At 70.0% G+C, this 224160-nt stretch carries 211 protein-coding genes, 7 tRNA genes and 1 riboswitch (2 of these 219 running past the window's edge); of the genes, 90 read left to right on the top strand and 128 right to left on the bottom strand.

All coding sequences use genetic code 11. The features are described 5' to 3' along the window. Positions 1 to 1787, top strand: the 3' portion of a protein-coding gene (gene lysX / locus ACLQ2O_RS06065) for a bifunctional lysylphosphatidylglycerol synthetase/lysine--tRNA ligase LysX (protein WP_425828042.1). It extends 1549 nt beyond the left edge of the window; 1787 of the gene's 3336 nt are visible here — the last part of the coding sequence; the start codon falls outside the window, past its left edge; the stop codon is at positions 1785 to 1787. Positions 1788 to 1862: 75 nt separating this feature from the next. Beyond that, the gene (locus ACLQ2O_RS06060) at positions 1863 to 2810 is read left to right on the top strand and encodes a hypothetical protein (protein ID WP_425828040.1); all 948 of its coding nucleotides are present in this window, start codon (positions 1863 to 1865) and stop codon (positions 2808 to 2810) included. Between the two features lie 30 nt (positions 2811 to 2840). Here the strand turns inward: ACLQ2O_RS06060 and ACLQ2O_RS06055 are convergent, their stop codons facing one another. Genes ACLQ2O_RS06055 through ACLQ2O_RS06045 form a run of 3 tightly spaced genes read right to left on the bottom strand, consistent with a single transcriptional unit; the run spans position 2841 to position 4391 of the window. Beyond that, complete coding sequence (locus tag ACLQ2O_RS06055; RefSeq protein WP_425828038.1) at positions 2841 to 3275, bottom strand: type II toxin-antitoxin system VapC family toxin; 435 nt, start codon at positions 3273 to 3275, stop codon at positions 2841 to 2843. Beyond that, on the bottom strand, positions 3272 to 3511 hold the full coding sequence (locus tag ACLQ2O_RS06050; RefSeq protein ID WP_425828036.1) for a CopG family transcriptional regulator: 240 nt from the start codon (positions 3509 to 3511) through the stop codon (positions 3272 to 3274). Before ACLQ2O_RS06050 ends, ACLQ2O_RS06055 begins: the two co-directional genes overlap by 4 nt. Positions 3512 to 3542: 31 nt before the next feature. Then, positions 3543 to 4391 (bottom strand): helix-turn-helix transcriptional regulator, encoded by an 849-nt coding sequence (locus ACLQ2O_RS06045; protein WP_425828034.1) that lies wholly within the window; start codon positions 4389 to 4391, stop codon positions 3543 to 3545. A gap of 103 nt (positions 4392 to 4494) precedes the next feature. Between ACLQ2O_RS06045 and ACLQ2O_RS06040 the strand changes: the two genes are divergently transcribed. Continuing rightward, entirely contained in the window at positions 4495 to 5223 is a 729-nt protein-coding gene (locus ACLQ2O_RS06040; RefSeq protein WP_425828032.1) for an SDR family NAD(P)-dependent oxidoreductase, read from the top strand. Positions 5224 to 5236: 13 nt separating this feature from the next. Here the strand turns inward: ACLQ2O_RS06040 and ACLQ2O_RS06035 are convergent, their stop codons facing one another. Both ACLQ2O_RS06035 and ACLQ2O_RS06030 read right to left on the bottom strand, forming a co-directional pair. After that, complete coding sequence (locus tag ACLQ2O_RS06035) at positions 5237 to 5827, bottom strand: hypothetical protein (protein ID WP_425828030.1); 591 nt, start codon at positions 5825 to 5827, stop codon at positions 5237 to 5239. Between the two features lie 106 nt (positions 5828 to 5933). Next, the gene (locus tag ACLQ2O_RS06030; RefSeq protein WP_425828028.1) at positions 5934 to 7307 is read right to left on the bottom strand and encodes an L-serine ammonia-lyase; all 1374 of its coding nucleotides are present in this window, start codon (positions 7305 to 7307) and stop codon (positions 5934 to 5936) included. 78 nt (positions 7308 to 7385) lie between these two features. After that, positions 7386 to 7478: riboswitch (glycine riboswitch) on the bottom strand. A 147-nt stretch (positions 7479 to 7625) separates the two neighbouring features. Here ACLQ2O_RS06030 and ACLQ2O_RS06025 point away from each other — a divergent pair. After that, positions 7626 to 8501, top strand: coding sequence for a hypothetical protein (locus tag ACLQ2O_RS06025; protein WP_425828026.1), 876 nt, complete (start codon positions 7626 to 7628; stop codon positions 8499 to 8501). Position 8502: 1 nt separating this feature from the next. Here the strand turns inward: ACLQ2O_RS06025 and ACLQ2O_RS06020 are convergent, their stop codons facing one another. Then, on the bottom strand, positions 8503 to 8835 hold the full coding sequence (locus ACLQ2O_RS06020; protein WP_425828024.1) for a DUF3817 domain-containing protein: 333 nt from the start codon (positions 8833 to 8835) through the stop codon (positions 8503 to 8505). A 125-nt stretch (positions 8836 to 8960) separates the two neighbouring features. On the opposite strand from ACLQ2O_RS06020, the gene ACLQ2O_RS06015 reads away from it, so the two are divergent. The 3 genes from ACLQ2O_RS06015 to ACLQ2O_RS06005 all read left to right on the top strand — a co-directional run bounded on the left by ACLQ2O_RS06015 (position 8961) and on the right by ACLQ2O_RS06005 (position 13254). Next, positions 8961 to 10481 (top strand): alpha/beta hydrolase, encoded by a 1521-nt coding sequence (locus tag ACLQ2O_RS06015; protein WP_425828022.1) that lies wholly within the window; start codon positions 8961 to 8963, stop codon positions 10479 to 10481. Between the two features lie 199 nt (positions 10482 to 10680). Continuing rightward, positions 10681 to 11952 carry a S1 family peptidase gene (locus tag ACLQ2O_RS06010; protein WP_425828020.1) on the top strand — a complete coding sequence of 424 codons (1272 nt, stop codon included), beginning with the start codon at positions 10681 to 10683 and terminating at the stop codon, positions 11950 to 11952. A gap of 78 nt (positions 11953 to 12030) precedes the next feature. Further along, complete coding sequence (locus ACLQ2O_RS06005; protein ID WP_425828018.1) at positions 12031 to 13254, top strand: IS30 family transposase; 1224 nt, start codon at positions 12031 to 12033, stop codon at positions 13252 to 13254. Between the two features lie 57 nt (positions 13255 to 13311). On the opposite strand, the gene ACLQ2O_RS06000 is transcribed toward ACLQ2O_RS06005, so the two are convergent. The 4 genes from ACLQ2O_RS06000 to ACLQ2O_RS05985 all read right to left on the bottom strand — a co-directional run bounded on the left by ACLQ2O_RS06000 (position 13312) and on the right by ACLQ2O_RS05985 (position 16692). Beyond that, positions 13312 to 13518, bottom strand: a complete 207-nt coding sequence (locus ACLQ2O_RS06000; protein WP_425828016.1) for a hypothetical protein — start codon at positions 13516 to 13518, stop codon at positions 13312 to 13314. 207 nt (positions 13519 to 13725) lie between these two features. After that, positions 13726 to 15147: an aminopeptidase P family protein gene (locus ACLQ2O_RS05995; protein ID WP_425828014.1), complete on the bottom strand. Its 1422-nt coding sequence runs from the start codon at positions 15145 to 15147 to the stop codon at positions 13726 to 13728. A 12-nt stretch (positions 15148 to 15159) separates the two neighbouring features. Continuing rightward, positions 15160 to 15933 carry a putative hydro-lyase gene (locus tag ACLQ2O_RS05990; protein WP_425828012.1) on the bottom strand — a complete coding sequence of 258 codons (774 nt, stop codon included), beginning with the start codon at positions 15931 to 15933 and terminating at the stop codon, positions 15160 to 15162. A 27-nt stretch (positions 15934 to 15960) separates the two neighbouring features. Further along, complete coding sequence (locus tag ACLQ2O_RS05985) at positions 15961 to 16692, bottom strand: GntR family transcriptional regulator (RefSeq protein WP_425828010.1); 732 nt, start codon at positions 16690 to 16692, stop codon at positions 15961 to 15963. 126 nt (positions 16693 to 16818) lie between these two features. Here ACLQ2O_RS05985 and ACLQ2O_RS05980 point away from each other — a divergent pair, with 126 nt between their 5' ends. From ACLQ2O_RS05980 to ACLQ2O_RS05960, 5 genes are read left to right on the top strand one after another with little or no spacing between them, the layout of a single operon-like run. Then, on the top strand, positions 16819 to 18018 hold the full coding sequence (locus ACLQ2O_RS05980; RefSeq protein ID WP_425828008.1) for a hypothetical protein: 1200 nt from the start codon (positions 16819 to 16821) through the stop codon (positions 18016 to 18018). A gap of 53 nt (positions 18019 to 18071) precedes the next feature. Continuing rightward, positions 18072 to 19355: an NRAMP family divalent metal transporter gene (locus ACLQ2O_RS05975; protein WP_425828006.1), complete on the top strand. Its 1284-nt coding sequence runs from the start codon at positions 18072 to 18074 to the stop codon at positions 19353 to 19355. 10 nt (positions 19356 to 19365) lie between these two features. Beyond that, positions 19366 to 20127, top strand: coding sequence for a LamB/YcsF family protein (locus ACLQ2O_RS05970; protein ID WP_425828004.1), 762 nt, complete (start codon positions 19366 to 19368; stop codon positions 20125 to 20127). Next, positions 20127 to 20750, top strand: coding sequence for a 5-oxoprolinase subunit B family protein (locus ACLQ2O_RS05965; RefSeq protein WP_425829079.1), 624 nt, complete (start codon positions 20127 to 20129; stop codon positions 20748 to 20750). The genes ACLQ2O_RS05970 and ACLQ2O_RS05965 overlap by 1 nt, the downstream gene beginning before the upstream one ends. After that, on the top strand, positions 20747 to 21586 hold the full coding sequence (locus ACLQ2O_RS05960) for a biotin-dependent carboxyltransferase family protein (RefSeq protein ID WP_425828002.1): 840 nt from the start codon (positions 20747 to 20749) through the stop codon (positions 21584 to 21586). The genes ACLQ2O_RS05965 and ACLQ2O_RS05960 overlap by 4 nt, the downstream gene beginning before the upstream one ends. A gap of 531 nt (positions 21587 to 22117) precedes the next feature. Here ACLQ2O_RS05960 and ACLQ2O_RS05955 read toward each other — a convergent pair. The 6 genes from ACLQ2O_RS05955 to ACLQ2O_RS05930 all read right to left on the bottom strand — a co-directional run bounded on the left by ACLQ2O_RS05955 (position 22118) and on the right by ACLQ2O_RS05930 (position 28713). Beyond that, entirely contained in the window at positions 22118 to 23119 is a 1002-nt protein-coding gene (locus ACLQ2O_RS05955) for a proline racemase family protein (RefSeq protein ID WP_425828000.1), read from the bottom strand. 97 nt (positions 23120 to 23216) lie between these two features. Then, positions 23217 to 24119: a dihydrodipicolinate synthase family protein gene (locus tag ACLQ2O_RS05950; protein WP_425827998.1), complete on the bottom strand. Its 903-nt coding sequence runs from the start codon at positions 24117 to 24119 to the stop codon at positions 23217 to 23219. Then, positions 24116 to 25822: an FAD-dependent oxidoreductase gene (locus ACLQ2O_RS05945; RefSeq protein ID WP_425827996.1), complete on the bottom strand. Its 1707-nt coding sequence runs from the start codon at positions 25820 to 25822 to the stop codon at positions 24116 to 24118. The genes ACLQ2O_RS05950 and ACLQ2O_RS05945 overlap by 4 nt, the downstream gene beginning before the upstream one ends. Continuing rightward, a complete protein-coding gene (locus tag ACLQ2O_RS05940; RefSeq protein ID WP_425827994.1) occupies positions 25819 to 26967 on the bottom strand; it encodes an NAD(P)/FAD-dependent oxidoreductase in 1149 nt (382 codons plus the stop codon). The genes ACLQ2O_RS05945 and ACLQ2O_RS05940 overlap by 4 nt, the downstream gene beginning before the upstream one ends. Before the next feature lie 82 nt (positions 26968 to 27049). Next, complete coding sequence (locus ACLQ2O_RS05935) at positions 27050 to 27640, bottom strand: helix-turn-helix domain-containing protein (protein WP_425827992.1); 591 nt, start codon at positions 27638 to 27640, stop codon at positions 27050 to 27052. Positions 27641 to 27663: 23 nt separating this feature from the next. Beyond that, a complete protein-coding gene (locus tag ACLQ2O_RS05930) occupies positions 27664 to 28713 on the bottom strand; it encodes an SDR family oxidoreductase (protein WP_425827990.1) in 1050 nt (349 codons plus the stop codon). Between the two features lie 71 nt (positions 28714 to 28784). On the opposite strand from ACLQ2O_RS05930, the gene ACLQ2O_RS05925 reads away from it, so the two are divergent. The 3 genes from ACLQ2O_RS05925 to ACLQ2O_RS05915 all read left to right on the top strand — a co-directional run bounded on the left by ACLQ2O_RS05925 (position 28785) and on the right by ACLQ2O_RS05915 (position 31071). Next, positions 28785 to 29846, top strand: coding sequence for a LysR family transcriptional regulator (locus tag ACLQ2O_RS05925; protein ID WP_425827988.1), 1062 nt, complete (start codon positions 28785 to 28787; stop codon positions 29844 to 29846). Positions 29847 to 29915: 69 nt separating this feature from the next. Next, on the top strand, positions 29916 to 30875 hold the full coding sequence (locus ACLQ2O_RS05920; protein ID WP_425827986.1) for a cation diffusion facilitator family transporter: 960 nt from the start codon (positions 29916 to 29918) through the stop codon (positions 30873 to 30875). 4 nt (positions 30876 to 30879) lie between these two features. Further along, positions 30880 to 31071, top strand: a complete 192-nt coding sequence (locus tag ACLQ2O_RS05915) for a DUF3099 domain-containing protein (protein WP_425827984.1) — start codon at positions 30880 to 30882, stop codon at positions 31069 to 31071. Positions 31072 to 31140: 69 nt separating this feature from the next. On the opposite strand, the gene ACLQ2O_RS05910 is transcribed toward ACLQ2O_RS05915, so the two are convergent. The 6 genes from ACLQ2O_RS05910 to ACLQ2O_RS05885 all read right to left on the bottom strand — a co-directional run bounded on the left by ACLQ2O_RS05910 (position 31141) and on the right by ACLQ2O_RS05885 (position 37745). Further along, positions 31141 to 32580: a histidine kinase dimerization/phospho-acceptor domain-containing protein gene (locus ACLQ2O_RS05910; RefSeq protein WP_425827982.1), complete on the bottom strand. Its 1440-nt coding sequence runs from the start codon at positions 32578 to 32580 to the stop codon at positions 31141 to 31143. Positions 32581 to 32735: 155 nt separating this feature from the next. Further along, positions 32736 to 33404, bottom strand: coding sequence for a response regulator transcription factor (locus ACLQ2O_RS05905; protein WP_425827980.1), 669 nt, complete (start codon positions 33402 to 33404; stop codon positions 32736 to 32738). A gap of 25 nt (positions 33405 to 33429) precedes the next feature. Continuing rightward, positions 33430 to 34680: a DUF1501 domain-containing protein gene (locus ACLQ2O_RS05900; RefSeq protein WP_425827978.1), complete on the bottom strand. Its 1251-nt coding sequence runs from the start codon at positions 34678 to 34680 to the stop codon at positions 33430 to 33432. Between the two features lie 10 nt (positions 34681 to 34690). Continuing rightward, complete coding sequence (locus ACLQ2O_RS05895) at positions 34691 to 35968, bottom strand: DUF1800 domain-containing protein (RefSeq protein WP_425827976.1); 1278 nt, start codon at positions 35966 to 35968, stop codon at positions 34691 to 34693. Positions 35969 to 36053: 85 nt separating this feature from the next. Then, a complete protein-coding gene (locus ACLQ2O_RS05890) occupies positions 36054 to 36503 on the bottom strand; it encodes a MarR family winged helix-turn-helix transcriptional regulator (RefSeq protein WP_425827974.1) in 450 nt (149 codons plus the stop codon). 105 nt (positions 36504 to 36608) lie between these two features. Next, entirely contained in the window at positions 36609 to 37745 is a 1137-nt protein-coding gene (locus ACLQ2O_RS05885; RefSeq protein WP_425827972.1) for a hypothetical protein, read from the bottom strand. Positions 37746 to 37945: 200 nt separating this feature from the next. Here ACLQ2O_RS05885 and ACLQ2O_RS05880 point away from each other — a divergent pair, with 200 nt between their 5' ends. After that, the gene (locus ACLQ2O_RS05880) at positions 37946 to 38740 is read left to right on the top strand and encodes a S1 family peptidase (protein WP_425827970.1); all 795 of its coding nucleotides are present in this window, start codon (positions 37946 to 37948) and stop codon (positions 38738 to 38740) included. Positions 38741 to 38797: 57 nt separating this feature from the next. Beyond that, positions 38798 to 39505 (top strand): TetR/AcrR family transcriptional regulator, encoded by a 708-nt coding sequence (locus ACLQ2O_RS05875; protein WP_425827968.1) that lies wholly within the window; start codon positions 38798 to 38800, stop codon positions 39503 to 39505. On the opposite strand, the gene ACLQ2O_RS05870 is transcribed toward ACLQ2O_RS05875, so the two are convergent. The 3 genes from ACLQ2O_RS05870 to ACLQ2O_RS05860 are packed head-to-tail and all read right to left on the bottom strand — an operon-like array spanning position 39502 to position 42939. Beyond that, positions 39502 to 40866 (bottom strand): dihydrolipoamide acetyltransferase family protein, encoded by a 1365-nt coding sequence (locus ACLQ2O_RS05870; RefSeq protein ID WP_425827966.1) that lies wholly within the window; start codon positions 40864 to 40866, stop codon positions 39502 to 39504. The two genes, ACLQ2O_RS05875 and ACLQ2O_RS05870, sit on opposite strands and share 4 nt — an antisense overlap. Further along, positions 40863 to 41849 (bottom strand): alpha-ketoacid dehydrogenase subunit beta, encoded by a 987-nt coding sequence (locus ACLQ2O_RS05865; protein ID WP_425827964.1) that lies wholly within the window; start codon positions 41847 to 41849, stop codon positions 40863 to 40865. Before ACLQ2O_RS05865 ends, ACLQ2O_RS05870 begins: the two co-directional genes overlap by 4 nt. A 1-nt stretch (position 41850) precedes the next feature. After that, entirely contained in the window at positions 41851 to 42939 is a 1089-nt protein-coding gene (locus tag ACLQ2O_RS05860) for a thiamine pyrophosphate-dependent enzyme (RefSeq protein ID WP_425827962.1), read from the bottom strand. Positions 42940 to 43058: 119 nt separating this feature from the next. Between ACLQ2O_RS05860 and ACLQ2O_RS05855 the strand changes: the two genes are divergently transcribed. After that, positions 43059 to 43547, top strand: a complete 489-nt coding sequence (locus ACLQ2O_RS05855; RefSeq protein WP_425827960.1) for an Lrp/AsnC family transcriptional regulator — start codon at positions 43059 to 43061, stop codon at positions 43545 to 43547. 110 nt (positions 43548 to 43657) lie between these two features. On the opposite strand, the gene uppS is transcribed toward ACLQ2O_RS05855, so the two are convergent. Then, a complete protein-coding gene (gene uppS, locus ACLQ2O_RS05850) occupies positions 43658 to 44434 on the bottom strand; it encodes a polyprenyl diphosphate synthase (protein WP_425827958.1) in 777 nt (258 codons plus the stop codon). 49 nt (positions 44435 to 44483) lie between these two features. Between uppS and ACLQ2O_RS05845 the strand changes: the two genes are divergently transcribed. Together ACLQ2O_RS05845 and ACLQ2O_RS05840 are read left to right on the top strand one after the other, a co-directional pair. Next, entirely contained in the window at positions 44484 to 45608 is a 1125-nt protein-coding gene (locus ACLQ2O_RS05845) for a glycosyltransferase (protein ID WP_425827956.1), read from the top strand. After that, positions 45605 to 45940, top strand: coding sequence for a GNAT family N-acetyltransferase (locus ACLQ2O_RS05840; protein WP_425827954.1), 336 nt, complete (start codon positions 45605 to 45607; stop codon positions 45938 to 45940). Before ACLQ2O_RS05845 ends, ACLQ2O_RS05840 begins: the two co-directional genes overlap by 4 nt. Before the next feature lie 406 nt (positions 45941 to 46346). Here the strand turns inward: ACLQ2O_RS05840 and ACLQ2O_RS05835 are convergent, their stop codons facing one another. From ACLQ2O_RS05835 to ACLQ2O_RS05825, 3 genes are read right to left on the bottom strand one after another with little or no spacing between them, the layout of a single operon-like run. After that, positions 46347 to 46850 carry an AAA family ATPase gene (locus ACLQ2O_RS05835; protein WP_425827952.1) on the bottom strand — a complete coding sequence of 168 codons (504 nt, stop codon included), beginning with the start codon at positions 46848 to 46850 and terminating at the stop codon, positions 46347 to 46349. Between the two features lie 45 nt (positions 46851 to 46895). Further along, entirely contained in the window at positions 46896 to 47330 is a 435-nt protein-coding gene (locus ACLQ2O_RS05830; RefSeq protein WP_425827950.1) for a VOC family protein, read from the bottom strand. Positions 47331 to 47384: 54 nt separating this feature from the next. Next, entirely contained in the window at positions 47385 to 48329 is a 945-nt protein-coding gene (locus ACLQ2O_RS05825; protein ID WP_425827948.1) for a hypothetical protein, read from the bottom strand. A gap of 315 nt (positions 48330 to 48644) precedes the next feature. Here ACLQ2O_RS05825 and ACLQ2O_RS05820 point away from each other — a divergent pair, with 315 nt between their 5' ends. From ACLQ2O_RS05820 to ACLQ2O_RS05810, 3 genes are read left to right on the top strand one after another with little or no spacing between them, the layout of a single operon-like run. Then, entirely contained in the window at positions 48645 to 49616 is a 972-nt protein-coding gene (locus tag ACLQ2O_RS05820) for a 2-hydroxyacid dehydrogenase (protein ID WP_425827946.1), read from the top strand. Continuing rightward, the gene (locus ACLQ2O_RS05815) at positions 49609 to 49947 is read left to right on the top strand and encodes an MmcQ/YjbR family DNA-binding protein (protein ID WP_425827944.1); all 339 of its coding nucleotides are present in this window, start codon (positions 49609 to 49611) and stop codon (positions 49945 to 49947) included. Before ACLQ2O_RS05820 ends, ACLQ2O_RS05815 begins: the two co-directional genes overlap by 8 nt. Positions 49948 to 49965: 18 nt before the next feature. Then, positions 49966 to 50172 (top strand): hypothetical protein, encoded by a 207-nt coding sequence (locus ACLQ2O_RS05810; RefSeq protein ID WP_425827942.1) that lies wholly within the window; start codon positions 49966 to 49968, stop codon positions 50170 to 50172. Positions 50173 to 50209: 37 nt separating this feature from the next. Here the strand turns inward: ACLQ2O_RS05810 and ACLQ2O_RS05805 are convergent, their stop codons facing one another. The 3 genes from ACLQ2O_RS05805 to ACLQ2O_RS05795 form a co-directional block, all read right to left on the bottom strand. Continuing rightward, positions 50210 to 50707, bottom strand: coding sequence for a DinB family protein (locus ACLQ2O_RS05805; RefSeq protein ID WP_425827940.1), 498 nt, complete (start codon positions 50705 to 50707; stop codon positions 50210 to 50212). Between the two features lie 68 nt (positions 50708 to 50775). After that, entirely contained in the window at positions 50776 to 51648 is an 873-nt protein-coding gene (locus tag ACLQ2O_RS05800; RefSeq protein WP_425827938.1) for an alpha/beta fold hydrolase, read from the bottom strand. Beyond that, a complete protein-coding gene (locus ACLQ2O_RS05795; RefSeq protein WP_425827936.1) occupies positions 51649 to 52062 on the bottom strand; it encodes a VOC family protein in 414 nt (137 codons plus the stop codon). Positions 52063 to 52208: 146 nt separating this feature from the next. On the opposite strand from ACLQ2O_RS05795, the gene ACLQ2O_RS05790 reads away from it, so the two are divergent. Together ACLQ2O_RS05790 and ACLQ2O_RS05785 are read left to right on the top strand one after the other, a co-directional pair. After that, positions 52209 to 52733, top strand: coding sequence for an AAA family ATPase (locus ACLQ2O_RS05790; protein WP_425827934.1), 525 nt, complete (start codon positions 52209 to 52211; stop codon positions 52731 to 52733). A 4-nt stretch (positions 52734 to 52737) separates the two neighbouring features. Beyond that, positions 52738 to 53112: a VOC family protein gene (locus ACLQ2O_RS05785; protein ID WP_425827932.1), complete on the top strand. Its 375-nt coding sequence runs from the start codon at positions 52738 to 52740 to the stop codon at positions 53110 to 53112. Between the two features lie 73 nt (positions 53113 to 53185). On the opposite strand, the gene ACLQ2O_RS05780 is transcribed toward ACLQ2O_RS05785, so the two are convergent. Continuing rightward, complete coding sequence (locus ACLQ2O_RS05780; protein WP_425827930.1) at positions 53186 to 53866, bottom strand: HAD family hydrolase; 681 nt, start codon at positions 53864 to 53866, stop codon at positions 53186 to 53188. A gap of 90 nt (positions 53867 to 53956) precedes the next feature. Here ACLQ2O_RS05780 and ACLQ2O_RS05775 point away from each other — a divergent pair, with 90 nt between their 5' ends. Together ACLQ2O_RS05775 and ACLQ2O_RS05770 are read left to right on the top strand one after the other, a co-directional pair. Beyond that, positions 53957 to 54355 carry a DUF4232 domain-containing protein gene (locus tag ACLQ2O_RS05775; protein WP_425827928.1) on the top strand — a complete coding sequence of 133 codons (399 nt, stop codon included), beginning with the start codon at positions 53957 to 53959 and terminating at the stop codon, positions 54353 to 54355. 44 nt (positions 54356 to 54399) lie between these two features. After that, on the top strand, positions 54400 to 55230 hold the full coding sequence (locus ACLQ2O_RS05770) for an alpha/beta fold hydrolase (RefSeq protein ID WP_425827926.1): 831 nt from the start codon (positions 54400 to 54402) through the stop codon (positions 55228 to 55230). A gap of 26 nt (positions 55231 to 55256) precedes the next feature. Here the strand turns inward: ACLQ2O_RS05770 and ACLQ2O_RS05765 are convergent, their stop codons facing one another. After that, entirely contained in the window at positions 55257 to 56057 is an 801-nt protein-coding gene (locus ACLQ2O_RS05765) for an LLM class flavin-dependent oxidoreductase (RefSeq protein ID WP_425827924.1), read from the bottom strand. A 103-nt stretch (positions 56058 to 56160) separates the two neighbouring features. Here ACLQ2O_RS05765 and ACLQ2O_RS05760 point away from each other — a divergent pair, with 103 nt between their 5' ends. Further along, positions 56161 to 56448 (top strand): DUF1905 domain-containing protein, encoded by a 288-nt coding sequence (locus tag ACLQ2O_RS05760; RefSeq protein ID WP_425827922.1) that lies wholly within the window; start codon positions 56161 to 56163, stop codon positions 56446 to 56448. A gap of 13 nt (positions 56449 to 56461) precedes the next feature. On the opposite strand, the gene ACLQ2O_RS05755 is transcribed toward ACLQ2O_RS05760, so the two are convergent. The 6 genes from ACLQ2O_RS05755 to ACLQ2O_RS05730 all read right to left on the bottom strand — a co-directional run bounded on the left by ACLQ2O_RS05755 (position 56462) and on the right by ACLQ2O_RS05730 (position 61698). After that, positions 56462 to 56731: a hypothetical protein gene (locus ACLQ2O_RS05755; protein ID WP_425827920.1), complete on the bottom strand. Its 270-nt coding sequence runs from the start codon at positions 56729 to 56731 to the stop codon at positions 56462 to 56464. Positions 56732 to 57065: 334 nt separating this feature from the next. Then, complete coding sequence (locus ACLQ2O_RS05750) at positions 57066 to 58010, bottom strand: serine hydrolase domain-containing protein (protein ID WP_425829077.1); 945 nt, start codon at positions 58008 to 58010, stop codon at positions 57066 to 57068. Positions 58011 to 58497: 487 nt separating this feature from the next. Then, positions 58498 to 58935 (bottom strand): hypothetical protein, encoded by a 438-nt coding sequence (locus tag ACLQ2O_RS05745; RefSeq protein ID WP_425827918.1) that lies wholly within the window; start codon positions 58933 to 58935, stop codon positions 58498 to 58500. 89 nt (positions 58936 to 59024) lie between these two features. Further along, on the bottom strand, positions 59025 to 60545 hold the full coding sequence (locus ACLQ2O_RS05740) for an alpha/beta hydrolase (RefSeq protein ID WP_425827916.1): 1521 nt from the start codon (positions 60543 to 60545) through the stop codon (positions 59025 to 59027). Positions 60546 to 60802: 257 nt separating this feature from the next. After that, complete coding sequence (locus tag ACLQ2O_RS05735; RefSeq protein ID WP_425827914.1) at positions 60803 to 60994, bottom strand: hypothetical protein; 192 nt, start codon at positions 60992 to 60994, stop codon at positions 60803 to 60805. 317 nt (positions 60995 to 61311) lie between these two features. Next, entirely contained in the window at positions 61312 to 61698 is a 387-nt protein-coding gene (locus tag ACLQ2O_RS05730) for a hypothetical protein (protein WP_425827912.1), read from the bottom strand. Positions 61699 to 61973: 275 nt separating this feature from the next. On the opposite strand from ACLQ2O_RS05730, the gene ACLQ2O_RS05725 reads away from it, so the two are divergent. Next, complete coding sequence (locus ACLQ2O_RS05725; protein ID WP_425827910.1) at positions 61974 to 62330, top strand: hypothetical protein; 357 nt, start codon at positions 61974 to 61976, stop codon at positions 62328 to 62330. 117 nt (positions 62331 to 62447) lie between these two features. On the opposite strand, the gene ACLQ2O_RS05720 is transcribed toward ACLQ2O_RS05725, so the two are convergent. Together ACLQ2O_RS05720 and ACLQ2O_RS05715 are read right to left on the bottom strand one after the other, a co-directional pair. After that, positions 62448 to 62523: transfer RNA gene (locus ACLQ2O_RS05720), tRNA-Thr, on the bottom strand. 72 nt (positions 62524 to 62595) lie between these two features. Beyond that, positions 62596 to 63375 (bottom strand): SDR family oxidoreductase, encoded by a 780-nt coding sequence (locus ACLQ2O_RS05715; protein ID WP_425827908.1) that lies wholly within the window; start codon positions 63373 to 63375, stop codon positions 62596 to 62598. Positions 63376 to 63810: 435 nt separating this feature from the next. On the opposite strand from ACLQ2O_RS05715, the gene ACLQ2O_RS05710 reads away from it, so the two are divergent. From ACLQ2O_RS05710 to ACLQ2O_RS05670, 9 genes are all read left to right on the top strand, one after another. Beyond that, positions 63811 to 63886, top strand: a tRNA-Pro gene (locus ACLQ2O_RS05710). A 44-nt stretch (positions 63887 to 63930) separates the two neighbouring features. Further along, positions 63931 to 64004, top strand: a tRNA-Arg gene (locus ACLQ2O_RS05705). Positions 64005 to 64006: 2 nt separating this feature from the next. Continuing rightward, positions 64007 to 64080 (top strand) — tRNA-His (locus tag ACLQ2O_RS05700). A gap of 39 nt (positions 64081 to 64119) precedes the next feature. Then, positions 64120 to 64193 (top strand) — tRNA-Leu (locus tag ACLQ2O_RS05695). Between the two features lie 58 nt (positions 64194 to 64251). After that, on the top strand, positions 64252 to 64698 hold the full coding sequence (locus ACLQ2O_RS05690) for an HNH endonuclease (protein ID WP_425827906.1): 447 nt from the start codon (positions 64252 to 64254) through the stop codon (positions 64696 to 64698). A gap of 141 nt (positions 64699 to 64839) precedes the next feature. Then, a complete protein-coding gene (locus ACLQ2O_RS05685; RefSeq protein ID WP_425827904.1) occupies positions 64840 to 66033 on the top strand; it encodes an RtcB family protein in 1194 nt (397 codons plus the stop codon). A 115-nt stretch (positions 66034 to 66148) separates the two neighbouring features. Then, positions 66149 to 66237 (top strand) — tRNA-Ser (locus tag ACLQ2O_RS05680). Positions 66238 to 66249: 12 nt separating this feature from the next. Further along, positions 66250 to 66334: transfer RNA gene (locus ACLQ2O_RS05675), tRNA-Tyr, on the top strand. 36 nt (positions 66335 to 66370) lie between these two features. Beyond that, positions 66371 to 66568 carry a hypothetical protein gene (locus tag ACLQ2O_RS05670; RefSeq protein WP_425827902.1) on the top strand — a complete coding sequence of 66 codons (198 nt, stop codon included), beginning with the start codon at positions 66371 to 66373 and terminating at the stop codon, positions 66566 to 66568. Positions 66569 to 66677: 109 nt separating this feature from the next. On the opposite strand, the gene ACLQ2O_RS05665 is transcribed toward ACLQ2O_RS05670, so the two are convergent. The 7 genes from ACLQ2O_RS05665 to ACLQ2O_RS05635 form a co-directional block, all read right to left on the bottom strand. Continuing rightward, positions 66678 to 68042 (bottom strand): FAD-binding oxidoreductase, encoded by a 1365-nt coding sequence (locus ACLQ2O_RS05665; RefSeq protein ID WP_425827900.1) that lies wholly within the window; start codon positions 68040 to 68042, stop codon positions 66678 to 66680. Next, positions 68042 to 68902: a hypothetical protein gene (locus ACLQ2O_RS05660; protein ID WP_425827898.1), complete on the bottom strand. Its 861-nt coding sequence runs from the start codon at positions 68900 to 68902 to the stop codon at positions 68042 to 68044. Before ACLQ2O_RS05660 ends, ACLQ2O_RS05665 begins: the two co-directional genes overlap by 1 nt. Then, entirely contained in the window at positions 68899 to 70125 is a 1227-nt protein-coding gene (locus ACLQ2O_RS05655; RefSeq protein ID WP_425827896.1) for a DUF2088 domain-containing protein, read from the bottom strand. The genes ACLQ2O_RS05660 and ACLQ2O_RS05655 overlap by 4 nt, the downstream gene beginning before the upstream one ends. Positions 70126 to 70358: 233 nt before the next feature. Continuing rightward, the gene (locus tag ACLQ2O_RS05650; protein WP_425827894.1) at positions 70359 to 72551 is read right to left on the bottom strand and encodes an IlvD/Edd family dehydratase; all 2193 of its coding nucleotides are present in this window, start codon (positions 72549 to 72551) and stop codon (positions 70359 to 70361) included. After that, on the bottom strand, positions 72548 to 74002 hold the full coding sequence (locus ACLQ2O_RS05645; RefSeq protein WP_425827892.1) for an aldehyde dehydrogenase (NADP(+)): 1455 nt from the start codon (positions 74000 to 74002) through the stop codon (positions 72548 to 72550). Before ACLQ2O_RS05645 ends, ACLQ2O_RS05650 begins: the two co-directional genes overlap by 4 nt. Next, a complete protein-coding gene (locus ACLQ2O_RS05640) occupies positions 73999 to 74889 on the bottom strand; it encodes a fumarylacetoacetate hydrolase family protein (RefSeq protein WP_425827890.1) in 891 nt (296 codons plus the stop codon). The genes ACLQ2O_RS05645 and ACLQ2O_RS05640 overlap by 4 nt, the downstream gene beginning before the upstream one ends. Before the next feature lie 11 nt (positions 74890 to 74900). Then, positions 74901 to 77687, bottom strand: a complete 2787-nt coding sequence (locus tag ACLQ2O_RS05635; RefSeq protein WP_425827888.1) for a UxaA family hydrolase — start codon at positions 77685 to 77687, stop codon at positions 74901 to 74903. A 125-nt stretch (positions 77688 to 77812) separates the two neighbouring features. Between ACLQ2O_RS05635 and ACLQ2O_RS05630 the strand changes: the two genes are divergently transcribed. The 3 genes from ACLQ2O_RS05630 (at position 77813) to ACLQ2O_RS05620 (ending at position 81034) form a co-directional block, all read left to right on the top strand. After that, positions 77813 to 78499: a GntR family transcriptional regulator gene (locus ACLQ2O_RS05630; protein ID WP_425827886.1), complete on the top strand. Its 687-nt coding sequence runs from the start codon at positions 77813 to 77815 to the stop codon at positions 78497 to 78499. Positions 78500 to 78591: 92 nt separating this feature from the next. Then, entirely contained in the window at positions 78592 to 79488 is an 897-nt protein-coding gene (locus ACLQ2O_RS05625; protein WP_425827884.1) for a hypothetical protein, read from the top strand. Positions 79489 to 79588: 100 nt separating this feature from the next. Next, positions 79589 to 81034 (top strand): hypothetical protein, encoded by a 1446-nt coding sequence (locus tag ACLQ2O_RS05620; RefSeq protein WP_425827882.1) that lies wholly within the window; start codon positions 79589 to 79591, stop codon positions 81032 to 81034. 53 nt (positions 81035 to 81087) lie between these two features. On the opposite strand, the gene ACLQ2O_RS05615 is transcribed toward ACLQ2O_RS05620, so the two are convergent. From ACLQ2O_RS05615 to ACLQ2O_RS05550, 14 genes are all read right to left on the bottom strand, one after another. Next, a complete protein-coding gene (locus ACLQ2O_RS05615) occupies positions 81088 to 82698 on the bottom strand; it encodes a phosphodiester glycosidase family protein (RefSeq protein WP_425827880.1) in 1611 nt (536 codons plus the stop codon). A gap of 1702 nt (positions 82699 to 84400) precedes the next feature. Then, positions 84401 to 85591 (bottom strand): Gfo/Idh/MocA family protein, encoded by a 1191-nt coding sequence (locus ACLQ2O_RS05610; RefSeq protein WP_425827878.1) that lies wholly within the window; start codon positions 85589 to 85591, stop codon positions 84401 to 84403. A 72-nt stretch (positions 85592 to 85663) separates the two neighbouring features. After that, entirely contained in the window at positions 85664 to 86341 is a 678-nt protein-coding gene (locus tag ACLQ2O_RS05605) for a glycerophosphodiester phosphodiesterase (protein ID WP_425827876.1), read from the bottom strand. An 88-nt stretch (positions 86342 to 86429) separates the two neighbouring features. Continuing rightward, positions 86430 to 87752: an ABC transporter substrate-binding protein gene (locus ACLQ2O_RS05600; protein ID WP_425827874.1), complete on the bottom strand. Its 1323-nt coding sequence runs from the start codon at positions 87750 to 87752 to the stop codon at positions 86430 to 86432. Next, positions 87749 to 88564, bottom strand: coding sequence for a carbohydrate ABC transporter permease (locus ACLQ2O_RS05595; RefSeq protein WP_425827872.1), 816 nt, complete (start codon positions 88562 to 88564; stop codon positions 87749 to 87751). Before ACLQ2O_RS05595 ends, ACLQ2O_RS05600 begins: the two co-directional genes overlap by 4 nt. After that, positions 88561 to 89511, bottom strand: a complete 951-nt coding sequence (locus ACLQ2O_RS05590; RefSeq protein WP_425827870.1) for a carbohydrate ABC transporter permease — start codon at positions 89509 to 89511, stop codon at positions 88561 to 88563. The genes ACLQ2O_RS05595 and ACLQ2O_RS05590 overlap by 4 nt, the downstream gene beginning before the upstream one ends. After that, complete coding sequence (locus tag ACLQ2O_RS05585; RefSeq protein ID WP_425827868.1) at positions 89508 to 90308, bottom strand: inositol monophosphatase family protein; 801 nt, start codon at positions 90306 to 90308, stop codon at positions 89508 to 89510. Before ACLQ2O_RS05585 ends, ACLQ2O_RS05590 begins: the two co-directional genes overlap by 4 nt. A 69-nt stretch (positions 90309 to 90377) precedes the next feature. Beyond that, the gene (locus ACLQ2O_RS05580; protein WP_425827866.1) at positions 90378 to 91070 is read right to left on the bottom strand and encodes an MgtC/SapB family protein; all 693 of its coding nucleotides are present in this window, start codon (positions 91068 to 91070) and stop codon (positions 90378 to 90380) included. Beyond that, positions 91067 to 92053, bottom strand: a complete 987-nt coding sequence (locus ACLQ2O_RS05575) for a 2-hydroxyacid dehydrogenase (RefSeq protein WP_425827864.1) — start codon at positions 92051 to 92053, stop codon at positions 91067 to 91069. The genes ACLQ2O_RS05580 and ACLQ2O_RS05575 overlap by 4 nt, the downstream gene beginning before the upstream one ends. Positions 92054 to 92095: 42 nt before the next feature. Beyond that, entirely contained in the window at positions 92096 to 93547 is a 1452-nt protein-coding gene (locus ACLQ2O_RS05570) for an FGGY family carbohydrate kinase (RefSeq protein ID WP_425827862.1), read from the bottom strand. Between the two features lie 9 nt (positions 93548 to 93556). Then, positions 93557 to 94351 (bottom strand): DeoR/GlpR family DNA-binding transcription regulator, encoded by a 795-nt coding sequence (locus ACLQ2O_RS05565; RefSeq protein WP_425827860.1) that lies wholly within the window; start codon positions 94349 to 94351, stop codon positions 93557 to 93559. Beyond that, positions 94348 to 94965, bottom strand: a complete 618-nt coding sequence (locus ACLQ2O_RS05560; protein WP_425827858.1) for a histidine phosphatase family protein — start codon at positions 94963 to 94965, stop codon at positions 94348 to 94350. The genes ACLQ2O_RS05565 and ACLQ2O_RS05560 overlap by 4 nt, the downstream gene beginning before the upstream one ends. Then, positions 94962 to 96404, bottom strand: coding sequence for an FGGY-family carbohydrate kinase (locus tag ACLQ2O_RS05555; RefSeq protein ID WP_425827856.1), 1443 nt, complete (start codon positions 96402 to 96404; stop codon positions 94962 to 94964). The genes ACLQ2O_RS05560 and ACLQ2O_RS05555 overlap by 4 nt, the downstream gene beginning before the upstream one ends. 62 nt (positions 96405 to 96466) lie before the next feature. Then, positions 96467 to 96700: a hypothetical protein gene (locus ACLQ2O_RS05550; protein WP_425827854.1), complete on the bottom strand. Its 234-nt coding sequence runs from the start codon at positions 96698 to 96700 to the stop codon at positions 96467 to 96469. A 273-nt stretch (positions 96701 to 96973) separates the two neighbouring features. Here ACLQ2O_RS05550 and ACLQ2O_RS05545 point away from each other — a divergent pair, with 273 nt between their 5' ends. Together ACLQ2O_RS05545 and ACLQ2O_RS05540 are read left to right on the top strand one after the other, a co-directional pair. After that, entirely contained in the window at positions 96974 to 97822 is an 849-nt protein-coding gene (locus ACLQ2O_RS05545) for a hypothetical protein (protein ID WP_425827852.1), read from the top strand. A gap of 61 nt (positions 97823 to 97883) precedes the next feature. Next, positions 97884 to 99323, top strand: a complete 1440-nt coding sequence (locus ACLQ2O_RS05540) for a family 43 glycosylhydrolase (RefSeq protein ID WP_425827850.1) — start codon at positions 97884 to 97886, stop codon at positions 99321 to 99323. Here ACLQ2O_RS05540 and ACLQ2O_RS05535 read toward each other — a convergent pair. The 6 genes from ACLQ2O_RS05535 to ACLQ2O_RS05510 are packed head-to-tail and all read right to left on the bottom strand — an operon-like array spanning position 99320 to position 108765. Beyond that, on the bottom strand, positions 99320 to 100180 hold the full coding sequence (locus ACLQ2O_RS05535) for a discoidin domain-containing protein (RefSeq protein ID WP_425827848.1): 861 nt from the start codon (positions 100178 to 100180) through the stop codon (positions 99320 to 99322). The genes ACLQ2O_RS05540 and ACLQ2O_RS05535 overlap by 4 nt on opposite strands. Further along, positions 100177 to 101793 carry an alkaline phosphatase D family protein gene (locus tag ACLQ2O_RS05530; RefSeq protein WP_425827846.1) on the bottom strand — a complete coding sequence of 539 codons (1617 nt, stop codon included), beginning with the start codon at positions 101791 to 101793 and terminating at the stop codon, positions 100177 to 100179. The genes ACLQ2O_RS05535 and ACLQ2O_RS05530 overlap by 4 nt, the downstream gene beginning before the upstream one ends. Before the next feature lie 4 nt (positions 101794 to 101797). Then, the gene (locus tag ACLQ2O_RS05525) at positions 101798 to 105712 is read right to left on the bottom strand and encodes a hypothetical protein (RefSeq protein ID WP_425827844.1); all 3915 of its coding nucleotides are present in this window, start codon (positions 105710 to 105712) and stop codon (positions 101798 to 101800) included. Between the two features lie 4 nt (positions 105713 to 105716). Further along, complete coding sequence (locus ACLQ2O_RS05520) at positions 105717 to 106544, bottom strand: carbohydrate ABC transporter permease (protein WP_425827842.1); 828 nt, start codon at positions 106542 to 106544, stop codon at positions 105717 to 105719. Then, entirely contained in the window at positions 106541 to 107470 is a 930-nt protein-coding gene (locus tag ACLQ2O_RS05515) for a carbohydrate ABC transporter permease (protein WP_425827840.1), read from the bottom strand. Before ACLQ2O_RS05515 ends, ACLQ2O_RS05520 begins: the two co-directional genes overlap by 4 nt. Then, a complete protein-coding gene (locus ACLQ2O_RS05510) occupies positions 107467 to 108765 on the bottom strand; it encodes an ABC transporter substrate-binding protein (RefSeq protein WP_425827838.1) in 1299 nt (432 codons plus the stop codon). The genes ACLQ2O_RS05515 and ACLQ2O_RS05510 overlap by 4 nt, the downstream gene beginning before the upstream one ends. Before the next feature lie 196 nt (positions 108766 to 108961). Here ACLQ2O_RS05510 and ACLQ2O_RS05505 point away from each other — a divergent pair, with 196 nt between their 5' ends. From ACLQ2O_RS05505 to ACLQ2O_RS05495, 3 genes are all read left to right on the top strand, one after another. After that, positions 108962 to 109573 (top strand): transcriptional regulator, encoded by a 612-nt coding sequence (locus tag ACLQ2O_RS05505; protein WP_425827836.1) that lies wholly within the window; start codon positions 108962 to 108964, stop codon positions 109571 to 109573. Next, positions 109570 to 110268 carry a hypothetical protein gene (locus tag ACLQ2O_RS05500; protein WP_425827834.1) on the top strand — a complete coding sequence of 233 codons (699 nt, stop codon included), beginning with the start codon at positions 109570 to 109572 and terminating at the stop codon, positions 110266 to 110268. Before ACLQ2O_RS05505 ends, ACLQ2O_RS05500 begins: the two co-directional genes overlap by 4 nt. A gap of 75 nt (positions 110269 to 110343) precedes the next feature. After that, positions 110344 to 111060 (top strand): hypothetical protein, encoded by a 717-nt coding sequence (locus ACLQ2O_RS05495; RefSeq protein ID WP_425827832.1) that lies wholly within the window; start codon positions 110344 to 110346, stop codon positions 111058 to 111060. 206 nt (positions 111061 to 111266) lie between these two features. Here the strand turns inward: ACLQ2O_RS05495 and ACLQ2O_RS05490 are convergent, their stop codons facing one another. Next, positions 111267 to 112418, bottom strand: coding sequence for a serine/threonine-protein kinase (locus ACLQ2O_RS05490; RefSeq protein WP_425827830.1), 1152 nt, complete (start codon positions 112416 to 112418; stop codon positions 111267 to 111269). A gap of 138 nt (positions 112419 to 112556) precedes the next feature. Here ACLQ2O_RS05490 and ACLQ2O_RS05485 point away from each other — a divergent pair, with 138 nt between their 5' ends. The 4 genes from ACLQ2O_RS05485 to dhaM all read left to right on the top strand — a co-directional run bounded on the left by ACLQ2O_RS05485 (position 112557) and on the right by dhaM (position 117972). Continuing rightward, positions 112557 to 113117, top strand: coding sequence for an RNA polymerase sigma factor (locus ACLQ2O_RS05485; RefSeq protein ID WP_425827828.1), 561 nt, complete (start codon positions 112557 to 112559; stop codon positions 113115 to 113117). 113 nt (positions 113118 to 113230) lie between these two features. After that, on the top strand, positions 113231 to 114235 hold the full coding sequence (gene dhaK / locus ACLQ2O_RS05480) for a dihydroxyacetone kinase subunit DhaK (RefSeq protein WP_425827826.1): 1005 nt from the start codon (positions 113231 to 113233) through the stop codon (positions 114233 to 114235). Between the two features lie 2 nt (positions 114236 to 114237). Then, positions 114238 to 114858 (top strand): dihydroxyacetone kinase subunit DhaL, encoded by a 621-nt coding sequence (dhaL, locus tag ACLQ2O_RS05475; protein ID WP_425829075.1) that lies wholly within the window; start codon positions 114238 to 114240, stop codon positions 114856 to 114858. 243 nt (positions 114859 to 115101) lie between these two features. Then, positions 115102 to 117972 carry a dihydroxyacetone kinase phosphoryl donor subunit DhaM gene (dhaM, locus tag ACLQ2O_RS05470; protein ID WP_425827824.1) on the top strand — a complete coding sequence of 957 codons (2871 nt, stop codon included), beginning with the start codon at positions 115102 to 115104 and terminating at the stop codon, positions 117970 to 117972. Here dhaM and ACLQ2O_RS05465 read toward each other — a convergent pair. The 3 genes from ACLQ2O_RS05465 to ACLQ2O_RS05455 all read right to left on the bottom strand — a co-directional run bounded on the left by ACLQ2O_RS05465 (position 117957) and on the right by ACLQ2O_RS05455 (position 121565). Then, positions 117957 to 118613: a hypothetical protein gene (locus ACLQ2O_RS05465; RefSeq protein ID WP_425827822.1), complete on the bottom strand. Its 657-nt coding sequence runs from the start codon at positions 118611 to 118613 to the stop codon at positions 117957 to 117959. The two genes, dhaM and ACLQ2O_RS05465, sit on opposite strands and share 16 nt — an antisense overlap. Before the next feature lie 16 nt (positions 118614 to 118629). Continuing rightward, positions 118630 to 119163 (bottom strand): GNAT family N-acetyltransferase, encoded by a 534-nt coding sequence (locus tag ACLQ2O_RS05460; protein WP_425827820.1) that lies wholly within the window; start codon positions 119161 to 119163, stop codon positions 118630 to 118632. A 149-nt stretch (positions 119164 to 119312) separates the two neighbouring features. After that, positions 119313 to 121565, bottom strand: coding sequence for a beta-L-arabinofuranosidase domain-containing protein (locus ACLQ2O_RS05455; protein ID WP_425827818.1), 2253 nt, complete (start codon positions 121563 to 121565; stop codon positions 119313 to 119315). Positions 121566 to 121777: 212 nt separating this feature from the next. Between ACLQ2O_RS05455 and ACLQ2O_RS05450 the strand changes: the two genes are divergently transcribed. Together ACLQ2O_RS05450 and ACLQ2O_RS05445 are read left to right on the top strand one after the other, a co-directional pair. Further along, positions 121778 to 122347, top strand: a complete 570-nt coding sequence (locus tag ACLQ2O_RS05450; protein ID WP_425827816.1) for an RNA polymerase sigma factor — start codon at positions 121778 to 121780, stop codon at positions 122345 to 122347. Then, entirely contained in the window at positions 122334 to 123188 is an 855-nt protein-coding gene (locus ACLQ2O_RS05445) for a hypothetical protein (RefSeq protein WP_425827814.1), read from the top strand. The genes ACLQ2O_RS05450 and ACLQ2O_RS05445 overlap by 14 nt, the downstream gene beginning before the upstream one ends. Positions 123189 to 123220: 32 nt before the next feature. Here the strand turns inward: ACLQ2O_RS05445 and ACLQ2O_RS05440 are convergent, their stop codons facing one another. The 8 genes from ACLQ2O_RS05440 to purS form a co-directional block, all read right to left on the bottom strand. Next, positions 123221 to 123730, bottom strand: a complete 510-nt coding sequence (locus ACLQ2O_RS05440) for a DUF1707 SHOCT-like domain-containing protein (RefSeq protein WP_425827812.1) — start codon at positions 123728 to 123730, stop codon at positions 123221 to 123223. After that, on the bottom strand, positions 123723 to 125576 hold the full coding sequence (locus tag ACLQ2O_RS05435) for a hypothetical protein (RefSeq protein ID WP_425827810.1): 1854 nt from the start codon (positions 125574 to 125576) through the stop codon (positions 123723 to 123725). The genes ACLQ2O_RS05440 and ACLQ2O_RS05435 overlap by 8 nt, the downstream gene beginning before the upstream one ends. Further along, a complete protein-coding gene (locus tag ACLQ2O_RS05430; RefSeq protein ID WP_425827808.1) occupies positions 125473 to 127803 on the bottom strand; it encodes a hypothetical protein in 2331 nt (776 codons plus the stop codon). Before ACLQ2O_RS05430 ends, ACLQ2O_RS05435 begins: the two co-directional genes overlap by 104 nt. 174 nt (positions 127804 to 127977) lie before the next feature. Continuing rightward, on the bottom strand, positions 127978 to 128655 hold the full coding sequence (locus ACLQ2O_RS05425) for a tyrosine-protein phosphatase (RefSeq protein WP_425827806.1): 678 nt from the start codon (positions 128653 to 128655) through the stop codon (positions 127978 to 127980). 53 nt (positions 128656 to 128708) lie between these two features. Beyond that, positions 128709 to 130970: a phosphoribosylformylglycinamidine synthase subunit PurL gene (gene purL / locus ACLQ2O_RS05420; protein WP_425827804.1), complete on the bottom strand. Its 2262-nt coding sequence runs from the start codon at positions 130968 to 130970 to the stop codon at positions 128709 to 128711. A 2-nt stretch (positions 130971 to 130972) separates the two neighbouring features. After that, complete coding sequence (locus tag ACLQ2O_RS05415; RefSeq protein ID WP_425827802.1) at positions 130973 to 133054, bottom strand: hypothetical protein; 2082 nt, start codon at positions 133052 to 133054, stop codon at positions 130973 to 130975. A 269-nt stretch (positions 133055 to 133323) separates the two neighbouring features. Further along, positions 133324 to 133992, bottom strand: a complete 669-nt coding sequence (purQ, locus tag ACLQ2O_RS05410) for a phosphoribosylformylglycinamidine synthase subunit PurQ (RefSeq protein ID WP_425827800.1) — start codon at positions 133990 to 133992, stop codon at positions 133324 to 133326. Further along, positions 133989 to 134240, bottom strand: coding sequence for a phosphoribosylformylglycinamidine synthase subunit PurS (purS, locus tag ACLQ2O_RS05405; protein ID WP_425827798.1), 252 nt, complete (start codon positions 134238 to 134240; stop codon positions 133989 to 133991). Before purS ends, purQ begins: the two co-directional genes overlap by 4 nt. Before the next feature lie 113 nt (positions 134241 to 134353). On the opposite strand from purS, the gene ACLQ2O_RS05400 reads away from it, so the two are divergent. The 4 genes from ACLQ2O_RS05400 (at position 134354) to ACLQ2O_RS05385 (ending at position 137558) form a co-directional block, all read left to right on the top strand. Continuing rightward, complete coding sequence (locus ACLQ2O_RS05400; RefSeq protein ID WP_425827796.1) at positions 134354 to 134875, top strand: PadR family transcriptional regulator; 522 nt, start codon at positions 134354 to 134356, stop codon at positions 134873 to 134875. Beyond that, complete coding sequence (locus ACLQ2O_RS05395) at positions 134872 to 135552, top strand: ABC transporter ATP-binding protein (protein WP_425827794.1); 681 nt, start codon at positions 134872 to 134874, stop codon at positions 135550 to 135552. The genes ACLQ2O_RS05400 and ACLQ2O_RS05395 overlap by 4 nt, the downstream gene beginning before the upstream one ends. Next, positions 135549 to 136937, top strand: coding sequence for an FtsX-like permease family protein (locus ACLQ2O_RS05390; protein WP_425827792.1), 1389 nt, complete (start codon positions 135549 to 135551; stop codon positions 136935 to 136937). The genes ACLQ2O_RS05395 and ACLQ2O_RS05390 overlap by 4 nt, the downstream gene beginning before the upstream one ends. Before the next feature lie 132 nt (positions 136938 to 137069). Continuing rightward, positions 137070 to 137558 (top strand): hypothetical protein, encoded by a 489-nt coding sequence (locus tag ACLQ2O_RS05385; RefSeq protein WP_425827790.1) that lies wholly within the window; start codon positions 137070 to 137072, stop codon positions 137556 to 137558. 3 nt (positions 137559 to 137561) lie between these two features. Here ACLQ2O_RS05385 and ACLQ2O_RS05380 read toward each other — a convergent pair whose 3' ends face one another. Further along, positions 137562 to 138437 (bottom strand): phosphoribosylaminoimidazolesuccinocarboxamide synthase, encoded by an 876-nt coding sequence (locus ACLQ2O_RS05380; RefSeq protein WP_425827788.1) that lies wholly within the window; start codon positions 138435 to 138437, stop codon positions 137562 to 137564. Continuing rightward, positions 138434 to 139501 (bottom strand): FAD-dependent monooxygenase, encoded by a 1068-nt coding sequence (locus ACLQ2O_RS05375; RefSeq protein WP_425827786.1) that lies wholly within the window; start codon positions 139499 to 139501, stop codon positions 138434 to 138436. Before ACLQ2O_RS05375 ends, ACLQ2O_RS05380 begins: the two co-directional genes overlap by 4 nt. 48 nt (positions 139502 to 139549) lie before the next feature. Here ACLQ2O_RS05375 and ACLQ2O_RS05370 point away from each other — a divergent pair, with 48 nt between their 5' ends. Both ACLQ2O_RS05370 and ACLQ2O_RS05365 read left to right on the top strand, forming a co-directional pair. After that, complete coding sequence (locus tag ACLQ2O_RS05370; protein WP_425827784.1) at positions 139550 to 140239, top strand: TetR/AcrR family transcriptional regulator; 690 nt, start codon at positions 139550 to 139552, stop codon at positions 140237 to 140239. Positions 140240 to 140276: 37 nt separating this feature from the next. Then, positions 140277 to 141707, top strand: a complete 1431-nt coding sequence (locus ACLQ2O_RS05365; RefSeq protein WP_425827782.1) for an NAD(P)/FAD-dependent oxidoreductase — start codon at positions 140277 to 140279, stop codon at positions 141705 to 141707. Positions 141708 to 142033: 326 nt separating this feature from the next. On the opposite strand, the gene ACLQ2O_RS05360 is transcribed toward ACLQ2O_RS05365, so the two are convergent. The 5 genes from ACLQ2O_RS05360 to ACLQ2O_RS05340 form a co-directional block, all read right to left on the bottom strand. Continuing rightward, positions 142034 to 144010 (bottom strand): ArnT family glycosyltransferase, encoded by a 1977-nt coding sequence (locus tag ACLQ2O_RS05360; RefSeq protein WP_425827780.1) that lies wholly within the window; start codon positions 144008 to 144010, stop codon positions 142034 to 142036. After that, positions 144010 to 145236, bottom strand: a complete 1227-nt coding sequence (locus ACLQ2O_RS05355) for a glycosyltransferase (protein ID WP_425827778.1) — start codon at positions 145234 to 145236, stop codon at positions 144010 to 144012. Before ACLQ2O_RS05355 ends, ACLQ2O_RS05360 begins: the two co-directional genes overlap by 1 nt. Positions 145237 to 145305: 69 nt before the next feature. Beyond that, a complete protein-coding gene (locus ACLQ2O_RS05350) occupies positions 145306 to 145698 on the bottom strand; it encodes a hypothetical protein (RefSeq protein ID WP_425827776.1) in 393 nt (130 codons plus the stop codon). Next, entirely contained in the window at positions 145698 to 146054 is a 357-nt protein-coding gene (locus ACLQ2O_RS05345; protein WP_425827774.1) for a hypothetical protein, read from the bottom strand. Before ACLQ2O_RS05345 ends, ACLQ2O_RS05350 begins: the two co-directional genes overlap by 1 nt. Before the next feature lie 13 nt (positions 146055 to 146067). Further along, on the bottom strand, positions 146068 to 146883 hold the full coding sequence (locus ACLQ2O_RS05340; RefSeq protein ID WP_425827772.1) for an AraC family transcriptional regulator: 816 nt from the start codon (positions 146881 to 146883) through the stop codon (positions 146068 to 146070). 80 nt (positions 146884 to 146963) lie between these two features. Between ACLQ2O_RS05340 and ACLQ2O_RS05335 the strand changes: the two genes are divergently transcribed. Together ACLQ2O_RS05335 and ACLQ2O_RS05330 are read left to right on the top strand one after the other, a co-directional pair. Continuing rightward, on the top strand, positions 146964 to 147806 hold the full coding sequence (locus ACLQ2O_RS05335; protein ID WP_425827770.1) for an NAD(P)-binding domain-containing protein: 843 nt from the start codon (positions 146964 to 146966) through the stop codon (positions 147804 to 147806). Continuing rightward, the gene (locus ACLQ2O_RS05330) at positions 147803 to 148321 is read left to right on the top strand and encodes a pyridoxamine 5'-phosphate oxidase family protein (RefSeq protein WP_425827768.1); all 519 of its coding nucleotides are present in this window, start codon (positions 147803 to 147805) and stop codon (positions 148319 to 148321) included. The genes ACLQ2O_RS05335 and ACLQ2O_RS05330 overlap by 4 nt, the downstream gene beginning before the upstream one ends. Here ACLQ2O_RS05330 and purB read toward each other — a convergent pair. Both purB and purD read right to left on the bottom strand, forming a co-directional pair. Next, entirely contained in the window at positions 148297 to 149733 is a 1437-nt protein-coding gene (purB, locus tag ACLQ2O_RS05325) for an adenylosuccinate lyase (RefSeq protein WP_425827766.1), read from the bottom strand. The genes ACLQ2O_RS05330 and purB overlap by 25 nt on opposite strands. 84 nt (positions 149734 to 149817) lie before the next feature. Beyond that, entirely contained in the window at positions 149818 to 151095 is a 1278-nt protein-coding gene (purD, locus tag ACLQ2O_RS05320) for a phosphoribosylamine--glycine ligase (protein ID WP_425827764.1), read from the bottom strand. A gap of 114 nt (positions 151096 to 151209) precedes the next feature. Here purD and ACLQ2O_RS05315 point away from each other — a divergent pair, with 114 nt between their 5' ends. The 3 genes from ACLQ2O_RS05315 to ACLQ2O_RS05305 are packed head-to-tail and all read left to right on the top strand — an operon-like array spanning position 151210 to position 154376. After that, positions 151210 to 152100 (top strand): carbohydrate ABC transporter permease, encoded by an 891-nt coding sequence (locus tag ACLQ2O_RS05315; protein WP_425827762.1) that lies wholly within the window; start codon positions 151210 to 151212, stop codon positions 152098 to 152100. After that, entirely contained in the window at positions 152097 to 152948 is an 852-nt protein-coding gene (locus ACLQ2O_RS05310) for a carbohydrate ABC transporter permease (protein WP_425827760.1), read from the top strand. Before ACLQ2O_RS05315 ends, ACLQ2O_RS05310 begins: the two co-directional genes overlap by 4 nt. Positions 152949 to 152966: 18 nt before the next feature. Beyond that, positions 152967 to 154376, top strand: a complete 1410-nt coding sequence (locus ACLQ2O_RS05305; protein WP_425827758.1) for an ABC transporter substrate-binding protein — start codon at positions 152967 to 152969, stop codon at positions 154374 to 154376. Positions 154377 to 154431: 55 nt separating this feature from the next. On the opposite strand, the gene ACLQ2O_RS05300 is transcribed toward ACLQ2O_RS05305, so the two are convergent. Then, positions 154432 to 156633, bottom strand: a complete 2202-nt coding sequence (locus ACLQ2O_RS05300) for a DEAD/DEAH box helicase (RefSeq protein ID WP_425827756.1) — start codon at positions 156631 to 156633, stop codon at positions 154432 to 154434. Between the two features lie 23 nt (positions 156634 to 156656). Continuing rightward, positions 156657 to 157364: a hypothetical protein gene (locus tag ACLQ2O_RS05295; RefSeq protein WP_425827754.1), complete on the bottom strand. Its 708-nt coding sequence runs from the start codon at positions 157362 to 157364 to the stop codon at positions 156657 to 156659. Between the two features lie 76 nt (positions 157365 to 157440). Between ACLQ2O_RS05295 and ACLQ2O_RS05290 the strand changes: the two genes are divergently transcribed. The 3 genes from ACLQ2O_RS05290 (at position 157441) to ACLQ2O_RS05280 (ending at position 159537) form a co-directional block, all read left to right on the top strand. Next, positions 157441 to 158322: an alpha/beta fold hydrolase gene (locus ACLQ2O_RS05290; protein ID WP_425827752.1), complete on the top strand. Its 882-nt coding sequence runs from the start codon at positions 157441 to 157443 to the stop codon at positions 158320 to 158322. Between the two features lie 125 nt (positions 158323 to 158447). Beyond that, positions 158448 to 158819: an FKBP-type peptidyl-prolyl cis-trans isomerase gene (locus tag ACLQ2O_RS05285; protein ID WP_425827750.1), complete on the top strand. Its 372-nt coding sequence runs from the start codon at positions 158448 to 158450 to the stop codon at positions 158817 to 158819. 106 nt (positions 158820 to 158925) lie between these two features. After that, positions 158926 to 159537 carry a hypothetical protein gene (locus ACLQ2O_RS05280; protein WP_425827748.1) on the top strand — a complete coding sequence of 204 codons (612 nt, stop codon included), beginning with the start codon at positions 158926 to 158928 and terminating at the stop codon, positions 159535 to 159537. Here ACLQ2O_RS05280 and ACLQ2O_RS05275 read toward each other — a convergent pair whose 3' ends face one another. Genes ACLQ2O_RS05275 through ACLQ2O_RS05265 form a run of 3 tightly spaced genes read right to left on the bottom strand, consistent with a single transcriptional unit; the run spans position 159538 to position 162581 of the window. After that, positions 159538 to 160443 carry an ABC transporter ATP-binding protein gene (locus tag ACLQ2O_RS05275; RefSeq protein WP_425827746.1) on the bottom strand — a complete coding sequence of 302 codons (906 nt, stop codon included), beginning with the start codon at positions 160441 to 160443 and terminating at the stop codon, positions 159538 to 159540. Positions 160444 to 160446: 3 nt separating this feature from the next. Next, complete coding sequence (locus ACLQ2O_RS05270) at positions 160447 to 161508, bottom strand: FecCD family ABC transporter permease (RefSeq protein ID WP_425827744.1); 1062 nt, start codon at positions 161506 to 161508, stop codon at positions 160447 to 160449. Beyond that, positions 161508 to 162581, bottom strand: a complete 1074-nt coding sequence (locus ACLQ2O_RS05265) for a FecCD family ABC transporter permease (protein WP_425827742.1) — start codon at positions 162579 to 162581, stop codon at positions 161508 to 161510. The genes ACLQ2O_RS05270 and ACLQ2O_RS05265 overlap by 1 nt, the downstream gene beginning before the upstream one ends. Before the next feature lie 121 nt (positions 162582 to 162702). On the opposite strand from ACLQ2O_RS05265, the gene ACLQ2O_RS05260 reads away from it, so the two are divergent. Further along, entirely contained in the window at positions 162703 to 163530 is an 828-nt protein-coding gene (locus ACLQ2O_RS05260; RefSeq protein WP_425827740.1) for a siderophore-interacting protein, read from the top strand. 117 nt (positions 163531 to 163647) lie between these two features. Here the strand turns inward: ACLQ2O_RS05260 and ACLQ2O_RS05255 are convergent, their stop codons facing one another. Then, positions 163648 to 164865, bottom strand: coding sequence for an alginate lyase family protein (locus ACLQ2O_RS05255; protein WP_425827738.1), 1218 nt, complete (start codon positions 164863 to 164865; stop codon positions 163648 to 163650). 180 nt (positions 164866 to 165045) lie between these two features. Between ACLQ2O_RS05255 and ACLQ2O_RS05250 the strand changes: the two genes are divergently transcribed. Beyond that, on the top strand, positions 165046 to 166164 hold the full coding sequence (locus tag ACLQ2O_RS05250) for a glycoside hydrolase family 88 protein (RefSeq protein ID WP_425827736.1): 1119 nt from the start codon (positions 165046 to 165048) through the stop codon (positions 166162 to 166164). A gap of 113 nt (positions 166165 to 166277) precedes the next feature. Here ACLQ2O_RS05250 and ACLQ2O_RS05245 read toward each other — a convergent pair whose 3' ends face one another. Continuing rightward, entirely contained in the window at positions 166278 to 166868 is a 591-nt protein-coding gene (locus ACLQ2O_RS05245) for a TetR/AcrR family transcriptional regulator (protein ID WP_425827734.1), read from the bottom strand. Between the two features lie 100 nt (positions 166869 to 166968). Here ACLQ2O_RS05245 and ACLQ2O_RS05240 point away from each other — a divergent pair, with 100 nt between their 5' ends. Next, a complete protein-coding gene (locus ACLQ2O_RS05240; RefSeq protein WP_425827732.1) occupies positions 166969 to 167673 on the top strand; it encodes an SDR family oxidoreductase in 705 nt (234 codons plus the stop codon). A gap of 11 nt (positions 167674 to 167684) precedes the next feature. Here ACLQ2O_RS05240 and ACLQ2O_RS05235 read toward each other — a convergent pair whose 3' ends face one another. Together ACLQ2O_RS05235 and ACLQ2O_RS05230 are read right to left on the bottom strand one after the other, a co-directional pair. Further along, positions 167685 to 168248, bottom strand: a complete 564-nt coding sequence (locus ACLQ2O_RS05235; RefSeq protein ID WP_425827730.1) for a DUF4232 domain-containing protein — start codon at positions 168246 to 168248, stop codon at positions 167685 to 167687. A 14-nt stretch (positions 168249 to 168262) separates the two neighbouring features. Next, positions 168263 to 169114 (bottom strand): SDR family NAD(P)-dependent oxidoreductase, encoded by an 852-nt coding sequence (locus ACLQ2O_RS05230; protein ID WP_425827728.1) that lies wholly within the window; start codon positions 169112 to 169114, stop codon positions 168263 to 168265. Between the two features lie 97 nt (positions 169115 to 169211). Between ACLQ2O_RS05230 and ACLQ2O_RS05225 the strand changes: the two genes are divergently transcribed. Both ACLQ2O_RS05225 and ACLQ2O_RS05220 read left to right on the top strand, forming a co-directional pair. After that, complete coding sequence (locus ACLQ2O_RS05225) at positions 169212 to 169778, top strand: TetR family transcriptional regulator (RefSeq protein ID WP_425827726.1); 567 nt, start codon at positions 169212 to 169214, stop codon at positions 169776 to 169778. 51 nt (positions 169779 to 169829) lie between these two features. Continuing rightward, entirely contained in the window at positions 169830 to 170960 is a 1131-nt protein-coding gene (locus ACLQ2O_RS05220) for a hypothetical protein (protein WP_425827724.1), read from the top strand. On the opposite strand, the gene ACLQ2O_RS05215 is transcribed toward ACLQ2O_RS05220, so the two are convergent. After that, positions 170947 to 171549: a DJ-1/PfpI family protein gene (locus ACLQ2O_RS05215; protein WP_425827722.1), complete on the bottom strand. Its 603-nt coding sequence runs from the start codon at positions 171547 to 171549 to the stop codon at positions 170947 to 170949. The two genes, ACLQ2O_RS05220 and ACLQ2O_RS05215, sit on opposite strands and share 14 nt — an antisense overlap. A 188-nt stretch (positions 171550 to 171737) precedes the next feature. On the opposite strand from ACLQ2O_RS05215, the gene ACLQ2O_RS05210 reads away from it, so the two are divergent. After that, positions 171738 to 173825 (top strand): sialate O-acetylesterase, encoded by a 2088-nt coding sequence (locus ACLQ2O_RS05210; protein WP_425827720.1) that lies wholly within the window; start codon positions 171738 to 171740, stop codon positions 173823 to 173825. A gap of 207 nt (positions 173826 to 174032) precedes the next feature. Further along, complete coding sequence (locus ACLQ2O_RS05205) at positions 174033 to 176060, top strand: protein kinase domain-containing protein (RefSeq protein ID WP_425827718.1); 2028 nt, start codon at positions 174033 to 174035, stop codon at positions 176058 to 176060. A 44-nt stretch (positions 176061 to 176104) separates the two neighbouring features. Here the strand turns inward: ACLQ2O_RS05205 and ACLQ2O_RS05200 are convergent, their stop codons facing one another. Together ACLQ2O_RS05200 and ACLQ2O_RS05195 are read right to left on the bottom strand one after the other, a co-directional pair. Further along, positions 176105 to 177397 carry an adenylosuccinate synthase gene (locus tag ACLQ2O_RS05200; protein ID WP_425827716.1) on the bottom strand — a complete coding sequence of 431 codons (1293 nt, stop codon included), beginning with the start codon at positions 177395 to 177397 and terminating at the stop codon, positions 176105 to 176107. Between the two features lie 300 nt (positions 177398 to 177697). Continuing rightward, positions 177698 to 178189, bottom strand: a complete 492-nt coding sequence (locus ACLQ2O_RS05195) for a VOC family protein (RefSeq protein ID WP_425827714.1) — start codon at positions 178187 to 178189, stop codon at positions 177698 to 177700. 57 nt (positions 178190 to 178246) lie between these two features. Between ACLQ2O_RS05195 and ACLQ2O_RS05190 the strand changes: the two genes are divergently transcribed. Further along, positions 178247 to 179065 (top strand): DUF6597 domain-containing transcriptional factor, encoded by an 819-nt coding sequence (locus ACLQ2O_RS05190; protein ID WP_425827712.1) that lies wholly within the window; start codon positions 178247 to 178249, stop codon positions 179063 to 179065. Between the two features lie 25 nt (positions 179066 to 179090). Here the strand turns inward: ACLQ2O_RS05190 and ACLQ2O_RS05185 are convergent, their stop codons facing one another. The 4 genes from ACLQ2O_RS05185 to ACLQ2O_RS05170 form a co-directional block, all read right to left on the bottom strand. Then, positions 179091 to 180308 (bottom strand): MFS transporter, encoded by a 1218-nt coding sequence (locus tag ACLQ2O_RS05185; RefSeq protein ID WP_425827710.1) that lies wholly within the window; start codon positions 180306 to 180308, stop codon positions 179091 to 179093. Positions 180309 to 180517: 209 nt separating this feature from the next. Beyond that, entirely contained in the window at positions 180518 to 182383 is a 1866-nt protein-coding gene (locus ACLQ2O_RS05180; protein WP_425827708.1) for an ABC transporter ATP-binding protein, read from the bottom strand. Then, positions 182380 to 182928 (bottom strand): TlpA family protein disulfide reductase, encoded by a 549-nt coding sequence (locus tag ACLQ2O_RS05175; protein WP_425827706.1) that lies wholly within the window; start codon positions 182926 to 182928, stop codon positions 182380 to 182382. The genes ACLQ2O_RS05180 and ACLQ2O_RS05175 overlap by 4 nt, the downstream gene beginning before the upstream one ends. A gap of 29 nt (positions 182929 to 182957) precedes the next feature. After that, the gene (locus ACLQ2O_RS05170) at positions 182958 to 183527 is read right to left on the bottom strand and encodes a MauE/DoxX family redox-associated membrane protein (RefSeq protein WP_425827704.1); all 570 of its coding nucleotides are present in this window, start codon (positions 183525 to 183527) and stop codon (positions 182958 to 182960) included. 451 nt (positions 183528 to 183978) lie between these two features. Here ACLQ2O_RS05170 and ACLQ2O_RS05165 point away from each other — a divergent pair, with 451 nt between their 5' ends. Then, complete coding sequence (locus ACLQ2O_RS05165; protein WP_425827702.1) at positions 183979 to 184503, top strand: S26 family signal peptidase; 525 nt, start codon at positions 183979 to 183981, stop codon at positions 184501 to 184503. A 109-nt stretch (positions 184504 to 184612) separates the two neighbouring features. On the opposite strand, the gene ACLQ2O_RS05160 is transcribed toward ACLQ2O_RS05165, so the two are convergent. Beyond that, positions 184613 to 185440: a 2-phosphosulfolactate phosphatase gene (locus ACLQ2O_RS05160; protein ID WP_425827700.1), complete on the bottom strand. Its 828-nt coding sequence runs from the start codon at positions 185438 to 185440 to the stop codon at positions 184613 to 184615. Between the two features lie 150 nt (positions 185441 to 185590). Then, the gene (locus ACLQ2O_RS05155) at positions 185591 to 185998 is read right to left on the bottom strand and encodes a DUF3151 domain-containing protein (protein WP_425827698.1); all 408 of its coding nucleotides are present in this window, start codon (positions 185996 to 185998) and stop codon (positions 185591 to 185593) included. 145 nt (positions 185999 to 186143) lie between these two features. Here ACLQ2O_RS05155 and ACLQ2O_RS05150 point away from each other — a divergent pair, with 145 nt between their 5' ends. The 3 genes from ACLQ2O_RS05150 to ACLQ2O_RS05140 all read left to right on the top strand — a co-directional run bounded on the left by ACLQ2O_RS05150 (position 186144) and on the right by ACLQ2O_RS05140 (position 188959). Next, entirely contained in the window at positions 186144 to 186593 is a 450-nt protein-coding gene (locus ACLQ2O_RS05150) for an HNH endonuclease (protein WP_425827696.1), read from the top strand. A gap of 88 nt (positions 186594 to 186681) precedes the next feature. After that, positions 186682 to 187836: a type IV toxin-antitoxin system AbiEi family antitoxin domain-containing protein gene (locus ACLQ2O_RS05145; RefSeq protein WP_425827694.1), complete on the top strand. Its 1155-nt coding sequence runs from the start codon at positions 186682 to 186684 to the stop codon at positions 187834 to 187836. A gap of 82 nt (positions 187837 to 187918) precedes the next feature. Continuing rightward, on the top strand, positions 187919 to 188959 hold the full coding sequence (locus ACLQ2O_RS05140; RefSeq protein ID WP_425827692.1) for a hypothetical protein: 1041 nt from the start codon (positions 187919 to 187921) through the stop codon (positions 188957 to 188959). A gap of 75 nt (positions 188960 to 189034) precedes the next feature. Here ACLQ2O_RS05140 and fbaA read toward each other — a convergent pair whose 3' ends face one another. Further along, entirely contained in the window at positions 189035 to 190060 is a 1026-nt protein-coding gene (gene fbaA / locus ACLQ2O_RS05135; protein WP_425827690.1) for a class II fructose-bisphosphate aldolase, read from the bottom strand. A 163-nt stretch (positions 190061 to 190223) separates the two neighbouring features. Beyond that, positions 190224 to 190946 carry a GntR family transcriptional regulator gene (locus ACLQ2O_RS05130; protein ID WP_145803939.1) on the bottom strand — a complete coding sequence of 241 codons (723 nt, stop codon included), beginning with the start codon at positions 190944 to 190946 and terminating at the stop codon, positions 190224 to 190226. Positions 190947 to 191060: 114 nt separating this feature from the next. Between ACLQ2O_RS05130 and ACLQ2O_RS05125 the strand changes: the two genes are divergently transcribed. Further along, positions 191061 to 192107 (top strand): SIS domain-containing protein, encoded by a 1047-nt coding sequence (locus ACLQ2O_RS05125; protein ID WP_425827687.1) that lies wholly within the window; start codon positions 191061 to 191063, stop codon positions 192105 to 192107. Between the two features lie 208 nt (positions 192108 to 192315). On the opposite strand, the gene ACLQ2O_RS05120 is transcribed toward ACLQ2O_RS05125, so the two are convergent. After that, the gene (locus ACLQ2O_RS05120; protein ID WP_425827685.1) at positions 192316 to 195819 is read right to left on the bottom strand and encodes a fibronectin type III domain-containing protein; all 3504 of its coding nucleotides are present in this window, start codon (positions 195817 to 195819) and stop codon (positions 192316 to 192318) included. 402 nt (positions 195820 to 196221) lie between these two features. Between ACLQ2O_RS05120 and ACLQ2O_RS05115 the strand changes: the two genes are divergently transcribed. After that, on the top strand, positions 196222 to 196788 hold the full coding sequence (locus tag ACLQ2O_RS05115) for a sensor histidine kinase (protein WP_425827683.1): 567 nt from the start codon (positions 196222 to 196224) through the stop codon (positions 196786 to 196788). After that, positions 196785 to 197456 (top strand): response regulator transcription factor, encoded by a 672-nt coding sequence (locus tag ACLQ2O_RS05110; protein WP_425827681.1) that lies wholly within the window; start codon positions 196785 to 196787, stop codon positions 197454 to 197456. The genes ACLQ2O_RS05115 and ACLQ2O_RS05110 overlap by 4 nt, the downstream gene beginning before the upstream one ends. A gap of 26 nt (positions 197457 to 197482) precedes the next feature. Here the strand turns inward: ACLQ2O_RS05110 and ACLQ2O_RS05105 are convergent, their stop codons facing one another. From ACLQ2O_RS05105 to pelF (ACLQ2O_RS05090), 4 genes are read right to left on the bottom strand one after another with little or no spacing between them, the layout of a single operon-like run. Then, entirely contained in the window at positions 197483 to 198448 is a 966-nt protein-coding gene (locus tag ACLQ2O_RS05105; protein WP_425827679.1) for an endo alpha-1,4 polygalactosaminidase, read from the bottom strand. Further along, on the bottom strand, positions 198445 to 199209 hold the full coding sequence (locus ACLQ2O_RS05100) for a spherulation-specific family 4 protein (RefSeq protein ID WP_425827677.1): 765 nt from the start codon (positions 199207 to 199209) through the stop codon (positions 198445 to 198447). Before ACLQ2O_RS05100 ends, ACLQ2O_RS05105 begins: the two co-directional genes overlap by 4 nt. Before the next feature lie 20 nt (positions 199210 to 199229). After that, the gene (locus ACLQ2O_RS05095) at positions 199230 to 200624 is read right to left on the bottom strand and encodes a hypothetical protein (RefSeq protein ID WP_425827675.1); all 1395 of its coding nucleotides are present in this window, start codon (positions 200622 to 200624) and stop codon (positions 199230 to 199232) included. Continuing rightward, positions 200621 to 202048: a GT4 family glycosyltransferase PelF gene (gene pelF, locus ACLQ2O_RS05090; protein ID WP_425827673.1), complete on the bottom strand. Its 1428-nt coding sequence runs from the start codon at positions 202046 to 202048 to the stop codon at positions 200621 to 200623. The genes ACLQ2O_RS05095 and pelF (ACLQ2O_RS05090) overlap by 4 nt, the downstream gene beginning before the upstream one ends. Positions 202049 to 202252: 204 nt before the next feature. On the opposite strand from pelF (ACLQ2O_RS05090), the gene galE (ACLQ2O_RS05085) reads away from it, so the two are divergent. Then, a complete protein-coding gene (galE, locus tag ACLQ2O_RS05085) occupies positions 202253 to 203257 on the top strand; it encodes a UDP-glucose 4-epimerase GalE (protein ID WP_425827672.1) in 1005 nt (334 codons plus the stop codon). 69 nt (positions 203258 to 203326) lie between these two features. Here galE (ACLQ2O_RS05085) and ACLQ2O_RS05080 read toward each other — a convergent pair whose 3' ends face one another. Then, on the bottom strand, positions 203327 to 204109 hold the full coding sequence (locus tag ACLQ2O_RS05080) for an IclR family transcriptional regulator domain-containing protein (RefSeq protein ID WP_425827671.1): 783 nt from the start codon (positions 204107 to 204109) through the stop codon (positions 203327 to 203329). A 60-nt stretch (positions 204110 to 204169) separates the two neighbouring features. On the opposite strand from ACLQ2O_RS05080, the gene ACLQ2O_RS05075 reads away from it, so the two are divergent. From ACLQ2O_RS05075 to ACLQ2O_RS05050, 6 genes are read left to right on the top strand one after another with little or no spacing between them, the layout of a single operon-like run. Next, entirely contained in the window at positions 204170 to 204988 is an 819-nt protein-coding gene (locus ACLQ2O_RS05075; RefSeq protein WP_425827669.1) for a CoA transferase subunit A, read from the top strand. Beyond that, the gene (locus ACLQ2O_RS05070; protein ID WP_425827667.1) at positions 204981 to 205733 is read left to right on the top strand and encodes a CoA-transferase subunit beta; all 753 of its coding nucleotides are present in this window, start codon (positions 204981 to 204983) and stop codon (positions 205731 to 205733) included. Before ACLQ2O_RS05075 ends, ACLQ2O_RS05070 begins: the two co-directional genes overlap by 8 nt. Beyond that, positions 205726 to 206853 carry a maleylacetate reductase gene (locus ACLQ2O_RS05065; protein WP_425827665.1) on the top strand — a complete coding sequence of 376 codons (1128 nt, stop codon included), beginning with the start codon at positions 205726 to 205728 and terminating at the stop codon, positions 206851 to 206853. The genes ACLQ2O_RS05070 and ACLQ2O_RS05065 overlap by 8 nt, the downstream gene beginning before the upstream one ends. Next, complete coding sequence (locus ACLQ2O_RS05060; protein WP_425827663.1) at positions 206850 to 208055, top strand: thiolase family protein; 1206 nt, start codon at positions 206850 to 206852, stop codon at positions 208053 to 208055. Before ACLQ2O_RS05065 ends, ACLQ2O_RS05060 begins: the two co-directional genes overlap by 4 nt. A gap of 50 nt (positions 208056 to 208105) precedes the next feature. Continuing rightward, a complete protein-coding gene (locus tag ACLQ2O_RS05055; RefSeq protein ID WP_425827661.1) occupies positions 208106 to 208963 on the top strand; it encodes an intradiol ring-cleavage dioxygenase in 858 nt (285 codons plus the stop codon). Next, entirely contained in the window at positions 208960 to 210699 is a 1740-nt protein-coding gene (locus ACLQ2O_RS05050) for an FAD-dependent oxidoreductase (RefSeq protein ID WP_425827659.1), read from the top strand. Before ACLQ2O_RS05055 ends, ACLQ2O_RS05050 begins: the two co-directional genes overlap by 4 nt. Here the strand turns inward: ACLQ2O_RS05050 and ACLQ2O_RS05045 are convergent. The 9 genes from ACLQ2O_RS05045 to ACLQ2O_RS05005 form a co-directional block, all read right to left on the bottom strand. Then, positions 210688 to 211872 (bottom strand): alpha-amylase family protein, encoded by a 1185-nt coding sequence (locus tag ACLQ2O_RS05045; RefSeq protein ID WP_425827657.1) that lies wholly within the window; start codon positions 211870 to 211872, stop codon positions 210688 to 210690. The two genes, ACLQ2O_RS05050 and ACLQ2O_RS05045, sit on opposite strands and share 12 nt — an antisense overlap. Positions 211873 to 211890: 18 nt before the next feature. Beyond that, positions 211891 to 212643, bottom strand: a complete 753-nt coding sequence (locus ACLQ2O_RS05040; RefSeq protein WP_425827655.1) for a response regulator — start codon at positions 212641 to 212643, stop codon at positions 211891 to 211893. Next, positions 212627 to 213292: a sensor histidine kinase gene (locus ACLQ2O_RS05035; RefSeq protein WP_425827653.1), complete on the bottom strand. Its 666-nt coding sequence runs from the start codon at positions 213290 to 213292 to the stop codon at positions 212627 to 212629. The genes ACLQ2O_RS05040 and ACLQ2O_RS05035 overlap by 17 nt, the downstream gene beginning before the upstream one ends. A 241-nt stretch (positions 213293 to 213533) precedes the next feature. Then, the gene (locus ACLQ2O_RS05030; RefSeq protein WP_425827651.1) at positions 213534 to 214184 is read right to left on the bottom strand and encodes a LuxR C-terminal-related transcriptional regulator; all 651 of its coding nucleotides are present in this window, start codon (positions 214182 to 214184) and stop codon (positions 213534 to 213536) included. After that, entirely contained in the window at positions 214178 to 214996 is an 819-nt protein-coding gene (locus ACLQ2O_RS05025) for an endo alpha-1,4 polygalactosaminidase (protein WP_425827649.1), read from the bottom strand. Before ACLQ2O_RS05025 ends, ACLQ2O_RS05030 begins: the two co-directional genes overlap by 7 nt. Further along, positions 214990 to 215634 carry a spherulation-specific family 4 protein gene (locus ACLQ2O_RS05020; protein WP_425827647.1) on the bottom strand — a complete coding sequence of 215 codons (645 nt, stop codon included), beginning with the start codon at positions 215632 to 215634 and terminating at the stop codon, positions 214990 to 214992. Before ACLQ2O_RS05020 ends, ACLQ2O_RS05025 begins: the two co-directional genes overlap by 7 nt. Beyond that, entirely contained in the window at positions 215631 to 216980 is a 1350-nt protein-coding gene (locus tag ACLQ2O_RS05015) for a hypothetical protein (protein ID WP_425827645.1), read from the bottom strand. The genes ACLQ2O_RS05020 and ACLQ2O_RS05015 overlap by 4 nt, the downstream gene beginning before the upstream one ends. Further along, positions 216977 to 218377, bottom strand: a complete 1401-nt coding sequence (pelF, locus tag ACLQ2O_RS05010; RefSeq protein ID WP_425827643.1) for a GT4 family glycosyltransferase PelF — start codon at positions 218375 to 218377, stop codon at positions 216977 to 216979. Before pelF (ACLQ2O_RS05010) ends, ACLQ2O_RS05015 begins: the two co-directional genes overlap by 4 nt. Next, complete coding sequence (locus ACLQ2O_RS05005) at positions 218362 to 220563, bottom strand: hypothetical protein (protein WP_425827641.1); 2202 nt, start codon at positions 220561 to 220563, stop codon at positions 218362 to 218364. Before ACLQ2O_RS05005 ends, pelF (ACLQ2O_RS05010) begins: the two co-directional genes overlap by 16 nt. A gap of 203 nt (positions 220564 to 220766) precedes the next feature. On the opposite strand from ACLQ2O_RS05005, the gene galE (ACLQ2O_RS05000) reads away from it, so the two are divergent. After that, positions 220767 to 221747: a UDP-glucose 4-epimerase GalE gene (galE, locus tag ACLQ2O_RS05000; protein WP_425827639.1), complete on the top strand. Its 981-nt coding sequence runs from the start codon at positions 220767 to 220769 to the stop codon at positions 221745 to 221747. On the opposite strand, the gene ACLQ2O_RS04995 is transcribed toward galE (ACLQ2O_RS05000), so the two are convergent. After that, positions 221744 to 222379, bottom strand: a complete 636-nt coding sequence (locus ACLQ2O_RS04995) for a TrmH family RNA methyltransferase (RefSeq protein WP_425829073.1) — start codon at positions 222377 to 222379, stop codon at positions 221744 to 221746. The two genes, galE (ACLQ2O_RS05000) and ACLQ2O_RS04995, sit on opposite strands and share 4 nt — an antisense overlap. Before the next feature lie 72 nt (positions 222380 to 222451). On the opposite strand from ACLQ2O_RS04995, the gene ACLQ2O_RS04990 reads away from it, so the two are divergent. Then, on the top strand, positions 222452 to 223168 hold the full coding sequence (locus ACLQ2O_RS04990; RefSeq protein WP_425829071.1) for a DedA family protein: 717 nt from the start codon (positions 222452 to 222454) through the stop codon (positions 223166 to 223168). Positions 223169 to 223196: 28 nt separating this feature from the next. On the opposite strand, the gene ACLQ2O_RS04985 is transcribed toward ACLQ2O_RS04990, so the two are convergent. Both ACLQ2O_RS04985 and ACLQ2O_RS04980 read right to left on the bottom strand, forming a co-directional pair. Beyond that, positions 223197 to 223574, bottom strand: coding sequence for a hypothetical protein (locus ACLQ2O_RS04985; RefSeq protein ID WP_425827637.1), 378 nt, complete (start codon positions 223572 to 223574; stop codon positions 223197 to 223199). 128 nt (positions 223575 to 223702) lie between these two features. After that, positions 223703 to 224160 carry the final stretch of an AfsR/SARP family transcriptional regulator gene (locus ACLQ2O_RS04980; protein WP_425827635.1) on the bottom strand. Its footprint extends 2521 nt past the window's final position, so only the last 458 of its 2979 coding nucleotides appear in the window; the start codon falls outside the window, past its right edge; its stop codon occupies positions 223703 to 223705.

Raw genomic sequence — 224160 nt, 5'->3', positions numbered from 1 at the left:
GTGCGGGACCGGTCCTGCGGCTGACCAACGCGTTACTGACCGCTGCATCGCGCTTCTGGCAGCTGGAGAGCCTGTACCAGTCCAACGAGAAGTACCTGCCCCGCTGGTCGCCCCGGCTGATCTGCTACTCGCGCGGCGCCTCGCTCGCGCAGGTCCTGCTCGCGGCCGGGACTGCCGAAGGGTTCCTGCCCGCACCCAGGCCGTGGACCCGCGTCGACGCGTCGACCAGCACGGACCGGCACGCGATCACCGTCGGCGACAGCGGCGAGTTCGCGGACACCGTGCGGGAGCTGGAGAACGAGCTGCTCCGGCCCGCGCTGCCGGACCGCAAGCTCACCGAGCAGGAGCACGTACGGCGTACCAAGCTCGCCGAAATGGTTGCCGCAGGCATCGACCCCTACCCGGTCACCGTGCCGCGAACCGAAACCCTGGAACGGATCCGTGCGCTGCACCAGAACCTTCCCGCTGATCACCGCACCGGCCACGAGGTCTCGGTCACCGGCCGCGTCGTCCGGCTGCGCAACCACGGCGGCCTGGCGTTCGCCGAGCTGCAGGACGGCCTGGCGCAGCTGCAGGTGATGATCACCGACGACCTGAAGTCCTGGAACCGATGGGTCGACATCGGCGACCACGTCAGCGTCACCGGCGAGGTCGTGACGAGCCGCCGCGGCGAGCTGTCCGTCGCCGCGACCGGGTGGACGATGGCGGCCAAGTGCCTGCACCCGTTGCCCGACAAGCGCAAGGGGTTCACCGATCCTGAAGCGCGCGTCAGGCAGCGGCACCTCGACCTGGTGATGAACCCGGAGTCGCTGCGGATGCTGCGGCACCGCAGTACCGCCGTACGGGCTTTGCGGCAGGGATTAGAGACGCGGGGCTTCACCGAGGTCGAGACGCCGATGCTGCAGGCCGTGCACGGTGGCGCGAACGCGCGGCCGTTCGTCACGCACATCAACGCCTACGACACCGAGCTGTTCCTGCGGATCGCGCCGGAGCTGTTCCTGAAGCGGCTCGGGGTCGGTGGGCTGGGCAAGATCTTCGAGCTGAACCGCAACTTCCGCAACGAAGGCGCGGACGCGACGCACAACCCGGAGTTCACGTCGGTCGAGGCCTACCAGCCGTACGCCGACTACCACGTGATGCGCGAGCTGACCCGCGAGCTGCTGCTGGAGACCGCGACGGCGGTGTTCGGCAAGCCCGTCGTCCAGCGCGACGGCGAGGAGCTCGACATCTCCGGCGACTGGCCGGTCGTCACTGTGCACGAAGCGGTCAGCCGGGCGACGGGGGTCGACCTGGATGCCGGTACGCCGGTCGCGCGGCTGCGTTCGCTGTGCGCCGAGCACGGCGTACGGGCAGGCTTCGAGCTGTCCGCCGGCGAGCTCGTCCTCGAGCTGTACGACGAACTGGTCGAACCGCACACCACGCTGCCGACCTTCTACACCGACTTCCCACTCGAGACGTCGCCGCTGACCCGCGCGCACCGGACCGACCCGCGGCTGGCCGAGCGCTGGGACCTGGTCGCCTTCGGCGCCGAGATCGGTACGGCGTACTCGGAGCTCGTGGACCCGGTCGAGCAGCGCCGCCGGCTCACCGAGCAGTCGCTGAAGGCCGCCGCCGGCGACCCCGAGGCGATGTCGCTGGACGAGGACTTCCTGGCCGCGCTGGAGTACGCGCTGCCGCCGACCGGCGGGCTCGGGCTGGGCGTCGACCGGATCGTGATGATGCTGACCGGGCAGAACATCCGGGCCACGCTGGCGTTCCCGTTCGTGCGCCCGGCACCGCGAAGCTGAGTCCGGGTCGCGGCAGACTCGGATCGCCCCTACGCTTTTGGCTACAAGGGGTTCTAGGGGCCTGGGGGCGGGACGATGAACAAGCTGGTCTCTGTGGTGCTCGGGGTGGCACTGCTCGGTACGGCGGCAGCGTGCGGGGACAGTTCGGCGCCGGACGCCGATCCGAGTCCGTCGGCGGTGACGACGACACCGACGCCCAGCGCGCCGGCGCCTCCGCCGCCGCCACCGTCGAAACCGGCGGGGCCGCTCACCGGTGCGCAGTACCAGGCGAACCTGGCGAAGCTCGACCAGCAGATCGCGACCGATCTGCGCGGGCTGACCGGCGCGAAGTCGGCGGACAACCTCGCCGACGCGATGGACGCGCTGGCCGAGTCGCTGAACTCGACCGCCGCCGAGCTGGCCCTGCTCAAGGTCCAGCCGAACATCGCGGCCGCGCACAAGACGCTGCAGACCCGGCTCCGCGCGGCGGCCTCGTCGCTGACCGGTCCGCAGTCCGACGACGTCGACACGAACGCGAAGTGCGGCGGCGTCGTCTACACCTCGCAGAACGTGCAACGAAAGCTCAGGACCGACCTGACCGGGGCGATCGCCCCGCTCGGGCGCTTCGGTCTGAAGTTCGGTACGACGCTGCCGAACCTCGGGCCTGAGCCGGCCGAACAGCGCCCGTCGAACGGCGACGTCCTGCTCCGCTCCGGCGCGCGCGGCTCGGGCCGCCTGCAGGTGACGAACGGGACGACCGAGGACGTCGCGATCGCGATCGTCACCGACGGCAAGCCGCCGAGCAAGCCGCACCTGCTGGTCTACGTGCAGGCCAAGAAGACCGCGACGATCAGCCGGATCGGCGGCAAGTACCACGTCTACTTCAAGAGCGGCACCGACTGGAACCCCAAGCGCCGCCAGTTCAGCGCCGGTTGCAGCTTCTCCAAGTTCGACGAGGGCTTCGGCCGCAACGAGGGCTGGAAGATCGACCTCCAGCCCACCGTCCTCGGCAACGCCTCAACCAGCGACGTGGACGCGTTCTAGGCGAGTGACCGTAGGTCAGCTCACGCTGACCTACAGGTCGTCGGGCAACAAGCGGAAGGCGACGTGCGGAGTGAGCGGACGGATCGCCCGGAAGTCGCGCCGAGCGAGCGTCAGCACACTGTCGGTCCGGTACTCCACCGCCAGCGCGACCGTCACCGCGTCCGCGAGGTCCAGGTCGAGGTCCTCGTACCGGCGCATGACCGCTGCCGCGGTGTCGAGAATCTCGGCTCCGACCTCCGGTACCTGGAAACGCAGACGCCGAACCTGGTCCATCAGCAGACCGAGGATCGCTGTCCGGGCCGTCGACCCGAGCCGAGCACGAGCCAAGTGGTCCACCTCGGCGAGCACCAGCGGCGACAGAATCACCGTGCCGGCTTCCTGCAGCACGTTCCGGCAGTCGTCGGCCTCGGCCGCGTTGCGGTCGAACGCTGCGATGATCCCCGAGGTGTCGGCGACAACGATCACCGGTCGTCGGTACGACGGACGACCGCGGCCCGCACCTCTTCCTTGTCGGCCACCCAGCCCGGACCGTCGAAGGTCGGCCAGTCGAGCGGCTCGTCCCAGACCCGGTTCGCCATCGCGGCGAGGTGGATCCCCTCCCGGATGATCTCGGCCTCAGGTACGCCGCGTCGCTCGGCGGCCTGCGTGATCAGGGCAAGATCCTCCGGATCGGCGTACACGTTGGTCCGCTTCATCGACATGTACCAACGTGTACACACGTACCGGTACACCTCACGCGAGTGACTGCAGGCCGATCACCGCGAGGAGCTTGAGTTTTTCGGCGGCTTCGGAGTTGGGTGGGGCGGTGTAGACGACGATGCGCAGGTCGCTGCCGGGGACGGTGAGGACGTCGCAGTCGAGCACGATCGGGCCGAGGTCGGGGTGCTCGATGGTTTTGTGGTCGGAGCCGTGGAAGGCGATCTGGTGGTCGTCCCAGGCGGTGGCGAACTCCTCGCTGACGGCGCGCAGGTCGGTGACCAGCGAATGCAGGTCGGGGTCCTTGGGGTAGCGGGTGACGGCGGCGCGCAGGTCGGTGATCATCGCGATCTTGAACCGCTCGGCCTGCTCGGGGGTCTGCCGGACCCGGCCGTAGCCCTCCGGGAAGTCCTGGTCGCCGGCGAAGCGGCGCCAGACGATGTTGCGCTGCCGGCCGCGCAGGCCGGACGGGTCGCCGAGCATCGCCGCCCACAGATGGTTCCAGCTGATCATCGTCCAGGAGGCGTCGGCCACGCTCAGCGGAGCGCCGTCGAGCTGGTCCACCAGGCGCTGGACACCGGGCGGGATGTACGTCGAGATCCGCCCCGGCGCGGGTGGCGCCTGGCCGGCCAGCACGAACAGGTGGTCACGCTCCGCGTCGTCCAGCCGGAGCGCGCGGGCGAGCGCGATCAGGACCTGCGGCGACGGCGAGGAGGACCGCCCCTGCTCCAGCCGTACGACGTAGTCGACCGACAGCCCGGCGAGCAGCGCGAGCTCCTCGCGCCGCAGCCCGGGCGCCCGTCGTACGCCGTTCGCGGGCAGGCCGGCCTCGGCCGGGCTCACCCGGTCGCGCCAGGCGTGCAGGGTCTTGCCGAGTTCGGACACGTCTTCAGTATCGCGGGCCCGGGCCTGAACAGCCTGGTACTGCCGTTCCCCAGGCTGTTCGGGGTACTGCCTGTCCTGCCTGGGACACGGCAGAGTCGACGGCATGACCATCACACTCATCACCGGGGCCAACAAGAGCCTCGGGTTCCAGACCGCCCGTGAACTCGTTGCCCTCGGCCACACCGTGTACGTCGGGGCGCGCGACCTCGAGAAGGGCCGCAAGGCCGCCGGCGAGCTCGGCGCGCGGACCGTGCGGATCGACGTCACCGACCCCTCGTCGATCCGTGCGGCGGCTGAGCAGATCGAGGCCGAGGAGGGCCGGCTCGACGTGCTCGTCAACAACGCGGGCATCCCCGGGCACGTGAACGCCGCCGGGATCCCGGGCCATCCGTCGACCGCGACGGAGGTGACAGCGGAGACGCTCCGGACGGTGTTCGAGACCAACGTCTTCGGCGCCGCGCAGGTGCTGCACGCGTTCCTGCCACTGCTGACGAAGAGTGAGCACGCGGTGGTGGTGAACGTCAGCAGCGGGCTCGGCTCGATCGCCGGGGTGCCGTTCGACGGCGAGTCGCCGGTGCAGTCCTGGATCCCGGTCCCGGGCTACGCCGCGTCGAAGGCCGCGCTCAACATGCTCACCGCACAGTTCGCCTACCTGCTGCCGGACTTCCGGATCAACACCGTCGACCCGGGCTTCACCGCCACCGACTTCAACGGCCACCGCGGTACCCAGACGGTCGAGGAAGGCGCCGCGATCATCGTCCAGGCGGCGACGGTCGCCAAGGACGGCCCGACGGGTCAGTACCTGAGCATCCACGGCCCGGTGGCCTGGTAGCCCGTACGACGTACTACGGCACCAGTGCGTCGAGCCAGCCGAACAGCTGGTCGACCAGGCCCGGGTCCGGGTGGTCGTCGGTGACCGGCGGCGTCGGCGGCGTACCGGTCGGGCTCGGTGTCGGGCTCTCCGGCGGAGGCGGAGGAGTCGGGGAGGCCGTCCGCTCGGTGGGGGTCGGCGTCGCGTGCGGCGTGGCCGTCACTGTCGCCCCCGGCCGGCGTACCCGCTCCTCGGCCGGCCCCGGCGTCGCGGGCGCACCCGGCGTCGGGCGTCCCGCCTCACCCCCGCGACCGTCCAGCTGGACGTCGCCCCAACCGTCCCCGTGCGACTCCGACGAGAGCGGCGGGGTCGGGGTCACCACCGGCCGCGGGGCTCCCTCGACGTACGGGTAGTTCTTGTCGACCGGGCCGACGATCGGCAGGCCGGCCACCGGCGTGACCGTGTCGGGGTCACCTGTGCCGGGCAGCGGCAGCAGGCCCACGACAGCCAGGGCGGCGTACAGGCCGATGGGCAGGGCGATGCAGGCGGCGGTACGGCGGACCCTCTTGCTCCTCAGCGGGGTCCGGCGCGGTGCTGCCTGTTCTTCCTCAGAGAACAGACTCACAGTTCCGGCACAGTAGCGGGTATTCACATGTTTCAAACAGGTCTTGGAACGATATTCACCGCAAACTGCAACCCGTCGCGACACTGAGCAACCGCGTGGTGACCAGTCAGCACTCGATCACGTTGACGGCGAGGCCGCCTCGTGAGGTCTCCTTGTACTTGACCTTCATGTCCGCGCCCGTCTCGCGCATCGTCTTGATCACCTTGTCCAGCGTGACCACGTGCACGCCGTCGCCGTGCATCGCCATCCGGGCGGCGTTGATCGCCTTCACCGCCGCCATCGCGTTCCGCTCGATGCACGGGATCTGGACCAGCCCGCCGACCGGGTCGCAGGTCAGGCCGAGGTTGTGCTCCATCGCGATCTCCGCCGCGTTCTCGACCTGCTCCGGGGTCCCGCCGAGCACCTCGCACAGCCCGGCCGCGGCCATCGAGCAGGCCGACCCGACCTCGCCCTGGCAGCCGACCTCGGCGCCGGAGATCGACGCGTTCTCCTTGTAGAGCACGCCGATCGCGGCGGCCGCCAGCAGGAACCGTACGACTCCGTCCTCGGTCGCGCCCGGCACGAACCGGCGGTAGTAGTGCAGCACGGCGGGAATGATGCCCGCGGCACCGTTCGTCGGCGCGGTGACGATCCGGCCGCCGGAGGCGTTCTGCTCGTTCACGGCGAGCGCGAACAGGTTCACCCAGTCCATCACCTTGAGCGGGTCGACCGACCACTTGTCGCCGCTCAGCTTCTGGTGCAGACCGTGCGCCCGCCGCGGCACCTTCAGGCCACCCGGCAGCACCCCCTCGGTCTCGCAGCCTTCGTCGACGCAGTCCTGCATCACCTGCCAGATGTGCAGCAGGCCTTCGCGGATCTCGGGCTCGGTCCGCCAGGCGAGCTCGTTGGCGAGCATCACCTCGCTGATCGGCAGCCCCGACTCGCGGCAGCGGTCGAGCAGCTCGGCGCCGGACAGGAACGGGTACTTCAGCGGCGTCCGGTCCGGCACGATCCGGTCGCCGGCCGCCGCGTCCTCGTCGACGACGAAGCCGCCACCGACCGAGTAGTACGTACGCTCCCGCAGTACGGCGCCGTCGGCGTCGCGGGCCACGAAGGTCATCCCGTTCGGGTGGTACGGCAGCGCCTTACGGCGGTGCATCACCAGCTGCGAGCCCTCGTCGAACGCGATCTCGTGCTCGCCACCGAGCCGCAGGGTCTTCGCCGCGCGGATCGCCGAGACCCGGTCCTCGACCGAGCGGGTGTCGATGGTCTCGGGAGCCTCGCCCTCGAGACCGAGCATCACCGCCTTGTTGCTGCCGTGCCCGTGCCCGGTCGCGCCGAGCGAGCCGAACAGCTGCGACTCGACGGCCGTCGTCCGGGTGAGCAGGCCGTCGGCGGCGAGGCCGGCGGCGAAGGTCCGGGCCGCGCGCATCGGTCCCACGGTGTGGGAGCTCGACGGGCCGATCCCGATACTGAACAGGTCGAAAACGCTGATCGCCATCTGGAGGTTCCTTCCGGTCGACGTTGACCGATCGGTGTGCCTCCCCGCTCTGTTGGGCGTGCTGCCTTCCAGAGGTGCCTCGCCCGTGCGGTGAGGGTGCCTGAGAGATTCTTGGGGAGAGTTGCTCCTACGGCGCCCGGGTCGGGCCCGGGTCTCTCCCGCACGGGTTCATGCGGCGCGTGCTGCTGACGACCGCGACGGTACGACGCGCTCGCACCGCGCGTCAATCCGCCTGTTCCCGTGCGCTCATTCCACCGAGGGAGCTGCTTCCCTCGCGCGGGGGATCCCTTTCGGGCACCGGACCCGGAAGCTGAGGACATGAGGACCTTGCGGTGGGCACCGCACGCCGCGATCGGCTGGGCGACGGCGTACGGGCTGGTGCGGTTGTGGTTCGCGACCGGGCACGCACCGGCCTGGGAGCTGCCCGGCAACGACCTGCTCATCCCCCGCTGGCCGTCGCTCGCCTTCTGCGCGCTGAGCGCCGTCCTGGTCGTCCTGCCGGTGTCACGGCCGACCATCGCACTCACCTGGGCTGCCGCGGCCGGCTGGGTCGCCGTGTGCGGCTTCGCCCTGCTCGACGTCGTCGCCGCCGTGCTGCCGGGCCTCGGCATCCCCTTCGACCCGATCGGAATGCTCAGCCGGCTGGGCGGACTCGCCGGCGCGGCCCTGCTCGCGGCGACCGCCCTGGCCAGGCAGCGGCGGCTCGACCCGTCCTGCCTGCGCTGCAGCGGGCTCCCGACAGTCGCGTCCACACCCAGGTGGGCCGTCGCCGGAGCCCTCGTTGCCGTAGCGGGCTGTCTCATTCGCCTCGGAGCCCAGGCCGTCGTCGGCTTCGCCAGTACGCCGTACGGCGGTCGCCTGGCGGTGATCCTGTTCGAGACCGGCTTCGTGCTCGCCGGGACCGTCCTCCCGCTCCTGCTGGTGACGCGCGCCGGACGGCTGTTCCCGCGCTGGATGCTGCTGCTCCCCGGCGGCGGGCTCGGGGCCGGGATCACGGCGTACTTCGGGGTCGGGCTGCTCCAGATGACCGTCGCGGCCGCGCGGCACGAGCCGGTCTTCGGGGAGATCGATCTGCCCGAAGCCTTCTTCTGGGTCGCCGTCCCGGCCTACCTGGTCTGGGGCATGGGTCTGCTCGCGGCGACGTACGGCTACTACCTCCGCACGCGCCCACCCTGCCTTGGCTGCGGCCGGTGAGTCAGCCGAGGCGGTTGGTGCGGGCTGCCCAGAGCTCGAAGAACCAGGTGAACAGCGGCGGGATGCTCGCGGCCAGCGCAAGCAGGGTCGTCGTCCACGTCCAGCGCAGCGGCTTGCGGACGACGGCGACCGTCAGCACGTACGCGACGAAGATGCCGCCGTGGATCGGGCCGAAGATCTGGACACCGATCTCGTTGTCCGACAGGACGTACTTGAACAGCATCCCGATCAGCAGCCCGGTCCACGAGATCGCCTCGGCGATCGCCACCACCCGGAACCAGCGCGCCTGCTTCGAACCAGCCGGCACGTCCACGGCTGCAAGAGTCTCGGTCATCAGACCAGTGACCCTAACAAGTCGGCCCAACCCACTCCCGGGATGCCTCCGGGTCCTCACCGGATGCCGGTCAGGGTCCTCGCCGCCAAGGATCGACGGTGTTCCCTACGACAACAGGAGATCCCGTGTTCCGACGAACCACCTGGGGGGTGGTCCTCATCGCCGCGACGGCGATGGTCGCCCCACCGGCGACGGCTTCGGCCGAGCAAACCGCCCCCAAGCCCCAGCCCTCGATCGCCTGGGCGGACTGCAAGCCCGAGCCCGGCGACACCCCCGAGGAGATCGCCCTCCTCCCCGGCTCGGGGTGCGGAACGCTGACCGTGCCGATCGACTGGAACAAGCCAGGCGACGGTACCTTCGAACTCGCGGTCGCGCGGCGCAAGGCCGGCTCCTCGTCCGGCCCGGCCGGCGGCCGCGGCGTGGACCAGCGGGTCGGCGTACTGGTGTTCGGCCCTGGCGGACCCGGCGACTCCGGTGTCGACCGCATTCGCACCGGCATGAGCCGGTTCAGCCAGCAGCTCGAGGACCGCTTCGACATCGTCAGCTTCGACCCACGTGGTGTGGCCCGCAGCAACGCCGTGATGTGCTCGGCCGCACTGCTCGCCCGCCAACCGTCGCCGATCCTCGAGAACCACAGCGACTTCGACGCCACCATCAAGTACAACCACGAGCTCGCCACCGACTGCCGCAAGAACACCGGCCCGGTCTACGACCACCTCGACACCCTGCAGACCGTGCGCGACGTCGACGCGATCCGCGCCGCCCTGGGCGAGCAACGAATCTCCTTCCACGGCAGCTCGTACGGCACCTTGCTCGGCCAGCAGTACGCCCAGCGCTACCCGCAGCGGACCCGCGCGCTCGTGCTGGAGAGCGTCTTCGACCACAGCTCCGCGACGACCGGCGAGTTCCTCGACGCGCAGGCCTGGGCGGGCCAGGACTCCTTCGACGAGTTCGTGAAGTGGTGCACGACGGCAACGACCTGCGCCCTGCACGGCCAGGACATCCACGCGTTGTGGGACCGGCTTCTCGCCCGCGCCGACCGCGGCGAGCTCCCGGATCCGCAGCACCCGTCGTCCCCGATCACGCCGTACCAGCTGAGCTTCGTGACGTTCCGGACCTTCTACGGACCGGACTGGGCCAAGCTCGCCGACCTGCTGGCCACGCTGGACAAGAGCCCGCCGCCGACCGAGCAGCCCCCGGTTCCGACCGGACTGACGAGCTTCGCGTTCGTGACGTTCTGCCGCGACTTCAGCCTGCCGGTCCGCAACTACGGCGAGTACGCCGAACACCTGCGACGGCTGGCGCGGGACAACGAGGACCTGCGCTACCCAGGCCAACTGCTCGCCGTGTCGACCTGCCTGGGTCTCCCGAAGGCGCCCAACCCGCAGCGCGATCCGAAGGCGTACGACCTGCGCACGCCGGCGCTGCTGATCAACAGCCTGCACGATCCCGCGACCGGCTACAACGGCGCCCGAAGCGTCGCCCGCCAGCTCGGCCGGGACGGCGTACTGGTCACGTACCGCGGTTGGGGGCACGGCAGCTACACCTCGAGTCCGTGCATGGAGGCAACGGTCGACGACTACTTGGTCGCGCTCGACGTACCGCGCCGTGGAACGAGCTGCGCGGCGGTCGACCCGACGAGCTAAACCGATTTACGAAGGATCACCCTCGGTCGACCGCTGGTTGACAGGGGGTGATCGGTCGTTCACCCGAAGGCTTTCCCTTGACCACCTCTCCCGAGGCAACCGTGACCGTCCGTTCCCTTGTGGTGATCGTCCGTAGCCTCAACGATCTCCTCACCGTGGCCCTGTGAGGCAAGGCCACCCAGAGGAACCGGATGTGACCATGTCCTTTGATTCCCCGCCCCGCCCCGAACGATTCCGTCCCCGGCAGTTCCGCAAGACCCTGGTCGGAGCCGCGCTGGCACTCGGACTCGGCGCCGCCGCCCTGGCGCCGATCCAGTCCGCCGGCAGCGCGCCGGTCCCCGAGCCGATCGACGGCGTGTACGACGTCCTCGGCACGAGCTGGGGTGTCTCCGCGTCCGACGCCAAGCTCCGGATGGACGCCGAGCACAGCAAGACCGCCGCGCTCGAGACCGTGCAGGCCCAACTGGCCAAGGCGTCCCGCGCCGCCAAGGCCGACCCCGGCCTGGACGGTGCGTTCTTCGACTCGGCCCGTCGCCTGGTCGTGAACGTGCACACCACCGCCGCCGCTGACGCCGCCAAGGCGAACGGCCTGACCCCGCGGAGCGTCACCCGCGGCGAGAAGGCGCTGACCGCGCTGCAGACGCGGGCCCAGGCGCTGATCGACAGGTCCGGCTCGACGCAGGTTCAGCAGATCGGCGCCGACCTGCCGACCGACACGCTGCGGATCATCCTGCAGCCTGGCAAGCAGTCCGCGAACACCGTTGCCCTGGTCAAGCAGTTGAAGGCGCTCCCGGGCGTTGCCGTGAGCACCGGCACCACCACCCTGGCGATGACCGCCGACGTGATCGGCGGCCAGATCATGGACCTGGTCCCGGGCACGAACTGCTCGCTCGGCTTCTCCGGTACGCGCAACGGCAGCGACAACGTGATGCTCAGCGCGGGCCACTGCGTCGAGGGCAACCCGCGCGTGCAGAACGCGTCCGGGGTACGGCTCGGGGTCGGCGTCGCCAGCCGCTTCCGGACCGGCCAGCCGAGTGTCGACATGGGCCTGATGGACATCGACGCGAACAACGTCGGCCGCGGCTACATCGACAACCGCAACGGCCAGACGACCCGGGTCACCGGCTCGTCGAAGGCTCCGGTCGGCTCGACGATCTGCAAGGCCGGCAACACGACCGGCTGGACCTGCGGCACGATCACGCAGTACAACCTGACCGTCAACTACGGCGGCGCGGGCGGCAGCGTCACCCGCACCAGCGGTCTGGCCCGCTCGACGGTCTGCACCGAGGGCGGCGACTCCGGCGGCGCCTACATCTCCGGCACCGTCGCGCAGGGCATGACGTCCGGCGGCCCGTCCGACGGCCACGACTGCGGCTTCAACCAGGGCGGCAACGCCACCGGCTCGTACTCGTTCTACCAGCCGGTCGTCGACGCCGCGAGCTACTACGGCGTCACGCTGACCCGCGGCTGACGGCTCGTGAACGGCTGAAGCCCCGACCTGATGCTTGGGTTCTAGAGGTCGTCGCAACACCTCAGTTCGAGGGGTGCGATGGGTTTCGAGGTTCGTAGGGGACGAGGAGTAGCTCAAGGTCCCAAGAAGTTGGTTCGTGAGCGGGCGGAATACTTTCGGCTCGTGGACCAGGGCTATAGCAACAGGGCAGCCTCACGGCGGGTCGGTGTCAACGAGCGAACCGGCCGTGAGTGGCGCAACGGGCGCCCTGCAGGTCGGGTGAAGAGGTCTCGGCCGGCGGCACGGAAGGTGCTGCTGGCCGAGGCCTCGTCGCGGTTTTTGAGTGAAGACGAACGGATCGTGATCGCCGACCGGCGCCGGGCGAGGGCATCGATCCGGGTTATTGCTGTCGAGTTGGGCCGGTCGGCCTCGACGGTCAGCCGCGAGATCAGACGAAACGCTCACCCGGGCAGTGGCGACTACCGTCCCCACGCGGCTCAGGCTCGCGCTGATGCCCGCCGGCCACGCCCCAAGGGCGGCAAGCTCGCGGCCAATCCTGAGTTACGTGCCGTCGTCCAGGGCTGGCTGGGGCTGGAATGGAGTCCGGAGCAGATCAGTCGTAGTCTGCGCCGGACCTACGCCGACTCCCCGGAGATGCAGGTGTCGCACGAAACGATCTACCAGGCCCTCTACGTCCAGGGCCGCGGCGAGCTGCGCCGAGAACTCACCGCCGCGTTGCGCACCGGCCGCACCTACCGCAAACCGCACAGGCGCCCTGACCAACGCCAGCCCCGGTTCACCACACCGATGATCATGATCAGCGACCGTCCAGCCGAGGTCGAGGATCGGGCTGTTCCCGGCCACTGGGAAGGCGACCTCATCATCGGCAAGGACGGTAGTTCCCAGATCGGCACCCTGGTGGAGCGCGCCACCCGCTACGTGCTGCTGGTCCACCTGCCCGGCAACCGCGACGCCGAGACCGTCCGCGACGCCCTCCTCGCAACCGCAGCCACCCTGCCCACCCACCTGAAACGCTCACTGACCTGGGACCAAGGCGCCGAAATGGCCCTGCACCACCAGTTCTCCCTGGCCGCCGATCTCCCGGTCTACTTCTGCGACCCGCACTCACCCTGGCAACGCGGCTCGAACGAGAACACCAACGGCCTGCTGCGGCAGTACTTCCCCAAAGGCACCGACCTGTCAGTCCACACCACCGACCACCTCGCTGCCATCGCCGCAAGACTCAACGGCAGACCACGCAAAACGCTCGACTGGGAAACCCCAGCCGAGCGTCTCGCTAAACTCCTGGCAACAGCCAGCTAATCACCTGTGTTGCAACGACCCCTTGAAACCGCCATGAGGGTCGGGGCTTCGGTCCGTTCAGTCGAGCACCCGCAGCAGGCGATCTCCCCGGTACATCCGGCCAGCCAGGCTCGACAGTTGCTCGCAGGCCGTCTCCAGCGCCTGCTTCTGACTCGCGCACCCGTCGACGTACCAGAACGGGTCGTCGGGCTGCGGGTCCTCCGCGTCGTCGATGTCGGCGTACCAGTGCCGGCCGCCCGCACATCCACAGCGCACAACACGCACGCGCAAATTCATCGTCGTACCCCCGTGCCTCACAACCCCTGGGTCCCCCCCGGGTCCCAAGTTCGGGGCCGTCCGGCCGGTGCGTGGCCGCGGCCCCCACCACCACGCACCGAGCCGAAAGCGACCCTCCCCCGCTGACTACATCGGAGCCGACCGCCCCGGCGTTACTACCTGTGACCAGATTATTTTAAGTGATTGATTGACTACTCACGGTCGCTGAGTCTTGACCCACTGCTCCACGCCGTCGGCGGTGATCGGGAGGGGCTCGGTGAGGATCTCGAGGCGGTCGGAGTGGACCACCACGTTGTCCTCGATCCGGATGCCGATCCCGCGCAGTTCGGGCGGGACGGTCTCGTCGTGGGGGTGGAAGTAGAGGCCGGGCTCGACGGCCAGGGCCATGCCGACCTCGAGGTCGGCGGCGAAGTACGTCTCGGGGCGGGCGGCGTCGCAGTCGTGCACGTCCAGGCCGATGAAGTGGCCGAGGCCGCAGACGACGTACCGGCGGTGCTGCTGACCGTCCGGGCCGAGCGCCTCGTCCAGCGAGACGTCGACGATGCCCCAGTCCCGCAGACCCTCGACGAGCACGCGCATCGCCTCGTACTGGAAGGCCCGGTACGGCGCACCAGGCGTGACCGCCGCGAGCGCGGCCAGCTGCGCCTTGTGCACCAGGTCGTACACCTGACGCTGCGCGGTCGTGAACTCACCCGTCGCCGGGAACGTCCGTGTCACGTCGGCCGTGTACAGCGTGCGGGTCTCGACCCCGGCGTCCAGCAGGATCACGTCGCCCTCGCGGACCGCGCCGTCGTTGCGGACCCAGTGCAGCACCGGCGCGTGATTGCCAGCGGCAACGATCGACGCGTAGCCGACGCCGTTGCCCGCCGTACGGGCTCGCCGGTCGAACGTGCCCTCCAGCCACCGCTCACCCCCGCCGCGGATCGCCTCCGGCAGCTCCCGGGCGACGTCGGCGAAACCCTGCACACTGGCCTCGACGGCCTCGCGCAGCTGGTCGAGCTCCCAGTCGTCCTTGATCCGGCGCAGCTCCGAGATCGACTGCCGCAGGATGTCGCCGTCGATCCGCGACGTCCGAACCAGCGCGTCCAGCATCGGCTCGACCCCGGGCACCGACAGCATTGCCGGCACAGCACCCCGTACGGCGGCCGGCAGCTCCTCGATCGGACGGCACGCGATCTGCAGCGCCTCCGACCAGTCCTTCAGCCCCGGCACCGGCCCGATCCACAGCTCGCCGTCCCGCGCGTTGGCGAAGTAGTCGGCCTCGTCCGGCCCGGCGGTCTCGCGCAGGTAGAGCGTCGCGTCACCGTCCGCCGAGATCACCAGGACGGCACCCTCGGCCTGGCAACCGGTCAGCCACACGAAGTCACTGTCGGCCCGGAAGCGGTAGTCGGTGTCGTTCGACCGGACCGGCGCCTGCCCCGCGCCGAGCGCGATCCGCCGTCCCGGCAACGCCGTACTGAGCTTGCGCCGGTGCTCCGCGGCGGCCTCGGCCAGCCCTTCCGGCAGTACGACGGACCGGTCGACCGGCCCCCAGTTCCGCGCGATCGCGTCCCGGAAACCCTTCGCGTCGATCGGCCGGTACGACTTGCGCTGTTCTTCGGTCCGGTCCTCGCCCATGCCCCTGCTCCCCTACGGCTGTCGGTAGACGTCGTCCGGCACATCCGTCACGAACATGTGCCCGGGGGCGTGCGTGATCGCGAACGGGGGCCGTGAAGCCATCAACGCAGCTTGGGGCGTCACTCCGCAAGCCCAAAAAACCGGCACATCGCCCGGTTGGGTCTCAACCGGTTCGCCGAAGTCCGGTTCTGCCAGGTCGCGGACACCGAGCGTGGCCGGTTCGCCGACGTGCACGGGCGCTCCGTGAACCTGCGGCATCCGCCCGGTCACCTGCACCGCGGTCGCCACCAGCCCGGCCGGGATCGGCCGCATCGACACCACCAGCGGCCCTTCGAGCCGCCCGGCCGGACGGCACCGGATCGACGTCCTGTACATCGACACGTTCCGCCCTTGCTCGAGGTTCCGGACCGGTACGCCGGCGTCGAGCAGGGCGGTCTCGAAGCTGAAGCTGCACCCGATCAGGAAGCTGACCAGGTCGTCGCGCCACAGCCCGGTGATCTCGCTCGGCTCGTCGACCAACTCACCGTCGCGCCAGACCCGGTACTGCGGCAGATCGGTGCGCAGGTCCGCCTCGGGCGCGAGCGTCGTACGGAACGATCCGGCGTCGGTGACGTCGAGCAGCGGGACCGGCTGCGGGTTGCGCTGGCCGAACAGCAGCATGTCGTAGGCCCAGTCGCGCGGCAGGATCACCAGGTTCGCCTGGGTGAAACCGGGGGCGTGACCGGTGGTCGGCGCGACGAGTCCGTCGCGGTACCGGGCTCGGGCTTCGGCGGGGGTGGCGGTCATCGGGGCTCCTTCGAGAGGACCCCCAGGTCACGGCCGAGCGCGAAAGGCGGCGAGCAGAGCCGCCTGGGAGTCGAGCAGGTAGGCGTTGAGCTCGTCGGCGGCGCGGGGGTACTCGCCGGCTTCGAGCAGTTCGAGCAGGGACCGGTTGCGCGCGATGTAGGGCTCGTGCAGCGCGCGCGGCGTGGCGATGACGTGGAAGAGCAGGCGCAGCTCGGCGAGCAGGCGGCCGGTGATCTCGTCCATCCGGGTGCTGCCGGCCAAGCCGACGAGGTGCCGGTGGAAGCGCATGTTCGCCGTACCGACGGAGATCCAGTCCTCGGCCAGGGCCGCGGCCTCGCTGGCCGCGACGTCCTCGCGGAGCGGCTCGAGCTGGTCGGGCTCCAGCCCGTCGAGCGTCCGTACGACGTCGCACTCGAGCACCCGCCGGAGCCGGTAGAGGTCGAGCAGGTCGTCCTCGGTGAGGTCAGGGACGAAGACGCCGCGGTGCATCCGGTGCACCAGCAGGCCCTCGTGGGTGAGCAGGCGAAAGGCCTCGCGCAGCGTGTTCCGGCTGACCTGGAGGGCTTCCTTGAGCAGTTCCTCGGACAGCTGGGTCCCGGGCCGGAGCACGCCTTCGGTGATCCGGCGGCGCAGGACGTCGGCGACGCGTTCGGCCGAACTGCTCCGGTCGAAGAGCGCGGCGTCGTCCGCGACGGCCCGGAGCCAGGACGTGTCGGTCCCGGGCTCAGCGGGCGGACGGCTCTCGCTGGAACTGGACACCCTCGCATCATCACCCACTCCGGGCCGGGAAGCGAAACTGCGTTGAACGAGAGTCTTGCAGGATTGTTGAACAATCTCTACCTTTGAGGTCACCAGAAGTGGATCCGCCGATCGCAGGGAGTCGTCATGATGCTGACCGTCGAGGAGCAGCGGACGACGCTGAGCCTGCCCGGCCGGACGACCCCGGTCGCCCGCGACTTCGTCGAGGCGGCCGGCTTCGAGGGCCTCGTCGACGACTTCACCGCCAAGCTCACCGGCCACGCGGGCGTCACCGAGGCCGCGGCCGCGATCCGGACCGCCGGCGCGACCCTGTGGACAACCGCCGTCGACCGCGCCCAGGGCCGCCTCACCTCCGGCACCATCGACCCGTACGACGACCGCCCGCTCTACTGGGCCCGGACGTCGATGAGCCGCGCGATCCGCGAGTGGGAGCCGTCGTTCCCGCTCACCAACCTGCAGCACCGGGCGATCCTGCGGCAGTTCGACTACGCCTCCCGCGGGATCGACGCCGTGTCCTTCCCCGACGACGGCGCCAAGCTCCTGGTCAGCGGCTTCGACACCTACAGCCTCGACGACAGCCTGCGACACTCCAACCCGTCCGGTGCCTCGGCGCTGCAGCTCGATGGGCGGACCGTGCGCACGCCGTACGGCGAAGTGACGATCCGGACCGTGATGCTCCCGGTGAACTGGACCGACTTCGACCAGGGCGTCGTCGAGGACGCCTTCGGCCCGTGGCTGGTCGGCCCCGAGGACCCGCGCCACCGCGGCGCGCTCGACGCGCTGATGACGATCAGCCAGACCCGCCGCGGGGCCATGCACATCGAGAAGTGGGCCGGCGGCTTCCGCGGCGGCACCCCCGACAACAACCGCGCGCTCAACTGGGGCCCGATCTCCGCCTCCGCGCTCTGGCCGCAGCCGCAGCCGTCGCCGCAGTTCATCGAGACCACGCTGCCGTACGACGCGATGATCGCGGCCGGCAGCGGCCCGTGGCCGGTCACGCTCAACCCGGGCATCACCGAGTGGCCGGCCGGCACCTTCCCCGACCCGGACGCCCTGCGCACCGCGCCCGACCCGTCGCCGGGCGCGCACGCGGCGAGCGCGCCGGGCAGCAACTACCTGTCGAACGAGTCGATGTACCGGACCAACCGGCTGCGGCTGGGGAGCGGCCACCCGACCATGCCGGGTGGGCACCTGCACATCTCGGCCCTGGAGTACCCCACGGATGCGAGTGCACTGACCAGCCCCGAGTTCGAGGCTGACCGCAAGGCTGTCGTGGACCAGACCGTCGCCCTCGTCGAGGCCGCCGGCAAGACCGTCCGGCCCTAGCGCCGTACCGGTCCCTTCTCTCAACACCCGCTTGCTGAGACCAGGAGACAACCATGGCCAACCCGCCGCTCAAGCCGCCGACCAAGCCGGGCTCACAACGCCCGGTCCGCCGCGTCGGCCGCCCCACCTCCGAGTCCACCGGCTCGATGAAGGCCAGCACCCGGTCGACCCTGATCGGGGCGATGTTCCTGATGGCCACCTCGGCCATCGGCCCGGGCTTCATCACCCAGACCACGACGTTCACGGTCCAGCTCGGGGCCGCGTTCGCCTTCGCCATCGCCGCGTCGATCCTGGTCGACATCGCCCTGCAGCTGAACGTCTGGCGGGTGATCGGCGTCTCCGGCCGCCGCGCCCAGGAGCTCGGCAACCTGGTCGCCCCCGGGCTCGGCTGGGCGATGGCCGCGCTGCTGTTCGTCGGCGGCCTGGTCTTCAACATCGGCAACGTCTCCGGCTCCGGGCTGGGCACCGACGCGATGTTCGGGCTGGACCCGAAGCTCGGCGGCGCGCTCTCCGCACTCGTTGCCATCGGCATCTTCTTGTCGAAGCGGGCCGGGCTGGCGATGGACCGGATCGTGTTCGTGCTCGGTGCGCTGATGATCGTGCTCACGACGTACATCGCGATCACCTCCGGCCCACCGGTCGGGGAGGCGCTGAAGAACGTCGTCCTGCCCGAGCAGGTCGAGTTCCTGGCGATCACCACCCTGATCGGCGGCACCATCGGCGGCTACATCGTGTACGCCGGGGCGCACCGCCTGCTCGACTCCGGCATCAGCGGCCCGGAGCACGTCCGGGACATCACCCGCGGGTCGGTGACCGGCATCCTGATCACCGGCGTGATGCGGATCGTGCTGTTCCTGGCGATCCTCGGCGTGGTGGCCGGCGGCACCAAGCTCGACCCGGCCAGCCCGGCCGCGTCGGCGTTCCAGCAGTCCGCCGGTGAGGTCGGGTTGCGGGTCTTCGGCATCGTGCTGTGGGCCGCGGCGATCACGAGCGTGATCGGTGCGTCGTACACGACGGTTTCGTTCATCACGTCGCGGACGAAGACCAGCGACCGGATGCGGACCGCGCTCGTGGTCGGGTTCATCGCGGTGACCACGATCATCTACCTGGTTGTCGGGACGGCGCCGACCACGCTGCTCGTGTTCGCGGGTGCGTTCAACGGCCTGCTGCTGCCCGTCGGGATCGGTGTGCTTCTCTGGGTGGCATGGCGACGCAAGGACCTGCTGCGCGGGTACCAGTACCCGCGCTGGCTGCTCCTGGTCGGCACGGCCGCGTGGGTGCTCACCATCTACCTGGCGGTGCGCTCGGTCCGCCCGGTCATCGATCTGTTCAGCTAGGAGGCTCCCGATGAACACCGTCGACCTGAACGCCGACCTCGGCGAGGGCTACGGCAGCTGGGCGATGGGCGACGACAACGCCCTGCTCGACGTCGTCACCAGCGCCAACGTCGCCTGCGGCTTCCACGCCGGCGACCCGTCCATCATGCGCGCGGTCTGCCGCCGGGCCGCCGATCGCGACGTCGCGATCGGCGCGCACGTCGGGTACGCCGACAAGCCCGGCTTCGGCCGCCGGTTCATCGACATCGAACCGGCGGCGCTGCGGGACGAGGTGCTCTACCAGATCGCCGCGCTGGACGCCTTCGCCCGGGTCGCCGGGTCGGAGGTCGCGTACGTGAAACCGCACGGCGCGCTCTACAACACGATCGGGCACCACGAGGAGCAGGCCGCCGCGGTGGTCGCCGCGGTCGCCGACTACGACCGCGCGCTGCCGGTGCTCGGTCTGCCGGGCGCGGTCTGGCTGAAGCTGGCCGAGGAGGCCGGGCTGTCCGTCGTCCACGAGGCCTTCGCCGACCGGGCGTACTCGCCGGACGGCACGTTGGTCTCGCGCCGGGAGCCCGGTTCGGTGCTGCACGACGGGCGCGAGATCGCGCGGCGGTGCGTGGCGATGGCGACGGGTGCGCCGATCAAGGACGTCAAGGGCGGGGATTTGCAGTTGCAGCCCGGGTCGATCTGCCTGCACGGGGACACGCCTGGCGCCGTACAGATCGCTCAACGGGTCCGCAAGGCCCTTGCTGACGCCGGGGTCGAACTCACTCCGTTCGCGGCGTGATGCGCGTACTTCCCTGCGGTAGTTCAGCACTGCTGGTCGAGCTCGAGGATCTCGACCAGGTCCTCGGGTACTACGCGGCGCTGCGCGCCGACCCGCCGGCCGGTGTCGTCGACATCGTGCCGGCGGGCCGGACAGTGATGGTGACCATCGACAACGCTGACCTCTCGACCCTGGAACGCGCCTTGCTCAGCACCACTCCGTTGGAGGACCGCCGGATCGGCGGCGACCTGGTCGAGATCCCCGTCGTGTACGACGGCGAGGACCTCGGGGATGTCGCCGAGCTGCTGTCCTGCTCGGTCGAGGAGGTCGTCCGGCGCCACACCGCCGACGAGTGGACCGTCGCCTTCTGCGGCTTCGCACCCGGCTTCGGCTACCTCACCGGCAAGTCCGCCTGGGACATCCCCCGCCGGTCGTCGCCGCGCACCAAGGTCCCCGCCGGCTCGGTCGGCCTGGCCGGTGAGTTCAGCGGGGTCTACCCACGCGAGTCCCCCGGTGGCTGGCAGTTGCTCGGCCGGACGGACGTGGCCGTCTTCGATCTCAACCGGGACCCGGCGGCCTTGCTGAGCCCCGGCCGCCGGATCCGTTTTGTCGATGCCACCGCCCCCAACGGCCGGCGCGGATGACCGCCCGCTTCGAGGTCCTGGCGACCGGCCCACTCACCACCATCCAAGACTCCGGCCGCCCCGGCCAAGCCGCGCTCGGCATCGGCCGCTCCGGCGCCTGCGACCGTACGTCGTACCAGCTGGCGAACCGCCTCGTCGGCAACCACCCGGACGCCGCCACCCTGGAGGTCACCTTCGGCGGGCTCTCGGTGCTCGCCGAGTCCGACCTCGTCTACGCGGTCACCGGGGCACCGTGCTCGAATGTCGCACTCAATGCCCCGGCCCTGCTCCGCAAGGACGAGGTCCTCCAGCTCGGCACTCCCCGGACCGGCCTGCGCTCGTACGTCGCCTTCCGCGGCGGCCTCGACGTCGACCCGGTGCTCGGCTCCCGCTCGACCGATCTGCTCTCCGGGCTCGGCCCGGCCCGCGTCGCCGCCGGCGACGTGGTTGCCCTAGGCAAGGACCACGGCCCGATGCCCGGCGTCGACCTGGCCCCGGTCGCGGACCCACCCGGCGACGAGGTGTCGGTCCGGGTCCTGCCCGGCCCACGCCGCGACTGGTTCACCGACGCGGGCTGGCAGTCACTGACCGGCCAGTCGTACACGGTCAGCAGCAACAGCAACCGCGTCGGCGTACGTTTCGAAGGTAAGCCCCTCGAGCGAGCGCAGGACGGCGAGCTCCCGAGCGAAGGCATGGAGCTCGGCGCCCTCCAGATCCCGCCGTCCGGGCTCCCGGTCCTCTTCCTCGCCGACCACCCGGTCACCGGCGGCTACCCGGTCATCGCGTACGTCGCCGCCCCGGACCTGGACGCCTGCGGCCAACTCCGCCCGGGCCAGTCCCTGCGCTTCCGCGCCTAAACCTGAGTCCGTGGATCCGGTGCGGTCCACCCTCCTCTGCCCCTTTGAGTGCGACCTTGGGCACCGGCCAGTCACGACAGGGGCGAAGTTCTGGCTGAGCGGTGCACAAAGTCGAGACCCTTTCCCGGTCCGGGACGTTCGCCTGGTGCGCGGACTCCGGGTTCAGCGTCCTGAAGTCCCACTGCGTTGGCCGGGAGGAGGCGGCCGGGAGGTGGGCTGGGAGGCCGGGCGCCGCTGCTCACGGCCGGCCCCCAGCGTCGACTGGCGCCTTTCGTGACGACTGGTGCCGATTGTGATCACTGGTCCGATGTACCGCAGCAGTCGCGGGGAACGGGAGCAGTCGGCCGAGCCGCCGGGGTGCGCCGGGTACGCCGTGGGGAAGGCTCCCGTAACAGCCGACCGCGATCTCGACCTTGTGCACCGTTCAGCCAATTTCTTGCCGTTGACGTGACTGGCCGGTGCACAAAGTGGCCGCCCAGACAAGCAGGGCGCGCATCGAGCCCACGGGGTCCACGGATCCACGGATCCGGTCTAAAGGACAAAACCAGTCGGGAACGGGTCTGTCGGATCCAGCAAGTAGTTCCCCATCCCTGTGATCCACGCCCGCCCACGGACCGTCGGCACCACTCCCGGCAACCCACCGACAGTCGTTGTCTCCAGCAACTTTCCGGTGAAGCTCGTCCCGATGAACGACTCGTTCACGAACTCCTGCCCCAGCTCCAGCTCGCCCCGGGCGTGCAGCTGCGCCATCCGCGCACACGTTCCCGTCCCGCACGGCGACCGGTCGAACCACCCCGGGTGGATCGCCATCGCGTTCCGCGAGTCGCTCCCGTCCCGCCCCGGCGCGGTGAACTGCACGTGCTTGCACCCGGCGATCCCCGGATCCTCCGGGTGCACCGGCCGGTCGGTCTCGTTGATCGCGGCCATGATGTCCAGCCCGGCCTGCAGGATCCGGTCCTTCTCCGACCGGTCGAACGGGATCCCGAGCTGCTCCAGCGGCAGGATCGCGTAGAAGTTCCCGCCGTACGCCAGGTCGTACGTGACCGTCCCGAGCCCCTTGACGTCCACCGAGGCGTCCAGGGCGTGCGAGTACGCCGGGACGTTCCGCAGCGTGACGTGCTCGGCCCGGCCGTCCTTCACCGCGACGTCGACGACGACCAGCCCGGCCGGCGTGTCCAGCCGGACCTGCGTCAACGGTTCGCTGACCGGGACCATGCCCGACTCGACCAGCACGGTCGCGACGCCGATCGTCCCGTGCCCGCACATCGGCAGGCAGCCGGACACCTCGATGTAGAGCACGCCCCAGTCGGCGTCCGCCCGGGTCGGCGGCTGCAGGATGGCGCCGCTCATCGCCGAGTGACCGCGCGGCTCGTTCATCAGGAACAGCCGCAGGTCGTCGTCGTGCGCCATGAAGTGCCGGCGCCGCTCCTCCATCGTCGCGCCCGGGATCACGCCGACCCCACCGGTGATCACCCGGGTCGGCATGCCTTCGGTGTGCGAGTCGATCGCACTCAGCGTACGGACGGACCTCATACCAACGACCTCCCGGTGGACGATGCGTGCGCTTCCAGCATCCCTCGCGGGGACGGCGTCCCGCCCCGCGCGTGGACCTCCAGCATCCCTCGCGAGGTCACGCCAGCGACTCGACGGCCCGCTTCATGTCCTGCTCGAGCTGCGCGACGTGCTCGGGGACGAGCGGGCCGCGCGGCGGGCGGCACGGGCCGCCGTACCGGCCGACGTAGTCCATCGCCCACTTGATCGCCTGGACGAACTCGACCCGCGAGTCCCACCGGAACGACGCGACCAGCGGCTCGTACAGCGCCCGGGCCTCGTCCAGCTCGCCCGCGAGTGCGAGGTTGAAGAGCCTGACCGACTCGGCGGGGAACACGTTCGGGAACCCGGCGAACCACCCGGTCGCGCCCATCAGCAGCGCCTCCAGGGTCAGGTCGTCGGCGCCCGCGACGACGGTCAGCTCCGGCGCCTTCTCACGGATCTCCAGGATCCGCCGCACGTCACCGGAGAACTCCTTCACCGCGACGACGTTCTCGATCTGCGCGATCTCGGCGAGCAGGTCCGGCGTGAGATCGACCTTGGTGTCGAGCGGGTTGTTGTAGACCATCACCGGCAGCCCGGCCTTGGCGACCTCGGTGAAGTGGTGGACCACCTCGCCGCGGTTGGCCCGGTACATCGTCGGCGGCAGGCACAGTACGCCGTGCGCGCCGTCCTCGGCGGCCTTCTCGGCCCAGCTGCGCGCCTGGTGCGCGCCGACGCCGTGCACGCCGACGACCACGATCCCGTCGGCGCCGACCGCCTCGATCGCGGTCCGCGCGACGGCCCGGCGCTCGTCGTCGGTCAGCGACGAGTACTCACCGAGCGACCCGTTCGGCCCGACGCCGCGGCAGCCGTTCTCGATCACCCAGCGGCAGTGCTCGGCGTACTTGTCCAGGTCCGGGCGCAGCCCCGCCGGCGCCGACGCGTCCTCGGCGTACGGCAGCGCGGTCGCCACGATCACGCCATCAAGCTTCTCGCTCACAGTTCCTCCTCGTTCGCCAGATCGCCGAGCCGCACCGGCACCGCGATCGGTCGTTTGTGGTCAGCCGGCCCACCGCCGGTCAGACAGGCCGCGTTCCGCGAACACACCCGCCCCTGGCACAACCCGAGCCCCACCCGGCCGGCCAGCTTCAGACTCCGCCCCGTCCCCAGCTTCCGTACGCCGGCCACCCGCTCGAGGTCCCCCCGTGAGACCTCTTCACACCGGCAGACCAGCGTCCTGTCGTCACTCCACTCGTTCCACCCGTCCCGCACCGGGTAGGCCGCCGCCAGCGTCGCCGCAAACCGTTTGCCCTTGGCAACCTCATCTGAAGTCTTCTGTCCCACAGTTCTTCCAGCGGCCGCCGCACCTGCGACCCGCCCCTCAGCCGAAGCCAGGTCCGCGCCACCGATCCCGGTGATCTCCCCCGCCGCGAACACCCCTGCCGAGCTCGTCTCCTGCCGCCCGTCGACCACCACCGCCGACCCGTCGCCGCTCAGCTCGCACCCAGCCGCCACGGCCAACTCCAGCTGCGCCGTGAACCCGTACCCCACGCACACCGCGTCGACTTCGACCTGCTGCTCCGTGCCCTTGATCGGCCGCCACTCGGTATCCAGCTTCGCCACCGTGACCGCCTCGACCCTGCGATCCCCGTGCGCCGCGATCACCGCACGCCCGTGCTGAAGCCGGATCCCCCGCCGCGCCAGCAACCCGGCGTACCCGGTCGCCTCGCTTAGCTTGCCCCGAGCAACCATCGGGTCGCTCATCCAGCCACGCGCCACGGTCCTCAGCGCATTGGCCTCGTACAAGCCGAGAACCTCAGCCCCGACCCCCAGCAACGACTCCGCCACCGGCAACAAGAACGGCCCGGTCCCCGCCACCACCACCCGTTGCCCGACAGCAATCCGCTGACCCTTCGCCAACGCCTGCGCCGCCCCCGCGCTGTAGACCCCCGGCAGGTCCCACCCCTTGAACGGCAGCACCCGATCGAACGCCCCCGGCGCGAGCACGATCGCCCCCGCGTCGACCGCCTCGACCTTCCGCCCGACAGCATCAGCAGGCCCTCGCTGCACCCACACCCGCCGCCCCTCGATCGCGAACACCGAGGTCTCCGCCAGGTGCGTCACCCGATGATGCCGAGCCACGCGATCCCGCAACTGAACGAACTTCCCCCACCCATGCTGCAACCGCCCCGGCCGCCCCGCCCCGAACTCCTCCGGCAACTGCCGATGAAACTGCCCACCCACGGCCCGCCCGGCGTCGATCAACCCGACCGACACACCACCTTCAGCAGCAGCCAACGCAGCATTCAACCCAGCAGGCCCCGCCCCAACCACCACGACGTCGTACGCCGTCCTACCGACGGCAACACTCTTTCTCTGCTCATCAGAAGAAGGCAGCATCGCCCCCACCTGCGTACCGATCTCGTCCCCCGCCGACACCGTCCGCTGACAAGCCCGCACATCAGGCGTCCCGTTCACCACCACCAGGCAGTCGAAGCACGCACCGATCCCACAGAACACCCCGCGCGGCTTCTCCGCCCCGCGCGTCGTCCGCCACGACTCCCGCCCGGTCGCCATCAACGCAGCGGCGACGGTCTGCCCCGGCAGCGCCTCGACCGACTCACCATCGACCGTGATCTCCACCGCCGCACCGAAGCGAGGCTCGGCCGGATCGCCCTCCGCGGAACGCAGGTACGGACTCACGAGACCCCCACCACAGCAGGCCGATCAACGCGGAACGGCTCAGGATCCAGGTGCGGCGGCACGCCGATGAACAGCTCGGTCAGCAACCGCCCGGTCGCCGGCGCGAGCCCGATGCCGGCGCCTTCGTGCCCGGTCGCGTGCCACAACCCCTGCACCCGCGGGTCAGGGCCGATCACCGGAAGGTGGTCCGGTGCGTACGGCCGGAACCCGCCGTACGTCCGCATCACCGGTACGTCGGCGAGGAACGGAAAGATCCCGACCGCCTTCCGCGCAAGCTCCCGCAGCACGTGCACCTTCACCGACTCGTCGAACCCGATCCGCTCGCGGCTCGACCCGATCAGCACCGTCCCGGCCTTCGTCGACTCGACCACCGTCGAGGTCTGCAGGTCCGCATCACCGCTCCCGACCGCACCGACGTAGTCCGCGTCGTACACCTTGTGCCGGACGCTCTCCGGCAGCGGCGCCGTCACCAGAATCATCCCGCGCCGCGGCAGGATCTCGATCGGCCCACCGGCCGCCGCCGCAAAGGCACCGGCCCAGGGCCCGCACGCGTTGACCACCGCATCACACGCGATCACCCCGGCGTCGGTCTCAACTCCGGTCACCCGCCCAGCTTCTTGCCGTACGCCGAGCGCCGCCACTCCGCTCCGCACCTCGCCACCACGCCGTCGTACGGCGGCCAGCAAAGCCGTTGCCAAGAGCACCGGTTGCACCTGCGCGTCGTCGGGGTAGTACACCCCCGTCGTCACCGCTCGAGTGAGCAACGGCTCCAACTCGAACGCCTCCGCCGGGCTGATCACCCGCGCGTCGACCCCCGCCTCCCGCTGCGTCGCGGCGAACTTCTCCAACGGCGCCGGATCCCCGGTCGCAACGACCAGGCCGCCCTTGTCCTCCCACTCCACGTCGGCAACCTGCTCAGGCAACCGCGCGAGCACGATCCCGAACTCCCGCCGCGACGCGAGAGCCAGCGTGAGCTCAGCCCCCGGCTCCTTGTCCGAGACCAGCACGTTCCCCTCGCCGGACGCGGTCGTCCCGCCGGCCGGCGTCCCCCGATCGATCACCGTGACGTCGACACCAGCCGCCGACAGCGCCTCGGCACAGGCGGCACCGATCACCCCTGCCCCGACCACCACCACGTCCGGCATCCACCGACCCCATCGCGTCGTCGTTCACTTTAATGAACGCTTCGAGCGTACGACGGCAGGCCGCGCAGGTCAACGGACCCGGTCAGTCCGTGTGCAGCGACTCCAGCACGCCCGGCATCGTGTCCGGCGGGTACTCCAGCAGCAGCACCGAGCGCACCTCGCCGTCCAGCGCCTCGTACTCGTGCGGCCCGTTCGCCCGAAAGGCCAGGTAGTCCCCCGGCCCGAGCTCCTGGCTCCGGTCCCGCGCGGTGATCCGCACCCGACCGGTCAGGATCACGTGATGCTCGATCCCCGGATGCCCGCTCGAGTGCTGGACCTCACCAGGCCGGATCCGCTGGTCGTACACCTCGAACAGACTCCCCGGGCTCTCCAACCGCCGCAGCATCCGCAGATCCACCGCCGCGCCGCTCAGCGCGTCGACGTCCGCCGACCGCACGAGCACCAGGTCCGACGCCGGCGGCTCGCTCAGCAGCGCCGACACCGGCACCCCCAGAGCGTTCGACAGACTGAACACCGTTTCGATCGTCGGGTTCCCCGCCCCGGACTCCAGCTGTGACAGCGTTCCCTTCGCGATCCCCGACCGCCGGGCCAGTTCCGACAGCGAGATCCCCTGCTCGTCGCGCCGCGCGCGCAGGTTCACCCCGAGCACGCGCCCCGCTCCCTGACCAGCCATGGCCCGGAGCATGCCACACCTGCCTACGGGATGACGCGGGCCTTCCGGAGCTCCTCGAACAACCGGTAGAACATCTGCTCGGTCTCCACGTACTCGTGGAACCCGGCCCTTCGCGCCTTCGAGGAATCCGCGAAGAAGTCGTAGTCCCACCCGAGCACGAAGTCCGCGAACCCCCACGACGACACCTCCGCGTACGACGTACCGGCGAGCCCGTGCGCAGCCTGCATCCGGTCCCACAGCGCTTCCTTGTCCGCCATCGCGTCCTGCAGCGGCATCGGCAGCGGCGGCGCCACCGGCATCTCGAACCACGCGGCGAGCTTCGGCCACAGCTCGCTCCACCGGAACAGGTCCCCGTTGGCGATGTTGAACGCCTGGTTCGCCGCCCGCGGCTCGGTCGCCGCCCAGACCGTTGCCTTGGCCAACAACCCGGCGTCGGTGAGCTCCAGCAACGCGTCGTACGCGCCCGGCTTGCCCGGGAACCGCAGCGGGACCCCGAGCTCCTTCGAGATCGACGCGTAGACGGCGATCGCGACGGCCAGGTTCATCGGGTTGCCGAGCGCCGTGCCGCCGACGACCGAGGGCCGCAGCGCGGACCACTTCCAGGCCTTGCCGCGCTGCCGCTCGACCAGGAAGTCCTGCTGGTCCACGTTGAACTCCGGCGGCAGGTGCGGCGGGTCGTCCTCCCGCGCCGGTGTCTTGAACGGCCCGAGATGCGCGCCGTACACCTTGTAGCCCTGCATCAGACTCACGTGCCGCAACCGCGGCGCGACCGGCTCGATCGCGTCGACGACGTTGACCAGCATCGCCAAGTTCGGCGCGACCAGCTCGGCCCAGGTGGGGCGGTCCTGGTACGCCGCGTAGAACACGTGCGTCACGTCGGTGAGCGCAGCGAGCTTCGTCCGGCTGTCCTCCGCGTCAAGCAGATCCACGGCGACATGCCGTACGCCGTCCCCGTCCTTACCGCCCCGCCGGGACAGCCCGATCACCTCCCAGTCAGGCAGCTCGGCCAGGTGACCGATGAGGTTGCTGCCGATCACACCGCGGGCGCCCACCACGAGCGCAGTTTTCGTCATATCCCCAGCTTGTGGGCGAGCCTGTGGATAAGTCCAACGCATCCTTTTCAGGATGTGGATAAACTCTGCTCATGGCGACGCTCCGGCAGTTGGAGTACCTCGTGACGATCGTCGACGAGGGCTCCTTCACCCGGGCCGCGGAACTGCTGCACGTGACCCAGCCCGCCCTCTCCCACCAGATCCGCGCCCTGGAACGCTCAGCCGGCGGCCCGCTGCTCGAGCGTCTCCCCAAGAACCTGCGCCTGACCCCCAGCGGCCGGGCGATGCTCCCGCACGCACGCGCCGCACTGGCCGACGCCGAACGAGCCCGCTGCGCCGCCCGCCAGGCCACCGGCCTCGAAGCGGGCGAGCTCCAGATCGCCACCCTCTACTCGATCAGCCTCGGCATTCTCCCGCCGGCCCTGAAAGCCTGGCGCCGCCAGTACGCCGAGGTCGGCATCCGTCTGTACGAGCACCGCCACACGACCGAGCTCGCCGAGGCCATGACCACCGGCCAGGCCGACATAGCCATCGGCCCCGCCCCACCGAACTGGCCCACGCCCCCACACGTCCTGGGCATCGAGGAACTGGTCATCGTCATCGCGTCGGACGACCCCCTGGCCCCCACCGGCGGCAACTACTACGCGACCGGCGAGGCGCCGGCTGCTGGGCTCGGCGTCGCCGACCGCCTCCGCACCGGGCCGGACCCACAAGGCACCGCCGCATCCACCGAGGCGGCCCCGCCGGGCACCACCGCGTCCGCCGGGTGGGCTGCGGTTCACCCACTCGACCGAGCGACGACCATCTCCCTCGCCGACCTGGCCGACCGCGCCTGGGTCCACTACACGCCCGGCCACGGCCTGGCGGACCTCCTCGACCAGGCCTGCGCCCAGGCAGGCTTCCAGCCCCGCATCGCCGTCCGCACCGAACAAACCGCCGCTGCCCCCGCACTGGCCGCCGCCGGCCTGGGCCCCGCGCTGGTCCCCGCGAATATCCTCCCGACCAGCTTCGACGGCCACGTGCTCCGCCCCGACCCACCCATCTGCCGCACCCTCACGGCGTACACGCGAGGCGCCTCCGACCCCGTCACCACCGCGTTCCTCGAGGTCCTCACCGCCACCTGGCCCACCATCCCGGGCACAAAGCCCGCCTGACCCCGTACGCCGACCGCTCGCTGTCCGCTCGCGTTTGCCCCGCTCCCCACGCGGGCACCGAACGGATTGATGGCTGATGAATCCACCGGAACAGTGCTGCTCGCCGGAGCGGCCAACCTCTCGATCGCCGTCGCAAAGTGCGTCGCCGGTCTGCTCTCGGGCTCGACCGCGCTGATGGCGGAGGCGGCGCACTCCGTCGCGGACACTCTCAACCAGGTCTTCCTGCTGACCGCCCTCAAACGCAGCCAGAAACCCGCCGATGCCGCCCACCCCTTCGGCTACGGCCTCGAACGCTACTTCTGGGCCTTGCTGGCCGCCGTCGGCATCTTCGTGCTCGGGGCCGGCTTCTCGATCGTCGAGGGCATCCAGGCCGTCCTCAACCCCGAGCCCGTCGCCTCGCTCGCGGTCGTCTACACCGTGCTCGCCGTCTCGTTCGTGTTCGAAGGCGCTTCCTGGCTCCGCGCCGTCCGCCAGGTCCGCCGCGAGGCCAAGGAAGAAGGCATCTCCGCCCTCGAGCACCTCAAGGACGCCGAGCCGGCCCTCAAGACCGTCGCCTTCGAGGACTCCGCCGCCCTCATCGGCCTCGTCCTCGCCGCCGCGGGTGTCACCCTCAGCGTCGTCACCGACCACCACTTCTGGGACGGCACCGCCTCGATCGCGATCGGCCTGCTGCTGATCGGTGTCGCCTTCACGCTCGGCCGCGACAACAAGGCCATGCTGATCGGCCAGTCGCTGTCCGCCGACGTCCAGCAGGAGATCCGTACGACGATCGCCGCCGTCCCCGGCATCGACGCGGTCGTCGAGCTCCTCACCCTCCGCATGGCCGCCGACGAGGTCTTGGTCGTGGTCCGTGTCGACCTCGACGACTCCGAAACCACCGGCGCCGCCGTCGAGCAGCTCGCCGAAACGGTCGACCGCGAGGTCCGCGAACGCTTCCCGACCGTCCGCCACCTGTTCCTGGACCCCACACCCCAAGCCGACCCCGCGCCCCTAGCCGACCCCGCCTCCGCTCCCCCCGGCGTACGCTGAAGTCGTGCCGAAACTCACCGGCCGCCCCGGCAACCAGCGCGCCTACATCCTGATCATGGGCAGCTGCGTCGCCCTGATTATCCTGGCCTGGTTCGTCGTCCGCCTCTTCTCGGTCCCCGCCGCCATCGCCATGAGCGCGGTCGCCGCGGTCCTCCCGCCTGTCGCCGCGATCGTCGCCAACAACCGCCAGGACTAGGGCGTGTCTCCAGTGCTCCGAGGTGCCGTGCCGAGTCCCGCGCAGTAGGCGAGAATTGGGAGACACGCCCTAGCCGAACGGCAGCAACAGCCGAAAGGCCGCCCCCGGCAGCCCATCAGGCCGGTCCCCGCACGTCAGATCTCCGCCATGCGCCCGAGCAAACCCCCGCGCAATCGGCAGCCCCAGCCCCGAGCCGCGCGTCGCAGGACTGTGCACCAACCGCCGAAAGATCCGCTCCCGATCCACCGGCAACACCCCAGGACCGTTGTCCTGCACAACAACCTCCGCGTACGCCGGCACGGCGCCGGCGCCGCCCCGCCCCCCACCGTCTCCCGACACCATGCCACCCCGCCTCTCACCGTCCCCCGGCACCATGCCACCCCGCCCCTCACCGTCCCCCGGCACCATGCCACCCCGCCTCTCACCGTCCCCCGGCACCATGTGGATGAGGATCTGGATCGTCCCCCGGTCGCCGGCTGCTGCGCGAGCGTTGTTCGTCAGGTTGGTCAGGATCTGCGTGACCCGGTCCGAGTCAGCCTGCAACTCGATGTCGTGCCCAAGGACCTCCACCGTCAGCTCGGGAGCAACCAGCCGAAGCCGCTGGGCCTGCGCCTTGGCCGCCAGGTTCAACCACACCGGCCCAAGCCGCAGCTCCAACCCCGCATCGATCCGCGCCAGGTCGAGCAGGTCGTCCACCAACGCCCCCGCCCGCTGGGACTCCCTCACCAGCAGCAACTCCACCTCATCCCGCCGCCGAGGCGACGCGTCCGGCCCAAGCCGGAGCAGCGTCTCGGCCGCCGTCCGGATCCCCGCCACCGGCGTCCGCAACTCGTGCGCGGCATCAGCCACGAACTCCCGCATCCGCGCCTCCGACTCCCGCGCCTGCTGCTCGGCCCCTTCCAGCGCATCGAGCATCTCGTCGAACGCGGCCGCCGTACGCCCGAGCTCGGTGTCGTCCCGCGTCGGCTGCAGCCGCCCGCCCCGGCGCCCGGCCGCGATCGACCGCGCCAGCCCCGTCATCGCATCCAACGGCGCCAGCGCGAACCGCATCCCGACCACGAGCGCCAACACCGTGATCACCAACGCCGCCGCTCCCGAGATCAGCAACGTACGCCGCAGCGTCCCACTCGCCTCGGCCAGCAACGAGGTGTCGGCCGCCACCGTCAGCTCCGCTTCCTTGGTCCGCTGACCCGCCTGCAGCGTCGCCCGCACCTGCCGCACGCCACTCGACGCCTCCACCGGCGGAGCCCCCAGCACCTGCCCGGACCGCAGCACCAACGTCACCCGTACGCCGTCCGCATCGATCCGCCGTACCAACGCCGCCGGCGCCACGTTCTGCCGAGCGAGCTGCTGGGCCAGCTGAGTCCGCCCGGTCAGCAACGCATCCAGATTCCGCTCAGCCTGCGCGTCGAACACCTGCTTGACCACGAGCCCGGTCACCGGCAGCACCACGACCAGCACCAGCAACGCCAGCCAGGTCACCCGCCGCCGCAAGGAGGCGGTCCGCAAGCCACCCCCACCGGCTCCCGCTCCAGCTCCCGCTCCGGTTCCGGCTCCCCCACCGGCTCCGGCTCCCGCTCCGGCTCCCCCACCGGATCCGGCTCCGGCTCCGGCTCCCGCCGCAGCCGCACTCAGATCCACAGTCGGCGGATCCTCCGCCCCACTCACGGCTGATCCGCCCGCAGGATGTAGCCGGTGCCCCTGATCGTGTGCAGGAGCCGAGGCCCATGGGCCTCCAGCTTGCGCCGCAGCGCGCTGATGTGAACTTCGACCAGGTTGGCCGCGTAGTCGTCATAACCCCAGACAGCGGTGAGGAGCTGGGTCTTGCCCACGACCCGGTTGCTCCGCCCGGCCAGGAACGTGAGCAGCTTCAGCTCCGTCGCGGTGAGCTCCAACGCCTGACCGGCCCGGGTCGCAGTCCCCGCGTCGACATCGACGCTGAGGTCAGCCACCTGAAGCACGCTCCGCAACCGCCCCATCCGACGCAGAACGGCCTCGACCCGAGCGATCAACTCGGCCAGCACGAAGGGCTTCACCACGTAGTCGTCGGCGCCGGTCCGCAGTCCGTGCAAACGATCCTGTACGCCGTCCCGCGCGGTCAGCAACACGATGCCCGCGTTCGAGATTTCGCGCGCGACCGCCAGCAGCTCGAACCCGTCACGCCCCGGAAGCATCACGTCCAGCAGCAACAGGTCCGGGTCGTACTCGGCAAGATCGCGCTCCAGCGTCTCCCCGTCGGCCCGCGTCGCGACGGTGAACCCGGCCTCCTCCAACGCGATGCCGACCGACGTACGGATCACTTCCGCGTCCTCGACCAGCAGCACCCGCGCCATCAAGCCATCCTGCCACCGCCGGACCTCATACCCGGAGCAACCCGTCAACGGTCCCGGTGTGTCCCGCCAGAACCTTGCCGGGGTCGGTCGACAGCACCCCGCCGAGCAGCGAGGCGTACACGTCACGGAAGTCGGTCGTCGACTTCAGGTCGCCGTTCGACAGATCCGTGAGACCGGGCTGAGCCCCGTGGAATCCGCCGTTGACCTTCTCCCCCAGGACGAACAGCGGACCCGCGGTGCCGTGATCGGTGCCCTCGCTCCCGTTCGCGTGCACCCGCCGGCCGAACTCCGAGTACACGAGCACCACCACGTTCTTCCCCCGGTCGGTCTTGCGCAGCCGCTGTGCGAACGGTGTCAGCGAAGCATCCAGCTCGGTCAAGAGCCGTTGCTGCGTGCCGCGCTCGTCGGCATGAGTGTCGAAACCGCCCAGGGACACCGAGTACGCTCGGGTAGGAACCCCGGCCTCGATCAAGCCCGCCACCAGGTCCAACTGAGCCCCCAGCTGCGAAGCACCACCGGCCGAGGCGCCCTTCGTCTTCTCCTCGTCCTCGTCGTCCTCCCGTTCACCGGCATCGTGAACAGCCCCACCCAGCACCCGTACGGCGTTCTGCAGGTCACCCATCGACTTCGCCGCCTGCGCCTGCCAGTGCTCCTCGCCCGGACTCGGATTCCCCAGCGCCGCGAAGGCCTCACCCAACGAGCCCTTGGGCAGCTTCAACCCGCGGACCGGCAACGACGCAGCCGCCGTCGTTGCACCGGCCAGCAACGGCGGCAGCGTCGGCTCGACCGACACCGCCCGCAGCGGGTCGGAGCCGGTCGCGTCGAGCCACCGCCCCAACCACCCGGTCGGCACCGAGGTCTCCGGCGACGCGGTCTGCCAGATCGCCATCGACCGGAAGTGACTCCGGTCGGGCGTCGGATACCCGACGCCACGGACGATCGCCAGCCGGTCCTCGTCCCACAATCCCTTCAACCCCTTGAGCCCGGGATTCAGCCCGAGCCCCTCGCCCAGGTCGAGCACCTCTTCGGGCTTGTACGCCAGCTCGGGCCGAGCGTCCTGGTACGCCGGATCAGCAGCCGGTACGACGGTGTTCAGCCCGTCGTTCCCGCCGTACAGCGTGACCACGACGAGCACGGAATCCCCGCTGGGCAAGGGATCCCGAACAGCGGCAGTCATCAGGTCGGACCAGTTGACCTGGGTCGCGCCGACCGCGAGCGCACCCGCAGCGGTCACGCCACTCATGGTCAGGAACCGGCGACGAGTCAGGTTGTCCACAGTCTTCTCCTCAACCACTCACGACGTACTCGGGAGCGCAGGCGGCCACGGCCGTCAGCTGCGCGGGATCCTTCACCGGGGCCAGGGCGGCCTTCGTCCGGGCGGACCACCCGTCCACCCCGAGCAGAGCCTGTACGGCGCCCGCCTTGTCCGTTGCCTTGGCCACCGAGTCGAGATCAGCCGCCTTCGTCAGCAGCTGCGCCACCTGCAGCCGAGTCACCCCGGCCGACGTGGTCAGCCAGCTCGCACCCGACGGCCACCCGCCCACACTCGGCGGCCGGAACGGCACCTGTCCCATCCCGCGCAACCCGGCGATCAGCTTCGTCCGCGTCTTCTCGTCCAGCCGCGCCGGCTGCAACCGCAACGCCCGCAGCAGCCCGACCGCCCACTCCACCGGCTGCTTCACCAGTGCTGAGGCGCTGTCCGTGAACGCGCTCTCGGCAACCATCGCCCGCAGCAGCGCGCGAACGTCCCGCTGACTCCCGTACGCCGCGACCAACCGCCGCATCGCGTCCGGCGAGGGCGGAGTCGCCGACACCAGCCGGAACCACAGCCGCCCGACCACGAACGGCGCCGACGCCGCCTGCGCGACCGCCAGGTCGGCGAACCCGCGCGCGTCGTACGGGCCGGTCTTGCCGAACAGGGTCTTGGTGTCACCGTCGTGCCGCGCCGCGACGAAGCGGGCCTGGGTCGAGCCGCGCTTGATCGTCCAGCCGGTCAGGCAGCGGGCGCCCTCGAAGACGTCGGGCTCGGTGTAGTGCCCGATGCCGAGCGAGAACAGCTCGAGGAACTCGCGGCCGAGGTTCTCGTTCGGTGAGCCCTTGCGGTTCGCGTTGCCGTCGAGCCAGCGGATCATCGCCGGGTCGACCACCATCACCCGCGCCAGGTCACCGAACCGGCCGAGCGCGTGCGTCCGGAAGGCCTGGTTCTGCGTGTACATCAACTGGGCGTTGCGGACCTTCTGGTTGCTGGTCGCAAAGTGCCCGTGCCAGAACCAGGTCAGCCGCTCGGTCGCCGTCGGCTCGCTGACCATCCGGTCGAGCCACCAGCTCGTCAGTCGCAACTCCTGCGCGGCCCGCAGCTTGTTCGCCGCCTTCTTCGCGGCCTTGTCGTCCTTCTTCCCCGCAGGCTCCGGCGGCGTCAACCCAGGCGGCGGCACCACGGCGACCGTCGGCGGCCCGAGCAGCCGCGCGACCGTCGCGTCGAAGCCCACGGCACCGCCCACGGGCCCGAAGCCGAGCCTGTCGTTCAGCCGCCGGACCGCGGCGCGTTCGCTGATCTCTGCCATGCCTCGATCCTGGCCACCCGCCGGCCAGAACCCCAGGAAACCGAAGCCATCTTCAGCCAACCCACAGGTTCGCCGAAAAGCCAGGTCAGATCGGCAGCGCGACCTCGGCCAGCGCCTTCACCAGCGGCGCCTGCTCGGGCAGCTCAGCCGCCTTCTCCAAAGCAGCGGACAGTACGGCGTCGTGCGTCGGCTGCGCCTCGGCCAGCAGATCCCGTCCCGCCTGCGTCACCTCGGTGTAGATCCCGCGCCGGTCGGTCGGGCACAGGTACCGCGACAGCAGCTCGCGGTCCTCCAGCCGGTTCACCAGCCGCGTCGTCGCCGACTGGCTCAGCACGACAGCGTTCGACAGCTGGTTCATCCGCAGGTGGTAGTCGTCCTGCCGCGCCAGCACGTCGAGCACGCTGTACTCGCTGACCGACAGCCCGTGCTGCTTGTTCAGCGCACGCTCCAGCTCGTCCTCGATCCGCGCGTGCAGGGCCGCTAAGGTGCGCCACCCCTGCGCCCGAGCCTCCGCGGCGTCGTCCGGTAGTCCCACAACTCCTCCTCACACCCACCAACAGTCCGCGTGTGCAACTATCGCGGACGCGGGTATTAACCACCAGACTACCCACCAGGAGCAGAAAAGCCATGCCGCCCGAGCTCAGCCTCGCCGGTAGATCTCGCGTACCGCGTGGAACGACTTCTTCGGCTCCCACCGGTACGGCGAGGCCGGGTCCCAGGTGTCCTCGCGGATCACCTTGACCAGCCCGTAGCCCGCGATGTCGTCGTCGTGCTTGGGGTCGTCGGCCCGGTGCGGCACGTCCGGTGAGACGAACGTGTACGGCGAGGCCCCGAGCAGACCTTCGGCCGCGAACACGCCCAGCATGTTCGCCAGGTGCGTCGCCTGCTCCTGCTCGTTGCGCACGTACCCGTCCTTGATCGCCGGCGGATCGACCGTGTAGTCCACGATGTTCCACCCCATCGGCCCCACCTTGGCCGCGCCCGTGAACGTGCAGCAGCCGAACTCCAGGATCAGGATCGGCTTGCCCCACTTGCGGAACGGCGCCAGCTCGGCCGTGTGCTCCGCCGGATCGGCGTGGTAGGAGTAGTAGTCCAGCCCGACGATGTCGAACAGCGCCCAGTCGACCGGCTCCAGGTCCGACGCCGCGCCGTACGTGATCCGCCCGTGGAAGTTGCTGCGGGCAACCTTCACCATCTTCGCGGTGTAGGCCCGGAAGCGCCGGACGATGGCCGGCATGTCCGGGGTGCCGGTGGTCAGGTGCTCGACCCGCTCGAAGAAGTCCGCGCCCGGCACGATCCCCGGCGTGAACAGCATGAACTCGCAGCCGATCACCAGGATCACCTCCGGCCCGTACCGGCGCCGCAGCCGTTCGGCGTCCCGGGCGACGTCGCCGAGCTTGCGCAGCGAGTCCTCCTGCGGCTCGTCGAAGAACCGCGGCTGGATCGACACCCGCAGCCCCTGCCGGAGCGCCTCGGTCGCGGTGTCGCGCAGGCGTTTCGGCTGGGTTCCGTAGATGCTGACCCAGTTCGCGTGCAGGCGGTGGCGGATCGCGCTCAGCTCACCGCGGACGAGGTCGGGGCGCCAAAGGACGCGGCTCTCGTCGCCGACGAATCCGGTGCCGGTGTCGTAGGCGACGCCACGGAGGTCGAGGCGTCGCTTGTACGGCGTACGGGCTGCTGCTGCCGGGGCCGCGGCGACGGTTCCGGCGCTGGCGGCCACCACGCCGAGGGCGGCCGCTCCCTGCAGAAATCGGGACCTGCTGATCGGTTGGCTCATGCCGGACAACTCTCCATCGCCGGCCACGATCGATCGTCAGGCAGAGGTTTTCCCTTGCAGAACTTAAGTTTCGCGGCCCAGGACTGACACAGCACTGATGTGCCGGGGCAATCGCTTGCTTCACGCACCGTGCCGGGACGACTCTTCTCAGTCAGAGGCCGCAACCGCCCACAGCGGCCGATGACACCTGGAGTGTGAGCATGTCAGGAAAGCTCAAGTTCACCCGTGCGGCCATGGTCGCTGTGATGGTCGCCGTCGCGTCGGCCGGTGCGGTCAGCGCCGCCGAGGCCCGCGTGACCCCGGGAACCAACATCGTCGGCGGTACGACGACCAGCACCGCACAGGCTCCCTGGGCGATCGCGCTGAACAACAGCCGGTCCCCCGTCCCGAGCGGCCAGTACTGCGGCGCCACCCTGGTGAAGGCGAACAAGATCGTCACCGCCGCGCACTGCGTCACCCAGCCGGTCAGCACCTACACCGCGATCCAGGGCCGTGACCGGCTCAGCACCACGGCCGGCAAGACCTCGAAGATCTCCAAGATCTGGAAAGACCCGCAGTACGGGCGGGTGGCCGGCCACGACGTCGCCGTGCTCACGCTGACCACGCCGTTCACCGGTGTCGCCACGCTGCCGCTGGAGACCAGCCGCTCGGCCGATGCCGTCGGTGCCCAGTCGGTCGTCTACGGCTGGGGCGACACCGAGGGGACCGGTCCGGCGGACACCTTCCAGAAGGTGACCGTGCCGGTGCTCGGTGACTCGTACTGCGGCCAGGTGTACGCCGGTGAGGGCTACGTGGCCAACGGCGAGATCTGCGCCGGCTACAAGGCCGGTGGCAAGGACTCCTGCCAGGGCGACTCCGGTGGCCCGCTGGTGCTGAACGGCCGGCTCTTCGGGGTCGTGTCGTGGGGCATCGGATGCGCGGACGCCGGCAACCCGGGCGTCTACGCCGAGGTCGCGACGTACGCCTCGGCGCTGACGACGCAGATCAACAACTAGCGACACGCTACTGATACGCCGTACCAGAACCTGGTACGGCGTATTAGTGTGTCGTCGGTGGCACGCGAAGCTGATGAGAAGACGGTCCTGGGCTCGGTCTGGCTGCGCGCCGAACCGTCGTCGACCCGAGCACCGCTGAGCCGCGAGGACATCGTCGACGCAGCGATCGGCATCCTCGACAAGGAGGGCCTGGACGGCCTCTCGATGCGCCGCGTCGCCGTCGAACTCGGCACCGCCGCCACGTCCGCCCTCTACTGGCGGGTGGCCACCAAGAACGACCTGCTCGAACTGGCCGTCGACGAGGTCCTCGCCGAGGCACTGGTCCCTACCGACGACGGCGACTGGCGAGACCAGCTCGCGGTGCTCGGCCTGGCGGCGTACGAGGTCTTCGACAGGCACCCCTGGGCCACGCAGCTCCTGGCGTCCCACGCGGGCCTGGGCCCCAACTACCAGGCCTACACCGCCCGTATGGTCGAGATCCTCGGCACCGCCGGCTTCAAGGGCGTCCACCTGGACGCCGCGGTCTCAGCCGTCTTCCACTACGTCATCGGCGCCGCCGTCACCGACGCCGCCTGGCACTCCACCATCCACCGCAGCGGCCTCCCCGACCCGACGTGGGCCAACGCAGCCGGCCAGCACCTGGGCATCGAACCCGACGCACTGACCGCCTACCTGACCCCGGACAACCCCGCAGGACCCACAGCCCGCTTCACCACAGGCCTGAGAGTCATCCTGGTAGGCCTCCGCCCCCGTAGGCTCTCCTAGAGGTCCGCGAAAGCTGAGGTGGGGTTCTCGAAAGCGTCTGCTACGAAGCGGAGGAAGGCTGCTGCTGTCCCGCCGTCGCAGACCCGGTGGTCGAAGACCAGCGAGAGCTGGGTGAGCTTGCGGATCGCCAGCTCGCCGTCGACCACCCACGGGCGGTCGATGATGCGGCCGACGCCGAGGATCGCGACCTGGGGGTGGTTGATGATCGCCGCGCTGCCGTCGACGCCGAAGCTGCCGTAGTTGTTGAGCGTGAAGCTCCCGGACGAGAGCTCGTGCGAGGTGAGCTTGCCGTCACGGGCGGCCGTGGTGAGGCGGCGGATCTCTCCGTCGAGCTCTCGCGTCGTCAGCGTGTGGGCGTTGGGAACAGCGGGAACGACCAGGCCGCGATCGGTCTGAGCGGCGAGGCCGAGGTTGACTCCGTCGTACTGGACGACGTCGTCGCCGTCGACGAAGCCGTTCAGCTCGGGGTGCTTGCGCAGCCCGGCGACGGCGAAGCGGCCCATCAGCGCGAGCAGGCCCGGGCCGGGATCGGTTGCCGTGCGCAACGAGGCACGCAGCTCGACCAGCGGGGTCGCGTCGACGTCCACCCAGGTCGTCGCCTCGGGGATCTCGGAGCGACTCCGACTCAAAGTCGCCGCCACAGTCTTCCGGAACCCGTTCATCGTCGTACGCCGAAGCTCGGGCAGCCCCGTACGCGAGTCAGTGACTGAGGAGGCCGACAGGCCGGCGGGCACGTCGCCTGTGACTGAGGCCGCTGCACCGGCAGAGTGCCCGCCGGAGGCAGTCGAGCGGGCGGCGATCGCGGCCTCCACGTCGCGGCGCACGATCAGACCACCTGTGCCCGAGCCCTTCAGCGTCTGAAGGTCAAGCCCCGCGTCCTTGGCGATCCGACGGACCAGCGGCGAGATCACCAACGGCACCGCGCGCGCGACAACCGCAGGGCGCTCGGCGAGCGCGACAGGCGCGTTGACCGGCGCGTTGACCGGCGCGTTGACCGGCGAAGCTACGGCATGCCCGTTGGTCCGCGGCTTGCGCCGCCGACCTGACCCCACGCTCTCCGGAGTCCCGTAGCCGATCAGCACATTCCCCGAGCCGGCCTTCTCCTCCTCGCGGTACGCCTCACCGGCCGCCGACCCGATCGTGATCAGCGGCTTCCCGACATCAACAGTCGTGCCCTCAGCACCATGCAGCTCGGTCACCACACCGGCGTACGGCGACGGCACCTCGACCAGCGACTTCGCCGTCTCCACCTCCACGAGCGGCGCGTCGACCGCGACCACGTCGCCGACGGCAACCATCCAGCGCACGATCTCCGCCTCGGTCAGCCCTTCGCCGAGGTCCGGCAGCAGGAACGTGTTCACGCGTCCTCCCACTGCAGGTCGTCGACGGCGTCGAGGATCCGGTCCACCGACGGCAGCTGGTGCCGCTCCAGGTGCGGAGGCGGGAACGGGATGTCGAACCCGGTCACCCGCCGGATCGGCGCCGCCAGCGAGTGGAAGCACCGTTCGGTGACCCGGGCAACGATCTCCGACGACACCGAGGCGAACCCGGAGGCCTCGGCAACCACCACGGCCCGCCCGGTCGAACGCACAGCAGCACAGACCGTCTCGTCGTCGAACGGCACGATCGACCGAAGATCCACAACCCCCAGCGACCGCCCCTCGGCAGCAGCGGCCTCAGCGGCCTCCAGCGCGACCGGTACGGTCGGCCCGTAGGCGATCAGCGTCGCGTCCGAGCCTTCCCGCCGTACGACGGCCTGCCCGATCCCCGGCTCGGCGACCCCGAGGTCGATCTCCTCCTTGGCCCAGTACAGCTTCTTCGGCTCCAGGAACACCACCGGATCCGGGAACTCGATCGCCCGCCGCATCAGCCAGTAGGCGTCGGCCACCGTGGAAGGCGCCACGACGGTCAGCCCTGGAGTGTGCGCGTAGTACGCCTCGGAGGAGTCGCAGTGGTGCTCGACGCCGCCGATCCCGCCGGCGTACGGCATCCGGATCACCATCGGCAGCGAAATCTTGCCGCGGGTCCGGTTCCGCATCTTCGCGACGTGGCTGACGACCTGCTCGAACGCCGGGTAGCCGAACGCGTCGAACTGCATCTCGACGACCGGCCGCATCCCGTTCATCGCCATCCCGATCGCGGTGCCGACGATGCCCGACTCGGCCAGCGGGGTGTCGAAGCAACGCCCTTCGCCGAACTCGGCGGTCAGCCCGTCGGTCACCCGGAACACACCGCCGAGCGCACCGACGTCCTCGCCGAACATCAGCACGGTGTCGTCGGCCCGCATCGCGTCGCGCAGCGCCTGGTTCAGGGCCTGCGCCATGGAGAGCTTCACGTGCGTCATCTCAGGCCTCCTCACGAGCCAGTTCATCGGCCAGGAACGCGGCCTGCTCCCGCAGCTGCGGCGTCTGTACGGCGTACAGGTGCTGGAACAGCTCGGCCGGATCCGGATGCACGTCCTCCATCAACCCGACCCGCGTGTACTCCGCGACCCGGTCAGCGGCCGCAGCGACAGCCGCGCGACGGTCGTCATCGAGCAGACCGGCGCCACTCAGGTAAGCGTCCAGCCGCTTGATCGGATCCCGCTCCAGCCACGGCGTCACCTCCGCGTCGTCGCGGTAGCGCGACGCGTCGTCGGCGTTGGTGTGCGCCTGGACGCGGTACGTGTGCGCCTCCACGAGCTGCGGGCCTTCACCGGCTCGTGCCCGCGCGACAGCGGTCCCCAGCACGGCGAGCAGCCCCGCCAAGTCGTTGCCGTCGGCCCGTTCACTCGGTACGCCGTACCCGATGCCCTTGTGCGCAAGGGAAGGCGCGGCGCTCTGCTTGGCGAGCGGGACCGAGATCGCGTACTCGTTGTTCTGGATGAAGAAGACCACCGGCGCCTGCCAGACCGCGGCGAAGTTGAGCGCCTCGTGGAAGTCGCCCTCGCTGGTCCCGCCGTCGCCGACGAGCGCCATCACGACGGTGTCCTCGCCCTTGAGCCGCGCGGCGTGCGCGACGCCGACCGCGTGCAGGAGCTGGGTCGCCAGCGGCGTGGACTGCGGCGCGACGTTGCGCTCGTGCGGGTCGTACCCGGAGTGCCAGTCGCCGCGCAGCAGGGTCAGCGTCTCGATCGGGTCGACGCCGCGGCTCACGATCGAGACCGTGTCGCGGTACGTCGGGAAGAGCCAGTCCTGGTCCCCGAGCACCATCGTGGCCGCGACCTGGCAGGCCTCCTGGCCGTGCGACGACGGGTAGACCGCGAGGCGGCCCTGACGGACCAGCGCGCTGGCCTGGTCGTTGAGCCGGCGGCCCTTGACCAACTGTGCGTAACCGTCGGTCAGCGTCTCCGCGGAGGGCAGCTGGTACGACGCGTGCGGGTGCGCGGCGCCGTGCTCGTCGATCAGCCGGACGGGCTCGGCGGAGGGGAGCAGACGCTCCTCAACAGTGGTCATGAGGCCCTCCTGCAGGGAGACGGACTGATGCCTCATCGTCGTACTTCTGGCCATTCGCTGCCAGAGGCTGCAGAATTGCGAGACGATCGGTCTACTGGCCAGGCGTGTGGAGGAGCAGAATGTCCGAGGAAGTCGCAGTGGGTGCCGGGCGCCCTGGACAGATGGTCGTCGCCCCCGCGCTGGACGAGCTCGACCGGCAGATCGTCGAGGCCCTGACCCAGGACGGCCGCCTCTCGATGCGAGCGCTGGCCGACCAGGTGCACATCTCCCGCGCGAACGCCTACGCCCGCGTCGAGCGGCTCACCGCGACGGGCGTGATCACCGGGTTCACCACGACCGTCGACCCGTTGAAGCTGGGGCTGGCGACGTCGGCGTACGTCACCCTCAGTCTCCGCCAGAGCTCCTGGCGCGCCCTGCGCGAGCAGCTGCAGACCATCCCCGAGATCAAGCACATGGCGCTGGTCGGCGGCGACTTCGACGCGATCCTGCTGGTCCGGGCGGCCGACAACGAGGGCCTGCGGCGGGTGGTGCTGGAGAAGCTGCAGGCGATCCCCGAGGTCCTGGGGACGCGTACGGCGCTGATCTTCGAGGACCTCGGGACGCTCTGACCTCTGGCCGGTACCGAACGACAGGAGGTCTCGACTGATCCCAGGCGTGCGACCAGCCGCGTCCACCCGCGGGAGCCGGACACCTCCTGTCGCTCGGTCCCGATCTCCGGCTACGCCCCGCGGCGGCGCTGGCGGGCGGCGTACGAGCGCAGCGCGCGGAGGAAGTCGATCTCGCGGAAGGCCGGCCAGTACGGGTCGCAGAAGTAGAGCTCGGAGTACGCCGACTGCCAGAGCAGGAAGTTCGACATCCGCTGCTCGCCGCTGGTGCGGATGATCAGGTCCGGGTCGGGCTGCCCGGCGGTGTAGAGGTGCTTGGTGATGTCGTCGGCCTCGAGCGTGTCGGCGAGCGAGTCGAGGTCGTTGCCGGCACGCGCCTCGGACTCGAGCAGCGACCGAACCGCCTCGACGAGCTCCTGGCGGCCGCCGTACCCGATGGCGAGCGTGACGTGGTTGCCGGTGCTGATGTCCTTGGTCGCCTCGACGGCCTGCTTGAGCGCGCGGGCGGTCGTGTCGGGCAGCAGGTCGATCAGCCCCGCGACGTGCACCTGCCAGCGGCCACCCGGCTGCAGCAGGCGGGTGGTGACGACCTCCTCGATCATCTTCATCAGGTAGGCCACCTCCTCACTGCCCCGCTTGACCAGGTTCTCGGTCGAGCAGACGAAGACGGTGACGTGCTTGACCCCCGCGGTCTCGCACCAGCCGAGGGCGTTCTCGACATGCATCGCGCCGTACCGATGCCCGACGCTCGGATTCGCATGCCCCTGCCCCCGCGCCCAGCGGCGATTCCCGTCCATCACCAGCCCGACGTGCTGAGGCCGAGCCTTCCCGACCAGCTCCCGCCGAAGCCGCCACTTGTACGCGCCGTACACCAGGTCAGTGATCGCCATCCGCAAAACCTATCCGCTCACCAGCCCGTACGCCGGTATTGTGCGTCGGATGCGGATCCTGTTCACGTTCATCGGTGGCAGTGGGCACTTCCGGCCGCTCGTTCCCGTCGCCCGGGCGGTCGAGGCGGCCGGGCACGAGGTTCGGCTCGCCGGATCGGGCAAGGTGACGCCGACCGTCGAGGCCGCCGGCTTCCGCACCTTCGCGACCAGCGGCCCCCGCCCCGCCGACGCCCCACCGCCGGTCCCCGAACCACTGGAGCCGGCCGATCCCGCAGCCCAGGAACAACACTTCGCCGCAGCCTTCGGCGGCCCCGGCGCCCGCCGCCACGCGGCCGCCCTGCTGGAGATCGCGGGCTCCTGGAAACCCGACGTCATCGTCCGGGACGAAGCCGACTTCGGTACCGCCGTCGCCGCGGAGAAACTCGGCATCCCCTGTACGACGATCCTGGTGCTCGCCTCAGGAGCCCTGCTCCGCAAGGGCCTGCTCGCAGGCCCCCTCGGCGAGGTCCGGGCCGAGCACAACCTCCCACCAGACCCCGACCTCACCTTCCTCGACCGCGGTCTAATCCTGTCGCCCTTCCCCCCGAGCTTCCGCCACCCGTCGTTCCCCCTCGCTCCCAATGCCTTCTCCTACCGCACCACCGACGTCGTACCGCACACCCAGCCGAAGACCCCCACCATCTACTTCACCCTCGGCACCCTGTTCCAGCCCGACACCGACGACCTCTTCGGCCGAGTCCTCACCGGCCTCCAGGCAGTCGACGCCAACGTCGTCGTCACCGTCGGCGACCGCAACGACCCCGCCGCCCTGGGCCCCCAACCGGACCACATCCGCATCGAACGCTTCATCCCGCAGGACGAGCTGCTCCCGACCTGCACCCTCGTCATCTCCCACGGCGGCTCCGGCAGCATCCTCGGCGCCCTCGCCCACGGACTCCCGTCCCTCGTCCTCCCCCTCGGCGCCGACCAGCCCCACAACGCCGACCGCATCCTCACCCTCGGCCTGGGCGAGGCCCTCGACCCGGTCACCCTCACCCCTGACCAGATCACCCGCACCGCCACCGCAATCCTTGCCAACAGCAACTACTCCCAAGCCGCCCAGCAACTCCAGGCAGAGCTGAACGCCCTCCCCCACGTCTCCCACACAGTCCCGCTGCTCGAAGCCCTCCGGTGACGATCCGGAACTACCAACCAACCGACGAACAAAGCTGGCTCCGCTGCCGAGTCCTCGGCTTCCTCGACACCGCGTACTTCGACGACGTCGCGACCCGCAAACCCCCACCCGACCTCGAACTGGTCGCAGCCTCCGACGGGCAGATCGTCGGCCTGCTCGACGCCAGTCTCAACGGGCCCGAGGCAACCATCGAGACCATCGTCGTCCACCCGGACCACCGCCGCCGCGGCATCGCCCGCGCTCTCCTCCACGAGGCCTGCACCCGGCTAGCAGACCGGGGCGCCCTCTACGTCGACGCCTGGACCCGCGACGACGAAGGCACGCTCACCTGATACGCCGAGCAAGGCTTCACCGAAACCATGCGCTACCTGCACATCTACGCCTCAACCCCGCAAGAAGCGGCCGCCGCCTACGCGACCTCGCCGCAATCGACACCCGCGACCGGCTCCACCCTTACAGCCTTGCCACCCGATACTGACCCCGCCTTCACAGCCTCGTCGCCCCCATCACCCGGCACCGGCTCACCTGCCGAGTCCTCGACGCTGCGACCCGACGCGGGCTCCGCTGCCGAGTCCTTGTCACCCAGCGCTCGACCCGCAGACCTGTCGCCGGAGCCCGCCGGCGGGCTCCCCGCCCACCCAGAGCTGATGCCTCAGCGCGGCTTCTTCCACGCCTGGATCGAGCACGAGGACACCCTGCGCGCCCAGTTCCAGCGGGTGCACGTCTGCCGGCGGTTCGTCAGGCGACTCGGCTGAGGTCGGCGAGGATCCGCGCGACGGTCTCGTCAAGCGTGCTCGTCTGGACGACGATCGTCTCCCGCGGCGCCGGCAACAGATCCCGTTCGCGGTACCAGTCGCGCATCGCCTCCGCAGTGAACGCCGCGGACTTGTCCCGGGTCGAGTGACGGCGAGCGGTCTCCTCGAAAGGGATGTCGAGGTAGTAGCAATGCACGCGCCCGGGATGCGCCGCGGCCAGTCGCCGCAGCATCTCGCCGTACCGGACGACCGGCATGATTCCCTCGACGATCGCATTCCGCCCGTGCGCGAGCGCGAGCGTCGCCAACTGCTCGATCGCCCGCGCGTTGACCGGCTCGGGCTCCTCGGACTCCTGGAAGACGATCCGCCGCAGGTAGTCCTGCTCGATCCACACCACCTGTCCCCCGAGCACCCGCCGCAACTCCACTGCGATCGAGCTCTTCCCCGACCCCGAGTTCCCGCGCAGCACGATCAACTGACCAGTCACCCAGGCAGGCTAACCGGGCCCGGTTGTGGGCGGGCCCGGACGGCCTCACCAGGACTGCGGTTGACCCGGGACGTGCGTGCCGAAGGTCCACTCGTAGCCCTCCGGGTCCACGACCCGGAACCGGTAGTTGCCCCACTCGGTGGCTTCCGGCGCCCAGATCGACTCGGCACCCGCTGTCGTCGCCGACGCGTACAACGCGTCGACGGTCTCCTCGGACCCCACCGAGATGTACATGCCGGACCCAGCCGTCTCACCCTTCCGCGTGGGCCGGTCGTACCCGGCCTCGTCGGTGAAGAGCGTGAAGGCGACACCGGTCCCGTACCGGACCTCGGCGTGCATCAACCCGCCCTTGTCGTCGGGTGCCTCCAGCGTCGTCTCGAACCCGAACGCCTTCTCCAGCCAGCGCAGCGCGCCGGGCGCATCCCGGTAGGACAGCACGACGTGCAGAGTGGCCATTGGGGTACTGCTGTTCTCGGTCATGCACCCCACCCTGCCGGAGGTAGCGGCCAGTGACTGACCGCTACCCAAGAAATTTCAGCGCCGGAAAGACCCCGGGCCGTTCACCTGCCACCCCTTCGCGACCGGGTCGACGATCGACTTCACCGGCATCGTGAAGCTGCGGACCTGCTGGGCCGAGCGGCTGATCGCCCAGAACGTCGGGTTCTTCGCCGTCGACCGGTCCCACGCGATGCCCTGGCCCTGCACGTCCGGCAGGTCGACGGTCGCGACCCACCGCAGCTCCGCCCCCGCCTCGGGCAGCTTCATCACGTACGCCTCACCGAGGTCGTGCCCGGTCAGCCAGAGCCGCCCGTCCGGCCCCCACGACCCACCCGAGTTGCTCATCGGCTTGAACTTGTCGAGGATCGCCTTCGGAATCGTCCACCCGGCGACCACCTCGAAGTTGTCGTTGAGCTTCACCACCTGGGTGTTGTACGTCTCGCCGTACAGCTCGCCGGAGCCGTCCTCGCGCGGGTTGTCGTAGTTCGCGAACCCGGCCCACCACGCACCGTCGTGCCGGTCCAGCCAGGTCAGCGATCCACGCTCGATACCGAAGCTGTGCGTGCCGACGTGCCGCATCGTGCGGGTGTCGAACACCTCGATCGACGACGCCATCGGGTACTCGGGGTAGTTCGAGTGCACGGCGTACAGCTTGCTCCCGACCACAGCCCCGCTGTCCAGGTGCTCGAACGGCCCGTCGGTGTCCCCGGCGAACTGCAGCAGCGGCTCGCCGGTGCGCCGGTCGTGCTTGGTGATGGTCCGGTTGTTCACCGCGTAGAAGTACCTCGCGTCGACCGCGACCGCCTGGTTCGCGTCGAAGGCCGGGTACGACTTCACCGGCGTCGCCACGAACGACGGCGGCTCAGCGGCAGCGGCAACTGCCGACACACCAGCAGCCGGTACGACGGCCGCCGGCGCCGCGGCCGCCAGGGAAGGGACGGCCGCGGCAGCCACGACCGCCAGGACGAGAAGCTTCTTCATCAGGACCTCCGGAGGGGAACGGAAACGCCTCCGGCAGCCTCCGCCGTACGCCGGAACACCCGCCGACCCCCGCGTGAACCCGTCGCGTCAGGCAGATGGCCACCGACGTCGCTCGCACCAGCTAGCAGCGCGACGCACGACGGCGCCGGCCCGCCGATCCGGCAGGCGGCGTACCAGATCGGGCCGATCCCGAGCCCGAAGAACGCGCCGCCCCCGCCGGCCTCACGCGCCAGTCCTCGGACCGATCCTCACCCCGCCGAGCCGCGCGGAATAGGCTTGCCCTGACAAAGTCGCAGTGAACTTCAGGGAGATCCGATGGCCCGCCCGCTCGTGTTGATGCCCGGTCCGATGAACCGCTCGGTGCCGGACGGTCTGGCCGACGACTTCGAGGTGATCCGGCTGTGGGAGGCCGAGGACCCGGCCGCCGTGCTCGAGGAGCGGGGCAAGGACGTCGTGGCCGTCGCCAACGGCGGTACGACGATCGACGGGGAGTTCCTGGACCGGCTCCCGAACCTGCAGATCGTGGCGAGCTTCGGCGTCGGCTACGACAAGATCGACGCCGGCGCCGCGGCCGAGCGCGGGGTTGTGGTCACGAACACGCCCGGCGTACTGGACGCCGAGGTCGCCGACACCGCGATGGGCCTGCTGCTGATGACGGCCCGCGAGCTGTCGTCAGCCGAGCGGTACCTGCGCGACGGCCGCTGGACCGAGCGGCCGTACCCGTTGGCCCCGGCAACATTGAGCGGCCGCAAGATGGGCATCCTCGGCCTCGGCCGGATCGGCGAGGCGATCGCGCACCGGGCGGCGGCGTTCGGGATCTCCGTTGCCTACCACAACCGTCACCGCAAGGACGTTGCCTACGACTACTACCCGACGCTGGTCGAGCTGGCCGCGGCGAGCGACATCCTGATGATCGTCATCCCCGGCGGCGCCGAGACCGAGCACCTGGTGAACGCCGAGGTCCTGGCCGCGCTCGGCTCCGACGGCATCCTGATCAACGTCGCCCGCGGCACCGTCGTCGACGAGGCCGCGCTGGTCGACGCGCTGAAGTCCCGCACGATCCTGAGCGCCGGCCTGGACGTCTTCGAGCACGAACCCGAGATCCACCCCGGCCTGCTCGAGGTCGACAACGCCGTCCTGCTCCCCCACGTCGGCTCCGGCACCGTCCCCACCCGCGACGCGATGGGCGGCCTGGTCGTGAAAAACCTCGTCAGCTGGTTCAACCACGGCGTACCGGTCACCCCTGTGCGGGAGTCCGAGGACCTGGTACGAAAGACCAGTGGCTGACCAGGACGCCGTACGATGCCTCGCGCTGGAACTGCCCGAGGTCACCGAGAACGACGACCGCTTCGCCTTCTCCATCGGCAAGAAGGCGATCGCCTGGGTCTGGTTGGAACGCTCGGCGCCGAAAGCGCCGCGCGTCCCCAACCCCGCCGTACTCGCGTCCGCGTGGCCGGTGAGTCCGGCAAGTTCTTCACCGATCCCGCACTACAACGGCTACCCCGCGATCCTCGTCCACCTCAACGCTGTCGACGAAGCAGAACTCCGCGAACTACTGATCGACGCCTGGCGCATCCAAGCCCCGAAATCCCTGGTCAAGCAGCACCCGGATCTCTGACCCTGCGATGCTCACCTCATGACCGATGGTTACCCCGCCAGGCACTACAGCATCAGCCTCCCGGCCGACGCCGAGGACAAGTCCCTCGCCGCCCTCTTCCACCACGTCGGCAACCAGCTGTCCCGCGAGCCGATCGCACTCGAAGACATCGTCGCCATCACCTTCTCCAACGAAGTCTCGCTCGACGGCGACCACGACCCAGACTTCACCATCGTCTGGAGCTGACTGTCCGAGGCCTGCGCATGGTTCCGGCGCACGGAGGTCAGCTCGTCTTGTCCAGGTCCCAGATGCGCCCGGTGTGCCAGGCGTACTCCCAGGCCTGGGTGTCGGGGGGCTCGATGCCGAAGCCGGTGAGGATCGCGTTGACCTGCTCGCGGTGGTGGTTGGCGTGGTTGATCGCCTGGGCGATGAAGATGCCGGCCCGGGTTCCGCGGGTGTGGTCGTCGATGATCACGACGCGCTCGACCTCGATCGGGCGGGACAGTACGTCCTCCCACATCAGCCGGCACAGCTCGTTCCAGCGCTCGAGGTTGTCGAGGTCAGCCGGTTCGTCGCTGTCGACGAACTCGAGCTCCTGCTCCGCGAGGCGGCGTACGTAACTCCCGTCGCACCGCACGATGTGGTCGAGCGTGGCCAGGATCCCGCCGTACGTCCCGACGCCGGTCACCTCCAACTGCTCGGCCGTGAACCCCTGCGCCCGGCAGAACGCGATCAGCTGCTGGGTCGCCCAGTTGTTGTGCCGCACCGTATCCGTCAACACGTCGTGCATGCTCGGTCTCCGATCGTCACCTTCAACGCTAAACGCAAGCCGGTCGGACCTGAACTGGTTTAACGCAACGCGGTGAGCAACTCCGGCCAGTGACTGTGCAGCGTGCTGAGATGCGCCGTCGACCGCAGCTCCAGCTGGGCGTCAGGAAGATGCTCGGCAAGCCAACGAGCGTTGCGAATCGAGACCTGCGGATCAGCCATCCCGTGCCACACCGTCGTCGGGCACGTGACGTCCTCCGGCCGGAAACCCCATTCCCTGAAGGAGATCGCGGCATCCCGCAGGTAGCCGGCCCGGTTCGCCAAAGCCTCCCGGGCGGCCGCCGCCAGCTCCGCTGCCGGCTGCTCGGCGAACCACGCAGCATCGAGCGGCGGATGCCCGGAGGTCCATCGCGCGGCCAGCGACTCGTCATCAGGATCGTCCGGATCGAGCTGCTCGACGTACGCCGTGAAGTCCGGCCGGATCCGCTCGACGGACTCATCCACAGGCTCCGAGACCAGCCGAGCGAAGAACTCCTGCTGCTCAGCCCCCAGATCGTCCCGGTGGTACGGCGGATCGAGCGCCGGCACCACCGCCGGACTCGCGACCACCGCCGCACGCGTCACGCGCTCGGGATGCCGAGCCGCACAGGCCAGCGCGTACGGACCACCGAGCGACATCCCCAGTACGGCGTACCGATCGATCCCCAGCCGATCGGCGACGGCCGCGATGTCGTCCGCAACCGACAGGTGATCCGACGCGGCAACGTCCGACGAGCCGTAGCCCGGCCGGTTGACCGCGACCAGCCGCACGCCGTACTGGCGCGCCGCGGACGCACCCGGGAACGCCGCGTGGCGCGTGTCCGGGCAGCCGTGGAAGAAGAACACGACGGTCTCCCCGACCTCCGTGTCCCAGTACTGGGCCTGCCGCCCGTCGGGCAGCCGCAGGGTGGTCAATCAGGCCTGCGGGACGCCGATGTTGACCATCCAGGCGATGCCGAACCGGTCGACGCACATGCCGAACTCGTCGCCCCACATCTGCTTCTCCAGCGGGACCGAGACCGTGCCGCCCTCGGCGAGCTTGTCCCAGTACCCGTGCAGCTCGTCGCTGTTGTCACCGCTCAGGCTGACCGAGACGTTGGTGCCGCGCGTGTACTCCATGCCCTGCGGGACGTCGGAGCCCATCACCGTGTACCCGCTCGGGGTCTCCAGCTGGCTGTGCATGATCTTGTCGGCGTCGGGTGAGTCGGTCGCCCCGAACTCCCCGAACGTGTTGATCGCCAGGTCACCCCCGAAGACCTGCTGGTAGAACTCCATCGCCTCCCGGGCCTGCCCGTCGAACGCGATGTAAGGATTGAGCCGAGACGCCATCACACACTCCCCTGAATCGACCTCCAGATGCCTCGCACCCTAGACCCGCCCCCGCCCGGTCCGCGATGCCTCAGCCCCACAGTTCCGAGACAACCTCGTCACGTAACCGTCCCAGCCCCCTCCGTAGTGCTTGCCCAGGACAACTAATGCCACTCGTCTACGTCACCGGCCCGTCCGGCGCCGGCAAGTCCGCCGTCGCCGCCGAGCTCACCCGCCGCGGCTTCCCGTCGTACGACACCGATCACGACAACCTGAGCCGCTGGTACCGCGGCGACGCCGAGGTCGCCCCGCCCGGCCCGACCACCGACGACCGCTGGTACGCCGAGCATCGCCTTCGGTTACCACCCGAGACCGTCCGCGGGATCGCCGCGGGTGCCGCCGGGCTCACCTTCGTCTGCGGCACCGTCGGCAACGAGGACGAGATCTGGGACCTCTTCGACGCTGTCGTCAGCCTGAGCCTGGACGACGCCACGCTGCGCGAGCGCCTGGCGACGCGAGCGCCGGGTTCCTTCGGCTCCACGCCGGACGACGTACGGCGGATCCTCGCCTGGGCAGCCACGATCGACGAGGACAACAGCCGGTACGGCGCGCTGCTGGTGGACGCGTCCGGGCCGGTCGAGCAGGTTGGCGACCTAATTCTCAGCGGGCTGCGGACGCGCGGAATAAGGTGAGGCGATGATCCCTCGCCACCTCACGATCGATGCCGCGAATCCCTACCAGCTGGCCGTTTTCTGGAGTACGGCGACCGGCTGGCCGGTGTCGGACATCGACAAGCCCGGCGACGAGGAGGTGCTGGTCGAGGCGCCGGCGCCGATCCCCGGGATGCTGTTCATCGCCGTACCGGAGGGCAAGTCGGTCAAGAACCGGGTGCACCTCGACTGGGTCCCCGAGGAGCGCACGCGGGACGAGGAGGTCGACCGCCTGCTCACGCTCGGCGCGACCGTCCACGAGGACCACCGCACACCCGAGGGACCGGGGTGGGTGACGATGCACGATCCCGAGGGCAACGAGTTCTGCATCGAGCGCAGCGCGGGCGAACGCGCGGAGTAGCGCCCTTCAACCCCGCGGAGCCGACAGCCGGACGTCGTACCGAGAGCGCTCGATCCCGGCGGGGACTGGCCGGCTAGCCGACCGACCGGAGCGCCGCCGCGAGCCGACCCATGTCGTCGGTGATCGCGTCGGCCCCGGCCTCGGCCAACTGCGCACCCCGCTGGGCCGACTTCGCGTACCCGACCGACCGCGCCCCGACCCGCCGCCCGAACTCCATGTCGCTGACCGAGTCCCCCACCATCAGGCAGTTCCCGGCCGGAACGTTCAGCTCCGTCAGCACCCCGTCCAGCAACGCAGGATTCGGCTTCATCAACCCCGGCTGCCCGAACGGCCGGCCCACCACGCCCGCGACCTGCCCCTGCAGCCCTGCCCGCTCCAGCCACTGCACGATCGACGGCTCACAATTGTTGCTCACCACAACGACCGGCCGCCCGGTCTCAGCACAGGCAGCAAGAAACTCGACCACACCCGCGGTCACCGGCGCCGTACCGGCCGCCTCGATCTCCCCCGCCACCGAGGCCCGCTCGACCTCGTCGACCATCCCCGGCGCGTGCGCCTCGGCGAACTTCAGCACCACCAGATGCTCGACCGTACGCCGTACAGCCTCGGGCAGTTCCACCCCGGCCCGCACCAACGGCTCCCGCGCCGCATCCCCTATCCGGCTCCCACTCCCCGTCGGAAACAGGTCAGCCACCGGCCCGTCGAAGTCGAGCAGCACCACCCGACTCCCCCGCAGCATCTCCGCAACCGTCACGGCCGAAGTCTCACAGACCTCAACCGTCCGCCGTCGGCTGGGACCACCTGGAGCCGATTCAGCTTCCGGGCCGCGGGCATGATGGGCACCATGACGTCCGACGAAGCAAAGCCCGGCGAGGTCACGTTCACGCTGGCCTGGGAGGCCGACAACGGCGCCCTGCACGGCGTACTGGAGGCCGTGAACGTCACCGACCACCCCGTCCGCCTCTCCAGCAAACCAGGCGTCACCCCGATCGGCCTCGACGGCGAACCGCTCAGCGCCGAGACCGTCGTCAGCCTCGAGATGCGCCTCCCCGGGTACGTCGAACTGCCTCCCGGCGCCCGCGCGACCTCGACCATCTCCTGGTACGCCTGGGACGGCCCACCCGCCGGCGACCACGCCCGCATCACCTGGCCGGGCGGCGAGGCCGAAGCACCCGTCACCGGCCCGAGCCAACCCACCAACCGCGACGGCGCCACGAACCTGTCGTCGACCTGGTTCGACTAGATACCCGGTTGCCGTTGCGGGGCTCCGCTGCCATGGTCAGCCGCATGCCCACCTTCACCTCGTACGACGGCACCGAGCTCGCCTACCACCTGATCGGCGAAGGCGACCCGCTCGTCTGCATCCCCGGCGGCCCGATGCAGGCCTCCGTCTACCTGGGCGACCTCGGCGGTGGTCTGCCGCGGCAGTTGATCATGCTCGACCTGCGCGGCACCGGCGACTCAGCGGTCCCCACCGATCCCACGTCGTACCAGTGCAACCGCCAGGTCGCCGACCTCGAGGCGCTGCGAAACCACCTCGGCCTGGCCCAGCTGGACCTCCTGGCCCACTCCGCCGGCACCAACCTCGCCGCTCTGTACCTCGTCGAGCACCCCGACCGAGTACGCCGGTACGTCGCGGCGTCGCCGAGCGCGTTCGGCGTCGGACTGCCCATCACCGCGCAGATGCGCCTCGAAACCGCCCGCCGGCGCCGCGACGAGCCGTGGTTCCCCGAGGCGTACGCCACCCTCGAGAAAATCACCTCCGGCACCTTCACCGACGACCTCTGGCAGGCGATCCGACCCTTCTCCCACGGCCGCTGGGACGCCGCCACCCAGGCCCTCGCGGCCGTCCCCGCCCAGCAGAACGAGGAAGCAGCGGAGCTCTACGTCTCGGGCCTGTCCCCCGACGAGACCCGTCCCGCCCTCGCGACGTTCCGCAACCCGGTCCTCGTCCTGTCCGGTCAGACCGACGTCGGCTGCCCGCCCGCCTTCGTCACCGCGTACGCCGCACTCTTCCCCAACGCCACCCTCACCATCCAGCCGGCGTCCGGCCACTCTCCCTGGCAGGACGACCCGGCCGCCTTCGCCACAACCGTCAGCGACTTCCTTCACCGGTAAGCGCTTCGGCGAACAGCACCGTTGCTTCAGGCAAACGCCGGCCCGTCGCGCAGCACGCCACGGACCTGGTCGACGGTGACCGTCGCGGGATCGAAGTTGCTCAGCAGCCAGGTCGCTCCGGCGCGCTCGTACGGCGTACCGTCCTGTCCTGGTTCGAGCTCGGCCGCGTAGTCGTACGGCGTCGATTTGTTGCGCAGGGCATCGATCTGCGCGACGGCCTCGGCGAACTGGTCCGCCGAGGTCAGGTTCACCGGGAAGAACCCGTCCAGCCGCGCGGCCCGCTGCAACGGCCGGCGGTTGCCCGGGAAGCCCGCGGCCCAGACCGGGATCCGTCGTACGGGCGTGGGCAGGAACTGGATCCCGTCCACCGTGTAGTGCTCGCCGTGGTGGTTCACGACCTCGCCGGACCACGCGGCGTCGAGGATCTCGAGCGACTCGTCGAGCATCCGGCCGCGGATCCGGTCGTCGCACTCCTCACCCGTCCGCGAGAACTCGCCCCCGAACCGGTCACTGCCGAGCCCGACACCGAGCGTCAACCGGCCGCCGCTCAGCCGATCGAGCGTCGCCGTCTCCCGCGCCAGCTTGACCGGCCGCCGCCGCGTGATCGCGCTGACCATCGGCCCGAACTCCAGCCGCTCGGTCGCGGTGGCGATCGCCGCCATCGTGATCCACGGATCGGCGACCGCGCGCACCGGTTCATGCCAGCGGACGTGATCCCAGACGAACACCCCGTCCCACCCAGCCTCCTCGGCCTCGGCCGCGATCCTCGCGACCACCACCGGATCAGCCAGCTCGTCGAACAACGGAAACCACAGCGCACGCTTCATGCCACGACGCTAAGCGCGCCTGGTGCAACAAGAAAAGCGATGATCCCCGATCAAGTCCATAAGCCCCGCCGATACTTCGCGCCGATTCCGTATCCTGCGACCCATGGACGTCCACTTCACCGGCGAGATCTTCTCCTGGCGCGGCCCTTCCCCGTTCCACTTCGTCGCCGTCCCCGAAGACGAGTCCACCGACCTCCAGGCCACCTCGACCTCGGTCAGCTACGGCTGGGGCATGATCCCCGTCACCGCCCGCATCGGCGCCACCGAGTGGACCACCTCGCTCTACCCCAAGGACGGCAAGTACCTCCTCCCCCTCAAGGACGCCATCCGCAAGGCGGAATCCCTGGAGGAGGGCCAAACCATCACGGCCCACCTCCACATCGCCCTCTGACCGCCCGCCGCGGTCACCACTGCAGCTGAGCGACGCACGCCACCCGCACAACTTCGGCGAACTCCTCGTCGGTCCGCCCCCACGGCTCGCTCCGTCTGAGCTCGAGCTCGAGGTCGGCCTCCCACAGCCCACCCAGCGGCTGCTCGAACGCCTCATCGGCGTTCCCGGACGCGATCACCACCGCGGCGACCTCGTGGACAGCCCAGACCCACGCGACCCGCCCACCGAGATACAGCTCCGCGATGTGGTCGTACTCCACCTTGAACGCCGCCTGGTTGGACAACACCAATCCCGCTCAGCCGGCGAGCATCCACGCCGCCACCATCATCGGCGTAGGCGTCTCCCCGTCCCGTACGTCGTCTCGCTGCACCTCACGAGTGTGGTCGCTCGTCTCTCCACCGTCCCCGGGATTTGAGCAGCGGCCCGAGCGGCCGCACCGCCAAGCTGCCGCTCAGCGCATCGCCTCTGACCTGACCACCACCCCGGCTCGTGGACCCTGACCGATTCCACCCCGGCCGCCAGCGGCGCCCTGTGCCTCCTGTACGACCGCAACCGCAACGCCTGACGCCGGCCATTCGGTTCACCCCCTGGCGCCGTGGCGTCCCGGTGCGCGGCGCCTAGCGAACCGCCTGTGCGGTCACCTGTGCCAGGAGAGCGAACCCGTGCCGGTCGACCGGGACCGCCGTTGCGGACATCAGCACGACGGCGGTCCCAGCGGCCCGGTCGAGACCGATCCACGTACGGAACCCGCCGGTGCCGCCGTTGTGCCAGGTGACGAGCCGGCCGCCGTGCTCAAGGGTGATCCACGCGGCGCCGATACGGACTCCTCCGGAGAAATCGGCGACCGGGTCCAGTGCCGTGACGCCCGGAGCGGAACCGTCGAGCAGCGCGGCCGCGAGGCTCGCCAGGTCGCGAATCGATCCGCGGATACCACCGGCGGGCCCGAACGCCTCGCCGGTCCACGGCTGCCGCGTTCGTCCCGATCTACTCGTGCCGATCACCGCACCGGCCCGCAGCTCATCCGGCGTTGCCGGCACGTAGAACCCGTCGAGTCCAAGCGGTTCGGCGAGGCGCCGGCGTACAAGCTCCGCGTAGCTCGTCCCCACCGCAGAGGCGACCGCATGGCCGAGCAATTCGAAGCCGAGGTTGGAGTACCGGACACTCGCCCGCTTGAGCCGCACCCTGCGCGCCTGGACGATGAGCTGCTCGAGGCTATCTCCGTACGGATTCGCACCGGTCCTCCAGAGCGAGACGGTACGTCGTACCGGCCTGGCCGCCACCGGCAGATTCGGCAGCCGCGAACGATGCGCCGCGATCGACCCGAGCGTCACGGCCGCCGCGGGAACGTTTGCCAACGGCAACAATTCCCCGAGCGTGGTCGCCGCTGCAACCTCTCCTCGTCCGAGCGCATCGGCGTACAGCAGTCCGGTGATCCCCTTGGAAATCGACCCGAGCTCGAAGTCCGCATCAAGACAAGCGCCGAGACCGGCCACCCTGCTCCCGTACGGCGTCACCGCCGCGGCAACAGCCACGGGATGCCGATCACCCAAGAGCGCGCGCACCTCCGCCGCAAGCGTCTCGTCCCCTCGAACCCCCGTCACGACTGCCCCCCGAACAACCCACGCCCCCCGTGTTTCTTGTGCACCGCCTGCTTCGAAACCCCAAGCACCGTTGCGATCTCCGTCCAGGTCACTCCACTGTTCCGGGCCCGGCGAACATGCACCGCCTCCAACCGCTCCGCCTCCTTCCGAAGACTCGCCGTCGCCACAAGCGCAGCCATCGGATCGTCGCCGGAGGTCGCAAGAACCAACTCCGTCAGCCGTTGAGCATCCATGCGTCAACTTTAGTTGACCACCCTCCGAGCGTCAACCAATGTTGACGAGGACCGGAAGAGCCCACCCCCGAAGAGTGGGGCCCCGCGCACATGCCGGCGACCGCCTGGACCGTCCGAGGCCTCGTACTGTCCATGTACTGCCACGCCCGCGGAAACGGCTGCGTACAAGTAGCCCTCGAACACGCCGAACGCTCAGCCGGATCCGACGGAGCCCCCTAGAACCAGGGCGGGTCGTAACGGCTCACGTAAGCGCGGGCGCGTTCTGTCGGGTCTGCCCAGTACTGGTGCGGCTGCCGATGCACGTGCTTCTCGCAGAACTCCCGGAGGCCACTGCTGATCGTCTCCACCTCGCGGACGGGGAGACCCTCGAAGTCGCTGTTGACCTGCATGATCTCGGACTCGAGGTTCCACCCCGACGCGTCGAACACCCACGGTCCCCACCGCGCGTACACGTGCAGCGGATGCTCGAACTCACCCATGTACATCGCCGCCAGCGCGATCTCCTGGTCAGGATAGAAGTCCCGGCACGTCCAGGCCAGCACGTGGCACGCCCCACTCGAGAAGAAGGCCTGATCCGTTCGCTCCCAGGAGACCCGCTGATCCGACCGCTCGATCGCGGTACGCCGAAACACCCCAGAAGCCGTCGCTGCCACGACCCGATGCTAGCGAAGCGCTCCGCCGTCCGCGATGGGGTCCAACCATCTGACCAGTTCGCACCAGGCGACCAGGGCCTCCGCTCCGGTCACAACTCGCAGCGCGCGCCCTTGGGTGGTGTCTTCAAGTCCACCAGATACTTGAGTACGACGTCGTCGATGCACGCGTTCTGGCTGAGCAGAGCCACGCCGTGCTGCTCGCCATCCACGGTCAGCAGGCTTCCGCCCAGCATCTCGGCCAGGTCGACTCCAGCCTGGTACGGCGTGGCCACGTCGCCGGTGGTCGACACGGTCAGAGTCGGCGGCAGGTCGGCGTTGCCGGTCAGCCAAGGCCCGGTCCGCGTCGGCGGCTTCGGCCACGCCGCGCACACGTGGTGGCTCTGCTCCAACGGCCGGCCGTCGTCGATGATCGGGGCGGTTGCGCGGATCCGGCGCAGCATCTCGGTCTGCTCGGCCGGCGTACGGCGGGGCCAGTCCATGCACCGGATCCCGACGAAGCTGTCGATGAGATCGCTGTAGTGACCGTCCGGGCTGCGACCGGTCATCTGGTCGCGCAGCGAGAGCAGCGTGTCGCCGCGGCCCGCGGCCAGTTCGGTGAGCCCCTTGAGCAGCCGCGGCCGCAGGGCCTCGGCGCGCATCCCGGCCAGCGCGCCGGTGACGGCGTCGTCGTAGCTCAGGCCACGGCCGTCGGCAGTGCGCGCGGGCCGGTCGACCAACGGACGGGTCAACGCCTGGAACTTCTCGGTCGCGCGCGCCGGATCCTTCCCCAGCGGGCAGCCCGGAGTCGGCGCGCACTCCTTGGCCACCAGGTCGAAGCCCGCCTGGGAGGCCACGCCTTGTGCGACCAGCAGCTCGGCCGGGGACTTCTTGGGGGAGACCGCGCCGTCGAGCACCAGCGCCCGCACGTTCTGCGGGAACGCCTCCGCGTAGACCCCACCCAGCTCCGTCCCGTAGCTGTAGCCGACGTACGTCAGCTTCTCGTCGCCCACGACCGCGCGCAGAAGGTCCATGTCACGCGCGGTCTCCCGGGTGCCGACGCTGGTGAGCGCGTCCTCCCCACCTGCGCTTTCCGCGCACCGCCGTACGATCTCCTTCGCCTTCTCCTCACTGGCGGCGTTGTCCAGGTCCAGCCCGCCGTCGAAGCCCGCCCCGCGGTCGTCGTCGGCATCGGTGTAGCAGTCCAGCTCGGGCAGAGAGGCGCCCACGCCGCGGGGGTCGAACCCGATGATGTCGAACCGCTGACCGAGCTCCCCCTCGGTCCACAGCGGATTCGCCGCAGCCATGGTCGCGGCGAAGTTCATGCCCGAGCCGCCGGGGCCACCGGGGTTGACGAAGAGCGACCCGATCTTCTCGCCGCCGGCCGGAATCCGCAGCATGGCGATCTCACCGCGGCCTCCGCTCGGCTTGTCGTAGTCCAACGGCACCTGAACCCGCGCGCAGTCCAGGCGCTTGTCGGCGAACAGCTTCTTGTCGGCAGGCGTTGTCGCGTAGGGGCCGCACGGTTCGAACGCGAGCTGCTGGTTGCGGAACTCCGTAAGGTCCGATGGCGGCGTTTCGGAGGCGTCCGATGTGGTGCAGGCGCTCGCGAAGGCCAGCAACACGGCCCCCACGACGAGCAGTCTCGAGCGAGTACGGAACACGGCGTCTCCTCGGTGTGGTCGGGTGCCCCATCGACGCTAGGACCGCCGACCGGTCCCGCGGATCCACCGCAGGGCTCGACCCGGCCACCAAAAGTCGGAGCGAGTCCTCGGCCTTTTGGTGGGCGCCGGTTGCTCCAACGCCGACATCGCCAGCCGCCATCACTCGGGCCTGGGCGCGTCCAGCTCACCGACCTGCAGCACGTCGCGCGATCCGGCGAGGACCGACGTCAGGCTGGTTCTTGCGGGTAGAGCACCGGATCGATCTCGGCGAGCGTCACGCGGAGTTCGGCGGCTCCTTGACGGATGTGCGCATTGTCATCGAGCGAGAGGAGTCGGCAGGCTTCCACCGCGCGATCCTGTCGTCGGAGCAGCGCCTCCGCAGTTGCGAGGGTGACGACCGTGTCATCAGGATCGAGCACCAACCGAAGAAGCGCCGCCCGCGATCCGTTGCCTCGGCGAAACTCGCCAGGGCACGCCCCGCGTCGGCTCGATCCCGATAGTCGTCACTGGACGCGAGCTTGATCAGCGCGCCGACTGCCGCGCGTCTCCGGTCCTGATCCACGCAGCCATGGTTCCACGCGCTCGCGCCGAACGAAGGCCACCCGATCGGAGCACTACGCGGGAGCCGAGCCCCGGATGAAGAAATCCCGGGCAAGGACGCTGTCCTCTGATCTGGAGGTCTGGTGGAGCCGCCTGTCGGAATCGACCCGACGACCTTTCATGACGAGGAGGACGCTCAGCTGCCCTTGATGATCTTGGAGCCGCAGCTGTACGGCGTGCCCTTGGCACCGCTGACCGAGCAGGCGGTCAGGATGATCGACGTGTTCTCCGGGGTCACGTCCTGGGTCTTGGTGACGCACTTGCCCGCGCCGCCGGCGTAGATCCGGGGGTAGTTCTTGTACTTCCCGTCGCTCTGGCGAACTGCGATCCAGCCGATGACGCCGTCGTCGTTCTTCTTGGTGTCACAGACTTTGACCTTGTCGCCGGAGTCGATGTACTGGACGAACCCGGTGTTGTTCTGAGCGTTGACGATTCCGTTGGCGGCGTGGGCGGTGGTCGCGGCACCGAACAGCATCACCGCGGTAGTTGCGGCGATCGCGGTGCTGGCGGCAGCAAGTCTCATGGCGCTCCTCGGACTGGGTTGAACCGTGTTGTCCTGTCCGCGAACACCATGCCACGCCCCAGGCTCAACCGATGCCGCGAACACAGGCAGCCACCCCCGTCGCGCGGCACCGCAACCCTTTCGGCAGCAGCCGAAATCGTTGAAATGCGCATCGATATGCCATTTAACTTCAGCTACTCGACCGTGCACCGCAACCGGTTTCTCACAGGCGAGAGTTTTGGCATGGCCGAGGCCGCCACGAACGACACTGCATCATTCGAACAGGAAGAAACTTGATGAAACTTTTCGGGAAAATCCTGAGCGCCTCAATTGCGGCGCTAGCCTTCTCGGCTGCCGGGGTCACCTCAGCAAACGCAGCAGTTGCCGGCACTCAAGGCGGCCCTGCCTGGGAGGGCTGCGTGCCAGGGAACGTTCACATCTACTTCGATGTCGGCGATAATTGCTATGGCGGAACCCCAGGTTCCATGCACGTTGAGTTTTTCCCCGCGCGCGGCGGGTTCTCCGGCGCCTACTGGGGCTTCATCACGTGCTCGGACGGAAGCCAGAGGCTTTTCAGCCCCAATCAAAGCTTTACCATCGGCTGCGATGTGACCTGGGTCGGAATCACCAAGCCCAATTGGGAAGGATTCTAGGAACCAGTCGCGGGTCAACCTTCATTGACCGCTGACGCTCGCCTCGCTCATGGCGGTGGATCGGCTGGGTACGAAGCAACCCCAGGCTCAGAGTGACCTCTGACCTGGGGTTCTGCGTGGAGCCGCCTGTCGGAATCGAACCGACGACCTTCTCATTACGAGTGAGACGCTCTGCCGACTGAGCTAAGGCGGCGTGGCCCCGGAGGGCCGAGGAAGAGTGTAGCGGGAAGGGTGGGGGGAAGCCGAATCGGATTGGGGACGGCGGTCAGGTCCAGGCCGGGGCCGCGTGGTTGGCGTAGGTCTGGAAGGGGATGGCGGGGCGGCCGGTGAGGCGTTCGACGGTATTGGTGGGGACCGCGTTGCCCAGGGAGAGTTGGTTGAGGAAGAAGTCGAGGGTTTCCTGGGTGGCGCCGGGGGTCGCCAGGTAGGCCTCGGGGGTGCCGTCGTACTGGATGTCGCGGCCGGTGGCGGTGGAGATGAGGGCGCAGGCTTCGGCGAAGGTGAGGGCCTCGGGGCCGGTGACGTCGTAGGTCTGGGTGTGGTGGCCGTCACCCAGCAGCGCTTCGACGGCTACGGCGGCGAGATCCGTGGCGTCGACGAAGGCCTGGCGCTGGTCGGCGAGGGGTACGACGAGGCGGCCGGCCTGGATGGCGGGGAGGAAGAAGCCCTCGTCGAAGTTCTGGTTGAACCAGTGGGCGCGGACGACGGTCCACTCGGCGCCGGAGTCGCGGACGGTCGCCTCGGCGGCGATCAGGCGGTCGTCGCCGATTTCCTCGGGGTGCATGGTCGAGAGCAGGACCAGGCGTTCGACGCCGGCGGAGACGGCCTGGGTGATGAAGGCGGGCTCGACCGGTACGCCGTCCGGGGCCATCACGTAGATCGCGCTGACGCCCTCGAGCGCCGCGGCCCAGGTGTCGGGCTCGGACCAGTCGAAGCGCACGTCGCCGAAGCGCGAAGCCGCTCGGACGGGTACGTCGCGGGACCTGAGCTGGTCAGCGACACGACGCCCGGTCGAGCCGGTGGATCCGAGCACGAGAACAGTCATCGGCCCAGCACAGCACACGACACCGACAGTTCACGGAACCAGACCCCGAGGCGCGTCGTCGTAATGCCCGGGAATAGATTCTCCGGGAAATACATTGACGTAAGTACGGCGTATGAGCCAAGCTTGTGCCCGCAAGACAACAACTACGACGATCAGGGAGCACAAAGTGTTCGGGACGATGCAGAAGATTCAGCGGGGCGGCGCCCCGTTGTCCCTGCTGCGACCCCTGACCTCGCACTCCTACCGCTACGAGCTCAGCGCGGTGCTGAGCCCGGCGTACGGCGGCCCGCTCGACTGATCGGCACAGATCAGCGCGCAGCCGCCCGTCGGGGGAATCCCCGGCCAGGGCGGTTTTTTGTTTGTCTCATTTCACCCACGGGTGGAAACTCGCATTCTTGACAATTTCATGCTGCCAAAAAACAAAAGGCAGCGGAACGAGCTGTGGGCCAGTGGCCAGGCCACCTCATTTGGGATGAGGGAATCGGGAGTTCGAATCTCTCCAGCTCGACCAGGCGCCCGCGGGAAGCTCTGCTACCGGCCGAGCGGGCGCCCCATACGCCCGTGGCTCAACCGGAGAGAGCACCTGCCTACGAAGCAGGAGGTTGCAGGTTCGAATCCTGCCGGGCGTGCTGTGTCCGAAGCAGAAGCGGGCGATGCACCGGGACGTGACCCCGGAGAAAGCGGGTTCGAGCCCCGCCGGACACCCAGTACCAGCAGCACCTCGTACGCCGTACGAGCAAGCACGCGGCTCTGGCCCAATTGGTAGAGGCGTCTGGCTTAGGACCAGAAGGTTCGGGGTTCGAGTCCCTGGAGCCGCACCGATTCAACCGACCCGGCAACCATCGTTCGGGCACACTGGAGAGAGGAGGAACCAGCATGAGCGGTGTCATCGTGCTCAACGCCTCGTACGAGCAGCTCCACGTCGTGTCGATCCAGCACGCCATCCGGATGCTCGTCCGGGAGGTCGCGGTCGTCGAGGAAGCGCACGACGGCGCCAGCATCGGTCCGTTCCCCTTGCCGCGGGTGCTGCGGCTGGTCCGGTACGTCGTGACCAAGTGGCGCTACGCGACCGGCCGGTTGCAGTACACCCGGGCCGGCGTGCTGAAGCGGGACAAGTTCACCTGCGCGTACTGCGGCAAGCCGGGCGCGACCACGATGGACCACGTGGTTCCACGGTCCCGGGGTGGTCGCGGCGAGTGGCTGAACGCGGTCGCCGCGCACGCGTCGTGCAACGAGAAGAAGGGGTGCCGTACCCCCGAGGAAGCCGGGATGCCGCTGCTGTGGCAGCCCTGGATCCCTTCCCGTGCGGAGATAGCCCTCTGACCTGAGCCCACCTCCTGGTGCCCCGGTCGGAGCGGTGCCAGGTGGGCGACGGCGTCCCATCCTCGGTTCTGACCCGAGGCCCCGCAGGTTCGAGCCCTGCCCTGGCAGCTTGCAGACAACGAAGCGAACAGGAGTGGGGAGATGAACATGCAGTACCCGGTCCCGCTGAGCGGGGCGAAGAGCTCCACTCTGATGTGGGCTCAGGAGCACGAGGTCGGCGCGCAGGCGCTGCAGCAGCTGCGGAACATCGCCGCGCTGCCGTGGGTGCACGGGGTCCGGGTGATGCCGGACGTGCACCTCGGCAAGGGGGCGACCGTCGGCTCGGTGATCGCGATGAAGCAGGCGGTGTCGCCGGCCGCGGTCGGGGTGGACATCGGGTGCGGCATGGAGGGCGTGCTCACCTCGCTGACCGCCGCGGACCTGCCGGACGACCTGTCGGGGATCCGGAGCCGGATCGAGGCCGCCGTACCGGTCGGGTTCCGGTCGCACGAGTACCCGGTGAGTGTTCGCAAGCTCGGCCTCGATCGGGGCTGGAACACCTTCTGGGGTGCGTTCTCGAGCCTGCACGACGGGGTGCAGGACCGGGAGAAGCGGGCGCAGCAGCAGATGGGGTCGCTCGGTGGGGGCAACCACTTCATCGAGGTCTGCCTGGACGACGACGACCGGGTCTGGCTGATGCTGCACTCGGGGTCGCGCAACATCGGCAAGGAGCTGGCCGAGCGGCACATGCGGATCGCTCGCGAGCTGCCGCACAACGCCGACCTGCCCGATCGCGACCTGGCCGTCTTCCTGTCCGGTACGCCGCAGATGGACGCGTACCGACGCGACCTGACCTGGGCGCAGGAGTACGCGTCGCGCAACCGCGCGGTGATGCTCGCCCTGGTGATGCGGGCGGTCCGGGACTCGTTCGACCACGAGATCACGTTCGAGAAGCCGATCTCGTGCCACCACAACTACGTGGCGGAGGAGACGATCGACGACGTCGATCTGCTGGTCACCCGCAAGGGCGCGATCCGGGCGGGACTCGGTGACCTCGGACTGATCCCGGGGTCGATGGGCACCGGCTCGTACGTCGTCCGCGGCCTCGGCTCGGAGCGATCGTTCTACTCGGCCTCGCACGGGGCAGGCCGGCGGATGAGCCGCAACGAGGCCAAGCGGCGCTACACCGTCGACGACCTGATCGCCCAGACCGCCGGCGTCGAGTCCCGCAAGGACGCGGGCGTGCTCGACGAGCTTCCGGCGGCGTACAAGGACATCGAGTCGGTCATCGCGGCCCAGTCCGACCTGGTGGAAGTAGTTGCCCACCTCAAGCAGGTGGTGTGCGTGAAGGGTTGATCCGTACGACGGACTGTCGCGCTCAGGGGACGCGACAGTCCGCCCAAGCCCGCCGCCGGAGACGCCGGCGGCATCGGAGAGCCCGGCCGTCGTGGGGGCACGGCGGCCGGGCCGAGGTGAGGTCCGCCTGACGGCAGGGGCAGCGGTTTGCTAAACCGTCGACCGGCTTCGGCCGGTCCGCGAGTTCGAATCTCGCTCTCACCGCTCGAACACCCAGCAGGAGCGCCACCGTGGGAGAGGTGGGGCGGGCTGTAACCCCGTCGCCCGTAGGGCTGAGCAGGTTCGAATCCTGCCTCCTGCACTCCAAACAGCCAACCACAAGAGAGGAGGACCGGCCATGGCCGACCTCAGGAACAAACGACGCAAGATTCCCGGTGGCAGGACCGGTGCTCCGGTCCAGCAAGGGCACGCGCTCCGGCGCATCGACCTCGCCTGTGGACACACGCAGCGCGACCGGATCGCGCACGCGGGCGACCACGTCTGGTGCGAAGGCGACTGCGCGGACTGGGTCCGCGTGGTCGTGGTTCACGAGTAACCCGTACGGCGGCCCGATCAGGGGACGGGCCGCCGGCAACTCTCTGGTGACGGATGCACACCCGGCCCTCCGAAGGCCGGGTTCCTGGTTCGACTCCAGGCAGGGAGGCCTAGAGGAACAGCTTGTCCGGGTTCAGCAGACCCTCCGGGTCGAAGGCTGCCTTGACGTTGCGCTGCAACTGCAGCCCGACGGGGCCGAGCTCTTGGGCCAACCATTGGCGTTTGAGTTTGCCGACGCCGTGCTCGCCGGTGATGGTGCCGCCCAGCGCCAACCCCAGGTCCATCACCGCGCCGAAGGCCTGCAGCGCGCGGGCTTCAGCGGCGGAGTCGGCCTGGTCGAAGATGACGGTGGGGTGCATGTTGCCGTCGCCGATGTGCCCGGGGCACGCGATCAGTACGTCGTACTGCTTGCTGATTGCATCGATCCCGTGCAGCAGTGCGACCAGCTGCGAACGCGGTACGGCGACGTCGTCGATCAGGGACGTGCCGAGCTTCTCGTTCGCGAAGTGGACCAGACGGCGGGCCTCCAGGAGCATCGCGGACTCCTCCGCGTCGGAGGCGACCGCGACGTCGACGGCGCCGTGGGCCGTGCAGATCTCGGCGATCGCGGCGACGTCCTCGGCGGCACGCGGCCCACGGTCGGACTGGGCCAGGAGCAACGATCCGACGTTGGCCGGAAGTCCCATGTCGCGGTAGTCCTGGATCGCCCGCGCCGTGATCCCATCGATGAACTCGAGCAGCGACGGCCGCAAGCCGGAGCCCATCACCGCAGCCGCGGCGGCGACGCCTTCCTCGATCGACAGGAACGTCGCGGCAGCCGTCAAAGCAGCTTCCGGAGCGGGCCGCAGGGCCAACGTCGCCTCGGTGACGATCCCCAGCGTGCCCTCCGACCCGACGATCACGTGCGTGAGGTCGTAGCCCGCGACACCCTTCACCGTACGACGACCGGTCCTGATCACCTCACCGGAGGCGAGCACGACCTCCAGCCCACGGACGAAGTCGCCGGTCACGCCGTACTTCACGCAGCACAACCCTCCCGCGTTGGTCGCGATGTTGCCGCCGACCGTCGACATCTCCCACGACGACGGGTCCGGCGGGTAGAACAGCCCTTGCTCGAGTACCGCGCGGGACAGGTCCGCGTTGATCACGCCCGGCTGGACGACGGCGACCTGGTCCTCGACCGAGACCTCCAGGACCTGGTTCATCCGCGCGGTCGACAGCAGGATGCAGCCATCGATCGCGTTCGCGGCGCCGGACAACCCCGTCCGCGCGCCCTGCGTCACAATCGGTACGCCGTACTCGCCGGCCGCCCTGACAACCTCCTGCACCTCGGCTGTCGACGCCGGCCGGACCAGCACCAGCGGTGCGCCGGCCGTGCAGAACGTCGCCGAGTCCTGCCGATGGGCCTCCAGGACGTCGGGGTCGACAACCACCGATCCCACGACCGAGCGGAGCCGGTCAAGAAGCTTGTCCATCAGCCTTGTTCCTCCAGCAACCGCAAGATCAACGAAGCACGCCGGACGCGTTCCCGCCCGAGCGCCTCGGCGGTCGCGGCCAGGTGTGCACCGACGGGGTAGATGTTCGGCGCGTTCCGCAGCCCCATCTTCAGGTAGACCGGCGCAGCGACCCGTACGACGTCCGGTACGTCGTAGAACCGCACGTGCCCGCCCTGGTCGTCCGGGACCTCGATGTACATGTCGATCGGCACCGACGTCACCGACCGGATCTCCGCCAGCACCGGCACCGGCAGGTCGGTCGAGACGTTCAAACTCGTTGCCCCGAGCCGCTCGTACAGCGCGGCGGTCGGTGCGTTGGGCAACGGCATCAGCACGGAAGTCTTCAGCACCAGATCCTCAGGCAACGCACCTTCCTGCTTCAAAGCACCCAGCAGCTCCAGTACGCCGAGATCACCCACCAGCAGGCTGCGCACCCCGAGCTCGACCGCCCGGTACGCGTCACACAGCGACGCGGCAACCATTTCATTGCCCCGCGCAACACCGCCGACCGCGGCCGAGACCTTCGCCTGCCCGCCGATGTCCCAGGCGCCGCGCGGCCCGAGGAACAGGCAGACCTCGACGTCCTGAGCGGCGCCGAGCGAGACCATCTCGGTGATCTCGGAGTCGGTCAGCATCATCACGCCACTGCCCTGCGAGATCCGGTCGACCCGCACGCCCCGCGTCGCGGCCTCGTCGAGCACGGCCGTCATCACCGCCGGGCCCTCGCAGCTCGGGATCTCCACCTTGTACGGCGTACCGTCGGCGAACCGCTTCTCCGAGTCACCGGCCGCGCCGAATCCCCGCTCGGCCAGCAATGCGCGTGCTTCCTGCAGCCTCATACCTCTCCCCAGCTCCCGAGCGAGCCCGACGCGTCGGTCAGGTCCCGCGCTGTCCCGGTGATCTCCAGGTCGAACCGGTCGCCCGCCTCCACCAGCAGCGCGGGCGACACCAGCAACTCGTGCGGCGACAACGTGTCCCGGATCCGCGCGAGCCGCAGCTCCGACCAGTCACGCCGTCCACTCATCGTCACAGCCCCCAGTACGGCGGCCGCGTCGTCCTCCAGCACCATCGGCAGCCGCGAACGGCGTGCTCCGCCGGCGCCGGAGGTGAGCGCGTTGACGTAGCTCGCCTGCAGATCGATCTGCTCGAGGATCCGGGCCGGGATCACGTCGGCCATGCCGAGCCCGGAGGCGTTGCCGTGCGACGCCTCGCTGAGCGAGTGCACGCTGATAGCGGCGATCTGCGGCGAGTCGAACTCCGGGATCCCGTGCACCCAGCACCGGCCGATCACGTTGGTGTCCATGCCGGTGCCGGACTTGTCCTTGCCCATCTCGTCGACCACCAGGACGTCGAGCTGGTCGAACGGCAGCCGGCCCATCAGGCTGCCGGCCCGTTGCAGCAAGGCGTTCTCGGCGGCGGCGCCGATGCCGTCGGCCGGGACGAGCTCGACCGCGGCGGTCTTGTCGACGGCGTTCTCGAGGATCGCCAGACCGCCGATGATCTTGCCTTCAGCAACCACTGTCCGGGCGGCGGCCTCGATCGCGCCACCGAGCAGCGGGATGCCGCCGGCGTGCAGCGCCGCCGCTCCTCGGTGGTTGCCGAGGCCGATCGCGAGGATCTTCGCGAGCCCGCTCTCGACCGGTCCGTGGAAGTCCGTGTGGGGCTTGACCCGGTTGACCAGCAGCACGCCGTCCGCCGCGGCGGCGATCGCGTCGTGGTGCACCGGCGTACCGTCGTCGAGCTTGCCGACGACAACGGTCTCCATCGTTGCCTCGACGGGGCAACCAACGGAATCGGGTGTCACACCGAGCCCGGCCAGCATCTCGCGCTGCCCTTCAGCGGTCGCCCCGCCGTGCGATCCCATGGCCGGTACGACGAACGGCTCGGCGCCGGCCGCGCGCAGCCAGTCGACGGCAGCCTTCACGACCGGCACGAGATCCCGGATACCGCGGCTGCCCGCGGTCACCGCGATCCGCTCCCCCGGCTGAATCACCCGAGGCAGCTTGTCGAGAGCAGCCCGCGCGGCGCCGTACGGGTCGGTCTCGGTGGGAAGGTCAGGCATCAACCGCCGAACCGGCGTCACCTGAGGAAGCACCCCGTCGGGCCGCAGCCCTCGGATGGCCTCGAAGGGGCCCCAGCCCGGCCCGGCCGCCACGCCTCTGGCGGGCGAGCCCGGCGCCGCGGAGGCCGCACCGTCGGCTGGCCGACCCGGCGAAGCCGAGGCCGCGGGGCGCCCGCCTTCCCCTACCCCCCGCCCGCCCGGCGCAGCCGGGCGGGCGGTGTCGTCGGCGCTCATCAGTGACTCTGTCTCGCGACGGCCGAGCCGGTCTTGCCGATCAGGAAGTCCAGGTCGCAGCCCTGGTTGGCCTGGGTGACGTGCTCGACGTACAGCTTCGCCCAGCCACGGCCGGTCGGTGCCGCGGGCGGTTGCCAGTCGGCTCGGCGCTTGGCGAGTTCCTCGTCCGACACGTCCAGGTGCAGTCGGCGAGCCGGCACATCGAGCTCGATCCAGTCACCAGTGCGGACCAGCGCCAACGGCCCACCGACCGCCGCCTCGGGCGTAACGTGCAGCACCACAGTCCCGTACGCCGTACCGCTCATCCGTGCGTCCGAGATCCGCACCATGTCGTCGACACCGATCTCCGCCAGCTTGCGCGGGATCGTCATGTTGCCGACCTCCGGCATCCCCGGGTAGCCGCGCGGCCCGGAGTTCTGCAGCACCAGCACGGTGTCCTCGTCGACGTCCAGGTCCGGGTCGTCGACGGCCTTGTCGTACTCCTCGATGCTGCTGAACACCAGCGCCTTGCCCCGGTGCTGCAGCAACCGCTCCGACGCCGCCGACTGCTTGACCACAGCACCGTCCGGCGCGAGATTCCCCTTCAGTACGGCGGTTCCCGCGCCGCTGCCGAGCGGGTTGCCGACCGGGCGGATCACCGGGTGCGCCGGCGCGCCTTCCTGCCCGCTCCAGTCGGTGCGCTCCGCGCGGGCGACGTTCTCGCCGATGCTCTTGCCGGTCACGGTGATCGCGTCGGCCTTAAGCAGCGGCAGGATCTCCTTCATCACCGCGGGCAGGCCGCCGGCGTAGTAGAAGTCCTCCATCAGGTACTTGCCCGACGGCTGCAGGTCCACCAGCCACGGCACGCCGCGCGCCCACTCGTCCATGTCGTCCAGCGTCAGCTCGACGCCGACGCGGCCGGCGATCGCCAGCAGGTGGATGACCGCGTTGGTCGAACCGCCGATCGCAGCGTTCGCCCGGACGGCGTTCGCGAAGGCGTCGCGGGTGAGGATGTCGCTCGGCTTGAGGTCCTCCTCGACCATCTTCACGATCCGCTGGCCGGCCTGCTGGGCGATCGAGTACCGACGGGAGTCGACGGCCGGGATCGCGGCGGAACCGGTCAGCTGCAGGCCGAGCGCCTCGGCCATGCAGGCCATCGTGGACGCCGTGCCCATCGTCATGCAGTGGCCGTTGCTGCGGGACATGCCGGACTCGGCGGCCGCGTAGTCCTCCTCGGTCATCCGGCCGGCGTTGCGGTCCTGGGTGAAGCGCCAGACCGCCGTACCGGAGCCGATGTCGCAGCCGCGGAACTTGCCGTTCAGCATCGGGCCGCCGGTCACCACGAGCGTCGGCAGGTCGACGCTCGCCGCGCCCATGATCGAGCCGGGCGTCGTCTTGTCGCAGCCGGTCAGCAGGATCGCGCCGTCGATCGGGTTGCCGCGCAGGGACTCCTCGACGTCCATGCTGAGCAGGTTGCGGAACAGCATGGCGGTCGGGCGGAGCATGGTCTCGCCGAGCGACATCACCGGGAACTCCAGCGGGAACCCGCCCGCCTGCCAGACGCCCCGCTTCACGGACTCGGCGAGGCGACGAAGGTGCGCGTTGCAGGGCGTCAGCTCGGACCAGGTGTTGCAGATGCCGATGACGGGCCGCCCGTCGAACACCTCGTCCGAGAACCCCTGCGCCCGCATCCACGACCGGTGGATGAACCCGTTCCGGTCCTTCTCCCCGAACCAGTGATCAAAACTCCGCCGACCGGTCTCGCCGTGCCCGGCGGCGCTGAGCGGCTCGCCAGCGGGTCGGCCGGTCTTCTCCGGAGTCGGCTCGCCTTCGGCATCGGCCGGGAAAGAGGAGGAGGAAGCCGGTCCGCCCGGCCTGCCTTCGGCGGCCGGAGATCCACCCGGCTCGCCTGCGGCATCGCGCCCGAGGGAGGGGGTGGAAGAGCCGCCCGCCCCCGCCTTGCCTCCGGCGGCGGGAGATCCCGCACCGGCTGCGCCGGCCGGCCCACCGCCGCCGCCCGCGGACCCGACGCTGCCCGCAGCGCCCTGCTCGCCCTCGGCACCCTCAGCGGACCCTGCCGATCCACCAGGGCCTCCCGCCGACGAACCTGCTCCTACGGGCGCGACTCCGCTGGCAGGGGAAGGCGCAGCCGGCTCTCGGTCAGCCGGAGTGTTGATGTCGTTGGGGTCGTCGGTCGGGGGCAGGTCCGTCATCGAGAAACCTCCGCGGTGGTGATCGTCCCGTTGATCCGGCGGCTGATGCCGGCCGGGTTGTTGTCCTGGAGTACGGCGGGCAGGACCACGTCGGGCGTGTCCTGGTAGGCGACCGGGCGCTGGAAGCGGCGGGCGGCGGTGACGCCGACGCTGGTGTGGATCGAGCCGACCGTCGACGGGAACGGGCCGCCGTGGTGCTGGGCCCAGGAGACGGCGACGCCCGTGGGCCAGCCGTTCCACAGGACACGGCCGGCGCGGGCCGTGAGCAGCGGGAGGAGGCGGGCGGCCAACTCCGCATCAGAATCTTCCGCATGCAGCGTGGCGGTCAGGTTGCCGCCGAAAGCCTCGATCCCCGCGACCAGCTCGTCCACCGACGCGTACTCGACGACGATCGACACCGGACCGAAGCACTCCTCGAGGATCTCGTCCGACCGCGCGACCAGCTCGGCGACAGTTGTCTGCAGCAACGTCGCGCCGCCGCCCTCGCTCCACACCCGCAGCCCGTCGACCTTGCGCAGCCGGTCGAGCCCGGACGAGAAGCCCTCGGCGATCCGCTCGTTCAGCATCGTCGCCGGAGCAACCCCACCGGTCGCCTCGACGAGCTGCTCCTGCAGCCCGTGCCCGGCCGGGAGGAAGAGCAGCCCGGGCTTCGTGCAGAACTGTCCGACGCCGAGCGTGTACGAGCCGACGTACCCGCTCGCGATGTCCTTGCCGCGAGCATCGATCGCCGCCTGCGTGACGAAGACCGGGTTCAGGCTCCCGAGCTCCCCGTAGAACGGGATCGGCTCCGGCCGCGTCACCGCGATCTCGTGCAGCGCCTTGCCCGCGGGCACCGACCCGGTGAACCCAGCCGCTGTGATCCGCGCGTCCTTCAGCGCCGTCACGCCCACGTCGTACCCCAGGATCAGACCCAGCGTCCCAGCCGGCGCTCCAGCAGCGGTCAGTGCCTCGACCATCACCTCGGCGGTCCGCACGGACAGCTCGGGATGCCCCGGGTGCGCCTTCACGATCACCGGGCAGCCGGCAGCCAGCGCCGACGCCGTGTCCCCACCGCACACACTGAACGCGAACGGGAAGTTGCTCGCAGCAAACACCAGCACCGGCCCGAGCGGCACCAGCACCCGTCGCAGATCCGGCCGCGGCACCGGCTTCGCCTCAGCGTCGGCGGTGTCGATGATCACCTCGAGCAACGAACCTTCTTCGAGCGCGTCGGCGAACATCCGCAGCTGCCCGCTGCTCCGCCCGACCTCGCCCTTCAACCGGGCCTCCGGCAACGACGTCTCCCGCTGCGCGATCGGCACCAGCTCGTCGGACGCCGCGTCCAGCGCATCGGCGACCGCACGGATCCACCCAGCCCGTACGGCGGGCGCCGACGCCGCCAGCGGTGCCGCGGCCTCGGCGGCGTCCGCCAGCGCCTGCTCGAGCTCGGCGGGAGTGGTGTCGCGGGTCATCGGTTCTCCTCCAGAGATTCAGTGGCCAGATAGGCGAACGGTTCACGTCCGACGACCACCGTATTCGTCAGTGTCCCGACGTCGCTGATCGCGATCTCGACCACGTCGCCGGCCTGCAGCGCGAAGTCGAGCTCCGGCACGATGCCGGTCCCGGTGGCCAGGATCACGCCGTCGGGGAAGTCGTTCGGGACGAACAGCACGTCGATCAGGTCCTGCAGCCCGCGGATCAGCTGCGCGGTCGACGTCGTACCGGTGAACACCTCGTCGCCACCACGCCGGATCACCAGGTCGATGGTCAGGTCCTTGGGGTCGGCGACCTCCCAGGCCGGGCGGATCCCGGCGGCCAGCGCGCAACCGCCGGCGAACACCTTGGCCTGCGGGATGTAGAGCGGGTTCTCGCCCTCGATCGAGCGCGAGCTCATGTCGTTGCAGACGGTGAACCCGACGATCTCGCCGTGCGCGTTCGCGACGATCGCCAGCTCCGGCTCCGGTACGTCGTGGCCGGAGTCGACCCGGATGCCGATCTGCTCGCCGTCGGTGACGAGCCGCCAGGCGGGCGACTTGAGGAACAGCTCGGGACGCTCGGCCGAGTAGACCCGGTCGTAGATGTCCTCGTCGCCGCTCTCCTCCATCCGGGCTCCGCGCGAGCGCTCGTACGTGACACCCGCGCACCAGACCTCGCCGCGGCCGTCCAGCGGCGGCAGCAGCTTCACGCCGTCGACCGGGACCGCGTCGCCGGTCTTCGCCACCGCCGCGCGGAACTCCGCCGCGGTCAGCCGGAGCAACTCGGCGAGGTCGGTGACGCCGAGAACCGGTGCCACCGTGTCACCGGTTCGGACGCCGGCCTGCGGACGGCCGCCGGGAGACTGGAATCGGACCACGTGCATGGATTCACCTTTCACATCGACGTCCCGAGCAGACCGCGGGTGATCTGGAAACCTACGTTGCCTGAGGCAACCGCCTTGGGAACCTGGCGGCGGCTCGCGACCGCGGCGATCGCGTCCAGGCCGGTGCGCGCCTGGTCGGCGGCGTCACCGGCCGCGACCGCATCGAGGTCGTCGCCGTACTTGGCGACGGTCTCGGGGTCGCTGCTGAACTCGACGACCGGAACGAAGCGCTGCGCCGACAAGGTGCCGCCGGCAACGTGCGCGAGGATCTGCTGGACACCGCCCGCGCCGAAGCCGGTCGCGGTCTCCATCCAGTCCGTTCCCGGCATCCGCATGACGTGCCAGCCCGGTACGGCGAACCGCTGGCCGTGCGCGACGGTCGGGCCGACCTCCGCTGTCGATCCGAACGCTGCCGTCCGGAAGACCTCGTTCTCGAGCAGTCCACCGCGAGAGGACAGCACCACCGATCCCCCTGCACCGACGATCTCTCCCCCGATCAGCGCGAGCGCCTCGGCGGTCTCGTCGGTCAACGCGCCACGAGCCTCCAGCCCGACGGTCAACGCGCCGACGTCCCCGTCGACCTCGACCGGCGCCGGCAGGGCGAAGCTCCCGAACCACTCACGCACCCGCTCGCCCACCGCGTCGATCCCACCGTCGGCCTGGATGCTCGCCCACCCGAACCGCGAAGGATCCGCGCCCGCTGCGACGAGCTGGGACCGGAAGTAGTCGTTGTGCGTCTTCTCGCACCCGTGCTCCAGCAGGAGCGCCATCCGGGTGTTCGGGTGCAGCAGGTAACCGAGCATCGTCCGAGCAAACGTCTCCTCGGAAGCACCCCCGGAGCTCCCGCACCCTTCGGTGTGCGGCAAGGCAACCATCCGCGTGACGGAGTCGCCGGCCCACCTCTCCAACTCCGCCTGCGCCGACAGCCGCAGCGCGATCATCCCCGAACACAAACTGGTCGGAAGAATGAGCCCCACCGCCTCCGGCAGCAGCCGGTCGTCCACCGACAACAACTGGACCCCTCCCTCGCCCGCGCCTGCGGCGCGGGCGAGGGAGGGGGAAGAGGTAGGGGAGCCGGCCGCCCCCGACACCTGCCCTGCGCCTCCGGCGCGGGCGGCGAGGGGCAGGCCGGGCAGGAGCGCGTCTCGGTCTTCTGCCGGGAGGTCCTCCAGACGACGACTCATGCGGCCGTCGGTGGTGATGGAGATTCCTTCGACGGGGCCCGACTGGCGCCAGTTGCGCCAGATGGAGACCTGGCTGTGGCCGGCGCGTTCACCGGCGGTGGGTTCGCCGGAGGCTACGCGGACGGTGAGGGCGAAGGTGTCCGCGGTGAGGTCGTTCATCGGCGTACCGGTGAGGTAGCGGCCGGCGTCGACGTCCATCTCGGCGTGCAGGTGCTCGTACCGGGTGGTCGTGGTGACGAACTTGAGCGTCGGCACGAACGGGAAGTTGGTGATCGACCCGTTGCCGGTGGTGAAGAAGATCAGGTTGCAGCCGCTGGCGATCTGGCCCGCGACGGACTCCAGGTCGTTGCCGGGGCTGTTCATGAAGAGGTAGCCCGTGCCCGGCAGCGGTTCGGCGTAGTCGATGACGTGGTCGAGCCGGACCTCGCGCGGCAGCTTGCGGGCCGCGCCGATCGACTTGAGCACGATGTTGTAGAGCCCGCGGTACATGTTGCCGCCCGACGGGTTGCCCTCCGCGGTGTGCCCGTGCCAGCCGACCCGGTCCTTGAACGACTGGACCAGCGACAGGAACCGCCGCGCCGTGCCGAGGTCGCGCACGTTCTTCAGCACGTACCCCTCGGCGCCGATCAGCTCGTCGGTCTCTGCGAGCACCGCCGCGCCACCGTGCCGGATCACCTCGGCGCCGACGTTGCCCGCGAGCGGGTTCGCCGAGATCCCGGAGAAGGCGTCCGACCCGCCGCACTGCAGCGCGATCAACAGGTCGGCCAGCGGCACCTCGACCCGCTGCTGCGCGTCGACCACCGGCAGCCACGGCTCGATCAGCTTGCCCGCCGCGGTCAGATCAGCCTCGAACCCACCAGCGCGAGTGAAATAGGCATGCGGAACCTTCAGCGCCGGATACCCCTGCGCCTCCACGAACTCCCGGATCGCCTGCCCCGAGACCACGTCCTCCTCGGTGTCCACGATCAGCACCGCCCCGACGTTCGGGTTCAGCGCGAACCCGGCCAGCGTCGCGAGCAGGAAGTCCAGGTTGTTCGGCGTACCGTCCTCGCCGCCCTCGGTGTGCGCGACCGGTACGACGCCGTCGCCGGCCGCCGCGCCGTCGAAGCGCCGGGCCAGCTCGGTGACGAACCCGCTCGACCGCGAGCTCGTCGCCATCAGTACGACGTGGTTCCGCGTGCCCGCCGGGCCCTGCTCGCGCGGGAACCCGAGGAACGTGCCCGGCTGCTCGACCGAGGTGATCTGGCGGCCGAAGTGGAGCGCGTTCTCGTCCAGCTCGTACGGGTCGAGCGACTCGTTGCTCGCGGACGCCTCGGTCGGCAGCCCCACGACGCCGCCGCGGGCGCTGACGGCGGCCAGGCTGGGCGGCGTACAGACGTAGTCGCCGACCCGCAGATCACGCAGGGCCCGGGCGAACGGCGTCTGCCAGGACGTGATCGCCTCGCCCTCGCGCACCGGCCGGACGATGATCCGGTGCCCTTCGAGCACGGTGTGCGGCAGCGTCACCGGCGTACCGTCGAAGTCGATCACGGTCCCGGCCTCGAGCCGGCGGGAGCAGATCGCCGCGTTGTCCGCCGGTTCCGGCAGGACCCCGATCTCGTCGAACCTCAGCATCGCCTCTCCCAAACCCCGGGTGCTAGCAGCCGGACAGCAAATCGTGCATGATGCATGATTACGACCGTAACCCTGCCTAATCGCCGAGGCTGGGTCAAGGGCGGGACCACCCTGTGGAGAGGCCGATGACGGACATCCTGGAGCCGCACGACCGGCGGCTGCTGCGCCGGCAGATGCTGGCGGACGACGTCTACGAGGCGATCAAGACGATGCTGATGGACCACACGATCCGGCCCGGCGGGCGGATCTCCATCGACGGGCTCGCGCGGGAGTTCCAGGTCTCGTCGACGCCGGTCCGTGAGGCGCTGGCCCGACTGGAGTCGGAGGGGCTGGCCGACAAGGAGCCGCTCAAGGGATACCGGGCGACGCCGCTGCTGACGCTCGAGGAGTTCGAGGACCTGTACTCGTTCCGCCGGCTGCTGGAGCCGTGGGCCGCGCGCCGCGCCGCCGAGCTGATCGACGACACCGGGCGGGAGCGTCTCGCCGCCGAGCTCTCGACGGCGGTCGAGCCGACCTCAGTGGATTACGCCGGCTACAAGTCGCTGACCGCGCACGACAACCGGTTCCACACTTTGATCGCCGAGCTGTCCGGCAGTGAGCAGGTCCGGCTCGCGTTCGAGCGCACCCACTGCCATCTGCACATCTTCCGCCTGCACTACGACCGCGACACCGGGCCGGAGGTCCTGGTCGAGCACCGCCACCTGGTCGAGGCGATCTGCTCCGGCGACCCGGGCGCCGCCGAGGCGTCGATGACCCAGCACCTGATCAACTCGATGTCGCTCCGGCTGCGCGGAATCTACGACCAGCCGTAGAAAGTCTCACCGAACACCTATCCGGTCAGCGACCGGCCCCGAAGTCGTCGTGTCAGGGAACACCGGACGACGTTCTGGGGACGTGAGACGCCATGACCGCACCGAGCCGCCGCTTGCCGCGGTCCGTGCTCTGGGCGCTCGGCCTCTTCGCCGGTACGACGGCCGCCGTCATCCTGTCCGCCTCCTCGGCCTCGGCGTCTCCCGAGCCCCCCGGCGAGCACCTGCTCCCCGCGACGATCGGCGCGGTGACCGACACGGTCACCCCGGTCCGCGAGCAGGTGGTCCGCCCGACTCTGCAGCCGGTCACGGACAAGGTCCTCCGCCCCACCCTCAAGCCCGTCGCCGACAAGGTCCTGCGTCCCGCGCTGAAGCCGGTGACCGACAAGATCCTGCGTCCCGCACTCAAACCGGTCACCGACAAGATCCTGCGCCCCGCACTCAAACCGGTCACCGACAAGATCCTGCGCCCCGCACTCGAACCGGTGGCCGAGCGGATCCTGCGCCCGGTCACCGACCGGCTCGTCCAGCCGCCGGCCGCGAGGCCCGCGATCGTGGCCTCGACGTCATCGCTGGACAAAGCAGTGCCGACCCCGCAGCCTCCGGCGGCCAAGGCCTCGCCCAAGGCGACCGGACCGGCTCCGAAGCACCTGGCCCCGAGCGAGCCGCACGCTCGCTCAGCGGCGACCAAGTCGTCGCTGTCCGACAAGGTCCGGCTCGTCAGCGGCGCTGGGGCTCCGGCGTACGCCATTCCCGCCTTCGCCATCCCCCAGCCGGCTGACCACTCACCCGCTCCGCACTGGCCCTCCCCTGCCGCACCCTCCGCGCCGACTCAGGTGCTGTCCGGCGGGTCCGGCTCGATGATCGCCAAGAAGTTCGCCGTACTGGGCGGCATCGCACCCCAGCAGTTCGCCGTCACCGGTCGCGTGACCACCGACGCCGACCTGATCGGTCCCGCTCCGGGCGAGCGCCCCGGGACCACCCCCGACTGACCTTCCCGTTCGAACCCGCACCCGGCCCCACCTCGGCCGGACCCGCACGAGCGACGGTTCCCCCCGTCGTCCCTCGAACGAACTACGGAAGGTTTCACCCATGAACGTGTGGATCAAGCGATCCCTCAGCACCGCCGCGGTCGCGGGCGGTCTCTTCATCGCCGGTGCCGCCGTGGCCCAGGCCTCCACCGAGACCGGCCACGCCGACAACTCGGGCTCGGCCTCCCTCTCCAGCCCGCTCGAGATCGGTTCGATCGGCCTCGGTCTGCAGAGCGAGTCGTCGTCGAAGCACAGCTCGACCGTCACCAAGACCGGCAAGCACGGTACGGCGACCACCACCAAGGAGTCGGCGAGCGGCCGCAAGGACGCGCTCGGCCTGAGCACCGGCAAGATCTCGATCGACCCGAGCGCGACCCTGAAGAGCGTGACGAAGTCCTCCGGCCACAAGTCCGACGAGAGCGTGAAGGGCTCGGCCAAGCAGCACACCAGCGGCTCGATCAAGGCGCCGATCTCGATCGGCGGCGCGCAGCTGACGACCGAGCACGAGGACTGGTCGGCCACCTCGAAGAAGACCGTGGTCAAGGGCAAGCACGGCACGAGCACCTCGGAGCAGTCCAAGGAGCACGCTTCGAAGACCGGTACGTCGGTCGGTGTCGGTGAGCTGAAGGTGAACCCGCAGGGCTCGTTCGACAGCCACAAGTCGATCGCCGGCTGGTTCGGCGAGGACGGCGCGGGCGTCGTCGGCGCGAAGGCCGGCAGCACCGTGAAGGGCTCGTCGCCGATCTCGTTCGGTGGCGTGACCGCGAAGACCTCGCACCAGGAGGCGTCCACCGCGCACCGCGCGGAGACCGTCACCACCAAACGCGGGACCTGGACCGAGGAGCACTCGTCGGAGCAGATCTCCAGCACGGACGCCGGCCTGGCCGTCGGTCGTTTCACCGCCGACCCGAAGGCCGTGCTGACCGACCGTCGCGGCGGGTTCTTCGCGACCGACGGTGACGACAAGGTCGTTGCCGGCAGCACCAGCAAGACCACGGGCAAGCTCGCCGCGCCGTTCCACTTCGACGGCGTCAGCGGTTTCGTCTCGCAGGCGCAGGCCTCGAAGACGTCCGACAGCAAGGCGTTCGAGAACGAGCACGGCAGCGTCAGCAAGACCGTGACCAAGGAGTCGGCGTCGCACCAGGCGATCGCCGGGAAGTCCGGCGCGATCAGCGGCCGCCCGTCGCTCAGTCTCGTTGACCAGCGCAACGACCTGTTCGCCACCGACGGTGATGACACCGTGGTCCTGTCCGACCGCAAGACGGTCGCGCACTCGGCCTTCCCGTACTCGTACGACGGCTTCGCGCTGGCCGGTGACTTCGGCCAGTCGACCGCGAAGACGGTGACCGAAGAGGTTGCCGACCACAACGGCACCACCACCCGCACGGAGTCCGACGAGCAGGCCGAGCGCGTTCAGCCGGCGTACGTCTTCGACGGCTTCCGCGGCAACCCCAAGGGCGACTTCGACCTCGCCGAGCTGACCAGCCTGAAGCACCTGAACAGCTGATCCACTGACGAGGGGCCGGGACGGAGGTAACTCCGCCCCGGCCCTCGGTTGTTCTAGCGCGTGATCACCAAGGCGTCGCCGACCGGGCGCTCCCCGGTCGCGTCCGACGGCGTGTTCAGCACCTTGCCGTTGGCAACCATCGTGGTGGAGCCACCACCGTCGAGGTTGATGGCTTCGCGCAGGCCGAAGGACTTGGCGACCGCTGCCGCCTCGCCGATGCCCAGGCCGAGGCTGCCGACACCGCGGCCGTCGGCGGTGATCAGCACCGAACGACCCTGGTTGTCGACGCCGGCGATCGTGCGCGGGTTCCGCTTGTGCACCCAGCCGTAGTAGAAGTTCACGTTGTCGTCCGGCGCCATCCCGTCCGCTTTCACCGTCCCGGTCACCCGGCCGTCGCGCACCAGCTCAGGCCCACCGTTCACGATCGTCGTCTTCGGCGACAACCGCACGTCACGACCCCGTAGGTCGGTCAGCGCCGCCCTGATCTCCAGCCGCTTGCCGACCTTCGCCGCCGCGAGCAACCCGGCGACCTGCTTGCCGGTCGCCTGCACGGTCCGCCCGCCCTCGGGGATCGCACCGCCGCGCGCCGTCGGACGGATCGCCGTCACCACACTGCGCCGGTCCACGATCACCTCGGCGCCCAGACCACTCGGCGTCGCCACCCCGTACGACGCGTCGTACGCGATCAGCTCGTCGGCGTCCGTGCAGGTCACGTCGTGCAGCGGCTTCGCCGTCGGCAGGTCGTCGCTGGTGCCGCCGCAGTTGCGGATCAGCCCCGGGACGCGGTTGAGCCCGTCGAGCGGCAGCGGGCGGCCGAGCCCACGGACTTCACCGTGCCAGCGGAACCGTTCGACGGACGTCCCTCGGGAGCCGAGCACCAGCGCGGGACGGCCGGCTGTCGGCTCGCTGACCAGGCGTCCGTCGTACACGGCAACTCCGGCGGGATCACCCGGCGCGCCCGCCTTCGGATCGAGCACGAAGAACCCGGCGTTCACCGCGGCCGTCGCACCGGTCAGAGTCGCCAGCGTGCTGGTCGTCTCGCGCGCCTCCAGATCAAGCCCGTACGACGCGTCGAGCGTGCCGCGGAACTTCTTCGGGTCGATCGTCAGCACCTGGACCGTCCACGGCCCGGTCGATCCGCTCACGTCGTCGGGCTCGCCGTCCCAGCCGGTGTAGATGCTCGAGCCGCTCAGCCCGGCCGCGATCACCTTCGTCCGCAGCGCGTCCGCCTCGGCCTTGGTCGCGAACGTGCCGAGCCGCACGCGCCAGCCGAGGTTGCCTCCCCCGGCGTCGGCCAGCTTCGGGGTCGGTACGTCCTCGATCCGCGACTCGAGCCCAGCCGCCTTGAGCTTCGCCGCGGCGACGTCGGCTCCGGCCTTGTCGGACAGCGCGGTCGCCGGCGCGTCGGGGTCGGGCGAGCTGGACGGGATCGCGACCTCGACGGTCCAGGTCGAGCCCGGGCCGGTCTGACCACGGGTGATCTTGGTCAGCGTCACGCCGGGCTGCAGGGTGCTGCTCACCCGCGACTCGGGCAGGTCAGCTGGTCCGAGCGGGAGATGAGCAGGCGTATGAGAGGACGGCGCGGCCGCGGCGCCCAGGCCACCGACGGCCAGGGACAGCACGAGCAGGGCGGAGCCGGACAGGGCGGTACGGCGAAGGGTCATACGTAGTTCCTATGTCAACCGCCAACCACCCGCAAGGACTCCTGGTGAAGAACCAACAGTCACCGGACGGCTGACCGGTCCCGACCGACAGGAGGTCTCCGGCCCGCCGAGCAGCCGGGCACCGGGTCACGCCTGGAGCTTGCCCGCGCAGCGCTCCCGAAGGTGAGACATCCTGTCGCTCGGCACCCAAAGTCAGGCCGGGGTGTCGCCCTGGTCTCCAACTGGACTCCGCCCACCACCGCCCCTGCCTGCTCCCCCTCCCCGGCGCCGCCCCGCCCAGCCCCTTCCCTGCGCCACCCCGCCCATCCGCGGCGCCGCCCGCCCGCTCAGCCCATCCCCATCCCGACCCGGCTGTCCGGCGCCAGCCAGCCCGCCCGCCAGTTGGAGGGTTAACGCCTTTGCTGGTGGGTTCACACCCCGCATGCAGGGAGTGAACCCACCAGTTGAAGGGTGAACCCCCGAAATGCGGCGGAGCGCGGCACCGGAGCGGGAATGAGGACACGGAGAGGTGAGAGCACGGGGACGCGGGAGGCGGCGGGCGCACGGCGCGGGGCGCAGGAGGCGGCGGGGCGCGGTGCGCGAGACGCGGGAGGCCGCCGGCGCGGGGCGCGGCCGGCGGGCGTGGTGCACGGCAGGCGGACGGGGGAAGCGGGAGGCGACAGGCGCGGGGCGCGGGGAGGCAGTGGGCCCGCGACGCGGTGCGCGGGCGGCGGGCGCGGTACACGGGAGGCGCGCGGCGCGGGAACCGGGAAGCACCGGGCGCGCGGCGCGGTGCGCCAGGAGGCGCGGGAGGCGGGAGGCGGCAGGCACGGGGCGCGGGAGGCAGTGGGCCCGCGACGCGGTGCGCGGGCGGCGGGCGCGGGAGGCGCGGCGCGGGAGGCGGGAGGCGGGAAGCGCCGGGCGCGCGCCGCGGTGCGCAGGAGGCGCGGGAGGCGGCAGGCGCCGGGCGCGGGAGGCAGTGGGCCCGCGACGCGGTGCGCGGGCGGCGGGCGCGGGAGGCGCGGCGCGGGAGGCGGGAACCGGGAAGCGCCGGGCGCGCGGCGCGGTGCGCGGGAGGCGGGAGGCGGGAGGCGGCGGGCGCGGGAGGCGGCAGGCGCGGGGCGAGAGAGACGCGGGAGCCCGCCGGCGCGGCGCGGTGCGCGGCCGGCGGGCGTGGTGCACGGCAGGCGGACGGGGAGGCGACCGGCGCGGGAGGCAGTGGGTCCACGGCGCGGTGCGCGGGAGGCGCGGGAGGCGGGAGGCGCGGGAGGCGGCAGACGCGGGGCGAGAGAGACGCGGGAGCCCGCCGGCGCGGCGTGGTGCGCGGCCGGCGGGCGTGGTGCGCGGCCGGCGGGCGTGGTGCGCGGCCGGCGGGCGTGGTGCACGGCAGGCGGACGGGGAGGCGACCGGCGCGGGAGGCAGTGGGTCCGCGGCGCGGTGCGCGGGAGGCGCGGGAGGCGGGAGGCGGCAGGCGCGGGAGGCGGCAGACGCGAGGCGAGAGAGACGCGGGAGCCCGCCGGCGCGGCGCGGTGCGCGGCCGACAGGCGTGGTGCACGGCAGGCGGACGGGGAGGCGACCGGCGCGGGAGGCAGTGGGTCCGCGGGAGGCGGGAGGCGGGCGCGGAGCGCGGGGGCGGAGCTGGGCTCGGGCCTGGGCTCCGCCTGAGAGTCTGGGAAATGATGGCGCGGCCGCCCCGCGGTGGTGTCCCGGGGCGGCCGCGTGATCAGGCCGGGGCGTTGCCGTGGTCGGGGATCTGCAGCTGGACGCCGCCCTGCAGCGCCGACTGGTGTGCGTAGATGCCGGGCAGCGTGAAGCGGGCCGCGACCCAGGCGTTGACCGGCGGGATCTTCTGGTCGACGACCGCGCGGACGAAGTCGTCGGCGAGGAAGTGGTGCGAACCTTCGTGCCCGTTGTGCAGGCCCGCGAACTCGGCAGGCAGCCGCGAACGGTCGTGCACCGGCGACAGGCCGGACAGGAACGCGTCGCGCAGGGCCGGGTCCACGTTGTCGAGGTCCTCGGCGTTGCCGCTCGGCTTGGTCTCCATCAGCTGGCTGATGTCCTCGACCCCCTCCTTGGTCTGCCAGACCGTGGTGGTGGCGAGCTGCTCGAAGCTGCCCTCCGTCCCGAAGACGCGCAGCCGCGACTCGCGGATGTGCGACGGGTAGCCGACGCGGCGCATCTCGTTGGTCCGCATCACGCCGCCGTCGGCGAGCGTGAACAGGGCGGTCGCGTTGGAGAAGTCGTTGTCGAACTGGCTGACCGACTTGTCGAACACCCCGTCGCCGCGGTCGTCCTTCACGCCGACGCAGGACACGTGCGTGGCGTGCTGCCCGGTCACCGACAGCACGTTGCCGACGGCATGCGTCGGGTAGAGCATGGGCGGGAACGACGCGGTCTTCTTCCAGTCCTCGCCGCCGGAGTACTGGTACGCCGCGTAGAACCCGAGGTCCATGTCGTGCACGTAGTCGCCCTCGGAGTAGAAGACCCGGCCGAAGTCGCCCTTGGCGAGCCGGTCGCGGCAGTACACCGACGACGGGTAGTAGTAGCTGGTCTCGCCCATCATGTAGGTGAGGCCGGTCTCGCGCACCAGCTCGATGATGCGCGCGACCTGGTCGGCCTCGATCGCCATCGGGACCGTCGAGTAGACGTGCTTACCGGCCTCGAGGGCCCTGATCGCCATCTCGCCGTGCAGCCACCGCTGGGTGAAGATCGCGACCGCGTCGACGTCCGAGTCGAGCATGTCCTCGAACGACGAGTGGGTGACCTTCACGCCCTGCTTCTCGGCCATCGCGGCCGTCCGCTCCGGCACCACGTCGGTCAGCCTGACCTCCGTGACGTCGGGGTGCGCGGTCCACAACCGCAGGAACGAGGGGGCGAACTGGCCGGCTCCGACCACACCGATGCTGATGCTCATGACTCAAGGCAATCACACATTTTTGTTCCACGAAAGAACAAATCCGCACGTTGAAATGTGTGATCCAGCCCACTAGCCGAGGTTTTGCAGTCGCTCCGGGTAGTCGGTCGTGATCCCGTCCACTCCCAGCTCGACCGCCCGGGAGAACACGTCGGCGTCCGGCACCGGCCACGCGGTGACCTCGAGCCCCTCCCGGTGCAGCTCGGCCACCCCGTCGACGGACAGCCCGGCGATCCCGCAGAGCGCCCACCCGGCCTCGGCCGCCCGCGTCAGGGCCAGTACGTCGGCGACATCCGGCGTCCGGCCGAAGATCAGGCCGGTCGTTGCCGACGGCATCGCTCGCCGTACGGCGAGCAGGATCTCGGCGCTCGACGACGTCACCATCGTCCGCGCGGCCAGCCCGGGATCGGCCTGCATCGACTCGACCAGCAGCGGGACCGCTGCGGCGGCCTTGACCTCCGCCTGGATCCGGACGCCGATGGTGTCGACCGTCTCCTCCCAGGTCGGGACGAGCTCGCCGAGCCCGGCGTCGAGCTTGCGCAGCGCGTCGAAGGTCAGCTCCGCGACCGCTCCGGTCCCGTTGGTGGTCCGGTCGACCGTCGCGTCGTGCAGCACCACCAGCTCGCCGTCGGCCGTGACCCGCAGGTCCAGCTCGATCTCGTCGCACCCGTCGGCCGTCGCCCGCCGGAACGACCGCAGGGTGTTCTCCGGTTCGTGTCCGAGCGAGCCCCGGTGCCCGGTGATGATCACCGAACCGCCCCCTCACGCCGGTAGTTCACGGTCCGGTAGTTCACAGTGCGGTAGTTCACAGTCCGATGGTCATCAGGCAGGTGGTTGCTCACAGCACCTTCTCCTCGTACAGCCGGGACACTTCCTCGCCGATCGCCTCGAGCCGCCGGGCGACCGACGCGAACACCTTCTTCGGGCCTGCGTTGTCGGCATAGATCTGCTGCAGTCCGGTGTAGATCGCGACGTTCGCGTTCCGCCCGTACAGCCGGATCGCGTCCTGCGGACGGGCGTTCACCAGCTGAGCGATCGCTACCCCGTAGTTCGGCTCGTCGGCGACCAGCTTCTTCAGCGTGGGATCCTCGCGGGCCTTGTCGACCACCGGCAGGTACCCGCTCTGGGCGGTCCACCAGGCCGAGTTCTCCGGCGTCGCCAGGAACTCCAGGAACTTCGCGGCGGCCTGCTTGCGCTCGGGCGAGGCGTTCCGGAACATCCCGATCCCGCCACCACCGGTCGCCAGACCGGCGGCCACCTCGGACGGGATGAACCCCGCGCCGACCTTGAACTTCGCCTTGCTCATCGCGCTCTTCAGGCCGCCGGTGGAGTCCTGGCACATCGCGACCAGCCCGCCGGCGAAGTCCGTCATCGGGCTGCTGGCCATGTAGCCGTGCCCGTCGACGTGGATCAGCTGCCGCTGGAACTCGCCGGCCGCGACCGCGCCGTCCTGGTCGATCGCGACGTCGAGCCCGTTGGAGTACGCGCCGCCGAACTGCCAGACGTTGCCCTGGAACTGCCAGTCGCCGTCCACCTTGGCCAGCGCCAGCGTCCGCATCGGCCGGCCGTTGGCGTCGACCTTCGCGAGCGTGTCACCCCACGAGCGCAGCTCGCTCCAGGTCCGCGGCGCCCGGTCGGGCAGCCCGGCCTTCGCGAAGGCGTCGCGGTTGTAGTAGAGGATCGGCGTGCTGCGGGCGAACGGGACGCACCAGCTCTGCCCCTTCACGACGTACTCGTTGAACAGCTTCTGGTGGAAGACCGCCGGGCCGAACCCGTCGGTGAAGTAGCCGTTCAGCGGTTCCAGCGCGTCGTTGAGGAAGAACCGTTCCCAGGTGACGTCGGACAGTACGGCGAGGTCGGGCGTCTGCCGCGCGATCAGCCCGGCCGCGACCTTCTGCGCGACGTCGTCGTAGCTGCCCTGGAACTGCGCCTCGACGTACACGTCCTTCTGCGACTCGTTGAACTTGGCAACGAGTGTGTCGACCGCCTTGCCGTTCGCACCCCCGTACGACGACCAGAACACGACCCGCGTCCGCCCGGCGTACTGCTTCGGTACGGCGCCGGCCGGCTGCTTGTACTCGGCGTCCGCCGACCGGTAGCCGCACCCGGCCAGCGACGCGGTGGCGGCCAGGCCGAGAAAGGCCCTGCGACGCATGGTCATCCCTTCAACGCTCCTTGGGTGATGCCGCCGACGATGTAGCGCTGGGCGAACAGGAAGATCAGCAGCATCGGCGCGAGCACGAGCAGCGTGCCGGCCATGATCGTTCCCCAGTTCGCCAGCCCCTCCTCGTCCTTCAGGATCAGCAGGCCGATCGGCAGCGTGCGCATGTTGGCGGTGTTGGTGACGATCAGCGGCCAGACGAAGTTGTTCCACTCCTCGACCGCGGTGATCACCACGACGGTGACGAGCATCGGCCGCGACATCGGCAGCACGACCCGCCACAGCGTGCGCAGGTGACCGGCGCCGTCGACCGCGGCCGCGTCGGTGACCTCGCCGGGCAGCGTCAGGAAGTGCTGGCGCATCAGGAACGTCGCGAACGCGGACCCGATGCCGGGGATGATCAGCCCGGCGTAGGTGTTGATCCAGCCCAGCGACGCGACCGTCAGGTAGTTCGGCAGCAGCGTCACGTGGCCCGGCACCATCATCGCGCCGAGGACCAGCAGGAACAGCACCTTCTTGAACGGGAACCGCAGGTAGGCGAACGCGTACGCCGTCAGCACGGCGTTGGCCACCTTGAGGATCGTGCCGATGACGGTGATCACCGTGGAGTTGATGAAGAACCGGTCGAACGGCGCGGCCTCCCACGCCAGCTTGAAGTTGCCCCAGGTGAAGTCGTCGGGCCACCAGACCGGCGGCCACTGGTAGATCTCGGCCGGCTGTTTCACCGCCGCGGAGATCAACCAGTACAGGGGTCCCAGGAAGATCGCCGCGACGCCGAGCAGGACGACGTACTGGACCGCACGCACCTTCATCGGTAGTGCACCCGCCTTTCCATCACGCGGGCCTGGATCGTGGTGACCACCAGCAGGATGACGAACATGATGATCGACAACGTCGCGGCCCGGCCGGCGTTGAACGCCTGGAAGCCCTCGTTGTAGATCGACCAGCTCAGCGTCGTGGTGGCGTCGCCCGGACCGCCACCGGTCATCACGGCGATCACGTCGAAGGCCTGGAAGGTGCCGATCACGGTGGTGATCAGCAGGAAGAAGGAGACCGGCGCGAGCAGCGGCAGCTTGATCGCGCGGAACCGCGTCCAGGTGCCGGCGCCGTCGATCGCGGCCGCCTCGTCGAGCTCCTTGGGCAGTCCCTGCAGGCCGGCCAGGTAGATCAGCGCGGTGAACCCGACGTTCTTCCACAGGTAGACGATGACGAGACCGGGCAGCGCCCAGTCGGAGTTGTTCATCCAGTCCGGCGGTTCGGCGCCGAGCGGCTCGATCAGCGCGCGCATCAGGCCGTAGCCCGGGTCGAAGACGAACAGCCAGATCGTCGCGACCGCGGCACCGGACAGGATGTGCGGCGCGAACGAGATCGTCCGGACCAGCCCGCGGCCCTTCAGCGGCTGGTTGAACAGCACCGCCATCCCCAGGCCGATGATCAGGCTGCCGATCACGATCAGTCCGGTGAACGCCACCGTGATCCCCAGCGTCTTGTGGAACGCGGGGTCGGTCAGCGTGTTCACGTAGTTGTCCAGGCCGACGAAGGTCGGCCGGGCCGCGATCATGTTCCAGTCGGTCAGGCTGAGGAACGCGTTGTAGAGGATCGGCCAGTACGCGAAGACCGCGATCACCAGGAGGTTCGGCGCCACCAGGAGCGCGAACAGCCCGTACTCCCGGCGTCTGCGCCGTCGTCGTTCGTCGGTCCCGGGCGGTTTCACGCCCTCGTCCGGATGTGCCCGCGCAGGCAGGTCCACCACTGTCATGCCACTCGTCTCCTCACCCTGCTCAGCACACCGGCCAAGGCTTCGGCCAGCTCGGGCGGCGCTGCGAGCAGCCCGCCCGGCAACGTCGTTCCCGGTCCCCCGATCGTTCGTGCCCCGGCTTCCCGGGCGATCAGTCCACCGGCCGCCACGTCCCACGGCTGGATCACGTGCTCGTAGTAGGCGTCCGCCGTACCGTCGGCGACCGAGCACAGGTCGAGCGCCGCCGACCCACCCCGCCGAAGATCCCGTACGGCGGGCAGCAGGTGCCGCAGGTACTCGGCCTGCTCCGCGCGCCGCTCGGCCAGGTACGAGAAGCCGGTGGCGACCAGCGCCTCGGCCAGCTTGCGGCCGTCGCGGACCCGGAGGAACCTGCCGTCCCTCGACGCTCCGCCACCCCGCACGGCCGACCAGGTGATCCCGGTCGTCGGCTGGTGGACGACGCCGACCAACGCGCCACGGGTGTCCTGGACGGCGATGCTCACGCACCAGTCCGGTCGCCCGTACAGGTAGTTGACCGTGCCGTCGAGCGGGTCGATCACCCAGGTGAGGCCGGTCGTGGACTTCTCGCGAGCGCCTTCCTCGCCGAGCAGGCCGTCCCCTGGACGCGCGCTCTGCAGACCGTCCACTATGAGTTGCTCGGACGCCCTGTCCGCGGCGCTGACCGGGTCGGTGCCCGAACTCTTGGTCTGTGCGCTCTCCAGCGAGACCTCGTCCTGCCGGGCCAGCAGCTCCGCACCGGCCGCATGGGCCAGACGGGTTGCCAGGCCTAGCAGGTCACGCGGGTCGGGAGTGGACATGTCGGTGAAATTATCACCGAATGATGGGTTCAAACAGTCCTACGATGTGATTTTCTCACTGAATTCACACTAATCCTCGTCAACCCGCAGTCTGACCGCCGTCACACCCTCCACCTCTCCGAGCGCGACCACCAGGTCCTGCAGCGGCGGACGGCCGCGGAACCGCATCGCGGCCCGGACCTGCTGCACGCCGTCCTCACGCCGTACGTCGGTGCCGAGGATCGATGCCTCGAAGCCCATCGCGGTCGCGGTGGACAGGATCGAGCGCAGCACGCCGGAACCGTCCAGGTACCGCACGGTGACGGTCCGGTTGCGGTCCGGCGACGGCAGGAAGCGCGAGATGTGGCCGAAGGCACCGACCGCGACCAGGTGCAGCACGGTCGCAGCGCCCGCGAGCACCGGCATCCCTGCTCCACAAGCCATTCCGATCGCAGCGGTCATCCAGATCGTCGCGGCGGTGGTCAGGCCGCGGACGACGTCGCGGCGCATGAAGATCACGCCGGCGCCGAGGAAGCCGACGCCGGAGACCACCTGGGCGGCGATCCGGGACGGGTCCAGGTTGACGTCCGTCCCCAGGACGGTGGAGAACCCGAACCCGGAGACGAGCGTGAACAGGGCGGCGCCGGTGCCGACCAGGGTGTGCGTGCGCATGCCGGCGCTCTTCTGCTGCAACTGCCGTTCGAGGCCGATCAGCATCGACAGGACGAACGCGATCAGGAGCAGCAGCAGCTCCGTACCGGTGCTGCCGGAGACCAGCTTCATGTCAAGAAGTCTGCAACAGCCTTGGCAGCCAGGCCGGCAGCTCGGTGGGCGGTCTGGCGCGTTGCACCGGCCAGGTGCGGCGTCATGACGACGTTGGGTGCCGTCAGCAAGCGTGAACCCTTGGGGACGGGCTCGACCGGGAAGACGTCGAACGCGGCCGCGCCGAGCTGGCCGGACTCGAGCGCGTCAACAGTCGCGTCGTAGTCGAGCAGGCCACCGCGGGCAGAGTTCACCAGTACGGCGCCGCGCGGCATCCGGGCGATCTGCTCGGCACCGATCATGTTGCGGGTGTCGTCGGTCAGCCGGGCGTGCAGGCTGACCACGTCGGACCTGCGGAGGAGCTCGTCCAGCTCGACCACCTCGATGCCCTGCGGCGGCGCGGTGGCGTCGAGGATCGGGTCGGCCACCAGGACATGGGCGCCGAAGGCAAGCATCACGCGCGCCACCCGGCTGCCGATCGCGCCGTACCCGATCAGTCCGACCGTCGAGCCGTCCAGCTCGCCGCCGCACTCGTCGTACGCGTAGAGGTCGCTGCGCCACTCGCCCTGCTCGAGAGTGCGTTGCAGCTGGGGAAGCTTGCGCAGGGCCCCCATCATCAACGCGATCGCGTGCTCGGCGGCGGCGCCGGCGTTGCGGCCGGGCGTGGAGGCGACCTGCACGCCACGCTTGGTTGCCGCGGGCACGTTCACGTTGACCGGGCCGCCACGGCAGCAGACCAGGAACCGCAGGTCGGGCGCCGCCTCCAGCACCCGCTCGGTGAACGGGCCCATCTGCGTCACCACCAGCTCGATCCCCGGCAGGACCTCGATCAGCGCGTCCTCGACATCACTCGCCTCGTCCACCTCGGCCACCCGCCCGTACGGCGTGAGCGGCCACGGCAGAGTGAGCTCGGTGAACTCGAAGCTCGCGCCAGGGAGCGCGGACAGCTTCTCGGCGAGCAGCTCGTTGCGGACGAAGTGGTCGCCGGCCAGCAAGGTTTTCATCGAACTCCTGAATTCGTCGGGCGGTGGTCCGGACGGCGGCGGTTACGCGGAGGTCCCGGAGGCCGTCGGCTGGTAGGTCGGTGCGGGGTCGGCCCAGCGGGGGCGCGCGGACTCGATCCGGCGCAGGTAGTGCGCGTAGCCCTCGGCGTAGAAGGCCGCGCGGGCCGGGTCGGGATCGATCTGGCGGGTCTCGGCGATCCACTCGTCGCCGACCTCGCCCTGGGTGCGTTTGGCCGCGATCACCGCACCACGGGCCGCGACCTGGGAGGCCTCGGTGGTGTGCAGCGGGGCGTCGAGCACGTCGGCGAGGATCTGGGTCCACTCGTTGCTACGGGCGCCACCGCCGCAGACGGTGACCTTGCCGGTCCAGCCCGCTGCTTCGAGGCAGTGCCTGGCGGCGTACGCGATGCCCTCGCAGGTCGCGCGGAGGAGATCGCCCTGGGTGGTCGACAGCGAGATGCCGTCGAACGTGCCGCGGGCGTTGGTGTCGACGAACGGCGCGCGCTCGCCGGCCTCGGAGAGGTAGGGCAGCACGGTCACGCCGTTGGCGCCCGGCCGGCTGTCGGTCAGGAGCTGCTGCAGCTGCGTGGTCGTCGCGCCGACAAGCTTCAGCACCTGGTCGAGCGCCGCCGTCCCGACCATCGCGGGCATCGCCCGCAGCCAGACTCCGGGCGTCCAGGTGCCGAGGAAGAGGCCCGCCGGTTCGTCGTCCACCGGCAGATCCCGAGTCACCACCTGACAGGCCAGCGTCGTACCGACGGTCAGCAGGGCATCGCCGACCTCGGTCACGCCCGCACCGATCGCCGAGGCCGGGAGGTCGTACGGGCCGGAGGAAACCCGGGTCCCCTTGGCCAGGCCGAGGCTGTCGTCCTGCAGCTCGCCTTCCGGCTTGCCGACCGGCGCGAGCAGGTGGCGCCAGTCCGTCAGGCCGCAGAGCTCCAGCGCCTCCGCGTCGTACTCGCCGGTCCTGGGATCGAGGAACGGCGCCGACGCGTCGGACACATCAGTAGCCCGGACGCCGGTGAGCCGCTGCATGACGACGTCCTTGCAGTACGCCGCCGTGGCCGCCCTGCTGAGCGTCTCGGGTTCCTCAGCAAGCACCGCGGCCAGCAGAGGACCGGAGGCCCCGGGGAACATCCTGTTGCCCGACCGCCGGAAGACCCGCTCCGCAACTCCGCTCTCGGTCCACTCACCGAGGATCGAGCTGCTCCGAGCGTCGAGCCAGGAGATGGCAGGCCTGACCGGGCGCCCGGATTCGTCGACCAGCCACAACCCGTCGCCTTGTCCTGTGATGGCGACAAGATCAGCCTCACTGGCGAGCTCGGCGATCACCTCGTTGACCGAGGCAACTATTTCGTCGGTGTCGTGCTCGAACCGGCCGGGTCCGGGACGAACCAGCCGGGTCGGCCTGGACGCCTCGGCCACCTGCCGGCCGTGGTCGTCGAAGGCGACGGCCTTGGTGACTGTCGTTCCGACGTCGACACCGATGTCCATGGCGGTCTCCTACAGGGGGGCTACTTCGACGGTGGCGCCCTCGTCGCGCAGGGCGTGGACCAGGTCCTCGGGGGTCTTCTCGTCGACGACGACCACGTCGAAGCCGGTCAGCGGTGCCAGCCGGTGCAGCGCGGTGCGCTGCAGCTTGCCGTGGTCGACGAGCAGCACCTTCGTCCGGGCGGACCGGAGCATCGCCTGCTTGACCAGCACGATCTCCTGCTCCTGGTGGTAGGCGTGCGTGGGCGACACCGCCGAGACGCTGCAGAACAGCAGGTCGGTGTGCAGCGCGCCGACCGCCTCCGCGCACGGCAGGCCGCCGAACGAGTCGTGGGTCGCGGAGTAGATCCCGCCGAGCGCCAGCAGGGTGACGTCCCGCAACTGCGTCAGCCGGGTGATCGCCGGCAGGAAGTTCGTTGCCACGGTCAACGGAGTGATGTCCTCCAGCAGCTCGACCAGCGCCAGCGCGCTGGTCGAGTCGTCGAGCATCACCGACATGCCGGGCTCGATCATCGTCCGGGCGTGCCGGGCGATCGCCGTCTTCTCGGCCGAGGCCGTGGTCAGCCGGTACGCGACGTTGCTCTCGAACACGCTGGTCGGCTGCGCGCTCACCCCACCGCGGTACTTGCGCACGACCCCCTGCCGCTCCAGCTCGTCGAGGTCGCGGTGCACGGTCATCACGCTCACCCCGAACGCCTCGACCAGGTCGTTCGCGGACACCGAGCCGTGCTGCACGACGTACGCCGCGATCTCGGCCTGGCGGCGCGCCGGCCGGCTGAGCTCGGTGCTGTCGTCGGCATCTGTCATGTGGGGATCTCCGTTCGGACTGCGGGGACGTTGAAGGCCTCGAGACCCACTGTGCCGTCCTGCTGCCGCAAACGCACCAGCGCCGCGGGACCGAGTGCCGGAAGCAGTCTGCGGTAGTCCCGCACCGGCAGGCCGAGCACCCGGCAGACCAGCAGCCGGATCAGCGTGTTGTGCGCGACGACGAACACCTTGCCGCCCTCGTGCTTCTGGACGATCTCGGCGAAGCCGCGGTGCACCCGCTCGGCCGCGTCCGCGACGTTCTCCCCACCGGGGAACGGATGCGCGACCGGGTCCAGCGTGAAGGCGCCGGCGACGGCCGGCGGCAGCTCGCTCAGCATCTTGCCCTCGGCCGATCCGAAGTCGACCTCGCGCAGCCGCGCGTCGGTCGTCGGTTCGAGCCCGAGCGCCGCGGCCGCCGGCGCGACGGTCTGCCGGGCCCGGAGCATCGGCGACGACCAGAGCGCGTCCGGCGCGAAGTCCTCGGCCCAGGTCTTCAGGAGGTCCGCCTGCTGGAGTCCGACCGAGTCGATCGGCAGGTCGGTGGAGCCCGTGTACCGGTTCCCGTGGTGCCACTCGGTCCGGCCGTGCCGCGCCAGGACGACCGTCGTTCTCATCGCAGGTACCCCCGTCGGTCCAGCTCGGCGACGAACTCGCCGTACAAGGTGGTGAGCCGTTCGCTCGGCCGCGGCTCGATCACGCGGCTGATCCGGACCATCCGCCGCGCGGTCTCGGCGACCGACGAGTCCCCCGACGCCGCCAGCACAGCCATCCCGTACGCCGGGTCGGCGGCCTCCGGCAGTTCGACCGGTACGCCGAGAACGTCGGCCCGCAGCTGGTTCCAGTGCTCGCTGCGGACCGCGCCGCCGGTGAGCGCGACCGATCGCGGTGCCTCGGCGCCGAGCTTGGTCAGGTGCTCGAAGGCGAGCCGCTCGATGAACGCGACGCCTTGCAGCACGCCGACGTACCGGTGCAGGTCGTCGCGGACCGCGCCGAGCTCGAAACCCGCCGCGTCGGGCGCGACGAACGGGAACCGTTCACCGGGCTTGGTGAGCGGGTAGATCGTGGCGTCGACCGGTTCGCCGAGCTGGATCGCGGCGCGGTCGAGCGCGTCCAGGTCCGCGCCGGGCAGCATCGTGGTGAGCGCGCCGGCGCCGGTGTTCGACGCCCCACCGGGCAGCCAGCCGTCGCCGTCGGGATGGCGGTGGCTGTAGACGGCGCCGGTGGGGTCGTTGATGAGGTCCTTGGTGACGCCCTTGAGGACGAGCGTCGTCCCGAGCACGGAGTTCCAGGCGCCCGGGGTGAGTGCGCCGGCCGCGATCTGCGACGCGCAGCCGTCGGTCATGCCCGCGACGATCGGCGTCCCGGCAGGGACCCCGGTGACCTGGGCAGTTGCGGCTGAGACAGTCCCGATGGTCGTGCCAGGGAGAACTACCTCGGGCAAGGCGCCAACGGACAGCCCGAGCCGCTCGAACGCGGCCTCCGGCCAGCTGCCGGGCGCGCCAGCGCCGTCGGCCCCGGGGGCACCCCGTTCCACACCGGCGAGGTCGTAGCCCGTTTTCAAGGCGTGGCTGGTGTCGGTGGCGACCGGATGGCCCGCCAGGTGGGCGGCGACCACGTCGGCGCTGTGCGCGATCAGCTGGTCCTCGTCGGGGTCGAGCCAGAGGATCTTCGGCAGGGCCCAGGTCGGCTGCATCGCCGAGCCCCAGCGCTCGGGGTCGGCGGCGACGATGCGCGGCAGGAAGTGGGCCGCTCGGGCGTCGTCGTACATGAGAGCCGGCGAGGCGGGACGGCCGGTGCGGTCCGTCAGCAGGACGGTGCCGGAGGTGGAGCAGATCGCGAGGCCCTCGACCTCGCCGTACGGAGAGACCTCCGCGAGGACCTGCTCGACGGTGCTGATCCACTCCTGCGGGTCCTGCTCGTGCCAGACCTTGCCGCGACGGCTGGTCAGTGGGCGCGCTGCCCGGGCCAGGACCTCACCCGTCGCCGCGACCAGCACGGCGCGCACGCTCTGCGTACCGAGGTCGACGCCGATCCACGCCCCATGGGTCACCACAGTTCGCCCTCCCGGTGTTAGTTACGTTGGTAACATAACACCAAGGAGCGGTAAGAGCTGTCCTAGCTGTGCATCAGGAGCAACGACGGGTGCGCGGTGGCGACCTCGAGGCGTCCGGCGTCGACCGCACCGAAGGCGCCGATCGGGCCACTCGCGGGCCGGCCGTTCCGGTTGGTCCAGAAACCCCAGCCGGCCGGTGCGTCCGGCCACTCCGGGTCGGGTTCCCAGCCGACCGGCGGACGCCAGGTGTCACTCGGCGGCTCGGGCCAGCTGGGTGGTGAGTTGAATCGATGCACGGGCGGCCCTTCCGGATTCCCCAGGAGACTCATCGGCGAGAAGTGTCTGACTCCTCAACGACCTCGTCGACCGAACGTCACGCCTAAATCTTCGTAAAGTTTATGGCTCAGGGCCCCTTTCGGACACCCCAACAGGTAGTGACGAACCGCCACTCTGAGTGTCGTTGCCGACAGCCACGAATCGTCACGCACAGCAGCCGGAGTCACGGAGGGTTGACTTCCCCGCCGGACCGACGGACCTTGATCTCAGTCGATCGGCGTCGTGGGGGGACCATGGATACTGATCAGAGCGTTGTCCTGCCGCACCGGTTCACCAGCCGGCCCAGCGGCGCAACTCTGCTGAAGCTCCGCTGCGCACGAGCACGTGCCGGTCGCCCGTTCGGCACCGACGCCGTCGCCCAGCTCACGGCCGACGGCCTGCTCGGCCAGGTCCTCTGGAGCACAACCTGTACGGCGGCCGACGTGTCGGCGGCCAACTTCCAGCAGCTCCGCGACAGCGGGCTGTTCCTCACCGAGGTCAACCTCAACGGCGTCGCCGGCGACCCGGCGCAGGTCCGGGAGCTCGTGCTCGCCGTCCAGGTGCTGCGCAGCCTGGGGATCCTGGTCGAGTACGACCTGGACCTGTTCGCCGGGACGCCACGGTTCGCCGGCGTGCGGGACAAGGTCGCGATGCTGCGGGCGATGGTCGGCGACGGCTCCACTCCGGCGTACTTCACGACGGCCGCGATCGAGGCCGACTGCTCGCCCTGGCTCGCGGGCTACCGGCAGCGACTCGACCCGGCGGTCCAGCCGTGGCTCGGCGCGGGCGGACTGTCCCAGCAGCTCGCTGACGCGTGGGCCGAGATCCTGCTCGCCGAGCGGTTGCTGCTCGGCCTGCGCGGCGGCGCCGCGCACCGGATCGCCCTGCAGCGACTGACCCTGCGCAGCAACACCGAGCTGCTCAACCTGGTCACGACCAGCGCCCGCGAGTTCGAGATGTCCGGCGGCACCCAGCTGCTCGACGACGAGCTGGTCGGCCCCCGCGCGGAGCTGCTCAGCCAGACGATGCTTGCCCTGCGCAACCGTTTCTGGGCGGCGAACACACCGGCCGCGCCGCAGCGGCCCACTGCCTGCGGAGAGTAACCGCTCTTCGATCTGGGCGTGAAGGCTGGCCCTCGGAGTTCCAACGTTGTAACAATGGCTCATGAGGATCGCCCACCTTGTACTGTCCGGCCTGACCGCCCTCCTGCTGACCGCCGCCGCCGTACCGGCCGCCGGTGCCGAAGTGCCCGAATCCCCTGCCGGCACGGAGAAAGTGATGGCACAGACCTTCCGCAACCCGGTCAACCGCGGGGCCGACCCGTCGCTGATCCACGCCAACGGCCAGTACCACGTCGCCACCACGACCGGCGACCACATCGGCATCTGGTCGTCGCCGACCCTGGCCAACCTGCTGGTCGCGCCGGAGAAAGTCGTCTTCCGCGACAGCGACCCGAGCCGGAACACCCAGATGTGGGCGCCGGCCTTCCGGCACGTCGGGAACCGCTGGTACATCTACTACACCGCCTCGGACGGCGTCGACGCGAACCACCGGATGTACGTGCTCGAGTCGGCCGGCGACGACCCGCTCGGCCCGTACACGTTCAAGGCGAAGATCGCGGACTTCGGCGAGTACGCGATCGACGGCGAGCCGATCACCCACAACGGTCAGCAGTACTTCGTCTGGACCGGCCCGGGCCGCGGCCAGGGTGGACCGGCCCAGCTCTACATCGTCCGGATGAGCAACCCGTGGACGGCGACCGGCAACCGGGTCGCGATCCCCGCCGACGGCGGCTGCACCGAGGTCCGCGAGGGCCCGACACCGCTGTACCGCAACGGCCGGACCTGGCTCACCTACTCCTCCTGCGACACCGGCAAACCCGACTACCAGCTGTGGATGAAGAGCATCGCGAACGGCGCCGACCCGATGGTCGCGGCGAACTGGGTGCAGCACCCGGGCCCGATCTTCTCCCGCAACGACGCGAACGGCGTCTGGGGTCCCGGCCACCACTCCTTCTTCACCTCGCCCGACGGCACCGAGGACTGGATCGCCTACCACGGCAAGAACACCAGCATCAACACGTACTCGTTCCGCACCGCGCGGGTGCAGAAGATCACCTGGAACGCCGACGGCTCGCCGAACCTCGGCAGCCCGCTCGCCGCCGGCGCGACCCAGCAACTGCCCTCGGGCGATCCCGGCGCGCCGACGTCGGTGATCAACGACACCGACGTCGGCACCGGCCAGAACCAGGTCGAGTACGCCGGAACGTGGAGCTCCGGCTCCGGCTGCGGCAACCAGTGCTTCTGGGGCAACGACCACTGGACCGGCGTCGCGAACGCCTCCGCCACGGTGCGCTTCACCGGCACGAAGGTCGCGCTACTCAGCGTCGTCGACGTCGGCAACGGCATCGCTGCCATCTCGATCGACGGCGGTCCCGAGCAGCGCGTCGACTACTACAGCTCGATCCGCGTCGGCGAGCAGCTCACGTACGTCAGCCCGACGCTTCCCGCCGGCGCGCACACCCTGAAGATCCGCGTCACCGGCGAGAAGAACCCGGCCTCCACCAGCACCCAGGTCAGCGTCGACCGGATCGAGGTGTACTAGCTCGCATAGAGCTCCAGCTCCACGATGCGCGAGTAGGTCAGCCCCTCGTTGCTCGCCAGGCAGAGGATCCGTACGGCGGTCGCCGTGACGGGGGTGAAGGTGGTGCTGGTCAGACCGGCCTTGTTGTCGCGGACCTCCGCGACGGTCTGCCAGCTACCACCGACCTGCGCCTGGACGTCCCAGTCCTTCAGCCCGTAGCCCGCGGCCGGGTACTTCTTCGAGTCGAGCGTGTAGAGCTCGGCCCGGCCGACCTGTTCAGGCTTGTCGAAGGTGACCTGCAGCCAGTCCGGGAACGTGCCCTTGCTCGCGTCGTTCCAGCCCGTACTGATTCCCCAGTGCTCCTGGTCGTGGTCGCCGTCGACAGCACCACAGGCCGGGTAGACAGGAACGTGCTCGGTGGAAGCAGTGACCGGTACGTAGCGCGCGAGGTTGCCGGTGGTGTCGACCGGCGGCGGGCCGATCTCGACCGGCAGGCTGAGCTTCTGGTCACCTGCCGTCACCTGCACCGTGTACTTGCCCGGCGCGGCGCCTTTGGGTGCGGTCACGTCGACCGGCACCTTGAGCGTGTACCCCGGCGGCAGGTAGCTCGACACGATCTGCCGGGACACGGTCAGCGGCGCGGGCGCCGTGATGAACGCGTCGGCGTACACGGCGGTCTTCCCGGTGTTGCCGAAGCGCAGCTCGAAGGTCTGCTTCGCGCACGGCACCGGCGACACCGTCACGCTCGCCACGTCGCTGCCGAGACTCAGCCCGCGGTGCGTCGCGCCCTCGGCCACCGCCGGGCCGGCTGCCACCAGGCCGGCCAGCAGAGCACCGGCCGCGATCATCGCCCTGACCTTCGTCGGACCGAGCCTCATCGGACCGTCACCTCCTGGCCGACCGTGTTCAGGCCGGGGTTGCCGGCCTCCACCACGAACGAGCGCACCGTGGAGATCGGGGCACCGGGTCTGTCGATGTAGGGCACGACCTTGTTGTCCACCCGCAGCTCCTTCTCGTCGAAGCGCAGCACCGAGTAGCCACGCCGTTCGTCCACGAACTTCAGGTGCGGGTTGCCGTCCAGGAACTTCTGCCCGTTCACCGACACCGGTACGCCGTTGCCGCCGCTGGTGAACGACGTCGGCACCAGCTCCACCCCGAACGTCTGTGAGGACGGATCGGCGTAGTTCCGCTTCATGTCCATCGCGTAGCCCGCGTGCACGTCCCCGGTGAGCACCACCGGGTTGCGGTGCCGGTTGACCGCGAGCCCGTCGAGCAGCACCTTCTGCTCGGCGCCGTACCCGTCCCACGCGTCCATGTTGTAGAGGTCGCCCGCGGTCGGGTCGAGATCCATCCGGCTGAGGATCACCTGGTTGGCCAGGATGTTCCACTGCGCCGGGGACCGGTTCAGCCCGTCCAGGGCCCACTTGACCTGCTGCCGGCCTGCCATCGACCGGGCCGGGTCGCGCCGGGCCTCGGAGTCCGCCTTCCAGCCGTCACCAGCGGCTTGGTCGGATCGGTACTGCCTGGTGTCCATCACTGTCAGCCGGGCCAGCCGCCCGAAGTCGAACCGCCGGTAGAGCATGTAGTTCGGGCCTTGCGGAGCCGGCCCGCGGAGCGGGAGGTGCTCCCAGTACGCGCGGTACGCGTTCGCCCGGCGTACGAGGAAGTCCTCGATCGGGGCGTTGGTCTTGGAGACCTCGCCGGCGTAGTTGTCCTGGACCTCGTGGTCGTCCCAGGTGGTGATCCACGGCGCGTGCAGGTGCGCCGCCTGGAGATCGGGATCGGCCTTGTAGAGCGCGTACTGCAGGCGGTACCGGTCGAGCGTGTCCGCCTCGGTGCGGAACTGGCTCGGCACCGGATCGGTGACGTTGCGCAGTCCGCCGTTCGCCGCGATGCCGAACTCGTAGATGTAGTCGCCGAGAAAGACCACGGCGTCGAGGTCCTCGGACGCGAGGTGCCGCTGCGCGGTGTAGTAGCCATCGGTCCACGCCTGGCAGGAACTGACGCCGAGGGTGAGCCGTCCGCCACGCTGGCCGGGTGCGTTCGCCGTACGGGTTCGGGCGGTCTGGCTGACGTAGCCGTCGCAGCGGAAGCGGTACCAGTAGTGCCGCCCGGGCTGCAGACCCCGTACGTCGACGTGCACGCTGTGCGCGAACTCCGGCCGGGCCGTCGCACGGCCGGACCGCACGATCCGGTGGAACCCTTCGTCGGTCGCGACCTGCCAGTCGACCCCGACCTCCTTGTACGGCGCACCGCCGAGCGGCTCGAACGGTTTCGGCGCCAGCCGGGTCCAGATCACCACGGCGTCGGGCAGCGGATCGCCGGAGGCGACACCGAGCGTGAACGGGTTGCTGGTGAGTCCACCGGACACACCGACGCCGACAGCGGTGCCCGGCAGGTTGGTCCCGAACGCCACCGCGGTCGCGGCGCCGGTCAGGGTGAGGAATCGGCGGCGGGCCACGCCCACCGCGGGTCTGAGATCTTCGGTCATCTGATCAGCGCTCCTTTGGGTGCCGCACGCGGACGGGCCCGAACAGGCCTGACGTCCGTTGTCCCCCGAAGACGAAGTGGGTCGGGCTGACCGCGTCCAGGTACGGCGCGGCGGTGCCGAAGACCTCGATGTCGAGCGTGTGCTCACCGGTCAGCCCGGTGAGCTCGAAGACGTACGGCGCACAGAACCGCACGCCGGCGCTCCGGCCGTCGACCAGGACTTCGGCGGTGCCCCGCACCCGGCCCAGGTCGAGCTGAACGGCCGATCCGGGCCTGCGTCCTGGAGCCTGCAGGGTCTCGCCGTCCCGGCCCTCTTCGGCGGCCGGCGGGGTGGCACCGACTGCCGTGATCTTGCGGCGGTAGCGGACTCCTCCGCTGTACTCCGCGAGGCCGTGGTCCTCCCAGTCGCCCAGCCCGATCCGGCCGGGTCCGACGATCGCGCGGATCGGTCCGGCGAGGGCGGCGCCGGCCTCGAAGCCCGGCTCGGTCCGCAGCGTCAGCTGCCCGGTCCGGGTGCCTGGCGCGATGTCTCCCGCCAGGTGCCCCGGCCCTGCGGGGATGTCAGCGACCAGGCGCCCTGTCCCGGCGGCCAGCTCGGCGCCGTCGACGCTCAGCGTTGCGTGGCAGTTCAGGTCGAGCTCGAGCCGCACGGTGCCAGGTGGTAGATCGAAGCGCAGGTACTCGGTGCGCTGCGGTTCGGTCCGCGGTACGGCGAACGTGATCGGCTCGACCACCGAGGTGTCCGTGCCGTCCAGCCAGGCCGCCGCGGGCAGCGGGTGCGGGCGGCGGTGCAGGTACAGGTCGGCCAGTGCCCGGTGACGCTGCCGACGCCGGACCACCTTCAACTCACCAGTGCCCCCGACGATCTGCCCGATCCAGTCGTGGTCCGAGACGACCAGGCCGTCGACGAGGATCGGCGTCGACTGACTCAGCTCGATCGTCACCTCGTTCTCACCCGGCCGCAGCGCGGCGGCGACGTCGTACCGGCGAACTCTCGGCGTCGGCCGCTCGTACGGCAGGAACCCACCCTGCCGACCGACCTCGACCCCGTTGACGAACACCCGCGCCGAACCGCTCGCGGTCAGCGTCAGCTCCGACTCCCCCGCCGGTACGACGGTGGTGCTGAGCCGGATCGCCGTACCGGCCGACGGCGGCTCGGCCGGCGCGATCCACTCCGGTCGCCGGTACGCCGCCAGGTCGCGGACGAACGCCACGTTCGCCCGGAGATGCAGCTCGTCGTCAGGGGTGAGCCGGAGCTCCACCGCGTGCTGCCCGGCGGAGAGACGGGCAGCCGCGGTGGCGAAGTGCCCGCCCGCGTCGTCGATCGCGACGGGCACTCCGTCGATCAGCAACTCCTTCGCCGCGGGAGCCCCGACGACGACGGTGGTGCCGAGTTCATCCCGCACTGTGAAGGACGCGTGGAAAGTCACGGTCCGGCCCGCCTCGACCACCCCGAAGTCGAGGAACTCCTCAGGTACGTGTCCCTTGGGGCCGAGCGAGTCCTTGTGGATCCGGTCCTTGTGAATGCCGAGGCGCTCGGAGTACTCGACCGGTACGCCGTCGATCAGCCCGTGCGGGCCGAACGTCGCGTGCGCCGGCTGCCAGTCCTCGGCACCTTCGACCTGGTGCTGGAGGCCCCAGCGTTCCACCACGACCTCGTCGCCTTGTGGCGCGGCAGGCCAGGCGAAGTCACCCCAGGAGTTGTCGAGCGTCGGGATCAGTGTCGCGTCCCAGTCACCCTCCAGCTCCTGCCCCGACCACTCGACTGCTGGCGCCGGCTCTCCAATTTCGTTGCCCTCAGCAAAGACAACCAGCGCCGCGGGACCATCGCTGAACGGCACGATGACCTCGGTGAACTCGCCGACCACCCGGAAAGGCAGCGGCTCGGGCTCGGCGCCGAACGGCGAGCACAGCAGCGGCGCCCCCGGTACGTGACGAACTCGCAGCGTGGTCTCACGCAGGTACCGATCGGAGTCGAAGTCGTAGCCGACCGTCGCCCAGTCGTGGCTGATCCCGCGCTCGACCGCGCGCCCGTCACCGACCCGCGTCGCGCTCCACTCGGTCGCGGTGACGAACACGACCAGCGCGTCGTCCACCTCACGCACGAGCGTCGGCACCTCCGCCTCGACCCGGCGCGGCGACCGCGCCAACGCGTCCGGGACCTCGGCCGCGGTCGCCACCAGCAACGCCTCGCCGAGATCGAACCGTTCCCGCAGCAGCTCGACGGCCTTGTCGTTCCCGGCCACCGTCCGCTCCGGAAGAGCGCCGACGGCAACCAGCAGACCGCCGGCGAGCACGAACTCGTCGAGCCGCTCGGCCACCGCCGCCTCGAGAACCGTTGCTGCTGGCAACACCACGGCGGCGTACCGCTCGTCGGCGATGAACAACCGCCCGTCCACACCGACCTCGGCGCCGGCCAGCGAGTCGTCGTCGATCACGTCGGCATCCAGCCGCGCCCGGTCCAGGACGCCGAGCTTCGGCGCGAACCAGGTCGCGTCGCCGATCAGTTCCCGGTACACCTCCTGAGCCCGTACGGCGTCCGCGCCCGGCCCATCCATCGTCAGCCCGGCCTGCGCCGTCGCGTTCGGGAACAGCACCGCGACGTCGCAGACGTGCCGGCCCATCGACAGCGCGGCGCACAACCTGGCGACCGCGTCGGCGAAGTGCTTGTGGTGACGCCAGTACGGCTGCCGCCAGTCGGTCGACGGCGGCGCCCACTCCCACCACCCGGCGCGGGTCGTGTAGTAGACCGCGTGCGGGTTGTAGAGCGTCGCGCCGGTCCGCAGCCAGGGCAGCAACCAGTCGAAGGTCTCCTCGAGCGTCCCGCCCCAGCCGGTCGAGTGGAACGCCTCGATCCAGGTCCGCGGCCGGTCGTAGAGGTGTGCGAGCGACGAGTGGAACCGGGCGTCGCCGTGGTGGTCGGAGCCGGGTGCGCTGAACCAGCGGTGCGTGCGCGCGTAGTCGGCGTACAGCTGGACGCCTTCGACGGGGAGGCCGGCGCGTGCCGGGTCCTGCTGGTCGCAGCCGACAGTCAGCCCGTACTTCTCGTGCCAGTCGAACAGGGGCTTGAAGAACGCCTCTTCGGCCAGCTTGGCGCGCAGGGCGTGGTAGTCGCGTCGTACCTTGTCCGCGTCCTGCAGGTCCGATCCCCACAACGCGGCCAGGCGATCGCGGACGTCGTAGCCGTAACGACTGACGAACTCGTCGGCGAACGTGGCCGACCAGGTCGGCATCGACGGCAGTTCGTCCTGGAACGACCCGACCACGACCGTGCCGAGCAACGGACCGAGACGACGGGCGAACTCCCCGTGCACCTGGTCCAGCAGCGCGGAGCATGCCTCACCGTTCAGGTAGTCGAACCCGTGATCCGTCTCGTAGTACAGGGACAACCGGGACTCCATCGGCGCCTGGCACTCGACCTGACCGTCCGCGGCGGTCACCGGCTGGCTCGGGCCGCCGTCGAGCGGCTCCAGTACGGCGGCGATCGGGCGACCACCCGAAGGACAGGTCAGGGTCAGCCGGCCTGTTCCGGTGGTCGTTGCCCGGTGCAACCGGCGTCCGGCGTACGAGGGACTGCCGGCGACCAGCCGGGCCTGCAGGTCGGCGCCGGAGAAGCCGAGCTGGTCGTAGAACCACAGCGAGACCCCGAGCTCCTCGGCGTCCGCGCAGACGCCGAGGAAGATCTCCCACCACGCCTCGGACAGGAACGGCGGATCGTCGGCGTCGCACCCGTGGTCGGAACCGGCCGGAGCGAGGTTCAGGACGACGAGTTGGTGCACCCCGCCCTCGACGAAGCGCTCGAGCTGCCAGCGCAGCCGGGCCGGGTCGAGCTTCTCCCCGCTCCACCACCAGATCGGAACGGGCGAGAACGCTTTCGGAGGTTCGGTCAGGACAGATGCCAGGCGATCTGGCAGGGGCATCGGATCAACCCTTCAGTCCGCTGGAGAAGCCGCGGATGACGTAGCGCTGGAGGACCAGGAAGACGACCAGGATCGGCAGCGCGGCGAGCACCAGCCCGGCCGCGACCAGCCCGTAGTCGGAGGTGTACTCGTTGACGAAGGCAAAGACCTTGACCGGGACCGTCTCCCGGCCCGAGCCGCCGAGGTACAGCAGCGGGGTGAAGAAGTCGTTCCAGACGTGCACCGCGTTCAGGATCAGCACCGTGCCGGTGATCGGCCGCAGCAGCGGGAAGATCACGTGCACGAAGGCCTGCAGGTGCGAGGCGCCGTCGATCAGCGCCGCGTTGGTGTAGTCGGCGGGCAGCGAGCGGATGAAGCCGGTGTAGAGGAACACCGTGAACGGCAGCTGGATCCCGGTGTAGAACAGGATCATGCCCTGGTAGGTACCGATCAGGCCGAGGTCGTTGACCAGCTGGTAGAGCGGGATCATGCCGAGCTGGAACGGCAGGATGATGCCGACCAGGAACAGGATGTAGAGGCCGTAGCTCAACCGCCCGGCCCGCCGGGCCAGGAAGTACGCCGCCAGCGAGCCGAGCACGATCAGCGCGATCACGCTGCTGACGGTGATCAGCGTGCTGTTGAACAGCGCGGCCCCGAGGGTCGCCGACTGCCAGGCGGTCCCGAAGCTGTCCACCGACGGCGGGTTCGGCGGCGCCAGCGGCGCGTTGGCGATCTGGCCCGGATCCTTGAACGCCAGCGTCACCAGCGCGTAGACGGGGAACAGGAAGGCGACCGCGACGGCCACCATGACGATCTCCAGGACGAAGGTCCGTGGACGGTATCCGGTCCTCATGCGGCGGTCTCCCGGGAACGCAGGTAGGCGATCTGGATGAACGAGACGGCGGCGACGAAGATCGCCAGCACCAGCGCGACGGCGGTGCTGTAGCCGAACTTCCCGTAGACGAAGGCCTGCTTGTAGAGCACGGTCGACAACGTGTCGGTCGCGTAGCCCGGTCCGCCGTTGGTCATGGCGATGATCTGGGTGAACAGCGTCAGGCCGCCGACCGTCGACAGCATCACGTTGATCGTCACCGCGGGCGCCAGCAGCGGCCAGGTGATGTGCCGGAACCGCGCGACCGTGCCGGCGCCGTCGACCATCGCCGACTCGTGCAGCTCCTTCGGCACCCCTTCGAGACCGGCCAGGAAGATCACCATCGAGTACCCGGCGCACTGCCAGATCACGGTGAAGGCGACCGACCAGATCGCGATCGACGGGTTACCCAGCCAGTCCTGCCGCAACGCCCCGAGCCCGACCGCGTTCAGCGCCGCGTTCAGGCCGGCGTCCGGCGCCGGGTTGTACACGTACTTCCACAGGAACGACACCATCACCGGGCTGACCACGACCGGGGCGAAGAAGACCACCCGGAGCACCATCCGGCTCTTGATCGTGGTGTGCACCCCGAGCGCGAGCAGCAGCCCGATCCCGTTCTGCACCACCACGATCGCCACCGTCAGCAGCAGCGTGTTGCGCAGCGCGCCGAGGGCCTGGTCGTCGTGCAGCAGCTCGCGGAAGTTCGCCAGCCCGACGAACGACCGCTGCTCGCCGACGCCGGACCAGTCGGTGAACGCCGAGCCGGCGCCGACGATGCTCGGGTAGAGCATCACCAGCGCGTAGACGAGCAGCGCCGGTACGGCGAACAGCCAGGGCGGCGTGATGCCACCGCCCCGGCGTACCCGCTTGACCGCGGCCGGAGGCGTCACCAGAGCCTGCGCCGTCATGCGGTCTTCCGGTAGGCCTCGTCCATCTTCTTCAGCGCGCCGGCCACCGTGTTCCGGCCACCGAGCAGCTCCTGGACGACGGCGAAGTGGGTCGGCTGGACCTCGGCGTTCGGCCAGCGCTGGTCCATGAACGGGACCGCCTTGTTGCCGGACAGGTACGGCAGGAACGGCTTCAGCGCCGGATCCACCTTCGCCTCGCCGTCGGAGTACAGCGGCACGCAGGCGATCGCCTCGGACCAGGCCGCGACCACCTCGGGCGTCCCGCAGTAGTCGATGAACTTGCGGGCCTCGTCGGCCTGCTTGCTCTTCGCGCTGACCGCCAGGCCGACCACGATGCCGCCGGGGATCCAGTTGTCGGCCGGGGTGTCGGTCGCCGGGAAGGGGAACATCGCCATGTCGTCCGGCGACGGCGCCGCGTCGCGGTAGGCCTGCAGCGAGGCCGAGACCTGGACCACCATCGCGGCCTTGCCGGTGCCGACCATCGAGGTCGCCTGCTCGTACGTCGTACCGTTCGGGTTCGGGTTGAAGTAGCCGCGCTTCTGCAGCTCGAGGTACTTCTCCATCGCCTCGGCCCAGCCGGACCCGGCGAACGAGGCGGAGCCCGCGATCATCTTGTCGTCGAAGTCGGGCTGCTTGGCGTAGACCGTGCCCGGAACCAGCGCGTAGTTGATCAGCTGGGTCACCCAGGGCGTCTGCGCGCCGAGCGCGATCGGGACGATCCCCTTCTTCTTCAGCGTCTCGCAGACCGTCAGCAGCTCGCTCCAGGTGGTCGGCACCTCGACCCCGGCCGACGCGAACGCCTTCTTGTTGTAGATCGCGCCGAGCACGCTGGTGCCGGGCGAGTAGATGTAGGTCTTGCCGTCCTGCTGGTAGGCGCCCTTGAAGCCGGTGGGGATCTTCTGGGTCCACGCCTGGTCACTCAGGTCGGCCAGCAGGTTGGCCTTGCTGAGCTGGACCATCGACATCGCGCTGCCGTTGCCCGGGTAGACCGCGTGCATGTCCGGCGCGTTGCCGGCCGCGAGCTGGGCGCGCAGCGCGGTCTGGAGCTGGTCGGCCGGCGAGAAGGACAGGCTGAAGTCGAACGAGCTGTTCGCCTTCTTGTACTCCTCGAGCGCCTTCCGCAGCCCGGCCTCCTGGCTGCCGGCACCGATCACCTTCAGGCTGCCGCCGCTCGCGGCGCCCCCGCCGGTGTTGGTGCTGCCGCACGCGGCCAGGGCGCCGGCGCCCAGGGCGCCGCCCATCAGCTGCAGGACTCGCCTCCGGCTGACCGGCGTACGGATGACCTCGGGTGCCATGGTTTTCCTCCTGAGTTTTGGGCAGCACGCAGCGCCGTGAGCTATCACGGTTGACTGGGAACAAATCATGGAGGAGTGTTATCTTCCTCACTGCGGCACGGTACGAAGCGCGCAGTTGGCATGTCAAGGGTTTGGACGTCACCTTTTGAAAGGATTCAGTACAGCGCCCCGATCGGCGGCCTGAGAAGATGGCCGGGTGCCCGAGACCACCCGTACCCTGCTGAGCGGGCAGGCCAGCGCCTGGCGGCGCATCCTGGACCACCCGTTCGTCGCCGAGACCTCCGCCGGATCGTTGCCCGCAGCAACATTTAACCGATGGCTGGCCGAGGACCACTTCTTCGTCCGCTCGTTCCAGGTCTACCTGGCCGAGCTGAGCGCGATCGCTCCCGACGACCAGGCCCGCGAGGTCCTCGCCGGCGGGATCGCCGCACTGGTCCCGGAGCTGGCCCTGTTCGAGAAAGCCGCCGCCGAGCGCGGGCTCGACCTCACCGCCGAGCCGTCCTTGCTGAACGTCGGCTACTCGTCGTACCTGCTCGGCACCGTCCGCGAAGGCTGGCCGGTCGCCATCACCGTCCTGTACGCCGTGGAGAAGGCCTACTACGCCGCCTGGGCCTCGGTCCGCGACACCACCGGCCCGGACACGCCGTACGCGGGTTTCATCGCGAACTGGTCGTCCCCGGAGTTCTCGGCGTACGTCGACCAGCTCGCCGCGCTCGTCGACCGCGAGACGCCGACCCCGTCGATGGAGCTCGGCTTCGACCGCGTCGTACGGTTCGAGCTCGCGTTCTGGGACCTGGTGCACGGGTGAGGACAGCCGTCCTCGTGAGCGGCGTCGTCGTGCTCGGTCTGCTGGGCGCGGGCGGCGGCTACCTCGTCGGCGACCTCACCCAGCCGACCACAGCCAGCGCCAACGGCGACGAACCGACGGGCAGCGACTCGCCGACGGCCGACTACATCGTCAAGACGCCCGTGCCGAACAACACGGCGGCCTTCAAGGCGACCGGACTGCGCTACCGCGAGCACACCTTCACCGTCCGGCAGGAGCCGGAGCCGACGGTCGAGGTGTCGATCGACATGCCCCGCGGCTGGCAGCTGACCAGCTCACCGAAGACGCCCGGCGAGGTGAAGTTCCTCGACCCGCTGAAGGAACGGGGCGTTCGGGTCGAGTCGGGGTTCCCGCCGGACCTGACCACCGCCGAGCAGCGCAAGAAGCTGATCCCCGGGCTCACCTCCAGCCAGGCGCCCGAGAACGACCTGAAGATCCTCGAGAACTACGACTCCACGGTGACCGACGCCCAGGGCGAGACCCGGAACGTCTCGACGCTGATCTACACCTTCATCCCGACCGAGACCCTGCGCTACGTGATCGTCCGCTGGGTCGCCACCGGCGGCGACGCGCAGGCCACCGTCGAGATGAGCGTCACCGGGCTGCCCCAGGACGCCGCCGGCCTGAAGGCCGTGCTCGCCCAGGCCAGCGAGTCGGTCACAGTTCGGGACGACTGAGCGACCGGGCGAACCTTTCTCCCGTTCACGGTGTCCAAGTGCCATCGGGGGTGGAACCGGGGAGGAGGGATGCCCGTGGCCGGGCGACTTGCTGGCGGCGTACTGCTGAGTGCTGGGCTGGTCGTGATCACGCTCGCCGGCGGGGCCGGTGGGTACGGGCTCGGGCATCTGACCGAGCCGCGGGACCAGCCGACCGCGTCGGCAGCGCCGTTGCGTCCGAGTGCCGAGGTCACGCCGACTCCGACCGAGCCGCTGAACATCGCGGTGAAGGATCCGACGCGGGCCTTGAAGAAGAGCGAGCTGCGGTACAAGGAGCGGGGGTTCGTCGCGGAGAAGACGGTCCGGTCGCAGGTGACCGTCGAGGTGCCGAGAAACTGGCCGATGACGCTGGCGGACCCGCAGGACGAGGCCCGGTTCACCGATCCGACCGGACGGCGGTTCGTCCGGGTCGAGGCCGGCTTCACCATCGAGCGCTTGCCGAAGGAGTCGATGGACGTTCGGGTCGCGCAGCTGGCCGACACCCCGCACCACGAGGATCTGCAGATCGTCAGCACGGTCGTCGCCGACGACGGGCGGTCGGCGACGCTGAGCTACACCTGGGTCCCGACGCAGACCCGCCCCCACGTCCCGCAGTCACTGCGGCACGTCATGGTGCGCTGGGTCGCGCTCGACGACACCGGCAACTGCGCCGTCGAGATCGGCGTGGGTGGGCTGGCCCAGGACAAGGACGGACTCCTGGCGGTGCTGGAGCGGGCGACCGAGACGGTCACGCGCAGCGACTCGTCACTATGAGACGTCGCGCGGCCAGATCGTGCGGAAGACGATCGAGCGGAACCGGTAGAACCGGCGACGGCTCGACTGGACCAGGGCCGGCGACGGCATCAGGCGGTCGATCACATCCCGCACGGGGACTCCTCAGGCGCGGTGAAACAGGGGCCGCAGCAGAGTAGGCGTCCGGGCGCACACAGTGAAATCCCCCTGACACCAAAGTTTACGTATCAGTTGCGTTGGACGGTGCTGTGCGCGGGCAGCTCGCCCATCGTCCGCGGCTCGACGTACCGCTGGTAGCTGAACCCAGCGGCCCCAGCCACCAGGAACGTCACCACAGCAGCCGCGATCCACCGCCCCTTTCGCCGCCCGGTCGGAGCCGCCTCAGCAGCTTCCGCCGGCTCGGCCACGGGCGCACTCTCGGCAAGTACCGGCGGGGTCTCAGGTGCCAGGACCTTCTCGGTGGAAGCCTCACCAGGCTTCAGCAGCGTCGGCGCGTTGGAGTCACTCAGCGCGGTCGACTCAGGATCGTCACCGACCCGCACCGGCTCGGTGATCGCCTCGGCCCGCAGCACGTACGACGACGGCAGGAACCCGTGCGTCGTCTCGTCCAACGCCCCGACCAGCTCCCGCGTGAACGACGCGACGTCCGGCCACCGGTTGGCCCGGTCAGGATCCAGCGCCCGCACGATCGCGTCGTCGATCTTGTCCGGTACGTCGAACCCCAGGCTGCTCGGCGGCGCCGGCGCGTTCACCCGCCCGGCCGCGCCCAGCCCGTCGACCTGGTGCGGCGACCGCCCGGTCAACGCGGCGTACGCGACCGCACCCAGCGAGTACTGGTCGGCCCGCTCGTCGAGCCGCTCGCCCATCGCCTGCTCGGGCGCGACGTACGACGGAGTCCCGCCCGGCATCGTGATCCGTGACACCTCGTCGAGCGACTTGCCCAGCCCGAGGTCCGAGAGCACCGCCCGCTCGCCCTCGTCCGTGCTGCGGAACAGCACGTTCGCCGGCTTCACGTCACGGTGCAGCAGCCCTCGCCGGTGCAGCGCCTGCAACCCGCGCCCGACCTGTACGACGACCCCGACCGCGTCCGCCGGCGCCAGCGGGTCCTTCTTCAACCGGTCCGCCAGCGTCCCGCGGTCGGCGTACGTGAGCACCAGGAAGGGGCGTCCGTCCTCGAGCTCACCGACGTCGTGCACCTGGACGACATGCTCGGACTCGACCCGGCGCAGGAACCGGCCCTCCTCGAGGAACCGCCGCCGGACGGCGTCGTCGTGGGCCCAGTTCTCGGCCAGCACCTTGACCGCGACCTCGGCGTCGAGCTGCTCGTCGTGAGCCAGCCACACCGTCGCGAAACCGCCTGAGCCCAGGCGTCGGCGCACGACGTATCGGCCTAGTCTGGATGGGACCCCCATACAAGGCATTATGGATCACTGGGAGTTCCCTGGTCCCGGGCCTGTTGACAACGCCGTTGACAGATCCGCGACCGGCCGTGGCAGATCCGAGCAGACAAGGCGCAGATGAGCGAAAGCAGCGGACCGACCGACGATCTCGGGGTCCTGGCCGAGCGGGCCCAGGGCGGCGACAAGGACGCCCTGGACGACCTGCTCCGGCTGGTCCATCCGCGGGTGCTGCGGATCTGCCGCAGCGTGCTGCCGTACTCGGCGGACGCCGAGGACGCCGCGCAGGAGGCGCTGCTCAACATCGCCACCAAGATCAACACGTACTCGGGCCGCAGCAGCTTCTCCACCTGGGTGCACTCGGTCGCGGCGAACTCGGCGCGCTCGACGTACCGCAAGCTGAAGCGCACCGCGCAGGCCGCGCACAACCCGGAGACGATGGACCGCCCGGACCCGCGCACCACCAGCGTGATCGCCGGCACCCGCCTGGACCTGCTGGAGGCCCTGGAGACGCTGGAGAAGTCCCGTCCCCAGATGGTCACGCCGCTGGTGCTGCGCGACGTCTACGGCCTCTCGTACGAGGAGATCGCCGCCGAGGTGGGCGCCCCGCTGGGCACCGTCAAGTCCCGCATCCACGACGCCCGCGAGGTCGTCCGCCCGCTGCTGCGCCCCAAGGACTAGGACCAGCGGCCCAAGGTCTGCCCGAAAGGGCTGCCTGGGCAACTTTGAACGTTCAACACCTGAGGCATCGCCGGGGACTCCCAAGACCGCGTGGTGTGTGCTCAGATGGGGTCATGAAGAAGCTCATCAACGCCCCTGCCGATGTTGTGAGTGAAGCGTTGCGCGGAATCGCTCTCGCGCATCCTGACCACCTCCGGGTCGACCACGAGAACCGGATCGTCTACCGCAAGGACGCGCACCGCGGCGGGAAGGTCGGGCTGATCTCCGGCGGCGGGTCGGGCCACGAGCCGCTGCACGGTGGGTTCGTCGGGCTGGGCATGCTGGACGCCGCGTGCGCGGGTGAGGTGTTCACCTCCCCGGTGCCGGACCAGATGATGGCCGCGACCAAGGAGGTCGACGGCGGCGCCGGCGTCCTGCACATCGTGAAGAACTACACCGGCGACGTGATGAACTTCGAGATGGCCGCCGAGCTGGCCGCCGCCGAGGCGGGCACCGAGGTGCTGTCGGTCGTGACCGACGACGACGTCGCCGTCCAGGACAGCCTCTACACCGCGGGCCGCCGGGGCGTCGGAGTGACCGTCCTGCTGGAGAAGATCGTCGGCGCGGCCGCCGAGGAGGGCCGCCCGCTGCAGGAGGTCGCCGACCTGGCCAAGAAGGTCAACGCCAACGGCCGCAGCATGGGCATGGCGCTCACCTCGTGCACGGTGCCGGCCGCGGGCAAGCCGACGTTCGAGCTGGCCGAGAACGAGATGGAGGTCGGCATCGGCATCCATGGCGAGCCCGGCCGGAAGCGGTTGCCCCTGGCACCGGCCAGGGACGTCGCGGCGCTGCTCGTCGACCCGGTGCTGCAGGATCTCCCGTACCAGCAGGGCGACTCGGTGATTGCCTTCGTCAACGGTATGGGCGGGACACCGCTGATCGAGCTCTACATCATGTACAACGAGGTCCGCCAGTTGCTCGACGCGGCCGGGATCACCGTCGCGCGCTCGCTGGTCGGCAACTACATCACCTCGCTGGAGATGGCCGGCTGCTCGGTCACGCTGCTCAAGGCGGACGACGAGCTGGTACGGCTCTGGGACGCCCCCGTGAACACCCCCGGCCTACGCTGGGGCGCGTGAGCATGGGTGTGGAGAGTTTCACGAACTGGCTGCGCGACCTGGCCGGCACGATGCACGAGAACGCGGCGTACCTGACCGAGCTCGACTCGGCGATCGGCGACGCTGACCACGGCAGCAACATGGACCGCGGCTTCCAGGCGGTCGTCGCGGTGCTGGACGAGACCACCTTCGACTCGGTCGACGAGCTGCTGAAGAAGGCCGGGATGACGCTGGTCAGCAAGGTCGGCGGCGCGAGCGGACCGCTGTACGGGACATTCTTCCTCCGCTTCGGTACGGCGCTGGCCGGCGTCGAGGTGACACCGGCCACGGTCGGCGAGGCGCTGAAGGCGGGCGTCGGCGGGATCCTTGCCCGCGGCAAGGCCGAGGTCGGCGACAAGACCATGTACGACGCGTGGGCGCCGGCGCTGACGGCGTACGAGGAAGCTGTTGCCGGGGGCTCGGAGCTGCGCGGCGCGCTGGTCGCCGCCGCAGAGGCGGCAGCCAAGGGACGCGACGAGACCGCGCCGCTGGTCGCCCGGAAGGGCCGCGCAAGCTACCTGGGCGAACGCAGCGTCGGCCACCAGGACCCAGGCGCGACAAGCACCACGCTGCTGCTGGAGTCGGCCGCACGCACGCTCGGATGATCCACACTCGGCGCTCATCGTCGGTGAGGAGCGTGGACCTTGCCCCCGGCTCCCGCTCGGGAGCCGGGTCCCGCTCGGGCTCCCTCTCCCGCTCCGGCTCCCTCTCCCGCTCCGGCTCCGGCTCCCGCTCCGGCTGCCGCTCCGACTCCCGTTCTCGCTCCGGCTCCCGCTCCCGCTCTCGCTCCGGCTCCCGCTCCGGCTCCAGGTCCCGCTCCGGCTTCGGCTTCGGTGAGGTGAGGTGACTTGATCGGGATCGTCGTGGTGTCGCACAGCCGGGCGCTGGCAGAGGCGGCTGTTGGGCTGGCGTCGGAGATGGTTGCTGCTGACAACCGTCCGGTGATCGCGGTTGCGGCCGGGCTGGACGAGACCACGTTCGGCACGGACGCGGCGGCGGTCGCCGAGGCGATCGCTGCGGTGGACGGGCCGGACGGCGTACTGGTGCTGCTCGACCTCGGGAGCGCGGTCCTGAGTGCTGAGATGGCGCTGGAGTTCGTCGATCCGGAGACCGCGGAGCGTGTGAAGCTTTCCAGTGCTCCGCTGGTTGAGGGGTTGGTCGCCGCGGTCGTCACGGCATCGACCGGGGCATCGCTGGACGCAGTAGCCGCCGAGGCCGGGCGAGGATTGTCCGGCAAGCAGGACCACCTGGGCGAGGCAGCGCCTGAGGCGACCGGGGTGGCCGGGGTGGCCGGGGCGATCGGCAAGGCCGGCGAGACCGGGGAGGCCGGCAAGGCCGGGGCGATCGGCGAGGCCGGAGCGGCCGTTGAAGGGGCGGCTGCTGGAGCGGTTGGCGAGACCGCGGCCGCTGGGCAGCTGACGCTGGAGGTTTCCCTGCGCATCGAGCACGGGCTGCACGCCCGCCCGGCGGCGAAGCTGGTCGGGGTGATCGGCCAGTTCGATGCCCAGGTCACCGTGCGCAACCTGGAAACCGATCAGGCTCCGGTCGACGCCCGCAGCATCAGCCGGGTCGCGACCTTGAACGCCCAGCAGTATCACCGCCTGGAGTTCACCGCGCACGGTCCTCAAGCGGCGGAGGCGCTGGAAGCAGTCCAAGCCCTCGCCGACCGGGACTTCGACGAGACGACGAGCTCACCGGCGGCGGACCGCCGGGCAGACTCCGGCCGTGCGGCCGACGCGAGCACCCCGGGCACCGCGGGCACCCCGACCACGGCGGGCACCGCGACCGACGCGGCGGACGCGAGCACCCCTGGCACCGCGGGCATCCCCGGCACCGCGACCGACGCGACCGACGCGACCGACGCGGCGGACGCGAGCACCCCGGGCACCCCCGGCACCGCCGCCGAGGCGGCCGACGCGGCCGACGGGCTCGCTCGGGTCCCGGGTGGGTCAGGGCTGGATGTGGCGGTCGGCCCGGCGGTTGTTGTGGCCGACGGTGTTGATCTGAGCGGCTACGCGCCGGGTGACGTCGACACCGAGCGGGAGCGGGCCACGCAGGCCCTGCTCACGGCCGAGGACCAGCTCGAGCGGCTGCGGGCGACCACCGCCGAGCGGGTCGGCGCCGGCGAGGCCGCCGTCTTCTCCGCTCAGGCCGCCTTCCTGCGCGACCTCGCGGTGATCAACCCGGTCTTCCGGGAAGTTGCCCAGGGCATCGATGCGGCGTCGGCCTGGAAACGGCCCTTCGACCAGCTGGCCGAGAGTTTCGAGCGGCTGGAGGACGCCTACCAGCGTGAGCGAGCGCTGGACGTCCGCAGTGTGCGCGACCGGGTGCTGCGTGCGCTGACCGGTGCGCCGGAAGCTGTGGAGCCCGCGCCCGGGAGTGTGCTCGTGGTCCCCGAGCTGGACGCGGCGACGGCGGCCGTGGTCGACGCGTCCGTGGCCGGCATCGCCGTACGGGCCGCGGGGACGACCGGGCACGGGGTGATCGTTGCCCGATCGCGTGGAATCCCTTTGATCACAGGGATTGGAGACGTTGTCGTCGCCGACGGCGTGACCGTGGGGTTCGACGCGCGGACGGGGTCGTTCGTGGTGGAGCCCGATCGGCGGGCCTTCGAGGTGACGATCCAGGAGCGCCAGGACGAGCGTGACGCCGCGCTGAGCGCGGTCGGCGAGCCGGCGACGACGACCGACGGGCTGACGATTCCCGTGCTGGCGAACGTCGGGTCCGTGCAGGACGCCCGCGACGCACGCGGCGCCGACGGGTCGGGGCTCGTACGGACCGAGGTGCTGTTCGGTGACCGGCGGACGGCGCCGACGGCGGCCGAGCAGGTGGCGGCGTACCGGGAGATCGCGGCGGCGCTGCACGGCAAGCCGATCACGATCCGGACCTGGGACGTCGGCGGCGACAAGCCGTTGCGGTTCCTGCCGCAAGCGGCAGAGGCCAACCCGTTCCTCGGGGAGCGAGGAATCCGGACGTTCCGGCACGCCGGGCCCGAGCGGACCGGGCAACCGACGCGGCCCGAGACGCCCGGGGTCCCCGAGCAGCTCACGACACGGCCCAAGACGCCCGGGGTCCCCGAGCAGCTCACAACACGACCCGAAACGCCCGGGGTCCGCCAGCAGCTCACAACACGGCCCGAGACGCCCGGGCGGCACGAGTTGCTCGCGACGCAGCTCGAGGCGATCCGTGAGGTCGCGGCCGAGACGCCGGTGCAGGTGATGTTTCCGATGGTGACCACGGCCGACGAGGTCGCGTGGGCGCTGCGGCAGCTCGGTCCGCGGCCGGACGGTCTGAAGGTCGGCATCATGGTCGAGGTCCCGGCCGCCGCGCTCCGGATCGAGACGCTGGCTGCCGGGCTCGACTTCGTGAGCATCGGCACCAACGACCTGACTCAGTACACGACAGCGGCCGACCGGACGAACACCGCCGTGGCCGCGCTGGCGGACGGCCTCGACCCCGCCGTACTGCGGCTGATCGACCGAGTGGTCCGGCAGGTCCCGCTGGGCGTCCACGTCGCTGTCTGCGGCGACCTGGCCAGCGATCCGCTCGCTGCGACGCTGCTGGTCGGCCTCGGCGTACAGGAGCTCAGTGCGGTCGGGCCGCAGGTCGCACTGGTGAAGGCGAAGCTCCGGGAGATCAGCGCGGTCGACGCAGCGATGGCTGCAGCGACCGCACTGACCCTGGACAGCGCAGCAGCTGTCCGTCAGCGGCTGAAGTAGCGCAGCTCAACCAGGTTGTAGCCGGAGGTCTTGGCCGGCTTGGCGGGGAGCGTGTACGACTCCCCGGGCTCCAGGTAGACCAGACCGGTCAGCGGCTCGGTCTCCAGGTCCAGGTCGACCACCAGCGCCGGGTAGGCGCCGGTCCGCCAGGTGTAGGACTCGTCGGCGTCCGGGGTGACGTGCTGGACCCGTACGTCGTCCTCGTCCACGATGACCTTCGCCGGGACCTCACCGACCTCGGCGAAGCTGCTATCGGCGGCGACACCCTCCGGTACGTCGTACGGCGTGCCGGAGGCCTCCTCGCCGAGGTCCAGCACCTCGATCAGGCGGTTCCGGTACGCCGAGCCGCCGTGATTGGTGAGCATGTGCACCGGCGACACCGGCCGGTAGACCGAGCCGCCGACCGTCTCGCTCAGCTGCCGCGCCGGGCTGCCGTCGAGCCAGTCCATGTGGCAGGGCGACGTGGACAGGCACAGCACGACGTACGGGTTGTGGTGCAGGTGCCAGCCCTGCGCCTCGCCCGGGTCGAGCGCGACCTCCCAGACCCGGACGCGAGGGTTCTCGAGCAGCACCCGGGTGCCGATCTCGCCGAGCACGACCTCGGTGCCGTCGGGGGCTTTCGCCGTGGTTCCAGCGGTCATGGTGGTGGGACTCCGATCAGTCGACGGATCGTTCCATCGCGACGCCGCCCAGGACGACGCCGTCAGGCATGGTCAGCTCCTCCGCGCCGAGCTCGGTGAAGCCGAAGGACTTGTACAGCGGTACGCCGGGCAGCGTCGCCATCAGCGCGAGCTTCGTGAACCCCTCCGCCTTCGCGGCGTCCACGCACGCGGTCAGGATCGCCCGGCCGAGCCCGCGGCGCGTCCAGTCGCCCCGGACGAACATCGCCCGGACCCGCGCCGGCTCGGTCGCCGGATCGAGCAGCCGCGCATCCGCACCGGCCCCCGTCCCGTTGTAGAGCTTGTTCCGCCGGCTCCACCCACCGCACGCGACGATCTCCCCCGCCGCCTCGTGCACGAAGTAGGTCCCGTCCTCGATCAGCGCCAGGTCCAGCGCGGCGATGTGCACCGCGGCACTCGCGGTCTGCCGAGCGTCGTAGTACGCCGGGAACAGCTCGACCGTGGAAGCCCGCATCAACTCCGCGATCGCAGGAGCATCACCGGCCACGGCCAACCGAAGAACAGGGGTCACGGACGCCAGGCTATTTCAGGCGCTCATGACGCCCCTTGGTGGGCCCGGGTGGCTCTGAACAGGAGGATGCCGCCGACGACCATGGCGATGCGATGGAGGCGCACGATGTGGGCCGTCAGGACGTCGGCCGGCATCCCATCCCCCAGGGCTCAGCTGAATGCTAGCGACAGGATGCCTGCTGAGAAGGTCGGCTGGAGGGTTGCCTCGACGCGGACGACCTGGGCGTGGACCGGCGGGAACGTCGCGGTGTTGAGGCGGTCGGGGACTACCTCGTACGTCGTCTCGATCGGGCGCCAGGCGTCACCGTCGAGCCAGAGGACTCGCCAGGACGCCGGGACCCGGCACTCGCCGGAGCCGGTGTCGTCGTACCAGTAGACGGAGGCCGTCGACAGGTCGCGCGGTGTGCGCAGGTCGTACTGGATCCACTCGATGGTTCCGCGCCGGTCCCACCAGGTGAAGCGGGGGTCGGACGACGACGGAGGGCGCCGCTTGTCGGGAGCCTCGAGCGAGTCGCCGTCGTTGACGTGCGACGCGGTGATCCGGGTCCGGTAGACCCATTCCTTGCCGTCAGCATCGACCTGCGGGAACGACGTGACCCGCAGCCGCGCCGCCCCCATCGGGATCAGCGCGATCTGCTCGACCGGCTCGGCCGTCCGCGCCGGGCTCGGCTGCAGCAGGCCGACGACGTCCTCGGTGTCGGTCTCCCACTGCGGGATCCGCTGTCCCGTCGTCGTGAGCGCGACCGGTACGCCGTCCTGCGTGAACGGGTCCTGACCGGCCTCACGCCGTACGACCTCGAACGTCGGATCGACCGGCAGCCCGTAGTTCCACGGCGACTCGGGGTAGACCGCGAGCTCGGGCCACTCGTCGGTGCCGCCGATCCGCTCGTAGCGTTCGGCGATCGCGAGCGAGTAGGTCAGCGGGCCACGGTCGACCGAGACGGAGTTCTGGTTGTCCGTCCAGACCCGCGTGCTGATCCGCATCGGCAGCGTCAGCGTGACCTGGTCGCCGTCCTGCCAGATCCGGTCGAGCCTGACCCAGTTGCCCTCGGCCCGTTGACCGTTGACCTCGGCCCCTTCCGCCCATCCCGGAATCCTTACGTACAAGGGAAACTGGACCGCCGAAGTAGTCTGCACGGTCAGCGTCACGGTCTCGTCGAAGGGATAATCGGTGTCCTGGACAACGGTCACCACCGTCCCGTCCCCGACCTTCGCGGTGACCTTGCTCGCGGCAAACATCGACGCGGCCAGCCCGTTGTCCGTCGTGGCCAGCCAGAGCTCCTGCGCGTAGTACGGCCAGGCCATCCCGTAGTTGTGCGGGCAGCACCGGTACTGGCGTACGCCGTACTTGAAGGCCTGCATCGCGAACGGGTTCTCGAACTGCCCGTGCTTGGCCCGGTCGTCGAGCTGCACACTGTTCGCGCAGGTGATGTAGTGCATGACCTGCTGCAACGGATCGTACGACGCCGGCAGCGCGTTGAACGCGAGCTCCTCGCACCGGTCGGTCCAGACGGTGTCCCCGGTGAAACGGGTGAGCATCTCGAAGCTGTGCATCAGCTCGGCGATCCCACACGTCTCGAACCCCTGCCGCGGGTCGCCGAAGCCCGGTCGCGAGTTCTCGTCGCCGGCGAACCCACCACCGGGGAACTGCCCGTAGAGCTCCATGATCATCGCGTAGTTCCGGTACGTCGCCGCGGCGTACTTCGGATCCGTTGCCAGCAGCCCGTACTGGAGTGGTTCGCGGAACCCCTGCGCGAGGTTGACGTTGTGCCAGTTCGGGATACCGCTGACGTAGTCGGCCGAGCCGGCGTGCATCTTGTGGACCAGGTCGAGCAGCCACTCGTCGCCGGTCCGGTTGTAGAGCCAGTACGCGCTGTCGATGTTGTCGCCCCAGCGGAACGCACCCCAGGACCGGTTGAACACCTCGGGCGGCTGCGTGTTCTGGAACGCCAGGTACCTGCTCATGAACGGGACCACCCGCTCGTCCCCGGTGAACTCGAACCACGACCGGAGCGCGCCCAGCAGCGGCATCCCCGGCCAGAAGTCCGGGCCGCCCTCGAGCGAGGTCCGTAGCCGCTCCGGGCCGAACCACCCGTCGGCCGCCTGGGTCCCGAGGATCCCGTTGATCCACCGCTCGGTCCGGGTCAGGACGCCGGTGTCGCCGGTGACGTACCCGAGGTCGCCGAAGCCGCGCAGCCAGTACGGCAGCTCCTCCCAGGCTCCCTGGGCCGGGTCCACCCAGCCGTTGGTCTCGTACACCAGGAAGTCGGAGATCTCGTCGTACCGGCCGCAGAGGCCCTTGACCTGGAGGTCGAGCTGCTGCGCGAGCCAGCCGCTGGGCTGGATCGCGCCCGGCGGGAGCTTCTGGAACGGCACCGGCCGCAGCGGCGCCCGGTTCGGCACGTAGTGGCCGCCGCGCGTGGCAGGGGGGAAGGTCGGGCACGAGCTCACCTTTCGCCGGGCTGACAACGTGAGACATCTCAGTCCTACCCCAAGTGCTCATCAACTCACACCTTTCGGGGACCGCCGGCACTTTCCCGAGGTGAAATAGCCCGAAAGGTGCCGGACATGTACGGGGTATGACGCAGACACCGATCAGGCCCCACCCCGGGCCAGTGAGCGAGGCGGCAGTGCACGACCCGCCGGGGCCCAGCCACCGCCGGGAGCGGTTCGAGGAGGTGTTCGACACCCATCGGGAGGCGGTGCTCGGCTACCTGCTCCGCCGGACCGGCTCCAGCCACGACGCCGCCGACCTGCTCGCCGACACGTTCGTGGTGGCCTGGCGCCGCCTCGACGAGGTGCCCGCCGGGGACCAGACCAAGCCCTGGCTGTACGGCGTCGCACGGCGCGTACTGGCCAACCACCGGCGGGGCGAGGGCCGGCGCAACGCGCTGGCCGACCGGCTCCGCGACGAGCTGGTCGAGACGACGACACCCAGCCCGGAGCCCCTCGACAGCGACTCGGCCACGGCACAGGCTTTCCGGGCCCTGCCCGAGGCCGACCGTGAGCTGCTCACGCTGGTCGCCTGGGAGGACCTGGACACGGCTCAGATCGCGACCGTGCTCCGCTGCTCCCGCAACGCGGTCCGGATCCGCCTGCACCGGGCCCGCAAACGCTTCGCCAAACTGCTCACCACCCGCCCACCGGTCACGGTGAGAGGAGAGGTTTCCCATGAAGACATCTGACGTCGACGCGGCCGTCCGCGCCCTCAAGCCCAACACCACCACCTCGGTCGAGGACGGCACCTGGTCCCGTCTCGCCGACGACGTTGCCACCGGGCCGGTCGAGGCGCCGGTCGCCACGAAGACTCCGGTACGCCGTACCAACTGGTCGGCCGGCGCGACCCGGCCGCGCCTCGCCCTCGCCGGTGCCTTCAGCCTGCTGATCGCCGGCATCGTCGCGGCGACCGTCGTACAGAGTCCTGGTCAGGACCAGCCGCAGGCGCTGTCGTTCACCGACAGCGGCAGCAACTCGGTCATCGTCCGGGTCGTCGACCCGAACGCCGACCCGAAGCGCCTGAACGCGGAGTTCAAGGCGATGGGTCTGAAGGTGAAGGTCAAGGCCGTGCCGATCAGCGCGAACGGCATCGGCAAGTTCGCCGGCTACAAGGTGCCTGTCAACGGGTCCGAGCGGCTCCGGCTGCTCGCCCCTGGTGAGAAGTGCTCCGGCACGCTGGACGCCTCCGACCCCGGGTGCCAGGAGGGCGTCGAGGTCCCGAAGGACCTGGACGGCTGGGCCGAGATCGAGTTCGGCCGCGCCGCGAAGAAGGGTGAGATGTACCACCACCTGAGCAGCAAGATCGACGATCCCGGCGAGGTGCTGGCCGGGGTGAAGTTCCGCGGCCTGACGATCGCCCAGGTCAAGCCGATCCTCGCCGCCCGCGACCTCACCATCGAGAGCTACCACGCCGCCGGCAGCCGCCCCGAGACCGGTCCGATCGACACCCCGCCGGACACCTGGTTCGTGCACGACGCCACGTCGTACGTCGCCGGTCAGGTCCAGCTGGAAGTCGCCAAGACCAAGTAACCCCCGCTCCCGCCGTCGCTGACCCCCTCCGGTCAGCGGCGGCGGGCTTGGCGTTTCGGCGCCGACGCCCACCGCCAGGTCACCAGCACCCAAGCGATCGCCGGCAACCCGAAGATCGCCGCCGCGATCTCCTTCCCGAACACGAGAAACACCAGCCCGGTCAGGAAGAACGGCAGCGCCAACCACACCGCCCCCACGAACGCCGCCCACCGCCACCGCCCCGGCTGCTTCGCCTGCGGCACGTAAAGCGACGGCACCGGCAACCCGGCAAACGCCACCTGCAGATCCCGATGAGTCACCGCTTCCTGCACCAGCTCCACCCGCCGATGCAGCTCGTCCTCATCAAGCCGCCCCACCGCGAACTGCTCAGCCAACTCGTCGAACCCGACCCGCCGCTCCTCATCGGTCAACCGCACCGAAGCCACCCGCCGCCGAGCCGCCGCCACCCGGGCCTCCTGCCCCGCGGCCGCCGCCATCCCGGCCCACTCCCCCAGCTGCCCCCGCCGAACCTCAGGCCGCCGCTCCCACTCCTTGTCAGCCATTCCCCATTCCCCCCTCGCGTCTTCCGAGTGTGCCAGACCCGTGGTCAGGCGATTCCGCGACCGGAGGCGTTCTCTCCACGACGGCGTCGGCGAACCTGATCAGCGCCTCCGGGTCCAACTTGGCCATCACGGTCAGCGTCGGATCCCACGGACGTAGGTCCAGCGACCGAACCAGAAGCCTACGGGCCTGCTCGGGCGGGACGGCGTCGGCGATGACGGCCAACCCGTTCTCGGATCCGAGATATGCGGTGTTGACGAACGTAGCCGCCCGTTCCGTCCACCTGTCCGCCCGCGCATCACCAAACTCGTAGGCGGCGGCTGCAAGCGCCGACCATGCGCTCACGCCCAAGGCAGGCTTTCGGACCAGCAGGCGATCCCTATCGGCACCAAACCACTCCAGAGCCGCCTGACCGTAGTCCAGATCACCAGCTGCAGCAGCAACTTCGATGACCGCCAGCAGTCCGGCTCCAACCCCGGATCCATCTGCATCGACCTGCCGCACCATGGCATCGGCCAGCCGGTAGTCGCCTGTTCGAGCGACTTGCTCTGCTGTCCTGTCCCTCAGTGCCGGTACCTTTCGGGTTTCGACGGAGCGGCCGATGACGGCGTCAGCACGCTCTCGATGCCCGGCCAGTGCGAGCGCCGCCGCAACCCGAACGATTCCTGACTCGCGCAGATGCTCCAGCTTGATCTCGTCGGTCAAACTGTCGGCTCGGTCGATCTGGTTCACCGCGATGAACAGTGGCTGGAGCTCGGCGAGTTGCCGATCCCGTGTCACTGACGCAGGTTGCGTGATGGCGAGATCCTCGGCCTCGGCGAGCACGGGGATCGCATCTGCTGCCAGACCGGCGGCGATCAGCGCCTCGGCCCTGGCCGTTCCCAGTTCGACGCGCTGGCACCAAGCCTCGACATGGTCCGCGATCATGGCCGCGCCCCGATGGTCGCCCGCGCGGGCGGCAGTCGTTCCGAGTTGGACCAGCAGGCCGTTCCTCCGGTCTGAATCGCTGACAGCCGTCAGCGGGCCCATGACCATCGCCCAGTTTCCGGCCGCGCCGACAGCCGCCAACGCCACCAGCCTTGGATCCTCGAGATAGACGTCGGGCAGGACGAGGATCGGCCGGCACTCCTCCCAGATCCTGCTGCCGACCTGGTCGATCTCGCCGTTCCGAACCTGGGCGACCAACGGCTCCAGCTCGGCTGCGATCCGGGACCACTGCTGGGCGCGCAGCGTGAGGTAGTCATCCACATCTTCGGCACGATCGAGGGAGGACTCGAGGAGTCGATCGCCGATCCGGGCGTTCACCCGAGCAGCCCTTTCGCGTTCGCCGATCTTCAGTAGCGATCGCGCGAGAGCGCTGAGGGCGTACATGGTCTGCTTGTCTGCCGGGTCGCGGAGGATCCGTTCCTCCAGTTCCTCCACCAGTGTCATCGCACGCTCGTTCAGCCCCACCATGGCGGCGCAGGCCGCGAACGCCGCGAGCGCGCCGCGGATCTCGTGCAAGATCGTGGGCCGCCCGGCCGGCGCTCCGTCCGAGATGCCCTCAGAGAGACTGCGGACGAGGGGTAGAGCGGCGTCGATCGCGAAGTTGACGAGTTCGACCAAGCGGTCCTCGGCGGCGGCGGAGGCGACCATCTGCCAGCCCGCGAGCCGCGATTCCGGGTCTTCGATCCGCGGTACCCAAAGGCTCGCTTCCGTTACTCTCGCCACGCAAAGGTCTCTGACCGCCCAGAACGGGAAGTACTTAAGACGGCTGGAGTCCTGGATTCCGGCTGTCACCACCTCGGCGCGATCCTCGAGTCCCTCGACGACCAGGCCGAGCGCAACCCTCGCCATGACGCCGTCCACTGTTGCGTTCTGAGCCTCCTCGGACAGGTGAAGGTGGCGGTCGAGCAAGGCACGGGCTCGGTCCTCCTGCCCCAGGTAACCCAGCACCACAGCGACGTCCTCGACAACGGATCGTCGCTCGACAGGATCCGACAGGGTCTCTGCGGACTGCTCGGCGCGTTCTGCAAGCCTGTCGGTCCGCGCGGGATCCCTCAGCTTGAAACTCAGCAGCGCGGCACAGGCGACCGCTCGCGCCCTGCCGTACGGTTCTCGCAGTGCCCCGATCCCGCGCTCCACTTGATCGAGGATCGAGCCTGTGCGGACGTCGGTGGCTCCCGGAACTGAACGGGCGAAGAACTCGCACTCGTCCCGCCACCGATTCGGAGGGTGGACAGCTGATTCCAGCGAGCACCTCCGTCTCGAGCTCGACGATGCGTTGGGGGCGCTGCTGTTGAACTGCCAGGACGAGCAACTGCGTCAGCGCTCGTACCCTCCGTGCGGAGTCTGCCGGTAGTCGCCGGACAGCTCTGTCGGCCCCGGCTTCCCGCCCTGTCCTGGCGAGGGCCATCGCCAGTACCGAGAGCGAGCTCTGGGTCACGGCTGACTCCCGCGCAGTCAGAACCATCTCGATCTGGTCGTCGATCATCAACTGTCGGCCTTCTGCCTCCGCGGCGGTGAGCAGGGCGGCAAGTGCACAGGCTCGTTCATCGAGAGAGGAAGCTTCTAGCGCGGCAGCCTCCAGCCGGTCGATCTCACCTCGTTCCGCCGCGAGCTCGAACAAGATCGGCATCGCCAGACCTCTGGACAGCGGTTCCATGCTCCGAGCCAGCATGAAAGCTCGGTCGAGGTCGCCGAGCAAAGCCAGGGCCGCAGGAAGATCGACCGGTACCAGTGCAGCGTGTTGCTGCAGTTCATCGCAGTGAAACGCGAGAAGAGCCAGCACCGCGAGATCCGGTTCAGGTTCTGCAACCACCACGGCCCGGACGGCGGCGGTCTCCAGGAAGGCCGCATCGTCAGCGCCGGTGATGTTCAGCATTCGGTCGTGGCGGGCTTTGTCGACGGCCAGCGGCAGTGCGCGAGCGACGTCACCGGCGTCGAGCAGCATGCCCAGGTAGCCGCGGAGGAGGTACTCGGGGGTGTCGCCCGGCCAGCCCCTCGACTGGTAGGTGTCGGCCCACGCGGACAGCCTGGCGCAACTTTCGCCGACAGCGGAGCCGAGGCTCCGGAGGGTCGCGACGCGCAGTTCTTCGTGAGCCAGGCCGTAGCTGTGCGGGCCGGCTCGGCCCCAGACAGGGGGGAAGCTCAAGAACGTGCGGCCTGTGCTGACGGAGAGGACTTCCTCGACCTCGTAGAGGTGACGGGCCGTCAGGGCGGCCAGGTCCTGAGCAGTTAGTCCTCCGCCCGCGGCGGTGACGAGCAGCAGGAGCTCGCGGGGAAAGTCCTGCTGGAGAAGGCTCCTGAGCTCGAGAGTGGCTGCCTGTTGGCTGGCCTTCGCGTGCGCTGAAGGCCCGAGGGTCCGTTGCACCTGCGGATCACGCAGGGGATGGTCAGCGGGAACGTCAACAGGCAGGGGTGGGTTGGGGCGGCCTGCGGCGATGACCTTCAGGCCTCGGAGCGGTCGGTCGGGGAGCATGGCAGCGATGCTGTAGAGCTCCTGCGTCGGGGTCACCACGCGGTCTTCGTCGAGGCCGTCGACGACAAGGACCAGGTGGCGACCCCGGGCAGCGGCAGATTCAGCGGCGTCGGCGAGCATCCTGCGGAGCTGAGCGGCACGGGTGACGGCGGTGATCATGGGCGAGGCCGGGACCTCGCCTACCAGCCCAGCAAACTGCTCGAGAACACAGTCGATGAAGGCGTCGCGGTTGTAGTGCGGGTTGACGCGGCTGTTGACGAAGAACGCGACGACGTCGACGTCCATCGGCGGGTGCAGGACGAACCACGCCATCAGCGCCGACTTGCCCGACCAGGCGTCGGCAACCCAGCGCCAGTAGAAGGAATCGTCGTCGGCGCAGAAGGCTGCCATGGCGGCGAGCTCGGGCTCGCGGTCCAGGAGCTCGACGGGGGCGATCTGTTTCACGTACTCGAGGTACGCGGAGCGGAACGGGGACTCCGGTGATGCGGCGATCGGCGGCGGGTCCGCGGACTGGGTGACGGCGGGCTGGTTGGAGCGGGAGAAGGTCGAGGCCAGCAGGGCGGCCAGGGCGACGACCAGGCTCAGGGCGCTGCCCAGTTTGTCGGCGGCGTCCAAGCCGACGGCGTACAAGTAGGCCGCGAGGCCGGCGATCAGGAGGGCGGCGACGGAACGGCCGAACCAGCGCCAGACCCGACGTCGACGGGACAATGTGCCTCCATGCCCTCAGCAGCTTGTCCCGGAAGACTAGCCGAGGCTGGGGACAGAGGGTGGCCTTCTCGACTCGCTGCGTCAGGTCAGCAGGCGGGCCCGGAGGCGGTCGAGTTGGTCGAAGGTGAGGCCGCTGGAGGTGAGGTAGCCGGGGACGTCGACCGAGGCCAGGAAGCCGATCAGGTCGGCGCAGGCCTGGGCGCAGTGCTGGTCGAGGGTCTGGCCCGCGGGAGGGCGGTCATCGGCGGATTCGGCGTACGTGAGGAGGGCCAGTTCGTAGTCGTCGAGGATGTCGGCGACCGGCGTACCGGCGACGGTCAGCAGCATGGCGGTGATCATGCCGGTGCGGTCGCAGCCGGCGCGGCAGTGGATGAGGATGCCGCCGGGTGGGGCGTCGGCGATGCGGGCGAAGACAGTGGTGATCTGGCCGGGCCAGCGGTGAAGGGCGGCGGCGTAGTACGCGGGGGTGTTGAGGCGCTCGCCCCACTCGGCCATGAAAGGCTCGTCGGTCTGGTCCTCGACGGGCTGGTGGTGGGTGGTGATGCCGTCGATGGCCTGTACGGCGAGACGTTCGTCGGCGTTCCGGAGATCGATGATCGTGGTGATCCCGGCAGCGAGCAGGGCGTCGCGGCCCTGGTCGGTCAGGGCGTCGGGATGGGCCGAGCGGTAGACGCGGCCGTACTGGATCGTGCCGCCGGCGGCTGGGAGGCCGCCCAGGTCCCGGGCGTTGAGAGCGCCGTCCCACTCGAGTTCACGCATGCGGCGGAGGCTACCGGTGGGGGCCGGACCGCTGCCGGTCCGGCCCCGGTCGGTCAGCCCAGTGCGGCCGGGAGCGTCGCGGTCCAGGCGGCGTGCAGGTCGGTCAGGGCGATCTCGAACTGGTCCTGGACGTCCAGGGTGTCGCCGGTAATGACGCCGATCTTGGTGTGCGGGAAGCGGCGGGCGGTGCACATGTCGGTGAAGCGGACTTCCTCCGTCCGAGGGACGGCGACGACCACGCGGCCGGAGGACTCGGCGAAGAGGAACAGGAACGGGTCGAGGCCGTCCGGTGCCCAGACCCGGGCGCCGACGCCGCCGCGGAGGGCGGACTCGACGAGAGTCTGGGCGACGCCACCGTCGCTGACGTCGTGCGCGGCGTCGATCAGGCCGTCGCGCGACGCGTTGATCAGGATGTCGGCGAGCTGCTGCTCGACGGCCAGGTCGACGGCCGGGGGGCGGCCGCCGAGGTGGCCGTGGACGACGTTCGCCCACTCGGAGCCGGACAGCTCCTCCTCGGTCTCGCCGAGCAGGTAGAGCTGGTGGCCCTCCATCTCGGCGGTGAAGCCGATCGGCGTACGGCGCGTGACGTCGTCGATGACACCGAGTACGCCGACCACCGGCGTCGGCAGGATCGGGGTCTCGCCGGTCTGGTTGTAGAACGACACGTTGCCGCCGGTGACCGGGATGCCCAGCTCGATGCAGCCGTCGACGAGGCCGCGGATGGCTTCGGAGAACTGCCACATCACGCCCGGGTCCTCCGGCGAGCCGAAGTTCAAGCAGTCGGTCACGGCGGCCGGGCGGGCGCCGGTGGTGGCGACGTTGCGGTACGACTCGGCCAGGGCCAGCTTCGCGCCCGTGTACGGGTCGAGCTTGGCGAAGCGGCCGTTGCAGTCGGTGGAGACCGCGACACCCAGCCCGCTGGTCTCGTCGACGCGGATCATGCCGCTGTCCTCGGGCTGCGCGAGCACCGAGTTGCCGAGCACGTACCGGTCGTACTGGTCGGTGACCCAGGACTTGTCACACAGGTTGGGCGAGGCAACCAACTGGAGCAGCGTGTCCCGCAGCTCCTCACCAGTGGTTGCTCGCGGCAACTTCTCGGCGCCGTCGGCCTGCAGGTCGTCCTGCCAGTCGGGGCGGGCGAAGGGCCGCTCGTAGACCGGTCCGTCGTGTGCGACGGTGCGCGGCGGTACGTCGACCACGCGCTCGCCGTGCCAGTCGATCTGCAGCAGGCCGGTGTCGGTGACCTCACCGATCACGTCGGCCTGGACGTCCCACTTCTCGCAGATCTTCAGGAACTGCTCGACGTTCGCCGGCGTGACGACCGCCATCATCCGCTCCTGCGACTCGCTCATCAGAATCTCTTCCGGAGCGAGCGAGGCGTCGCGCAGCGGCACCTTGTCGAGCGAGACGTGCATGCCACCGTCGCCCGCGCTGGCCAGCTCCGACGTCGCGCACGACAGACCCGCGCCGCCGAGGTCCTGGATGCCCTCGACGATCCGGGCCGCGAACAGCTCGAGCGTGCACTCGATCAGCAGCTTCTCCATGAACGGGTCGCCGACCTGGACCGCGGGGCGCTTGGTCGGACCGCCGTCGGCGAAGGTCTCCGACGCGAGCACCGAGACGCCGCCGATGCCGTCGCCGCCGGTCTTGGCGCCGTACAGGATGATCTGGTTGCCGACGCCGGTCGCGTTGGCCAGGTGCAGGTCCTCGTGCCTCATCACGCCGACGCAGAGCGCGTTGACCAGCGGGTTGCCCAGGTACGTCGAGTCGAAGACGACCTCGCCGCCGATGTTCGGCAGGCCGAGGCTGTTGCCGTAGCCGCCGACGCCGGAGACGATGCCGGGCAGCACGCGCTTGGTGTCCGGCGCGTCCAGCGGGCCGAAGCGCAGCGGGTCCATCACCGCGACCGGACGGGCGCCCATCGCGAGGATGTCGCGGACGATGCCGCCGACGCCGGTCGCCGCGCCCTGGTAGGGCTCGACGTACGACGGGTGGTTGTGCGACTCGACCTTGAAGGTGACCGCGTAGCCCTCGCCGATGTCGATCACGCCGGCGTTCTCGCCGATGCCCGCGAGCATCTTGCCCGCCGGGGTCTCCTGCGGGATGTCGCCGAACTTCTTCAGGTGCACCTTCGACGACTTGTACGAGCAGTGCTCGCTCCACATCACCGAGTACATCGCCAGCTCGCAGCTGGTCGGCCGCCGGTCGAGGATGTCCCGGATCCGCTGGTACTCGTCCGGCTTGAGGCCGAGCTCCGCCCACGGCTGCTCGACGTCCGGCGTACTGCTCGCGTTGCTGACGGTGTCGGTGGACACGATTAGTGCTCCTGAACTAGGTGGGACTCGGGAGAAACGGTAGCTGGCTTCGGCGTGGCGACCAGGTGGGCCACCAGCAGCGGGGCAGCGAAGCCGGTCATGATCGCGGGCAGGGCGACGCCCGCGTCGTTCAGCAGCATGCCGACCAGACCACAGGTCGACAGCGCGAGCAAGGTGGGCCGGACCATCGTCCTGCTGGTGTAGAAGTCCCGGTACGGCGTGGAGGGCACCCGGTCGGGCAGGACGGTCGCGAGCATCGCGAGGATCACCGCGACCAGCATCGCCCAGCCGGCCGGGCCGGAGAAGAACGCGACGGCCATCTCCAGCTTGCGGATCAGGACATCGGCGACGTCGCCGTCGAGCAGCCGGGCCACGAACGCCCCGAAGTGGCTGCGCTCGTCCGGCGGTCGCAGGTAGTCCAGGTAGGCGACCGCGGACACAGCCAGTACGCCGGCCACGCCGATGCCGATCAGAGCGCGCAGCGAGATTCCGCCACGCCAGGTCAGCCAAGCCATCAGCAGGACAGCCGGGGTCAGCGCGACGATGCCGCCGAAGTCCGTGCCCCAGCCGGGCCGGCCGTCGACGACGATCGCGGCGCCGCCGATCACCAGCACGGCGAGCGCGGCCTGGACGCGGCTGCGGTCGACCAGCTTCTGCGCGACCACCCCCGCGACCACGAGCGCGGCGACTGCCAGCGTCGCGAACGTCGAGTTGCCGAAGCCGTAGAACCGCCCGCCGATCACCGGACCGTCGGTGAACATGCTGCCGAACTGCAGCGGCGTCCCCAGCACGCCGTCCACGAGCAGGATCAGGTACGCCGCCAGCGCGATCCCGACGTACGCGTACCTGCCGAGCAGGGCCTTCGTGACCACGGCGAACCCGGCGCTGATCGCGAGCACCACGGCGTACAGGGAAAGGCCGGGGGACGGCCAGCGCCACCAGAAGGTCGCGGTCGACAGGAAGACGGCGATGAAGAAGCCGCCCTGGGTCAGCAGCATGAACGTGAACGCGCTGCGGGAGCGCTTGCTGCGGGTGAACCAGAACCAGGCCAGGGCGATCAGTTCGGCGACGAGGATCGTCATCGAGACCGCGACGAGCATCGGGCGGGGCTGGTCGAAGCGCTCGTTGGTGTCCATCCGCTCGTCGATCACCGCGGCGGCGTCGGTGTGGACGTCGCCGTCGACGCGGATCTCGTTGCCGTCGAGCGGGCCGGGCTCGGCCTCGCCGGCCGGGTCGATCGGCTTGGCCTCACCGCGCAGGATCGTCGCGGTCAGATCGGTCAGCTGGATCAGGCCGGCGCGGCGGGTCGAGTCGCTGGTCAGCCAGCGCGCGCCGTCGTCCGGTGGCAGCTGCAGCACCGGGAGCGTCTCCTGGTGCGCCCACTGGATCTCCTGGCTGATGCCGGCCAGGATCACCCAGCCGCCGGCCGCGCGGGCCTGGGTGACGAGCGCGGCGACCTCCGCCCGGAACTCCTTGCGGCCTTCGCGGATCGGCATCGCTCCGGCGTCGACGATCGCGTCACCGCAGGTGGAGAGCTTGGCGGCGTCGAAGGTGGGCTGCCAATGGGAGACGCTGCCGTCGGTCTTCGCCAGTGCGACCGCGGCGCCCGGGCCGAAGCCACAGACGTTCGCGCGGCTCTCGGCGAGACGGCCCAAGGGGGCGCCGGTGTGGTGCTCGGCCTGGCGGTCGACGTACGTCTGCCAGTCCTGAACCTTGCCGCCGGCAACAGCCGGCAGCTCGCCACACGGCTGGTCGGAAACGCTGCCCCACGCACGCGTCCCGGCACCGAGCGTGAGCCACCCGTCCACGGGACAGGTGTGCGGGCCAGCGGTCTTCACGGTGATCGACCCGACGTTCGACTGGTTCACCAGAGCACTCAGCTCCGGCGAGCTCTGCACGTCGAACCAGGTCAGCCCGGGTACGCCGATGACGACGACCTTCGCCGAGAGCGCTTCCCGCGCCTGCGGCGCGGGAAGCGCGGAGGGGGGAAGAGCGGCAGCGCCCGGAGCGCCATCGCCTCCGGCGGGCGCGGCTGGCGTCGGGGCCGTGGGGACGGCGGCCGTGGGCCCGTCTATCCCAGGCACGTTCACCCCGGGCGCATTCGCCCCGGCGGGCGCTGGCGGCGCGGCCGTGGGGACGGCGGCCGTGGGCCCGTTTACCCCAGGCACGTGTACCCCGGGCGCATTCGCCCCAGGCACGTTCACCCCGGGCGCATTCGCCCCGGCGGGCGCCGGCGCGGCGGGCGCCGGCGCGGCGGGCGCGGGCACGGCGACCGCTGGGACGGCGGCTGCGGCGACGGTGGCGATCGGGATGAGGGTGCGGGCCAGCAGCCGACGCATCCCCGGAAGGTTCATCAGGAAGCGACGACGGCTTTCAGGACCGAGGTGAAGAAGCCCAGGCCGTCGGTGCTCGGGCCGGTCAGGGTCTCGACGCAGTGCTCGGGGTGCGGCATCAGGCCGACCACGTTGCCGCGCTCGTTGGTGATGCCGGCGATGTCGCGGTACGAGCCGTTCGGGTTGCCCAGGTAGCGGGCGACGACGCGGCCTTCGCCCTCGAGCCGGTCCAGCGTGGGCTCGTCGGCGACGAAGGAGCCGTCCTGGTTCTTCAGCACGATGGTGATCTCGTGGTTCGCGTCGTAGTCGCTGGTCCACGCGGTGCGGTTGTTCTCGATCCGCAGCCCCTGGTCCTTGCAGACGAACTTGCGGTGGTGGTTCTTGATCAGCGCGCCCGGCAGCAGGTGCGACTCGCAGAGCACCTGGAAGCCGTTGCAGATGCCGAGCACCGGCATCCCCTCGCCGGCCTTCTTGATGATCGTGCCCATCACCGGCGCGAACCGGGAGATCGCACCGGCGCGCAGGTAGTCGCCGTACGAGAAGCCGCCCGGCAGGACGACCGCGTCGACCCCGTGCAGGTCGGCGTCGCCGTGCCACAGCGCGACCGCCTCGGCGCCGGCCACCGCGGCCGCGCGGCGGGCGTCGACGTCGTCCAGCGAGCCCGGGAAGGTGACGACCCCGATCTTCACCGGTCGGCCTCGACGTGCAGCGTGTAGTCCTCGATCACCGGGTTGGCCAGCAGCGTGTCCGCGGCCTTACGGATCTCGGCGACCTGCTCCTCGGTCGCCTCACCGTCCAGGGTGATCTCGAAGCGCTTGCCCTGGCGGACGTCGGCCACGCCGTCGAAGCCGAGCCGGCCGAACGCACCGTGCACCGCCTTGCCCTGCGGGTCGAGGATCTCGGGCTTGAGCATGACATCGACGACAACGCGAGCCACTGACTACTCCTGGTTTCGATCCGGGGTGACAGGCGAATCCTACCGACCGGCTCGCAAGGTCCGCGCATCGGCGACTATTCACTCAGTACATACTCCGTGTGTATAGTCCTCCCATGGCAACCGCAGAGCTGGTTCTGGGACTGCTGCACGGCGGCCCGGCGCACGGGTACGACGTGAAACGCGGTCACGACGCATGGTTCCCCGACAGCAAGCCGCTGGCGTTCGGGCAGGTGTACTCGACGCTGGCCCGGCTGGAGCGTGACGAGCTCGTCGAGATCGTCGACCGGGGCTCCGAAGGCGGTCCCGAGCGGACCGTCTACGCGCTGACCGCGAAGGGGCGGCAGCATCTGGCCGAGTGGCTGGCCGAGCCGATCCAGCCCGCGCTGGGCGCGGTCGACGAGCTGGTTCGCAAGGTGGTCGCGACGATCCGGACCGGCGAGGACGCGACCGCGTTCCTGGCCCGCCAGCGGTCCAGCCACCTGCGCCGGATCCGTGAGCTGAAGGCCTCCGACCGCGGCGAGGATCCGTCCGGCCGGCTCGCGCGCGACTACATGGCGCTGCACCTGGACGCCGATCTCCGCTGGCTGGACACCGCTCTTGATCGAATCACCGCTCAGAAGGAGAGCACCCGATGACCGACCTGGTCCTGGAAGTCCTCCGAGTGGAGTACGCGTACCGCCGCGACATCGCTCTGCGGGGTGTCTCGCTGCAGGTGCGTCCGGGCGAAGTCCTGGCCGTCACCGGCCCGAGCGGTTGCGGCAAGTCGACCTTGCTCCACTGCGCGGCCGGCATCCTGCGGCCGCAGGCGGGCACGGTGAAACTGGCCGGGCAGGACCTGTCGGAGCTGTCTGAGGCCGACCGCACCCGGCTGCGGCGTACCAAGCTCGGAGTGGTGATGCAGTTCGGCCAACTGGTCCCTGACCTGTCCCTGGTCGACAACGTGGCGCTGCCGCTGCTCCTCGAAGGCCACGACCGGGCGGCGTCACGCCGAGCGGCTCTCGGCTGGCTGGAGCGAGTCGGAGTGGCCGACGACGCGTACGCCGTACCGGCTGAGCTGTCCGGCGGGCAGAACCAGCGGGCCGCGGTCGCCAGGGCACTCGTCACGGGCCCGGCGGTCGTGCTCGCGGACGAACCAACCGGGAGCTTGGACAGCAGCGCCGGTGAGCAGGTCCTCGATCTGCTGCTCGAGGCGGCGAGAACCGGGGACACCGCCCTGGTCGTCGTCACCCACGACAACCTGGTCGCCGCGCACGCCGATCGCGAGGTCCGCTTGCGCGACGGCCTGGTCCAGCACGAGGTGGCGCTGTCATGAATCTCCGCACCTTGGTCACGCTGGCGCTTCCCCGGTCCGTCACCGATCGGCGCCGCCTGCAACTGCTGGTGCTCGGGGTCGCCGTGGCCGGCGCGTTCCTGCTGGCAGGACTGCGGATCACCCGGCTGTCCTCCGGCATCGAAGAACTGGACGGGGCCTACTACTCCGACGGGTCGGCTGACGCCTACAGCAACTACCTTCAGGAGGACGGCCTCCGCGGCGGGGTGACCCTGGCCACGGTCTTTCTGGCGGCGACGGCCTTCGCCCTGGCCTACCAGGCCCTCAAACTCGGTACGGCGGCCCGCGACCGCAGGCTGGCCGCGTTCCGCCTGGCGGGTGCGACCCCAGGCCAGGTCCGAGGGCTCGGCGCCGTCGAAGGAGCACTGGCCGGGCTGGCCGGCGGAGTCCTCGCCGGTCCCGTCTACTTCGCGCTCGCGTTCCTCGTCCAGGCGCTCCCGCGAGTGGCCAGGATCCTTCCTCGCCCGGATGGGTGGGACGTGCTCTATTGGCCGGTCTTCGCGCTGGTGCTCGGCGCCGCGACCGCGGCTGTGGGCGCGTGGCTGCGGCGTGGACTGGTGACGGATCCTGCGGCGGCCCCCGAGAACAAGCCGGTCCGGTTCCGGACCAGGATCATCTGCGGCGTTGCCGGCGTACTGATCGCCCTGGCCGGCACGAAGGCCCTGATGACCGGCTCGATGATCGTCGGTGCGGGCATCCTGTTCGTCCCGGCCGCAGGTGTCCTGATCGCCACGATCGCGCTGGCTCCGCTGCTGGCCTACAGCCAGGGCCGGCGGCTCAGCCGGTCGGGGGACCCGATCAAGGTGATCGCGGGCGGCCGGCTGATCCGGACCACGCGAGCAGCCGGCCGCTCGATCACCCTGCTGGTGCTCTGCGGTGCCGTGGTCGGGCTCTGCGCCGCCTCGATGTTCACGCTGTGGGTCCGGTACTCCGAGCACGAGGGCACCTGGGGAGGCTCAATGACCTTCCACTCCACCGGATTCGGCCTGGCCGCTGCCGCCTCCCTGGCGGTCGGACTGGCCGCCGGCGCCTCCTTGCTGGCCGGGACCGCCGACGACCTGCTCGACCAGCGGCGGAATCTTGCCTGCCTGAGCATCTTCGGCATGGGCGAGGCCCATCTCCGGCGATCGGTCCAGCTCCAACTGACCGCGATCGCGCCGCCTGCCATCGGGGTCGGCCTGGCGATCGGCTACCTCCTCACCGTGCTGCACGAGTCGCCGGGCAGGGACGGCACCGCTCTGCTGTGGTTCGTGATCGTGGTCCTGGTCGGGAGCGCACTGACCTGGGCGGTCGCGACCGGAGCAGCGGCCCTGCTGCGTGGTCAGGTCCGCGAAGCGATCGACCCGCAGAACCTGCGGTCGGCCTGACCGCACCGGCTCCGCGACGGCAGCGGCCGGTGTCAAGGAAGCAGGGGCCCCACCAGAGGAGGCCCCTGGGTCTTCCCTGGAGTGGAGCAGGGGGCCGTGATCGGTCGGGTGGTAGCGCTTAGCCTCAGGTGCATGTGGGTGTGGCAGTTGGTGCTGGCGGTCGGGTTCGGGATCGGGTCGGCGGTCGTTCCGGTGCTGAACGCTGAGGCGTACGTGCTGGGGGTCGGGGTCTCCGGGGCGCTCGATCCGGTGGTGGCGGCGGTGGGGGTGTCGGTCGGGCAGACGATCGGGAAGATCGTGATGTTTCTGGCGGTGCGGTACCGGCCGGGGTACGCCGGGAAGAAGTCCAAGGAGCCGAAGCCGCTCGATCTGGGCACCCGGTGGGGGCGGCTCCGGCAGTGGAACCGGGAGCTCAGCAAGCGGTTGCTGGATGCGTTGAGCGATCGGCGGTGGGGAGTGCCGGTGACGTTGCTGAGCGCATCGGTCGGGATCCCGCCGCTGTACGGCGTGGCGTTGATCGCGGGCGCCAGCCGCATGGGTGTGGTCACCTTCAGCCTGTCGGTGCTGGCCGGGCGGCTGGCGCGGTTCGTGACGCTGGCTCTCGGCGTCGGCCTGTTCTGACGCTCAGACGCTGAAGGTGCGCCCGGTCAGCCGCTCGTAGGCATCGATGTACGCCGAACGCGTGCGCTCGACGACCTCGTCGGACAGCGGCGGCGGCGCCTCGCCCGACTTCCGGTCCCAGCCGGACTCGAACTGCAGCCAGTCGCGCACGATCTGCTTGTCGTACGACGGCTGCGGCTTGCCCGGCGCCCACTCGGCGACCGGCCAGAAGCGGCTCGAGTCGGGCGTCAGCACCTCGTCGGCGAGCACGATCGTGCCGTCCGCGCGGGCGCCGAACTCGAACTTGGTGTCGGCCAGGATGATGCCGTGCTGCTCGGCCATCGCGTGCGCCCGCGCGTAGAGCTCCATCGTCAGGTCGCGCAGGCGGCCGGCGATGTCCGCGCCGACGGTCGCCACCACCGCGTCGTACGAGACGTTCTCGTCGTGCTCGCCGAGCTGGGCCTTGGTCGCCGGGGTGAAGATCGGCTCGTCCAGCCGGGAGCCCTCGACCAGGCCCGCGCGCAGCGGGATGCCGCAGACCTCGCCGGTGGCGTTGTAGTCGAGCAGTCCGGTGCCGCTCAGGTACCCGCGGGCGATGCACTCGACCTGGAAGATCTCGAGCTTCTCGCAGACCACCGCGCGGCCGGCGACCTCGGCCGGGACGTCGGTCGAGATGATGTGGTTCGGCACGTCGAGCTGCTCGAACCACCACAGGCTCATCGCGGTGAGCACCTTGCCCTTGTCCGGGATCGGCGTCTCGAGGATCCAGTCGAACGCGCTCATCCGGTCGCTCGCGACCATCAGCAGGTCGCCGGAGCCGAGCTCGTACAGATCGCGCACCTTGCCCGAGTGCAGGTGCTTGGCACCGGGAATCTGAACGGCCTGCGGAAGAGTGGTCACCTACGGGATTCTCCCATCTCCCGCTTCCGCCCCAGCACCCCGGCCACCTTGCCACCGACGGTGAACGCGCCGTCCCGTACGCCGCAGAGCACGCGGCTGTCGATCTGACCGACGCGGCCGATCGCCCGCGAGGTCCGGACGAGCTTCGTGGCCGCCGGCCGTCGCTCTTTGTCGTACCCCGCCAAGTTGCCCAGGTGTTTCGGCAATGCGGCTGCATCTTCTATGGCCGCACAAGCTCCCCTGCCCAGGTTCGGAGTCATCGCGTGCGCGGCATCACCCAGCAGCACGACATTGCCGTGTACGAACGGGACCAGCGGCAGCGTCAGGTCGTAGATGTCGTTCTGCAGCACGGTTTCCGTGGCCTTCAGCAACTGCGGGATCGGCTCGTGCCACTCACCGAAACCCGTCCACACCTCCGCGTTCAGCACTCCCGCCGGACGATTCTCGGTCGCGTACCAGTAGTACCGCCCGTCGATCAGCCGAGCGAAGCCGAACCGCCTGCCCCGCCCCCACGTCTCCCCGCCGCCGTCATCCAGCTCGACGTCGGCGATCCCTCTGTAGGCCGCATAACCGGAGTACTCCGGCCCGCCGTACGCCGGATACAAAGCACTCCGTACGACGCTCCGCAGCCCGTCCGCCGCGACCACGAGATCCGCGCGCAGCTCCTCCCCACCCGCCAGCACCGCGCCATCCTTGAACCCGTCGACCGTCACGCCGGTCCGCACAGTCACCCCCGGCCCGAACCGGCTCGTGATCAGGTCGTGCAGCTGCGCGCGACGGATCATCACCGGCGCCTCGACGCCCAATGCCGACGCCTTCACCACCCAGCGCCCGTCGGGCCGCCGCATCCCCGCCGGCGCGGACACCGCGGCCGCCTTCTCCACCCCGGTGACGCCGAGCTCGCCGAGCGCCTTCACGGCCGACGGCCAGACCGAGATCCCCGCGCCGACCTCGCCCAGCTCGGGCGCGCGCTCCAGCACGGTCACCTGCCAGCCGGCGCGTTCCAGGCCGACCGCCGCCGACACTCCTCCGATCCCTGCCCCCACCACCATCGCGGTCCTCATGCCTGGTGACTCTACATCTGTAGAGGCTTCGTCGGTAGAGTGTGGAACGTGCCGAAGAACCCCCCGCGCGGAGAAGACCGCCGCGCCGCGATCGCCGACGCCGCCATCCACCTGGTCGCCACCCGAGGCCTCCGCGGCCTGACCCACCGAGCCGTCGACACCGAGGCCGGACTGCCCCCCGGCTCCACGTCGTACTACCTCCGTACGCGGGACGCTCTGCTCACGGCGTGCGTCACCCGAATGCTCGAGCGCGACCTCGCGGCCCGGCCTTCGGCTGGGCCGGGGAAGGGGGGTGGAGAAGGGGAGCCGCTCGCCCCCGCCTCGCCGGTCGGCACCGCCGACCTGGCGGACCTGCCCCGCGAGCAGGTCGCCGGCCTGCTGACGCAGATGGTGCTGGAGCTGATCCGTTACCGCTCCGAGGACCAGATCGCGCGCTACGAGCTCTCTCTTGAGGCGAGCCGTCGGCCTGAGCTGCTCGACGCGATCACGCAAGGTGGGCGCGTGCTGCGTGAGCACCTCGTCGGGATTCTCGGTTCGCTCGGCGTTCAGGAACCCGAGCAGGCCGCCTGGCCGTTCGCCGCGATGCTCGACGGGCTGATCTGGGACCGCGTCGCCGGCGCCGGGCGGACCTTGACGGACGACGCGTTCGAGGCCGCCGTACGGCGTGCTGTCGGTGCGCTGCTGAGCGGGTTCCACGCCGACATGCGCGGGACTGCGGAGCCGCCACTTCGTCCCTAAAGTGGAAGTCACTGCCACTTTCGCTCTGGGGGTCCTGGTGTCGCTCGCCGAAGATTTCGCTGCCATCACCACGGCAGAGCGGCCCGCCCGCACCGACGTGATCCTGCGCCGGGCCGTCGTCCTCGGGGCGAGCATGGCGGGGCTGATGGCGGCGCGGGTGCTCAGCGACCACGCCGAGGAAGTGCTCGTGATCGAGCGCGACGAGACCGACGCGGGCGACGACCCGCGTCCGGGCGTACCGCAGGGCACGCAGGTCCACGCGCTGCTTCCGGCCGGTGCGGCGCAGCTCGATCGCTGGTTTCCCGGCTTCTACAACGACGCGGTCGCGGAGGGCCTGGTCGAGCCGACGCCCGATCAGGCGTACACCTTCGTCAACGGCGTACGGCGGGTGACGCCACCGCCGCTGACCGAGATCCGCACGCTGATCAGCACCCGCCCGTTCCTGGAGTCGCGGGTCCGGCAGCGGACGCTCGCCCTGCCGAACGTGCGACTGGTCGCCGGCCGGGCGGACGGGATCGGGTTCACGGGGGATCGCGTGACGAGCGTCCGGTACGTACCGGCGGGACCAGGCTCCCCGGGAGCGAGCCCCGCCCGTTCCGAGGAGAAGGTGAGCATCGACGCCGACCTCGTGGTCGATGCGACCGGGCGCTCGAGCAAGCTGAGCGACTGGCTCGGGGCCGCAGGGTGGCCCGAGCCCAAGCTGACCCGGATGCCGATCAAGCTCAACTACGCGTCCGCGCTGTTCGAGCGCAAGCCCGGCGAGATCCTGCTGTCGACCTCGCAGACCATGGCCGAACCAGGGCAGACGGCCCGCATGGGCGGGATCCTGCCGGTCGAGCGCGACCGGTGGCTGGTCCTGGTCGCCGGGTTCGCCGACGACCGTCCGAGCCGCGAGACCGAGGACTTCCACCGGCGCTGCCGCGAGGACTTCCCCTGGGTGTACTCGCACGTCGTCGACAACAACCCGATGGTCGGCAGCGTGGTCACCTACCACCAGGCCGACAGCCGGCGCCGCGACTACGACGAGCTCGACCGCTTCCCGGCCGGCCTGGTCGTCGCGGGCGACGCGGTCGCGTCGTTCAACCCGATCTACGGCCAGGGCATGACGTCCGCGACCCTGCACGCGTCCTGCCTGTCGGCGTACCTGCGCTCGAACCCGTCGCTCGACGAGCCGGCCTGGGACTACCTGCGCCAGGTCCGCGTGGTCGTCGACGCCGCCTGGCAGATCTCGACCTTCGCCGATCTCGCGCTGCCGCACGTCAACGGGCCGTTCCCGCGCGGCTACAAGGTGACCAGGTTCTTCACCGGCCTGATCTTCAGCGCCTCCTTGTACGACGCCCGCCTGAACGACGACTTCGCGCGCGTGACCACGATGCTCGCGCACCCCAGCTCGCTGGCCCAGCCGAAGACCCTCGCGCGGGCCTTGCGGGGGCTGATCCCCCGGCCCGTTGCCACAACCGATCGGTGACTTTCGATCAACTGGTCCGAGTCTGCCCCGGCTGCTGCTGACCGGGGTCCTGCTGGGTTCCTTGGCCGGGAGCCTGCTGAGTCCCTTGCCCCGGCTGATTCTGCTGGTTGCCAGGGAACTGCCTCATCCCTCCACCACCAGGTCCACCGAACTGGCTCTGCTCGTTCCCGGTCGATCCACTCCCCCACGCGTGTCCTACAGCAGTACCACCGAGAAAGGCGAGTACGGCAAGGATCGATCCCGCGCCGGCCAGCGCCAGTCCACTCGGGGCCTTCTTCCCTCGGACCTTCGGTTCCGTACCTGTGCTGCCTCGTACTGGGTCATCGTCATGCTCCGTTGCTCGTGAGGTCGTAGATGGTCGTACTGCCGATGGTCTGGGCCTGGAAGTTCTCCTGCACCCAGGTGGAGATCTCGCTCGAGGTGCCGCCGCCCCGACCGCCGCCGAAGCCTCCGCCGCCACTGCCCACGAAGTAGTGGACCTTGCCTTGGGCAACGAGTTGCTGGAACTCGGCGAGTGACGGCGCCGGGTCGGTACCGTTGAAGCCGCCGATCGCCATCACGGGAACCCCCGCGGCGATCTGGAGCGGCGCAGCTCCATTGGCGGTGACCGCCGCCGCGGCCCAGGTGTAGCCGTTCGCGCCCTGCTGCAAGAAGGTGACCAACTCGCCGGAGACTCCGCTGGTGCCGCCGCCTCCGAGGAAGCCGCCCATCCCACCGCCGCCGCGAGGCGTGCCGCCGGTGGTCGCACCGGGCCCACCGTTCGTCGTACCGGCTTGCCCGCCGGGCGGGCCGCCCATCCCGCCGCCGCGGCCGCCGAATCCTCCAGCCCCAGCAGGCCCGGCCGACGGCAGCGCCCCGGCGTGCGCCTCGCTGATCGTCGACACCGAGTACGCCGTAGGCCCAGCAAGCGCCGTCAGCACCAGCAAAACTCCGGCGAACACCCCAGCCCGCCGAGCCGTTGCCCGAGGCAACCCCAGCTCCGGCAGCACCATCACCGCCCCCGCAGCAGCAACTCCGAGCAGTAGCACGATCCATCGCAGCCACGGCAGGTAGTCCGGCGTCGACGACAGCAACGAGAAGCTCCACCCCGCGGTCAGCAGCACCCCGCCGGCCAGCACCACCCGCGGCAACCATTCACTCCGTCGCCGCCACAGCACCATCCCCGCCGCACCGATCAACGCCGCGATCGCCGGCGCCAGCGCGACCATGTAGTAGCTGTGAATGATCCCCTGCATGTAGCTGAAGACCAGTCCGGTGACGACCAGCCAGCCGCCCCACAGGATCGCGAAGGCCCGTGTCCGGTCCCGCCGCCCGGAGCGCCCGGCCGCGACCACCAGCACCACCGTCGAAATCAATGCCGCAGGCAACAACCAGGCGATCTGACTGGCGAACTCCCCGCCGAACAACCGCTGCACCCCGGTCGCGCCACCCCAGCCAGGGTTCCCGACTCCGCCGCCGACCGATCCGGCTTCGTTTCCCGTCAACCGCCCGAGACCGTTGTAGCCCAGCGTCAGTTCCAGGATGCTGTTCGTCGGCGATCCACCGACGTACGGGCGGGCCGACGCCGGCAGCAGTTCGACGATCGCGATCCACCACCCCGCACCGACGATCATCGCTCCGAGGGCGACGACGCTGTGCACGATCCGCTTCCCGAGCGCGGGCCGACCGGCGACCAGGTACGCCAGGCCGAACGCCGGCAGCACCAGGAACGCCTGCAGCATCTTCGTCAGGAACCCGAACCCGACCAGCAGCCCGGCCAGCGCCATCCATCGCCAAGCGAACCGCTCCGAGTCGATCGCGCGCGTCACCGCCCACGCCCCGGCGACAAGCAGCAGCACCAACAGCGCGTCCGGGTTGTTGAACCGGAACATCAGTACGGCGATCGGCGTCAGCGCCAGGATCCCGCCCGCGAGCAACGCCGCGTTGGCCGAGAACCACCGCCGGACGGCGACGTAGACGAACCCGACGCTCGCCACGCCCATCAACGCCTGCGGGACCAGCATGCTCCAGACCCCGAACCCGAAGATCCGGCCCGACAGGCCCATCACCCACAGGGAGGCCGGCGTCTTGTCGACGGTGATGAAGCTGGAGGAGTCGAACGCCCCGAAGAACCAGGCCTTCCAGCTCGTCGACCCGGCCTGGACCGCGGCCGCGTAGTACTCGTTGGCGTAACCGTTCTTCGACAGCCCCCACAGATAGGCGATCGCCGTCAGCACCAGCAGGCCGCCGTACAGGACCTTGTCGCGGCTGATCGCGTACGACGTCGCGACCGTCACGCGTCGTGGTTGGGTCAGGGTGCTCATCAGTTGCTCCGGGTGTGGTCGAGAACCGCCGGGGGTTCGAAGGTGGGCAGGGTGGGCGCCTCGTCGTCGAAGACCCAGCTCTGGAAGAGGCTGAAGCGGACGACCGTGGCCGCCAGGTTCGCGACCGTCAGCACGGTGACCTCGACAGCAGTGGCCGGTACGGCGACCGCCGTGTGCAGGAGCCACAGCGACGAAGCGGTCAGGCTCCAGCCGATGAAGAAGGTGACGAGGCCGCGCAGCTGGTGCCGGCCCCGGTTCTCGATACCGCGGACGCCGAAAGTGACCCGGCGGTTCAGCGCGGTGTTGCCGACGGCCGTCACCAGCAGGGCGACCAGGTTCGCGACCTGGGCCGGCATCGTGTGCCGCAGCAGCAGGTAGAGCACGGCGTACACGATCGTGCTGAGCACGCCGACGCAGGCGAACCGCAGCACGCGCGCGGCCAACGCCGTCCGAGGGTCAGCGACAGCCGGTCGGCCGAAGGTCTGCCGGACAGGTTCGAGCGGCAACCGCCCGACGGTCCGGTGCAGCCGCGCGATCCCGCGCAGGTCGTCGGCGACCGTCTGCGCGATCGCGACGCGGGAGTCCAGGTCGTCGACCCAGTCCACCGGCACCTCGTGGATCCGCAGCCCGGCCCGCTCGGCCAGGACCAGCAGCTCGGTGTCGAAGAACCAGCTCGGGTCCTCGACCAGCGGCAGCAGTTCCGCCGCGACGTCGGCCCGGATCGCCTTGAACCCGCACTGCGCGTCCGAGAACCGCGTCCCGAGGGTTGCCTTGAGCAACAGGTTGTAGCCGCGCGAGATCAGCTCCCGCTTCGGCCGCCGGACAACCCGCGATCCACGGGCCAGCCGGGTCCCGATCGCGACGTCGCTGTGGCCGGCCACGAGCGGCGCGACCAACGGCAGCAAGGCGTTCAGGTTCGTCGACAGGTCGACGTCCAGGTACGCGAGCACGTCGGCTGAGCTGCCGGACCAGACCTGCTTCAGCGCCCGCCCGCGCCCCGGCTGCTCGATCCGGACGATCCGGACCCCGGGCAGCTCGGTGGCGAGCAGCGTGCCGATCTCGAAGGTGGCGTCGGTGCTCCCGTTGTCGGCGATGCAGACCTCGGCCGGGAACGGAAAGGCGGTGTCCAGGAACTCCCGGAGCCGCCGGACGTTCGGGCCGAGGTCGTACTCCTCGTTGCGAACGGGTACGACGATCTCGACCCGCGGATGACCTGAGTTCTGCATGCCTCCCAGGCTGTCGTCCCAACCTGTGCCGCTCCCCACACACGGCTGGGAGTTCCCTGGGAGTGGTTGCTACGCCGTACGGCGGAGCCAGAGCAGGCCGAGGATCGGGAGGACCAGCGGGACGAAGCCGTAGCCCTGGCCGAAGTGGGACCAGACGGTGGCGTCCGGGAAGTCGTCGGGCACGGCGTAGCTGAAGGCACCGATGCCGAGGACGCCGATCAGCTCGATGACGATGGCAACCGTTGCGATCTGGCGGGACAGGTGCGTGGCCTTGGCCAGCGCGAAGGTCGCCAGGACGTAGATGACCGCGGCCAGCGCCGACAGCAGGTACGCGATCGGGGCCCGGTCGAACTGGTTGACGATCTGGAAGACCGCCCGTCCGGTCGACGACAGGGCGAAGACGCCGTAGACCAGGATCAGGATGCGTCCCGGGCCGTGCCGGGTCGCCTCCGGTTCGGTCATCAGGCGGTCCAGACCTCGTGCATGCGCAGCTCCAGCACCGGGATCACGAAGCACGCGACGGCCAGCGCGCCGGCGCCCCAGCGGCTGCTCTCCGCCAGCGCCCACAACGCGCCGAGCGGCAGGATCAGCAGCGCGCCGACCAGGTACCCGAAGAAGAACCCGGCGGACACGTCGCGGTCGGTCCCGGCGAACTGCACGATCCCGACCACGAGCTGCGCGATCAGCGCGACCTCGACCACACCCAGTCCGGCCAGCAGCGTCCAGTTGATCCGGCGGTCCCTGCCCGCGAGCACGATCGCGAAGACCATCGCGGCAAGGGACAACCCGACAAGCGTCCAGGTGAGCGGTTCGTACACAGGTCAGAGGATGTCACGCAACCTGGTCGCGGTACTCGCCGGGGCGGACGCCGTAGAAGCGGGTGAAGGCGGCACTCAGCGCGTAGGCGTTGGCGTAACCGACCTGGCGGGCGACGGCCGCGAGCGTGTCGTCGGTGTCGCGCAACAGATCGCTGGCCAGGCAGAGCCGCCAGCAGGTCAGGTACGACATCGGGGGTTCGCCGACCAGCGCGTTGAACCGGCGCGCGAACGCGGCCCGCGACATCGTCGTACGGTCGGCCAGCTCCGCGACCGTCCAGCGGTGCGCGGGATCGGTGTGGATCAGGTCGAGGGCGGCGCCGATGGCGGGATCGTTCTGCGCGCCGTACCACTGAGGAGCGCCGGAGTCGGGCCTGTCCAGCCATTCGCGCAACGACGTCAGCAGCACCAGGTCGAGCAGGCGATCGAGCAACGCGCGACGGCCCGGCCGGCTGCCGCCCAGCTCACGTTCCAGCAGGCCGACCGCACCGGCGACCTCGTCGCCGGAATCGACCTTGAGGACAGGCGGCAGCCCGCCCAGCACGCGATCGCAGACTCCGCCGCTGATGTCGTAGCTGCCGGTGACCAGCAGGGCGTCCTCGGCGGACAGCGAATACCCGTGCGCGCCGATGACCAGGGCAACGTCACCCGCTGCCAGCTCGACCGGCGTCGTACCGTCGACTGCCAGTACGGCGGACCCGCCGCGGACCATCGTCACCACGGTCAGCCCGGCGCCGGCCTCGCACCGGACGGTGCCCGACGTCCAGTCGCTCTCCACCACCACCTGGCGCGGGCGAACGTTGTCCAGCAGCCGCGAGAGCGTGTCGTCCATCCGGCAACCGTAGACGATCTCGTATCCGAGCGCGACCGACAGATATTTCAGACCCGCGTCCGAGCGGATTGACTGAGGTCATGAATCCCGTGACAGTCCTCGGTGCCGGAGCCCTCGGCGCGGTCATCGCCCAAGCCTTCGCCACCGCCGGCCACCCGACCACCGTCTGGAACCGCACCCCCGCCCGGCTCTCGGCGCTGGTCGAGCAGAGCCCGTCGCTGCGCACCGCCGACACCGTCGCCGATGCGATCGCCGCCGGAGACCTGATCGCCATCGCGGTCGCCGACGTCGCAGCCGCGCGAGCCGTGATCGAGGCAGCCGGCGTCGCCCTCACCGATCGCCTGGTCGTGAACTTCACCTCCACCACCCCCGAGGAAAGCCGGGCCCTGGCCGAGCTCGTCGGCGCCAACTACCTCGACGGCGCCGCGATGAGCGGCACCCGCCTGGTCGGCGACCCGTCCGCCCTCTTCCTGTACGCCGGGCCCGCCGCGACCTTCGCCGCGGCCGAGCCCACCCTGCGAGCACTCGGCGCCGCCCGCTCGGTCGGCGAAGACCCCGGCGCCTCGTCCCTGTGGGACACCGCGCTGCTCGGTCTCAACCTCGGACTGCTCACCGGCTTCTACCAAGCGGCCGCCCTCGTCGGCGGCTCGGCGCAGGACGTCGCCGCCGTCGCGACGTCGTACCTCCCCTTCGCGACTGCCCTGATCACCGACCACGCCGGCCAGATCGACGCCGGCACCTACCCCGCCGACGACGGCAACCTCACCGTCTACGCCGGCGTCGTGCAGCACCTCATCGCCACAGCCACCGCCCGCGGCGTCGCCCCCGACCTCGCCGAGTCCTGGCACGCGCTGATCACCCAAGCCATCGCCCAAGGCCGCGGATCCGACGGCCTCGCCGCCCTCACCGAGGCACTCCGATGACCACGACAGTCCCGTACGCCGACCTCCGCGACGACCTCAGCGCGATCCTGTCCAGGATCAACTACGCCACGATGACCACCGTCGATCCGTCGGGACGACCCCGCTCCCGGGTGCTGATCGCCGTCTGGGAGTTGGCCGGCCCCACTCCCCTCGGCTGGCTCGCCACGTTCCGTACGCCGGTGAAGTCGCGCCACCTCGCCGCGAACCCGTACGCGACGTTCTCGTACTGGGACCCGCGCCAGGACACCGCGAGCATCGACACCGTCGCGACCTGGACCGACCAGACGGACGAGCGGCACCATGTGTGGAAGCTCTACCAGGAAGGCTCACCGCGCGGCGTCGGGTACCCACCGGAGCCGTACTGGCCGGGTGGCCCGGACAGCGAGGAGTTCCAGGTGCTCCGGCTCGAGCCCTACCGCATCCAGGTGATCCGCGGGTACGAGCTCGGCCGGGGCGTGCCGGCCCGGCAGTGGAGCCGGCCCGTCACAGATCAGAGGATGTCGCCGGGGCTGTAGGACGCGGCCTCGGGGTAGCGCTTGGCGAGCTGGTCGATCTTCGCGACGACCGCGTCGACCTGGCCGACGGCCGCGCCGGTGAAGGTGAGCGGTTCGCCGACGATGCCGACGATCTGGGCCTCGGTCAGGCCGAGGCGGCCGTCCTCGCCGAGGCGGTGGAACAGGTCGTTCGCGGCCAGGCCCTTGCGCAGGTCGAGCGCGGTGGCGACGGCGTGCTCCTTGATCACCTCGTGCGCGGTCTCCCGGCCGACGCCGTTCTTCACCGCGGCCATCAGGATCTTCGTCGAGGTCAGGAACGGCAGGTACCGCTCCAGCTCGCGGTCCACCACGGCCGGGTACACGCCGAACTCGGCGAGCACGGTCAGGAACGTCTCGAACAGCCCGTCGAGCGCGAAGAACGCGTCCGGCAGCGCCACCCGCCGTACGACGGAGCAGAAGACGTCACCCTCGTTCCACTGGTTGCCGGCCAGCTCGCCGGCCATCGACGCGTAGCCGCGCAGGATCACCGCGAGCCCGTTGACCCGCTCGCAGGACCGGGTGTTCATCTTGTGCGGCATCGCGGACGAGCCGACCTGGCCCTCCTTGAAGCCCTCGGTGACCAGCTCGTGCCCGGCCATCAGCCGGATCGTGGTCGCCAGGCTCGACGGCCCGGCGGCCAGCTGCACCAGCGCGGAGACCACCTCGTAGTCGAGCGAACGCGGGTAGACCTGGCCGACGCTGGTGAGCGTACGGCGGAAGCCCAGGTGCTGCGCGACCTCCGACTCGAGCCCGGCGAGCAGCTTGTCCTGCCCGCCGAACAGGTCGAGCATGTCCTGCGACGTACCGACCGGGCCCTTGATCCCGCGCAGCGGGTACCGCTCGATCAGCTCCTCGAGCCGCGCGATCGCGACCAGCAGCTCGTCGGCCGCCGAGGCGAACCGCTTACCCAGCGTCGTCGCCTGGGCGGCCACGTTGTGCGACCGGCCGGTCATCACCAGCGCGGCGTGCTCGGCGGCCTTCTGCCCGAGCTGGACCGCCGTCGCGACCGCGCGGTCCCGGACCAGCTCCAGCCCGGCCCGGATCTGCAGCTGCTCGACGTTCTCGGTGAGGTCGCGCGACGTCATGCCCTTGTGGATGTGCTCGTGCCCGGCGAGCGCGTTGAACTCCTCGATCCGGGCCTTCACGTCGTGCCGGGTGACCCGCTCACGCTCCGCGATCGACTCCAGGTCGACCTGGTCCAGGACCCGGCGGTAGTCCTCCAGGACCCCGTCCGGCACGTCCACGCCGAAGTCCTTCTGCGCGCTCAGCACCGCCAGCCACAGCTGCCGCTCGAGCACGATCTTGTGCTCCGGCGACCACAGCTCGGCCATCGACAGGCTGGCGTAGCGCGCGGCGAGAACGTTCGGGATCCGGGGCTTGCTGGAGTTCGGCACGGCCCCATTCTCCCTGGTACGGCGAACCGCCTCGTACGGGGTGGTCAGCGCAGCTCGGCGCCGACCGCCACGATCCGCGGTGACTCAGAGGACGATCTCGCCCCGGGCCGCCTTCAGCGCGATGTCCGTGCGGTGCTGCGATCCCTTGATCCGGATCTGGCCGACCCCGGCGTACGCACGCTGCCGCGCCTCGTCGAGGTCCTTGCCGGTCGCACTGACCGCGAGGACGCGTCCACCGGCGGTGACGAGCTCGTCGCCGTCCTGGCTGGTCCCCGCGTGGAAGACCCGGACGTTGCCGGCCTCGGCCTGGTCGATCCCGGCGATCGGGTCGCCGCTGCGCGGTTTGGCCGGGTACTTCTTGGCCGCGACCACGACGGCGACCGCGGAACCGTTCTTCCAGGCCAGCGGCTCGGCGTCGGCCAGCTTGCCGGTCGCGGCGGCGTACAGGACCCCACCGAGCGGGGTCTTCAGCAGCGGCAGCAGCGCCTGCGTCTCCGGGTCACCGAAGCGGCAGTTGAACTCGATCACGCGAACGCCCCGGCTGGTCAGCGCGAGACCGGCGTACAGGAGGCCGCTGAACGGCGTGCCGCGGCGGCGCATCTCGTCGACCGTCGGCTGGAGCACCTTCTCGGTGATCTCCTCGACCAGCTTGTCCGGTGCCCACGGCAACGGTGTGTAGGCGCCCATGCCACCGGTGTTCGGGCCCTCGTCGTTGTCGCCGAGGCGCTTGAAGTCCTGCGCCGGCTGCATCGGCAGCACCGTCGTCCCGTCGGTGATCGCGAACAGCGACACCTCCGGGCCGTCCAGGAACTCCTCGATCAGCACCTGCCCGCACTCGGCCGCGTGCGCCAGGGCCTCGTCGCGGTCCGAGGTCACCACGACACCCTTGCCGGCGGCCAGCGCGTCGTCCTTCACGACGTACGGCGGACCGAACGCGTCGATCGCCTCCGCGGCCTGCTCCAGCGTCTTGCACACGTACGCCCGGCCGGTCGGCACGCTCGCGGCGGCCATCACGTCCTTCGCGTACGCCTTCGACCCCTCAAGCCGCGCCGCCTCCTTGGACGGCCCGAAGACCGCGATCCCGGCCGCGCGCAGCGGATCGGCGAGCCCGGCCACCAGCGGGACCTCGGGCCCGACCACAACCAGGTCGGTCCCGGACTCGCTCGCCAGCGCGACGACCGCGGCGTGGTCCGAGATGTCCACCGAGCGGCAAACGATCGTTTGCCCGTCGTACGCCGGGCGCAAGGCGGCGATGCCAGGGTTGCCCGGGGCCGCCACCACCTGCGCGACGTCGGGATCCTGACTCAGCGCCCAGACAAGTGCGTGCTCACGGCCGCCAGAGCCGATGACAAGAACCTTCACGGGCCATGAGCCTAGTGCACCGTTGTGTGTGGCTGGTCCGGTCGGCCCTGGCCGGGTGTAAGACTGCGCCCTACTGGAGGTACTGGATTGACTACAAGCTCGGCACCGGCGCCCGTGCGTCGACGGCCCACCCCCGCGTCCCTGCTGTCCTGGCTGATGCTGGCCCCCTGCATCGTGATCTTCGCGCTGTTCATCGTCTGGCCGCTGGGCAAGTCGGTCTCGCTGTCCCTGCACGGCTCCGACCTGTTCGGTCGCCCGGACGCCTTCGTCGGGCTGCAGCACTACCGCGACATGCTCGGCTCCGCGGAGTTCCGCCACATCCTGTGGGTGACCTTCGCGTTCGTGCTGCTGACCGTGATCCCCGGCGTCCTCGGCGGGCTCGCGATCGTGCTGCTGCTCGAGCAGCACATCAAGGGGATCCGGATCTTCCGGACCGCCTTCGCGCTGCCCTTCGCCTTCTCGGTCGCCAGCGCGTCGGTCATCTTCGCGACCATCTACAACCCGGCGATCGGCCTGGCCAACGGCCTGCTCGGTCGTTTCGGTGTGGACCGGATCGGCTGGCTCACCGACCCCGACTGGGCGCTGGTCAGCGTCGCGATCACCACGGTCTGGATGAGCATCGGCTACAACGTGCTCGTGCTGTCGGCGGGGATCGGCGCGATCCCGCAGGAGATCAACGAAGCGGCCACCCTGGACGGCGCCGGCGGCTGGCGCGCGTCGCGGTTCATCACCGTGCCGCTGCTCGGCCCGCAGCTGTTCTTCCTGGTGGTGATCACCACCATTCAGTCGCTGCAGGGCTTCGGCCAGATCAAGATCCTTACCCCTGAGGGCGGTCCGGAGCAGTCCACCAAGACGCTCGTGTACTCGATCTACCACACGGCGTTCGCGAACAACGCCAGCGACTTCGGCGCCGCGTCGGCGCAGGCGATCGTGCTGTTCGTGATCCTGCTGGCCTGCACGGCGATCCAGTTCGGCGTCCTCGAGAGGCGGGTGCACTACAAGTGAGGAACCTGACCGTGGGCCGCGTCGTCACGTACGCCGTACTGGTCGTGGCCGCGCTGGCCGTCATCTTCCCGGTGTACTACGTGATCGCGGGCTCGATCATGTCGCCCGGCCAGATCTCGTCGTACCCACCGGACCTGTTCCCGCACGGGATCTTCACCGGCAACTACGAGGGCGCCTCGTCGTCCGGGACGCCGATCGGCCGGCAGTACCTGAACTCGATCCTGCAGACCTCGATCATCACGCTGTCCCAGCTGATCACCAGCGTGCTGGCGGCGTACGCGTTCGTCTTCATGAAGATGTGGGGCCGGACCGTGCTGTTCGGGCTCTTCCTGGCCACCTTGATGGTGCCGTGGGAGTCGATCGTGCTGCCGAACTACCTGACCATCACCGGCTGGGAGCTCGGCGGCGAACGGTTGACCGCGTCGTACGCCGGGACGATGATCGCCCTGGTGCTGCCGTTCCTGGCCAACGCCTTCGGGGTGTTCCTGCTGCGGCAGTCGTTCCTGCAGTTCCCGGTGGAGCTGCGGGACGCGGCGACGATCGACGGAGCCGGGCACTGGCGGTTCCTGACCCGGATCCTGGTCCCGCTGAACAAGCCGGCCCTGATGGCGGTCGGGCTGTACGTGTTCCTGGCCGCCTGGAACCAGTTCTTCTGGCCGCTGCTGATCGGCGACTCGGCCGAGCGCCGCACGCTGCAGATCGGCATCAGCCAGCTGAACGACGCCGAAGCCGCCGACCCGGGTCTGATCCTGGCCGGCGTCACCTTGTCCATCCTGCCCACCCTGGCCATCGTGATCTTCGGCCAGCGCTTCATCGTCCGCGGGCTGACCGCGGGCGCGATCCGTTAGTAGAAAGAGGTCTTGAGCATGCGATCAGTCCGACAACGGCGTACGGCGACCGCGGTGTCCCTGCTGGCAGTGCTCGCCCTGGTGGCGGCCGGGTGCGGGAGCAGCGACTCCGGCGACGGTGAGACCAGCGGCGGGCAGGACGCGCCCGACGCGAGCGCGCTGGACAGCGCCACCGGCGTCACCAAGGTGACGTTCTGGCACGGCATGAAGGGCGCCAACGGCGAGGCCGTCGACAAGCTGGTGAAGGCCTTCAACACCAAGAACAGCGGCAAGATCGAGGTCCAGGCCGTCTACCAGGGCGACTACGACGAGACGATCACCAAGTACAAGACGTCGGTGCAGCAGGGCAACACGCCGTCCGTCGTACAGATCTACGACATCGGTTCGCGGTTCATGATCGACTCCAAGCAGACCGTGCCGGTGCAGAGCTTCGCCGACAAGGACGGCTACGCGCTGGACTCGATCGAGCCGAACATCGCGAACTACTACTCGATCGACGGCAAGCTCAACTCGATGCCGTTCAACACGTCGATGCCGCTGCTGTACATCAACAAGGAGGCCTTCGTGAAGGCCGGCCTCGACCCGGCCAAGCCGCCGTCGAACCTCGACGAGATCATGGCGGCCGCGAAGAAGCTGACCGTCAAGCAGGGCGGCAAGACCGTCCAGTACGGCTTCAACGCGGCGATCTACGGCTGGTTCATGGAGCAGCTGATCGCGCAGTCCGGTACGACGTACTGCGACAACGAGAACGGCCGCAAGGACCTCGCGACGCAGGTCAACTTCGCCGACGAGCAGGCCGTGAAGGTCGCCACCTGGTACCAGGAGATGGTCAAGCAGGGCCTGATGCCGAACACCGGCAAGAAGACCGACGACGCGCAGGCCGTATTCAAGTCCGGCACGTCGGCGATGCACCTGGAGTCGACGGGCTCGCTCCGCGGCTACCTGGACGCCGCCAAGGGCAAGTTCACCGTGATGACCGCGCCGTTCCCGAAGCTCGGCTCCGCCGACACCGGCGGCCCGATCATCGGCGGCGCCTCCTTGTGGGTCGACGGCGTAGGCCACTCCGACGCCGAGAAGCGCGCCTCGTGGGAGTTCGTGAAGTTCGCCTCCACCCCCGAGCAGCAGGCCGCCTGGCACACCGGCACCGGCTACTTCCCGATCAACTCCAAGGCCCTCGACCTCCCCGAGGACAAGGCGTGGGTCGCGCAGTACCCGCAGTTCACCACCGCCATCACCCAGCTCCACGACACCAAGCCGACCAACGCGTCCTCGGGCTGCATCCTGGGCGTCATGCCCCAGGCCCGCAAGGCCTCCGAGGACGGCCTCGAGAAGGCAGTCCTCGGCACCGACCCGGCCACCGCGATGAAGGCCGCCGCCGACTCCATCAAGCCCCAGATCGACCAGTACAACAAGACGGTCAAGAAGTAGCAGGTACCTCTTCTGAAGCGGCCGGCCCCTCTCGGGGTCGGTCGTTTCGGCGTTTCTACAGCTTGTCCTGGACGGGTGAGGGTTGCGGGGTGATGCCCAGGCGGTGTTGTTCGGCTTGGACTACTCGGTCCTGGAGGGGGCGGGACTCGTCGGTGAGGTGGTTGAGGGTGTCCACGGCTCGGGGGTCCAGGTTCTTGGCGTCGCTCTTGCGGGCGTACTCGTCGAAGAGGAGGCGTTTGTTGTCCTGGACCTCTCGGATGCGTTCGTCGACGCTGTCCTTGGCGAGGAGGCGGTGGACCTGGACGGTGCGGATCTGGCCCATGCGGTGGGCTCGGGCGATGGCCTGGTCCTCGGTGCTGGGTTTCCACTGGGGTTCGGTGAGGATGACGACCGAGGCGGCCTGGACGTTGAGGCCTACGCCGCCGGCCTCGATCTGGCTGAGGAGTACGGCGTGGCCGGGGGTGGTGGTGAAGACGTCGATGAGGCGTTGGCGTTCGGCGGGAGGGACGGCGCCACGGATCGAGCCGGCGGTAGGGGTGATGTCCGACTGGATGCGGTCCAGGACGTTGAGGAAGAAGGAGAAGATGATGACCTTGCGGTGGTCCTCGCGGGCTTCTTCGACGATTTCGGCGATGCGTTCCAGCTTGGCGGAGGTGGCGAGCTCGAAGGCGGCTTGGCGTATGCGCATCAGGTTGCCGGAGCGGACGGCGGCGACGTAGGTCCTCTGGTCGGCGGGCGACAGCAGGACCCAGTCGTCGATCTCGATCTTCTCGGGCAGCTCGGTGAGCACGTCCTCCTGGTTGCGGCGCAGGTAGACCGGAGCGACCGCGCGGCGGAACTGCTTGGCCCCGGCCACGGCATCCGTTGCCTTGAGCCCCTTCGCGGTCGCGGGCTGGAGGTAGCGGACCAACGTCCGGAACTCCTCGACCCGGTTCTCCATCGGCGTACCGGTCAGGAAGACCACGCGCTGGGCGGTATCGACGGCTGTCACGACGACCTTCGACCTGCGGGCCTTGGGGTTCTTGACGTAGTGCGCCTCGTCGACGATCAGTAGCGCGACCTCGCTGCCCACCACGGTCTCGAGGCTGCCCAGAGTCCCGAAGGTGGTCACCGCGACACCGCCGTCACGCAACCACCGCTGGGCGACTCCGTCGCGCCCCGCGCCGTGCAGGTTGTGTGCCTGCAACCGCGTGTGCTTGGCGATCTCGTTCAGCCAGTTCATCTGCACACTCGCCGGACACACCACGAGAAACCGCTGCTGCCCACGCGCCGCCAGATGCGCCGCGGCAGCCAAGGCCTGGATCGTCTTGCCGAGCCCCATCTCGTCGCCGAGGATCGACCGCTCCTGGTGGATCAGGTACTGCGCCCCGAACACCTGGTACCCGCGCAGCGTCGACTTGATCAGTGACGTGTCCAGCGGCACCGCCGTGATCCGCTGCCGCAGCTCCTCCGGGATGAACCCCTGCGCGGCCTCGCCCTCGACCTCGACCTCACCGACCGTCGACAGGATCGCGTTGTACGACGCCGCATCACCGGCGTACTCGCTCCACAAGTCGCCCTCGGCAACGACCTCGGAGTGCCGGGCCAGTTCCCCTTCCAGCCAAGCGGTCCGGGGATTCTCGTCGATCACCTGAAGCCGGCTCAACGCGTCCAGCGCCGCCTGCTTCCGCGCCCGCCCGGTCAGCCACAACCGCAGCCGCCCGCGCGCCGGCGCCGCAGCGTCGAGCAGCGCCTTCGCCGTACCGGCCATCTCCCGAGCAGGCCCGAGCAGCTCGGCCGCCGCGGCATCAGCACGCCGTACGGCGGCCAACGTCGCCAACAGCTCCCCCTGCTGCCCATCAGCACGGTCAGGCTCGAACCGGAACCGCGAGGACCCGGAAACATCCGAAACCACGGTCCGCACCGCGGCGCTGATCCTGGACGCCGTCTTCGGCCCGATCCCCGGCAGCGCGACGAGCTCCTCGTCGGACACTCCGACCAGCCGCCCGATCGTCGCGTACCGAGCCTCCTCCAGTACGCCGACGAACCGCGCCCCCACCACCTCCTGCAGCGACGACACCGGCAGTCCGTCCAACTCGCTCTGGACCTGCCGCCGGGTCAGCGACCGCAGCTGCTCCCGCGCCTGCTCCCGCAGCACCGCCGGCCGCTCGACCAGCTCCTCCGCCCGAGCCTGCAGCGCCGAGACGCGCCCGATCAGCCGCCGCGCGGGCTTCCCGACGCTCGACCGCACCCGATCGACGTCCGGCGACTCGCTCACGACCCCAGTCTCACTGCCGGGCGTCAGTAGTGCCAGTAATACCGGGCGTCGGCGTTCCAGTTGACCGGGACCGTGGTGCGATTCGTGAAGGCCATGCCCAGGCCGCGGGCGAGCTCGAGTGAGCGGGAGAGCTGGAGCGCGTACGGGTGGTTGTTGTCGTCCCACCACTGCTCGACCTGGGTGATGCAGGTCTGGCCCGTGAACGAGGGGTTCGAGCAGGCGTGCGGCGGGAGCCACTTCTGGACGTGGCGGAAGTTCACGGTCGTCGAGCCGTTCGGCGGCTTGATCGTGCCGGTCGCGTCGAGGCAGTAGCCGTCAGCGGGGATCGTCCACTTCACGTAGTGCTGGCGACCACCCGCCGAGGGGATCGGCTTCATGTCGGTGCACGTTGCGGTCCCGACCGATTCCGAGGTGACCCGCTGGATCTGGGTCAGGGGACGCCCGGCACCGTCGTTGTAGCCGTCGAGCAGGACCCAGTCGTCGGACTTGACGAAGCGTTCGGCGGACTTCGGTGGCCACGCTTTCGGGTCGCCCCAGGAGATGTCGGCCGAAACAACGCTCAGTGGCGTCCACGACCACTGCCCGGCCGCCGTACCGCCGGCCCAGTACTGACCGGCCGAGCGCTCGAACATCAGCGAGTACTGTCCGTAGTTCTCGGCAGCGGCCTGCGCGGTCGGAGCGCCGGACACGAGCACGAGCGCCGTGAGCAGGACGAAGATTTTCTTCCGCATGACCACTGACAGTAGTGCTGTTCAGGATCACCCCGACGGCGCTAGGGTCCAGGAAAGTCCGATCTGAGGAGCTGAGATGCCGGATCCCGTCAGTCACACACTCGACGTCCCCGGGGCCGTCCTGACGTACGACGTCCGCGGCGACCTCGCCGGCACCGAGCGCGCGCGGCCGGTGCTGCTGCTGATCGGTTCGCCGATGGGCGCGAGCGGGTTCCCGACGCTGGCGTCGTACTTCGAGGACCGGACCGTGGTCACCTACGACCCGCGCGGCGTCGAGCGGAGCACCCGCACGGACGGCGGCGGCGAGCTGTCCGCGGACGACCACGCGGGAGATCTCGTGGCGCTGATCGAGACGCTCGACGCGGGCCCGGTCGACGTGTTCGCGAGCAGCGGTGGCGCGGTCAACGCGCTCGCCCTGGTCGCGCGGCGGCCTGACCTCGTACGCCGGGTGGTCGCGCACGAGCCGCCGCTGGCCGGGCTGATCGCCGACTCCGAGTACGCGCTGGCCGCGACCGAGGACATCTACCGGACCTACCAGCGCGAGGGCATGGGCAAGGCGATGGCGAAGTTCATCGCGATCACCAGCTTCGAGGGCGAGTTCACCGAGGAGTACCTGCGGCAGCCGGCGCCGGACCCGGCGATGTTCGGCCTGCCGAGCGAGGACGACGGCAACCGCGACGACTCCCTGCTCGGGCAGAACCTGCGCGGCTGTACGTCGTACCAGCCGGACGTGGACGCGCTCGGCAAGGCGACCGACCAGCTGGTGATCGCCGTCGGTGAGGAGTCGGGCACGCAACTGGCGCGCCGCGGCGGCGAGGCGATCGCGGGGAAGCTCGGGCTGACGCCGGTGGTCTTCCCGTCGAACCACGGCGGCTTCCTCGGCGACGAGTACGGCGGGGGCATGGCGGGGCAGCCCGAGGCCTTCGCCGGCACGCTCCGCGAGGTGTTGGACGCCTGAGGCGGATCTGCACCACTCACCAACCACCCGCCGCCACGCCCGGCCAGGCGTGGCGACGGCTCCGAAAGTGGCTCAAGTCGGGGTTGCTGAGTGGTGCACGTTCACCGATCTGCTTAGCTGGTGACATGACTGACAAGCCTGAGATCGACTTTCCGGACGGCCCGCCGCCGGCGGATCTGGAGATCACCGACATCACCGAGGGCGACGGCGACGAGGCCAAGGCCGGTTCCCGCGTCAACGTGCACTACGTGGGCGTGGCCCACTCCACCGGCGAGGAGTTCGACGCGTCGTACAACCGGGGCGCGCCGCTGGCCTTCCAGCTCGGTGTCGGCCAGGTCATCCAGGGCTGGGACACCGGCGTCCAGGGCATGAAGGTGGGCGGCCGCCGCAAGCTGGTCATCCCGCCGCACCTGGGCTACGGCGACCGCGGCGCGGGCAACGCGATCAAGCCCGGCGAGACGCTGATCTTCGTGGTGGACCTGGTCAGCGTCAGCTGACCTCCGAACCAACAGCCCCCGGGTGCGTCACAATCGACGCACCCGGGGGCTTTCTGCGTAGTCCTACCGATTCGCCCAGCCGCCCGGAGAAGTTTCACTGGGAGGCATGACGACGATGGTTGCCACCTCTGTCCCGACGGCCCGGACCGCCGGGTGGGTCCGGTACGCCGCCCTGGCGGCCAAGGCGGCACTGTTCCTGTTGTTGCTGACGGCACTCGTCTGGCCGGACCTGAGCGGGATCAAGGGCAAGGCGTCGACCGCCCGGCTGATCGTCTACCCGATCGGCGCGATGATCCTGCCGCTGTGGTGGTGGGCCTACGGACGGACCAGATCCACGCTGCACAGGCGCTTTCCGTGGACCGCCGACCTGCTGATCACGCTGCCGTGGTTCGTCGACCTGGTCGGCAACCGGCTGAACCTCTTCGACGCCGTGGCGTGGTGGGACGACGCGATGCACTTCGTGCTGTGGGGGTCCCTGACGGCCGGTGTCCTGCTCGCGTTCGCGCCGCGGACGTTGTCGCGCGGGTTGACGGCGTTCGTTGCCCTAGGCTTCGGTGCGACGGCGGCGGTGGTGTGGGAGGTCGGCGAGTACTCCGCGTTCATCCGGCACTCCGCCGAGCTGCAGACGGCGTACACGGACACGCTCAGCGACCTGACACTGGGCACGTTGGGCGCTCTTCTGGCCGGCCTGATCGTGTTTCAGGCCCGGAGCAGCTGACTACCTGTCCGTCGGTCGGCAGATCCCGTTGGCCAGAGCACTGGCAGCCAAGGCTCTGGCCGCGGGATTCGTGTCCTGTACGACGGCCGCCGGCGTCTCCTGGCGGGTCGTGTGCCGGCCGATCGGCACCACCATCGGCGTACCGGCGACCGGGTCGGGCACGATCTTCACCGCCAGCCCGAAGACGTCCTGGACGATCTTCTCGGTGATCACCTCGCCCGGGTTGCCCTCGCAGACGATCGCGCCGTCCTTCATCGCGATCAGGTGGTCGGCGAAGCGGCAGGCCTGGTTCAGGTCGTGCAGGACCAGGACGATCGTGCGCTCCTCGGTCCGGTTCAGGTCGACGAGCAGGTCGAGCACCTCGAACTGGTGGGTCAGGTCGAGGAACGTGGTCGGCTCGTCGAGCAGCAGGATGCCGGTCTCCTGCGCCAGCGCCATCGCGATCCAGACCCGCTGGCGCTGCCCGCCGGACAGCTCGTCGATCGGCCGGTCGGCGATCTCCAGCACGTCGGTCGAGATCATCGCCGCGGCGACGGCCTCGTCGTCGGCCTTGGTCCACTGCCGGATCCAGCCCTGGTGCGGGTACCGCCCGCGGCCGACCAAGTCGGCGACCGTGATCCCCTCCGGCGCGGTCGGCGACTGCGGCAGCAGCCCGAGCTTGGTCGCGACCTCGCGGGTGGACACCTGCTGGATGCTCTTGCCGTCCAGCATCACCGTGCCTCTGGACGGCTTCAGCAGCCGGGCCAGCGTCTTCAGCAGCGTCGACTTGCCGCACGCGTTCGCCCCGACGATCACCGTGATCTTGCCGGTCGGGATCTTCACCGACAGGTCGTGGATGATCTCGCGCTGGTCGTAGCCGACCGCCAGGTCGCCGGCGGAAAGACTGTGCTCCACAGAGTTCTCCATCTCTCAGCCACCACTCCCGACCCGGTTCGACCGGGCGAGCAGGAACATCAGGTACGGCGCGCCGACCACGCCGGTGACCACACCGACCGGCAGCTGGGTGTCGCCGAAGGCGTGCTGCGCGATCAGGTCCGACAGCGCGACGACCAGGGCGCCGATCAGCGCCGACGTGATCATCGCCGGACCGGGTGAACGGGTCAGCCGGCGCGCGATCGGCGGCGCCACGAACGCGACGAACCCGATCGGCCCCGCCGCCGCCGTCGCGACCGCCGCCATCAGGACGGCGATCACGATCAGCCCGAGCCGCGAGCCCTCGACCCGCAGCCCCAGCCCGTACGCCGTCTCGTCGCCGAGCTGCAGGATCCGCAGCCGGTGCACCAGCACCACCGTGAACGGCGCGAGCACCACCAACGTGATCGCCATCATCCGCACGTGCGACCAGTCCCGGCCGTTCAGGCTGCCGGTCAGCCAGATCAGCGCCTGCTGGGCGATCTCGACCCGCGCCTTCGTCAGCAGGTACGACGTGACGCTGGTCGCGATCGCGCCGATGCCGATCCCGACCAGGATCAGCCGGTAGCTCGACACGCCCCGGCGCCAGGCCAGCACGTACATCGTGAACGCGGTCAGCAGCGCGCCGAGGATCGCCATCCCGGCCACGGCCGGCCCGGTGATCCCGAGCGTGATGATCGCGAACACCGCGAACGCGCTGGCGCCGTACGTGACGCCGATGATGTCCGGGCTGGCCAGCGGGTTGCGGGCGATGCTCTGGAAGATCGCGCCGGACATGCCAAGCGCGGCGCCGACCAGCAGCGCGGTCAGCGCCCGCGGCAGGCGCAGGCGGTTGACGATGAACTCGGTCGCCTTGTCGCCCTGGCCGAACAGCGTCTTCACCACGTCGACCACCGGGATCTTGAAGTCCCCGAGCGACAGCGAGACGCAGAACGCGGCGAAGACGAGAACGGCGACGACGATCGCGACGGCCAGGTTGCGGGCCTGACGGACGGTCCGGGCCCGGGTGATGATCTGGGCCGGCGTGAGGTCCGGCGTACGGTCGGTCAGTTGGGTCATCACAGGTCCGCCAGCTTCCGGCGGCGGACCAGGGCGATGAAGAACGGCGCGCCGATCACGGCGGTGACGATGCCGACCTGGAGCTCACCGGGCTGCGCGACGACGCGGCCGAGCACGTCCGAGCCGAGCAGCAGGATCGGGGCCAGGATCATCGAGTACGGCAGGATCCAGCGGTAGTCCGGGCCGGTGATCAGGCGGGCCACGTGCGGGATCGTCAGGCCGACGAAACCGATCGGTCCGGCCGCCGCGGTGGCCGCGCCGCACAGCAGGACGACGGTGACCGCGGTGAACAGGCGAGCCATCCCGACCCGCTGGCCGAGCGAGCGGGCCACGTCGTCACCGAGGGACAGCGCGTTCAGCAGGCGGCCGGAGACCAGGGCGAGCACGATGCCGATCAGGATGAACGGCGCGACCTGCCCGGCGATGTCCGAGCCGCGGCCGGCCAGCGAACCGACCGACCAGAACCGGAACTGGTCGAAGGTGTCCACGTCGCCGATCAGCAGCGCGGTGGTCAGCGAGCCGAGCATCGCGGTCAGGGCGGCGCCGGCCAGCGCGAGCTTGACCGGGGTCGCACCCTCACGGCCGAGCGAGCCGAGCGCGTAGACCGCGACGGAGGCCGCCGCGGCGCCGGCGAAGGCGAGCCAGACGTACGCCGTCAGGCTGGTCAGCCCGAACCAGTAGATGCCGCCGACAACGAAGAGGGCGGCACCGCCGTTCACGCCGAGGATGCCGGGGTCGGCCAGCGGGTTGCGGGTGACGCCCTGCATCAGCGCGCCAGACAGGCCGAGCGCGGCACCGACCAGCAAACCGATCAGTGTCCTCGGGATGCGGAGCGAGTGGACGATCACGTGGTCGGTGTTCGTCTCGTCGTAGTGGCGGAGGGCGTCGAGCACCGTGCCGAGCGGGATCTGCTTCGACCCGACGGCGATGCTGAGCAGGCAGACCACGAGCAGGAGCGCGACAGCCACCAGCAGCCCGGCGACCAGCGTGGTCCGGCGGACAGGGGGACGACGCTTCGCGGCGTCCGAACTGGGGGTGGCCGGCCTGGTTGCGGCGGCAGGCGGCGAGGTCATTGGACTTTTGGGATCCTCTTAGGTAAGGCTTACCTCTAGACGCCTCAGAATAGCCCGCGCGCCACCGGGACGCACCTGGGGACCCCTGCTTTGTCACTACTTTCCCTGCGGAGACCCTGCGATGACCACAGTGCTCGAGCGTCCCATCACGTTCGACTCCGTTCTCGTGACCGTGGCGGCGATCGAGGACCTGAGCCCGCACCTGCGCAAGGTGACGTTCGTCGCACCGCGGCTCGCGGACGTCGTACCGGCCGGGCCGGACCAGCGGATCAAGGTGCTGCTCACCCCGCCCGACGGCGGTGAGCTGCGGCTGCCGCAGGGACCGGAGTGGTACGCCGAGTGGTGCGCGATGCCGGCCGACGAGCGGTTCGTGATGCGGACGTACACGATCCGCGCGCTGCGCCCTTCGGTGGCGGAGCTCGACATCGAGTTCGTGCTGCACGGGATCAACGGACCGGCCTCGGCGTGGGTCGGCAACGCCTCGGTCGGTGACACGGTCGGCTTGATCGTCCCCTTCGAGGTCGACACCACGAGCACCCGCGGGCTGTTGCAGTCCGGCGTCGACTACGTGCCCCCGGCAACGAGCCTGCGCCGCGTCCTGGTCGCCGACGAGACCGCGCTCCCCGCACTGGCGTCGATCCTCGAGCAGCTCCCGGCGACGGTCCACGCGACGGTCTTCGTCCAGGTCCCCGACCTGCGCGACATCCGCCCGCTCCCGACCCCCGGCACCGCCGACATCACCTGGATCGCCCCGGTCGAGGGCGCACCGAAGTCGTTGCCTGAGGCCCTCAAAGCCGCCACGCTCCCGTACGACACCGACTACGCCTGGGTCGCCGGCGAGTCGAGCATGATCAAGACCGTCCGCCGACACCTGGTCGACACCGTCGGCCTCCCCAAGACCGCCATCTCCTTCCAGGGCTACTGGAAACGCGGCGAACCCCAGATCTGAGCCGTCCCCCCCGTAGCGTCCGAAGCATTCGCATGCGTCCGAAAGAGCGAGCGCTATAGCCTCGGGTTCTTCGGACGCAACGCGATTCTTCGGACGCTACGGGGATCGACGTACGGACTAGCTCGGGTTCTCCGCATGGGTGAGGGTCTCCCAGGCGACGAACAGGTTGTTCGAACCCGACGGGCGGCGGGACTCGGTCAGGGCCTGGGTGTTGGCCATGGCGACGCCGAGGCGGGTGTGGAGGCCGTTGTAGCCGACCTCGGTGATCGGGCCGAGGCCGCGCTGGACCGAGCCCTTGCAGAGCCAGGACGGGACCGGCTCGAGGTTGCGCTCCCACTTGGACTGGAAGCCGAGCGCCTGGCGCAGGCGCTCACCGAACTCGGGGTACAGGTTCACGCCCTGGATGTACGACGTCTCCATCACGTGCGAGATCGCCGAGATGCCGTACCCGGTGTGGACGAAGTCGCGGCAGGTCTCCTGGGTCAGGCCGGTGACGAACGTGCCCTGGCCCTGCCAGTAGCTGACGATCTTGTCGCGGGTGTCGAGATTCTGCGACGGCTTCGTCTTCGGCAGCGGGCCGTCGGACTCCAGGTAGACGAACGCGGGTGTACGGACCCGGAACAGCGAGATCGCCTTGTCGTACACGGCCTTGTCGTCCAGGAACACACCGATGCCCTGGATCGCCTCGGTCATGCTCAGCTCCCAGTTGCCGTTGGAGTTGGAGCCGTTGATGATCTCGGGCAGGTAGACGGTGCGCAGCATCGTGCCGAACCGGCCGGCGTTCGGCCAGTTGCCGTAGACGTGCTTGATGATCTCGGCCGCCTTCGGCCACGACGACGCGGCCCACGCGGTCTGCAGCGGCGCGTTGCTGTTGGTGTGGTCGCGGATCGTTGCCGACCAGGCGTCCATCAGCTGGATCGCCTTCTGCGCGTACCGGTCGTCGCGGGTGACGTACCAGACGAGCGCGTCGGTGTACGCCGCGATGGCGTCCTCACGCTCGTCGGTGCAGCCGTTGTTCGGGTTCGAGTACGAGCCGCACTCGACCACCGCGCGTGGTTTCGCGGTCCGGCTGAGCGAACCGTAGTTGCTGTTCTTCGCCTGGTTGAAGGCGTTCGTCCAGGGCTGGGCCCCGGCCTGCACCTTGGCGCGGACGAAGTCGAGTTGTGGCCTGCTCACCCCGACGCCGGGGTGGGTGAAGGTGCCGGGCGCCGGCACGGCGGACGGCTGGTTCGCGGGTACCGGCTCGGCCTTCGGGGCCGCGACGGCGGGACTGCTGAGCGTGCCTGCGACCAGCGCGGCGCACGCGGCGGCCAGCAGGATGGGCTTGCTTCGCATGGGCGGATGTCCTGTTCTCCGGGGGCGGGAGGACACTGCGATTCCCCCATTACCGCAGGGTCTTTTCGGAAGTTTGACGACACAGGGTGAACACGTCAATATCCAAGGACGAAGAAACTTCACTGTGGAACAAAACTCTGGTTTGTCCCACACCTCTGGAACGAAGTGAGGTCTTGTCCCATGAAAAGACGCCAGTTCCTCACCCTCGGAACCGTCGCTCTGGCCGCCCCGGCACTACCCTCCGTCACCAGCACCGCGTACGCCGCTCCGCCGTCCGACGTCGTCCCGTCGCGGGCGCAGATCATCGCCCTGGTCCGCCGGGTCGCCGACCAGTGGATCGCCGGCCACACCGACTCCGGTGACAACGGCTGGGCCCGCGCGACCTTCTTCAGCGGTCTGATGGCGGCGTACCGGCTCACCAACGAGAAGCGCTACCTCGACTACACCCGCAGCTGGGCCGAGAAGCACCGGTACGGGATCCGCGAGGGCGTGCAGACCCGGCACGCCGACAACCACAACGCGATCCAGGCCTACCTCGACCTGTACGACGTGGAGCCGTCGCCCGACAAGCTGACCGGCGCCACCGAGACGCTGCGGCGCATGGTGGCCGGCAGCAAGATCGACGACTGGTGGTGGGACGACGCGCTGCACATGGCGATGCCACCGTTCGCGCGGATCGGGCGGCTGCGCAACGACCCGGCGTACTGGTCGAAGCTCTACCAGCTGTACGGCGACACCAAGCGGCGCCGCGGCCTGTGGGTCTCGTCGAGCGGGCTGTGGTACCGCGACGACCGTTTCCTGCCGGGCAAGATCGTGTCACCGAACGGCAAGCCGGTGCTGTGGTCGCGCGGCAACGGATGGGTCGCCGCTGGGCACGTGAAAACCCTTAAGGCGTTGCCTTCCGGGCAGGGGAACGTTGCCGAGTACAAGAGCACGCTGACGCAGCTGGTGGGCGCGTTGCGGCCGATCCAGCGGGCCGACGGGTTCTGGAACGTGAACCTCGGCGACGCCGACCATCTGCCCGGGCCGGAGACGAGCGGGACGGCGTTCTTCTGCTACGCGACGGCGTACGCCGTGAAGAACGGATTGGTGCCTTCGGCAACTTACCGCGCGACGGCGGCGAAGGCGTGGAACGGGATGGTGGCCACGGCCGTGCACCCCGACGGGTTCCTCGGCTACGTGCAGAAGGTCGGCGACCGGCCGGAGTCGAGCCAGCCGATCACCTACGACTCGACGGCGGACTTCGGCGTCGGAGCCTTCCTGCTCGCCGGTGCCGAGCTGGCGACACTGACCAGCTGACACTCGGCGCCGCCGGCCTGCGGCCGGCGGCGCCGAGGAAAGAGGAGGGTCCCGGAAGCCAGGAAGCCAGGAAGCCCGGGAGTAGCGGGCGTGCGCGTTAGCGAGCGTGCGCGTCAGCGGGCGTGCGCGGCGAACTGTTCGTCGCGTACGCCGGCTGCCTGCAGCACGGTCGCGGCGAGGACGACGCCGACGTTCTGCAGCGGTTGCGCGCGGACGACCGCGCGCGCACCGGCGCCGTCGAAGACCATCGTGAGCTGGATGGCCAGGATGTCGGGGTCCTCGGCGTGGGTGCGGGACAGCTCGGCGCGGAAGAAGTCGGTCAGGGCCTGCTTGAAGTGCCGGGCCACGACGCTGCCGGGGTGCTCGGGGTTCTTCAGCTCGGTCGCGGTGGAGACGAACGGGCAGCCCTGGAAGTCGACGGCGGCGGCGATCTCGTCCTGGCGTTCGAAGACCGACAGGATCCGCTCCCGCGGGGAGCGCTCGTCGTCCGGGCTCGGCAGCAGCAGGGCGTTGTAGTACGGACCGCGGGCGGCCAGGCTCTCCGCGATCACCTCGTCCTTGGACCGGAACAGCTGGTACATCGACTTCTTCGAGACTCCCGCGGCCTTGCACAGTGCGTCCACGCCGATGTTGACGCCGTCGCTGTAGAACAGGTCGCTCGCGGCCTCGAGCAGCCGTTCACGCGATGTTGCCTGGCTCTTCATACGTCGAGCGTACCGCCCCGTTTTGGCGAACGAAACCGATCGGTGTATGTTCGATGTAAACCGATCAGTTTCTAAGCATGAACGAACTCCGGAGCACCTCATGACTTCACTGCAAGGCGCCGTCGTCCTCGTCACCGGCGGCAACCGCGGCATCGGCAAGGCCGTCGTCGACGACCTGCTCGGCCGCGGCGCGGCCAAGGTCTACGCGACCTCCCGCAAGCCCGAGCCGAGCACCGACCCGCGCGTCGTGACGCTCCCGCTCGAGATCACCGACCAGGCCTCGATCGACGCGCTGGTCAAGGCCGCGCCGGACGTGACCGTGCTGGTCAACAACGCCGGCATCGACGTCACCGGCAACTCCTACCTGGGCAGCCCGATCGAGGACATCCGCCTGCTCATGGAGGTCAACTTCTTCGGCCCGCTGCAGCTGACCCGCGCGTTCGTGCCGGTGATCGAGCGCAACGGCGGCGGCCAGATCCTGAACATGCTGTCCGCCCTGTCCTGGGTCGCCTACCACGGCGCGTACGCCGCCACGAAGTCCGCCTTCTGGTCGCAGTCCAACGCCCTGCGGCTCGAACTGCTCGACAAGAACATCGGCGTCACCGCCCTGCACATGGGCTACGTCGACACCGACATGACCACCACCGTCACGGCCCCCAAGGAGAACCCGGTCGACATCGCGAAGGCCGCCCTGGACGGCGTCGAGAGCGGCGCCCACGAGGTGCTCGCCGACGACACCGCCCGCTTCGCCAAGGGCGCTCCGTCCGCCGAGATCGAGGACGTCTACGAGGCGCTCAAGGCCTAGGTCTTCAAGGCCTAGGTCTTCAGCTTCCGCGCCCAGGCCGTCACTTCGAGCTTGCCGGTGGTCCCGAGATCGGTGACCACCGGCCAGACGGCCTGGGCGTCCCCGTTGCTCGCCGCGACCTTCAGGAACTGCCCGGTCACCGGGTCGGGCCCGGCCGCCACAGTGTTGCTCCAGGCAACTACTGCCAGCGCGGTCTGCCCCTTGGCCAGCCGCAGCCGCTCCGGCCCCGGATCGATCGCCATGTACGACGATTCGTGCGCGACCGTGGTCCCCAGCGGCTTACGCCAGTAGTCCAGTACGACGACCGCCGGATACCCTTTGAGCGTCAGGGCTTCAGGCCTGCAGTTGGTGACCGTGAGTACGACCGCGCGATGCCCCAGCGCCGCCTCGACCGGCCCGACGCTGACCTGTGCGCCGGACGCGGGGCACACCTTCGGCGGCGGGGTCGGGATCGGGCCGCCGGTCGCCTTGCCGGTCGGAACCGGCGTCGCCGGCGGCGGGGCCCCCTTGCTCGCGACCTCGGTCCCGCACCCGCCGACCAGCAGCACGGCGGCCAGCATCCAGATCGTTCTCACTCCGTGAAGTTACGTCAGAGGTGGGCCAGTGGGTCCCGCGTGATGCCACCATCGGCGTCGGTCGACCGGGTCGTCTCGATCCACCGTTCCCCTTCGGCCGCCCGCGTCTTCTCGTAGTCCTCGACAACCATCGCGGCGTCGCTCCCCAGCAGAAGTCGCTCCGGCACCTCTTCGCTGTCCGCCAACTGCAGGATGACCTGCGCGACCTTCGCCGGGTCGCTTCCGGCGAGCCCGTTGGCCATGTAGTCACGCAGCCGGCCGATGGACGGCTCGTACGCCTCGCTCACCGGGTAGACCTTCATCGAGGACCCGGCCCAGTCGGTGCTCATGCCGCCCGGCTCCAGCACGGTGACCTTGATGCCCAGCGGGTTGAGCTCACGGGCGAGCACTCCTGAGAAGCCGCCGACGGCCCACTTCGCTGCCTGGTACGCCGACAGCCCCGGCGCGACGGCTCGGCCGCCCGACGACGAGACCTGGACGAAGTACCCGGAGCCCTGCGCCCGGAAGACCGGCAGCGCCGCCCGGGTCACGTTGACCACGCCGAACAGGTTCGTCTCGACCTGCTCGCGGAAGTCGTCCATCGGAATGTCCTCGAAGGCCACGAAGTTGGCGTAGCCGGCGTTGTTCACGACCACGTCCAGCCGCCCGAACGCGTCGACGGCGGCCTGGACCGCGGATTCGGCGGCGGCCAGATCGGTCACGTCCAGCGCGACGGCGCGCACCTGGTCGCCGTACTGGCTGACCAGGTCGGCCAACTGCTCGGGCCGACGGGCCGTCGCGACGACCTGGTGGCCGGCGGCGAGTGCGGCCTGGGCGATCTCACGACCGAGGCCTCGTGAGCTCCCGGTGACCAGAAAGACCTTCATCGTGCGACTCCTCTGCTCGCTGACTGACTAGTTAGTTGAAGTGAAGCACGCACGTCGACGCCAGTCAACTATCTAGTTAGTGAGGTATCCTCGCGGCATGGCCGGAGACGCTGAGGCGACCAAGAAGCGACTGCTGCAGGCGGCTCGCCAGGAGTTCAGCGCGTACGGCATCGCCGGCGCGCGGGTGGACCGGATCGCCGCCGAGTCCGGCTCGAACAAGGCGCAGATCTACCACTACTTCGGCAGCAAGGACGGCCTGTTCGACGCAGTCTTCAACGAGATCGTCGAGCACACCGTGCAGGGCACGCCGATCGACGCGACCGACCTTCCCGAGTACGCCGGCCGCCTGTTCGACGGCTACGAGCAGCACCCAGAGATCCAGCGGCTCGCGACCTGGTACCGGCTGGAGCGAGCCGGCACGACCGATCCCCTGGACGCGATCGTCGAGAGCAACCGGCACAAGACCGAGGCGATCGCGCAGGCGCAGCGCGACGGCGTACTGCCCAGCAGGTACGAGCCGATCGTGCTGCTCAGCCTGGTCATCCACCAGGCGGCCCTGTGGGCGAACATGACCCCCGAGTACGCCGCGCTGGTCGACCGGACATCGACGGCCGACCGGCGCCAGATCGTCACCGAGGCGGTCGCCGCGCTCTTGAGGGACTGAGCCAACACGCTTCAACCTGCATTTCGCAGAGAGCTTGCGTAAAATAGGCGAGTGATCGATGTCGTTGCTGTTCTCCGTCCGGAAGATGTAGTCGTCGATTTCCTGTCCGTTCTCGACCCCGGCCGCGGCCGTGAGGTCCATCTGCTCGTCGCCGACCGCGGTACCTACCTGAAGCTGCCGGTGGGGGTCCCGCTGGCCGGCCGGCTCGCTCCACTCGCCGAACTGCTCGGCACCTCGTCCGACAGCGCCAAGCCGTTCTCCCCCGGCGCCGCCGCCGACGCGATCGCCCTGGAGACCGGCGACGTCGAGGCGACCGTCTGGACCCACAACCCGGCCGACGGCCGCGAGCGCCGCGGCCGCTGGGGCTTCGAGCTCGCAGGTCTCGTACGCCGTGCGCCGGTGCTGCACGCGGTCGGCGACGCGCAGTGGTTCCAGTGGGTCACCGACACCGACGAGCAGCTCAGCCCGGCGCTGGTCGAGGCCAAGCTGGACTTCGTCAACACCCACGCCACCGACCTGCTCGGGCTGGACGAGCAGGACGACGACGCTCTGCTCACCGGCAGGGTCCACGCCGTCGAGCGGTTCTTCGGATCCACACCGGACGAGCGGGCCCGGCTGTTCGCGCTGATGGGCAGCCTGGGCGAGAACGCCGCCGCGGTGCCCGACCCGTGGGAGTTCGCAACGTCGCCGTACGAGCTGGAGCGGCTGGACGCGACGGCGGCCTGGGTGCGGTCGCACCTGGACCCGGTGGCTGGGCGGGTGATCGAGGTGGGGGCCTGCGAGGGTGCGCTGACCCGGCGGCTGCTGGCCGGCGGGTACTCGGTCGACGCGACCGAGCCGAACCCTGTCTTCTACGGACGGCTTCGCGCGTTGCAGGACGACGTACGGGTGCACCCACACAGCTACGAGGACCTGGCGACCACCCGGCGGCTCACCGGAGCGGCGTACCTGCTGATCGAGATGCTGTACTACGAGCCGGACCTGGCCCTGCTGGACCGCTTCCCGACGGACCACCTGTTCGTGGCGATGGAGCCGGTGAGGCTGGCGGCGCAGTCCTGGCCGTCCGGCTGGAGTGTCGAGCAGCAGGTCGAGCTGGTGGGTCCGCGGTTCGAGCCGGTCGTCGGAGGCCGCGCCTACCTCCGCAAGCGCGGCAGCCGCGGCGTGCTGCTCAGGCGGCGCTGACGTAGAGGTCGCGGTCGCGGGTGTACTCCATCGACCCGGCGATGCGGTCGGCCAGGTCGGGCGCCAGATGGCGCTCGACGATGCGCAGGGCCAGGTCGATGCCCGCGGTGATGCCGCCGGCGGTGATCAGCGTGCCGTCGTCGACGACCCGGTTCTCCTTCAGCTCAGGCCCGTACGCCGCTCTGAAGTCCTCCCAGGCGTTGCGGTTCGTGGTGGCCGGGCGGCCCTTCACCAGCCCGGCCTCACCGAGCAGCATCGAGCCGGTGCAGACCGAGGAGATCCAGTCGAGCTGTGGGGCCAGCTCGGCCAGCCGGGCCGGCAGTACGCCGCGCTGCGCCTCCGCCCACGCGCCGCTGTCGGCCTGGTTGAGCCAGCCGCCACCGGGAACGAACAGGCCGTTCGGCGTACCGAGACCGGCTGGTGCGCGGAACTGCAGCCCGTGCATGCCGGTGACCTCGACCGGGCCGTCCAGCCCGACCAGTACGACCTCCAGCTCGCCGGACTTGGCCGCCGCGTGGCTCCAGACCTCGAACGGGCCCATCACGTCCATCTCGTCCACACCGTCGAACACCAGCATCTCGATCCTCATGGGCTCCATCCCACCGGCTGCGCCCGGTCCCTGCCAGCCGTCCGGTGGCCGCTCTTCGCGAAGATCTGGCCAGGGCCGGAAAGCTGCCACTGGGCGCAGGGATGAGACCGCTGGGCGCAAGGTGCTCGCACGAACAGTGAGCGGACCGCTACCCATGGTGGAGACAACCCGCCACCGGAGGTCCGTCCATGCCTCGTTCTGCGCCCGCCCGCGCCCTGGTACGTCGCTCCCACACCGGTTTCCTCATCGCCGTCGCCACCACGGTGCTGGCCAGCGGCGCCTCCCTCACAGCCCTGATCACTCCCGCCTCGGCAGTGCACGGCGCCGCGGCGACCTCCTGCGACAGTGCGGCGACAGGCTTCACCCCTGTGCTCCAGCTCGACCTGCCGGAACGCGGCAGCTACCTGAACCAGACCCCGCCGTACAGCCTGGACCGGACCGGTGAGGTCGGCTCCAACTTCGACCGGGTCGGCTACTGCGTCGAGCTGAACGGGCCGGACGGACCGCAGTGGGTCTGGACGGCGATGGAGCCGTTCACCGCGACCGCCTCCCGGATCGGACTGCCGACGCGCCCTGGTGAGCTCGTCCGGCAGCGGGTCGGTGACCTGGAGGTCCGCTCGAACGTGCCGGGCGTGACCAACGGCAGCGGCCAGACCGGTTACCTGGAGATGTGGCCCAACCAGTACCAGGAGAGCGCCAGCACCCAGGTCGCCAACGCGTCGTCGATCACGTTCGACACGGACGACAACCCGACCTCACCACTCGGCTACGGCTCGTTCCAGGTCGGCCAGATCGGTGCGGCCCGGCCGTCGAGCATCGCGGCCAAGCCGGTGTTCGCGATCAACACGTTCACCGAGTCGGCCAACGGCCTGCTGTCGCTGGGCATCGGCACCAACCTGAGCGGCCAGCCCGACTGGACGTTCGCCAGCAACGCGAACCGCTACTCGCAGCGCCGGCTGACGGCGTACGTCCGCACGTCTCTGGTGAGCGTGACGGAGTCGCCGCAGGACCGGCAGCTCGTACCGCGGGACGGCCGCAACGGCGCCGTCGTACCGGTTGCGGGTGCTGTCATCGATCCGCGAGTACGGCGGGTGCAGCTGCGGGTGACCGGCGCCGGCCGGACCGAGACCTTCACCTCCTCGTCCAGGTCGTTCCGCTTCACTCCGCGGATCACTGCCGGGCTGCACGAGTACAGCTTCGAGCTGCGAGCCACTGGGCCCGGTGTCGACCGGGTGGTCACTCGCCGGGACGGTGTGGTCTCCGGTGACGTGCTGGTGGTTCAGGGACAGTCCAACGCGGAGGCAGCCAAGTTCAACGGTGCCGCGAACGGGGAGGAGTCGCCGTACCTGCGCAGCTTCGGTACGCCGACGTCGGACGGCACCATCTCCGGCGCGGACCGGGTCTGGCACTACGCGACCGGTGACGTGACCAACCAGTCCGGCTCGGTCGGCCAGTGGGCGATCCGGATGGGCCGCAAGATCGTGGACCGGTACAAGGTGCCCGTGGCGATCTTCAACGGCGCCCACGGCGGTCAGCCGATCAGCTTCTTCCAGCGCAACGACAGCAACCCCGACGACCTCGCCACGAACTACGGCCGGCTCCGGCAACGCCTGCAGGCCGCTGGTGTGCTGGACAGCGTCAAGGGAGTGCTCTGGTACCAGGGCGAGTCCGACAACGACAACGCCGCGGTCCACGTCGGCGGGTTCAACACACTGCTGCAGGACTGGCGCTCCGACTTCGGTGCTGCCAAGTACTACGTGTACCAAGTGCGTACGTCCCCCTGCGGTACGACGACCACCATGAACGTCCGTGAGGCCCAGCGCCAGCTCGGCGACACGGCTGGGGTGACGCTGCTGTCCACCAACGGGCTGTCGGGCCACGACGGCTGCCACTACGCCTACATCGGCGGCTACCGCGAGATGGGCGACCACACGTTCGCTGTGGTCGGCAGAGACCTGTACGGCGGCCCGTCGGCCGGTGTCGCTCCGCCGAACCCGTCCCGGGTGACCGCCGGCGGGTCGCAGCTCGTCGTACAGCTCCGGTCGACCGATCCGCTCACCGTCGGCGCCGGAGTCGCCGCCAATTTCGTGCTGGAAGGCGGAGCCGTGACGATCAGCTCCGTGGCCTACCAGCCCGGCGGCAAGCTCGTGCTCACCCTGTCCGGCCCGGCGACCGGCGTCACCGGCCTGACCTACCAGGGCCACATCGGCGCCGGCCCCTGGATCACCAACGCGACCGGCACCGCCCTTCTGGCCTTCAAGCTGCCCGTCACCTGAACCAGGACGCGGCCGGCGCCCACCGCCCCGAGGCACCGGCCGCGTCCTTCACGTGAGTACATTGATCGCGTAGTGCGTCATCTCGGTTCCTCCTGGCGGTCGGCTGCTGCACACCAGGCTGGCGCAGATGTGTATCGCGACGATTACCTCCCGGGTCATGCGGTCGAGCCAGGGCAGGTGGGCTGGTGCCGACGTACGGTAGATGGCATGTCGGGTACAGGGGGCCTGCCGGTCGAGAAGCCGGTGGAGGTGGAGGAGCGGATCGGGCCGTACCGGCTGATCCGGCGCCTCGGGCAGGGCGGCATGGGTGTGGTCTACCTCGCCGAAGGGCCCGAGCGGCGCGAGGTCGCACTCAAGGTGCTGCGGTCGCACGTGGCGCACGACCCGACCGCGCGGGCGCGGCTGGAGCGCGAGGCGACGACGCTGCGGCGGGTCGACCACCCTGGCGTGGCCGGCGTGCTCGACTACGACCTGCGGGGCGACCGGCCGTACCTGGTGACGCGCTTCATCCCGGGACGGCCGCTGGACGAGCAGGTGGACGACCGCGGGCCGCTGACGCCGCAGCGCTGGCTGCCGCTGGCCGGCTGCCTGGCCGAGTCGCTGCAGGCGATCCACGCGGCCGGGGTGATCCACCGCGACCTCAAGCCGGGCAACGTGATGATGCTCAACGGCAAGCCGGTGATGATCGACTTCGGCATCGCCCAGGCGGCTGACGACCTGCGGCTGACGCAGACCGGGCTCGTCATCGGTACGCCGGGATACCTGGCGCCGGAGCTGATCGAGGGCGAGATGGTGTCCGAGTCGGCCGACTGGTGGGGCTGGGCCGCGACCGCTGCCTACGCCGCGACCGGACGCCGGCCGTTCGGCAAGGGCCCGTTCGAGGTGGTGCTGAGCCGCGTCCACAGCGGCCAGGCCGACCTGGAGGGACTGGACCCGCGGCTGAAGCCGCTGCTCGCCGCTGCGCTGTCACCGGACCGCCGGAACCGGCCGACCCAGCTCGAGATCATGGCCGGCCTCAACCGGTACGCCGAAGGCCGCGACGCGCTGGTCCCGGCGGCCGAAGCCCCCACGTTGCTGACCGCACCCGAGACCGTCCAGCTGCACCCACCGACCACGGTGATGTCCGCCGCTGAAGTCGGCACCCAGGTCCTGCCCAACGGCACTCAGGTCCTGCCCGACGGGACCCGGGTCATGCCCGACGGCACCCGGGTGATGCCCGGCGAGCCGGACCCGGCGGAGGTTGCTCAAATGCTGCCTTCGGTGATCCCGCCGCTGTCGGCGTTCGCTCCGATCCGCGACAAGCTGCGGGACGTTGCGGCCGAGCAGAAGGCCGCGCGGCTGGCTGCGAAGGCTGTCCCGGTGCACCCGGCGACGTACAGCCCGGTCCCGGGCGCTGCTGCTCCGGCGGCGATGCCGCTGCCGTACCAAGCGGCGCCTGCCGGCCTGGGCGGGCCAGTGACCGGGCCGAACTACGCTCCGCCGACCGGTCCGATCTATGCGCAGCCACAGAACTATCCGGTCCCGCAGCAGCATCCAGGACCCCAGCAGAACAAGGCGTTGGAGCAGCGCCCGTCCGGACCGCCGCTGCCACCGGCCTCCCGTGGCGGCCTGCTCTTCGCGCTCCTGCTCGCCCTGGCCGCGCTGATCGCCGTACTGCCCGTCGTCGGCATGCTGGTCGCCGCAGCGCTCACCGTGCTGGCCCGGATGGTCGACAAGTCCAGTACGGCGTTGCTGCGCCGACGGGAGTCCCGCGGCTACCGCGGCAGGTCGGACGGACTCGTGGCCGTTGCCGCCAGCCCGGTTCACCTCGCCAGTGCGGCGCTGGTGTCGCTGCCCAGCGCGCTGCTGCCGCTCATCGTCGGCTTCAGCGCCGGTGGGGTCACGACGCTGGTCGTGGCGCTGGCCAGGGGGTTCGACTGGGGTCCGCTGGCTCCGGTCAGCGTTGCTGTCGGCGCTGTGTTCGGGCTGCTCACGGCGTGGGGCGGTCCGGGTGGAGGGTCGCTACGACGGGGTGCGCGGGCTGGTCTGCGGACGGTGTTCCGGCCGGCCTGGTTGAGCACTGTCGTGTCTCTCGCGCTGCTGGTCGTCACAGCGGTGCTGGCCTTCCGCGCCTACGACACCGGCACGAACTGGACGCCACTCGCTGACGCTTTCAAGCTGCCCGACCTGCCGAGCCCGACCATCGGTGACCTGCGGCAGCTCCCGGTCATCCGCGACCTGCCGTTCATCAACTGAGAACAGGCCCTTCACAGCAAGCTGTGAAGGGCCTGTTCAGTTGTTCAGTTACTGGTGTCGAGCATGATGATCTGCGAGCGCTCCGGGCCGACCCCGACCGCCGAGATCGGCGCGCCGCTCATCGCCTCGACCGTGCGGATGTAGGTCTGGGCGTTCTTCGGCAGGTCGTCGAAGTTGCGGCAGCCGGTGATGTCCTCGTCCCAGCCCTCGAGCTCCTCGTAGACCGGCGTCGCGTGGTGGAAGTCGGTCTGCGTCATCGGCATCTCGTCGTGCCGCACCCCGTTCACGTCGTACGCGACGCAGACCGGGATCTTCTCCCGCCCGGTCAGCGTGTCCAGCTTGGTGAGCACGAAGTCGGTGACGCCGTTGACCCGGGCCGCGTACCGCGCGATCACCGCGTCGTACCAGCCGCACCGCCGCGGGCGCCCGGTCGTCGTACCGAACTCGAAGCCCTGCTGGCGCAGCCACTCGCCGTCGGCGTCCAGCAGCTCGGTCGGGAACGGTCCCTCACCGACGCGCGTGGTGTAGGCCTTGACGACCGCCATCACGCGGTCGATCCGGGTCGGCGGGATGCCCGCGCCGGTGCACGCACCCGCGGAGATCGCGCTCGACGACGTGACGAACGGGTACGTTCCGTGGTCGACGTCGAGCAGCGTCGCCTGACCGGCCTCCATCAGCACGGTCTTGCCCGCGTCGAGCGCCTTGCCGAGCAGCAGGCTCGTGTCGGCGACCATCGGGCGCAGGCGCTCCGCGTACCCGAGCAGCTCGTCCAGGACCTCGGCGATCTCCACCGCGCGCCGGTTGTAGACCTTCACCAGCAGCTGGTTCTTCTGCTCCAGCGCGCCGGTGATCTTCTGCTCGAGGATCTTCTCGTCGTACAGGTCCTGGATCCGGATCCCGATCCGGTTCATCTTGTCGGCGTACGTCGGCCCGATACCACGGCCGGTGGTGCCGATCCGGCGGCTGCCGAGGAACCGCTCGGCCACTTTGTCCAGGGTCCGGTTGTACGGCGGGATGATGTGCGCGTTGGCGCTCACCACCAGCCGGCTCGTGTCGACCCCGCGGGCCTGGAGCGCGTCCAGCTCCTCGAACAGGACGCTCAGGTCGACCACCACGCCGTTGCCGATCACGGGGGTCACCCCCGGGGTCAGGATCCCGCTCGGCAGCAGGTGCAGCGCGTACTTCTCGGTGCCGATGACAACGGTGTGGCCGGCGTTGTTGCCGCCGTTGAACTTCACCACGTAGTCGATCGCGGTCCCGGTGTTGCCGAGCAGATCGGTCGCCTTGCCTTTGCCCTCATCGCCCCACTGGGCGCCGACGAGCACGATTGCGGGCATCTCAGCCCTCCTCTTCAACGCGTCGGCTCTTGGCGCCATCGCCTTGAAGAGCCGGCCGCTGGAAACGGTGAAGCCCGGCACACTTCACCAGACGTTCATCCGGCAAGCGTTCCAGGCTCTTACGACCGAAGCCTACCGGACCCGCGGACCGTGCAGAGGTTTCCGTGTCAGTGATCTGCACCGCGAACCGGGGTTGCCATTTTCCGTGATCACGTGCACACTCTTAGTCAGCGGCCCGCCGAAACTGCCGCAGGGGACGGTTCCGGCGGGCCGCTTCCTTGTGCCCTGCGCTCTGTTGCCTTAGGCCTCGTTGAGCTCGGCCGGGTTCGACGCCAGCCACTCCTTCACCCGCCGGTCGGCCTCCTCCGGCGAGACGTCCTCGACCTTGGTGAGGATCGCCCAGCGGTGCCCGAACGGGTCGATCAGGGTGCCGTACCGGTCGCCGGTCATGAACGTCGAGACCGCCGCGACCTCGCGGGCGCCGGCCTCGATCGCCTTCGCGAAGGTGGCGTCCACGTCCGGCACGTAGTGCACCAGCGAGGAGTGCACCCACTCGCCGTTCGGTGCCCGCAGCCCCATCTGCGGCATCTCGCTGCTGAGCTGCAGCATCGAGTTGCCGAACCGCAGGTCCGCCTGCCCGAGCCGGCCGTCGGGCATGTCCTGCCGGCTGACCACCTCGGCGCCGAAGACCTGCTGGTAGAACTCGATCGCCTTCGGCCCGTCGGCGACGGCCAGGTACGGGGTGAGCGAGTGATAACCGTCGGGGATGGGGTTTACCGTGTTCGTCGTCATGACGTTCAGTCAACGCCGTACCGGCCCTCCGGGTCTTGGAAGAAAGCGACAGTCACCGTGACGCAGCCGACGGACAGCGAGAAGGGCATCCTGCACCCGCAGGAGCAGGCCCGGCACCGTTCGCTCAGCCGGCTCGCCCCGGGGCCGACCGTCGGCCGGTTCGTCGAGTGGTACTGGATCGTCGAGTGGGAGCTGACCGCCCCGTACGTCGCCGAGGTGCTGCCGTACCCGAGCGTGAACGTGACCTTCGAGCAGCCCGGCGGTGCGTTCCTGAACGGGGTCTGCACGCGCAAGTTCGAGCGCGAGCTGACCGGGCGGGGCCGGGTCTTCGGGGTCAAGTTCTGGGCCGGGGGCTTCGGCGCGCTGACCGGGCGCGACGTCGCCTCGTTCCGCGACGAGGTGCTGCCGCTGACCGATCTCTTCCCCGACGCGGACCGGCTCGCCGACCTGATCTTCGCCGCGGAGTCCGACGTCCGGCGGCGCGCGGTGTTCGAGGCCTACCTGATCGACCACCTGGTCGCCGACGACCCGTCGTACGCGCTGGTCCGGCGGATCGTCGCCGCGATGGCCGAGGACCGCTCGATCACCCGGGTCGATCAGGTCACCGAGCGGTTCGGCGTACCGATCCGCACGCTGCAACGCCTCTTCCGCCGGTACGTCGGCGTCGGCCCGAAGTGGGTCCTGCGCCGCTACCGCCTGCACGACGGCGCCGAGCTTCTGGCCCGCGGCCGGGTCACCGAGCTCGCCGACCTGGCCGTCGCCCTCGGCTACTTCGACCAGGCCCACTTCACCCGCGAGTTCAAGGACCAGATCGGCCTCACCCCCACCGACTACGCGGCGCGCACCGCCGCCGAGCGCCAGATCACCTACCGCTGACCGGCCGCCAGTTCGGTGAGCAGCTTCATCCGGATCGCCGTACGACGCACGCCATCGCGGTGGCGAAGACGGTGGCCAGCAAGGCCAGCATGAAGCCGTACTGCGGGCCGCCGGTGTCCACAGCCCGCCCGGCGAAGGCGGCGCCGAGTGCTATGCCGGCGGCGCTGCCGGAGTTCTGCCAGGTGAAGGCTTGAGTGAGTACCGCGGGTTCGACCCGGGCCTCGGTCAGCACTGCCGACAACACCTGGAACGGCGCGAGCGCAAGACCGGGCAGCGCGAGCGCGATGGCGAGTGCGAGCGGCGTGTTCACCATGAGCAGTGGCACGGTCGTCACACTCAGCACAGCCAGTGCCACGACGTACTGCGTCGGCTCGGCCAGTCGCCAACGCCTTGCGCCATAGGCGATTCCAGCCACCATGCTGACGAGGCTCGTGACGCTGTACAGCGGCCCGGCCAGGCTCGGGGTGCCCCGGCCGACCGCGAAAGCCGTCACCGAGACCTGCATGCTTCCGAAGAACAAGCCGATCGCGATGCTGGTTCCGGCGAGCGCGAGGAACCCCGCCCGCATCAGCGTGGCCGGTCGCTCGTGGCTGTGGCGACTCGGCGCCCTCGGCGGAGGCGCAGTACGGCGCTGGAGCGCCAAGGCGAAGCCTCCTGCCAGGACGAGCGCGGTAGCGAGCGCCGAGCCGGCCACCGGGCTGACCAGGGAGCTGATGGTGCCGACCAGAGCCGGACCGACCAGGAAGGCAAGGCCGACGCCCAGTGATTCCAGGGCGAACGCTGATGCCAGGGCGGGTTGGCCGCGCAATGCGTGCGACCAGCGAGCTGCTGTCTGCGCTCCCACCTGCGGAAGTGATCCGCCGGCAAGTACTCCCGCGACGACCAGGTACCCAAGTGCTACCGAGGAGATCGCGAGACCGATCAGCAGCGCCACCGCCAGCGCGTGCACGAGCAGGATGACGGGCAGCATCAGGGTCTGCCCGTAGCGGTCGATCAGCCGGGCCACCTGCGGACCACCGACGGCCTCGGCGACCGCGAAACCACCCGTCACCGCGCCGGCGGCGCCGTACGAGCCTGTTGCTCCGTGGATCAACCAGACGATGCCGAGGCCGGTCATCGCGATGCCGATCCGGGCCAGGGAGGCGGCCAGGTAGAACTTCCACGCCCCGGGAGTTTGCAGCGCGACCCGGTAACCGGTGCGCTGGGTTTCGGGCGTGCGGATCCGTCCGGTGACAGCCGGCACGGTAAGACCTTCCACTGCCCGGTGGAGCGGTGATCTGACCGTGGGCGTCCTGCTCTACCGGTCCGTCATGCCGCTTACAACCGTCCATGTTCTGGCAGGAAGCGGGGACGCACGCCGCCTGCCGGCTCTGTCAACGGGCAGTACTTCGAGACTTTGGTTGACACCTGATCCTACGACAACCCAGGCACCACAGCACAAGGACTCGTCGGTCAGGCGGTGGAGTACCCGCCGGCCTGGAGCTCGAAGAGGCGGGCGTAGGTGCCGCCTGTGGACACCAGGGTGTCGTGGCTGCCCAACTCGGCGACGCGGCCATCGACCAGTACGGCGATCCGGTCGGCGTCCCGCACTGCCCCGAGCCGGTGCGAGATGAGCACGCTGGTACGGCCCGCGCGGTGAGCGGCGAGGCTGGTGTGGATCTCGTGCTCGGCCTCCGCGTCCAGCCCCGAGGTCGGTTCGTCGAGGATCAGCAGATCCCGCCGGTCCCGCAGGAAGGCCCGAGCCAGGGCGACGCGCTGCCACTGGCCACCGGACAACAGCACGCCGGTCGCTGGGTCGTCCTTGTCCTGCTCGTTGAAGAACATCCGCGACAGCATGGTGTCGTAGCCGCGCGGCAGGAGCTCCAGAGTGCTGTCGATACCGGCCCGGTGGGCGGCCTCCCGGACGCGTGGCCGATGGCCCGGCGCAAGTTCCGCCGTACCGTCGACCTCACCGAAGGCGATGTTCTCGGCGGCGGTCAGCTCGTAACACATGAAGTCCTGGAACACCGCGCCGAGCCGTCGGCGAAGCTCGGTCACCTCCAGGTCGCGCAGGTCGATACCGTCCCAGCACACCACCCCGAGGGTCGGGTCGTAGAAGCGGCAGAGCAGCTTCACCAAGGTGCTCTTGCCTGCGCCGTTGTGGCCGACCAGCGCCGTCGCCTGTCCGAACGGGATGAACAGGTCGACACCACTGAGAACCCACGGATGGTCGTCGCTGTAGCGGAACCAGACATCGCGGAACTCGATGCCGTGCCGCAGGTCGGGCACCGGGACCGGCTCCGCGGCCACCGGCAGACCGGGCCCTTCGCTCGTCACCTCCCGGAAGTGCGCGAACATCAGCAAAGCGTTGTGCGCCATCCCGGTGCCGCTGACCAAGGCCGTCGAGGCGGCCTGCACACCGGCCAGGGCGGCCACGAAGACCGAGATGTCGCCGACCGTCAAGCGTCCGTTGCCAGCGGCAACGATTGCCCAGATCAGGCCGGCCCCGGACACCACCGCACCGAGGGCACCGAGCAAGCCCTGGACCAGCAGCTCACGCCGGTCCATCCGCCGCCGACTCGCGTTCGCCTTGCGGAGCTCAGTGAGCATCCGGCCACGCAACAGCCGTCCGAGGCCGAGCAGGCGGATCTCCTTCGCCGCTTCCAGGCCGGTCATCAGGTCGCCGTAAAAGTACTCACGCCGCTCGGTCGGAGTGAGCCCCGCCATCATCTCCGCACGACGCCGGCTCAGCTTCAGTTCGGCGTACAGGCCGGGCAGCGCGGCGGCGATCACCACAGCGGCCATCAGCGGGCTCAGGGCCACCAAGGTGACCACGAAGCCGACCAGGGTGAGCAGGTAGCGGACACTGCCGATCACCGCGTCGAGAATGATCATCGGACCGGACTGACTGTGCTGCTCGGCCATCCGCAACCGGTCGCGGAACGCGGGATCCTCGAGCTTGGCGAGTCCGGTCATCCGGCCGGTGGCTTCGTGGAGACGGTCCCGGGTCAGCACGGTGACGCGCCGGGCGACCTCGGCGGCGAGGTATCGCACCAGCTCGCCCGTCACCGCAACTGCCAGACCGGCGACGGCAAGGCCGACCGCGAGCAACGTCAGCTCACCGGTCGGAGCGGTCCCCGTGGTCAGCCGGTCGAGGACCAGCTTCATCAGCCAGGCGACCGCCACCGGCGCGAGCCCGCTGACCACACTTGCCAGCACGTAGCCGACGAAACCACCGGGCGCGGCCCGCCAAGCCACCACCAGCGCCTCGACGGCACCGGCCAGTAGCGACCTGACCGAACCCACCTCGGGCTCGGGCGCGGCACCGCGATCGGTCATCGGAGCGCGACAGCCGCGAGTGTCTCCGTCGAGTAGCCGCTGGAAGTCACCCGCCAGGCCTTGTCGACGACGGCCATCGTCGGAAAGGCCCGGACACCGGTGGCCCGGGCGATCGGTCCGTTCTCAGGCTCGACCACGACCTGCGCCACCTTCGACAAGGTCGCGACCAGGTCGACCAGCTGAGCGTCGTCACCGTGAACGACGGCCAGCACGCGCTCCCGGCCCAAGGGCTCGGCGTACGCCAGGAAGCCGGGCAGTTGCTCGGCGCAGGTGTCGCACCAGGTCGAGAAGAAGCCGAGGACCACGCCGTCGTCGAACGATTCCCGGGAGATCTCCAGCCCTTCGGAGCTGGTGGCGGTGAACTCGCCGAGCAAGCTGCCGACCGGCAACTGCCCGGGCTCCATCGCCTGACCCGGCGCCGCGTTGACCAGCTTGTCGAGCAACTCGGCGTGCGTACGCACCCGCTTGATCAGCCCGAGAGTGAGCAGCAGGTCGAGCAGCACGAGAACACCGACCAGAACCACCGCGGCAGCCAGGATTGCCAAGACCTTCTCCTTGTCGAGTACGCCGGGCCTCAACGACCACGGGCGGAGATTTCGGGGGTGCCGAACAAGTCGGTCAGGTCGTCGAAGCGCGTCACCAGCAGCCCGACCACCAGACCCGCCACGCCGGCCAGCACGGCGCCGCCCGGTTCAACCGACGGTTCGGTTGCGATCACGGCGACCAGACCGGCCAGCGCGACCGCGAGCAGCAAAACGTTGCGCACCACGTGCGCGGGGCCGAGCGGTGTCGCCTTGGCCCCGAAGCAGCGACAGGCCTGTTGCCCGCCGCGGCGCAGCGTCGCCACGATGGCGACGGTGAAGACCAGCAGCAAGGCCGCGGCGGCCGTGAGCGCCACGACCGCGACCGGCACCAGCGCGGGCAGGGCAGCGGACCCCGCTCCGACCAGCAGCACCACCGTCAACGCGATCTCGGACGACACGACCACGCGCGAGGCCAGCGGGCGCAATGACCGCGGCAGTATTTTCAGCGGGCCGGCCGAGGCGACGAAATCCCGGAATGCGGAACGCCCCAGTTTGCTCGCCGAAGACATTCCGAAAACGAAGCTGAGAATGACGGAACACGCCAGGAACAGGTACGACATAATCCCTTCCGTGCCGCAGCAGGAACTGACGATGCCGGCGACGGCAGGTTTCCCGCCACCGACATCGCACGGTCAGGTGCGGGAGGTGCTAGCAGGCACCCACGCTGTAGCAGGCGCCGCACCTGCTGCCCACGCAGTTCTTGACCTTCTTGACATAGCCTGGAGAGTCCCAGACACAACCGCAGCTCACCTGGTAGTCCTGGACGCCGGCTTCCGCGACGACCTCCGGCACCAGTCGTCCGACGAGACGATCACCCAGGTTCTGCAATGCTTTGACCATGTGTTATTCCTTTCCGGGGAGGGCGGATAACTGGCAAGAGAGTACCGGCGATTCTCACCGGTCGGCCAGAGAATTGGAGCACCACATTTGGCAGGAAACAGACTTCGGGCACCGAGTCCGCTTGTTGCCATCCGCAAGGCATTGACATTCACAGATTGGATACCCGACGCGATGCCGGGAAGAAGAAGGACTGCCGTCCGGCTCGGCCTCGGCACGCTGCTCGGGCTCGGCACGCTGCTTGGACTCGTCGCGGCGCGCACGGCAGGGCGGCGCCTGGCCACGGTGACCGTGGCCGGCCACAGCATGGAGCCGACCCTGTCCGACCAGGACCGGTTGCTCACCTGGCGCTCCCCACGCCCGCTGCGCCTCGGCGACCTCGTCGTCCTCGAGTCCCCGTACGACGCCGGCGTGGCTGTCGTCGACGGTGTCACCGTCCCCTGGCAGCGACCGCCGGCCGGGCCGGGCGAGACCGATCGGCGATGGATCGTCAAGCGGGTCGTCGCCCTGCCCGGCGATCGTGTTCCGGAAGTTGCTGCCGGCAAACTTCGCGACGGCGAACTCGTCCCGGCGGGTCGGTTGCTGGTCGTCGGCGACAACCCCGGCGAGAGCTACGACTCGCGCCAGATCGGCTACATCCCCGCGGAACGCGTCTTCGGCCTGGTCCTCCGCCGCCTGCGCGCCCGAGCCCGGACCTGACCGCGCGGAGGGCGGCGGCAAGTGGACGGCGCTGCCCAGTGCGGGCTTGCAGCTGATGCAGCGGTCTGGCTCGTCCTTCTCCCGTCGATGACGGCGGTCTTGCCCTGTTCTAGCGTGCTCGATCTGCTACGAAGGCGCCGGCCCGCAGGACCGGAACCGCCGCGCTGCTGCCGGCCTCCGCCGCGATCGCCACGTCCTGCGGGTAGCCGTACTGGATCAACTCTCTCCCGCCGGCGCAGTCGTGCAGTTGCTCCGGCAGCTCCGCGGCGACCGCCCGGTACGCCGCCGCGGCCGCTGCCGCCTCCGGCGAGAGCGGGCCGACTTTGAGGTCCTGCAGAGCGGCGATGAAAGCACCTGCACCCCAGAGGTCTTCCACAGCAGGGCGCAGGGAGCCATCGGGCCAGCGCTCACCAGCGGCGATGGCAACCACCTGAGGCGCTACGCCCCAGGCGACAGGGTCGGCTGCAGCCAGGGGTGCCGCACCCGCGCCGACGGAGTCGGCTGCGGTCGGGGGCGCGAGGCTCCTTCCCACCCACCTTGCAGCAGCGGCTGCGTTGCGGAGGGAGACCGCCACGACTGTCGAGCCGGTGGTTGCAAGTTGCTGGGAGATGGTGGAGCCGTTGGGGCTCGGGAGGACCAGGCGGTGCACGTCCTTCGCCCGGCGGATGGTCGCCGGAGACAGACTGATGCCGTCGGGGCCGGCTTCCGAGCGGCCGACGGCCAGGGCAGCGGCCTGCTGTTCGGCGTACTGGGCTGCTCTGCTGTCCCGCCAGCGGTACGGCAGGACCGTGATGCCGCGGTCGGCGGCGACCGTCACCGAGGTGGTGAACGAGAGGACGTCGACGACCGCGACGAGCGCTCCGGGCACGGCGGCGGCACCGGCTGGTCCCCAGTCGAAGCCGACGCGGTACCCGGACTGCGCGTAAGGACTGGTCACCCCGCAGATCCTGTCCCCCCACCACCCACCGCACCAAGGCAATTGATGGGTTGACCCATCAGGTGGCCCGTTGACCCATCGATTTCCGGTGGGCCAACGGTGCATTTGGTGGGTTCACCCACCAAATGCGACGGGGGGGCGGTGGGACGGTCAGCTCAGGACGTCGGCCGCCGTCGGCGACGAGTCGCGCAGGAAGGTGGCGCAGCGCTCGGCCTCTTCCTTCTCCTCGATCACCGCCGCCGCCTTGCCGAGCACCGCGAGGCAGCGCAGGAAGCCGCGGTTCGGCTCGTGCTCCCACGGGACCGGGCCGTGCCCCTTCCAGCCGTTGCGGCGGAGCAGGTCGAGTGCCCGGTGGTAACCGGTCCGGGCGTAGGCGTAGGCCTCGATGGTCCGGCCGTCGGCGAAGGCAGCCTCGGCCAGCTCCGACCAGGCCAGCGAGGAGGTGGGGTACTTGGCGGCGGCGTCCACCGGAGCGAGTCCGGCGGCGAGTTCCGCCGCGGCCGGGTCCTCGGGGAGTAGGGTCTCGGGAGGACCGCTCAGCAGATTGTTCAATTCCATAGGCACATCTTCGCCGATCACGCTGCCGGCCCGGCACGTGACCGTCTGACGAAATCCGTTGACCGTTCACGTACCGGCCACGGATGCTTGAGACCCTGCGTCGTACCGCCGTGGTTCCCAGCTACGGCCGGAAAGGAGGCACCGGATGAGTGTCATCGTCCTGAACGCGTCGTACGAGCCACTGCACACCGTCTCGATCCAGCACGCCATCCGGATGCTGGTGCGTGAGGTCGCGGTGGTCGAAGAGGCGCACGGCGAACGGACCATCGGCCCTTTTCCGGTCCCCAGGGTGCTGCGCCTGGTGCGCTACGTGGTCACCCACTGGCGGTACGCGGCCGGCCGGATGAAGTACAGCAAGCACGGCGTACTGCGGCGGGACAGGTTCCGGTGCGCCTACTGCGGGCTGGACAACGCCGACACGATGGACCACGTCCAACCGAGGTCCAGGGGCGGCCGCACGGAGTGGCTGAACGCGGTCGCCGCCCATGCCGCCTGCAACGAGCGGAAGGGCAACCGGACGCCGTCCGAGGCCAACATGCCCCTGCTGTGGCAACCCTGGGTGCCAACCCGCGCGGAGCTCGTCATCGTGACATGACGGGCCTTTTTTATGCCCTTTTCCGGGGTCGTCCACAGCCGCGGTGAAGGTCGCCGGACGAAGGGCTGATCGCGGCATCTTCTGAGGTGTGAACCCAAACCTCAACGTGCTCCGCGCGATCCGTGGCGGCGTCTTCACCCGCGCCGACGCCCGCGCCTGCGGCTACTCCGACCCCGACATCGACTCCCTGCTCAGCACCGGCGGCTGGCGCCGGATCCGCCCCGGCCGGTACGCCGCCTTCCGCGACCTGACCCTCGTCACCGACGAGACCCTGCACGTCCGGCGAACCTTCCAGCTGCTCCGCGAGTCCTCGGGGCGCACTGCCAGCCACCAGTCGGCCGCGGCTCTCCACGGCCTGCCGCTGTGGGGCCTCGACCTGTCGAAGGTGCACCTCACCTTGGAGGAGGTCCCCGAGGTACTCCGCGGCCGAGGGGTCGGCGGTGTGGACCGTACGCCGAGGGACCGGGCTGCCGCCGTCGGGCGGGCGGGTCGTGGCGCCGGCACCAGGCGAGCCGGCCGCGGCACCGACGCCAGGCGGAGTGTCGAGGACGACGTCGTCCGGCACGTGCGGAGCCCGTTGGGGCCCGGCGTGGTGGTGTGGAACGGGCTGCGGGTGACTTCCCCTCCGCGCACCGTCGCGGAGGTCGCCGCAACCTGTCCACCTGCTCCCGCCCAGGCTGTCGCCGACGCCAGCCTCTACACGGGTCTCGCCACGCCCACCGCGCTCCGAAAAGCAACCGACCACCTGACCGAAGGAGTCGAGCAAGCGAGATCCGTCGTCGCCCGGGCCACGCCTGATTCAGCCTCGGTCGCGGAATCCCGCCTGCGCGTGATCCTCGCCGATGCCGGGCTCCCCACGCCGTCCTCGTCTCCCCCACCAGGCGTCGACGCCGACCAGGTCGGCTGCTCCCTGTGGTTCCCGGCCGAGCGAACCGTCGTCGAGTTCGAGCCACACCGCCCGTACTGGTCGAACGCCCCCGACGAAACCACCATCCCCGCCCTGGCGGCCTACCTGGCCGAAGCCGCCGACCGGGCCTTCGGCGTCCCCCGCCCCGGCCTCCCCGCCGACCCTTCCCCGGCCGGTTACTGCTGGATCTCCTGGCCCGACCTCGACGATCCACCCGCCGTCGTCGAAGAGATCCGCACAACCTTCGCCAGAGCCCTCCGCTCGACGGCCGTCAGGCCCTTCGACCCCACCCGCCGACGCCACGTGAATCGGGGCCGAATCCCCCGTCCGAGCTAGCCCGTTCACTCCCTGGAGGGATCTCCCCCGCGCCCAGAACGACCACGCTGGTTGAAGAAACCGAACCGAAGGAGCCGAACCAGTGTTGTCCGCCCGTCGAAGAGTCCTCCGCACCACCGCCGCGGGCCTGGCCGCCGCGAGCCTGCTCGCCGCCCTCACCGGAACCGCAGCCCAGGCGACATCGTCCGCCCCCAGCGATCCGGCGACCGCACCCCTCCGCGCTTCCCCCACCTCGACGATGGAGGTGAAGGGAAAGGCCGGTGGAGTCCTCGGCGAGGAGTGGGGACCGTACGCCGGCGATCCGGTGAGCTTCGCGATCGATGCCCGCGGCGACGACCCGCTGAAGCCGAATGGCACCTTCCACGTCGTCCACAGCAATCCGGACGGAAGCCTGGTCGCCGAGTTCAGCGGCAAGGTCTCCAGCCTGTACGCCGTGGACGAGGTCGGGATCGTCACCGGCGTGATCGACCGTGCCGAGCATCCCGGCGTACCGCAGGAGGTCCTCGGCAAGGAGATCGCGCTCACGGTGTACGACGGCGGGCGTCAGGACCGGATCGGTTGGGTGTGGGGCTTCTTCGACGCCCCGGTCAGCCGCCTCCAGGGCACCGCGCCACACTTCCCCGTCACCTGGGGCAACTTCCACGTCCACGGCGACCGCGGCCGGCAGTCCTCCTCGGCCGCACCCTCTTCCGAGCAGGTCGAGCTGAAGTCCGGCACCACCGGTACGAACGTCCTGGCAGTCCTCGGCGGCAAGGCTCCCCAGTCCTCCGACCCGCTACGCGTCACGCTCGCCGCACGCATCGCCCCCGGCGACAACGCCCTGCAGGTCAAGGGCGCCTTCCACTTCACACACCACAAACCCAACGGCCGACCCGTCGCCGACTTCCAGGGCCGCATCACCTGCCTGGCCGTAGGCGGCCCAGTAGCAGTCGCCACCGGAGTCGTCACCAAGTCCGCCGACCCAACTCAGATCGGCAAGCCAGTCTCCTTCTCCCTGAAAGACGGCCCCACCGACCGCCTCGGCTGGCTCCGGGGCTTCAGCTCCACCGACGCCCCGATCACCGACTGCCAGTCCACCACCCCGTTCTACGCACCCGCCTGGGGAGGCCTCCTGGTCCGCTGAAAGCAACGGACCCGCTGCCCAAGGCAGCGGGTCCGTCAGAACTTACTTCTCTGTGCTTTTGATCAGGGCTTGTGCTCAGGCGTTGAGGGAGGTGCCCGTCGAACGCAGGTTCTCGCAGGCCTCGGCGACGCGCTGGGCCATGCCGGCCTCGGCGGCCTTGCCCCAGGCGCGGGGGTCGTAGGCCTTCTTGTTGCCGACCTCGCCGTCGATCTTCAGCACACCGTCGTAGTTGCTGAACATGTGGGCGGCGGCCGGGCGGGTGAAGGCGTACTGGGTGTCGGTGTCGACGTTCATCTTGATCACGCCGTGGTCGACCGCGGCGCGGATCTCCTCGAGCGTCGAGCCCGAGCCGCCGTGGAAGACCAGGTCGAACGGGCGCTCCTTGCCGACCTTCGCGCCGACCGCGTCCTGGATCTCCTTCAGGATCTCCGGCCGCAGCTTGACCGAGCCCGGCTTGTAGACGCCGTGCACGTTGCCGAAGGTGAGCGCGGTCAGGTAGCGGCCGTTCTCGCCGGTGCCGAGCGCCTCGACCGTGGCCAGGCCGTCCTCGACCGTCGTGTACAGCTTGTCGTTGATCTCGTTCGCGACGCCGTCCTCCTCACCACCGACGACGCCCACCTCGATCTCCAGCACGATCCGGGCCGCGTGCGCGCGGGCCAGCAGGTCCTTGGCGATCTCCAGGTTCTCGTCCAGCGGAACGGCCGAGCCGTCCCACATGTGCGACTGGAACAGCGGGTTCTCGCCGCGCGCGACGCGCTCGGCGGAGATCTCCAGCAGCGGCCGGACGAAGCCGTCCAGCTTGTCCTTCGGGCAGTGGTCGGTGTGCAGCGCGATGTTCACGCCGTAGTTCTTGGCGACCTCGTGCGCGTACGCCGCCAGCGCGACCGAGCCGGTGACCATGTTCTTGATCGTCGAGCCCGACAGGTAGTCCGCACCGCCGGTGGAGACCTGGACGATGCCGTCCGAGCCCGCCTCGGCGAAACCGCGGATCGCGGCGGTCAGCGTCTGCGACGAGCTGACGTTGATGGCCGGGTAGGCGAAGCTGTTCTGCTTGGCCTTGTCCAGCATCTCGGCGTAGACCTCAGGGGTGGCAATAGGCATGTCTCGCGGTACTCCTCACAGCAAAGTTCATGTGGGTTGAGCTCCAGTATTGCCGCCGGGCACCTCGTCGTACTCGGCGGGCCACCTGCTGAACCGGCCGGGTGACCGGGGAGCGAACAGCAGGGGAACAGACCAGTGGAACAACAGGACCGATCCAGTGGGATCAGGTGGAGGAACCGGTACGGGGGCCGCGCGGGGTGAGGGCCATGTGCAACCGGTAGCGGTCGGCGCGGTAGGCCGACCAGGACAGCTCGACGACCTTGCGGCCGGCGAAGGTGGTCCGTTCGAGGACCAGCAGGGGTGCCCGCCGGGCCACGCCGAGGACGCGGGCGACATGACCGTCGGCGTTGTCCGCCCGGACGGTCTGCTCACCCGAGGTGACGACGACGTCGTACTCGCTGGCGAAGACGTCGTACAGGGTGCCGAGCTCGCGGCCGAGCAGGCCGGGGAACAGCGCGGACGGGTAGTAGCCGACCTCGTAGGCCATCGGGGACGCGTCGGCGGTGCGCAGCCGCTCGACCCGGATCACCTTCGTGCCCTTCGCCACCCGCAGCCCCTTGGCGGTCTCGTCGGAGGCCTCGATCTCGGTGGCCGACAGCACCACCGTGCCCGGCTCGAGCCCGCGAGCGCGCATCTCGCGGGAGAACGAGGTCAGGTGCAGCTGGGAGTCGACCTGCGGCCCGGTGACGAACGTCCCCTTGCCGTGCACGCGTTCCAGCGCGCCGGACTCGACCAGGTCACTGATCGCCTGCCGTACGGTCACCCGGGAAACGTTCAGCTTGTCCACCAGGGCACGCTCGGACGGGATCGGGTCGCCGGGGTGCAGCTCGACGTCGATCAGCCGTTCCAGCACCGACCGGACCTGGGCCCGCTTGGTAGCCACCATCGAATCTCGATCCTCCAGACCTCGGCGTTGCCCGCGGGGGTGCCCCGGACGACCGCTCACTGCTATCGTGCGCAGCATACCTGTTAAGACCAGATAGGACCAGTGATCCCAGTGGTGTCTGTCCCCGCCTCTGCCACCCAGATGGCCCGCGAGATCGCCGAGCAGCCGGCCGCCCTGGCCGCGACGTTCGAGCACGTGCTGCCCAGCCGGCACGACATCACCCGGCTCGCGGCCGGGCGCCGGAACGTGATCTTTCTCGCCCGGGGCTCCTCCGACAACGCCGGGGTCTACGGCCGGTACCTGACCGAGATCCACGCCGGGCGGCAGGCCTCGCTCGCGGCGCCATCGGTGGCGACGCTGTACGGCGCCAACCTCGACCTGTCGAACTCGCTGGTCGTCGCCGTCAGCCAGTCCGGCGCGACGCAGGAGATCGTCGACACCGCCGAGTGGGCCAAGCGGAACGGCGCCGCGATCGTTGGGATCACCAACGATGCGGACAGCCCGCTGGCGTCGACTGCTGACGTGGCGCTGATCACGCAGGCCGGCAAAGAGCTGGCGGTGCCGGCGACCAAGACCTACACGACGCAGCTGGCGGCGATCACGGTCGCTGTCGACGCACTGGCGCAGAAGCCGGGGACGCTCGACGCCGACATCGCGCGGGTGCCGGATGCCGCGGCGAAGATGCTGGAGGGGTCGGTCGAGGCTGCTGCCGATCTGCTCGCCGGCGCGCACGACGTACTGTCGAGCGGTCGCGGGCTCACCTTCGGTACGACGCTCGAGGTGGCGCTGAAGCTCGAGGAGACCTGCCTGCAGCCGGTGCGCGGTCTTTCGTACGCCGACCTCAAGCACGGCCCGATCGCTGTTGTCGACGCCGACCTCGTCACCATCCTGGTCGCGGCCGCCGACGGCCCCGCGCTCCCCGGCATGACCGAGCTCGCCACGATCGTGCGCGAGAAGGGCAGCAAGATCCTCGGGATCGGCGGCGACGCCAAGTTCGCCAGCCTGTGCGACGTGAACCTGGCCGGGCCGGACCTGCCCGAGACGCTCGCCCCGCTGGCGCTTGTCATCCCGGCCCAGCGGGCCATCGAGGCGTTGGCCCGCAAACTCGGCCTCGACCCGGATGCGCCCCGCGGGCTTCGGAAGGTCACTCAGACGGACTAACTACAGGCCGGCACGCCTGCGGCCGGGCGCGTTCGCTGTGGCTGACGCCGCGGCGGCCGGAAGACAGTTGTAGATGGTGTGGCCGGTGCGGTGCAGACGGTGTGGCCGGCCGGGTACAGATGGTGTGGCCGGTGCGGGTGCCGGGTAAGACGCCGCCGCTCCCTCGGAAGGTTCCGAGGGAGCGGCGGCGTTTTGCCTAGTCGGTTGGTCAGGTGGGGATCACCTGGTTGGACTGGGCTGAGTACGGGCTGGTGCCCTGGGCGTTGACCGCGGCCACTGTGAAGCGGTGGGGCTGGCCTTTGATGAGGGCGGTGTTGACCACGCTGGTGGCTGTGGCGGCCACCGTCTTGGTGTTGATCAGCGTGCCTGCCCGGTAGGTGCGGACCAGGTTGCTGGTGATGGCTGAGCCGCCGTTGTTGGTTGGCAGGGTCCAGCGGATGGTGGCCGACGTGGCTCCGGCGGACGCCGTACCGACGGTCGGGGCAGCGGGTGCTCCCTTCGGGGTCACCGCGGTCGACAGGCCCGAGAAGGCGCCGGTGCCGATGGCGTTGACGGCTGCTACCGAGAACTGGTGCGGGGTGCCGTTGATCAGGCCGGTCATCACCAGCTGGGTGGCGGTCGCACCGGCGGACAGCGTGTTGATCAGGGTGCCGGAGCGGTAGACGCGCACCTTGTAGCCGGTGATCGCCGAGCCGCCGTTGCCGGCCGGAGCGGTCCACTTGGCAGTCGCTGTCGCGTTGCCGGCGGTGGCCGATCCGATCCCCGGCGTACCGGGGACTGCGCCGGTCGGCGCAGGGGTGACCGTGTTCGACTTGCCCGAGAAGGTACCGGTCCCGATCGCGTTGACCGCGGCGAAGGCGAACTGGTGCGGCTGCCCGTTGATCAGCCCGGTCATCGCCAGGCTGGTCGCGGTAGCTCCCGCGTTCAGCGTGTTGATCAGCGTCGTTCCCCGGTAGACGCGCACCTTGTAGCCGGTGATCGCCGACCCGCCAGTGCTGGCCGGAGCAGTCCACACCGCCGTCGCGGTCGCGTTCCCAGCAGTCGCCGTACCGATCCCCGGTACGCCGGGCACAGTCGGCGCCGTCGGCGTCACCGTGTTGGACAGCGCCGAGAAGGCACTGGTCCCCAGCACGTTCACCGCCGCCACCGAGAACTGGTGCGGCTGCCCGTTGATCAGCCCGGTCATCACCAGGCTGGTCGCGGTAGCTCCCGCGTTCAGCGTGTTGATCAGCGTCGTCCCGCGGTACACCCGCACCTTGTAGCTGGTGATCGCCGATCCACCGTTGCTGGCCGGAGCAGTCCACACCGCCGTAGCAGTAGCGTTCCCAGCAGTCGCCGTACCGATCCCCGGAACCCCAGGTCCGGCCGGTGCCGACGGCGTCACCGTGTTCGACAGCACCGAGAAGGCACCGGTGCCGATCGCGTTCACCGCCGCCACCGAGAACTGATGCGGCGAACCGTTCGTCAGTCCCGTGATCGCCAGACTGGTCGCCCCGGCCGCAGCAGTCTGCGTGCTGACCAGTGCGCCGTTCCGGTAGACCCGCACCTGGTAGCCCGTGATCGCCGAGCCACCGTTGTACGCCGGCGCGGTCCACGCCACCGTGGCGGTCCCGTTGCCGGCGGTCGCCGTACCGATCGCCGGAGCGTCCGGTGCGGTCGGCGTGACCGGGAAGCCCGCCGTCAGCCGGTAGCTCTGCGTCTGCGAGGCGGCGAACGCCACCTGGCTCGACCGCTCACCCGCGTACGCCGTACCGAAGGCCGGTCCGGTCGTGCCGCCGGAGGTCAGCGTCAGCGTCCCCTCCGGCATCGTGACCGGCACGGTCGCCGCGCTGCCCGTGTTCTGCACGGTGACGGTGTTCCCGACCACGTACGCCGTGACCGAGTTGCGCGCCGTCTTCCACAGGTCGGCCTGGCGCAGCAGCACGCCGGACTCCCGCGTGGTCGGGTGCAGCAGCGGCGCGTTGTTCGCGAACGCCGTGTCGTACCGCGACAGGACGCCGTCCAGCACCGGGTAGAGGATCCTGTCCTCGGTGATGTTCGACTGGTGCGCGTAGTGCGGCCGCGGGTCGTTGCCGAGCAGGTGCCGGGTCGCGTTCTGGATCTCGATCGGCACGATGTACGACGCGAAGCCGGTGTTCACGTCCAGCGGCGTGATGCAGGTCGAGGTGGCCGGGTTGTCCTCGCAGATCCCGGACCCGCCGTTGGCACGGCTGGTGTAGATCCAGTTGTACTCGTCCACCTCCTCGGCCGCCTTGGCGACGTTGTAGAAGATGTTCATCGGGTACCGCGGCACGGTCAGCGTGCTGCCGATCGCGCGCTGGGCCGGCTCCCGGGACGCGTCCGAGGCGACGTAGTCGATCCCGCGGGCGGTCAGCGCCGGGGCCAGGTTCGGGTTGTCGACCGCCATCTGCGGCGACGACTTCAGCCCGGAGTGCTCACCGGTGACGAGCTCGCCCGGGTCGATGGTCACCGCGTTGGTGGTGGCCCAGGTCTGGTTCTGCCCGATCTCGTTGTTCAGCACCGTCTGCGGCTCGTACTGGATCTGGCCGCCCGCGGTCTGGCAGACCCACGGGATCACGCTGAAGTCCTGCACGCAGCCCAGGTACAGGTGCGACCAGGTGTGGTTCAGCCAGCGGAACGACGCCTTGTTCGTCAGCAGGCTGGTGGTGAGCGGATCGCTCGGCACCGCGCCCTCGGCGTTGAACGCCAGGTCGAGCGGCATCCCGTTCGTGGTCTGCCAGGTCTTCAGCACGTCGACGTCGGTCGGCGTCATCTTGATCGGCTCGTTCATCGGCGTACCGGGCGGGCAGACGTCGCCCGGGGTGCAGTTCGCCGTGCTGCTCCAGCGCAGGTCCTCGAGGAAGACGTCGTCGACCTGGACCGAGAAGTAGTTGCGCTCGTAGCCCAGGTGGATGCCGCGGGTCATCCAGGAAATGATGCCTGAGGCAATCCACTGGAACTGCTGCTGGTAGACGTTGTAGGTGAAGGTGATGACGAGTTCCTCGCGGCCCTCGTGGGTGTAGACACCGACCAGCGACCCCTGCTCGGTGACGCCAGGCATCGGCGCCGAGACGAGCATCCGGTACGACGTGCCGGCGGCCGCGTTGTCGGGCAGCGGCCGGGCGATGAACCCGTCACTCTCCAGTACGGCGGGATCGAGGTTCTCGAAGCCGACCGGTCCGTCCAGCGACTTGAAGGCCTCGGCCTTGCCGGCCGTCGTCGCCGTGGCGGTGATCCCGTCCAGCGTGCCGACGTACCCGGGGTTCTCCGCGTAGTTCAGCCCGACGCCGGGGTGTGCCCAGGTCGAGGCGTCCACCTGGCGTACGCCGAAGGCGGCCTCGTAGGTGTGCAGCGCGGTGAGCTCCGCCGCGGTCAGCTGGGTCGGTGCCTCGTTCGGCAGCACCACTGCCTGGAACTTGGCCCGCGGCACCGAGGCGACGGTGTCGGACAGGTAGGCGGCGGTGATCGCGGGACGTGTCCCGCTGCGCAGGTCGACCTGTGTGGACGGGACGCCGGCGGAGTCGAGCTCGGCCGCGATCGCGCCGACCCACTCACTGCCGTCCGTGAGGACCAGGACCCGCAGGTCGATCCTCGGTTCGCCGGCCGCGGTGGCGCTCGGCGCGGCCACGACCAGTCCGATCAGCAACGCCAGAACCGCGGTGACTGCTGTCACCACGGTACGACGTGCGGAGTGTGTTGTACGGCCGGTCATCGTGACTTCCCCCCACGGGTTCGACGGCGCTCGAAGCTCCATCGTCGGGCCTGGCGGCCGCTTCCGGATCCGGCCCGTGGAGGAGGACGCCTAGTTCATCTGCACTATGCGGAACTCTGCTGACCGTTGTGAATTACGGCACCCACCAGTGACTGAACGGCACTTCCAGAATTTCCCGAAACGTCATTTCCCGGTGACCTGACGACTGATTGACACGGGGAGTGACCACGCCTATTTTCAGGGTGGGACGGGCGCACATGATGGGTGGGAGTGGGCGTTCGACCACAGACGGTGGGGGGCACCGTGACCGTAAGTATTGTGTCGACGAATTATTCCAACCGCGCCGGACAATCCGGCGCACATTTCATTCCAAGTGATATCCGGCACGATCTCGTGCATCAATTGGCGACTATTCGGGCGCTCACCGCGGCAGCGCTGCTGGTGCCCGAGGGGGCACGTCGTCAGGAGCTGCTGCGGCTGATCGACGCGGAGTCGTCGGAGGTCGACGCTCTGCTCGCACTGGCCGGACCGGACGACACCTCGTACGGCGGTGAGGCGGTCGACGTGGCCGGGCTGGTCCGGTCCGTGATCGAACCACTGGTACCGACCACGGAGGCGGCGCTGGCGGTCAGCGAGACCGATGTCGGGCCGGCTGAGATCAGCCGGGTGGCGTTGCGCCGGATCCTGCGGAACCTGGTTCAGAACGCTGTCCGGGCCGCACCGGACGGACGCGTCGAGGTCAGGGTCCGCCCGGGCGCACAGGTGGGTGCCCGGAGTTCCGGTGGTGTCACCGTCGAGGTGGCCGACTCCGGTCCCGGCTTCGGGCGTGGTCCGCGCGGCCTGGCCTCGCAGGGCCTGTCGATCGTGACCGAGCTGGCCGCGGCCGTGGGTGGCGGCGTGGACATCGGGCGGTCCGAGCTCGGCGGCGCGAGCGTCACGGTGTTCCTGCCGTCGACGCAGGCCGGGTGAGCGCCGGGACGGCGATGCGGTTGATCGTCTGCGACGACCACAGGGTCTTCGCGGAAGCCTTGGCAGCGGTGCTGTCGGGCAACGGTTACCACGTCGTCGGTGTGGTCAGTGATCCGCGCAAGCTGCTGGACATGGTCCGCGACGGCGCGGCCGACCTGTGCGTGCTGGACCTGACGTTCCCCGATGCCGACGGCATCGAGGTGGCGGCCCAGATCACCGCGCTGGACCCGTCGGTGCGCATCTTCGTGCTCACCGCGCGGACCGGCGCGGAGGTCCTGCGCAAGGCGGTCGCCGCGGGGGCCAGCGGCGTGGCGTCCAAGGAGCGGGGGATCGACGAGATCCTCACCGCGATCGGCCGGGTGGCCGTCGGTGAGATCTACTGCGACGACAACCTGCTCCGCGACGCGCTCGGGCTGTCCGGTCCGGGCCAGGCGCAGGCGCAGTTCCTCGCGTCGTACGTGACGCCGCGCGAGCACGAGGTGCTGACGTACCTGGTCGCCGGAATGACGACCGAGGCGATCGGCCGCCGGATGGGGATCTCCAAGACGACCGTCCGCGCCCACGTGCAGGCGATCCTGAGCAAGTTCGGGGTGCACTCCCGGCTGGAGGCCGTCAGCTACGCGATCGCGAACAAGGTGATCGAGCCGCCGACGATGCACACGGCCTGACCTGACCGCGGTCCGGCAGCCCTGCCTCAGCACGGCTGCCGGGCCGCGCCGAGGTTCTCGGGCTTGCGCATCGAGCTGAAGCCGTAGACCTTCGTCTTCGCGCAGAACGCGGCCGGCTCCAGGTTGTACTCGACGTGCAGCACCGCCTTGCCCGCCTGGACGAACGGGACCAGCTGCGCGCACTCGCCGTACTCGGCGCACTGCTCGTTGATCGCGAAGTCGAAGGCCGGCTCGAGCTGCGCGACCTGGGCCAGGTCGTTCTTCAGCGCGACCGCGAGCCCGTGTCGGTGCGCGACGCCGGCGACCATCCGGTTGAAGGCGAGCTGGTGCGCCGCGGTGAGCGGGAAGCCGGTGTCGTTGGCGTACCCGTCGACGTTGTCCGGCTCGACCGCGTCGAAGCCCTTCGCCGCACAGGACGCGATCCGCCGTGTGATGATCGGCTCGAGCACGTCCAGCCGTCGTACGTCGAGCCAGCGTTCGTCCGGCCAGCCCTCCAACGCCTTGCCCAGAACGGATTCCGGGTAGCTGTCGCCCTTCTGCGCCGCGCCCGCGTTGAAGTAGCAGATCACTCTGCGGCCCTTCTGGTGCAGGGCGGAGACCTGCGCGGCCGTCGTACTGGCGCCGTCGACGTCGTAGATCGGTACGTCGACGGACAGGTCCAGCGGACCGCTCAGCTGCCACTGCCAGGCCTGCGAGCGGCGAGGGATCCAGCGGTCGCCTGTCGCGGGCGGAGCACCGGGCTTTGCCGTGGCAGTCGGCAGGGGTGGGGTGCCTTCGGCCCGCTTCGGTGGGGTCGGCTTCTTGGCCGGCGAAGAAGTCGAGGGGACAGACTTGGTCGGCGCAGGAGGAGGAGCCGCCGACTCCGAAGGGGTGGGCGAGGACGAGGACGCCGGTGGTGTCGCCGGCTCCGCCTCACGGACTGCCTGGTTGCTGCCACCCCCGCCGCACCCAGCAACAGCCAGTACGGCGAGGCAGGCGATCCACCTCTTCATGTGCGAGCGCTGTGACGCGCGTGGGCGCCGATCCGGTCCATCACCCGCAGCAGCTCCGACGGCAGGCCGCACCACGGGTTCGCCCCGCTCCGGTCGGTCACGAACGCCAGGGCGACGCCCTGCGAGGCGATCCGTTCCAGCACGGCCTCGAACCCGAACGGCGGCACCTCGTGGACCAGGTGCCACAGACGCTCCGGCGGGATGTCACCGGAGGCGTGCATGGTGGTCAGCCGGCGGTGCACGGCGTCGACGTTCTCGAACACGCAGGACACGTCGAAGATCTCCAGGTAGTCCAGGTGCGGGACGACGCCCGGGTTGCCGACCACCACCTCGATCCCCACCTGCCGGGCGAACGCGGCGATCGGCCGGTAGTAGCTCAGGTTGGCCGGGTCGGCGGAGACCTGGTCGAACATGATGCCCTCGACGTCGTACCGCTCCTTCCAGACGGCGATGTCGTCCATCACCAGCTTGGGCGGCCGGGCGCCGTACGCCGTGTCGACGTACCCGTGCAGCGGTACGCCGCCTTCCCGCAGCGCGGCCAGCCCACCCGGGTAGTAGGCGTCGTCGGCCGGGCCGGGGCCGTTGGCGACGTTCACCACGGCGAAGGCGACCCGCCCGAGCTGGGCCTGCCGCATCAGCTCGGCCCACTGGCGTGGGTCCTCGGCGGGGTGCAGGTACCAGGGGATGGCAAGCCGTACGTCGGCCGCCGTCACCTCCGGCAGTGGTTCCGGCGCGGGCCGTTTCGACAGTCTGAGCTTCATCTCGTTCACCAGTCCCTCGTCTATCGGTGCAGTTCGGGCTTGACCAGCAACCGCAGCGCGACGATCGTCAACGTGGCTGCCAGTGCGGTGCACACCAGCAGGTACTCCAGGGCCAGGACGGCAGCTTGGGGCTCCACCGGCAGGTCGGGCAGCAGCTCCCGGGCGGCCAGCAGGCAGAGCGCTGTCGCACTGGCGATCAGCACAGGTTTGAGCTGCTGGAAGGCGACCAGCAGCAGTGCGGCGAGGAAGGCCCAGCCGAGCACGCCGGCTCCGGCGAACCGCAGCAGGGTCGCGGTGTCGGACTCGCGGGCGAGGAACACGATCGCAGCGGCCGTCAGCGCGGCCAGACCGAGCAGGTAACCACCCAGGCACCGCCGTACGGCGCTCCGCAGCGCAGCTGTCGCGGTGGCCCGGGAGTCCGCGCTGCGCAAGGCCACCTCGGCGCTGCGCCGGTACCGGGCGAGCTGGAACTCGGCGACCATGACACCGCACATCAGCGGCGCCATCGTGACCGCGATCGCTACGTGCGTCGGTGCGCGGAGGCTGTCGACCAGGGCGAAGCTGAGCAGCATGGCCAGTGACAGCCCGTACCCGACGTACGGCATCGCGCCGTTGGTCGAGGCCCGGGCGAGCTCGGCGGCCGGCGGCCGGGCGCTGCGCAGCAGGTAGCCCACCCAGCCGATGGTGACCAGCAGAGTGCAGCAGATCGCTGCCAGGACGAGCCACCGGGGCAGCAGGCTCGGTCTGATCAGCGCCGGCACGCTCGCCAGCAGTCCGGGGATGAGCGCGAACCCGATGACCGCCGGCCGGTCGATCACCAGCGCGATGCTGGTCGACAGGACGAACGCGATCTGTCCGACGGCGAGGATCACCGCGGCCCAGCCCAGCAGTCCCAGCCACCCCACCGCCACACCGGCCACCCCCGCGAGGGCCACTGTGAGCACTGCGAGCTTCATCATCTGCCAGCGGGCTCCGGTCACCGATCCGGCGCCGAGCACGCGGTAGCCGATGTAGGCGATGCCCTGACCGGCTGCCCAGCCGACGGCCACGGCCACCAGCACCGCCCACACCAGGGGCAGCGCCGGACGACGTCCGAGCGCCGCACCGGTCAGCAGAGCCGGCAGGACGAAGACCAGGCCACGCAGCAAGGTGTCACGGACGTCCACGACCGGCAGCGCGGCCGTCGCCTGTACGGCGGACGGCCCGGCCATCAGTGCCTCGAACCGGTGCCGGGCCATCGCGAACACGTCGGTGTACCCGTACCGCTGGCGGGCCATCCGGTCGCTGACCCCACTGGCCTCGAGCGACGCCGCGACCTCGAAGGCGTCTACCGGGACGACCTCCGAGCCGCTGCGCACGACCAGTTCGCCAGGCCGCTCCGGAACCACCGGCAGCAGGACCGAGTCAGCACTCATGACACTTCTCCGCTCAGTTGCAGGTCTCGTCGGACCGTCGCCTCGTACAAGGTGCGGTAGCACCCCAGCGAGCGTTCCAAGGTGAAGGTGGTCAGCGCCCGGGCGCGGGCGGACCGCCCGAGCTCCTGCCGTCGTTCGTCGTCGCTGAGGAGCTCCAGGCACGCCTGCGCGAACGCCTCCGGGTCGCGCGGCGGCACGATCAGGCCGCAGGTGTCGACCGCGTCCGCCGTACCGCCGACGTCGGTCGAGACGGTGGCGCGGCCGCACATCATCGCCTCGATCACCGTGTACGGCATGCCTTCGGAGATGCTCGACAGCGCGACGATGTGGCCGGCCTCGAAGGCGATCCGCGAGGTCGGGACCGGTCCTTCCAGCCGGACGCCGTCGCGGACGCCGAGCTCGTCGGCCAGCGCCAGGCAGCGCTCGCGGTACTCCTCGTTGCCGGCCGGGGTCGGGCCGAAGATCCGCAGCATGGTGGCCGGCAGCGTCGCCCGGACCAGCGCGAACGCCCGGATCAGGTTCTCCAGGTCCTTCAGCGGGTCGATCCGGCCGATCCAGCTGATCGTCGGCACCTGCGGCTCGCTGGTGATCTCCGGGTACGCCGCCGGGTCGACGCCGTTGTAGACCGGCAGGATGATCGCCGGGTCCGCTCCGAGCCGCTCGGCCCAGCGGGCGTTGAACTGCGCGACCGGCGCGATGAAGTCGGCGTTGCGGTAGCCCACCTCGGTCAGCATCCGGAAGAAGCCCAGGACGACGAACCGCACGCTCTGCGGCAGGTCCAGGTCCTGGAACGCGAGGTACCGCTCGCGCAGGTAGACGCCGTGCTCGGACATCACGAACGGCGTACCGTGGCGCCACTTCTCGGCCAGCGCGACCATCGTCGGCAGGCCGTTCGACACCGCGTGGCACAGGTCGGGCCGGTGGACCAGGCTGACGTTCAGCGGCAGCAGGGACCGTTCCAGCAGGGTCACCGCGGTCAGTGCGTCCCGGACCGACAGCATGGCCGTCGTACCGGAGCGGGCGGCGGCCGGCCAGACGTTCAGCAGCTCGGTGAGCAGGTCGGTGGCGCGCAGCGCCTGCGGCAGATCGATCTCGGCGGCCAGCAGCGCCAGCTTGAACAGGCCGATCTCGAACATCTCCAGCTCGCCGCGGACGACGCCGCCGAGCAGGGCGCGGACGGCGCGGTCCACGCGCGGCTGGTAGTCGACCCGGCGGCGCAGCGGCGCCGGGCCCCAGATCGGGAACGGCTGCAGCGAGCGGACGTTGTCCGGCAGCTCCCACGTCGGCCGTTCGTTGCCTGAGGCCACCAAAGTGACCAGGTCGAAGGTGTTCTCGGTGAGACCCCGGACCAGCTTGTCGCACCAGGTACTGACCCCACCGGACACGTACGGGTACGTGCCCTCGTTGATGAGCGTGACGTCCACTCCGCCCCCCTGAGCTTGTGACTTCACCCTTCAGCCTGCCCCGCGACGGCGGAGCGGTGATCCGGCATGTGGGGGGAGGCCTCCTGTGCGGCTGCACTACTCCAGATGGTGGATGGTGGAGGAGTCCGGACAGGGCCGGAAGGACTACCGGGCCTCCGTCGGCTGCACGTTCCGGACCGGTGCCGTCCGGCGGACGCTCTAACCATGAAACGACAGACCTGGCTGCTCACCGGTGGTGCCGGCTACATCGGGGCCCACGTGGCCGACGCGATGTCCCGGGCCGGCCGGGACGTGGTGGTGGTCGACGACCTGAGCACCGGCCGGCCGGAACGCGTCCCCGGGGACGTGGAACTGGTCGCCTGCTCGGTGCTCGACACCACGGCGCTGGCCGAGGTGATGACCCGGCGCAGGATCGCCGGAGTGATCCACCTGGCCGCGAAGAAGGCGGTCGACGAGTCCGTGGACCGCCCGCTGCACTACTACCACCAGAACGTGCACGGCACGGCCAGCGTGCTGCAGGCGATGAGCATGGCCGGCGTCCGCCGGATGCTGTTCTCGTCCAGTGCCGCCGTGTACGGCGTACCGCCCGGTGGTCCGGTCACCGAGTCCACCCCGACCGCACCGATCAACCCGTACGGCGCGACGAAGCTCATCTGCGAGTGGCTCGTCCGCGACGCCGCACCGGCGCTCGGGCTGTCCTGGATCAGCCTGCGCTACTTCAACGTGTGCGGGGCAGGCACTCCGTCACTGGGCGACCCCGGAGTCACCAACCTGCTCCAGCTGACGCTGCAAGCGCTCGCCCAGGGCGTCAGCCCCAAGGTGTTCGGGCAGGACCATTACACCGCCGACGGCACCTGCGTCCGCGACTACATCCACGTCTCCGACCTGGCCGACGCACACCTGGCCGCGGCGGACCACCTGGAGCGGCAGGACGCCCGTACGTCGTACAACGTCGGCTGCGGCCGCGGCTCCAGCGTGCTGGAAGTGTTGAGCGCGGCAGAACGCATCACCGGCATCCGCGTCCCGTACGAGGTCACCGCGGCCCGTCCGGTCGACCCGGCCAACGTGGTCGCCGACCCGGCGCGCATCCACCAGGACCTGGACTGGGAGGCCAAGCACGACCTGGACTCCATGGTCCGCAGCGCCTGGGAGGCCTGGCAGTACTCCCACACGCCGTACCAGCACCACTCGGCCCTCACCGGCCCCTAGACCCCGCCCCCCGGGGACAGTCCCCCGCTTCCTGGTGCACACGGTCCCGCACCTGGGAGCGGGGGACACTCAGATCCGCCCACGCCTCCGCAGCGCCGTACCGATCTGCTCTGCGCAGTCCTGCAACGGCTTCAGCGCTTCGGACTCGAGCGCTGCCTTCGTGCTGCGGGACGCGTGCGCCGACACGTTCAGCGCGGCAGCGGCCCGCCCACGCGAGTCCAGGATCGGTACGGCGATCGACCGCAGTCCCAGCTCGAGCTCCTGGTCGACCAGCGCGTAGCCGTCCTCACCTGCTCGCCGGACCACGTCCCGCAGCTCCTCCGGTGAGGTCAGGGTGTGCTCGGTGAGCTGCTCGGTCTCCGCGGACTCCAGGTACGCCGTCAGCTCGTCCTCGGGCAGTCCGGCGAGCAGCACCCGCCCCATCGACGTCGCGTACGCCGGCAGCCGCGCTCCGACGCCCAGTGCGACGGTCATGATCCGCCGGGTGGGGACGCGGGCCACGTAGACGATGTCGGGCAGGTCCAGCGTCGCGATCGAGCAGGACTCCCGGGTCTGGGCACTCAGCTCCTCCATGAACGGCCCGGCGATGTCACCGAGGTCCAGCGACGACAGGTACGCCCAGCCCAGCGCCAGCACGCGCGGCGTCAGCGTGAAGCGCCGCCCGTCGCTGCGCACGTACCCGAGCTGCTCCAGCGTGAGCAGGATCCGCCGGGCCGTCGCCGGCGTGATGCCGACGTCCCGGGCGACCTCGCTGAGCGTCAGCGACGGCGTCTCCGCCGAGAACGCGCGGATCACCGCGAGCCCACGCTCGAGCCCCTGCAGGAACGTGCCTGTGGACGCGTCAGCGGACATCGGCTAGCCTTTTCGTTGAAAGAAGAACTTTTCGCTGAGCGAAATCCTAGCGGAGCTTCGATGCCGAGTCCAGTACCTCTCACTGACGCCATCGCCGAGCACGTGCACGACGGGGACACGGTCGCGCTGGAGGGCTTCACGCACCTGATCCCGTTCGCGGCCGCGCACGAGATCGCGCGCCAGGGCCGCCGGCACCTCACCCTGGTCCGGATGACGCCGGACCTCGTCTACGACCAGCTGATCGGGCTGGGCGTCGCCGACCGCCTGGTCTTCTCGTACGGCGGCAACCCGGGCGTCGGCTCGCTGCACCGGCTGCGCGACGCGGTCGAGAACGCGTGGCCGCATCCGCTCGCCGTCCAGGAGCACAGCCACGCCGGGCTCGCGAACGCGTACTCGGCCGGTGCCGCGCGGCTGCCGTTCGCCGTACTGCGGGGGTACCGCGGCACGGATCTGGAGCAGCAGCGCGACATCATCTCCCGGGTCACCTGCCCGTTCACCGGCGAGAAACTGGCCGCGGTGAAAGCGGTCAACCCCGACGTCACCGTGATCCACGCGCAGCTCGCCGACCGCGACGGCAACGTGATGCTCTGGGGCATCACCGGCGTCCAGCGCGAGGCCGTGCTGGCCGCGGACCGGGCGATCGTCACCGTCGAGGAGGTCGTCGACGAGTTCCCCGAGCGGACCGGCGCGGTGATCCTGCCGAACTGGGTGCTGTCCGCGGTCTGCGTCGTACCGAACGGCGCCTGGCCGTCGTACGCGGCCGGCTACTCGGTCCGCGACAACGACTTCTACCAGCGCTGGGACGCGATCGCGCGGGACCGGGAGTCGTTCCTGGCCTGGGCCGCGGACAACGACCTGAAGGAGAGCGCGGATGTCTGAGTGGGACAGCGCCGAGATGATGAACGTCGCGGCCGCCCGTGAGCTGTCCGACGGCGACGTCTGCCTGGTCGGCGTCGGGCCGCCGAACCTCGCGGCCAACCTCGCCCGCCACACGCACGCGCCGAACTGCCGGCTGGTCTACGAATCGGGGGCGATCGACGCCAAGCCGCAACGGCTGCCGTTGTCGATCGGCGACGACGACCTGGCCGCGACCGCGACCGCGGTGGTGTCGGTACCGGAGATGTTCAACTTCTGGGTCGGCGCCGGGCGGATCGACGTCGGGTTCCTCGGGGCCGCGCAGATCGACCGGTTCGCCAACATCAACACGACGGTGATCGGCGTCCACGCGCACCCGAAGGTGCGGTTGCCCGGAGCCGGTGGCGCGCCGGAGATCGCGGCGGCCGCGCGGCGGGTGATCGTGATCGTGAAGCAGTCGCCGCGGACGTTCGTGGAGACCGTCGACTTCGTCTCCTCGGTCGGCTACGGGCCGACCGGGCGGGAGCGGGAGGCGCCGGGCGCAGGGCCGACGTTGGTGATCACGGACCACGGCGTGCTGGAGCCGGATCCGGACTCCCACGAGCTGACGATGACTCGGCTGCACCCCGGCGTGACGGTCGAGCAGGCCGTGGCGGCGACCGGCTGGGCCCTGAGGGTTGCCGAGAGCATCGAAGAGGTGCCGGCGCCGACCGAGCTGGAGCTGACCGTACTGCGGAAGCTTCGCAACCGGGAGCCGATCGATGCCTGAGTCCTTTGTGCACATGGGGTTTGCGAGCCGGGTGGTCTTCGGGGCCGGGACCTTGAACCAGGTGGCCGGTGAGGTGGAGCTGCTTGAAGTCTCCAGGGCGCTCGTGATTGCGACGGGTTCTGCGCGGGATGCGGCGGATGTCGTCGAGCTGGGCCTCGGGGATCGGTTCGCGGGACGGATCGACGAGGTGCGGCAGCACGTGCCGGTCGAGTTGGCCGACGCGGCGCGTGCCAAGGCGGCGGAGGTCGCGGCCGACGGGATCGTCGCGCTCGGCGGCGGGTCCGCGATCGGGCTGGCCAAGGTGATCGCGCTGACCACCGGGCTGCCGATCGTCGCCGTACCGACGACGTACGCCGGGTCGGAGATGACGCCGGTCTGGGGGCAGACCGCCGACGGCACCAAGACCACCGGCACCGATCTCGCCGTACTCCCCCGGACCGTTGTCTACGACCCGGTCCTGAGCCGCGGGCTTCCGCTCGGCATCACCGCGGCCAGCGTCGCCAACGCCCTGGCGCACTGCGTCGAGGCGACCTGGACGCCCAAGGCCGACCCGATCACCGAGGTCACCGCGGTCGAAGGCGCGCGAGCTCTGCACAAGGGCCTGCTCGCCGTGATCGAAGATCGCCGGGATTTGGATGCCCGGGGCAACCTTTTGTACGGCGCGAGCCTGGCCGGCTCGGCGCTGGCGTCCGCCGGCACCGGCCTGCACCACAAGCTCTGCCACCACCTCGGCGGCACCTACGGCCTGCCGCACGCGGAGACCCATGCCGCGGTCCTTCCGCAGGTGACACACCTGAACGCGACCGCCGTCCCCAGAGCCAGATCGCGGCTGGAAGCTGCCATCCACGCAGAGGATCTGGCCACCGGCCTGTACGACTTGTTCACCGCCGCAGGCGTCCCCACCAGCCTCCGCGCACTCGGCCTCACCGAGCAACAGGCCAAGGAAGCCGCCCGCCAGTTCGGCGCAAGCAGTCCGGTGAACGTCGTGCCGGTCGACGAGGAGGCGCTCACCCGGCTCCTCCTCCGAGCCTGGGCCGGCGAACGCCCGGCGGCCGCCGAAGGCGCCAACGCCGTTCCGGGCGGCCAAGCCCCCTCCCACCATCAAGGAGTTGTGCGATGAAGTCCGCGTTCTTGTTCGACGCTGTGCGCACTCCCGTCGGCAAGCTGGGTGGTGCGCTGGCCGGTGGACGACCCGACGACCTCGCCGCCGTCACCTTGCGCGAGCTGCTGGTGCGTCATCCCGGTCTCGACCCGGCCGAGATCGACGACGTGATCCTCGGGAACGCCAACGGCGCCGGGGAGGAGAACCGGGACGTCGCGCGGATGGCCTCCCTGCTGGCGGGATTTCCGACGAGCGTTCCGGGGACCACCGTGAACCGCTTGTGCGGCTCGGGTCTCGAGGCGGCGATCCAGGCCGCGCGGGCGGTCGAGACCGGCGATGCGGGACTGGTCGTCGCCGGTGGGGTCGAGTCGATGAGCCGGGCGCCCTGGGTGCTGCCGAAGCCCGACCGGGCGTTCCCGCACGGGAGCATGACGGCGGAGTCGACCTCGCTCGGCTGGCGGCTCGTCAATCCGCGGCTGCCGAAGGAGTGGACGGTCTCGCTCGGTGAGGCGACCGAGCAGCTGGCGGACAAGTACGGGATCACCCGCGAGGCGCAGGACCTGTTCGCGCTGGAGTCGCACGAGAAGGCGGCGAAGGCCTGGGCGGCCGGGACGTTCGACGGCGAGATCGTGCCCTGGGAGCACCTGGCGCCGTACCTGCCGGCGAAGACGCAGCCGCTGACCCGTGACGAGTCGATCCGCGAGGGCGGCACGCCGGAGATCATGGCCAAGCTGAAGCCTGCCTTTCGCGAGCACGGCACGGTCACCGCGGGCAACGCCTCCACGCTGAACGACGGCGCGTCCGCCGTACTGATCGGTGACGAGCAGACCGCGCAGCGTCTGGGCATCGACCCGCTGGCGCGGATCGTCAGCCGCGGGGTGCACGGTGTCGAGCCGCAGTACTTCGGGATCGGCCCGGTCGATGCCTCCCGCAAGGCGCTCGCGAAGGCCGGGATCGGCTGGGACGACCTGAAGCTGGTCGAGCTGAACGAGGCGTACGCCGCGCAGAGCCTGGCGTGCCTCGGCGAGTGGCCGGAGCTGGACCGCGCGAAAGTCAACGTGAACGGCGGAGCGATCGCCCTCGGCCATCCGCTGGGCAGCTCCGGCACCCGGATTCTCACCACCCTCGCGCACGAGCTGCACCGGCGCGGCGGTGGCTACGGCCTGGCGACGCTGTGCATCGGCGTCGGCCAGGGACTGACGATGGTGATCGAGGCGTGAGCGGGCGACGTGATCCAGGCGCGCGCGACCAAGGCGTGAGGAGCGAGAACATGAGCGACGACCTGACCGACGAGGTGGTGGCGAGCTTCGACGGCAGCCCGGAGGCGCGGACCAAGGAGGTGATGGGCGCGCTGGTCCGGCACCTGCACGCGTTCGCGCGGGAGGTCGACCTGACCGAGGAGGAGTACTTCCGCGGCATCGACTTCCTGACCCGGACCGGGCAGATCTCGACCACGACCCGGCAGGAGTTCGTGCTGCTGGCCGACGTGCTCGGGCTGTCGATGCTGACCGTCGGGCTGGACACCAGGCTCCCGCCGGAGGCGACCGCGGCGACGGTCTTCGGCCCGTTCTTCGTCGAGGGCTCCCCGGCGTACGCGCTGGGTGACGACATCGCCAACGGCGCACCCGGTACGCCGTGCCTGGTGAGCGGCCGGGTCCTCGACACCAAAGGACAGCCGGTCGGCGGTGCGCTGCTGGAGACCTGGCAGGCCGACGAGGACGGCTTCTACGACGTCCAGAAGGACCTCGACGTCCCACAGAACCGCGGCCACTTCACGACCGATGCCGAGGGCAACTTCTCGTTCTGGTCGGTGCGCCCGGTCGCCTACCCGATCCCCGACGACGGCCCGGTCGGCGAGCTGCTCCGCGCCGGTGGCCGCGGCCCGATGCGCCCGGCGCACATCCACTTCATGGTCACCGCGCCCGGTTACACCCGACTGATCACGCACATCTTCGCGGCCGGTGACGAGCACCTCGTCGACGACGCGGTGTTCGGCGTGAAGGACTCGCTGATCGCCGAGTTCACCGAGCACCGGGCCGGTACGGCGCCGGACGGCCGCGCGGTCGACCAGCCGTGGGCCTCGGTGCAGTACGACCTCGTACTCGCCGCTACCGAGGAGACGCTGTGACGGATGCCTTCGAGACCGACGTACTGATCGTCGGCACCGGCCCGGCCGGTGGAGCCGCGTCGCTGTTCCTGTCGTCGTACGGCGTGGACAACGTCGTGCTGACCCGCTACCGCTGGACCGCGAACACCCCGCGCGCCCACATCACCAACCAGCGCACGGTCGAGCTGATGCGCGACATGGGCATCGAGGACCAGATCACCGACAAGGGCACCGAGCACGCGCTGATGGGCCAGACCGCCTTCTGCACCAGCCTCGCCGGTGAGGAGATCGGCCGGATCCGCACCTGGGGAACGCACCCGCGCCGCCTGGCCGACTACACCGAGGCCTCGCCGACGTTGCCGTGCGACCTGCCGCAGACGCTGTTCGAGCCGATCCTGGTCAGTACGGCGGCCGCCCGCGGCGCGCGGGTCCGGTTCGACACCGAGTACCTGTCGCTGGAGCAGGACGCGGACGGCGTGACCGCGCACGTCCGCGACCGGCTCAGCGGGTCGGAGTACGACATCCGGGCCAAGTACCTGATCGGCGCGGACGGCGGCCGGAGCAAGGTCGCGCAGGACATCGGGCTGCCGATGGCCGGCCAGATGGACGTCGAGGGTTCGATGAACATCGTCTTCGAGGCCGACCTGTCCAAGTACGTCGCGCACCGGCCGAGCGTCCTGTACTGGGTGCTGCAGCCGGGCGCGCAGATCGGCGGCATCGGCGCCGGCCTGATCCGGATGGTCCGGCCGTGGAACGAGTGGCTGGTCGTCTGGGGCTACGACATCAACCAGCCCGCGCCGGTGGTCGACGAGGCGATGGCGACCGAGATCGTGCACAACCTGGTGGGTGACGACACGATCGACGTGAAGCTCAAGGGCACCTCGGTGTGGAGCGTCAACCACATGTACGCCGAGCAGGCGTCGGTCGGCCGGGTGTTCTGCATGGGCGACGCGATCCACCGGCACCCGCCGAGCAACGGGCTCGGCTCGAACACCTCGATCCAGGACGCGTACAACCTGGCCTGGAAGCTGTCACTGGTGCTGAAGGGCCAGGCCTCGCCAACGCTGCTCTCGTCGTACGACGAGGAGCGGGTGCCGATCGCGAAGCAGATCGTCGAGCGGGCGAACAAGAGCCGGACGCAGTTCGGGCAGATCTTCCGCGCGCTCGGGATGACGCCGGACGCGCCGGCCGGGCGGACCATCGAGTCCCGCAAGGACGACACCCCCGAAGGTGTTGCCCAGCGCAACGAACTGCGGGAGGCGATCGAGCTGAAGGACTACGAGTTCAACGCGCACGGCGTCGAGCTCGGTCAGCGCTACACCTCGTCGGCCGTCGTACCGGACGGGACGGCCGAACCGGCGTACGAGCGGGATGCCGAGCTCTACTACCACCCGACCACCTGGCCGGGCGCGCGGATCCCGCACTGCTGGCTGACCCGCGGCTCCGAGACGGTGTCGACGCTCGACGTCGTCGGCAAGGGCCGCTTCACCGTGCTGACCGGTATCGGCGGCGAGTCGTGGGTGAAGGCCGCGCAGGCTGTGTCGGATTCGCTCGGTCTACCGATCGAGGCCGCTGTCGTCGGGCCCGGCCGCGAGCTCGAGGACCTGTACGGCGACTGGGCGCGGCTGCGCGAGATCCCCGACAACGGCTGCCTGGTCGTCCGCCCGGACGCGCACATCGCCTACCGGTCCAGCGCTCTCCCGGCCGATCCGACAGTTGCCCTGCAGGAGGCTTTCGCGGCGATCCTAGGTCGTTAGTTTCCAGCTGTGTCCGTCGACGACGGGCTCTGCCACATCCAAGGGGAAGTGGTAGGGCTCGTCGCTCACGTTCAGCAGCAGGATCAAGCTCTCGCCTTCGGCGGTCGCCTTGAGCGCGACGGCTTCGTTGGTGAGGTGCTCGACCGTCGTCCGCGCCCTGACCAGCCAGGGGTTGCGACGGCGTACACCGATCAGCTCCTGGTAGAGCGAATCGGGCTTGCCGGGCTTGTCCGGGAACTGCTGACGGATCGCGTCGTCGCCGCCTTCGCGGTCTTCCTTGACGCCCTGCCAGCCGAACTCGTCCCCGGCGTACACGCTCGGAATACCGGCGACGGTGAAGAGAATCGCGACGGCGTGCCCGAGGTGGCGTTCGTCGGTGAGCTTGCTCGCGATCCGCGTGACGTCGTGGTTGCCGACGAAGGTCTGGGGAACGAACGTGTCGAGCAGCCGGTCGTGCCGCTCCAGCGCGGAGCTGAGCTCGTAGAAGTTGCCGTCGTTCAGCGAGCTCCAGATCGCCTTCCACAATTCGTACTGCGTGATCGAGTCGAGTGTGCTCTCCTGCGCGTACGCCGCGTAGTCCCCGTGGATCAGCTCGCCGAAGAACCACGCCTCCGGGTACTGCGCGCGGACCTCGGCCAGCACGTCACGCCAGAACGGCGCCGGTACGGCGTACGCCGCATCCAGGCGCCAGGCGTCCACGCCGCGGCCCAGCCAGTGCGTCATCACGTCCACGACGTACTGGCGGACGGCGGGCAGATCGTGGTCGAGGGCAACCAAATGGTCGTGGCCCTCGAAGTACGCGAGCTCTTCACCGTCTCGGCGGAACCACTCGTGCGGACCCGCGAACGACCGGGCGACGTGGTTGAAGACACCGTCCAGCGCGACCCGCAGGCCCCGCGCGTGCGCGGCCGCGATCAGCTGGTCGAAGTCCTCGTCGGTGCCGAGCCGCGGGTCGATCCGGAAGTGGTCGATCGTGTCGTAGCCGTGCGTCTCGGAGGCGAACACCGGACCGAGCAGCAGCCCCGAGCAGCCCAGCTCGATCGCGTGATCGAGCCAGTTCTCCAGGTGGCCGAGCCGGTGCTGCGGCTCGTGGGTCAGGTCAGCAAGAGCCCGCTCGGCTCCGGTGAAGCCGAGCGGGTACACGTGCCACCAGATCGCATGGTCGGTCCACATCTCTCGACCGTACTCGCCTCAGCTTGGTGGGGTGACGATGCCGTTGGTGATCGCGTAGGCGACCGCCTCCAGGCGGGAGTGCACGTCGAACTTGGACAGCACCGACTGGATGTGGGTGCGCACGGTCGTCCGGGAGATGTGCAGGTCGTCGGCGATCGAGTCGGTGGTGGCGCCCTGGGCGAGCAGCTCCAGGACCTGGCGTTCGCGTTGGGTCAGGTACCCGGCCAGGAACTGGGCGTGCGCCCGGTCGGGGTCGACGTCGAGGCCGAGCGCGTCCCGCAGCAGCGTGTCGTCGCAGAACATCTCACCCCCGGCGACGCGGCCGATCGCCCGGACCACTTCGTCGATGCTGCGGTCCTTGGACGCGACGCCGCTCGCCCCGGCCGCCATCGCATCCCGCAGCACCTCCGGCCCGGTCCGCGCGGTCAGCACGAACACCCGGACGCCGGGCGCCGCCGCCCGCAGCTTGCGGGTGTAGTCGATCCCGTCCGCGTCCGGGAAGCCGAGGTCCATCACGCACAGGTCGACCGGGTCCTCGGTCAGCAGCTTCACCGCGTGCCGCGGGTCCTGCAGCACGGCGGTCACGTCGTACCCGTGCCCGCGCAGGACCGCGGCGAGCGCCTCGGCGAACACCCGGTGGTCGTCGCAGACCGTCACCCGCACCGGCCCACCGGCCGCCGCACCACGCGCCGCCGCACCACCCACCGGGACCGCACCGCCGGCCGGAGCCCCGCTCGGCGGCCGGCGCCCCGGATCAGTTGAGGTGGGCAACGGGGAACGTCACTGTGACCCGGGCGCCGCCCAGGTGCGCAGTGCCGACCTCGAGACTGCCCCCAGCAGCCTCCACCAGCGTCCGGACGATGGTCAGACCGCGAGAGTCCAGCCCCGGCGGACCGGCGCCGAACCCAGGACCGGAGTCCGCCACCACCACCGCCAGACCGTTGTCCACGGCAACGGCCGACAGCTCGACCACGCCGTTCTCGCCCGCGGCGCGGATCGCGTTGTCCAGCAGGTTGCGCAGCACCCGGCGCAGCGAGACCCGCTCGATGCCGATCCGCAGCGCCGGCAGCTGTCCCGACACCCGGACCTCGGTGTGCGTGGTCGGTGCGATCGCGCGGACCAGGTCGGTCAGCGCGGCCGGCACGAACGCCGGCTCGGCCGCCTCCTGGTCGGTGCGCAGCTGCCGCAGCAGCGCGGACATCGCCTCGGCCTCCGCCTCGATCAGCATCAGCATCGCGCGCCGCGCCGTCTCGTCGGACGCCCCGAGCGCCGCCGCTGTCAGGGCCCGGACCGTCGCCATCTCGTGGGTCAGGTCGTGCCAGATGTCAGCTGGTTGTCGTGTGGTCGGTCGCGTCGCGACCGGAACCACCGTGATCCCGTCCAGATCTCCTGGTCGGTGCACGTACAGGCCAGAACTCACCGTCTTCCCCCCATGTCGTCGCAAACCCGGTACGGCACGTCAGTTCACGCGCCGTCCCCGCCCGAGTTGGGACAAACTTGTGTGTGTCGAACCCCGACCAACAGGCTTGGAGTCCGGAGCGACGACCGATCGAACGGTAGATTACGAACAGACCACGGTCTGTCGGCGATCCCGTCTCGTTCGCGTCACTCACCCGAGACAACGCGCCGATCGGCCAGGAGTTACGCGGCGTCTGGGTAGTTCACTTCCCCGTCACTGCGGGGACGCCGGCCCGGCGTCCGATCGCGGCCGCCTGGACCGCCGTCCGCGCCCCGAGCTTGCCCAGGACGCGCTGGACGTGGGTCCGCCCAGTGCTCTCGGCGATGCCCAGGCGATTAGCCAGGGCCCGCCGGTCCAGCCCACCGATCAGGCAGCTGAGCACAGTCCGCTCCCGCTCGGTCAGACCCTCCACCAGCCTCCGTGCGTCGTCGGAGCCTTCCCCGATCGACCGCGCCGGGCCCGCCAGCACCGCGGAGCTCACCCACATGCCACCCGTGCCCACAGCCCGTACGGCGGCCTCCACGTCGGTCAGCGGGTCCGTGGCCGCCACCCAGCCGTGCGCACCGGCCCGCAGGGCCTGCAGCACCGGCGCCGGGTCGGCCGCGTCGGCCACCATCAGCACGTGGGTCTGCGGTGCGATGTCGCCGATGACCCGGACGATCGCCGCCGCGCCGAGGCCCAGCTCGGCGGGATCCACGATCGCCACGTCGGGCTTCTGGCTCTCCACGACCTGCAGCAGGTCGTCCAGCTTGGAGACGCTTCCGAGGCTGTGCAACCCGGTCCGGGTGTCCAGGTGCAGGGCAACGGCCTCGCCGATCACCCGGACCCGGTTGCAGACGACCACACTCAGCACGGCTGCCGGTCCGGCCCGAGGTCGAGCGGCTTGCGCATCGAGCTCATCCGCAGTTCCCGGGCCTTCGCGCAGAACTCCTCCGGCGCCAGGTCGTACTCGACGTGCAGAACGGCTTTGCCTGCTTGCAGAAACGGCTGCAGCTGGTCGCACTCGTCGTACCGCATGCACTCCTCGTTGACCGCGAAGTCGAAGTCGGGTTGCAGCAGCTCGACCTGCTCGAGGTCGTTCTTCAGGCCGACCGACATCCCGCGCTCGTGCGCCAGAGCGGCGATCCGCCGGTTGAAGGTCAGCTGGTCGTCAGCACTCAGCGGGAACCCGCTGTCGTTGCTGTAGCCGTCCACGTTGTCCGGCTCGACCGCGTCGAACCCCTTCTCCCGGCACAGGTCGAAGCGGGCCGCCAGCAACGGCTTCAGCTGGTCCCACTGCCGGATGTCGAGCCAGCGCTCGTCCGGCCAGCCGTCCAGGGCCTTACCGAGCACGGCGGCCGGGAACTGCGCCTGGTCCGGCCGGAAGTTCTCGTGCGAGCCGACGCTGACGTAGCAGATCACCCGGCGGCCCTGCTTCTGCAGCTCGGCCACCTGCGCGGCGGAGGCCTTCTCGTAGTCGACGTCGTACACCGGCACGTCCACCGAGAGGTCCAGCTCGCCGGACAGCTGCCACTGCCAGGGCGCACCCTGCGCGGGCGCCCACAGGTCCCCGCTCCGGGGCTTGATCGGCTGCGTCGGCTGGTCGGCCACCGGTTGGGCGGCCGAGTCGGAGCATCCCGCCAGGATCAGCAGGAACGCGGCGACGCCGACCAGGGGCCTCAACATCGCGCCGGCTCCGAGAACGGCAGCCGGTCCCACGGATGCGGGGCCGGTCGGTCCGTCACGAACACCAGCTCGGCACCGAGGTCACCAGCGCACTCAGCGACCCGGTCCAGGTCCTCTACCGGTACGCCGTGCACCAGGTGCCAGCGCCGCGCCGGAGTCACCGGCGCCCCGACCCAGGCGTGCGCGGCCGCGTCGTCCTCGAACACACAGGTGATGTCGAACAGGTCCAGCAGCTCCGGGCACGGCTCGACACCCGGGTTCGCGACCAGAGTCCGTACGCCGGCCCGCCGGGCCAGCAGCGCGAGGATGCGGTTCTGGCCGAGCGCCTCGACGCCGGAGGCGACCTGGTCGTACATGATTTCGTCCACGCCGTACAGGGTCTGCCAGGTCTCCACGTCGGCAGCGACCAGCGCCGGGCTGCGACGGCCGTAGTCGACGTCCACGTAACCGAGCAGGCGGATCCCGTGGGAGCGCAGCATGGCCAGGGCCTGCGGGTAGTACGGGTCGTCAGGGAGTCCGGGGCCGTCCGCCACGTTGACGACGGCGAACTCGACCTGGTCGGACAGCGACGCCAGCCGGCGCCACTGCTCCGGAGCCTCGGCCGGATGGACGTACCAGGGCACGGCGAGCCGTGTCATCGATGCACCTCCACCCGAGTCAGTCGTTGCCACGCCAGCACCGACAGCGTTGTTGCCAGGGAACCACAGATCGCCAGATACCACACTGCTAGTACAAACGCCTGATCCATCACCAGGTAACGGCTCGCCGCCAGAACGACGCCCAGACCGGTCACGACGACCACCGGCACCACCTGGCGGTGGGCGACCAGCAGCAGCGCCGCCAGGAAGGCCCAGCCGAGCATGATGGTGGAGATGAGGCGCAGCACGACGACAGGCGTCAGGTCCCGCGTTGCAGCAACCAGCACCGTCAACAGCACCAAAGCCAGCAAGTAGCCCGCCGCACACTTCAGCAGCGCCCTACCGATCTGCCGAGCGAACTCAACCGCCGAGGTGGTCGTCTGCAGGATCAGCCCGGCGCGACTGCGGTACTGCTCCAGCTGCCACTCGGCGACGACGACACCGCCGACCAGAGGTAGGAGAGTTCCGCTGGGCACACCGTCGAGCAGTCCCACAGTGAGCAGCAGAGCAAGGCAGGCGCCGTAGGCCGCGTAGAGACGGCTGTCGGCCAGCACGGACCGTCGGACTGCCCGGCCCGGTCGTCGACCGCCTCTGCACAACCACACCGCTGCGGCCACCGTCGCCGCGACCGTGACTCCGATACCTGTGAGGACGAGAGGCCTGGGCAGACCGACGATCAGCAGGTCCGGTACGGCGACCAGCACTCCCGGCACCAGCGCCACCAGCATCACGCCGGGCCGCCGCAGCACCACACCGATCGTCGAGCCGAGCACGTAGGCGATCTGACTGACCGCGACCGCCAGCACGTAACCGGCCGCGGGCAGCCGCCACCAGACGAGTCCTGCTCCGACCAGCGCGGGGACCAGGGCCAGGACCGCCAGATCGCGCATCAATCGGCGGGCCTCGGGCAAGGACCCCGCGCTGGTCAGGGCATAACCGGCGTACGCGACGCCCTGGCTGGCGGCCCATCCGTAGGCCACCGCTGCCAGCAGGAGGACGACTTCCAGCTGAGCGGTCCGGCCACCCATCGCCGAACCGGTCAGCAGAGCAGGCAGGACGAAGACCAGTCCCCGCTGCAGCGTCGGGACGATCGCCACCCGAGTAGCCCGTACGACGGGAGAGTGGCTGACCGCCTCCATCCGCAGCGACGGCAGCAGGTCGGCCGCGAGCGCGAACACGTCAGGCCGCCCGTAGCGCTCGAGTGCCGTCCGGTCGCTGATCCCACTGGCTTCCAGCGCGGCCGCGACCTCGTAGGAGTCGACCGGCGGCGCCGAACCCGGCCGCTCGACCAGCTCGGACGCCTGCTGGTGACGCTGTCCCGGCAGGAGGACGCAGTCGGCGCTCACGCGGTGATCTCCAGGTCGGTCCCGGCCGTTGCCTCGTAGAGCATCCGGTAGGTGTCGATCGACTTGTCGAGCGTGAAGGTGGCCAGCGCCCGTTCCCGCGCGGCCTGCCCGATCCGCTGCCGCAGCTCCGCGTCGCGCAGGTACAGCAGGCAGGCATCGGCGAACGCCGACGGGTCCCGAGGCGGTACGACGGCGCCGGCGCCGGCGACCGCTTCCGCCGTACCGCCGACGTCGGTGGAGACGGTCGCGCGGCCGCACATCATCGCCTCGATCACGGTGTAGGGCATCCCTTCCGAAATGCTCGACAGGGCGATCACGTGACCGGCCTCGAACGCGATCCGGGAGGACGGCACCGGGCCCTCCAGCACCAGGCCGTCCACCACCCCGAGCCGCTCGGCCAGCGCCAGGCAGCGCCGCTCGTACTCCTCGTTGCCCTCCGGCGTCGGACCGAACAGCCGCAGCCGCGCTTCCGGCATCTGCTCGCGGACCAGCGCGAACGCCGACACCAGGGTCTCCAGGTCCTTCAGCGGGTCGACCCGGCCGACCCAGCTGATCGTCGGCACCGCGGGCTCGTCCTCGATCGCGGTGTACCGCTCCGGCTCCACCCCGTTGTAGATCGGCACGACAGCTGCCGGATCAGCACCGAGCCGATGCTCCCACCGCGCGTTGAACCGGGCCACCGGGACGACGAAGTCCGCCGACCGGTAGCCGAGCTCCGCGAGCTGCCGGAGGAAGCCGAGCACGATCGTCTTCACCCCGGCCGGGTAGTGCAGGTCGCGGAAGGCCAGGTAGCGCTCCCGCAGGTAGACGCCGTGCTCCGACATCACCAGCGGCGTACCGTGCCGCCACTTCTCGGCCAGCGCGACCAGCGTCGGCAGACCGTTCGCCACCGCGTGGGTGAGCCCCAGACCGGGGCCCAGGTCCACCCGCAGCGGCAGCAGCGAGCGCTCGACCAGCTCGGCCGCCACGATCGCGTCGTACACGGTCAGCGGCTCGGCGGCCGGCCAGAGGTCCAGCAGGTCGGCGGCCAGGTCGCAGGAGCGCAGTACCCGGTCGAAGCCGGGCTCACCGGCCAGCCGGGCCAGCTCCCGCAGTCCCCACTCGAAGCTGACCGGCTGGGACAGCACCGACCCGGCCAGGACGGCCCGGGCGGCGTCAGCCACCCGGGCCCGGTCCCGGCCCCGCCGAGGCGTGGCAGCCGGGCCCCAGAGGGGGAACGGCCGCACCGCCTCAGCGTTGGCCGGTAGTTCCCACGTCTGCTTCTCGGTCCCGTTCGCGACCAGGGTCACGAGCCGAAAGGTGTGTTCGGGCAGCCCGCGGATCAACTTGTCGCACCACTGGCTGACACCGCCCTTGACGTAGGGGTAGGTGCCTTCGTTGATCAGCGCGACGTCCATGACCCGGTGATCTCGCCGGTCCGGAACGGTCCGATCGTCGCGCTCTGCCGCAGTACCGGCAGCTTCTTCTCCGGCAGCTTCTTCTCCGGTGCCTTGACCGCGGTGGCCTTCGCGGGCGCCGGCGTGGCCGTCGGCGCGGGGTAGCCCGCGCCGGCCGGCAGCCCGAGCTTCAGCGAGCCGAGCCAGCCGAGCGACTTCTGCTCCGACCGCTCACCGGCGTACGCCGTACCGAAGGATCCGGCCGGGAGCCCGAGCAGGCCGAGCACGCGGGTGCCCTCGGGCATCGTGACCGGGACCGGGACGGCGGTCGAGGAGTTGTTCTGGACGGTGACCGTGCCGCCGGTGACGTAGGCGGTCACGTTCTGCTTCTGGTTCTTCCAGGTCGTTGCCTGCTGCAACAAAGTCGCCGACTCCTTCATCGTCGGGTGCAGCAGCGGGCTGTTCGCGGCGTACGCGGTGCTGAAGCGGTCGATCACGCCGTCCAGGACCGGGTAGAGGATCCTGTCCTCGGCCAGGTTCGACTGGTGCGCGTAGTGCGGGCGCGGGTCGTTGCCGAGCACGTGCCGCAGCGCGATCCGGACCTCGAGCGGCACGATGTAGTCGCGGAACCCGGTGACCGTGCTCTGCGGCGCGATGCAGGTGGTGGTGGCCGGGTTGTCCTCGCAGATCCCGGACCCGCCGTTGGCGCGGCTGGTGTAGATCCAGTTGTACTCGTCCATCTCCTCGGCCTCGGTGGCCACGTTGTAGAAGATGTTCATCGGGTAGCGCGGTACGGTCAGCGCGTTGCCGATCGTGCGCTGCTCCTTCTCCCGCGACGCGTCCGAGGCGATGTACTTGATGCCGCGCTCGTTCAGCGCCGGGCCCAGGTTCGGGTTGTCGGCCAGCATCTGCGGCAGCGTCTTCAGGCCCGAGTGCTCCCCGGTGACCAGCTCGGTCTTGTCCAGCTTCACGCCGTTCGTGGTCGCCCAGTCGGTGTTCTTCTTGATCTCGGTGGAGATCGTCGCCTTCGAGGCGTACTGGGTCGTGCCGTTGCTGTTCGTCGCGCACTTCCACGGCAGCGCGCTGAAGTCCTGCACGCAGCCCAGGTACGGGTGCGACCAGGTGTGGTTCAGCCAGCGGAACGACGCCTTGTCCGCCTTGTACTTCGCGGCCAGCGCGGGCGCGGTGGCGACGCCGTCGGCGTTGTAGGTGACGTCCAGCGGCATCCCGGTCCGGGCCTGCCAGGCCTTCTGGAAGTCCACGTCGGCGGTGTTCATCAGGATCGGCGGCGTGTAGGGCTGCACGTTCGGGTCGAGCGTGACGTTGCAGTTGTCGCCCGGCGTGCAGTCGCCGTCCTTGCTCCAGCGCAGGTCCTCCAGGAACACGTCGTCGATGTGCGCGGCGAAGTAGTTGCGCTCGTAGCCGAGGTGGACGCCGCGGGTCATCCAGCTGACGATCCCGTGCGCCAGGTACTGGAACTGCTCCTGGTACTCGTTGTAGACGAAGGTCAGGACGAGCTCCTCACGCCCGTCGTGGCTGTAGACCCCCATCAGCGAGCCGGTCTGCGTGGTGCCCGGGATCGGCGCGCCCACCAGCGTCTTGAAGTTCGCACCGGCCAGCGGGGTGGCCAGGTAGCCGTAGCTCTCGGAGGAGGTCTTGTCCGCGTCCTCGAAGCCGAGCGGCCCGTCCAGGTAGCGCAGCTCGGCCGCGCGGCCCTCGGGGGTCGCCGTGGCGGTGACGCCGTCCAGCGTGCCGATGTAGCCCGGGTCCGCGGCGTAGTTGAGGCCGACGCCCGGGTGCGCCCAGGTGGAGGCGTTCACCTGCCGTACGGAGAAGGTGCGCTCGAAGGTCTGCAGTGCCGTCAGTTCGGCCGCGGTGAGGTTCGCGGGCGCTTCGTTCGGCAGTACGACGGCCTGGTACTTGGCCCGTGGGGTCGACCCGACCTTGTCGGACAGGAAGGCGGCGGTGACGGCCGGCCGCGACCCGCTGCTCAGGTCCACCTCGGTGTAGGGCACTCCCTCGGCGTCCAGCTCGCTCGCGATCGCCTCGACCGGGGAGCTACCGTCGTTGACCACCAGCACCAACAGGTCGATGCGGGGCGTCACCGCGGCCCGGGCGCTCGGCAAGGGTGCCAGCAGCCCGACCGCCAGGACGGTCAGCGCCGCGGCCCAGGCTCCGCGTCGTACGGATGGGCGGACAGTTGTCACTTTCGTGCTCCTTCGGAACGTGGTCGCCGCAGCTCAGGCAGGCAGCGGCACTTCAGCGTGGCGGTCGGGCACCGATCGCGGATCGGGCCGCTGACGGAGAGTCGTCTCCTCCATTTGCAGTACTCCGGCCACCGCCGAACACCCGGACCGGCATGATGCGCGTGCACGTTCTGCCCACGCCCGTGCGGAACCAGGCTGGGACCATGACCTCGACCTGGCTGATCACCGGCGGCGCCGGCTACATCGGCGCCCACGTCGTGCACGCTCTGACCCGCGCCGGCCGCCGTACGGTGGTCGTCGACGACCTCAGCACCGGCTCGGCCGCGCGACTGCCCGCCGGCGTGCCGCTGGAGACCTGTTCCGTCCTCGACACCGTCGCGCTCGCCGACGTGATGACCGGGTACGACGTGACCGGCGTGATCCACCTGGCCGCGAAGAAGGCCGTCGGTGAGTCGGTCGACCGCCCGCTCTACTACTACGACCAGAACGTGCGCGGCACGGCCAGCCTGCTCGAGGCCATGCGTGCCACCGAGGTGCGCCGCCTGGTGTTCTCCTCCAGCGCCGCCGTGTACGGCGTACCGCCCGCCGGGCCGGTCACGGAGTTCACTCCGACCGCGCCGATCAACCCGTACGGCACCACCAAGCTCGTCTGCGAGTGGCTGATCCGGGACGCGGCCGCCGCGCAGGGGCTGTCCTGGTTGAGCCTGCGCTACTTCAACGTGTGCGGAGCGGGCAGTCCGGCACTGGGCGACCCTGGCGTGGCCAACCTGCTCCAGCTGACCCTGCGGGCGCTGACGGCCGGGCAGCGGCCGAAGGTGTTCGGTGCGGACCACCCGACGCCCGACGGCACCTGCATCCGCGACTACCTGCACGTGGCGGACCTGGCCGACGCGCATGTCGCCGCTGTGGAGGCCCTGCTCGGTGCTGGTGGTTTGGCTGAGTACTACAACGTCGGGACCGGCCTGGGCGCCAGCGTGCTCGACGTACTGGACACCGCGCGGGAGGTGACCGGGCTGCACCAGCCGTACGAGTTCACCGCCCGCCGCCCGATCGATCCGCCCGAGGTGGTCGCCGACCCGGCCCGCATCGCCGCCGAGCTCGGCTGGAAGGCCCAGCACGACCTGTCCGCGATGGTCGAGTCCGCCTGGGCCGCCTGGGAAGCTCCGGTCGCAGCGACGGCCTAGAGCTGCTGCTGGAAGGTGTGGCGGCGGATCCAGGCGTGCATGGCGATCGCGGCCGCAGCGCTGGCGTTGATCGAGCGCGTCGAGCCGTACTGGGCGATGTTCAGTACGTCGGTGCAGATCTCGTGGGCGGCCTCGGTCAGACCGGGGCCTTCCTGGCCGAACAGCAGGATGCAGGCCTCGGGGAGCTGATAGGTCTCCAGCGGCACGGATCCGGGCAGGTTGTCGATGCCGATCACCGGTACGCCCTGCTCCTTGGCGTACGCCGCGAGGTCGGCGAGCTGCGGGTGATGGCGGACGTGCTGGTAGCGGTCCGTCACCATCGCGCCGCGGCGGTTCCACTTCCGGTTACCGACGATGTGGACCTCGCGGGCCAGGAACGCGTTCGCCGTCCGGACCACCGAACCGATGTTCAGGTCGTGCTGCCAGTTCTCGATCGCGACGTGGAACGGGTGCCGCTGGGCGTCCAGGTCCTCGACGATCGCCTCCAGCCGCCAGTACCGGTACTTGTCCACCACGTTGCGGCGGTCGCCCGCGGCGAGCAGCTCCGGGTCGAGCCGCGGATCGGCCGGCGGATCGCCCTGCCAGGGGCCGACACCGACCTCCGCGGGACCGACGACGTCGGCTCCGACCAGGTCGGTGCCAGTGTCACGGGCACTGTCACGATTAGCCTGTTGCACAGGTGGGGACGCTACCCTGTCGGCGTGATGATGCAGATGGCGATGCTCATGCCGAACTGGATGGACCCGGAGTTCCTGCTGCACTGGCTGGGCGACTGGGCTCTGTGGGGCACCGCCGCGGTGATCTTCATCGAGTGCGGGCTGCTGTTCCCGATCCTGCCCGGCGACTCGCTGCTGTTCGCGGTCGGCCTGTTCGTCGCGCTCGGCACGATCGACGTCCCGCTCTGGCTGGCCTGCGTGGTGCTGACCGTCGCGGCCTTCGCCGGCAACGTCTCCGGCTACTACATCGGCCGGGCGCTCGGGACGACGCTGTTCAAGAACCCGAACGCGAAGTTCCTGAAACCCAAGTACATCGAGGACACCCACGCGTTCTTCGACAAGTACGGCCCGCGCGCGCTGGTGCTGGCCCGGTTCGTGCCGATCGTGCGCACGTTCATCACCGTCACCGCCGGCGCCGGCCGGATGGACCCGCGCAAGTTCTTCTTCTGGACCGGCATCGGTGCGGTGCTCTGGGGCACCGGCGTCACGCTGCTCGGCCACGCGCTCGGCCGGATCAAGTTCATCCACGAGAACCTCGAGTCGGCGCTGATCCTGCTGGTGTTCATCTCGATCATCCCGATGATCGTCGAGTACGTGCTGGCCAGGCGCCGCGCGAAGGCGCACGACAACGGCGCCGGCCACGACGAGCGCTACGACACCGAGGCCGAGCGCACCGCGGTGATGGAGAAGATCAACAACGAGTGACTTCCCCCGCGCTTCAGTGCGCGAGGGGTCAGTGTGCGAAAGGGAAGTGCGGGTCCGACCAGACGTAGTCCGTGCTGAGCGAGATCAGCGCGGCCACGGCCACCTCGCCGTACGGCAGGGGTCCGATCACCTGACCGGACCCGAGTGAGCAGGCCACCCGGATCCGGTCCACCGCCTGGTACCAGACCAGCGCCCCCCGTGGCGCGGCCCCCTCGTGCAGGAGGGTGTGGTGATCGAGCCACTCCAGCGCGTCGGCCGAGTCGTGCCAGCCGCTGTCGTTGGCGTAGCCGAAGGCCATCCGCTGGAACTTCAGCGTCCACTCCTGCCAGGCCGTGGAGCCGACACGCTCCAACTGCCAGTCCAGTGCGGACTCGGTGTCCCTCGGGTTCGTGACCCGTTCTGCCATCTGGCGCTCCATCACGCTCTCCCCCCGGCCGTGCTCCCCCGCCCGCCGGCCCTCACGCCGTGGCGGCACCAGCTTTTCGCGGCGGCATACAGCGTCCGTACATTCCAGATTTCAACGAGGTACGGCGCTCAGCTGACCGCGAGATCGGTGCCCAGCTCGGCCAGCTGGGCCCGGGCGTCGGCCACCCGGGCGTCGTTGCCGATCTGCTGCCAGGCGCGCACCGCGCGGTTCAGGTACCGGCGGGCGAAGTCGCCGTTGCCGGTCGTCGCGTGCAGCCGGCCCAGGTGGAACGCCGCGTCGCCCTCGACGCTGCGGTCGCCCAGCCGGTGGCCGATCTCGATCGCGTCCAGCAGCATCTTCCGGGCGGCCGCGTCCTCGCCGACCGCGACCAGCGCCTTCCCGAGCTCGGCCCGCGCGTACGCCGCGCAGTGGTCGTCGCCGATCTTGGTGAAGATCGCCAGCGACGCCTGCAGCTGGCGGACCGCCTGCTCCGGCCGGCCCTGGTGGATCCGCAGCGTGGCGATCCGCCGCCGGACCTTGGCCTCGCGGTGCCGGTCTCCCCGTCGTACGCCGAGCAGGAAGGCCT

The sequence above is a fragment of the Kribbella sp. DT2 genome (assembly GCF_049844575.1).
In the GTDB taxonomy this organism is placed as follows: domain Bacteria; phylum Actinomycetota; class Actinomycetes; order Propionibacteriales; family Kribbellaceae; genus Kribbella.
The sequence above is the reverse complement of the archived record's forward strand: the minus strand, read 5'-3'. Positions and strand labels throughout refer to the sequence as shown.

What these genes read in the sequence shown, in the direction of transcription:
- ACLQ2O_RS06060 (WP_425828040.1), top strand. Translation starts at nt 1,863, where the DNA reads ATGAACAAGCTGGTCTCTGTGGTGCTCGGGGTGGCACTGCTCGGTACG.
- ACLQ2O_RS06050 (WP_425828036.1), bottom strand. Translation starts at nt 3,511, where the DNA reads ATGTCGATGAAGCGGACCAACGTGTACGCCGATCCGGAGGATCTTGCC.
- ACLQ2O_RS06040 (WP_425828032.1), top strand. Translation starts at nt 4,495, where the DNA reads ATGACCATCACACTCATCACCGGGGCCAACAAGAGCCTCGGGTTCCAG.
- ACLQ2O_RS06030 (WP_425828028.1), bottom strand. Translation starts at nt 7,307, where the DNA reads ATGGCGATCAGCGTTTTCGACCTGTTCAGTATCGGGATCGGCCCGTCG.
- ACLQ2O_RS06025 (WP_425828026.1), top strand. Translation starts at nt 7,626, where the DNA reads ATGAGGACCTTGCGGTGGGCACCGCACGCCGCGATCGGCTGGGCGACG.
- ACLQ2O_RS06020 (WP_425828024.1), bottom strand. Translation starts at nt 8,835, where the DNA reads ATGACCGAGACTCTTGCAGCCGTGGACGTGCCGGCTGGTTCGAAGCAG.
- ACLQ2O_RS06010 (WP_425828020.1), top strand. Translation starts at nt 10,681, where the DNA reads ATGTCCTTTGATTCCCCGCCCCGCCCCGAACGATTCCGTCCCCGGCAG.
- ACLQ2O_RS06005 (WP_425828018.1), top strand. Translation starts at nt 12,031, where the DNA reads ATGGGTTTCGAGGTTCGTAGGGGACGAGGAGTAGCTCAAGGTCCCAAG.
- ACLQ2O_RS05995 (WP_425828014.1), bottom strand. Translation starts at nt 15,147, where the DNA reads ATGGGCGAGGACCGGACCGAAGAACAGCGCAAGTCGTACCGGCCGATC.
- ACLQ2O_RS05990 (WP_425828012.1), bottom strand. Translation starts at nt 15,933, where the DNA reads ATGACCGCCACCCCCGCCGAAGCCCGAGCCCGGTACCGCGACGGACTC.
- ACLQ2O_RS05980 (WP_425828008.1), top strand. Translation starts at nt 16,819, where the DNA reads ATGATGCTGACCGTCGAGGAGCAGCGGACGACGCTGAGCCTGCCCGGC.
- ACLQ2O_RS05975 (WP_425828006.1), top strand. Translation starts at nt 18,072, where the DNA reads ATGGCCAACCCGCCGCTCAAGCCGCCGACCAAGCCGGGCTCACAACGC.
- ACLQ2O_RS05970 (WP_425828004.1), top strand. Translation starts at nt 19,366, where the DNA reads ATGAACACCGTCGACCTGAACGCCGACCTCGGCGAGGGCTACGGCAGC.
- ACLQ2O_RS05965 (WP_425829079.1), top strand. Translation starts at nt 20,127, where the DNA reads ATGCGCGTACTTCCCTGCGGTAGTTCAGCACTGCTGGTCGAGCTCGAG.
- ACLQ2O_RS05960 (WP_425828002.1), top strand. Translation starts at nt 20,747, where the DNA reads ATGACCGCCCGCTTCGAGGTCCTGGCGACCGGCCCACTCACCACCATC.
- ACLQ2O_RS05955 (WP_425828000.1), bottom strand. Translation starts at nt 23,119, where the DNA reads ATGAGGTCCGTCCGTACGCTGAGTGCGATCGACTCGCACACCGAAGGC.
- ACLQ2O_RS05940 (WP_425827994.1), bottom strand. Translation starts at nt 26,967, where the DNA reads ATGCCGGACGTGGTGGTGGTCGGGGCAGGGGTGATCGGTGCCGCCTGT.
- ACLQ2O_RS05935 (WP_425827992.1), bottom strand. Translation starts at nt 27,640, where the DNA reads ATGGCTGGTCAGGGAGCGGGGCGCGTGCTCGGGGTGAACCTGCGCGCG.
- ACLQ2O_RS05930 (WP_425827990.1), bottom strand. Translation starts at nt 28,713, where the DNA reads ATGACGAAAACTGCGCTCGTGGTGGGCGCCCGCGGTGTGATCGGCAGC.
- ACLQ2O_RS05925 (WP_425827988.1), top strand. Translation starts at nt 28,785, where the DNA reads ATGGCGACGCTCCGGCAGTTGGAGTACCTCGTGACGATCGTCGACGAG.
- ACLQ2O_RS05920 (WP_425827986.1), top strand. Translation starts at nt 29,916, where the DNA reads ATGGCTGATGAATCCACCGGAACAGTGCTGCTCGCCGGAGCGGCCAAC.
- ACLQ2O_RS05905 (WP_425827980.1), bottom strand. Translation starts at nt 33,404, where the DNA reads ATGGCGCGGGTGCTGCTGGTCGAGGACGCGGAAGTGATCCGTACGTCG.
- ACLQ2O_RS05895 (WP_425827976.1), bottom strand. Translation starts at nt 35,968, where the DNA reads ATGGCAGAGATCAGCGAACGCGCCGCGGTCCGGCGGCTGAACGACAGG.
- ACLQ2O_RS05885 (WP_425827972.1), bottom strand. Translation starts at nt 37,745, where the DNA reads ATGAGCCAACCGATCAGCAGGTCCCGATTTCTGCAGGGAGCGGCCGCC.
- ACLQ2O_RS05880 (WP_425827970.1), top strand. Translation starts at nt 37,946, where the DNA reads ATGTCAGGAAAGCTCAAGTTCACCCGTGCGGCCATGGTCGCTGTGATG.
- ACLQ2O_RS05865 (WP_425827964.1), bottom strand. Translation starts at nt 41,849, where the DNA reads ATGACGCACGTGAAGCTCTCCATGGCGCAGGCCCTGAACCAGGCGCTG.
- ACLQ2O_RS05860 (WP_425827962.1), bottom strand. Translation starts at nt 42,939, where the DNA reads ATGACCACTGTTGAGGAGCGTCTGCTCCCCTCCGCCGAGCCCGTCCGG.
- ACLQ2O_RS05855 (WP_425827960.1), top strand. Translation starts at nt 43,059, where the DNA reads ATGTCCGAGGAAGTCGCAGTGGGTGCCGGGCGCCCTGGACAGATGGTC.
- uppS (WP_425827958.1), bottom strand. Translation starts at nt 44,434, where the DNA reads ATGGCGATCACTGACCTGGTGTACGGCGCGTACAAGTGGCGGCTTCGG.
- ACLQ2O_RS05845 (WP_425827956.1), top strand. Translation starts at nt 44,484, where the DNA reads ATGCGGATCCTGTTCACGTTCATCGGTGGCAGTGGGCACTTCCGGCCG.
- ACLQ2O_RS05830 (WP_425827950.1), bottom strand. Translation starts at nt 47,330, where the DNA reads ATGACCGAGAACAGCAGTACCCCAATGGCCACTCTGCACGTCGTGCTG.
- ACLQ2O_RS05825 (WP_425827948.1), bottom strand. Translation starts at nt 48,329, where the DNA reads ATGAAGAAGCTTCTCGTCCTGGCGGTCGTGGCTGCCGCGGCCGTCCCT.
- ACLQ2O_RS05820 (WP_425827946.1), top strand. Translation starts at nt 48,645, where the DNA reads ATGGCCCGCCCGCTCGTGTTGATGCCCGGTCCGATGAACCGCTCGGTG.
- ACLQ2O_RS05810 (WP_425827942.1), top strand. Translation starts at nt 49,966, where the DNA reads ATGACCGATGGTTACCCCGCCAGGCACTACAGCATCAGCCTCCCGGCC.
- ACLQ2O_RS05795 (WP_425827936.1), bottom strand. Translation starts at nt 52,062, where the DNA reads ATGGCGTCTCGGCTCAATCCTTACATCGCGTTCGACGGGCAGGCCCGG.
- ACLQ2O_RS05790 (WP_425827934.1), top strand. Translation starts at nt 52,209, where the DNA reads ATGCCACTCGTCTACGTCACCGGCCCGTCCGGCGCCGGCAAGTCCGCC.
- ACLQ2O_RS05785 (WP_425827932.1), top strand. Translation starts at nt 52,738, where the DNA reads ATGATCCCTCGCCACCTCACGATCGATGCCGCGAATCCCTACCAGCTG.
- ACLQ2O_RS05775 (WP_425827928.1), top strand. Translation starts at nt 53,957, where the DNA reads ATGACGTCCGACGAAGCAAAGCCCGGCGAGGTCACGTTCACGCTGGCC.
- ACLQ2O_RS05770 (WP_425827926.1), top strand. Translation starts at nt 54,400, where the DNA reads ATGCCCACCTTCACCTCGTACGACGGCACCGAGCTCGCCTACCACCTG.
- ACLQ2O_RS05765 (WP_425827924.1), bottom strand. Translation starts at nt 56,057, where the DNA reads ATGAAGCGTGCGCTGTGGTTTCCGTTGTTCGACGAGCTGGCTGATCCG.
- ACLQ2O_RS05760 (WP_425827922.1), top strand. Translation starts at nt 56,161, where the DNA reads ATGGACGTCCACTTCACCGGCGAGATCTTCTCCTGGCGCGGCCCTTCC.
- ACLQ2O_RS05730 (WP_425827912.1), bottom strand. Translation starts at nt 61,698, where the DNA reads ATGAGACTTGCTGCCGCCAGCACCGCGATCGCCGCAACTACCGCGGTG.
- ACLQ2O_RS05725 (WP_425827910.1), top strand. Translation starts at nt 61,974, where the DNA reads ATGAAACTTTTCGGGAAAATCCTGAGCGCCTCAATTGCGGCGCTAGCC.
- ACLQ2O_RS05715 (WP_425827908.1), bottom strand. Translation starts at nt 63,375, where the DNA reads ATGACTGTTCTCGTGCTCGGATCCACCGGCTCGACCGGGCGTCGTGTC.
- ACLQ2O_RS05690 (WP_425827906.1), top strand. Translation starts at nt 64,252, where the DNA reads ATGAGCGGTGTCATCGTGCTCAACGCCTCGTACGAGCAGCTCCACGTC.
- ACLQ2O_RS05685 (WP_425827904.1), top strand. Translation starts at nt 64,840, where the DNA reads ATGAACATGCAGTACCCGGTCCCGCTGAGCGGGGCGAAGAGCTCCACT.
- ACLQ2O_RS05670 (WP_425827902.1), top strand. Translation starts at nt 66,371, where the DNA reads ATGGCCGACCTCAGGAACAAACGACGCAAGATTCCCGGTGGCAGGACC.
- ACLQ2O_RS05665 (WP_425827900.1), bottom strand. Translation starts at nt 68,042, where the DNA reads ATGGACAAGCTTCTTGACCGGCTCCGCTCGGTCGTGGGATCGGTGGTT.
- ACLQ2O_RS05660 (WP_425827898.1), bottom strand. Translation starts at nt 68,902, where the DNA reads ATGAGGCTGCAGGAAGCACGCGCATTGCTGGCCGAGCGGGGATTCGGC.
- ACLQ2O_RS05655 (WP_425827896.1), bottom strand. Translation starts at nt 70,125, where the DNA reads ATGCCTGACCTTCCCACCGAGACCGACCCGTACGGCGCCGCGCGGGCT.
- ACLQ2O_RS05650 (WP_425827894.1), bottom strand. Translation starts at nt 72,551, where the DNA reads ATGACGGACCTGCCCCCGACCGACGACCCCAACGACATCAACACTCCG.
- ACLQ2O_RS05645 (WP_425827892.1), bottom strand. Translation starts at nt 74,002, where the DNA reads ATGACCCGCGACACCACTCCCGCCGAGCTCGAGCAGGCGCTGGCGGAC.
- ACLQ2O_RS05640 (WP_425827890.1), bottom strand. Translation starts at nt 74,889, where the DNA reads ATGCACGTGGTCCGATTCCAGTCTCCCGGCGGCCGTCCGCAGGCCGGC.
- ACLQ2O_RS05635 (WP_425827888.1), bottom strand. Translation starts at nt 77,687, where the DNA reads ATGCTGAGGTTCGACGAGATCGGGGTCCTGCCGGAACCGGCGGACAAC.
- ACLQ2O_RS05630 (WP_425827886.1), top strand. Translation starts at nt 77,813, where the DNA reads ATGACGGACATCCTGGAGCCGCACGACCGGCGGCTGCTGCGCCGGCAG.
- ACLQ2O_RS05625 (WP_425827884.1), top strand. Translation starts at nt 78,592, where the DNA reads ATGACCGCACCGAGCCGCCGCTTGCCGCGGTCCGTGCTCTGGGCGCTC.
- ACLQ2O_RS05620 (WP_425827882.1), top strand. Translation starts at nt 79,589, where the DNA reads ATGAACGTGTGGATCAAGCGATCCCTCAGCACCGCCGCGGTCGCGGGC.
- ACLQ2O_RS05615 (WP_425827880.1), bottom strand. Translation starts at nt 82,698, where the DNA reads ATGACCCTTCGCCGTACCGCCCTGTCCGGCTCCGCCCTGCTCGTGCTG.
- ACLQ2O_RS05610 (WP_425827878.1), bottom strand. Translation starts at nt 85,591, where the DNA reads ATGAGCATCAGCATCGGTGTGGTCGGAGCCGGCCAGTTCGCCCCCTCG.
- ACLQ2O_RS05600 (WP_425827874.1), bottom strand. Translation starts at nt 87,752, where the DNA reads ATGACCATGCGTCGCAGGGCCTTTCTCGGCCTGGCCGCCACCGCGTCG.
- ACLQ2O_RS05595 (WP_425827872.1), bottom strand. Translation starts at nt 88,564, where the DNA reads ATGAAGGTGCGTGCGGTCCAGTACGTCGTCCTGCTCGGCGTCGCGGCG.
- ACLQ2O_RS05590 (WP_425827870.1), bottom strand. Translation starts at nt 89,511, where the DNA reads ATGACAGTGGTGGACCTGCCTGCGCGGGCACATCCGGACGAGGGCGTG.
- ACLQ2O_RS05585 (WP_425827868.1), bottom strand. Translation starts at nt 90,308, where the DNA reads ATGTCCACTCCCGACCCGCGTGACCTGCTAGGCCTGGCAACCCGTCTG.
- ACLQ2O_RS05580 (WP_425827866.1), bottom strand. Translation starts at nt 91,070, where the DNA reads ATGAAGCTGGTCTCCGGCAGCACCGGTACGGAGCTGCTGCTGCTCCTG.
- ACLQ2O_RS05575 (WP_425827864.1), bottom strand. Translation starts at nt 92,053, where the DNA reads ATGAAAACCTTGCTGGCCGGCGACCACTTCGTCCGCAACGAGCTGCTC.
- ACLQ2O_RS05570 (WP_425827862.1), bottom strand. Translation starts at nt 93,547, where the DNA reads ATGGACATCGGTGTCGACGTCGGAACGACAGTCACCAAGGCCGTCGCC.
- ACLQ2O_RS05565 (WP_425827860.1), bottom strand. Translation starts at nt 94,351, where the DNA reads ATGACAGATGCCGACGACAGCACCGAGCTCAGCCGGCCGGCGCGCCGC.
- ACLQ2O_RS05560 (WP_425827858.1), bottom strand. Translation starts at nt 94,965, where the DNA reads ATGAGAACGACGGTCGTCCTGGCGCGGCACGGCCGGACCGAGTGGCAC.
- ACLQ2O_RS05545 (WP_425827852.1), top strand. Translation starts at nt 96,974, where the DNA reads ATGGATACTGATCAGAGCGTTGTCCTGCCGCACCGGTTCACCAGCCGG.
- ACLQ2O_RS05540 (WP_425827850.1), top strand. Translation starts at nt 97,884, where the DNA reads ATGAGGATCGCCCACCTTGTACTGTCCGGCCTGACCGCCCTCCTGCTG.
- ACLQ2O_RS05535 (WP_425827848.1), bottom strand. Translation starts at nt 100,180, where the DNA reads ATGAGGCTCGGTCCGACGAAGGTCAGGGCGATGATCGCGGCCGGTGCT.
- ACLQ2O_RS05530 (WP_425827846.1), bottom strand. Translation starts at nt 101,793, where the DNA reads ATGACCGAAGATCTCAGACCCGCGGTGGGCGTGGCCCGCCGCCGATTC.
- ACLQ2O_RS05525 (WP_425827844.1), bottom strand. Translation starts at nt 105,712, where the DNA reads ATGCCCCTGCCAGATCGCCTGGCATCTGTCCTGACCGAACCTCCGAAA.
- ACLQ2O_RS05520 (WP_425827842.1), bottom strand. Translation starts at nt 106,544, where the DNA reads ATGAGGACCGGATACCGTCCACGGACCTTCGTCCTGGAGATCGTCATG.
- ACLQ2O_RS05515 (WP_425827840.1), bottom strand. Translation starts at nt 107,470, where the DNA reads ATGACGGCGCAGGCTCTGGTGACGCCTCCGGCCGCGGTCAAGCGGGTA.
- ACLQ2O_RS05510 (WP_425827838.1), bottom strand. Translation starts at nt 108,765, where the DNA reads ATGGCACCCGAGGTCATCCGTACGCCGGTCAGCCGGAGGCGAGTCCTG.
- ACLQ2O_RS05485 (WP_425827828.1), top strand. Translation starts at nt 112,557, where the DNA reads ATGAGCGAAAGCAGCGGACCGACCGACGATCTCGGGGTCCTGGCCGAG.
- dhaK (WP_425827826.1), top strand. Translation starts at nt 113,231, where the DNA reads ATGAAGAAGCTCATCAACGCCCCTGCCGATGTTGTGAGTGAAGCGTTG.
- dhaL (WP_425829075.1), top strand. Translation starts at nt 114,238, where the DNA reads ATGGGTGTGGAGAGTTTCACGAACTGGCTGCGCGACCTGGCCGGCACG.
- ACLQ2O_RS05465 (WP_425827822.1), bottom strand. Translation starts at nt 118,613, where the DNA reads ATGACCGCTGGAACCACGGCGAAAGCCCCCGACGGCACCGAGGTCGTG.
- ACLQ2O_RS05445 (WP_425827814.1), top strand. Translation starts at nt 122,334, where the DNA reads ATGAAGACATCTGACGTCGACGCGGCCGTCCGCGCCCTCAAGCCCAAC.
- ACLQ2O_RS05440 (WP_425827812.1), bottom strand. Translation starts at nt 123,730, where the DNA reads ATGGCTGACAAGGAGTGGGAGCGGCGGCCTGAGGTTCGGCGGGGGCAG.
- ACLQ2O_RS05425 (WP_425827806.1), bottom strand. Translation starts at nt 128,655, where the DNA reads ATGCGTGAACTCGAGTGGGACGGCGCTCTCAACGCCCGGGACCTGGGC.
- ACLQ2O_RS05400 (WP_425827796.1), top strand. Translation starts at nt 134,354, where the DNA reads ATGGCAACCGCAGAGCTGGTTCTGGGACTGCTGCACGGCGGCCCGGCG.
- ACLQ2O_RS05395 (WP_425827794.1), top strand. Translation starts at nt 134,872, where the DNA reads ATGACCGACCTGGTCCTGGAAGTCCTCCGAGTGGAGTACGCGTACCGC.
- ACLQ2O_RS05390 (WP_425827792.1), top strand. Translation starts at nt 135,549, where the DNA reads ATGAATCTCCGCACCTTGGTCACGCTGGCGCTTCCCCGGTCCGTCACC.
- ACLQ2O_RS05385 (WP_425827790.1), top strand. Translation starts at nt 137,070, where the DNA reads ATGTGGGTGTGGCAGTTGGTGCTGGCGGTCGGGTTCGGGATCGGGTCG.
- ACLQ2O_RS05375 (WP_425827786.1), bottom strand. Translation starts at nt 139,501, where the DNA reads ATGAGGACCGCGATGGTGGTGGGGGCAGGGATCGGAGGAGTGTCGGCG.
- ACLQ2O_RS05360 (WP_425827780.1), bottom strand. Translation starts at nt 144,010, where the DNA reads ATGAGCACCCTGACCCAACCACGACGCGTGACGGTCGCGACGTCGTAC.
- ACLQ2O_RS05355 (WP_425827778.1), bottom strand. Translation starts at nt 145,236, where the DNA reads ATGCAGAACTCAGGTCATCCGCGGGTCGAGATCGTCGTACCCGTTCGC.
- ACLQ2O_RS05350 (WP_425827776.1), bottom strand. Translation starts at nt 145,698, where the DNA reads ATGACCGAACCGGAGGCGACCCGGCACGGCCCGGGACGCATCCTGATC.
- ACLQ2O_RS05340 (WP_425827772.1), bottom strand. Translation starts at nt 146,883, where the DNA reads ATGGACGACACGCTCTCGCGGCTGCTGGACAACGTTCGCCCGCGCCAG.
- ACLQ2O_RS05335 (WP_425827770.1), top strand. Translation starts at nt 146,964, where the DNA reads ATGAATCCCGTGACAGTCCTCGGTGCCGGAGCCCTCGGCGCGGTCATC.
- ACLQ2O_RS05330 (WP_425827768.1), top strand. Translation starts at nt 147,803, where the DNA reads ATGACCACGACAGTCCCGTACGCCGACCTCCGCGACGACCTCAGCGCG.
- ACLQ2O_RS05305 (WP_425827758.1), top strand. Translation starts at nt 152,967, where the DNA reads ATGCGATCAGTCCGACAACGGCGTACGGCGACCGCGGTGTCCCTGCTG.
- ACLQ2O_RS05295 (WP_425827754.1), bottom strand. Translation starts at nt 157,364, where the DNA reads ATGCGGAAGAAAATCTTCGTCCTGCTCACGGCGCTCGTGCTCGTGTCC.
- ACLQ2O_RS05290 (WP_425827752.1), top strand. Translation starts at nt 157,441, where the DNA reads ATGCCGGATCCCGTCAGTCACACACTCGACGTCCCCGGGGCCGTCCTG.
- ACLQ2O_RS05285 (WP_425827750.1), top strand. Translation starts at nt 158,448, where the DNA reads ATGACTGACAAGCCTGAGATCGACTTTCCGGACGGCCCGCCGCCGGCG.
- ACLQ2O_RS05280 (WP_425827748.1), top strand. Translation starts at nt 158,926, where the DNA reads ATGACGACGATGGTTGCCACCTCTGTCCCGACGGCCCGGACCGCCGGG.
- ACLQ2O_RS05275 (WP_425827746.1), bottom strand. Translation starts at nt 160,443, where the DNA reads ATGGAGAACTCTGTGGAGCACAGTCTTTCCGCCGGCGACCTGGCGGTC.
- ACLQ2O_RS05270 (WP_425827744.1), bottom strand. Translation starts at nt 161,508, where the DNA reads ATGACCCAACTGACCGACCGTACGCCGGACCTCACGCCGGCCCAGATC.
- ACLQ2O_RS05265 (WP_425827742.1), bottom strand. Translation starts at nt 162,581, where the DNA reads ATGACCTCGCCGCCTGCCGCCGCAACCAGGCCGGCCACCCCCAGTTCG.
- ACLQ2O_RS05260 (WP_425827740.1), top strand. Translation starts at nt 162,703, where the DNA reads ATGACCACAGTGCTCGAGCGTCCCATCACGTTCGACTCCGTTCTCGTG.
- ACLQ2O_RS05255 (WP_425827738.1), bottom strand. Translation starts at nt 164,865, where the DNA reads ATGCGAAGCAAGCCCATCCTGCTGGCCGCCGCGTGCGCCGCGCTGGTC.
- ACLQ2O_RS05250 (WP_425827736.1), top strand. Translation starts at nt 165,046, where the DNA reads ATGAAAAGACGCCAGTTCCTCACCCTCGGAACCGTCGCTCTGGCCGCC.
- ACLQ2O_RS05245 (WP_425827734.1), bottom strand. Translation starts at nt 166,868, where the DNA reads ATGAAGAGCCAGGCAACATCGCGTGAACGGCTGCTCGAGGCCGCGAGC.
- ACLQ2O_RS05240 (WP_425827732.1), top strand. Translation starts at nt 166,969, where the DNA reads ATGACTTCACTGCAAGGCGCCGTCGTCCTCGTCACCGGCGGCAACCGC.
- ACLQ2O_RS05230 (WP_425827728.1), bottom strand. Translation starts at nt 169,114, where the DNA reads ATGAAGGTCTTTCTGGTCACCGGGAGCTCACGAGGCCTCGGTCGTGAG.
- ACLQ2O_RS05225 (WP_425827726.1), top strand. Translation starts at nt 169,212, where the DNA reads ATGGCCGGAGACGCTGAGGCGACCAAGAAGCGACTGCTGCAGGCGGCT.
- ACLQ2O_RS05215 (WP_425827722.1), bottom strand. Translation starts at nt 171,549, where the DNA reads ATGAGGATCGAGATGCTGGTGTTCGACGGTGTGGACGAGATGGACGTG.
- ACLQ2O_RS05210 (WP_425827720.1), top strand. Translation starts at nt 171,738, where the DNA reads ATGCCTCGTTCTGCGCCCGCCCGCGCCCTGGTACGTCGCTCCCACACC.
- ACLQ2O_RS05205 (WP_425827718.1), top strand. Translation starts at nt 174,033, where the DNA reads ATGTCGGGTACAGGGGGCCTGCCGGTCGAGAAGCCGGTGGAGGTGGAG.
- ACLQ2O_RS05200 (WP_425827716.1), bottom strand. Translation starts at nt 177,397, where the DNA reads ATGCCCGCAATCGTGCTCGTCGGCGCCCAGTGGGGCGATGAGGGCAAA.
- ACLQ2O_RS05195 (WP_425827714.1), bottom strand. Translation starts at nt 178,189, where the DNA reads ATGACGACGAACACGGTAAACCCCATCCCCGACGGTTATCACTCGCTC.
- ACLQ2O_RS05180 (WP_425827708.1), bottom strand. Translation starts at nt 182,383, where the DNA reads ATGACCGATCGCGGTGCCGCGCCCGAGCCCGAGGTGGGTTCGGTCAGG.
- ACLQ2O_RS05170 (WP_425827704.1), bottom strand. Translation starts at nt 183,527, where the DNA reads ATGTCGTACCTGTTCCTGGCGTGTTCCGTCATTCTCAGCTTCGTTTTC.
- ACLQ2O_RS05165 (WP_425827702.1), top strand. Translation starts at nt 183,979, where the DNA reads ATGCCGGGAAGAAGAAGGACTGCCGTCCGGCTCGGCCTCGGCACGCTG.
- ACLQ2O_RS05155 (WP_425827698.1), bottom strand. Translation starts at nt 185,998, where the DNA reads ATGGAATTGAACAATCTGCTGAGCGGTCCTCCCGAGACCCTACTCCCC.
- ACLQ2O_RS05150 (WP_425827696.1), top strand. Translation starts at nt 186,144, where the DNA reads ATGAGTGTCATCGTCCTGAACGCGTCGTACGAGCCACTGCACACCGTC.
- fbaA (WP_425827690.1), bottom strand. Translation starts at nt 190,060, where the DNA reads ATGCCTATTGCCACCCCTGAGGTCTACGCCGAGATGCTGGACAAGGCC.
- ACLQ2O_RS05130 (WP_145803939.1), bottom strand. Translation starts at nt 190,946, where the DNA reads ATGGTGGCTACCAAGCGGGCCCAGGTCCGGTCGGTGCTGGAACGGCTG.
- ACLQ2O_RS05120 (WP_425827685.1), bottom strand. Translation starts at nt 195,819, where the DNA reads ATGACCGGCCGTACAACACACTCCGCACGTCGTACCGTGGTGACAGCA.
- ACLQ2O_RS05105 (WP_425827679.1), bottom strand. Translation starts at nt 198,448, where the DNA reads ATGAAGAGGTGGATCGCCTGCCTCGCCGTACTGGCTGTTGCTGGGTGC.
- ACLQ2O_RS05100 (WP_425827677.1), bottom strand. Translation starts at nt 199,209, where the DNA reads ATGAAGCTCAGACTGTCGAAACGGCCCGCGCCGGAACCACTGCCGGAG.
- ACLQ2O_RS05095 (WP_425827675.1), bottom strand. Translation starts at nt 200,624, where the DNA reads ATGAGTGCTGACTCGGTCCTGCTGCCGGTGGTTCCGGAGCGGCCTGGC.
- galE (WP_425827672.1), top strand. Translation starts at nt 202,253, where the DNA reads ATGAAACGACAGACCTGGCTGCTCACCGGTGGTGCCGGCTACATCGGG.
- ACLQ2O_RS05080 (WP_425827671.1), bottom strand. Translation starts at nt 204,109, where the DNA reads ATGTCCGCTGACGCGTCCACAGGCACGTTCCTGCAGGGGCTCGAGCGT.
- ACLQ2O_RS05075 (WP_425827669.1), top strand. Translation starts at nt 204,170, where the DNA reads ATGCCGAGTCCAGTACCTCTCACTGACGCCATCGCCGAGCACGTGCAC.
- ACLQ2O_RS05070 (WP_425827667.1), top strand. Translation starts at nt 204,981, where the DNA reads ATGTCTGAGTGGGACAGCGCCGAGATGATGAACGTCGCGGCCGCCCGT.
- ACLQ2O_RS05065 (WP_425827665.1), top strand. Translation starts at nt 205,726, where the DNA reads ATGCCTGAGTCCTTTGTGCACATGGGGTTTGCGAGCCGGGTGGTCTTC.
- ACLQ2O_RS05060 (WP_425827663.1), top strand. Translation starts at nt 206,850, where the DNA reads ATGAAGTCCGCGTTCTTGTTCGACGCTGTGCGCACTCCCGTCGGCAAG.
- ACLQ2O_RS05055 (WP_425827661.1), top strand. Translation starts at nt 208,106, where the DNA reads ATGAGCGACGACCTGACCGACGAGGTGGTGGCGAGCTTCGACGGCAGC.
- ACLQ2O_RS05045 (WP_425827657.1), bottom strand. Translation starts at nt 211,872, where the DNA reads ATGTGGACCGACCATGCGATCTGGTGGCACGTGTACCCGCTCGGCTTC.
- ACLQ2O_RS05025 (WP_425827649.1), bottom strand. Translation starts at nt 214,996, where the DNA reads ATGTTGAGGCCCCTGGTCGGCGTCGCCGCGTTCCTGCTGATCCTGGCG.
- ACLQ2O_RS05020 (WP_425827647.1), bottom strand. Translation starts at nt 215,634, where the DNA reads ATGACACGGCTCGCCGTGCCCTGGTACGTCCATCCGGCCGAGGCTCCG.
- pelF (WP_425827643.1), bottom strand. Translation starts at nt 218,377, where the DNA reads ATGGACGTCGCGCTGATCAACGAAGGCACCTACCCCTACGTCAAGGGC.
- galE (WP_425827639.1), top strand. Translation starts at nt 220,767, where the DNA reads ATGACCTCGACCTGGCTGATCACCGGCGGCGCCGGCTACATCGGCGCC.
- ACLQ2O_RS04990 (WP_425829071.1), top strand. Translation starts at nt 222,452, where the DNA reads ATGATGCAGATGGCGATGCTCATGCCGAACTGGATGGACCCGGAGTTC.
- ACLQ2O_RS04985 (WP_425827637.1), bottom strand. Translation starts at nt 223,574, where the DNA reads ATGGCAGAACGGGTCACGAACCCGAGGGACACCGAGTCCGCACTGGAC.